The sequence below is a fragment of the Bradyrhizobium sp. AS23.2 genome, assembly GCF_001908185.1.
In the GTDB taxonomy this organism is placed as follows: Bacteria; Pseudomonadota; Alphaproteobacteria; order Rhizobiales; family Xanthobacteraceae; genus Bradyrhizobium.
The window spans coordinates 1-165670 of sequence record NZ_LGHM01000047.1 but is presented as its reverse complement, the minus strand read 5'-3'; the positions used below and the strand labels follow the sequence as shown (position 1 = coordinate 165670).

At 63.6% G+C, this 165670-nt stretch carries 159 protein-coding genes, 2 tRNA genes and 7 pseudogenes; 62 read left to right on the top strand and 106 right to left on the bottom strand.

Annotated elements, in window-relative coordinates; all coding sequences use genetic code 11:
* The first annotated feature begins 104 nt into the window (after window positions 1-104).
* Window positions 105-1130: a LysR family transcriptional regulator gene (locus AC630_RS11575; protein ID WP_074118657.1), complete on the top strand. Its 1026-nt coding sequence runs from the start codon at window positions 105-107 to the stop codon at window positions 1128-1130.
* Between the two features lie 178 nt (window positions 1131-1308).
* On the opposite strand, the gene AC630_RS11570 is transcribed toward AC630_RS11575, so the two are convergent.
* Window positions 1309-1533 carry a hypothetical protein gene (locus AC630_RS11570; protein ID WP_074118656.1) on the bottom strand — a complete coding sequence of 75 codons (225 nt, stop codon included), beginning with the start codon at window positions 1531-1533 and terminating at the stop codon, window positions 1309-1311.
* A gap of 340 nt (window positions 1534-1873) precedes the next feature.
* Between AC630_RS11570 and AC630_RS11565 the strand changes: the two genes are divergently transcribed.
* From AC630_RS11565 to AC630_RS11555, 3 genes are all read left to right on the top strand, one after another.
* Entirely contained in the window at window positions 1874-2329 is a 456-nt protein-coding gene (locus AC630_RS11565) for an Hsp20 family protein (protein WP_074118655.1), read from the top strand.
* A gap of 81 nt (window positions 2330-2410) precedes the next feature.
* Window positions 2411-2902 carry an Hsp20/alpha crystallin family protein gene (locus AC630_RS11560; protein WP_074118654.1) on the top strand — a complete coding sequence of 164 codons (492 nt, stop codon included), beginning with the start codon at window positions 2411-2413 and terminating at the stop codon, window positions 2900-2902.
* 79 nt (window positions 2903-2981) lie between these two features.
* Window positions 2982-3308, top strand: a complete 327-nt coding sequence (locus AC630_RS11555; RefSeq protein ID WP_074118653.1) for a hypothetical protein — start codon at window positions 2982-2984, stop codon at window positions 3306-3308.
* 1036 nt (window positions 3309-4344) lie between these two features.
* Here the strand turns inward: AC630_RS11555 and AC630_RS11540 are convergent.
* Genes AC630_RS11540 through AC630_RS11525 form a run of 4 tightly spaced genes read right to left on the bottom strand, consistent with a single transcriptional unit; the run spans window position 4345 to window position 10548 of the window.
* Window positions 4345-7494, bottom strand: a complete 3150-nt coding sequence (locus tag AC630_RS11540) for an efflux RND transporter permease subunit (RefSeq protein WP_074118651.1) — start codon at window positions 7492-7494, stop codon at window positions 4345-4347.
* Window positions 7491-8567, bottom strand: a complete 1077-nt coding sequence (locus AC630_RS11535; protein ID WP_074118650.1) for an efflux RND transporter periplasmic adaptor subunit — start codon at window positions 8565-8567, stop codon at window positions 7491-7493. The genes AC630_RS11540 and AC630_RS11535 overlap by 4 nt, the downstream gene beginning before the upstream one ends.
* Window positions 8564-9691, bottom strand: coding sequence for an efflux RND transporter periplasmic adaptor subunit (locus tag AC630_RS11530; protein WP_074118649.1), 1128 nt, complete (start codon window positions 9689-9691; stop codon window positions 8564-8566). Before AC630_RS11530 ends, AC630_RS11535 begins: the two co-directional genes overlap by 4 nt.
* Window positions 9688-10548 (bottom strand): sensor histidine kinase family protein, encoded by an 861-nt coding sequence (locus AC630_RS11525; protein WP_074118648.1) that lies wholly within the window; start codon window positions 10546-10548, stop codon window positions 9688-9690. The genes AC630_RS11530 and AC630_RS11525 overlap by 4 nt, the downstream gene beginning before the upstream one ends.
* A 193-nt stretch (window positions 10549-10741) precedes the next feature.
* Here AC630_RS11525 and AC630_RS46870 point away from each other — a divergent pair, with 193 nt between their 5' ends.
* Entirely contained in the window at window positions 10742-11404 is a 663-nt protein-coding gene (locus tag AC630_RS46870; protein WP_074118647.1) for a TetR/AcrR family transcriptional regulator, read from the top strand.
* A 250-nt stretch (window positions 11405-11654) separates the two neighbouring features.
* Here the strand turns inward: AC630_RS46870 and AC630_RS48265 are convergent.
* A pseudogene (locus AC630_RS48265) lies at window positions 11655-12095 on the bottom strand (TetR/AcrR family transcriptional regulator); the annotation flags it as partial.
* An 8-nt stretch (window positions 12096-12103) separates the two neighbouring features.
* Window positions 12104-12460: a hypothetical protein gene (locus tag AC630_RS11510; protein WP_245330337.1), complete on the bottom strand. Its 357-nt coding sequence runs from the start codon at window positions 12458-12460 to the stop codon at window positions 12104-12106.
* 1114 nt (window positions 12461-13574) lie between these two features.
* Between AC630_RS11510 and AC630_RS11495 the strand changes: the two genes are divergently transcribed.
* From AC630_RS11495 to AC630_RS11465, 8 genes are all read left to right on the top strand, one after another.
* Entirely contained in the window at window positions 13575-14177 is a 603-nt protein-coding gene (locus AC630_RS11495) for a PepSY domain-containing protein (RefSeq protein WP_074118642.1), read from the top strand.
* 70 nt (window positions 14178-14247) lie between these two features.
* Window positions 14248-15420, top strand: a complete 1173-nt coding sequence (locus AC630_RS11490; RefSeq protein WP_074118641.1) for a patatin-like phospholipase family protein — start codon at window positions 14248-14250, stop codon at window positions 15418-15420.
* Between the two features lie 32 nt (window positions 15421-15452).
* On the top strand, window positions 15453-16244 hold the full coding sequence (locus AC630_RS11485) for an acetoacetate decarboxylase (protein WP_074118640.1): 792 nt from the start codon (window positions 15453-15455) through the stop codon (window positions 16242-16244).
* A gap of 85 nt (window positions 16245-16329) precedes the next feature.
* A complete protein-coding gene (locus tag AC630_RS11480; protein WP_074118639.1) occupies window positions 16330-17118 on the top strand; it encodes a 3-hydroxybutyrate dehydrogenase in 789 nt (262 codons plus the stop codon).
* A gap of 78 nt (window positions 17119-17196) precedes the next feature.
* Window positions 17197-17520 (top strand): hypothetical protein, encoded by a 324-nt coding sequence (locus AC630_RS11475; protein WP_074118638.1) that lies wholly within the window; start codon window positions 17197-17199, stop codon window positions 17518-17520.
* Between the two features lie 119 nt (window positions 17521-17639).
* Window positions 17640-18248 (top strand): sll1863 family stress response protein, encoded by a 609-nt coding sequence (locus tag AC630_RS11470; protein WP_074118637.1) that lies wholly within the window; start codon window positions 17640-17642, stop codon window positions 18246-18248.
* A 929-nt stretch (window positions 18249-19177) separates the two neighbouring features.
* Complete coding sequence (locus AC630_RS43705; RefSeq protein ID WP_143197968.1) at window positions 19178-19369, top strand: hypothetical protein; 192 nt, start codon at window positions 19178-19180, stop codon at window positions 19367-19369.
* A gap of 277 nt (window positions 19370-19646) precedes the next feature.
* Window positions 19647-19895, top strand: coding sequence for a hypothetical protein (locus AC630_RS11465; protein WP_074118636.1), 249 nt, complete (start codon window positions 19647-19649; stop codon window positions 19893-19895).
* A gap of 117 nt (window positions 19896-20012) precedes the next feature.
* On the opposite strand, the gene AC630_RS11460 is transcribed toward AC630_RS11465, so the two are convergent.
* Together AC630_RS11460 and AC630_RS46210 are read right to left on the bottom strand one after the other, a co-directional pair.
* Entirely contained in the window at window positions 20013-20384 is a 372-nt protein-coding gene (locus AC630_RS11460) for a hypothetical protein (RefSeq protein ID WP_074118635.1), read from the bottom strand.
* A 242-nt stretch (window positions 20385-20626) separates the two neighbouring features.
* Entirely contained in the window at window positions 20627-20974 is a 348-nt protein-coding gene (locus AC630_RS46210; protein WP_074118634.1) for a hypothetical protein, read from the bottom strand.
* A 345-nt stretch (window positions 20975-21319) separates the two neighbouring features.
* Between AC630_RS46210 and AC630_RS11450 the strand changes: the two genes are divergently transcribed.
* The 3 genes from AC630_RS11450 (at window position 21320) to AC630_RS11440 (ending at window position 22229) form a co-directional block, all read left to right on the top strand.
* A complete protein-coding gene (locus tag AC630_RS11450; RefSeq protein WP_074118633.1) occupies window positions 21320-21586 on the top strand; it encodes a hypothetical protein in 267 nt (88 codons plus the stop codon).
* Window positions 21579-21875: a hypothetical protein gene (locus tag AC630_RS11445; RefSeq protein ID WP_074118632.1), complete on the top strand. Its 297-nt coding sequence runs from the start codon at window positions 21579-21581 to the stop codon at window positions 21873-21875. Before AC630_RS11450 ends, AC630_RS11445 begins: the two co-directional genes overlap by 8 nt.
* A 75-nt stretch (window positions 21876-21950) precedes the next feature.
* Window positions 21951-22229: a DUF1488 family protein gene (locus tag AC630_RS11440; RefSeq protein ID WP_074118631.1), complete on the top strand. Its 279-nt coding sequence runs from the start codon at window positions 21951-21953 to the stop codon at window positions 22227-22229.
* A 183-nt stretch (window positions 22230-22412) separates the two neighbouring features.
* Here AC630_RS11440 and rpsU read toward each other — a convergent pair whose 3' ends face one another.
* The gene (gene rpsU / locus AC630_RS11435) at window positions 22413-22691 is read right to left on the bottom strand and encodes a 30S ribosomal protein S21 (protein ID WP_074118630.1); all 279 of its coding nucleotides are present in this window, start codon (window positions 22689-22691) and stop codon (window positions 22413-22415) included.
* 434 nt (window positions 22692-23125) lie between these two features.
* Here rpsU and AC630_RS11430 point away from each other — a divergent pair, with 434 nt between their 5' ends.
* The 3 genes from AC630_RS11430 (at window position 23126) to AC630_RS11420 (ending at window position 23950) form a co-directional block, all read left to right on the top strand.
* Window positions 23126-23335 (top strand): cold-shock protein, encoded by a 210-nt coding sequence (locus AC630_RS11430; protein ID WP_074118629.1) that lies wholly within the window; start codon window positions 23126-23128, stop codon window positions 23333-23335.
* A 97-nt stretch (window positions 23336-23432) separates the two neighbouring features.
* Window positions 23433-23675 carry a transcriptional regulator gene (locus tag AC630_RS46860; RefSeq protein WP_074118628.1) on the top strand — a complete coding sequence of 81 codons (243 nt, stop codon included), beginning with the start codon at window positions 23433-23435 and terminating at the stop codon, window positions 23673-23675.
* 59 nt (window positions 23676-23734) lie between these two features.
* On the top strand, window positions 23735-23950 hold the full coding sequence (locus AC630_RS11420) for a hypothetical protein (RefSeq protein ID WP_245330340.1): 216 nt from the start codon (window positions 23735-23737) through the stop codon (window positions 23948-23950).
* A gap of 872 nt (window positions 23951-24822) precedes the next feature.
* Here AC630_RS11420 and AC630_RS46855 read toward each other — a convergent pair.
* The 3 genes and pseudogenes from AC630_RS46855 to AC630_RS11405 all read right to left on the bottom strand — a co-directional run.
* A pseudogene (locus AC630_RS46855) lies at window positions 24823-25005 on the bottom strand (methylmalonyl-CoA mutase family protein); the annotation flags it as partial.
* Window positions 25006-25680: 675 nt separating this feature from the next.
* Window positions 25681-26406, bottom strand: a complete 726-nt coding sequence (locus AC630_RS11410; RefSeq protein WP_074118626.1) for a haloacid dehalogenase type II — start codon at window positions 26404-26406, stop codon at window positions 25681-25683.
* Between the two features lie 144 nt (window positions 26407-26550).
* The gene (locus AC630_RS11405) at window positions 26551-27816 is read right to left on the bottom strand and encodes a Glu/Leu/Phe/Val family dehydrogenase (protein WP_074118670.1); all 1266 of its coding nucleotides are present in this window, start codon (window positions 27814-27816) and stop codon (window positions 26551-26553) included.
* 181 nt (window positions 27817-27997) lie between these two features.
* On the opposite strand from AC630_RS11405, the gene AC630_RS11400 reads away from it, so the two are divergent.
* Window positions 27998-29437, top strand: coding sequence for an FAD-binding oxidoreductase (locus tag AC630_RS11400; RefSeq protein ID WP_074118669.1), 1440 nt, complete (start codon window positions 27998-28000; stop codon window positions 29435-29437).
* Between the two features lie 51 nt (window positions 29438-29488).
* Here the strand turns inward: AC630_RS11400 and AC630_RS11395 are convergent, their stop codons facing one another.
* From AC630_RS11395 to AC630_RS11365, 7 genes are read right to left on the bottom strand one after another with little or no spacing between them, the layout of a single operon-like run.
* Window positions 29489-30496 (bottom strand): CobW family GTP-binding protein, encoded by a 1008-nt coding sequence (locus AC630_RS11395; protein ID WP_074118625.1) that lies wholly within the window; start codon window positions 30494-30496, stop codon window positions 29489-29491.
* Window positions 30493-32073 carry an amidohydrolase family protein gene (locus AC630_RS11390; protein ID WP_074118624.1) on the bottom strand — a complete coding sequence of 527 codons (1581 nt, stop codon included), beginning with the start codon at window positions 32071-32073 and terminating at the stop codon, window positions 30493-30495. The genes AC630_RS11395 and AC630_RS11390 overlap by 4 nt, the downstream gene beginning before the upstream one ends.
* Complete coding sequence (locus AC630_RS11385) at window positions 32060-33016, bottom strand: branched-chain amino acid ABC transporter permease (RefSeq protein ID WP_074118623.1); 957 nt, start codon at window positions 33014-33016, stop codon at window positions 32060-32062. The genes AC630_RS11390 and AC630_RS11385 overlap by 14 nt, the downstream gene beginning before the upstream one ends.
* On the bottom strand, window positions 33013-33900 hold the full coding sequence (locus AC630_RS11380) for a branched-chain amino acid ABC transporter permease (protein ID WP_074118622.1): 888 nt from the start codon (window positions 33898-33900) through the stop codon (window positions 33013-33015). Before AC630_RS11380 ends, AC630_RS11385 begins: the two co-directional genes overlap by 4 nt.
* A 22-nt stretch (window positions 33901-33922) precedes the next feature.
* Window positions 33923-35134 (bottom strand): ABC transporter substrate-binding protein, encoded by a 1212-nt coding sequence (locus tag AC630_RS11375; RefSeq protein ID WP_074118621.1) that lies wholly within the window; start codon window positions 35132-35134, stop codon window positions 33923-33925.
* A 34-nt stretch (window positions 35135-35168) separates the two neighbouring features.
* Window positions 35169-35903 carry an ABC transporter ATP-binding protein gene (locus AC630_RS11370; RefSeq protein WP_074118620.1) on the bottom strand — a complete coding sequence of 245 codons (735 nt, stop codon included), beginning with the start codon at window positions 35901-35903 and terminating at the stop codon, window positions 35169-35171.
* On the bottom strand, window positions 35900-36676 hold the full coding sequence (locus AC630_RS11365; protein WP_074118619.1) for an ABC transporter ATP-binding protein: 777 nt from the start codon (window positions 36674-36676) through the stop codon (window positions 35900-35902). The genes AC630_RS11370 and AC630_RS11365 overlap by 4 nt, the downstream gene beginning before the upstream one ends.
* 196 nt (window positions 36677-36872) lie before the next feature.
* On the opposite strand from AC630_RS11365, the gene AC630_RS11360 reads away from it, so the two are divergent.
* Entirely contained in the window at window positions 36873-37442 is a 570-nt protein-coding gene (locus AC630_RS11360; protein ID WP_074118618.1) for a PAS and helix-turn-helix domain-containing protein, read from the top strand.
* A gap of 20 nt (window positions 37443-37462) precedes the next feature.
* On the opposite strand, the gene AC630_RS11355 is transcribed toward AC630_RS11360, so the two are convergent.
* Window positions 37463-38932: an NAD-dependent succinate-semialdehyde dehydrogenase gene (locus AC630_RS11355; RefSeq protein WP_074118617.1), complete on the bottom strand. Its 1470-nt coding sequence runs from the start codon at window positions 38930-38932 to the stop codon at window positions 37463-37465.
* Window positions 38933-39110: 178 nt separating this feature from the next.
* On the opposite strand from AC630_RS11355, the gene AC630_RS11350 reads away from it, so the two are divergent.
* Entirely contained in the window at window positions 39111-39455 is a 345-nt protein-coding gene (locus AC630_RS11350) for a tRNA-binding protein (RefSeq protein ID WP_074118616.1), read from the top strand.
* A 156-nt stretch (window positions 39456-39611) separates the two neighbouring features.
* Entirely contained in the window at window positions 39612-40916 is a 1305-nt protein-coding gene (gene gabT / locus AC630_RS11345; protein ID WP_074118615.1) for a 4-aminobutyrate--2-oxoglutarate transaminase, read from the top strand.
* Window positions 40917-41001: 85 nt separating this feature from the next.
* On the opposite strand, the gene AC630_RS11340 is transcribed toward gabT, so the two are convergent.
* Window positions 41002-41481, bottom strand: coding sequence for a GAF domain-containing protein (locus tag AC630_RS11340; protein ID WP_083636197.1), 480 nt, complete (start codon window positions 41479-41481; stop codon window positions 41002-41004).
* Between the two features lie 216 nt (window positions 41482-41697).
* Between AC630_RS11340 and AC630_RS11335 the strand changes: the two genes are divergently transcribed.
* From AC630_RS11335 to AC630_RS11325, 3 genes are all read left to right on the top strand, one after another.
* The gene (locus AC630_RS11335; protein WP_208866998.1) at window positions 41698-42300 is read left to right on the top strand and encodes an Lrp/AsnC family transcriptional regulator; all 603 of its coding nucleotides are present in this window, start codon (window positions 41698-41700) and stop codon (window positions 42298-42300) included.
* A 637-nt stretch (window positions 42301-42937) separates the two neighbouring features.
* On the top strand, window positions 42938-43240 hold the full coding sequence (locus AC630_RS11330) for a hypothetical protein (protein ID WP_074118613.1): 303 nt from the start codon (window positions 42938-42940) through the stop codon (window positions 43238-43240).
* A gap of 151 nt (window positions 43241-43391) precedes the next feature.
* Window positions 43392-43625: a hypothetical protein gene (locus AC630_RS11325; protein ID WP_074118612.1), complete on the top strand. Its 234-nt coding sequence runs from the start codon at window positions 43392-43394 to the stop codon at window positions 43623-43625.
* 184 nt (window positions 43626-43809) lie between these two features.
* Here the strand turns inward: AC630_RS11325 and AC630_RS11320 are convergent, their stop codons facing one another.
* The 4 genes and pseudogenes from AC630_RS11320 to AC630_RS11305 all read right to left on the bottom strand — a co-directional run bounded on the left by AC630_RS11320 (window position 43810) and on the right by AC630_RS11305 (window position 46879).
* Window positions 43810-44463 carry a hypothetical protein gene (locus AC630_RS11320; protein WP_074118611.1) on the bottom strand — a complete coding sequence of 218 codons (654 nt, stop codon included), beginning with the start codon at window positions 44461-44463 and terminating at the stop codon, window positions 43810-43812.
* 89 nt (window positions 44464-44552) lie between these two features.
* A complete protein-coding gene (locus tag AC630_RS11315) occupies window positions 44553-45257 on the bottom strand; it encodes a hypothetical protein (RefSeq protein WP_074118610.1) in 705 nt (234 codons plus the stop codon).
* 132 nt (window positions 45258-45389) lie between these two features.
* Window positions 45390-45639: pseudogene (locus AC630_RS11310) on the bottom strand (hypothetical protein).
* Between the two features lie 274 nt (window positions 45640-45913).
* The gene (locus AC630_RS11305) at window positions 45914-46879 is read right to left on the bottom strand and encodes an NAD(P)H-dependent flavin oxidoreductase (protein WP_074118609.1); all 966 of its coding nucleotides are present in this window, start codon (window positions 46877-46879) and stop codon (window positions 45914-45916) included.
* Between the two features lie 125 nt (window positions 46880-47004).
* Between AC630_RS11305 and AC630_RS11300 the strand changes: the two genes are divergently transcribed.
* The gene (locus AC630_RS11300; protein WP_074118608.1) at window positions 47005-48567 is read left to right on the top strand and encodes an AMP-binding protein; all 1563 of its coding nucleotides are present in this window, start codon (window positions 47005-47007) and stop codon (window positions 48565-48567) included.
* A gap of 329 nt (window positions 48568-48896) precedes the next feature.
* On the opposite strand, the gene AC630_RS45360 is transcribed toward AC630_RS11300, so the two are convergent.
* From AC630_RS45360 to AC630_RS11265, 8 genes are all read right to left on the bottom strand, one after another.
* On the bottom strand, window positions 48897-49040 hold the full coding sequence (locus tag AC630_RS45360) for a hypothetical protein (protein ID WP_167561170.1): 144 nt from the start codon (window positions 49038-49040) through the stop codon (window positions 48897-48899).
* 16 nt (window positions 49041-49056) lie between these two features.
* Window positions 49057-49830, bottom strand: a complete 774-nt coding sequence (locus AC630_RS11295; RefSeq protein WP_074118607.1) for a thioesterase family protein — start codon at window positions 49828-49830, stop codon at window positions 49057-49059.
* A 207-nt stretch (window positions 49831-50037) separates the two neighbouring features.
* Window positions 50038-51006: an NAD(P)H-dependent flavin oxidoreductase gene (locus AC630_RS11290; RefSeq protein WP_074118606.1), complete on the bottom strand. Its 969-nt coding sequence runs from the start codon at window positions 51004-51006 to the stop codon at window positions 50038-50040.
* A gap of 274 nt (window positions 51007-51280) precedes the next feature.
* Window positions 51281-52681 (bottom strand): aspartate ammonia-lyase, encoded by a 1401-nt coding sequence (locus AC630_RS11285; protein ID WP_074118605.1) that lies wholly within the window; start codon window positions 52679-52681, stop codon window positions 51281-51283.
* 27 nt (window positions 52682-52708) lie between these two features.
* Complete coding sequence (locus AC630_RS11280; protein ID WP_074118604.1) at window positions 52709-53239, bottom strand: hypothetical protein; 531 nt, start codon at window positions 53237-53239, stop codon at window positions 52709-52711.
* 45 nt (window positions 53240-53284) lie between these two features.
* Complete coding sequence (locus AC630_RS11275) at window positions 53285-53887, bottom strand: YqaA family protein (RefSeq protein WP_083636196.1); 603 nt, start codon at window positions 53885-53887, stop codon at window positions 53285-53287.
* Window positions 53888-54074: 187 nt separating this feature from the next.
* Window positions 54075-54479: a phosphoribosyl-ATP diphosphatase gene (hisE, locus tag AC630_RS11270; protein ID WP_074118603.1), complete on the bottom strand. Its 405-nt coding sequence runs from the start codon at window positions 54477-54479 to the stop codon at window positions 54075-54077.
* 116 nt (window positions 54480-54595) lie between these two features.
* A complete protein-coding gene (locus AC630_RS11265) occupies window positions 54596-54994 on the bottom strand; it encodes a hypothetical protein (RefSeq protein ID WP_074118602.1) in 399 nt (132 codons plus the stop codon).
* 227 nt (window positions 54995-55221) lie between these two features.
* On the opposite strand from AC630_RS11265, the gene AC630_RS11260 reads away from it, so the two are divergent.
* From AC630_RS11260 to AC630_RS11235, 6 genes are all read left to right on the top strand, one after another.
* On the top strand, window positions 55222-56274 hold the full coding sequence (locus AC630_RS11260; RefSeq protein ID WP_074118601.1) for an ABC transporter substrate-binding protein: 1053 nt from the start codon (window positions 55222-55224) through the stop codon (window positions 56272-56274).
* An 85-nt stretch (window positions 56275-56359) separates the two neighbouring features.
* Window positions 56360-58156 (top strand): glucan ABC transporter ATP-binding protein/ permease, encoded by a 1797-nt coding sequence (locus tag AC630_RS11255; RefSeq protein WP_074118600.1) that lies wholly within the window; start codon window positions 56360-56362, stop codon window positions 58154-58156.
* A gap of 189 nt (window positions 58157-58345) precedes the next feature.
* Complete coding sequence (locus AC630_RS11250) at window positions 58346-59821, top strand: D-alanyl-D-alanine carboxypeptidase family protein (protein ID WP_074118599.1); 1476 nt, start codon at window positions 58346-58348, stop codon at window positions 59819-59821.
* Between the two features lie 190 nt (window positions 59822-60011).
* Window positions 60012-61697 (top strand): long-chain fatty acid--CoA ligase, encoded by a 1686-nt coding sequence (locus tag AC630_RS11245; RefSeq protein WP_074118598.1) that lies wholly within the window; start codon window positions 60012-60014, stop codon window positions 61695-61697.
* 16 nt (window positions 61698-61713) lie between these two features.
* Window positions 61714-62268: a DUF924 family protein gene (locus tag AC630_RS11240; RefSeq protein ID WP_074118597.1), complete on the top strand. Its 555-nt coding sequence runs from the start codon at window positions 61714-61716 to the stop codon at window positions 62266-62268.
* Between the two features lie 108 nt (window positions 62269-62376).
* Entirely contained in the window at window positions 62377-62862 is a 486-nt protein-coding gene (locus AC630_RS11235; RefSeq protein ID WP_035706686.1) for a peroxiredoxin, read from the top strand.
* A 160-nt stretch (window positions 62863-63022) separates the two neighbouring features.
* On the opposite strand, the gene rnhA is transcribed toward AC630_RS11235, so the two are convergent.
* The 3 genes and pseudogenes from rnhA to ispH all read right to left on the bottom strand — a co-directional run bounded on the left by rnhA (window position 63023) and on the right by ispH (window position 65455).
* The gene (gene rnhA / locus AC630_RS11230; RefSeq protein WP_074118596.1) at window positions 63023-63487 is read right to left on the bottom strand and encodes a ribonuclease HI; all 465 of its coding nucleotides are present in this window, start codon (window positions 63485-63487) and stop codon (window positions 63023-63025) included.
* Window positions 63484-64479, bottom strand: a complete 996-nt coding sequence (locus AC630_RS11225; RefSeq protein ID WP_074118595.1) for a homoserine kinase — start codon at window positions 64477-64479, stop codon at window positions 63484-63486. Before AC630_RS11225 ends, rnhA begins: the two co-directional genes overlap by 4 nt.
* Window positions 64480-64485: 6 nt before the next feature.
* Window positions 64486-65455 (bottom strand): annotated as a pseudogene (gene ispH, locus AC630_RS11220) (4-hydroxy-3-methylbut-2-enyl diphosphate reductase).
* A 265-nt stretch (window positions 65456-65720) separates the two neighbouring features.
* Between ispH and AC630_RS11215 the strand changes: the two are divergent.
* Complete coding sequence (locus AC630_RS11215; RefSeq protein ID WP_074118594.1) at window positions 65721-66416, top strand: DUF1013 domain-containing protein; 696 nt, start codon at window positions 65721-65723, stop codon at window positions 66414-66416.
* Between the two features lie 139 nt (window positions 66417-66555).
* On the opposite strand, the gene AC630_RS11210 is transcribed toward AC630_RS11215, so the two are convergent.
* From AC630_RS11210 to AC630_RS11190, 5 genes are all read right to left on the bottom strand, one after another.
* Window positions 66556-66762 (bottom strand): DUF6494 family protein, encoded by a 207-nt coding sequence (locus AC630_RS11210; protein WP_074118593.1) that lies wholly within the window; start codon window positions 66760-66762, stop codon window positions 66556-66558.
* Between the two features lie 25 nt (window positions 66763-66787).
* Window positions 66788-67057 carry a hypothetical protein gene (locus AC630_RS11205; RefSeq protein ID WP_074118592.1) on the bottom strand — a complete coding sequence of 90 codons (270 nt, stop codon included), beginning with the start codon at window positions 67055-67057 and terminating at the stop codon, window positions 66788-66790.
* Between the two features lie 237 nt (window positions 67058-67294).
* The gene (locus AC630_RS11200) at window positions 67295-69217 is read right to left on the bottom strand and encodes a propionyl-CoA synthetase (RefSeq protein ID WP_074118591.1); all 1923 of its coding nucleotides are present in this window, start codon (window positions 69215-69217) and stop codon (window positions 67295-67297) included.
* A 406-nt stretch (window positions 69218-69623) separates the two neighbouring features.
* On the bottom strand, window positions 69624-71009 hold the full coding sequence (locus tag AC630_RS11195; RefSeq protein ID WP_074118590.1) for a tetratricopeptide repeat protein: 1386 nt from the start codon (window positions 71007-71009) through the stop codon (window positions 69624-69626).
* A gap of 243 nt (window positions 71010-71252) precedes the next feature.
* Complete coding sequence (locus AC630_RS11190) at window positions 71253-72014, bottom strand: tetratricopeptide repeat protein (protein ID WP_074118589.1); 762 nt, start codon at window positions 72012-72014, stop codon at window positions 71253-71255.
* Between the two features lie 101 nt (window positions 72015-72115).
* On the opposite strand from AC630_RS11190, the pseudogene AC630_RS11185 reads away from it, so the two are divergent.
* Both AC630_RS11185 and AC630_RS11180 read left to right on the top strand, forming a co-directional pair.
* Window positions 72116-73661: pseudogene (locus AC630_RS11185) on the top strand (cation:proton antiporter).
* A gap of 261 nt (window positions 73662-73922) precedes the next feature.
* Window positions 73923-74693, top strand: a complete 771-nt coding sequence (locus AC630_RS11180) for a hypothetical protein (protein WP_074118588.1) — start codon at window positions 73923-73925, stop codon at window positions 74691-74693.
* Between the two features lie 200 nt (window positions 74694-74893).
* Here the strand turns inward: AC630_RS11180 and AC630_RS11175 are convergent, their stop codons facing one another.
* The 4 genes from AC630_RS11175 to AC630_RS11160 form a co-directional block, all read right to left on the bottom strand.
* Window positions 74894-75700, bottom strand: coding sequence for an SDR family NAD(P)-dependent oxidoreductase (locus tag AC630_RS11175; protein WP_074118587.1), 807 nt, complete (start codon window positions 75698-75700; stop codon window positions 74894-74896).
* Window positions 75701-75746: 46 nt separating this feature from the next.
* Window positions 75747-76124 (bottom strand): DUF1850 domain-containing protein, encoded by a 378-nt coding sequence (locus AC630_RS11170; RefSeq protein ID WP_245330336.1) that lies wholly within the window; start codon window positions 76122-76124, stop codon window positions 75747-75749.
* On the bottom strand, window positions 76121-78232 hold the full coding sequence (locus AC630_RS11165; protein ID WP_074118585.1) for a TRAP transporter permease: 2112 nt from the start codon (window positions 78230-78232) through the stop codon (window positions 76121-76123). The genes AC630_RS11170 and AC630_RS11165 overlap by 4 nt, the downstream gene beginning before the upstream one ends.
* 188 nt (window positions 78233-78420) lie before the next feature.
* Window positions 78421-79368 (bottom strand): TAXI family TRAP transporter solute-binding subunit, encoded by a 948-nt coding sequence (locus AC630_RS11160; protein ID WP_074118584.1) that lies wholly within the window; start codon window positions 79366-79368, stop codon window positions 78421-78423.
* Window positions 79369-79664: 296 nt separating this feature from the next.
* Between AC630_RS11160 and AC630_RS11155 the strand changes: the two genes are divergently transcribed.
* Window positions 79665-80747, top strand: coding sequence for a lactonase family protein (locus tag AC630_RS11155; RefSeq protein WP_083636194.1), 1083 nt, complete (start codon window positions 79665-79667; stop codon window positions 80745-80747).
* A gap of 83 nt (window positions 80748-80830) precedes the next feature.
* Here the strand turns inward: AC630_RS11155 and AC630_RS11150 are convergent, their stop codons facing one another.
* On the bottom strand, window positions 80831-81310 hold the full coding sequence (locus AC630_RS11150; protein ID WP_074118582.1) for a hypothetical protein: 480 nt from the start codon (window positions 81308-81310) through the stop codon (window positions 80831-80833).
* A 195-nt stretch (window positions 81311-81505) separates the two neighbouring features.
* On the opposite strand from AC630_RS11150, the gene AC630_RS11145 reads away from it, so the two are divergent.
* Window positions 81506-81814, top strand: a complete 309-nt coding sequence (locus AC630_RS11145; RefSeq protein ID WP_074118666.1) for a hypothetical protein — start codon at window positions 81506-81508, stop codon at window positions 81812-81814.
* A gap of 140 nt (window positions 81815-81954) precedes the next feature.
* Here the strand turns inward: AC630_RS11145 and AC630_RS11140 are convergent, their stop codons facing one another.
* Both AC630_RS11140 and AC630_RS11135 read right to left on the bottom strand, forming a co-directional pair.
* A complete protein-coding gene (locus tag AC630_RS11140; protein WP_074118581.1) occupies window positions 81955-83184 on the bottom strand; it encodes a hypothetical protein in 1230 nt (409 codons plus the stop codon).
* A gap of 56 nt (window positions 83185-83240) precedes the next feature.
* On the bottom strand, window positions 83241-83870 hold the full coding sequence (locus AC630_RS11135; RefSeq protein WP_143197965.1) for an NUDIX hydrolase: 630 nt from the start codon (window positions 83868-83870) through the stop codon (window positions 83241-83243).
* Between the two features lie 67 nt (window positions 83871-83937).
* Here AC630_RS11135 and AC630_RS11130 point away from each other — a divergent pair, with 67 nt between their 5' ends.
* The 4 genes from AC630_RS11130 to AC630_RS11115 all read left to right on the top strand — a co-directional run bounded on the left by AC630_RS11130 (window position 83938) and on the right by AC630_RS11115 (window position 87789).
* Window positions 83938-84363, top strand: coding sequence for a PaaI family thioesterase (locus AC630_RS11130; protein WP_074118665.1), 426 nt, complete (start codon window positions 83938-83940; stop codon window positions 84361-84363).
* 294 nt (window positions 84364-84657) lie between these two features.
* Window positions 84658-85668: an aldo/keto reductase gene (locus AC630_RS11125; protein ID WP_074118579.1), complete on the top strand. Its 1011-nt coding sequence runs from the start codon at window positions 84658-84660 to the stop codon at window positions 85666-85668.
* Between the two features lie 15 nt (window positions 85669-85683).
* Window positions 85684-86997, top strand: coding sequence for a tetratricopeptide repeat protein (locus tag AC630_RS11120; protein ID WP_074118578.1), 1314 nt, complete (start codon window positions 85684-85686; stop codon window positions 86995-86997).
* Between the two features lie 201 nt (window positions 86998-87198).
* Window positions 87199-87789: a hypothetical protein gene (locus tag AC630_RS11115; RefSeq protein WP_074118664.1), complete on the top strand. Its 591-nt coding sequence runs from the start codon at window positions 87199-87201 to the stop codon at window positions 87787-87789.
* A 4-nt stretch (window positions 87790-87793) separates the two neighbouring features.
* Here the strand turns inward: AC630_RS11115 and AC630_RS11110 are convergent, their stop codons facing one another.
* Window positions 87794-89392 (bottom strand): oleate hydratase, encoded by a 1599-nt coding sequence (locus AC630_RS11110; RefSeq protein WP_143197962.1) that lies wholly within the window; start codon window positions 89390-89392, stop codon window positions 87794-87796.
* A 349-nt stretch (window positions 89393-89741) separates the two neighbouring features.
* A complete protein-coding gene (locus AC630_RS11105; RefSeq protein ID WP_074118577.1) occupies window positions 89742-91568 on the bottom strand; it encodes an AMP-dependent synthetase/ligase in 1827 nt (608 codons plus the stop codon).
* 426 nt (window positions 91569-91994) lie between these two features.
* Between AC630_RS11105 and AC630_RS11100 the strand changes: the two genes are divergently transcribed.
* Window positions 91995-92570, top strand: a complete 576-nt coding sequence (locus tag AC630_RS11100) for a cysteine hydrolase family protein (RefSeq protein ID WP_074118576.1) — start codon at window positions 91995-91997, stop codon at window positions 92568-92570.
* A gap of 127 nt (window positions 92571-92697) precedes the next feature.
* On the top strand, window positions 92698-93015 hold the full coding sequence (locus AC630_RS11095; RefSeq protein WP_074118575.1) for a hypothetical protein: 318 nt from the start codon (window positions 92698-92700) through the stop codon (window positions 93013-93015).
* 148 nt (window positions 93016-93163) lie between these two features.
* Here the strand turns inward: AC630_RS11095 and AC630_RS11090 are convergent, their stop codons facing one another.
* From AC630_RS11090 to AC630_RS45355, 6 genes are all read right to left on the bottom strand, one after another.
* Window positions 93164-94435, bottom strand: coding sequence for a flavin monoamine oxidase family protein (locus AC630_RS11090; protein ID WP_074118574.1), 1272 nt, complete (start codon window positions 94433-94435; stop codon window positions 93164-93166).
* A gap of 9 nt (window positions 94436-94444) precedes the next feature.
* Window positions 94445-95155 (bottom strand): RibD family protein, encoded by a 711-nt coding sequence (locus tag AC630_RS11085; RefSeq protein ID WP_074118573.1) that lies wholly within the window; start codon window positions 95153-95155, stop codon window positions 94445-94447.
* Between the two features lie 21 nt (window positions 95156-95176).
* The gene (locus AC630_RS11080; RefSeq protein WP_074118572.1) at window positions 95177-95854 is read right to left on the bottom strand and encodes an FABP family protein; all 678 of its coding nucleotides are present in this window, start codon (window positions 95852-95854) and stop codon (window positions 95177-95179) included.
* 143 nt (window positions 95855-95997) lie between these two features.
* Complete coding sequence (locus AC630_RS11075; RefSeq protein ID WP_074118571.1) at window positions 95998-96489, bottom strand: hypothetical protein; 492 nt, start codon at window positions 96487-96489, stop codon at window positions 95998-96000.
* Window positions 96490-96602: 113 nt separating this feature from the next.
* Window positions 96603-97472, bottom strand: a complete 870-nt coding sequence (locus AC630_RS11070) for a VOC family protein (RefSeq protein WP_074118570.1) — start codon at window positions 97470-97472, stop codon at window positions 96603-96605.
* A gap of 192 nt (window positions 97473-97664) precedes the next feature.
* Complete coding sequence (locus AC630_RS45355; protein WP_167561172.1) at window positions 97665-97985, bottom strand: hypothetical protein; 321 nt, start codon at window positions 97983-97985, stop codon at window positions 97665-97667.
* Window positions 97986-98422: 437 nt separating this feature from the next.
* Here AC630_RS45355 and AC630_RS11065 point away from each other — a divergent pair, with 437 nt between their 5' ends.
* Both AC630_RS11065 and AC630_RS11060 read left to right on the top strand, forming a co-directional pair.
* A complete protein-coding gene (locus AC630_RS11065) occupies window positions 98423-100660 on the top strand; it encodes a TOMM precursor leader peptide-binding protein (protein ID WP_074118569.1) in 2238 nt (745 codons plus the stop codon).
* A 93-nt stretch (window positions 100661-100753) separates the two neighbouring features.
* Window positions 100754-102133 (top strand): SagB/ThcOx family dehydrogenase, encoded by a 1380-nt coding sequence (locus tag AC630_RS11060; protein WP_074118568.1) that lies wholly within the window; start codon window positions 100754-100756, stop codon window positions 102131-102133.
* A gap of 684 nt (window positions 102134-102817) precedes the next feature.
* On the opposite strand, the gene AC630_RS11055 is transcribed toward AC630_RS11060, so the two are convergent.
* The 4 genes from AC630_RS11055 to AC630_RS11035 all read right to left on the bottom strand — a co-directional run bounded on the left by AC630_RS11055 (window position 102818) and on the right by AC630_RS11035 (window position 107529).
* Window positions 102818-103057 (bottom strand): hypothetical protein, encoded by a 240-nt coding sequence (locus AC630_RS11055; RefSeq protein ID WP_074118567.1) that lies wholly within the window; start codon window positions 103055-103057, stop codon window positions 102818-102820.
* 313 nt (window positions 103058-103370) lie between these two features.
* Complete coding sequence (locus AC630_RS11050) at window positions 103371-103796, bottom strand: MaoC family dehydratase (RefSeq protein ID WP_074118566.1); 426 nt, start codon at window positions 103794-103796, stop codon at window positions 103371-103373.
* Between the two features lie 840 nt (window positions 103797-104636).
* Entirely contained in the window at window positions 104637-106418 is a 1782-nt protein-coding gene (locus AC630_RS11040) for an acyl-CoA dehydrogenase family protein (RefSeq protein ID WP_074118564.1), read from the bottom strand.
* Between the two features lie 133 nt (window positions 106419-106551).
* Window positions 106552-107529, bottom strand: a complete 978-nt coding sequence (locus AC630_RS11035) for a Bug family tripartite tricarboxylate transporter substrate binding protein (RefSeq protein WP_074118563.1) — start codon at window positions 107527-107529, stop codon at window positions 106552-106554.
* A gap of 469 nt (window positions 107530-107998) precedes the next feature.
* Between AC630_RS11035 and AC630_RS11030 the strand changes: the two genes are divergently transcribed.
* Entirely contained in the window at window positions 107999-108907 is a 909-nt protein-coding gene (locus AC630_RS11030; protein WP_074118562.1) for a LysR family transcriptional regulator, read from the top strand.
* 167 nt (window positions 108908-109074) lie between these two features.
* Here AC630_RS11030 and AC630_RS11025 read toward each other — a convergent pair.
* From AC630_RS11025 to AC630_RS10960, 13 genes are all read right to left on the bottom strand, one after another.
* Window positions 109075-109150: transfer RNA gene (locus tag AC630_RS11025), tRNA-Phe, on the bottom strand.
* A 185-nt stretch (window positions 109151-109335) separates the two neighbouring features.
* Window positions 109336-109518 carry a DNA gyrase inhibitor YacG gene (yacG, locus tag AC630_RS11020; protein WP_074118561.1) on the bottom strand — a complete coding sequence of 61 codons (183 nt, stop codon included), beginning with the start codon at window positions 109516-109518 and terminating at the stop codon, window positions 109336-109338.
* 167 nt (window positions 109519-109685) lie between these two features.
* On the bottom strand, window positions 109686-110315 hold the full coding sequence (locus tag AC630_RS11015; RefSeq protein ID WP_074118560.1) for a Maf-like protein: 630 nt from the start codon (window positions 110313-110315) through the stop codon (window positions 109686-109688).
* A 309-nt stretch (window positions 110316-110624) separates the two neighbouring features.
* Entirely contained in the window at window positions 110625-111092 is a 468-nt protein-coding gene (locus AC630_RS11010) for an arsenate-mycothiol transferase ArsC (protein WP_074118559.1), read from the bottom strand.
* A gap of 5 nt (window positions 111093-111097) precedes the next feature.
* Entirely contained in the window at window positions 111098-111595 is a 498-nt protein-coding gene (locus AC630_RS11005) for a UPF0262 family protein (RefSeq protein WP_074118558.1), read from the bottom strand.
* On the bottom strand, window positions 111592-112887 hold the full coding sequence (gene hisD, locus AC630_RS11000) for a histidinol dehydrogenase (RefSeq protein ID WP_074118557.1): 1296 nt from the start codon (window positions 112885-112887) through the stop codon (window positions 111592-111594). The genes AC630_RS11005 and hisD overlap by 4 nt, the downstream gene beginning before the upstream one ends.
* A 172-nt stretch (window positions 112888-113059) precedes the next feature.
* The gene (locus AC630_RS10995; RefSeq protein ID WP_074118662.1) at window positions 113060-113509 is read right to left on the bottom strand and encodes a DUF2948 family protein; all 450 of its coding nucleotides are present in this window, start codon (window positions 113507-113509) and stop codon (window positions 113060-113062) included.
* 84 nt (window positions 113510-113593) lie between these two features.
* Entirely contained in the window at window positions 113594-114253 is a 660-nt protein-coding gene (locus AC630_RS10990) for an NAD(P)H-binding protein (RefSeq protein ID WP_074118556.1), read from the bottom strand.
* A 348-nt stretch (window positions 114254-114601) separates the two neighbouring features.
* Complete coding sequence (locus AC630_RS10980; protein WP_074118554.1) at window positions 114602-115426, bottom strand: alpha/beta fold hydrolase; 825 nt, start codon at window positions 115424-115426, stop codon at window positions 114602-114604.
* A 150-nt stretch (window positions 115427-115576) separates the two neighbouring features.
* Window positions 115577-116086 (bottom strand): hypothetical protein, encoded by a 510-nt coding sequence (locus AC630_RS10975; RefSeq protein ID WP_074118553.1) that lies wholly within the window; start codon window positions 116084-116086, stop codon window positions 115577-115579.
* A 233-nt stretch (window positions 116087-116319) separates the two neighbouring features.
* Complete coding sequence (locus AC630_RS10970; protein WP_074118552.1) at window positions 116320-116628, bottom strand: EthD family reductase; 309 nt, start codon at window positions 116626-116628, stop codon at window positions 116320-116322.
* Window positions 116629-116842: 214 nt separating this feature from the next.
* Window positions 116843-118549: an FAD-dependent oxidoreductase gene (locus AC630_RS10965; RefSeq protein WP_074118551.1), complete on the bottom strand. Its 1707-nt coding sequence runs from the start codon at window positions 118547-118549 to the stop codon at window positions 116843-116845.
* Window positions 118550-118575: 26 nt separating this feature from the next.
* Entirely contained in the window at window positions 118576-118764 is a 189-nt protein-coding gene (locus tag AC630_RS10960) for a hypothetical protein (RefSeq protein WP_074118550.1), read from the bottom strand.
* A gap of 317 nt (window positions 118765-119081) precedes the next feature.
* Here AC630_RS10960 and AC630_RS10955 point away from each other — a divergent pair.
* Window positions 119082-119156, top strand: a tRNA-Thr gene (locus AC630_RS10955).
* A 717-nt stretch (window positions 119157-119873) separates the two neighbouring features.
* Here the strand turns inward: AC630_RS10955 and AC630_RS10950 are convergent.
* Both AC630_RS10950 and AC630_RS10945 read right to left on the bottom strand, forming a co-directional pair.
* Window positions 119874-120323 carry a DUF3085 domain-containing protein gene (locus AC630_RS10950; RefSeq protein WP_074118549.1) on the bottom strand — a complete coding sequence of 150 codons (450 nt, stop codon included), beginning with the start codon at window positions 120321-120323 and terminating at the stop codon, window positions 119874-119876.
* Entirely contained in the window at window positions 120320-120541 is a 222-nt protein-coding gene (locus AC630_RS10945) for a hypothetical protein (protein ID WP_074118548.1), read from the bottom strand. The genes AC630_RS10950 and AC630_RS10945 overlap by 4 nt, the downstream gene beginning before the upstream one ends.
* Before the next feature lie 395 nt (window positions 120542-120936).
* On the opposite strand from AC630_RS10945, the gene AC630_RS10940 reads away from it, so the two are divergent.
* Entirely contained in the window at window positions 120937-121155 is a 219-nt protein-coding gene (locus AC630_RS10940) for a hypothetical protein (protein ID WP_074118547.1), read from the top strand.
* A gap of 109 nt (window positions 121156-121264) precedes the next feature.
* Window positions 121265-122272 (top strand): LLM class flavin-dependent oxidoreductase, encoded by a 1008-nt coding sequence (locus tag AC630_RS10935; protein ID WP_074118546.1) that lies wholly within the window; start codon window positions 121265-121267, stop codon window positions 122270-122272.
* Between the two features lie 155 nt (window positions 122273-122427).
* Here AC630_RS10935 and AC630_RS10930 read toward each other — a convergent pair whose 3' ends face one another.
* Complete coding sequence (locus AC630_RS10930) at window positions 122428-124137, bottom strand: methyl-accepting chemotaxis protein (RefSeq protein ID WP_074118545.1); 1710 nt, start codon at window positions 124135-124137, stop codon at window positions 122428-122430.
* Window positions 124138-124669: 532 nt separating this feature from the next.
* On the opposite strand from AC630_RS10930, the gene AC630_RS10925 reads away from it, so the two are divergent.
* From AC630_RS10925 to AC630_RS10915, 3 genes are all read left to right on the top strand, one after another.
* On the top strand, window positions 124670-125965 hold the full coding sequence (locus tag AC630_RS10925) for an O-acetylhomoserine aminocarboxypropyltransferase (protein ID WP_074118544.1): 1296 nt from the start codon (window positions 124670-124672) through the stop codon (window positions 125963-125965).
* A gap of 4 nt (window positions 125966-125969) precedes the next feature.
* Window positions 125970-126752 carry an alpha/beta fold hydrolase gene (locus AC630_RS10920; protein ID WP_074118543.1) on the top strand — a complete coding sequence of 261 codons (783 nt, stop codon included), beginning with the start codon at window positions 125970-125972 and terminating at the stop codon, window positions 126750-126752.
* 68 nt (window positions 126753-126820) lie between these two features.
* Window positions 126821-127324, top strand: coding sequence for a DUF6496 domain-containing protein (locus AC630_RS10915; RefSeq protein WP_074118542.1), 504 nt, complete (start codon window positions 126821-126823; stop codon window positions 127322-127324).
* Window positions 127325-127338: 14 nt separating this feature from the next.
* Here AC630_RS10915 and AC630_RS10910 read toward each other — a convergent pair whose 3' ends face one another.
* Together AC630_RS10910 and AC630_RS10905 are read right to left on the bottom strand one after the other, a co-directional pair.
* A complete protein-coding gene (locus AC630_RS10910; RefSeq protein ID WP_083636190.1) occupies window positions 127339-128292 on the bottom strand; it encodes an aliphatic sulfonate ABC transporter substrate-binding protein in 954 nt (317 codons plus the stop codon).
* Between the two features lie 22 nt (window positions 128293-128314).
* Window positions 128315-128536, bottom strand: a complete 222-nt coding sequence (locus tag AC630_RS10905) for a hypothetical protein (protein ID WP_074118541.1) — start codon at window positions 128534-128536, stop codon at window positions 128315-128317.
* A 392-nt stretch (window positions 128537-128928) separates the two neighbouring features.
* Between AC630_RS10905 and AC630_RS10900 the strand changes: the two genes are divergently transcribed.
* On the top strand, window positions 128929-129660 hold the full coding sequence (locus AC630_RS10900) for an SDR family NAD(P)-dependent oxidoreductase (RefSeq protein ID WP_074118540.1): 732 nt from the start codon (window positions 128929-128931) through the stop codon (window positions 129658-129660).
* A 180-nt stretch (window positions 129661-129840) separates the two neighbouring features.
* On the opposite strand, the gene AC630_RS10895 is transcribed toward AC630_RS10900, so the two are convergent.
* The 9 genes from AC630_RS10895 to phnG are packed head-to-tail and all read right to left on the bottom strand — an operon-like array spanning window position 129841 to window position 136819.
* A complete protein-coding gene (locus tag AC630_RS10895) occupies window positions 129841-130452 on the bottom strand; it encodes a pyridoxamine 5'-phosphate oxidase family protein (protein WP_074118539.1) in 612 nt (203 codons plus the stop codon).
* A 26-nt stretch (window positions 130453-130478) separates the two neighbouring features.
* Window positions 130479-131075, bottom strand: a complete 597-nt coding sequence (gene phnN, locus AC630_RS10890) for a phosphonate metabolism protein/1,5-bisphosphokinase (PRPP-forming) PhnN (protein ID WP_074118538.1) — start codon at window positions 131073-131075, stop codon at window positions 130479-130481.
* Window positions 131072-132229: an alpha-D-ribose 1-methylphosphonate 5-triphosphate diphosphatase gene (locus AC630_RS10885; protein ID WP_074118537.1), complete on the bottom strand. Its 1158-nt coding sequence runs from the start codon at window positions 132227-132229 to the stop codon at window positions 131072-131074. The genes phnN and AC630_RS10885 overlap by 4 nt, the downstream gene beginning before the upstream one ends.
* A gap of 14 nt (window positions 132230-132243) precedes the next feature.
* Complete coding sequence (phnL, locus tag AC630_RS10880) at window positions 132244-132942, bottom strand: phosphonate C-P lyase system protein PhnL (protein ID WP_074118660.1); 699 nt, start codon at window positions 132940-132942, stop codon at window positions 132244-132246.
* Between the two features lie 8 nt (window positions 132943-132950).
* Window positions 132951-133748: a phosphonate C-P lyase system protein PhnK gene (gene phnK, locus AC630_RS10875; RefSeq protein WP_074118536.1), complete on the bottom strand. Its 798-nt coding sequence runs from the start codon at window positions 133746-133748 to the stop codon at window positions 132951-132953.
* Window positions 133741-134637, bottom strand: a complete 897-nt coding sequence (locus AC630_RS10870; RefSeq protein WP_074118535.1) for an alpha-D-ribose 1-methylphosphonate 5-phosphate C-P-lyase PhnJ — start codon at window positions 134635-134637, stop codon at window positions 133741-133743. Before AC630_RS10870 ends, phnK begins: the two co-directional genes overlap by 8 nt.
* Window positions 134634-135737 (bottom strand): carbon-phosphorus lyase complex subunit, encoded by a 1104-nt coding sequence (locus AC630_RS10865; protein WP_074118534.1) that lies wholly within the window; start codon window positions 135735-135737, stop codon window positions 134634-134636. The genes AC630_RS10870 and AC630_RS10865 overlap by 4 nt, the downstream gene beginning before the upstream one ends.
* A 1-nt stretch (window position 135738) precedes the next feature.
* Window positions 135739-136350 (bottom strand): phosphonate C-P lyase system protein PhnH, encoded by a 612-nt coding sequence (phnH, locus tag AC630_RS10860; RefSeq protein ID WP_074118533.1) that lies wholly within the window; start codon window positions 136348-136350, stop codon window positions 135739-135741.
* 4 nt (window positions 136351-136354) lie between these two features.
* On the bottom strand, window positions 136355-136819 hold the full coding sequence (gene phnG / locus AC630_RS10855) for a phosphonate C-P lyase system protein PhnG (RefSeq protein ID WP_074118532.1): 465 nt from the start codon (window positions 136817-136819) through the stop codon (window positions 136355-136357).
* Between the two features lie 107 nt (window positions 136820-136926).
* Between phnG and phnF the strand changes: the two genes are divergently transcribed.
* Window positions 136927-137655: a phosphonate metabolism transcriptional regulator PhnF gene (gene phnF, locus AC630_RS10850; protein WP_074118531.1), complete on the top strand. Its 729-nt coding sequence runs from the start codon at window positions 136927-136929 to the stop codon at window positions 137653-137655.
* Window positions 137656-137758: 103 nt separating this feature from the next.
* Here phnF and phnE (AC630_RS10845) read toward each other — a convergent pair whose 3' ends face one another.
* From phnE (AC630_RS10845) to phnC, 4 genes are all read right to left on the bottom strand, one after another.
* Window positions 137759-138607 carry a phosphonate ABC transporter, permease protein PhnE gene (gene phnE / locus AC630_RS10845; RefSeq protein WP_074118530.1) on the bottom strand — a complete coding sequence of 283 codons (849 nt, stop codon included), beginning with the start codon at window positions 138605-138607 and terminating at the stop codon, window positions 137759-137761.
* A complete protein-coding gene (gene phnE, locus AC630_RS10840; RefSeq protein ID WP_074118529.1) occupies window positions 138604-139488 on the bottom strand; it encodes a phosphonate ABC transporter, permease protein PhnE in 885 nt (294 codons plus the stop codon). Before phnE (AC630_RS10840) ends, phnE (AC630_RS10845) begins: the two co-directional genes overlap by 4 nt.
* Window positions 139489-139558: 70 nt before the next feature.
* The gene (gene phnD, locus AC630_RS10835; protein ID WP_074118528.1) at window positions 139559-140494 is read right to left on the bottom strand and encodes a phosphonate ABC transporter substrate-binding protein; all 936 of its coding nucleotides are present in this window, start codon (window positions 140492-140494) and stop codon (window positions 139559-139561) included.
* 64 nt (window positions 140495-140558) lie between these two features.
* Entirely contained in the window at window positions 140559-141368 is an 810-nt protein-coding gene (gene phnC / locus AC630_RS10830) for a phosphonate ABC transporter ATP-binding protein (RefSeq protein ID WP_074118527.1), read from the bottom strand.
* 174 nt (window positions 141369-141542) lie between these two features.
* Here phnC and AC630_RS10825 point away from each other — a divergent pair, with 174 nt between their 5' ends.
* From AC630_RS10825 to AC630_RS10815, 3 genes are read left to right on the top strand one after another with little or no spacing between them, the layout of a single operon-like run.
* Window positions 141543-142226 carry an LbetaH domain-containing protein gene (locus AC630_RS10825; protein WP_074118526.1) on the top strand — a complete coding sequence of 228 codons (684 nt, stop codon included), beginning with the start codon at window positions 141543-141545 and terminating at the stop codon, window positions 142224-142226.
* Window positions 142223-143416 carry an alpha-D-ribose 1-methylphosphonate 5-triphosphate diphosphatase gene (locus AC630_RS10820; protein WP_074118525.1) on the top strand — a complete coding sequence of 398 codons (1194 nt, stop codon included), beginning with the start codon at window positions 142223-142225 and terminating at the stop codon, window positions 143414-143416. Before AC630_RS10825 ends, AC630_RS10820 begins: the two co-directional genes overlap by 4 nt.
* An 18-nt stretch (window positions 143417-143434) precedes the next feature.
* The gene (locus AC630_RS10815; protein WP_074118524.1) at window positions 143435-144133 is read left to right on the top strand and encodes a DUF1045 domain-containing protein; all 699 of its coding nucleotides are present in this window, start codon (window positions 143435-143437) and stop codon (window positions 144131-144133) included.
* A gap of 3 nt (window positions 144134-144136) precedes the next feature.
* Here AC630_RS10815 and AC630_RS10810 read toward each other — a convergent pair whose 3' ends face one another.
* The 7 genes from AC630_RS10810 to AC630_RS10780 form a co-directional block, all read right to left on the bottom strand.
* Window positions 144137-144730 carry a hypothetical protein gene (locus AC630_RS10810; RefSeq protein WP_143197971.1) on the bottom strand — a complete coding sequence of 198 codons (594 nt, stop codon included), beginning with the start codon at window positions 144728-144730 and terminating at the stop codon, window positions 144137-144139.
* An 83-nt stretch (window positions 144731-144813) separates the two neighbouring features.
* Window positions 144814-146211, bottom strand: a complete 1398-nt coding sequence (locus tag AC630_RS10805; protein WP_074118522.1) for a selenium-binding protein SBP56-related protein — start codon at window positions 146209-146211, stop codon at window positions 144814-144816.
* 250 nt (window positions 146212-146461) lie between these two features.
* Complete coding sequence (locus AC630_RS10800; protein ID WP_074118659.1) at window positions 146462-147403, bottom strand: dihydrodipicolinate synthase family protein; 942 nt, start codon at window positions 147401-147403, stop codon at window positions 146462-146464.
* Between the two features lie 129 nt (window positions 147404-147532).
* Complete coding sequence (locus AC630_RS10795) at window positions 147533-149614, bottom strand: methyl-accepting chemotaxis protein (RefSeq protein WP_074118521.1); 2082 nt, start codon at window positions 149612-149614, stop codon at window positions 147533-147535.
* Window positions 149615-149738: 124 nt separating this feature from the next.
* Window positions 149739-150509 (bottom strand): enoyl-CoA hydratase, encoded by a 771-nt coding sequence (locus tag AC630_RS10790; RefSeq protein WP_074118520.1) that lies wholly within the window; start codon window positions 150507-150509, stop codon window positions 149739-149741.
* Between the two features lie 12 nt (window positions 150510-150521).
* Window positions 150522-150974, bottom strand: a complete 453-nt coding sequence (locus AC630_RS10785; RefSeq protein ID WP_074118519.1) for a MarR family winged helix-turn-helix transcriptional regulator — start codon at window positions 150972-150974, stop codon at window positions 150522-150524.
* A 42-nt stretch (window positions 150975-151016) separates the two neighbouring features.
* Window positions 151017-151625: a TetR/AcrR family transcriptional regulator gene (locus AC630_RS10780; RefSeq protein WP_349538348.1), complete on the bottom strand. Its 609-nt coding sequence runs from the start codon at window positions 151623-151625 to the stop codon at window positions 151017-151019.
* Between the two features lie 141 nt (window positions 151626-151766).
* Here AC630_RS10780 and AC630_RS10775 point away from each other — a divergent pair, with 141 nt between their 5' ends.
* The 3 genes and pseudogenes from AC630_RS10775 to AC630_RS10765 all read left to right on the top strand — a co-directional run bounded on the left by AC630_RS10775 (window position 151767) and on the right by AC630_RS10765 (window position 156436).
* On the top strand, window positions 151767-153035 hold the full coding sequence (locus AC630_RS10775; protein ID WP_074118517.1) for an HlyD family secretion protein: 1269 nt from the start codon (window positions 151767-151769) through the stop codon (window positions 153033-153035).
* A pseudogene (locus AC630_RS10770) lies at window positions 152983-154598 on the top strand (MDR family MFS transporter). Before AC630_RS10775 ends, AC630_RS10770 begins: the two are co-directional and overlap by 53 nt.
* A 110-nt stretch (window positions 154599-154708) precedes the next feature.
* Complete coding sequence (locus AC630_RS10765; RefSeq protein ID WP_074118516.1) at window positions 154709-156436, top strand: ATP-dependent Clp protease adaptor ClpS; 1728 nt, start codon at window positions 154709-154711, stop codon at window positions 156434-156436.
* 33 nt (window positions 156437-156469) lie between these two features.
* Here AC630_RS10765 and AC630_RS10760 read toward each other — a convergent pair whose 3' ends face one another.
* The 6 genes from AC630_RS10760 to AC630_RS10735 form a co-directional block, all read right to left on the bottom strand.
* Window positions 156470-158131, bottom strand: a complete 1662-nt coding sequence (locus AC630_RS10760) for a tannase/feruloyl esterase family alpha/beta hydrolase (RefSeq protein ID WP_074118515.1) — start codon at window positions 158129-158131, stop codon at window positions 156470-156472.
* A 93-nt stretch (window positions 158132-158224) separates the two neighbouring features.
* Window positions 158225-159682, bottom strand: a complete 1458-nt coding sequence (locus tag AC630_RS10755; protein WP_074118514.1) for a GntP family permease — start codon at window positions 159680-159682, stop codon at window positions 158225-158227.
* 3 nt (window positions 159683-159685) lie between these two features.
* A complete protein-coding gene (locus tag AC630_RS10750) occupies window positions 159686-160705 on the bottom strand; it encodes a patatin-like phospholipase family protein (RefSeq protein ID WP_074118513.1) in 1020 nt (339 codons plus the stop codon).
* A gap of 107 nt (window positions 160706-160812) precedes the next feature.
* Window positions 160813-162057 carry a phosphoglycerate dehydrogenase gene (serA, locus tag AC630_RS10745; RefSeq protein ID WP_074118512.1) on the bottom strand — a complete coding sequence of 415 codons (1245 nt, stop codon included), beginning with the start codon at window positions 162055-162057 and terminating at the stop codon, window positions 160813-160815.
* A gap of 99 nt (window positions 162058-162156) precedes the next feature.
* Window positions 162157-163389, bottom strand: coding sequence for a rhodanese-like domain-containing protein (locus AC630_RS10740; RefSeq protein ID WP_074118511.1), 1233 nt, complete (start codon window positions 163387-163389; stop codon window positions 162157-162159).
* A 175-nt stretch (window positions 163390-163564) separates the two neighbouring features.
* Window positions 163565-164899, bottom strand: coding sequence for a DUF1963 domain-containing protein (locus AC630_RS10735; RefSeq protein WP_245330335.1), 1335 nt, complete (start codon window positions 164897-164899; stop codon window positions 163565-163567).
* A 152-nt stretch (window positions 164900-165051) separates the two neighbouring features.
* Here AC630_RS10735 and AC630_RS46850 point away from each other — a divergent pair.
* Window positions 165052-165244: pseudogene (locus AC630_RS46850) on the top strand (GntR family transcriptional regulator); the annotation flags it as partial.
* 6 nt (window positions 165245-165250) lie between these two features.
* Here the strand turns inward: AC630_RS46850 and AC630_RS45350 are convergent.
* Window positions 165251-165415 carry a hypothetical protein gene (locus AC630_RS45350; protein WP_167561171.1) on the bottom strand — a complete coding sequence of 55 codons (165 nt, stop codon included), beginning with the start codon at window positions 165413-165415 and terminating at the stop codon, window positions 165251-165253.
* Window positions 165416-165670: the final 255 nt, after the last annotated feature.

The window sequence follows — 165670 nt, the reverse complement described above, 5'->3', positions numbered from 1 at the left end:
CATCATATAATGTGACGAACTTGCGTTCCAGATGACTAGAATAGCAATTGTCTAAATTCCTATATCGCCATACATAATTGAATGGCCCGGCACGAGCCCCAGGAGTGAAAGTGGACCTGCAATGGGATGACTTGCGGATTTTTCTCGCCGTTGCGGATGCCGGCAGTCTGAGCGCCGCTGCGCGACGGCTCAAGGTGAGCCAGCCGACTTTGAGCCGGAGAATTGCGGAGATGGAGTACGCGCTCGGCGATGCGCTCTTCGTCCGCAAGAGCCAGGGCATCTCCTTGACGAAAACCGGAACGCGACTGCTTCCCGCAGTTCAAGGCATGGCCCAATGGGCAACGGAAGCCAATCGGTCACTCGACGCGAAGAACTCGCCCGTGAGTGGGCGCGTGCGCATCACGGCGGCGCCAGCGTTCGCCTTCGATTTCCTGGCGCCGTTCGCGGAAAGACTCAAGAGGAAGCACCCACAGATCACTCTCGAGGTTCTGGCCAGCACGGAGCGCCTCAATCTTTCGCTGGGCGAGGCGGACATCGCGCTCAGGAAACAACCCTCCGATGATCCTGATTTGATCACGGTCGATGAAGTTATCCTACCGATCGGCGCCTATGCGAGCCGGGATTATGCTAGGCGCCTGCCCGCAACATACGATTTCCGCGACCTCGACTGGATCGCGTGGGCCGGCCAGCACGAAATGGCGAGCCCGAATCCGGAACTCGCGGGCAAGATCCCTGACTTTCGCCCTGCTTTCACGTCCGACGATTATAGCGTGCAGGTCGCCGCCTGCCATGCCGGCCTCGGTGCGATGATCCTATTGAAGACTCCCCATCGGCTCACCCGCCCGGGCGGATTGGTAGAACTGAAGCTCAAGCTTCCGACGACGCTCCGCGCACCACTCACGATCATCTGCCACAAGCGCATGGCGGATCTTCCCAAGGTGAGACTTGTCGTGGACCTGCTTAGGCAGGAGTTTGCGGACCTCAGGAAGAGCGAAGTCTCGGAAAGACTTCGAATGGTGACGCCAAAGATGCCAGGGAAAGTCAGAGACAGTAACGAGGCTTCACCCAACAGTCGAGGCGCGAAGCTCGGACAGGAGCGGATTGAGCGCGTTCACCGGTGGCCGACCTGACTTGTCGCGCCGACAGGGTCACGCCGCGAACCGATCCGGAGAGCCGCCCTGGAGTTGGCCCAGCAGACGCTGCTCTCGCTCAATACGATTCCGGTAGAGGTCGCGCTCCTTCCCACTCTTGGCGCGTAGTGGGCGATGATCTTCTCGCTGCCGCGGATCAGTAAGGCTCGGACGTCCGTCATTGCGCTGTCCCCGCGCTTGCCGGCGCAGTCGAACCTTTCGGGAGGCTAAACGCGACGGGGAAGGCTTTGGAAGCCAGCGCCTCAAGGGCGGTCTGCTCCTCCGCGAGACGCCGTTCGATGAACTGGCGCTCGAGGTCCGACAGCCTGGTGTTGAGCAGGCGTCGATAGCGGTGGATGTTGTTGCGGTGCGCACGGATACGGGCAAAATCTTCATCGAGCATCGTCGTCGCTCCTGACGGTCGTCACTGTCCTTTTCTAGAAACGGGAAAAGAGTTCCCGCGCAGAAAAATATTCGGAGCGATTTCCCTGTCAAGATGGCATCTACATCCCGCAGTTGAGTCCTTCGGCACGGGCCCTCGCCGGCCTCCTTCGATCGAAAAAATTTTCGAGGCACCACTTGAAACGACCTTCCGTTTATCTAAGTCATTTTTCGCCGCGAGAGCGGTGTGCCGGGCGCCTCATCGGGCCCGGTGCGGGCGCCGGGCCGGTGTCTTCGGACCCCGTCTGAAACCCCTGTCTTGCGCTCCTTCGTATCCATCTTGCTCTTTGGAGGACTTGGTTATGAGGACCACGTTTGACTTCGCGCCCCTGTGGCGCTCTACCATCGGCTTCGATCATCTGGCCGACCTCGTCGACAGCACGATGCGCCAGGCGACCGAGGACCACTACCCCCCGTACAACATCGAACGGTCCTGCGAGGACCACTACCGGATCTCGCTCGCCGTCGCCGGCTTCGGAGCCGACGACATCACCGTGACGGCCGAACAGAACGCGCTCACCATCGAAGGCAGGAAGCCCGAGAAGGCGGCCGGCGAGTATCTCTACCAGGGGATCGCCGCACGTCCGTTCAGGCGCGTGTTCAATTTGGCCGACTACGTCCAGGTGAAAGAGGCCGCTTTCCGCGACGGATTGCTGATCATCGATCTCGTCCGCGAGGTACCCGAAGCGATGAAGCCGCGCCGGATCCAGGTCGCAGGCGGAGCTTCTCCGTCGCAGATCGAGCAGAAGGCAGCCTGACGCCAGTCAAGGTTCGATGGCGGAACGCGGCGCGCGCAAGCGCAGCCGCGCTCCCCGCCGCATGCAACGAAGGAGAACATCATGGCAATTCGTGATCTCATTCCCCGGTCGCGGAATCAGGAACTTGCGCCGACGCGCGGCAACTACGACCCCTTCATGGCGCTTCATCGCGAGATGAACCGCCTGTTCGACGATGTCTTCCGCGGCTTCGGCGGGACGGGTCTGGCGCCGCTGATGGAAGGGCAATTCGGCTGGCCCAAGATCGAGCTCAGCGAGACGGACAAGGCACTGACGATCTCGGCCGAACTGCCCGGCATGACGGAGAAGGACGTCCAGATCGAAATCGCCGGTGGCGTCCTGACCATCCGCGGCGAGAAGAAGGCCGAGCGCAGCGACGAAGGCAGGTACTTCACCGAGCGCACCTACGGCGCCTTCGAGCGGCGGATCCCGCTCGAGGACGTCGACGAAGACAAGGCCGAGGCGGCGTTCAAGAACGGCGTCCTGACCGTGTCGCTGCCGAAGTCGGAAAATCCGCGTGCGGGCGTCAAGCGCATCGCCATCAACACCCAGTAGCAATCCGGACGGCGGCCACGCCGCCGTCCGGCACCAACTCGAACCCATCCCGAAGAAAGGAGCGTAAGGGAGGCAGCCGATGAGCAACGCCAACACAAACACCGGCAATCTCGATCGCCTCTTCCATCCGGCCGCGCACTATGCGTCTCCGGAGGACGTCCTCAACGACGATGAGCTTTCCGTGCCGGAAAAGCGGATCATCCTATCATCATGGGCGTCCGACATGTTCGCAGTGGAATCCGATCCTGCCCTGCGGGAGATTCCCGGCACGGGCCATACCGTTCGTCTGGCCGACATCCTGGCCGCACTGCGCCGGCTGGATGGCGACGACGATCCGCCGCGACCCGGCGGCATCCCCATGCGACTGCGGCGGCCTTGGGCCGCCGCGCGGGCGGACCGTTCGTGATGTTCACGCCTGCCGTGCTGGGGATTGTCCCGCTCGGGCACTCCTTGATGCCCCGGGCTCGTCGGGCCCTGGCTTTCTCCAACCTCTGGTCATGCCCAATTTGAAACTTTGTCGAGAATGGCAGGTGCAGCGTCCTACTTTGGTTTCAATACGAGAACTGGAAGATGAGTTTGCGGTTTTTGAGTCGTCTTTAACAGCTCAAGGAGCACGCCATGGGAGAGCGGCGCCGCAGAGTTAAACAAACCCGTTCCCTTGAAGAACGATTGGCCGAACAGGCCGCTAAGCTCAAAGAACGAGCTGCCTACCTCCCGGCTGGCACGCAGCGCGAGTGCCTTCTTCGAAAGGCCCGTCTAGCCGAGACTGGCGCGCACTTGACCGACTGGATCACCTCCCCCGGACTTCAACGGCCGAGGTAAGATGCCGGGCGCGGTTGCGATGGCTCGCGACGTAACTGAGGGCGTTGAGCGAGAACAGGTCCGCGCGTGAGGGGCGCGCCCGCCCCTCCGAACAACCCGGCTCCGATATAACGCCCGCGCTTACAACTGGAGCTAGTCGCAAACCAGAATACGTCGATAACGCCTGTAGACATATTGGCAGTCACTACCGGAATAGCGCGAGCTACCATAGGCGTAGCCAGCGTAAGCGCCGGCTGCGTAGGCACCAGCAGCATGAGCTGCGCGATAATCGTATCGCGCGTAGGCTCCGGAGCGGCTGATGTTGACCGACGCGGCCCGCGCTGAGTTTACGACCGCCGGCGCACCGCCGATGCCTCGGGTCGCGGTGAGGTCAGCGCGCGGACCTGCCGCCGGACCGAGGCGAGCCGCTGGACCACCGAGGCCGGCACGAGGGCCAAGCTGAGGAGGGCCTGCCAAGGCCGGCGGACCTGCGGCGGGCATCGGGGGAGGCCCGGCGGGCGGCATCGGCGGGGGGTGGAGGAAATTGCGCAAAGGCCGCAGTGGGCACGAGCGAAATCACTGCGAGCGTCACACCGACGGCAAAGGTCAATAGTCTCTTCGAGGGCATCGTCATCTCCGTTCTAGATTTGCGTCTCGAGTACCAGCTCTGGCGCATCGTGAGCGGCTATCTGTTCGGCCGGCTTTTCATGCGCAAACCCTTCAGGTTCGTGGGCGGGCGATCCATCGCCTTGTTCCGGCTGGATTCGGAACCAGGCCACATACAGCGCCGGCAGGAATAACAGCGTCAGCAGTGTGCCGACGATGATGCCGCCCATCATCGCGTAAGCCATCGGTCCCCAGAATATCTCGCGCGCGATCGGAATCAGCGCGAGACTTGCGGCGGCCGCGGTCAACAGGATCGGCCGCATGCGATGCTCGGTTGCCTCCACGACGGCCTCCCAGGCTGGGCGCCCCTCCCTCTTCAGATCCTCAATCTGCACGATCAGGATCACCGAGTTTCGGACCAGAATTCCGATCAGGGCGAGCACACCAAGGATGGCAACGAAACCGAGCGGCGCTCCGCTCGGCAGCAGGGCCATGACGACGCCGATCACGGCGAGCGGCGCGACCGCGAAGACCAGGAACAAACGATGGAAGCTCTGCAGCTGGATCATGAGCACCGTCGCCATGACGAACAGCATGAGCGGAACGACGGCCACGATCGGCGCCTGGCTCTTGGCGCTCTCCTCGACGGAGCCGCCGATATTGACCGAATAGCCCGCCGGCAGCTCCTTGGTGAACTCCGCGACTTTCGGCGCGAGCTGGTTCACAATCGTCTTCGGCTGCACGTTGCCAACGATGCCGGCCTTCAACGTGATGGTGGGGATCCGCGCGCGCCGCCAGATCGTCGGCTGCTCGAGCTCGTAACGCAGATTGGCCACGGCCCCGAGCGGCACGGATTGACCGCCGAGCCCCGTCAATTGCAGATCGCGCAGGGTGTCGATGGAAGCACGTTCCGGCGCGGTCGCCCGTCCCGTGACGTTGACGAGATAGATGCTGTCGCGCACCTGGGTGATCGGCGAGCCCTCGAGCACGGAGTTCAAGGTCGTGGCGATGTCCTCCGAGGTCACGCCGAGCTGGCGCGCCTTGTCCTGGAGAACGTCCACCTTGACGACGCGCGCCGGCTCCATCCAGTCGAACACGACGTTGCCCAAGTCGGGGCTGCTCCGGACGATCCCGGCGAGCTTCTGCGAGAGATCTCGCACCTTCGCGATATCAGGTCCACTCAAGCGGTACTGCACAGGGCGTCCGACCGGCGGGCCGACCTCCAGCAGCTTGACGTAGGTGTCGGTGCCGGGGAACGTCTTCTTGAGGTAGTCCTCGAATTGCGCCTTGACCTGGTCGCGCACCTTGATGCCTCCCTTGGTCACGACCACCATTTGACCGAACCAGGTGTTGGCGGTCTGCACGTCGAAGGACAGGACGAAGCGCGGCGAGCCGGTGCCGACGTAGGTCGACCAGTGGTCGACTGAATTATTGTCCTGAAGCTGTTCGCGCTCGAAGCGCGCCATCTGCGAGTTGGTATCGGCAATGGAGGCGTTCTGCGGCAAATTCCAGTCGATCACGAGCTCAGCGCGATCCGAGGACGGGAAGAACTGTTGCTGGACGAACTGAAGGCCGAACAAGGCGACCAGGAAGGCCGCAACCGTCACCGAAATCGTCATCCAGCGATGATGCATGCAGAACAGAAGCAGACGCGCGAACAGCTGCGCCAGGCGACCCTTCTCCCTATGATGGCCCTTCATCGCCGCGGGCAGGATGCTGACGCCGAGGAGCGGCGTAAACAGCACCGCGACGATCCAGGAAACGATCAGGGAGACGGCGATCACAACGAACAGCGTGAATGTAAACTCGCCGGCATTGCTGCTATTGAGTCCGATCGGAATGAAGCCGGCAACCGTGACCAGCGTCCCCGTCAGCATCGGAAATGCGGTCGACGTATACACGTGGGTCGCCGCCTTCTCCAGGGGATCGCCTATCTCAAGCCGCGCCACCATCATTTCGACCGCGATCATGGCGTCGTCGACCAAGAGGCCAAGCGCGATGATCAAGGCACCAAGCGAAATGCGCTGCAGCGAGATACCTGCCCAGGCCATCACAACGAAGGTGATGGCAAGCACCAGCGGGATCGCGATAGCGACCACTAACCCCGCGCGTAAGCCCAGACTCAGAAAGCTGATGCCCAGCACGATGACCACGGCCTCGAACAGCGCTTCGGTAAAGCCCGACACCGCGTGCTCAACGACCACCGGCTGATCGGCGACCAAGTGCACGCCGACGCCTATCGGCTGGTCGGCAATGATCTTTGTCATTTCTTCCTTCAGCGCCTCGCCGAAATGCAGGAGGTTGGCGCCGGACTTCATGCCGATCGCGAGCGCAATCGCGGGCTGCCCGTTGTACCTGAACAGGGTTTTGGGCGGATCGACATAACCGCGCGTGATGGTCGCAACATCGGTCAACGGAAAGAAACGGTCGTTGATGCGGAGGTTCACCGCCTTCAGACTTGCCTCGGAGGTGAACTGACCGTTCACCCGCACACTGATCCGCTCGGGCCCCTCCTGGAACACACCAGACGGCGCGACCGCGTTCTGCCCCTGCAGCGAAGCCATGATGGCGTGGACGTCGAGACCAAGGGCCGCGATCTTGCGGGTGGAGAATTCGAGATAAATGACCTCGTCCTGCGCGCCCAGAATATCGACCTTGCCCACATCCGGTACGGTCAAGACCTTGGCGCGAATGTCCTCGACCCGGTCACGGAGCTGGCGCTGGCTCAAGCCGTCGCTGGTGAAGGCGTAGATGTTGCCGAACACGTCGCCGAAGCGATCGTTGAAGCCGGGTCCGATCACGCCTTGAGGAAACTCGCCCTTGATGTCCGCGATCATATTGCGGACGCGAATCCAGGTCGGCTTCACGTCGGCAGCCTTCGTGGTGTCACGCAGATAGACGAAGACGGTGGTCTCGCCGGCAACAGTGACACTCTTGGTGTAATCGAGCGATTCCAGCTCCTCGAGCTTCTTCTCGATCCGGTCGGTGACGTGGCGCGTCATCTCTTCCGGCGAGGCGCCCGGCCACTGCGCCTGAATCACCATGGTCTTGATGGTGAAGTCGGGGTCTTCCTGCCGCCCCAGCTGGAGATAGGCAAAAAGGCCCGCCGCCATGAAGGCAATCATGAAATACCAGACGAGCGAACGATGGCCGAGCGCCCAGTCGGAAAGGTTGAACGACTTCATGGCTTTTCATCCTGTTCGATGCGGACTTGCTGTCCTTGCTTGAGGCTGTGGATCCCGGCGGTGACGACGCGCGCGCCGGGAGCCAGTCCACCGATGACGCGCGCGCCGGTTTGATCAGCGACGACATCGACCTTTTGCATCGACACCGTGCTGGCGGGCTGATCGACGATCCAGACAAAACTTGCGCCGTCCTTGGCGAGCAGCGCCGAGGCAGGCAGGCGCAATATCCGGGCTTGCCCCTTGTCAAGTTTCGCGGTGACGGTCGTGCCGAGGCGGAAGCCTTCAGGCGGATTGTTGAGCGCAATACGGACCCGCCTCAATCGCGTCACCGGATCGGCTTGCGGCGCGATCTCGCGAATGCCGCCTTGCACCTGAACGGCGGGCAACAGCTGCAGGCTGACCGTGAACGGCAGGCCGACCTCCAGCGGCAGCGGAAAGTCCTGTCCGATATCGACGACGGCTTCGCGAACATCGGGTCTCGCGATCGTCACCACGCTCTGGCCGGGAGATACCACCTGGCCGACTTCCGCCCCGACTGCGGTTACCACACCGGCAAAGTCGGCCTTGATCTGCGAGTAGCCGAGCTGCTCGATCGCCTTGGTCAGGTTTGCCTGTGCGCGCGCTACCGTTGCTTCGGCGCCGGCACGCGCCTGCTCGGCGTTATCCAGCGTCTGCTTTGTTGTTGCATCGGTGGCGATGAGCGTTCGCTGCCGTTCCTCCGTCGCTCGGACGGTCGCGAACTGCGCCTCCGCCTTGGCAAGCTCCCCTTTGGCCGAGCGAACGGCGAGCTCGAGGGCCGTCGCGTCAATGATGCCGACTGTCTGTCCTTCATTTACGAGATCACCGACGTAGACTGGACGCGTCGTCAGGCGTCCCAGCACGCGGAAGCCGAGATTGGTTTTGTAGCGCGGCTCGATAACGCCCACCGCAACCGCATCGTCCGCGTGCTCCGCTTCGAGAAGCACCGACTGGACGGGCCGCACGGGCTCCGGCGCCTTTGTCTCCTGCTGGCATCCGGCAAGTGCGAGCGCCCATGCAAGCGGGGCCGTCACAATGATTGCGCGGCTCGTCATGAGCGATCTCCTTCATAAGTCACGGGCTGGCCCACGCTCAAAAGCTTGCCGCCTTCGACTACGACGCGCTCGCCCGGCTCGAGACCCGCCTTGATCAATACTTCTCCGGCCTCGTAGCCATCGACGGCTACCGGCTTCAGTGAGGCTGTCCGCGTTGCCGGATCGACGGTCCAGACCGCGGGCCTCGTGCCCGCCGCCGTCAATGCGCTCCAAGGCAAGACGATCTGCCGCTGGGCATGTACTTTCACAGTTCCTGCGACGGGGCTTCCAAGCGTCATTGCGGCAGGCGGGTCCTTGATCGCCACCTTGACCCGAATGGTCGAACTTTTGGCGTCGACGGCCGGCGAAACCTCCCGAACGTGGCCGCTTGCGGTCACGCCCGCATCGGAGACGAGCGCCAACGAAACGCTGCGGTCGTCGACATTGCCGAGGAAAATAGACTCATAAACGTCAAACACGGCGTCCCGCTCCCCATCCTGTGCCAGCGAAAATACGGGTTGCGCAGCCTGCACGACCTGACCGGTTTCCAGGTTGCGAGCGGTGACGACGCCGTCCGCTTCGGCTCGTAGCGCGGTGTAGCCAAGGGCCTCCTTTGACGTTCCGAGCTGCGCTCTTGCCGCTTCGAGCGCGCCTTCCGCGGTCCGCAATCCTTCCTGCGCCTGGTCGTAGGCGGTGCGCGTGGTGAAGCCGCTTGCGATCAGCGCCCTCTGCCGCTCAAAGGTCGCCTTCGCCACACGCAGCTGGGATTCTGCGGCGAGGACAGCAGCGGTCGCGGCATCGACATCGGCGTCTTGCTCGGCGGGGTCGAGAAGGGCCAGCACTTCGCCGGCCTTGACGTGGGTCCCGACTTCGACATAGCGCGCGATCACACGTCCGCTGACACGGAACGACAGATCGGCGCGGAAGCGGGGCTGCACCTCGCCGGTCAGGGAGATCGAGGCTTGCCGGTCCTTCGACTGAACGACCTCCGTGCGCACGAACGCGGCGCGCGCGGGCGCAGCATCGCCGCGATCGTTGCAGCCGCCGAGCCCGGCTGCGACAAGCGCGAGCGCCAAGCCGGCGAGAGGCTTCAGCAAGCGCTCGGATTGGCCGATTTTGGTGTGGTTCGAATAGTCCGGTTTCATAGCGCGTCCATGCGGTGAGAGGTTGACAGCAGCTCACCCAAGACGTCCGAGCCCTTGCGGAGCGAGGCCAGTTCATTCGGATGCGCTCGCAACAAATTTGGATCCGCTCCGATCGCGGCCGGGCGCTCGACCTGATTCGAGAGGCCGGGGCCCGAGCCAGGCGTCACGGACGACCTCGCCTTCAGCGGGCGCGGCGACCTCATGCGGCGCGCCGCCATCGACCAGTTCGCCTGCCGCTCCCGCTCGCTCAAGTGAAACGAGAGAACGACGGATGTGAACTCGGCGGCCAAGCCGTGCTCAATTCGTCCGCCCAGCCCCTTGGCAAGGTCACTACGGATCTGGAGCTCACGACCCATGGCCGCCCGCGTCAACCGTGAGCCGTTATCCAGCACGACGCAGTTCACCACCGCACCGATGCGCGTCAGCTTGACTTTGATTTCGCCGGCGCGGGCTTCGAAATACGCATGCTTCGCCGCGTTTACGATCAGGTCGTGGACAATCAGGCCAAGCCGCCAGCACCGCCCTGATTGAAGCGGAAGAGATTCAGTGGCGAATGCCAGCCGGATCCCCATTCGATCCAACAGGGACTGGCGCATGGCGCAGCCCAGTTTGCGAATGTAAGTCGCGGCGTCATGGAGGGCTTCGCCCTGGGGCATTGCGAGCGCCCGATGCAGCTCGGCATGTCCGTGCAGCAGCTCGACCACATCGCATAAGGCGGCCTTTGCTTCCGCCCCGTCGGCCCGGATGACCGCAGCCGAAACCAGATCGATCGCCGAGGCGATCCCTTGATCGACCCTGTGATGCAATTCGCGCAGCAGGACGCCCTCTTGTGGGCGGTGCGGGTCCGGGCTCAACATAGTCACTTTGATCTCCTGAGGTGGACCGGAGGATCGGGGGCCAACGCACACAGACCGTCCGGAAAGCCGTCGCGGGTCGGCCTCGCGACGCATAAATAAACTATACCGTATATTTTCTTTTTCTTGCCTTTTCCCATCGGGCGTGTCAAGTGCGATCTGCGCGCGCACAGACTCGTGATTGGGAGATCGACGGATGACGAAGAAGAACACCCCGAAACGGGGCAGACCGCCCAAAGATCTCGCCGGTGACGTTCAGGCCCGGATCCTTGATGCAGCCCAGCAGCTTTTTCTCGAGAAGGGCTACCGTAGCGCCAGCATCGATGACATCTCCGAGCTGGCGCCGGCGAGCAAACCAACCATCTATGCCCATTTTCCCGGCAAGGAGGCACTGTTCGCGGCGGTGGTGGCCCGCACCATTACCGGGCTGACGGATTTCGAAGGCTTCGAGCCCGAGGGCCGCACCCTTCAGGACAAGCTCTCGAGCCTCGGCACCGCCGTCGTGGAGAAGGTCATCGAAGAGTCGTTGGGCATGGTCCGCGCCACGATTGCCGAGGCGCAGCGCTTCCCGGAGTTGAGCCGCAACGTCCACGATGCTGCACGCGATCGCTCCGTCAACGCCATTTCCCAACTCCTGAATGAAGCGACCCAGAAGCTGGCGCGCTCTTCAAAAGGTCCCTTCAGTAGCAAGCGAAGCCTTGCCACCGCTCAGATCTTCTTGGATCTGATACTGTTGCCGATGCTGTTTCGTTCGTTGGTGGGAGAAACATCCAGGGACCTGAGACGCGAGCTGCCGTCTTTCGTGCGCGAACGGGTTGGCTTTTTCCTTGCGGCCTGCGAGGCAGACTGGACGCCGTGAGCCGGCGATCGCCAAACGCTAGGTGCGACAGGGAAACTTGTAAGGTAAACCGGCCCGAACGCTGGTCACTTGCGAGGGCGCCGCGTTGACGGACGCTGCGTTGCTCAGCGCGCCTGCGCAAAAGCTCATCATCTCGTTGAAGGCCGGCCGAAGAGCGGCCGCCTTGATACGGGACGGATTGAGGTGCGTCCATCGCGTCCAGGAGGCAGCAGGCCAGCGCCATCGGACTCCCTGCTCGAAATTCGCCACCGGCCTCCCCGGCCGCAATCACCGACCGCACGACACCACGAAGGCGATCCGCATGGGACAGGCTGGCCGGCCAGTTTGCTTGTCCTGCGGCGACCACCAGTTCGTGCAATCGGACATTATTTGCCAGACGATATTCATGCATCCGGGAGATCGCCCTAAAGGCGGCATTTAACCGCTCCGGGCCCGAGCGACCGCTTCGCGCTGCACTTGCAGCTGCCGCGGACACCTCCTCAAGCAGCTCTGTCACGACGGCCTCTTCGAGCGCTCGGCGGCAGGGATAGAACCGATAGAGATTTGCGGATGACATCGATGCGTCGCGAGCGACGTCGGCAACCGTGGTCTTCCGGTACCCGATCTCGCGGTACAAGCGGATTGCAGCCTGCACAATTCGTTCGCGAGTGCACGACGATCCAACCCGACGGGTGGTCTGCGCCTTCGGCATGCTCGGCCTCACCGCGACGGAATCGCGTGCATTTCACGCCGGCACGCCTCGCCGAATTCACGCAACGGATCCATCTCCTCCATGAAGCCCGGCAGGTCGACGAACGACGTGTTCGGCGCAAGGTAGGTCTCGATGATCAGCCGGCCTGCCCGCTCCGCGGCATGGACCACCTCGTCGTCGGACAGAATCCGCATACGCCCGATAAGCGCATACAAATTCACCAGCGCCGGGATCTCGGACTTGTCGCTGGTCAGCGCCTCCGCATAAAGCCGAGACGCCTCCTCAATGAAGCTTCGATAAAGCTTTTCACGCTTGGTAACCGCGTGGGCATGATGGCGTTCGCGGCCCCTGCGGCGACGGGTCACCCACCCGCTCACGATCGTGGAGATCGCTCCGAAGGCCGAGCCGCCGAACGCGGCGAAAGCGGGAACATATATCGTGTTCATACGATCATTCCTCATCTTTTGAGCCGCGGTACCGCTGCGATCCTATGGTCCTGACCGAAGCAGTAGGCGCTGCGTGCTCGAAGACGGCTCTGCAAGCATCGCTCAGGTCTGACTTCTTTTGCCTGAGACAGGCTTCCACATTCGCGGCGTCAGGGATGTAGCCGGCGCACAGACGAAACGCATCAGGAGCGCATGCCGCCCTCTGCTCAGGTGTGCCGCGGTCCTCCTGCGCGGGGGCGGCCGCCGCGCCCAACGAAATGAACACCAAGACCGCGAGTACCAGCCGGTTCTCGAACATATCGGATCCTTTCTCAAATTGAGGCATCTGCTGTCCGAGCGAACCAGGTCTCGCGACCTAGGTCCCCTCCATCCAACCAGGACGAACACGGGCTTGTGAATCTCTGCTCTTGACACATCCCGCTATCCGCGCTGTATATGAAATATACGGTGTAGTTTATTTACGAGATGAAAGATGTCAAGCCTGTTCTTGGCAATCGTACGGGAAAATCCCTGGCCGGCGATTGCCGTTGCATCGCTCAATGCCCCAGCCAAGCCGGCTTGCGGGATCGGATCTCGCGATGCCGCCGATCTACATCCACTCCGATATGAAGAGACCGGAAGCGGTGGTGATCGATACCAATCAGCCCCTGCCGAAGACGGACAAGGGGATCACCGTCGTCTCCTCGCGGCTTCAAAGCTTTGAGGTGGCCGATGCTGCCCAAGCCACAGGCTCGCCCGCGACCATCGACGACAGCGGGAGCCGTCCCGCAACGTCGATGGCCTCGCAACTCCGCGAGAGCCTTGCGCAATCTGTCGCTAATCAAGTTCCGGGCGGAGCGCACCGGCGCGTCGCGTCGGAGCAGCGGCGCACGTTCGCTGACTCACCGAACGGGAAGCGGCGGCGATCTGCCGGACATGTAAGGCCCGAGAGCACCCCCGGCTGGTGCAATGCGTTGAGCGGTGACACTTGTCGCCCTCATGCTCTCGCGCGCGGACTAGCCGACCAGCCGTTTTGAACCATGGGACTTACCTGATGTCGAAAAAGTATTTGTTTGCCCTCATCGTTTGGTCCGCCGCGCTCGCAGCAACAGGGACGGTCGCCGATGTCGCCCAAAGGCCCTTGGATGCCGATACCCGTGGCGCGACGGCGCAAGGCGAGGCCGAGGAGGCAGCGATTCGCCGCGTGCTCGAGCAATTCCGCACCACGCGCGTCCCGCTCAGCCAGGCCATGGCGATCGCCGAGCATTTGCATGACGGCTCCAGAACCGCGGATATCAGCTTCGAAGCATCCGGTACGCCCGTCTATCGCGTGCGCACGATCAAGAACGAGCATGTATGGGAGAACGTCATTGATGCAAACACCGGCAGCATCACGGGCAAGGAGATCGCATCTACTCTCAAGGAGCTCGATCGAGAAGACCTCGCCAAAGTCGTTGCCCTGAAATGGATCAAGCAGGAAATGGCGGATGCGGTGCAGGTCGCCGAAAGAGCCGCAGCCGGCAGCGCGCTGGCGGGAGGGCTGATCAGGCAGGACGGCAAGCTCAACTTCGTGATCGTCGTCGCCAGTGGCGACCATCTGAAAGAGGTCATGCTCGAGCCGCCCGAGGTCGGAAAGCAAGGGTCGTTCCGCCATTAGCCACAACAGGCAATCGCGTTCGACAAACCAGGAACCGTTTGGCCACACCACAACAAGAGCATGTCAAATCATGAACTTTCAACCTCGAGCACAATTCACAACCGAGCAACGGCGATTGCCCTTCGACTGCATCGCCCTGCTCCTGCAAGGCGGCGGCGCCCTCGGCGCCTATCAGGCAGGCGTCTACGAGGCGCTGACCGAAGCCGGTATCCATCCGGACTGGGTCGCCGGTATTTCGATCGGCGCCATCAACGCCGCGATCATCGCGGGCAACCCGCCCGAGACCCGGGTTGACCGGCTGCGGGATTTCTGGACTCAGGTGACCTCGACCGGTCCCTGGGATTGGTCCGACAATTCCCTTTTTGATTGGGCCCGGAGCGACGCCACGCGCAATATCGTCAACCAGATGAGTGCGGGCCTCGCCGCGGCCTGCGGCGTGAGTGGCTTTTTCTCCGCGCGCCCGATGTTGCCCTGGCTGCAGGCTGCCGGGAGCAGCGATGCCACCAGCTTCTACGACACCGGCGCGCTCAAGAGCACTCTCGAGCGTCTGGTCGATTTCGATCGCCTCAACACTGGAATGACGCGCTTCAGCGCAGGGGCTGTCAATGTCCGGACGGGCAATTTCGTCTATTTCGACAACACAACGCATACGATCCAGCCGGAGCACATCATGGCGAGCGGCGCGCTGCCGCCTGGCTTTCCGGCCGTCGAGATCGAGGGCGAGCATTACTGGGACGGCGGCCTCGTTTCGAACACGCCCTTGCAGTGGGTGATCGAATGGGGTGCCCCGCAGGACATGCTTGCCTTTCAAGTCGACCTTTGGAGCGCGGCGGGCCAGGTTCCGCGCAACATGGGCGAAGTCGCGACGCGGCAGAAGGAGGTCCAGTATTCGAGCCGTACGCGCGCAAGTACGGATCAGTTCAAGCGCGTTCATCGTCTGCAGCGTGCCCTTGCCGCTCTGTTGCGACGCCTGCCCGAAGATCTTCGCGAGCACGAGGACGTGAAACTCCTCAGCACGGCCTCGTCCGATCATGTCTACAACATCGTCCACCTGATCTATCGCGCGCGCAATCACGAGGGGCACTCCAAAGATTACGAATTTTCCCGCCTCTCGATGCAGGACCATTGGCGCGCCGGCTATCACGATGCGCTGCGCACGCTGCGCCATCCCGAGGTGCTCACTCGTCCCACCAGTGCGGACGGCGTCTTCACGTTCGATCTCGAGCATGATGGCCGCGAGTAGACCGATCGCCACTGTCTTACGGAGAACCCAAAATGCGCGAGAACGACGTCCTCAAGCGGGCTTTTGCAATGCCCCTGACCAGCCCGGCCTATTCGCCGGGGCCCTATCGCTTTGTCGATCGCGAGTACCTGATCATCACTTATCGCACCGATCCAGCCAAGCTGCGCGCAATCGTACCCGAACCGCTGGAATTCGACGAGCGCGACGCTCTCGTCAAATATGAGTTCATCCGGATGCCGGACTCCAATGGGTTTGGCGATTATACGGAAAGCGGCCAGGTCATCCCCGTCTCTTTCCGCGGGCGCAAGGGCGGCTACACGCATTGCATGTTTCTCAATGACGAGGGGCCCATTGCGGGTGGACGCGAGCTCTGGGGCTTTCCGAAGAAGCTCGCGCAGCCGACGCTGCGAACCGAGATCGATACCTTGATCGGCACGCTGGACTACGGCCCGCTGCGGGTCGCCACGGGAACGATGGGCTACAAGCACCGTGAGGCCGAGCGGGCGTACATCAATGCCGCTCTCAAAGAGCCGAACTTCCTGCTCAAGATCATTCCCCACGTCGATGGCAGTCCGCGCATTTGCGAACTCGTCGAATACCACCTCGAGGACATCGTGCTGAAGGGAGCCTGGACCGGGCCGGCGGCTCTGGCTTTGACGCCCCACGCTCTGGCACCCGTTGCAGAATTGCCCGTTCTGGAGATCGTTTCCGCCGTTCCCATCCGTGCAGACCTCACGCTCGGCCTTGGAAAAGTGGTCCACGACTATCTGCAACAGCCGGCTCGACGCTCGCTCCGGGCAAACGAGAAAGCTCTGGTCTTCTGAGTGCAACGCCACGCCAAGCCGGTAGATCTTCCGGCTTGCAAAGTTTCGGTTCTTTCCTTGCGAGACACAGACGAAGGTAAGCGAGATGGGAATTCTGAAGGGCAAAACGGCCGTTGTGACCGGCTCAACCAGCGGCATAGGCCTTGCGTGTGCCCGTGCGTTCGCCGGCGCCGGCGCCAACATCGTACTCAACGGGATGGGTACGCCGGCCGAGGTTGAGAGGGACCGCGCCGCGATCGAGCGCGACTTCGCCGTCAAGGCGATCTATTCGCCCGCGGACATGGCGAAGTCGAGCGAGATTTCCGAGCTCATTGCACTCGCGGAGAAGACTTTCGGCAGTGTGGATGTCCTCATCAACAACGCTGGCATCCAGCACGTCTCACCGATCGAGGAGTTTCCGATCGAGAAGTGGGACGCGGTCATCGCCATCAACCTGTCCGCCGCGTTCCACGCCATTCGCGCGGCCGTGCCCGGCATGAAGAAACGCGGTTGGGGCCGCATCATCACCACGGCCTCGGCGCATTCGCTGGTCGCCTCGCCCTTCAAGTCGGCCTACGTCGCGGCCAAGCACGGCATCGCGGGCCTCACCAAGACGGTGGCGCTGGAACTCGCCAGATCGAAGATCACCTGCAACTGCATCAGCCCCGGCTACGTCTGGACGCCGCTCGTGGAGAGGCAAATCCCGAACACGATGGAGGCCCGTCGGATGAAGAGAGATGAGGTGATTAACGATGTCTTGCTCGCTGCGCAGCCCACCAAAGAATTCGTTACGGTCAAGCAAGTTGCCTCGCTCGCCCTGTTCCTGTGCAGCGACGACGCCGCGCAGATCACCGGCGCCAACCTGCCCGTCGATGGAGGCTGGACCGCGGCGTAAGGCGGTAGAAGTCAGCTCCAGAAACGCGCGACGACACGCCACGCCGCCGCCAACAGCTCACAACCCGGACCTCGAACAATGTCTCCCAGCTCAAGCAGCAACCAGCTCAATGAAACCAACGGCAAGCAGGTCTTGCACCGGCGCGACCACTCGAAGCTCAATGTTGCAAGAAACAGCACGCTGCTCGACGTAGCCGAAGATGAGAACCTGACCAAGGCCTTGCGCCTGCGCGAGGCCGCCTTCAATGAGGACGTGCTGCCCGCTGGTACGGAGCTGAAGGCTCCGCTGGAGTTCTACGCTGCGATCGAAGCGGAGCGCGCGGCGCGCAGCCGGAAGCAGGCATCATCCAAGCAAATCGCCGGCCGCAAAGGGTCAATGTTCTTTCCTCATCTGGCAGCTTGATGGCGCACGTTTGGCTGGTGCGCGCAGCGGCTTGCGAACACAACATAGTTGACGCAGGTCAACGCGAGCGAAGCCAAGCTCAGCGATCATTTTACATCAGCTAGTCAACGGAGACGGCAATGGCAGAGCAGAGCAGCATGCACTTCTACCTGAATTGGGCCAAGGAGCGGATCGACGAGATGGATGCCGCACTGGCGTCGTTCGAGGTTAAAGCAGGCGAGGCGAAGGTTGAGTCCAAGGTCAAGGCCGACCAGATCGTCGCAGATTTGAAGAAGCGCCGCGACGAATTCCAGGCGCTGCTCAAGACGCAGGCCGAAGTCGGTGAAGCCGCCTGGACGCGCACCAAGGCGGATCTGGAAAAGCAATGGAACGGCTTCGAAGCCCAGATGAAGACCTACTTCGAAAGCGCCGGCAAGCAGATCGAACAGCAGCAAGCCACGTTCAAGCAGGTTGCCGCCGCGCAGGCGAAGGCCTGGGGCGAGGCGGCGGACAAGTTTCGGGAGGCGGCCGGAGAGGTGACCGCGGCCCATACCGGCGACTTCGACGCCGCGCTCAAGCAGATGAAGGCCGACGCGTCCGAGGCGGAAGCGCGTCTCGAGAAGCTGAAGCAGGCGGGCAGCGAGTCCTGGTCGGTGCTGAGCGCCGGGCTGGCGGAATCCCGCAGGGCCTTTGACCAGGCCAACCAGGCCGCGTGGAACACGCTGAAGGGTTCCGGCTCGAAGAGCTGAGGTTGCCTCATCGGCAGACGCCTATCAGGAGAGACACCAAATCGCTAAGCGATCCGATTTGCTCGCCGTAGTAACCCTACTCTACGATGGGGGCGTAACAGACCTGCCCGAGCAGCGCCACGGTATATGTTGGACCGGAGATAAACCCGTATGGTCGATTTGATGCACGACTAGTTCAGATTTTGGACCGAACCTCCGAAGCTCCATTTCCAAACGCGCCCAGAACATTTGGCGCGAATAACTCAGCAGCTTGAGTGCTGGCTGGGGCGGGAGGGATCGAACCCGGGCTTCCACAATCGGCTTAATGAGAGGCTCGGCTCGGCAGGGAGGCCGCCCTTACTGGCGACCGAAGTTGTCGATGGAAGGACGGGTACATCAAACAGACATCCCTCGTACGGGATCCCCGCTCTGGTCCGTCCAACCAGTCAATGCTGCGCTTGGGAGACGGAGGATCTTGTTCGGTCCGTGAGCCAGGAGTGACCCAAAACCGCCCGGCGCGGCGATGGTCAATTGTAGCGCCAGTAAGTATTTGGAGCACTTTGGAAATTGGTGGGCGCACCAGGGCTCGAACCTGACCACATGACGCCCCGGAATGGCGGCTACGTATCAATACGTAGTCCCTTTTTTGTTGATGCAGCCGTCACGAAAGGCAATTAGCCTGATTTCATCATCGGCTTATATGGGCGTCTATCCGATGACTGTGAGCAGAAGACTCAGGCCCTGACCCAGGGTGTGGCGCTTGCCCAAAAACTCTCCCCGCCTGCTCTGCTCGCAATGCGGCAAGCCGATGCACTTCGTGATCGCCAAGACGGGCGGTCGTAAGTTCCGGTGTATCAAGTGCGATGACATCGACCCAATGCAGGTCCCAGACTTTCAATCATGGACCAAGAGCGAGTTGCGTCCGCCAAAAACGACATGAAAGCCACCTCATGCAGTTTCAAGGTATCGAATACACAATAGTCCAAACTGCCAATCCCTTCGGCTGGAAATGGTCCTTTGAGCGAGAAGGGCTTCCGCCGAAAACTGGCACTTCCAGTGACCGTGAAGGCGCAATCTTCGCTGCGGAATGGGCAATCAATCAATCTTCCAAACAGAAGCGCTATTTGAAAAAGACCGACTGAATTGGACTTCCCTATCATGACGCATCCGCGCCACGCACAATCTTTAGAACGTCGGCGTCTGCTGCCATGCCGAACAGTCAGCATGCAGTGCATCGGCCGGGGCGATGGATGGTAAGGGTCAAGCTGCCTGACCTGCCGCCCGGTTTGCCAGCGCACAGCGGTGGGGCCCTTCTATTCAGGTTTTGACGCACTATATTCTACCCATCGCTCGGCCTGACTGATCGGCGCCGGTGACAGAGAGAGGTTCGTGCTCCCGCCGCACAATTGGAGCATAACAATGAACGCTCTCGTCTATCCCTTGCATTTTCACCGCCGGTTTGAACGTCGCTGGGCCGCACAAGCGGCCGGCGACCAAAGTCGCCGCTCGCCCGCGCAGGGAACGGACACCTGCACCAAGTGCGGCCATGTCGTCACCGCACCGTCCAAATCAACCCATTTGCCGACCGGAAGAATTGTCAACCATTGGCATTGCTCGGCCTGCGGCAACACCTGGGACACCTTCGTCGATTCGCGGCTGAGAAAATAGCGAACAGCGCCTGCGGCTTCCAATTCGGCAAAGACTGCTCATGCAGAACGCCAGCATGATGGACGAAGATTATCTTGTTGCAGTAGGGATATCTCGCCGCACGGTTTGAATTTTTGCTCAGCTCTTCGTCGCTGTCTTTGCGAGTTCGAGATCGATCGCGCTCACACAGGCCTTGGCCAACGAGTAGTCCATGCTCGTCGAGGCCACATTTCTCACGGTCTCGCTAACGAGATTTTCCTTGGAATAGACGCTGGTCGTCTTGAACCTTGCGATTGCCCCGTCCGCGGCTGTGAACTGGGCAACGCACAGGGGTACGAGAATAGACATCCGGCCACTGGTCTCCGCCGCCACACTCATGATTCTGGCGCGCTCACTCGTGACCCAACCGCCCCAGATGAAACCGATCGCCACGGTCGCAACGGCCCCAAGGGCGATCCCCTGAAGGAGACGGGTTCGCGACTCACCCTGCAATAGCGCGGGAACTTTCATGTATATTGCCCTTCTTGAACAGCGGAATACGAGTACACACGGAGGCTTGCGTCCTTGACGCACGACATGTCCGGTCTCCAGCGAGAGCCGCGAAGAAATCGAGCGACGTTCAACCTTGGGCTCAACGTCGCCGGCCCTAGGCGGCGTTGCGTCAGCTTACGATCGCCTTTGCAAGGCTCCCGGATACGAAGTCCCAGTCTATCTTCGCTTAGAAGCGATCAGGTGGAAGTTCCGACCTTTACCTACCTCTTCTTCGCCGGCCCGAAATCCGGCTGCCAAGCGACCTCTTTGCGGCTCGGCTGTGCCGCGATCACTTTGGCCTTTTCCTTCTTCGGCTTCTTGGCTTCGCGATTGCCACGTTGCTGTCCCTTGGCCACGATGTCCATCTCCTGTTGGCGTTCGAGTTCGTCCAGTTCATCCGACTGCAGAACGCGCCCACGCGGCGTGCAGACGCGGACATCCATGTAACCGTCGCGCAGCAGCTTTCGCGCGAGGCGCAGTGCGACGGTCGCGCTGCCGCGGCCGAGATTGGCGCTGCCGTACTCGTTGGTTCCCGTGACCAGGTAAGGCACGCGCGTTGCCTTAGCCATTGAGAATAGCCGCAGCACACACCAGAAGCAGAAGAAACAGCGGAACGATCACCGGCGGCACGATCCATTCCGAGGCGCGAAAACGCGACATCGAACGCTCCTGCAACTCAGTCGGCGGGAGCGCACGTGACCCTCAGTCACCGGTCGATGCCGTTGAGAAGTGCGGTGATGCGATGATCGTACGCCTGCGGCAGGCCAATAGCGAGCACTAAAACGAAATGGGCGAGGGAGCGCGCTGCGGCGTCAGCGCGCGGCAATGACGAATGTGCTGGCTATTGCCGTACGACGGGCGCATGGTCGTCGCTGCCGGTCAGTTGGGGCCCCTCTTGTAGGAGGAAGGCGTACATGACCATCCGCTCACGGCGAGAGACCGTCACGTTCAGGCATCCGTTCCGAATCCGCGGCATCGAGCGGCTGCTGCCCGCTGGCGTTTACGAGGTCATCACCGATGAAGAGACGATCGAGGGTCTCACCTTCTCGGCCTATCGCCGCATCGCTACGATGATCATGGTGCCCGCGGAAGGCGTCCGCGACTCCATGGAGATGCTCTCGATCGGCTCGGTCGATCTTGCCAATGCGCAGGCTGCGGATGCGAGCGCCGCCCATGACTGACCACCCGGTCGATCTCGACAAGCATCGCGGCATGGCGGCGCAGAAGGCGACCGATCTGCGTCGCGCGCTGGCCGACGTCGAGGCCCATGTCAGGGAACTGCGCGAGCGGGAGGCCGAGCTCGAACACCGCATGATGACGGTGCCCGCCGCTTCGTGGCCGGAAGCCGCAGTGAAGACGCGGCATGTGCTCAACCTCTATGCCGCGTGCCTGCCGGCTGAGGACACGAGGCACCGCGCTCTGGTGGCGGCGCTGCTCGACGATTTCGTCCGGCTCTCCGAGGAGGGGTAAGACAAGTCAGGCCGTGCGGAACGACGAGTTGAAACAAGGATTGCGCCAGGAAGCCATCATGCAGAGGAGTAAGTCATGACGCTGACGAGCGGGCACTATATCGGCCACGAATATGACCGGATGATCGTCCTGTTCTCGATGCAGGACGGCGGCAAGGAAATTCCTTGCGCAATCTCGACGTCCGCGATGGACTATCTCGAGCGCGGCCCGCAGGTCTGTCCCGAGCAGCGCGAAGCCCAGTTCATCCGCTTACGCGACCGCATAGAGGCGCGCGCGGCCAGCAAGTATCGAGCGACGGAGCCTGAAGGCAATCCACGGGGAATCGTGCTGCGGGGCATCGATTTCAGGACATAGGATCTGCGATCGCTCACAATTGGCACCGCCCAAACGATCCTCTGCAATGTGAGACCTTACCGGTTCAATTCGCCGACCAAACACGAGGACAGAGCAATACGTTAGAGGCAGCGTCAAGCAGTCTAGATCCAGACGAAGAGCCCGCTTCCGTTGGCGTTCAGCGTTCTCCCGGAATCGCATTGGCTAAGCGCGTTCCTTGCTGGTGGTCTCCGGCAAGGGCGGCTTGCGCTCAAAAGGCTTCTTCTTCGGCGGCGCGGGCAGCAGTCCTTCGCGGATCGCCTGCTTTCGAGCCAGCTTGCGGGCCCGGCGAACAGCTTCAGCTTTCTCGCGAGTCTTTCTTTCCGATGGCTTTTCATAGGAACGCCGCTGTTTCATTTCTCGGAAGACGCCCTCGCGTTGCATCTTCTTCTTTAGAACACGAAGCGCCTGGTCGATATTGTTGTCGCGAACAAGGACCTGCAATTGAAACTCCGCTGGGTTGCAAAATGCGGCAGTCCTGCATGCAGCCAATTGCGCAGGAGTCTCGTTGCGGTTGTGGGATGAGAGTGACGGCGTATTGCTTCGCCGGCATCGAACAAGCCGGTGTATTCGTCACGGCGATCCAGTTCGGTAGGAGCGACGTGACCACTCTCGGGGGCCCTGTCAATCGATAAAGCCCTTCTCACGCATCGACGGACCCATTCGAAGCTTTTCGAACGGCGCCATACGTGATCACCGAAACTATTTCGGCTCCCTTCCTTGCAAGAATGCGAAAGTCATATATATTGACCGTATTCGATTAGCCGCTGTGCCTTGTTGAACGCGCCCGCGGGCTCCTTTTCCAAAGACATCGACAAAGTTGAAAGTTACCGCGTGATAATCACGCGGCACGCGCTTGTGCGCTTTGGAGAATGAAAATGACGACAGGTACCGTTAAGTGGTTCAACGGCCAGAAGGGCTTTGGATTTATCCAGCCGAACGACGGCAGCAATGATGTGTTCGTTCACATCAGCGCGGTCGAACGGGCTGGCCTTGCTGGTCTCGCCGAAGGCCAAAAGGTCAACTTCGAGACCAAGGCCGACAAGATGCGAGGCAAAGTCAGCGCTGAAAACCTCTCGCTGGCCTGATCTTGCGGCGCCGTTTCACGGATGTACTGAAACGGCCGCTCTGCCCGCTCGATCTCCGGATTGAGCGGGTTTTGTCCGTGGCAAACAGGGATGAAGAATGAGCGCCAGGAAATCAGCAGAGCCGTCACCCGACAGTATCTCGCGCTTCAACCGGAGACGATTGGCTGCTGAAGAGGGTGCGCGGGCATTGGCGGATGTCGAGAGGCACGCCATTGACGTTCGAAAGAACATGGCGCGACTTCGAGAGCTCCGCGAGACCAAGGAAGCCGCTGATGCAACTCTTTGCGCATCGTTGCCGACGCCCCCGCTAAAGAAACGCAGGAGTAAGTTGGCGCGATAATCGATTCCGGCAACCATCGATGCGTTGTGAAACCGAGTCACATGCCAGTGGGGCGGATCGTGCGTAGGGCGAAGTCAGACGGCGGCGGAACAATCACTTTTTCTCTTGCACTCGGCGCAGCGCGACAGATCTGCAGGCTTACGACGACGTTTCAGACCGAGAAGCAAGCCTTCAGCTATCTTCATAAATATCGGACCGAGTTCGAACAAATGGCGCGGGCGCGCCTCGCCTCGGGGCAGCTCGAGAACGGCATCGTCGTGCTCTCAATGCTCTAGGTTGAGGCACCGGAGAGCCCACAAGTGCCACCTATTCCGGAGAATTCTTCGCGTTGATTTGGCGCGCCAAACGCTCTGCTTTTAAGCGCTCGCGACTTTGGTGAAAGGATTGCTGCGCTTTGCCGCAGAGCTGATCGCCTTGCGAAATGGCTGGGATCCCGAGGCGTTTGGGATCACGGAATTGACACCTGACATTTCGAGCATTGGAAGTTGCTAGTCTCTGGGTCAATACAGATAAAACCGTTCGGCACATGATCGGCGCGGGTAGCGGTGTCGCCCCTCTTGAAGTCGTAGCCATCCGCCTGTGAGAGACGCGCCACGTCGATCCTTCCACAGCATGGGCAGTGAAGGTCTACCGTCCATTTATCGCGCCCAGTCACTATGGCGTATCCGGTTTGCCGGGCCAGTACCGCGATTTGGTCAAAATCCAATTCTTGGCGTCTTCGTGGGTCGCGAAGTCTCCGACATGCGAATCCGGCCCATGCCCGGTAATTACCGAAACAAACCAGCGGCCGCTCGTCATCGCCTTGGCTTCAAACCGGGGGAATAATTCCATAGGCGCAATATGTGCCCTGGCTCGGCAAATCGCTATCCGTAGCTCTGTCGCACGAAATCGTTCAATATCGCGGTTTGGCGTAGAAAATCGTGCGAATGGCGGAGAGAGTGTCAGTCAATCCCCATTGAAAGATAAAGCATTTTCTACTTTCATAGACCAAGACCCACCGTTTGAGCTACGGCCCGGGAATGCCCACGAACGCACAATCCTTGTCGACGAAGGCCTGACTCCGTCACCGCTACGGACTGAAACATCGAGAACGTCAGACGGTACAGCTAGATGTCGGGCGCCGCCGCCCCGAAGACGGCCTGCTGACTCAGTCAAAGCGATTGGTTCGCCTGCCCTCGACGAGATCGACAATAGCTCGGGCGGCTTCGAGTACATTCGTGCCGGGCCCGAATTCGGCGCCTACCCCGATGCGAGATAGCTCATCGTAGTCCTGGCGTGGCACCACTCCGCCGCAAACGACGATGATGTTACCTCCCCCCATCGTTTTAAGCGTGGCGCAATTGCCCCGGATGCGTTGGTCTAATCGCCTGCAGTGCCAAACAAAAGGCCTTCTGACGCCGCCGCAAACTGCCGCGCGCTGTAGCGTACAAATCGGACGAACCGGAGTGATCGCGCGGTGCTTCCAGCCTGGGTTCGATTTCGGTCAAAGCGAGTGTGCAGGCCGAAACGGCATGGTGCATGCCTGCTGCCAAGGAGCCCGCGAATTATTTTTTGCTAGCTAATCGGCGCGTCGGTTTGTTGGTATTCCTGTTGGTATCGCCCGAATACGAAGACGAGAATGATTTTATTTTCAACCGGTTATGGTATTAGGCGGTTGTCGGCCAGGGGCACCACACTGAAAAAATAAACAATATCAATAACTTAGACTATTGGTTTGATTCCATATTTTTAAAGAGTGTCTTCGTAGCGCATTGAAAACACGCGTAAAAATTCGTCCCAGCCGTCCGTTTTGTTGGCATTTTTGTTGGTATCGGGGAGCAGATGTTTCATGGCGAACTTCCGCTATTCCGAACGAAAAAAAATTGAGCAGATGGCTCGCAAGAACCAAGGCGCGAGTGCCAACCCAAGCAACGACGGCGGGCTCGATTTCGGATCCCTGGACCGCGGTATTCACGCTCGGTGTGATCTACCTAGACTAGTCAAGCAGCTGTCGGCGCTGGTCGGGTCACTTAACCCGTAGTTGCTCCTGATGCGCCTTCACGAGTTCATGCATGCTGGTGAACCTGAAGTCGACGTGTGGCATCTGGCCCGGATTCATGGTGGCCCCGAAGCCCTGTTGGGCATGACGACGGTAGATCCAGCACGACTTCAAGCCGTGTTCATTTGCCGGCTTGTGGTCGTGGAACATGCTCTCGGCCGTGTGCAGGATCTTTTCCTTCTCCACGCCGATCTCGCCCAACTTTTCGATCATGTAGTCGAAGTTCCGGTGAGACGGCTTGTAAGAGCCGATGTCCTCGGCGGTGTAGATCGCGTCGAACTCCACCTGGAGCCTGCGGTTGCTCGCCTGGAAGGTCTCGTTGTCCACGTTGGAAAGAATGACGAGCTTGAAGTATTTCTTCAGATACTGCAGCGCGCCCGGGGAATCCTCGAACGCTGGCCAATTTCCGACGGACCGGCCGTATTCTACGCAATCTTCGTGGGAGACGTGCACGCCCCATTCTTCGCCGAGGCGCTTGTAGACGATCGGCAGCAGGTCGCGGTAGCGCTTCGCCGGAGTATATTTCTGCTGGCTCGATTCGTGACGCGCATGCGCCTCCAGTATCTGGTCGCGCGTAAGCGGGCGCTTTACGCGATCCGTGAGGCCCTTCAGGGCCTCGACCATCCCGCCCTCCCAATCGATCAGGGTGCCATAGCAGTCGAAGGTCAGAGCATCGAAATCCGTGATCAACATGAAAATGTCTCCTCTTGATGTTTCAGTTTAGATCAGACGAATGGCAGTATCCCCGGGGTCCGAAGGGACCTGAGGGCAGAACCAACTGGAATTCGTCCTCGGCGCAGCACAATCTGCTGTCGGCCTGGACACGCGGGCGGGGCGTCATGGAAACAGGCCTCTGGTGCCTTTGGCGTCCCGAACACGCTGCACTCCGATGGATAGCGCGGCATTTCTGTTGGAGATGCCCAGCCGTTCGGCGCGTCCCACGACCTGCGCGAAGCTGCGATCCAGAATTTCGTATAGCCTCCGCATGACTTCCGCTTCGTCCCAGAACAACCGCTGAAGGTCCTGCACCCACTCGAAATAGCTGACGATGACGCCGCCCGCGTTGCAGAGAATGTCCGGCACGATGAAGATGTCGCCCCGCGCCTCGATGATCGCGTCGGCATCTGGCGTGGTCGGACCGTTCGCGCCCTCCGCGATGATCCGACACTTGAGGGCCGCAGCGTTGCTTGCGTCGACGACACGCTCGACCGCGGCCGGCACGAGGATGTCGCACTCGGTCGTCAGCAGCGCTTCGGGATCGACCTCCGCCTGCTGCGCGAAGCCTTTCAGGACGCCCGTCTGCCTCACGTGGCGGAGGACCGCCTCTATATCGAAGCCCTTGGGATCGTGCAGGGCCACCGAGTGATCGCTGATACCCACGATGCGGACGCCCTGCCGTGCGAGCGCAACCGCACTGACCGATCCGACGTTTCCGAAGCCCTGAACCACGGCCGTCGCGGACTTCGGATCGATGCCGAGCTTCTCCATCGCCCGGCCCGCAAGATGCGCAACGCCGTTTCCGGTGGCATCCCGCCGACCGTGCGTCCCGCCGGCCGAGATCGGCTTGCCGGAGACGATCTCGGTCACGGTCCGGCCCTGGTACATGGAATAGGTGTCCATGAACCAGGCCATTACCTGCTCGTCCGTGCCGAGATCCGGAGCCATCACATCCGTGTAAGGGCCGACGAACGGAATCATCTCCTGCATGTAGCGCCGGGACAAAGTCTCCAGTTCGCGCCTCGATAGCGCGCGGGGATCCACCGCGATGCCCCCCTTCGCTCCGCCGTAGGGCAAGCCAGACAGCGCGCACTTCCAACTCATCCATATGGCGAGGGCGGCGACCTCGCCGAGGTCTACGTTGGGCGCGAAGCGCGTTCCGCCCTTCGTCGGCCCTAGCGTCAGATGATGCTGCACCCGATAGCCCTCGAATACGGCGACGCTGCCGTCGTCGCGATGGATCGGACAAGTCACGGCCATCGCGCGCTTGGGGTAGAGCAGACGATCTCGCTCGTCGAGAGACAGATCGAGTAGGTCCGCCACACCATCGAACTGACGGCGCGCCATATCGAACACAGGACCTTGATAGATCGTTGGATGGGTCATCGATGATCTCCTCGGGAGCCGAAGCAACTCCGCATCGGGAGCGATCAATACAAAGCCCAAGAAGTTGGAACTGCCGAACATCGCGAGAATTCGGCAGAGCCTTCTTTGAAATTGCAGCGGAACGGCAAGCGCTGCCGCGCGGATGGTCGAAGATCACCCAACGCCAACCTGGAGCAGCGGCATGTTTTACTCGGTACAAATCCAAGCGTTTCGCGATCTCATCGGCCAGACGGGTGTCGTCGACGATCCGGAGCGCATCGCCACCTATACCACGGATCAGCGCCAGCTCTTCACCGGCTCGACCTTCGCCGTGCTGAAGCCAGCGACTACGGGACAGGTCGCGGACATAGTGAAGTTGGCAGCGCGCCTCGGCATCGGACTCGTTCCGCAGGGTGGCAACACCAGCTACTGCGGTGGAGCGACGCCGGACGCTACGGGAAGTCAGATAGTTGTTAGTCTCGAGCGGATGAACAGGATTCGCGAAATCGATCCGGTCTCGATGACCGCTTCGGTCGACGCCGGTGCCATCCTGAAGAGCGTGCAGGATGCGGCGGCCGCCGCTGGGCTCCTCTTGCCGCTCAGCCTCGGCGCGGAGGGAAGCTGCCGGATAGGCGGCAACATCGGCACGAACGCCGGTGGCCTGTCCGTCGTCAAATACGGAATGACTCGCGACTTGATCCTCGGGGTCGAAGCGGTCCTTTCGGACGGAACCGTTGTCTCGGACATGCGCAAACTGCGGAAGAACAATACTGGCTACGACGTCAAACAATGCTTCGTCGGAAGCGAGGGGACCCTCGGCATTGTCACAGGGGCGGTACTGCGGCTCGCGCCCTTCCCGGTCCGCCGCGCAACCGCCTGGCTGAAGCTCGCTGCAGGCACCCCGCTCGCCGAACTTCTCGCGTTGGTCCGGCGCCAGTCGGCCGACCTTCTCACCACATTCGAATTTATGACGGCCACATCGATCGCGCTGGCGACCGACGCGATGATCAATCCGCCTTCCGTCGGAGCCGGCCCGGGAGGAGCCGTCCTCGTCGAGCTCGCATCTTCCTCCGATCATCTCGATCTCGACGGGTTGATGGAAGCGGTTCTCGCCGAGGCGGTGGAATCCGGGTGGGTCGACGATGCCTACCTCGCGCAAAGCGGATCCCAGCGAGCGGCGATGTGGGAGGTACGCGAGTCGATTCCCGAGGGCGAGAAGCGCCGCAACGGATCGGTGAAGCACGACATCTCCGTACCGCTTTCCGCTATTCAACGCTTTCTGGGCCTCGCCGGCTCGACGGTACGTAACTATGCCGCCGACCTTGAACTGTCCGTCTACGGCCACGTCGGCGACGGCAACCTCCACTACAACGTTCTGGTCCCTTCGGGCGTCGACCGGATCGAATTCGGCCGCGAGATCGAGAGAAGCCTGTCGCTGCAGCTTTACGACATCGCGGCCTCCCTCGAGGGCACCTTCAGCGCAGAACACGGCGTCGGTCGATTCAAGAGGCATCTCTTGGAGAAATACGGCGATGCCGGTCGTCTCGCCGCGATGCGCCGCATCAAGACCGCCTTCGACCCGTCGAACCTGCTGAACGCCGGCGCGGTGGTCTATCCGCTGGAACCCAGCAGCATCCGCTGAAATGTCCGGAGTTTCTCGCCTGACAGACATCAACCGTCCTTTCAGCGTCGTTCAGGCGGCGCGCCTCGATGTAGCTCTTAGAGACGGCCTGACGTCCGAAGAATAGGCGCCCGACATGTTGGTCAGTTCATCCAGGCCGACGTCGCGCGCGATGATGACGATGCCCCGTCCCGCGGCGAGTTCGGCCTCCGCCCAGCGAGGCTCCGCGAACGTCGTACCGACGCCGTCGATCAGGATCGATCGGGGCGCCCCTCCCACCGAGACTAGCCCTTTGACGCGCAGCAGTCGATCGCCGCAAAGTCCCGCGAGATCTTCGAGCCAATCGGCCAAATTCCCCCAGGAAACGGAGCCCGGCCACTGCGCGAGGAAGACGCCGAGCCGGGAGTGGTCGGTGGCGGCGATCGCCTGAAATTGGCTCGACACTGTCTTTGCTTCGAGTTCGCTCGGCGCAAACGCAGCGCGAGCGCGGGCCGACCTGTCCTCGGTCGTCACCAGAACGGCAGCCGGATTGAACTCTCTGGCGACGCGCTCGGCAACGTCGATTGCGTCACCAAAGACCCGGTCGAGCTTCGTGACGACGATGGATCTGGCGGCGGTCAATTGCGCCGACCGGATCGGGAACGTCACGTCATCCGCGTACGGATCCACGGCGTCGAGAGTGGAGACTATACGCAATCGGTATTCGGCCCTGTCGTAGCGCATCAGCGAGCGCAAAATGGGACCAGGCATCGCCAGGCCGCTCGTCTCCAATATGATCCGGCGGAATTCGCCCGCGCCGGATTGCCGGCGTGCGACGAGCAACTCGTCGATCGCCGAATGGAGATCGTCTCCGAACGAACAACACACGCAACCGTTCCCGAGCAGAGTCATCGGAAGATCGCGCCGTCCGGAGGCGACGACGGCTCCGTCGACATTGATCTCGCCGGCCTCGTTCACGATCACGCCGGTATCCGCTGAATCAAGTAGCGAAAGATAGTCGCAAAGCAATGTCGTCTTGCCGCTGCCGAGGCTTCCGGTCAGCAGGACGAACTCTGGTGTCGCGGGCGAACTGGTTCTCAAGCCGCCCTCCTACGCGCTTCGACCATTTCCTCGACGTCGGCGAGGAGCTCGGTCGGATCGAAGATGGAGCCCTCCTTGATGACGCTCGAGATGCTGCGCTTCCACGTGACCGACGCCGTCGGGTCGTCCAGTCGCATCGCACCGGTCCCATAGAGCAGCTTGAAATCGTTGAGTGGATTCTCGTCGTGCACCAGGATGTCGGCGAGCTTACCGACTTCCAGTGTTCCGACGTCTTCCTGAATGCCGAGAAGCTCCGCGCCCCACGTCGTCGCTGCCCGCAAGACCTCGAGGGGCGTGAAGCCGGCTTCCTGCAGCAACTCGAGTTCGCGGACGAGACCGAAGCCGTACGTCTGGAACATGAACCCGGAATCCGAGCCTACGCACACGCGCCCGCCGAGGTTCTTGTAGTCGTTGACGAACCTCATCCACAGTCGGAACGTCTCGCGCCACTCGACCTCGTTGGTCGTCGACCAACGGTACCAATAGGCGCCGTGCCCGCCACGCTGCGGCTGGAAGTAGGCCCAGAGGGTCGGGTCGGTAAAGCGATCGTGCCAATCCGCGCGACGGGTCCGCATCAGATCTCGGTTGCCATCGTAGACGTTGAACGTGGGAACGAAGGTGTGACGAGCCTCGAGAAATGCCTGAAGGACGTCGTTCCATTTCTGCGAGCCGGGCTTCGCCGCCTGCAGGAACGTCTGGCCGGCAGTCGAGAAACGCAGGTATTCGTCGTTGTAATCGTACTCGGGTGGGAAGGACTGTAGCGTCTGACCGTCCAAGAGCGCCTCGGGGATTCCATAGGAATGCTCCGTGCTCGTCAGCCCCCATTGCGCGGTCCGCAGCGAGTTCATCCTGCCGACGGCCAGTTGCGCGTGATGACAGCAGGTACGCAGGCCAAGACTTCCGCATTGTTCCAGCGCGGCCTTCATCATCGCCGGCGGGGCCCCGAAGAACTTGATGCCGTCCGCTCCCCGGTCCTTCACCGCCTGCAGCCACCTGCGTGCATCGTCGGGAGTGTGGATCGTCTTGACGTAGTCGTTCGTGCCGGGAAACGGCGCATAGGCCAAGATGCGAGGAGCGTCGATACGATGCTCGCCCGCCGCCTGCTTCTGTTGGAGCGTCCACTGCAGCCCGTTGAAACAGCCGGTCTCGCGGATGGTCGTCACGCCATGCGCCAGCCAAAGCTTGTAGACGTAGTCGGCGCTCGGCATGGGACCGTTCTCGGCATGGAACGGTGCGCCGATGTGGGCATGGGCATCGACCAGGCCGGGCGTCAGGAACTTGCCGGTGCAATCGATCTCGAAGTCGCCCGCAGCGGGACGGCGCTCCGGATTTATCGGAAGCTTCGGCGTACCGACCTTTTTCAGCACCGCGATCCGACCGTTCTCGACGACTACGTCGGCGGGCCCCCATGGAGGGGCACCGGTACCGTCGATGATGGAAGCTCCGCGCAACACCAGCCGCTTGAACGGGCCGCGTCCGCGGGTCCGCGAAGTCGCAGCCTCGACCTGAGGCAAGCCGCCTGCAGCGAACATCATGGCGAACTCTTCGCCAGCACCGTCGAGGTCAGGTTCCGTCATCGAGTACCGCCTTCTTTCCGTAGCAAGCGTCCGGACCGGGGCGAGATGCGCCCAAGCCGGACCGTTCGTTGCTCATCCGGAACGCTCCATCGGGTCGCAACTGCATGACGAGGATCAGAGTGACGGCGATCGCGAACTCACGAAGCGAGGCGATCTGTACCGCGTCCAGCCCCGGGACCAACGCGGCGACGAAGCGTGTCGCTTCGAGCAATGCGATCAAGGCCAACGAGCCGATCACGGCACCTGCGAGGCGGGTATACCCGCCAACGGTGACCGCAAGAAAAATGTAGATCGTCAGTTGGGTTATGAAGACGTCGGGCGCGATATAGCTGGTGAAGTGCGCATAGAGCGCGCCACCGAGGCCCGATAGCGCCGCTCCGATTCCGAACGCCTGTAGCTTGAGTCGGAGCACCGACTTTCCGGCCACCGCCGCGACCTGCTCGTCGTCGCGTACCGCGCGCAACGCCCGTCCGAAGGGGCTTCGCAGGAGCCAATTGAGTACGAACGCGACGATGCCGACGAGAACCCAAGTCAGAACGAGATAGAAGACAGCGAAGTTATCTCCGAGATGGTTCTTGAGCGGCGCCACGATCCCCGAGATCCCGTCGCTGCCCTTCGTCAGCCATTTTTCGTTCGTCTCGGCCAAACGTAGGATTTCTGCGAACCCGAGCGTCACGATCGCGAGATAGTCGCCGCGCAGGTTTCTGACCACGAAGCACAGCGCCACGCCTACCGCCGCCGAAACCGCGGAGGCCGCTATCCAGTCGATCCAGATCGGATACCCAGCACCCGAGAGCAGCGCCGACGTATAAGCACCCAGACCTACGAACCCGACCAGGCCGAGATTCACCAGTCCACCCTGCCCCCACGCCTTGACCAGGCCCAGGGAAAGCAGAGAGTAGAATCCGGCGATCGTGCCGACGAATATCAGATAAGAGATCATTTTCGCACCCCCGAGGCGCCGGAGAAGATGCCGCCCGGACGCGCGAGCAAGGTGATCAGGATCGCGACGAAAGCCGTCAGTGACTGATAGACCGGCGGGAGGATCAGAAGGCCCAATTCGCCGATGACGCCCATCAAGAGGGCGCCGGCGACCGCTCCGGGAAGACTCGTCAAGCCGCCTACGACGCTGCCGGCGAAGATCAAGAGGATCAGCCTGGATCCGGTCGAAGGATCGACGCTTGTATCGATCGCAAGCAGGGCGCCGCCGACGCCTGCCAGTCCCATGCCGATGAACGTGGCGAGATTGGCGAGACGAACCGGCTCGATGCCCTTGAGACGCGCTAGATCGGCATTGTCGGCGACGGCGCGCATGGCCTTGCCCAGTTTAGTCAGCGAGAAGAACAACGCCAGAAGGACTGCCAGCCCGATCGCTATCTCGATATTGTGCAATTGCTGAAGTCCGATTCGGATACCGCCGATCTTCATGTCGCGGGCGATCGGCATGTCGAAACTGTTCAGGCCGCTCCCGAAGGAGAAGCGGTAGGCGCTTTCCAAGGCCATGCTCAGAGCGATCGAAACGACCGCCACCATCAACGGAGTCTGGGCGCTCGGCTTGCGCCGGATCGGAGCGAGCGCGATGCGGTCCGTCACGACGCCAAGCGCGCCGGCGACCGAGAAGGCGATGACCAGAACGGGCACCAGAGGCAGATGGAGGGTCGTATTCGCGAGCCAGCCCGCGTACGCGCCGGCCGTGAGTTGCGCAGCGACGCTGAAGTTGACGAAACCTAGCACGCTGAAGATCAACGTCAGACCGAGCGCCGGCAACGCGATGAGCGCGCCGACGATCAATCCGTTCACCAAATACTGCAACAGGTCGGTCAACATGGCGGCCGCTCTCTTCGTTGCGTCAGCCGACCTTGCGAAGCGTAAGCTTGCCGGCCTGCACCTGTTCGTAGCGGAAGAACACGCCCTTCACGTCGCCGTTGTCGGCGAATTCGAGCGGACCACTCGGACCGTCGTAATTCACCTGTGCTCCAGAGATGACCGTCTTCAGCGCCTCGACGGCGTCGTCGGTCCGCTTGCCTTCCCCCGCCGAGATCGCGCGCAGATTGTCGCGGACCGCGGTTCCGTTCGCCTCTCCCGAACTGGCGCGCGCGAGCGCCAACGACGTCAGCACGACGTGATCGTAGACCTGACAGGAATAGCTATCGAGGGAAGGCCTGCCCATCTTGCCGATGAGCCGCTTGTAGGCCTCGGAGTTCTCGGCCGCCGAAGGAATCAGGGAGTACGCTCCCTCGGAGACCTCGGCAGGAACGGCTTTCGTCAATGCATCGTTGATGCCAAAGGAGAAGCCGAGCTTTTTGCCCGTATAGCCGGCGCGATAGAGGTCCTTCAGAACGACCGAAGTGTCCGGAACATAGCCGCCGAGCACGATGACATCCGGCGATTCCTTGAGCGCCTGGTCGACCTCCGACCTATAGCTCGACTTCTTGTCTTCGTAGATCAGCCCGCCGCCGGATCCGCCGGCCGCCTTGAAGATTGCGGAGGTGATGTCGATGTACGATTGCGCGAAGGGAGTTTGCGGGCCGAGGAAGAACATCCTCTTTCCGCCGAGTTCGACCGCGTACTTGCCGACGCTGGTTCCCTGCAGCGTGACGGTGGGCGACGTCCGGAAGATGTATCCCTGGTGCGGCAGCTTGGTGATGCTGTCGGCACCCGACGAGGTCAGGAGCGCTGTCTTTCCTTCCCAGCAAAGCGGCGCAATGGCCGACGTCACCGCCGACGCATACGAGCCTCCGATCGACACCACCTTGTCGACATCGATCAGCTTATGCGCCGCGCGGACGGCCGCTTCCGGATTGCTCTGGTCGTCCTCGATGACGATCTGGACCGGACGACCGCGCACGCCGCCCGCTCCGTTGATTTCGGCTTCTGCGATCTTGGCCGCCTGACCCATTGTTGCGCCAAACTGGCTGGTCGCCCCCGTAAGCGGGATGATCAGACCGATTTTGATCGGATCGCCCTGCTGCGCCCAGGAGCGGGAGAGGCTCGACGAGAGCATGAGCCCGCCCACGCCCAGGCCGGCCTGCAGGAAAGTACGTCTATCCAAATTCGACATGTCGAACTCCTCACCGTTTACGGGTTGCAATGATTCAATGTCGGTGCGCGGTCGCCGGCGCGGCGCGCCCCAAAAACAGATGCCTGATTTCGTCGTCCTCGATCACTGAGGCTGCTGCGGCATCTCGAACCTTCTTGCCGGCGACGAGAACGACGCCGCGTGTTCCATACTCCAACGCCAAAAGCGCGTTCTGCTCGACCATGAGGATCGCCAGTCCGCTTGCCGCAAGGTCGCGGACCAACACGAAGATCTCCTTGGCCGCCGCGGGCGAAAGGCCGGCCGTAGGTTCGTCCAAGAGGAGGACGCTGGGGTTGGTCATGAGAGCCACGGCCACCGCCAGCACCTGCCGCTGACCACCGGATAGGTTTCCCGCCTTGTCGCGAAGTCGTCCGCGCAGCATCGGAAATCGCGTCAACTGCTCCTCGATCCGCTCCTTCAGCCCCGACCGCAGCAGATAGCCGCCCATCTCCAGGTTTTCCTGCACCGAAAGGCTGCCGAATACGTTCCGCTCCTGCGGCACGAAGCTGACGCCGCGTTCGCAGGCGGCATGGGCATCTCCGGCAGGAAGCGCAGCCCCATCGATCGAGACGTCGCCGGTCCGCTTCGGCAGAAGGCCGGCAATCAGCTTCAGGAAGGTCGACTTGCCGGCGCCGTTGGGACCGATGATGACGGCAAGATCCTTGGGCTCCACCTTGAGATCCACGCCCTTCACGATGAAGTCGGCGGTGGCGTAGCCGCCACAGACAGCGCTCGCGCTCAGCGTCGTCATTGCAATTGCACTCCGAGATAGCTTTCCTGCACGCGGCGATCAGCCGTCACTTCGTCGAAGCTGCCCCTCGTCAAGAACTTTCCGTCTGCCATGACGATGACGTCGTCGCAGAGCCGTTCGATGAGCTCCATCTCATGCTCGATCAGCAGGATAGTGACGCCCGACTCTCCGATCGCAGCGAGTTGTTCGGCGATTTCGCCGACGAGTGTCGGATTGACCCCGGCCATCGGCTCGTCGAGCAGGACCATCTTGGGATCCGCGAGTAGCACCCGTCCGATCTCTAGGAGCTTCTTCTGTCCTCCGGACAAGTCGGTGACGAGATTGTCGAGCACGTGGTCCAGCCGGAGGCGCCTGGCGACCGCGTAGGAGCGCTCGCGCAATTCCTCTTCCTGTCGGCGGACAGCGCCGGGACTCGTCAGAGCGCGGAACACGCCCTCGCCCGCCTGCCGCGGTCCATACAGCATGAGATGCTCGAAAACCGTCATGAGCGGGCATCCTCGCGCAAGCTGGAACGAGCGCACCAGACCGGATCGGGAAACGACTTCGGGGCGCGCTCGGGAGATGTCGGCGCCGTCGAAGCGTACCGCGCCCGAGAAGCCGTCGACGAGACCGGAGATGCAATTGAAGATGGTCGTCTTGCCGGCGCCGTTGGGACCGATCAGACCGGTAATGGTGCCCGCTTCGACGGAGAAGCTCGCGCCATCGAGAGCGCGGACGCCGCCGAACCTCGCCCTGATATCGTCCACCTCAAGCAACGACGCTGACGTCGTCATCGGCACACCTCGCGACGTTTCACCGGGCGAAACTTGGGTTCGACGCACCTTTGCGCCGACCCGCCGGTTTTCCGGCGCTTCTTATTTTGATGTTTCCACCCATCACCTATTCCATTAGGTTAGCCATACCTATACACTTAATGCTATAGGTGTCGGACACTTAAGTGTTCGGGAAACGGAAGGCCGGGGAAGAAACATGAAAGCTGCGTCCGCCGACATCGACTATCGACGCGCGTTTCAGGACGCGCCCGTCGGGCAGGCCATCGCGAACAACCGCGTCATCACCGCATGCAACAAGGCTTTCGCGGAGATATTCGGCGGAAAGCCGACAGAGTTCACGGGCACGACCTTCGAGCGGCTTTATCCGAGCCACACTCACTTCGAGAGTGCCGGCGTGCGCGTCGGACCGCTGCTCGCGAAGGAAAAGGTGTTTTCCGACGATCGCGTCATGCGGCGTCTCGACGGCGAACTGTTCTGGGTTCACGTGCGCGGGTTCACGTACACGCCAAAGGATCCTCACCGGAATACGCTGTGGGTCTTTACCGAGCTTTCGAGCCGGCAACCGAAGAAGGTCACGATCGGCGGCTCGCTCACGCCGCGCGAGCGCGATATCGCCGCCCTTCTGATCGAAGGAAAGACCGGTAAGGAAGCTGCGCTTTCCCTCGGAATCAGTCCGAGGACGGTCGACATCTACAAGACGCGCCTGCTCCGCAAGTACAGCGTGACGAACACGCCGGACCTGGTGCAGAGGCTTCTGACCGGCTGATCGAACCATGGCGCCCCGGCTCATTGGACGCTCAGCCCGCCGATGTGGAATGCCTTGATCTCGAGATATTCGTCGATGCCGAACTTCGAGCCTTCACGGCCAATGCCGGACTGCTTGATGCCGCCGAACGGCGCCACTTCAAGCGAGACCGAGCCAGTGTTCAGACCCACCATGCCGAACTCGAGCTTTTCGGCGACGCGCCAGGAGCGATTGATTTCCGAGGTGTAGAAGTACGAAGCCAATCCGTAGGGAGTCGCGTTGGCGATCTGGATCGCTTCGTCTTCGTGCTTGAACCGGAACAACGGGGCGACGGGCCCGAAGGTCTCCTCGTTCGCCAACTGCATGCTGACGGTCGCGTTCGAAAGGATGGTCGGCTCGACGAATTGATCCTTCGTCCCTGACTTTCCCCCGAGTATGAGGGAGGCGCCGTTCGAGAGCGCGTCATCGATGTGGCGACGGACCTTGTCGACCGCGGCGCGGTTGATCAGCGGTCCGATCGTGACCCCTTCGCGCAATCCGCTGCCCACGATCAGCTTCGATGTCGCGGCCAGCAGACGGTCGGCGAACTTGTCGTAGATCTTGTCCTGAACGAGAACGCGGTTCGCGCAGACGCAGGTCTGGCCGCCGTTTCGGAACTTGCTCGCCATCAACCCCGAGACGGCGAGATCGACGTCCGCGTCGTCGAACACGATGAAGGGTGCGTTGCCGCCGAGTTCGAAGCTGACACGCTTGACCGTCGATGCGGACTGCTGCATCAGCAGTTGGCCGACGCGGGTCGACCCCGTGAAGGAAAGCTTGCGCACCGAGGGATTCGAAGTGAGTTCGCCCCCGATCGCCTGAGGCAATCCGGTTACGACCGAGAACACGCCCTTTGGAATGCCGGCGCGCTCGGCGAGTACGGCCAACGCCAACGCGGAGAAAGGCGTCAATTCGGACGGTTTGGCGATGATCGGACAACCCGCAGCCAGGGCCGGTCCGGCCTTGCGGGTGATCATCGCGTTGGGAAAATTCCATGGCGTGATCGCGGCGGAAACGCCAACCGGCTCACGAAGGACGATGATCCGACGATCGGAAGTCGGCGCCGGAATGGTATCGCCGTAGAGCCGTCGCGCCTCCTCGGCAAACCATTTGATGAAGCCGGCACCGTAGCGGACTTCGCCGGCCGATTCCGCCAGCGGTTTTCCCTGCTCGACGGTCATGATCGTGGAGAGATCGTCGATGTTGTCGAGCATCACCCGACACCACTGTTCCAACAACCGTCCTCGCTCGCTGCCGGGTAACGCACGCCAGGCCGGCCAAGCCTCCTCGGCCGCATGGATCGCCCGCCGGGTTTCCTCTGCGCCCAAGGCCGGCACCGTGCCGATCTCCGCGCCGGTGGCGGGATCCATCACCGGGACCGTGGCTCCCGCAGCAGCGTCTACCCAGGCGCCGTCCACGAAAGCCTGCTCACGGAATAGACTTGAATCCTTCAAACGCTCGCGTAGCGACATGGAGACCTCCAGAATTGAGGCCTGAGCATCGCACCGCCGCCCCGGCAGGGTCTGCCGATGAATCCGGTCCGACGCGCGGACGATGCCGTCTATGCGTCTCTTACAGAATGTCCTGCTGCTGCGAGGTGGTCTAATGAGCTCCCGACTTACCGCCCCGGGATCCACGGAGTGATACCAAATGACCGACCTCAAGGCCTTGGCCACCTACGACGACTTCGCGCGTCTCGATATCCGGATCGGCAAGGTCGTCGACGTCCAACCGTTCCCCAGAGCGAGAAATCCCTCCTATAGGGTCGGCGTGGACGTCGGGGCCGGGCGGACCATGTGGTCGAGCGCCCAGATCACGAACTACACTCCGGAAGCGTTGATCGGCACCTTCGTCGTTTGCGTCTGCAATCTCGGCCCGAAGAACATCGCCGGTTTCACGTCCGAACTTCTCATCCTCGGCGCGAAGGATGCGGATGGGAAGGTGATCGTGCTGAGCCCCCGCAGCGGTGTCGCAGTCGGGGAACCTATCTTCTAGAGAGTGCCACAGCACGGCCTGCGGTTTGGCGATCGAAGGACGACAGAGCATGCTGTCTAGAAGCCGTCTTCGGCAAATTGGTCGATGCGAGGTGCTTAGGATCCCGTCAAGGCCGGCTCCGGTGGCCAGGCCGATACACCAGCAAGGGATCACGCCATGTCAGCCGCTCAATCCACCGCCGCAGAACTCGCCGCGCTGCGCCACGCAAACGTGCCGCGCGGTGTTCTCACCGCGCATCCGATCACTGTCGCCCGTGCTCAAGGCGCGCACGTCTGGGACGTGGACGGCAACCAGTATCTGGATTTCGTCGCCGGCATCGGCGTTCTCAACGTCGGGCACAATCATCCGCGCGTCGTGGCGGCCGTCGAGAAGCAGCTTAAGAACGTCACACATATGGCCTTCCAGGTCACCGCGTACCAGCCGTACCTCGAACTCGCCGCAAAGCTCAATCGCCTGGTCGGAAAGGGTGATCCCTACAAGAGCATCTTCCTGACTTCCGGAGCCGAGGCAGTCGAGAATGCCGTCAAAATCGCTCGCGCCTACACCAACCGCTCTGCCGTCATCGCGTTCAGGGGCGGCTTTCACGGCCGGACCATGCTGGGCGTCAGCCTCACCGGCATGAGCCAACCCTACAAGCAGAACTTCGGGCCGTTCGCTTCCGAGATCTTCCACACTCCGTTCCCGGACGCCTATCGAGACATGACGACCGAGCGAGCGCTCGAAGCCCTTGACGAGGTCTTTGCCACCCAGATCGCTCCCGATCGCGTCGCTGCGATCATCATCGAACCGGTACAGGGCGACGGCGGCTTTCTGCCGGCGCCGGCGCCGTTTCTGAAGGCGTTGCGCGAAATCACGAAACGCCACGGAATCGTGTTCATCGCCGACGAGATCCAGACCGGATTCGGGCGGACCGGCAAGCTTTTCGGCTTCGAACACTCCGGGATCCAGCCCGACCTGGTGACGGTCGCCAAGAGCCTCGCCGGCGGTTTCCCGCTCTCCGGCGTCGTCGGCCGCGCGGAGATGATGGACGCTCCTCTGCCCGGAGGTCTCGGCGGCACCTACGGCGGCAACGCCGTCAGTTGCGCCGCGGCGCTCGCAGTACTCGAAGCCTTCGAGCATGATGGTTTGCTCGATCGCGCTGAAAAGCTCGGTCAGCGACTCCAGGCGGGACTGCGCGACGTGGCGAAGAAGCACTCGGTCGTCGGCAACGTGCGTGGCCTGGGCTTCATGCAGGCGATCGAACTGGTCACTGATCAGAAGAGCAAGACGCCGGATCCCGATCGCACCCAGCGCGTGATCGACTTCGCCCGCCAACGCGGGCTTCTGGTGATCAAATGCGGCGTCCACCGCAACGTCATCCGATTCCTGGCACCCTTGGTCGTATCGGATGAAGATCTCGACAAGGCTCTCGGGATCATCGACGCGGCGCTCTCGGCCGAAAGCGTGAAGGCTGTCGCTTAGGTCGCCCGGATGTGAGGGCCGGATGCGCAGGCGTCCGGCTCTCGCCATACCACGGGGCCGGGCTCGGAGGCTCGTCCGCCTTCCGCTACCTTGCGGTCCAAGCCAACGCCAGAAGCATCGCAAATGGACGAGCGACCAAAGCGTGTTCCCAACTGTATTGACCCGCTTCGTGGAGAAGGTTGAGACTACCTAGCGTTTTCCCCGCGCTCACTACAGGAACGTTCAGCACCGCGCCGCAGCCCAGCGAAAATATTGCGTCATGGTCAGGAAAGCGCTCCCGCACCTGTTCGGATGTTTCGCTGACGACGGGACGACCGGCATCGAGCATGGCCCTTAACCACGCATCCGCTGTGATGTCCTTTGTACCTCCGACGGAGTAACCGGCCGGATCGCTAGAGTGCATTCGACGCACCAACGTGCCCTCCACTCGCAGAATAGTCAAAAGTCTGAAGCCAATGAGATCGCTCAGGGCGCTCTCGACCAACCTGCATGCCTTTTCCGGACCGAAATCGGACCGCACGTGATCTGCTGCTTCCGAGAAGAGCTCAAGCGCTCGTCGAGACATCGTCAGTACCTTCCGATCGATCCCGGGGGTCCGGTTGGCTTATCCAGAGGTGACCGTCAAGACGACGACGGAAACTCAAGGAGATTCTACCGCCGCCGCGCTGGGACTTCGCCGGCGTCGGACACTTAAGTGTCCGAGTCCTCTCTCAAAGTGCGACCTCCCGCGATAGTTATACGTGCTCCGGCATCTTGAACGAGACGAAACGTCCGATCGCCTATGGACTTGAGGCTTCGTCCGGGAAATGCTGCCGGGTGTCCGGCCATACCGCAAATCGGTCGCCGGTCTGGAGGCGATCCATTGAACGGTGCTTCGAAGCTCGATCGTATCGATCTGAACATCCTCGTCCAATTGCAGAAGGACGGCCGGATGACGAACGCCAATCTCGCGGAAGCCGTCGGCCTTTCCGCAAGCCCTTGCTTGCAGCGCGTGAAACGGCTCGAAGCCGCCGGCTACATCACGGGTTTCGGCGCCCAGATCAATTTGTCTAAACTAACCGAAAGCATCACGGTCTTCACCGAAATCACGCTTGTCGATCATCGCAAAGAGGATTTCGTGAAGTTCGAGGCTAACATGCGCAATGTCAACGAGCTAATGGAATGTCATCTCGTCAGCGGCGGCTACGACTATCTTCTGAGGTTTGTCTGTCGCAGCATCTCGCACTATCAAGAGCGTATGGAAAATCTGCTCGAACGCAACATCGGAATTGAAAAGTATTTTTCCTACATCGTTCTCAAGTCGCCGATCGTGAAGCGCGCCTTGCCCCTGAAGACGCTCCTCAACGACGAGTCGCAAGCCGATCGCCTACTAGAAGGAACTTGAAGGTCCCAGTAGCTATTCGCTTGCGACACGCGCGCCGTCGGGACCAGTCTCGCAAGTCCCGTAGCCTTGGTCGGGGCATGCTGCACTTTCAATCAAAGACGACGGGATCGGGCCGCCTGTCTAGTCGGTCGATAATTGCACAGAGTCAGATCCTAATTATGCGAGTGCGACGCGGCCGCTAACTGCCGCGTGCTTTTGCGTACAAATCGGACGAACTGGAGCGATCGCGCGGTGCTTCCAGCCTGGGTTCGATTCCGGTCAAAGCGAGCGCGCAGGCCGAAGCGGCATGGTGCATGCTCGCTGCCAGGGAGGCCGCGAATTATTTTTCGTTACCTAATAGGCGCGTCAGTTTGTTGGTATTCCTGTTGGTATTGTCCAAACACGAAGATGAAAATGATTCTATCTTCAATCGGTTATGGTATTAGGTGATTGCCGGCCAGGGGCACCAGCCTTCGCTGCTTCGCAGCTACGGCTGGGCAAGCCAGGCGCAATTCTATCGATGCGAAGCAGCGAAGGCTGTCCCGCCGAAGCCTTGGCGAAGGCGGACTGGTTCAATGATGCTCCGTCCCCCTCCCTAGCAATCGTCACATCCGCACTGTATAAGCCCTTAGCTTCTTCACTCACCGAAGAGGCTCACATGAACGACCTGCACACGTGGCTTTCCGAACAGCACCACGGTTTGCGGACCTTCCGGATCTTTCAGCAAAAGCTCGAGACGCTCGGCCGGGACGATCCCGCCCAGCGCGGCCTGTGCCGCCTGTTGAGCGGTCTCGTCGACGGCTATGTCGAGGCCTTCGACGAGGCCCCGCTGCCGGTCGAAATTGCCGACGGCGCCTATCACCGCCTGCTGACGCTGGTTGAGAGCATCGACTTCAAGGGTGATGCAAATCGCCGGCTCGCCGATATCAATCGCGTGGCGGGGAGCGAGCTCTGGCAGTGATGCGGAGGCGCCGCCATGTGGCTGAACCGGATACACCGCGCCGGTAGAGTGTCGCGCGCTGGCCGGCACGGACCACCGTCAAGGCGTTCGACTTCACCGGGCCGGCACTTATATCCTGCAATAACGCGTATCGATGCAGCGAGCAGCCTTGATGGCCAGGAGACACACGACGGAAGCGGACGCCGACGACCTCCCCCGCTATTTTGTCTGGGTCCGGGGCCTCGAAGGCCCCGAGCCGCAGAAATGGATGGCCATGGATTTCGGCGTCGGTGACTGGAAGCGGCCGCTGGTGCTGGCTTTTCTGGAGCTGCCGGAGGACGAACGGCGCCTGCCGCTGTCGGTGCTGGCGCGGCGCTATCCGCCGCCGAGGGTAGACGTTTTGTAACGCACCCCACGACAAGCCAACCCTCACTTCCCCCCATGCCGCGCTGCTGCTCGCCGCCACCGCCCTGCCGACGAAGCTCTCCGACGCCTGTCGCAAGGTCGCGGAGTCGCACGGCGGTCGATGTCCTCTTGGGAGAAGGTCGCGCGCTCGGCGGCACACTTGCGCAGCTGAGCGCGCCGGCACGCTAGTTGTTGTCGGAACCAAACAGCATCATCCGCGGGAAGCCGCCGCGCGGACGGCTGGCGACATACCGCGAATCGGAATCTTCGCGGATGTTGCGCGCAACGTCATCCCAATCTGTGCCATCGCGCATCCAGCGTTGCTCGCGGGAATCGTAACGGTGACGCTCGGCCCAGCGCTCGCGGCGCTGCGCCCGGCGCCGTTCGGACGCTGCACGCTTCACGTCAGGATCCCCGGCCTTGGCATAGGCATTGTCGGACGAAGAAGGCGGCTCCGTCGAAGCCTGCCGCTCGGCCGGCTTGGGCGGCTCGACCGCGGCCGCTTGCGAAGGCTGCGGCGCTGATGGTTCAGCGCTAGCCTGAGTGGTCTGCTGATCGGGCTTTGCCTCAGGCGTTGCTTCGCCCTGTGCCTGGGCGGGCGCGGCGATCATCGCGCCAAAGACTTGCGAGCCGGTGAGATATTGCACGCGCTCGGACGGCGCATTCGTCGTGGCTGGCGCGGCGGCGTCAGCGCGCCACTCGATCTTGCTGGTATGCAGGCCCTGCTTGGGCGCGCTCGGATTCATGATATTGCCGGCGACGATGCCGCCGCCGAGACCCGTGGCGATGGCGGCGACGATTGTTCCGGCACCGACGAAATAGGCTGTCGAGGCGTGCATCGGTCCGCTCCCTGTTTGGAGCGGGCAACGCCTGGGGATTGGCGGATGTTCCCGATGTGGAGCGGGGAGTCGCGGAAAGGAACCGCGGGTCAGATCTGCTGCGCGACCTTCTCCAACCCGATGATGCGGGCGAGCTTGCGCACTTCCTCTTTCTGGTCGTCACGCAGCTGGAACAGCAGCGGCATCGCGGCCGACTTCAACTGCTGGACCTCGTCGCAATTCGGATCGATCGGCACGCCCGGCGCGTTCGGATTGGAGAGCTTGTTTGCCGAGATCTTGCGGACAACATTGCGCAGCGCGGTCTCGACCGAGGGCCAGTAATATTCCTGCGACGACGACAGCTTCAGGCGATCCCTGATGCCCGAGATCTGTGCGTCGGATAGCAGCGAATAGGACTTCTGCGGCTGCGGCTTCGCGACGACCTTCGGCTTGGCCGGGACTTCGACGGCGGGAACCTCTGCAGCAGCGGGCGCCTCAGACGCACTTGCTTTCATCGGAAGATCGGCGGGCGTCGCGGCGGCAAAGGCCTGGCGCAGCGGCTCGGTCAAGTCCGGCGCCTGCGCAAGCTTGTCGGCGGGCACCTGCGCCGGCTCGATCGCCGCCGAGGCCAACGCTAACGCCGGAACCAGACGGTCGGCCTTGGCGGCGCGGTTGGTCGCGAGCGGCTTCGGCGGGGCCTGCGTGATCATCTCGGCGCTGACGCTGGGCACGCTGTCGCGGCCGAGGATGGCGGTGGTGGCGGCGCCAAGGACGAGGAAGCAGGTCAGAACGATGATGGTGATGGCTCTGGACAAACGTCTCTCCGCGTCCGACTTCAAGTCCACGTGATCACTGCCCGGAAACTGGGCGGTAAATAAGGCTTAACCGGGCCGTTGCGGCGGCAATCGCGCGGGCTGCGGCGACATCGTCCGGAAATTTCAACGGAATCAGGCGGCTAGCGCCAGATCATAGGCATCCTGAATGTCGGCGACGATCTCGGAGGCCTCCCAGACCGCACGCGGCTCGACCGATTGCAGCGTCACCGTCCAGTTGCCGCCCCGGCGAGTGCGGGGGGACGCTGACGATGTCGAAGCGGACGTTGCGGCACAGCGGATGACGGGCCAGCGCATGGGCGACGCGGACGCGGATTTCGTCCAGCGATGCCGCCGTCTTGGTGTTGAGAAAATGGAAGTCCATCGCCTGTCCCTCTCTGTCCTGATTGGCGGCCTCGAGGGGGATTCTTGGCGGGCGTTGGTTAATCCGCCGTTAAGTGCGGGGGACCGCAGGAGTGCGGAATTAACTGTGATCGGGATGACGGCGCCTCCTCTCCCTCTCCCCGTTCTTACGGGGAGAGGGCGGGGTGAGGGGCTGTCTCGGCAATCACAACAACAGTTCGACTCGCGGAGGCCCCCTCACCCGCCGCGCGTTCCGCACGTCGGCCTCTCCCCGCAGGCGGGGAGAGGCGAAGAACCTACCGCCCACCGGCCTCACGATATTCCGCCTGCGTCCGCGCGACGAGATCGTCTACGGCAGGCACGTCCGTCACCCCCGACGTCGAGTGCCCGCCGCTCCAGATATCGCGCCAGCGCTTAGGGCGGTTCTCACGTACGGTGACGTCGATGTCCTTGGCGATGTCGATCGCGCCGCGCGCCGGCAGGTCGTCGGGATCGAGACCGGCAGCGACGATCGACGGCCTCAGCATGCTGGTCTGCAAGCCCGTGAACGCCGTGGTAAGCAAAATGTCGTCGGCGCTGCTGTCGACCAGCATCCGCTTGTGGCGCTCGTCAGCCATGCTCTCGCGCGTGGCGATGAACTTCGTACCCATATAGGCGAGATCGCAGCCAAGCACTTCGGCGGCAAGCAGCGCGCGACCGTCGCTGATGCCGCCCGCGAGCACGATGATGCCATCGTAGAACGCGCGCACCGCGCGGACGAAGGCGAACGGGTTGAGCCAGCCGGTCTGGCCGCCGGCACCCGCGGTGAGCAGTACGAGCCCGTCGGCACCTGCTTCCACCGCGCGCTCGGCGTGGCGGATCGAGGCAACGTCCGCCAGCACCAGCGCGCCGGCATCGTGCAGCGGCTTGAGCACAGGCGCGGGCGAGCCGACCGAGGTGATCACGATCTCCGGTCTGTGCCGCAGCAGCACGGCGAGATCTTGCTCCAGCCGCGCATTGGAGCGGTGCACGATCAGGTTCGGGCAGAGCTGCGCTGCCTTACGGCCGGCTTGATCTTCGTGCTGCCGCAGCCGCGTTTCGATCTCGGTGAGCCACGCATGCAGTTGTTCCGTGCTGCGGCAATTGGCGGTGGGGAAGCTGCCGATCACGCCGTTGCGGCAGGCCGCAACCATGAGCTCGACGCCCGACACCAGGAACATCGGCGCCGCGATCAAGGGCAAAGCGAGACGATCGCGGAAGTGTTGCAGTCGATCGGATGTCACCCAAGCCTCCCTGTCACTCTTGCCTCCCTGCGCGGGCTTTGTCGTTCCATCCCGCATGCTCTGTGCTAGCGTTGCGCACAAACATTGGCACGCTAGACGCCGATGACAAAGCAACGAGGAAACATATGTCCGATCCGCTCCACGCAACGTCTCCGGCTTGCGCGCAGACGCTACGGGCGCTGTCGCGCTATCCCGGCCGCACCGCGTTCGCGTGGCCCGGCGGATCGCTGAGCTATCAGGGCACCATCGACCTGATCGGACGCATCCAGGGTGTGTTCATGCGGCTTGGATTGCAGCCCGGCGCGCGCGTCGCCTTCCTCACCGCCAACCGTGCCGACACCTGGTGCGCCGGCGTTGCAGCGCAATTGTCGCGGCTCTGCATCACCTGGCTGCATCCTCTGGGATCGCAGGCAGACCAGCTGTTCCAGCTCGAGGATTCCGAAGCCGAGGTACTGGTGGTCGATGCAACCGCCTTCCGCGATCGCGGCGGCGAGCTCGCCGCGAGGGCGGGCCGGCTCAAGGCGGTCTTCACCATGGGACCGGCCGACTATGGCGTCGACCTCCTGCAGGCGATCGAGATCGAAGGCCACGCCAGCGCGCGGTGCCTCGCCGGCCCTGACGATCTCGCCACGCTGAACTACACCGGCGGCACGACCGGCAAATCCAAGGGCGCGCTGCGCTACCACCGGGAAAACGCTGGAGCTGCCGGCGCGATCCTCGCCGACTTCGAGATTCCGGAGGCCGCGCGCTATCTCACGGTCGCGCCGATCAGCCACGTCGCCGGCACGAAAGTGCTGCCGACCCTGATGCGCGGCGGCACCGTACACATGCTGAAAGGCTTCGATCCCGAGGCGGTGCTGGCCACGATCAAGCGCGAGCGCATCAACTTCACGCTGTTCGTGCCGACCATGATCTACGTGCTGCTCGATCATCCCGCGCTGAGCAAGACCGACCTGTCTTCGCTCGAGCTCGTGCTCTACGGCGCCTCCGCGATGTCGCCGAGCCGGCTGATTGAAGGCATCGAGCGCATCGGCCCGGTGTTCTCGCAGCTCTATGGCCAGACCGAATGCTATCCCATCTCGGTGCTGCGCAAGGCGGATCACGATCCCAAGACGCCGGAGCTGTTCCTGTCCTGCGGCTTCCCGATCTCGGCCTGCGAGGTCAAGATCCTCGACGACAACGACCAGGAAGTGAAGACCGGCGAAGCCGGCGAGATCTGCGTTCGCGCGCCGCATGTCATGGCGGAATACTGGAAGCGGCCTGATATCACCGCCGAGACACTGAAGAACGGCTGGGTCCACACCGGCGACATCGCGCGCAAGGACGAACGCGGCTACATGTTCATCCTCGACCGCAAGAAGGACATGATCGTCTCCGGCGGCTTCAACATCTTTCCGCGCGAGGTCGAGGACGTGCTGTCGCAGCACGCGGATGTCGCGATGGTCGCGGTCGTCGGCATCCCCGACGAGAAATGGGGCGAGGCGGTCACGGCGATCATCGTGCCGCGCGAGGGAACTCAACCCGACCCCGACGAGCTGATCAATCTCGTGAAGGCGCGAAAGGGCTCGGCCCATACGCCCAAGCAGATCCAGTTCGTCAAGCAATTGCCGATGACCGGGGTCGGCAAGGTCGACAAGAAGGTGCTGCGCGCGAGCTTCTGGAGCGGGCGGGACCGGATGGTGGGGTAACCACCCCGGGATTTTACGGTGTCGTTGTGGCCGCCGGACAACAGCGTCCAACGGAGTGCGCTCCCGCGACGGCCGCGCAATTGCGGGCAAATCAGGGAATCAACTAGACCGCTAACGGGGCTGGGAAGCGGAGACTGAAATGAGAGTCGCTTCCCTGGAAAGTGCGTTGGCTGCGATCACGTTGATCACGGCTATCATCGTTGTGCTGTGGGAGATCAAGCTCTTCCACGGCATGTGAACAGGCAGGATGCCTGCGTCGAACAAGAGAGCTCCGGACAAGAAGAGGCTCGCGACCAAGCATCCCTTCCGCGGCGGCGGAAGCCTGCCGTTCAATCGCGTGTCACCGACACCGCGACGAACAGGCTCATCAATCCGACCGCGAGCAGCAGGCGATAGAACGTGATCGCCTCGGGCCCGATGGTGAGCGCAGACAGTCGCGAGCGCGAATGAGGCGCGACGTTCGCGCAACTCACCGCATCTCAACGCCCCTCACCGCTTCTCGATCACCAAACTCTGCACCGCGCGGCCGAAATAACCCTGCCGGTCGGCCAGCCGCGACATCGCGAGGCCCGCACCGTCGGGGCCAATCGAGGATTCGCCGTCGAGCAAGATCCACTCGCCGACCGGCTGGCGCGCGAGGCTGATGGTGAGGTCGGCGTTGATGTAGGTCCAGGCGCGGAAGTCGAGCGTCGAGGCAGTGCCGTTGGAAAAGTCGGCGGCGACTACGGCGCGCATCGCCTGCGAGATCGCTTCGCCTTCGATCAGGGGATGGTCGACGCGAAACCAGACCGCGCCCGCGCCGGCCTGGCCGAAGCGGCCCCGCGCGGCGCGCATCGAGACCATGCCCACGAAAGGACTGGTCGCGGCATGACCGTCCTCGACCAGCGAGTCCTCGGGCGACGGCAACGTGGCCGGCAGGTCCTTGACGTCGTCGGGCAGCGGCAGCGACTGCTGCTTGATCTTCAGCACGGTGGCACCGACGACCTGCACGCCCTCGGCCAATAGCTTCACTTCGCAGAGCTGGATTTTGCGACCCTCGCGCAAAATCTCGGTCGCGATCGTGAGTGGCGCAACCGGGACCGGGCGCATCAGATCGATGGTGACGCGCGCGATGTTCATCGGCACCGGCGTCGGGATGCGCTCAGCGGCCCATGTCACCAGCGAAGCCGGCGCCGAGCCGTGCTGCATGCGCCGGTCCCACGGGCCTGCGGCGTCCGGGCTGGTGACGACGCTGTTGCCGTCAACGCGGTAGATGGCGGTCATGGTTTCTCCGTGAGGGATATTCGGAGCGCAGCCAAAGGTGTCGTCCCGGCCTGGTTGCGCAATTGCGCACGGGGGCTGGGACCCATAACCCCATGGAAAAGTCGTCGCGCGAACTGACAACCACGAGTCTTCGCCAAACAACACCCTGTGGTTATGGGTCCCGGATCTGCGCTCGCTTCGCTCGCTTGTCCGGGACGACGACCTTCATCACAGCGGCGGATCGATCGCTTCGTCGTATTCCTTCTTGAAGCGCGCGATCAGTTCGGCGGCGGGCACGACGCCTTCGATGCTGCCGATGCCTTGGCCCGAGCCCCAGATCTCCTTCCAGGCCTTCGGCTTGGCGCGCTCGCCGGACGCATCCGTGCCGAAATTCATCTTCGAAGGGTCGGAGGTCGGCAGGTTTTCCGGATCCATGCCGGCGGCAAGGATCGAGGGCTTCAGATAGTTGCCGTGCACGCCGGTGAAGAGGTTGGAGTAGACGATGTCGTCGGCCGTCGAGCCCGCGATCATCTCCTTGTACTTCTCGACCGCGTTGGCCTCCTTCGTCGCAATGAAGGCCGAGCCGATATAGGCGAAGTCGGCACCGAGAATGCGCGCGGCGCGGATCGCCTTGCCGTTGCCGATGGCACCCGACAGCGCGATCGGGCCGTCGAACCACTTGCGCGTCTCGGCGACGAAAGCGAGCGGCGAGATGGTGCCGGCATGGCCGCCGGCGCCGGCCGCGACCAGGATCAGGCCGTCGGCGCCCTTCTCGATCGCCTTGTGTGCGAATTTCTGGTTGATCACGTCGTGGAAAACGATGCCGCCCCAGCCGTGCACGGCCTGATTGAGCTCCTCGCGCGCGCCGAGCGAAGAGATGATCATCGGCACCTTGTACTTGGCACAGAGCTGCATGTCGTGGTCGAGCCGGTTGTTCGACTTGTGCACGATCTGGTTGACCGCGAACGGCGCCGACGGCCTGTCGGGATGCGCGCGGTCATAGGCCGCGAGCTCTTCGGTGATTCGCGCCAGCCATTCGTCGAGCAGCTCCGGCGGCCGCGCGTTCAGCGACGGAAACGAGCCGACCACACCCGCCTTGCACTGAGCGATCACGAGATCGGGCACCGAGATGATGAAGAGCGGCGAACCGATCACGGGGATCGACAGACGCCCCTTGAACAAGGCGGGCATGGACATTGCGGAACGATCCTCTATTGGCCGGTCAAACGAAGGTTGGGTGTCATACCAACAAGGCAATCTTTCCACTGTCAAGTATTGCGTTTTGACGCCATGGCGGACGCCATTACCGCAATTCCAAGCCGCGGAATACGCCGCGTTTTGAGGCAGCGCGCGTTCCCTTTCTCTCCGTCACTCTGGGGCGCGCGAAATCCGTCGCCCCATTCACGTTGAGGCCTGATGGATTCCGGGCCTGCGCCTATCGGCGCGCCCCGGAATGACGGGCGACGAACGTTCACCCGATCAGGTCCGGATTGATCAGCCGCTCGAACGAGAACATCTCATCCCACTTCTCCTGTGTCAGCAATTTGCGCTCGACCACGACGATCTGGTGTAGCGACTTGCCGCTCTTATAGCCCTCGCGCGCGATCTCGGCGCATTGCTTGTAGCCGAGCAGCGGCTTCAACACGGTGACGATGCCGAGCGAGTTGAGCACCATGTTGCGGGTGTGCTCCTCGTTGGCGGTGATGCCGACCACGCAGTTTTCGCGCAGGCTGTTGACCGCACGCTCCATGGTGCGGATCGAGAAGAACAGCGCGAACGAGATGACCGGCTCCATCACGTTGAGCTGGAGCTGCCCGGCGGAAGCCGCAAGCGTCACCGTGGTGTCGAGGCCGATGACGAGGAAGCTGGTCTGGTTGACGACCTCGGGGATCACGGGATTGACCTTGCCCGGCATGATCGACGAGCCCGGCTGAAGCTGCGGCAGGTTGATCTCGTTCAGCCCGGCGCGCGGGCCGGAAGCCAGCAGTCGGATGTCGTTGCAGATCTTGGTGAGCTTGCTCGCCGTACGCTTGAGCACCCCGGAGAGCTGCACATAGGCGCCGGTGTCTGACGTCGCCTCGACGAGATCGCCGGCGAGCACGAAGTCGACGCCGGTCAGCCCGCTCAGGTGCCTGACGGCGAGCTTGGGATAGCCGACCGCGGCGGTGACCGACGTGCCGATCGCGGTGGCGCCGAGATTGATCTCGCGCAGCAGTGCGCGTGCTTCCGAGATGCGTTCGACTTCCTCGCCGATCGTGGTGCCCCAGCCCCGGAATTCGGCCCCGAGCGACATCGGCACGGCGTCCTGCAAATGCGTGCGGCCCATCTTCAGCACGCGGTCGAATTCGCGGCCCTTGGTGAAGAAGGCCTCCTGGAGCTGGCGCAGCGCCTTCATGTAGCTCTCGAGCCGCAGGATCAGCGCGAGGCGGAAGGCGGTCGGATAGGTGTCGTTGGTCGACTGGCCGTAATTGACGTGGTCGTTCGGGCTGACGTGCTGGTAATCGCCTTTGGCGAAGCCGAGCGATTCCAGCGCAAGGTTGGCGATCACCTCGTTGGCGTTCATGTTGGTCGAGGTGCCGGCGCCGCCCTGGATGAAGTCGGTGACGAACTGATCCATCATGTCGCCGGCGATGACGCGGTCGCAACCGAGGATGATCGCGTCCGCGACCTTGGCGTCGATCACGCCGAGATCGCGGTTGGCCATGGCAGCGGCCTTCTTCACGTAGCCAAGCGCCTTCACGAAGTAAGGCTCCTGGCTCATTGGAATGCCGGTGATGTGGAAGTTCTCCTTCCCGCGGATGGTCTGGACGCCGTAGTAGATGTCGTCGGCGATCTCACGCTGTCCGAGGAAGTCATGCTCCGTACGGCTCATGGGCGCTCCTTTGCTCGCGCGGCGGCCTCAGTTCTGGCACAGTGCGCTGGTGACGAAGGTGTCGGTACGACAGTCGTCCGGTTTGCGTTGCCTGCCCGGGATCAGGACCTTGGCCGAGCATTTCTCGGCGGAGTCGGCGTTCAGGCTCTTGCCTTCCTTGTAACCCTTGCTCTGGCAAAGCTGGTCGGCAGCCTGCTTGCAGTCGGGCGCGCCGTTCGAGGAGACCGGACAAGCGATACGCCCCGACACCATGGAGGACGGCTTCGCCAACCGCGACAGATCGTTCATGGCCTCGCTCGGGCTTTTGATCGGCGGCAGGATCGAGGGCAGCTTGTCGAACAGCTTGCCCATTTCGTTGATCAGTCCGGGATTATCCTCGCGGGCCGGCGGCGCTGAAGGCGTGGGCGGCGGCGCAGCCTGCGGTCCCTGCTCCTGCACGCCGAGCGCCGGCGGCGCGGATTGCGGCCATCCGGCCCCGCCGGCACAGAGCAGGAGCAACACCACCACTGAAATCAGAGTCCCGGGCCTTACGGCCGGATTACCGGATCGAACCATCATGACCGCACCGTAGCCGAAGCCGGCCTGGCGGCAAAGCGCGGCGGTTCAGATCAGCTTGATCGCCACCACGAAGCCGAGCACCAGCACGGCGGCGCCGATCGCGACCCACAATCCGAGATGACGCTCGATCCTGACCCGGATCCAGTCGCCATAGCGGTTGAGCAGGATCGCGGCGATGAAGAAGCGTCCGCCACGCGCAATGATCGAGCACAGGATGAACAATCCGATGTTGTAGCCGGCGAAGCCCGAGGTGATGGTGACGAGCTTGTAGGGGATCGGCGTCAGCCCCTTGAGCAGGATGATCACCGCGCCCCACTCGGCATAGGAGGCGCGGAAGGCATCGACCTTGTCGCCGAGACCATAGACCTGGATCAGCCAGTGACCGACCGAATCAAACAGCAGCGCGCCGATGGCATAGCCCAACAGGCCGCCGAGCACCGAGGTGACGGTACAGACCGTCGCATAGACCCAGGCGCGCTGCGGGCGCGCCAGCGACATCGGGACCAGCATCACATCCGGCGGAACCGGAAAGAAGGAGCTTTCAGCGAAAGCCACGGCCCCCATGATCCAGAGCGCGTAGGGCTTGTGGGCGGCGTCGATGCACCAATCGTAGATACGTTTCAGCATGGCGCCGCGATGAAGCACCATGGGACGGATTTGTCCATGGCGAGTTTTGTGACGTTTCTAAAGCGTGATCCGGCCCCGAAGGGCCGCGCTAGCGCAAAGTGTGCAGCGGTGTTCCCTCGCAACAAACGCAGAACGCGTTTGCGCGGAGATCACGCTCAAACAATAACCTAAGGCGCGCGATGACGCTTCGTTCCAATTTCATCGCGCTTTAGTGGCGCTTGCGCGCCACGCGGCCCTCGAGCGCGGCAATTGGCCGCCTGGCGGCAACGCGGGCTGATGTAACTTTGGGCAGCTTCATTGGCGACTTCGGCAGCTTCTCGGCGATGCCGAGCATGTCCTCCCGCCGCGCCATTTCGCGCCAAACGTCCTCTGGACGCACGCCGGCCGAGGCCCAGAGCACCGTGAGATTGTAGAGCAAATCGGCACTTTCCCGGATCACGGCTACGCTATCGCCGTTGACCGCGTCGATGGCGACCTCGATGGCCTCTTCCGCCAGTTTCTTCGCGATTTTGGAGGGCCCACGCTGAAACAGCCGGGCCGTACGGGATGTTGCCGGATCAAGATCTCGGGCCGCGAGCACAGCCTGATATAGCCGCTCAAGCGAATCACTCATGTCCTGAAATTACTCTAAATCAATGGCGAGCGTGTTAACGCACCGCACTAAAGCCAAAAAACCGGCCGCCGCGGCAAGCGCGACGGCCATTCGTGGTCAATCGTTGGTAGCCAAGGTTAGTAGCAGTTGGTCATGTACCCTTGGCCGCAGGCTGCAGCCGGACTGTCTCCGCCGTAGCGCTGATACTCGTAGTTCGGACCCGGACCGTAATAGGGGCCGTAGGCGGGGCCGCTGTAATAAGCAGGACCGCCGTAATAGGCAGGACCGCCGTAATAGGCGGGACCGCCATAATAGCCCGGACCGTAGTCATAGGCGTAGGCGTCACGGGTGGCTGCAATAGCAAGGCCGGTGCCGACGATGCCGGCAATAGCTGCGGCAGCCGCCGCACCGCCGCCGCCATGCCAGTGACGGCCACCTGCGTACGAAGCGGTCGGGGCAACCGCGGTCAGCGCCAGCACCGCGGCGGTGGCAAGAACGGCCTTGCGGCCGCCAAATTTCGAAAATCTGTCAAACATGTCCTGGACCCTCCTTGGGACCTCCAACGGTGCCTGCAGACAGGCTCATATCTCTCAAACACCTGCATCCCATGTTGGGTTCCGCAACCCCAACACAAGCTGAACGGGGTTGCGTAATCGTGACGCAACCGCCGCTCATCCGCCGTTCATGTTGGCGCTGAAAGACTGAACGTCTGCCGGCGCTGCGAGCGTCACGAAACCACAACAATGCGGGACCGGCGCGACCGATGTTCGGATTCAAGACGACCGCCCTTCGCTGCCTGCTGGGTCTCTCGATCTCGCTTGCCGCACTGGCCACACGCGACGTCAGCGCAGCCGAGACCGCCGCCGCGCCGTCCGTTGCGATCCACTTCACCTTCGACCGCCCGATCGATGCAAGCATGACGCCGTTCTTCATCGCGGCGAAGGACGGCAAGTTCGGCGCCGAACGTCTCAACGTGTCCTTCAACAGCGCGGCCGGATCACCCGAGGCGCTCGCGCGCGTCGCGAAAGGCGACAGCGAGCTCGCACTCGTCGACATCAACGAGCTGATCCGCTTTCGCGACAAGGACGATGCCGCGCCGGTCAAGGCGGTGTTCGTGCTGTTCAACCGCGCGCCCTATGCCATCATCGCGCGCCGGAGCCGCGGCATCCACCTGCTGCCCGATCTCGACGGCAAGACCGTCGGCGTTGCCGATGGCGACCTGTCGACGCGGCTGTGGCCGGCGCTGGCGCAGCAGAACGGCATCAACGCATCGCGCGTGAAATTCCACAAGATCAGCGCTGCGGTCCGCGAGCCGATCCTCTCCGCGGGACAGGTCGATGCGGTCGCCGGCTTCAGCTATCTCTCGGCGGTGAGCCTGCGCGACCGCGGCGTGCCCGGAAGCGATCTCGTCGTGCTACGTTATGCCGACTATGGCTGCGAAGCCTATGGCTTTGCCGTGGTGGCCAATCCCACTTTCGCCGCGGCGAAGCCGGATGCAGTGAAAGGCTTCGTCCGCGCATTGATCGCCGGCATCAACGTAACTGTCAAAGAGCCGGCGCGTGCAGCGGACGAGGCCACAAGCCGGATCGACAACGGCGACCGCGACCTCGAGCTGGAACGCCTCCGCACAGTGCTCGTCGACAACATCCTGACCGACGAGGTCAAGCGCAACGGCCTCGGTGGCATCGACCCGGCACGTCTGGAGCGCTCGATCGACCAGATCGCGCAGGACTTCAAATTCCGCAAACGGCCGGCGGCCGCCGACATCTTCGACGACGGGTTCCTGCCGCCGGTCGAAAGCCGGCTCATCAATTGAGCAAAACCGAAAGCTTCCGCTGTATCTCAAGGGCGATCCCGGCTTAGAATACGGGCTCCATTGTCCGCCCGAGTTGCTCGCCCGCATGTCCATGCTACGCCTCTACACCCGTGTTCTCGAACTGCTCGGCAAGGAGGCGCGGCTTGGCTGGCTGCTCGCGGTTGCCAATCTCCTGCTGGCGGCCTCGCAATTCGCCGAGCCCGTGCTGTTCGGCCGGATCGTCGACGTGCTCTCCGGCAAGACGGTGGCCGGGTCGAACTCGGCCTGGCCGTTCCTGATGGCCTGGGTGGCGTTCGGGCTGTTCACCATCGCCTGCAGCGCGCTTGTTGCGTTGCAGGCCGACCGGCTCTCCCACCGCCAGCGCCAGGCAGTGCTGACGAGCTATTTCGAGCACATCCTGCAACTGCCGCTGACATTCCACTCCGGTACCCATTCGGGCCGGCTGATGAAGGTGATGCTCAACGGCACGGACGCGCTGTGGCGGCTGTGGCTCGGCTTTTTCCGCGAGCATTTTGCCGCGATCCTCTCGGTCGTCGTGCTGCTGCCGCTGTCGATGTACCTGAACTGGAGGCTCGCGATCCTGCTGTTCGTGCTGTGCATCGTCTTCACGGCACTGACGACCTTCGTCGTGCGCCGGACCTTCGGAATGCAGATGGCGGTCGAGGAGCACTACAGCGAACTCTCCGCGCGCGCCTCCGACGCGCTCGGCAACGTCGCGCTGGTGCAGAGCTTCGTGCGCGTCGAATCCGAGGTGCAGGGCCTGCGCTCCGTCGCCGACCAGTTGCTCGCCGCGCAAATGCCGGTGCTGTCGTGGTGGGCGCTCGTCACCGTCATCACCCGCGCCTCCACCACCATCACGGTGCTCGCGATCTTTACCCTCGGCATCGCGCTGCACGACCAGGGGCTCACCTCGGTCGGCGACATCGTGATGTTCGTGAGCTTCGCGACCTTGCTGATCCAGAAGCTCGAGCAGGTCGTGAGCTTCATCAACAACGTCTTCATGGAAGCGCCGCGCCTGCGCGAATTCTTCAACGTGCTCGACGCCGTGCCAGCCGTTCACGACCGCCCCGATGCGATCGATGCCGGCCGGCTGTCCGGCCTCGTCGAGTTCCACGACGTCACCTTCTCCTATGACGGCAAGCGGCCGGCGATCGAGGACCTCACCTTCACCGCGCTGCCCGGCCAGACCATCGCGCTGGTCGGCCCGACCGGCGCCGGCAAGTCGACTGCGATCGCGCTGCTGCATCGCGCCTTCGACCCGCAATCCGGCTTCATCAAGATCGACGCCATGGACGTGCGCGGCGTGACGCTGACATCGCTGCGGCGGAACATCGGCGTCGTGTTCCAGGAAGCGCTGCTGTTCAACCGCTCGATCGCGGAGAATCTGCGCGTCGGCAAGCCGGATGCGACCGAAGCCGAGATGCGCAAGGCGGCCGAGCGCGCCCAGGCGCTCGAATTCATCGAACGTAGCGGCGGCTTCGAGACCAATGCCGGCGAACGTGGCCGCATGCTCTCCGGCGGCGAGCGGCAACGGTTGTCGATCGCCCGCGCGCTGCTGAAGGATCCGCCAATCCTGATCCTCGACGAGGCCACCAGTGCGCTCGACGCCGTCACCGAGGCCAAGGTGAATGCCGCTCTCGACGAAGTGATGAAGGGCCGCACCACCTTCGTGATCGCCCACCGCCTCTCCACCATCCGCAATGCCACGCGGATCCTTGTGTTCGAGAATGGGCACGTGATCGAAAGCGGAACTTTCGATGAACTCGTGGCCAAAGGCGGCCATTTTGCCGAGCTCGCCAGGGCCCAGTTCATGGTTCAGGAAAAAGCACGGACCAGCGTGACGGCCGCCGAGGCTGCCGCGACTGCTGCCAAATCCCCATAGCAAATCCCTATAGCACCGTCGAAATTCAGCCTACTTCATTGCGGAATACCCCACTGATGCCCCTATTCTCGACGCACGAGCCGGTATAGGTTTGCGACGCCGCAAGCGGCGGCGCTGGATTTCAGAACCGACCATCAGATCACGAGAGCCGTCCGGAACCGGCGGGTCTCCAAGGACCGGAATCGGATAGTGCACGCCATTCGCCCGCTGCTTCGCAACTCCCTGTTCAACCTGGTCGCTGCGATACTCGCATGCGCCGCGCTGCTGGCACCGCGCGCGGCGAGCGCCGAAGCGCTGCTCCTCATCGAAGCCGACAGCGGCAAGGTGTTGCAGGCGGATAACGCGACCATTCCCTGGTATCCCGCGTCCGTCACCAAGATCATGACCGCCTATGTGACGTTGAAGGCGGTCAAGGACGGCAAGATCACACTCGACACGCTGATTACGGTGTCGCCCACGGCCGCCTCGCAATCGCCGTCGAAGATGGGGTTCCGTCCGGGAACACAGCTCACCGTCGACAACGCGCTGAAGATGATGATGGTCAAGTCGGCGAACGACATGGCCGTGGTGCTCGCCGAAGGCATCGGCGGTTCGATCGACGGCTTCTCCGTGATGATGAACGACACCGCGAAGAAGCTCGGCATGACGCAGACGAGCTACGTCAATCCGAACGGCCTGCCTGCCGACGGCCAGATCACCTCGGCGCGCGACCTCGGCATTCTCGCGCGCTCGTTCCTGCGTGACCTGCCGGAATACGAGTACTTCGTGCACATCCCGGCGATCCGCTTCGGCAAGCGCATCACCGGCAATTTCAACAAGCTGATCGGCCGCTATCCCGGCGCCGACGGCTTCAAGACCGGCTTCATCTGCGCCTCCGGTTACAACCTCGTCGCCTCCGCCACGCGCAACGGCCGGCGGTTGATCGCGGTGGTGCTCGGTGCCAATTCCGGCACCGCGCGCGCGGTGAAGGCAGCGCAGCTTCTCGAGCGCGGCTTCTCGCAGGACAACCTGTCCTGGCTGCGGCCCTCGCTCGGCACCGTCGACAGCCTCGTGCCGGTCGACACCTCGCCGCCGAACCTGCGCGACGAAATGTGCGGAGGCCATCGCAAGCGGCCGGCCAGTGACGATGACGATGCGCTGATCGCAACCAGTGGCGGCACGTCCGGATCGGCTTCGGCCACCGGCGGCGAAGCCCAGGTCACCTTCTTCACCGCCGGCCTGCAGCCGCCCGTGATGAAAGCCTCCGAGCTGATGGCCTCGGCCCCGGCGGCAGCCGAGCCGGTGCTGGTCTATACCGGCCCGACCCGCACCGGCACTGCTCTGATTGCGGCGGTCGCGGCCGATGCCGACCAGCAGACGGTAGCAAAGCCGCGTGGCAAGAAGTCACGCGTTGCCAAGAAGCCTGACGCGGCCGACAAGCCGAAAGACGCTGGCACCAAGACGGCAGCGGCAAAGCCGGATGCCAAGCCCGACACCAAGGGCGACACCAAGGGTGACGCCAAGGGTGACGCCAAGACGAAGACCGCAGCCAAGCCCGCCGGGACCAAGCATGCTGCCGCGAAACCGGCGGAGAAGCCCGCAGCACACGCCGATCAGGCGGCGAAGCCCGCCAAGCCCAAGGCCGCGACCAAGCCGCCTGCCGCGAAGCCGGCCAACAACAGTTAACGGCCTCTCAGGGCAAGACCGCGACCGCGCTTCGCACTTGCGGTGGTGCGGTTTGCGACGATTCCAGTAGCCACTCCCCGGCCTTTGCCCTAAGCCTCGACGGCTTGCCACCGGTTCCGGCAGGCTCGATACTGCCGGCAATGAGGCAAGCCCGAGACACAACGGGCTCAGGCAAATGAGGGGAGTTTCCATGGAGCGCATCTGGCTCAAGCAATATCCGCCCGGCGTGCCCGCTGATATCGAGCCGACGCAATACGCATCGCTGGTCGACCTCCTGGAGGAGAGCTTCACCAAGTTCGCCGACCGCAAGGCGTTCATCTGCATGGACAAGGCGATCAGCTATCGCGACCTCGACCAGATGTCGGTCGCGCTCGCCGCCTACCTGCAAGGCCGCGGCCTGCAGCGTGGCGCCCGCGTCGCGATCATGATGCCGAACGTGCTGCAATACCCGGTTGCCACCGCTGCCGTGCTGCGCGCCGGTTACGCAGTGGTCAACGTCAACCCGCTCTACACCCCGCGCGAGCTCGAGCATCAGCTCAAGGATTCCGGCGCCGAAGCCATCATCGTGCTGGAGAATTTCGCCCACACCGTCGAGCAGGTGATCGCCAGGACACCGGTGAAGCACGTCATCGTCGGCAGCATGGGTGACCTGCTCGGCTTCAAGGGCGTGATCGTCAATCTCGTCGTGCGCCGCGTCAAGAAGATGGTGCCGGCCTGGTCGCTGCGGGGCGCGGTGTCCTTCAACGACGCGGTGTCGGCCGGCCGCGGCATGACCTTCAACAAGCCGAAGCTCTCGCCCGGCGACGTCGCCTTCCTGCAATATACCGGCGGCACCACCGGCGTCTCCAAGGGCGCCACCCTGCTCCACCGCAACATCGTCGCCAACGTCCTGCAGAACGATGCCTGGCTCCAGCCGGCGCTGGCCGCGCCTCCGCATGTCGATCAGCTCATGGTCGTTTGTGCGCTGCCGCTCTATCACATCTTCGCGCTGACGGCGTGCTACCTGCTCGCGGTACGCGCCGGCGGCTGCAATCTGCTGATTCCCAATCCGCGCGACATCGCCGGCTTCGTCAAGGAGCTGGCGAAGTACCAGGTCAACAGCTTCCCGGCCGTGAACACGCTCTACAACGGCCTGATGCATCATCCCGACTTCAAGAAGCTCGACTTCTCCAAGCTGAAGATCTCCAACGGCGGCGGCATGGCGGTGCAGCGCCCGGTCGCCGAGCAGTGGAAGGCGGTGACCGGCTGCTTCATCGCCGAAGGCTACGGCCTGTCGGAGACCTCGCCGACGCTGACCTGCAATCCGGCGACCACGACCGAGTTCTCCGGCTCGATCGGCATCCCCGTGCCCTCGACTTACATTTCGATCCGCAACGACGACGGCAACGAGGTGCCGCTCGGCCAGGCCGGCGAGATCTGCGCCAAGGGCCCGCAGGTGATGTCGGGCTACTGGAACAGGCCGGAAGAAACCGCCAAGGTGATGACATCAGATGGTTACTTCCGCACCGGCGACATCGGCGTGATGGATGAGCGGGGCTACACCAAGATCGTCGACCGCAAGAAGGACATGATCCTGGTCTCCGGCTTCAATGTCTATCCGAACGAGATCGAGGAAGTGATTGCGAGCCATCCGGGCGTGCTCGAATGCGCCGTGATCGGCATCCCCGATTCCAAGTCGGGCGAGGCGGTGAAGGCGTTCGTGGTCAAGAAGGATCCGAACCTCACGGCCGAGGACGTGATCAAGTTCTGCCAGCAGCAGCTCACCGGCTACAAGGTGCCCAAGCACATCGAATTCCGCACCGACCTGCCGAAGACCAATGTCGGCAAGATCCTGCGCCGGCAGCTGCGCGACGAGAAGAAGGCCGAGGCGGCGTAAGGCAGGCCATTCGTTCATGGCTGACGTCGGCGACATCAGCCCGGCCGGCATTCTCGCCTTCTGGCGCGAGGCCGGCCGTGAGCGCTGGTACAAGCACAGCGACGCTTTCGACGCGGAAGTCCGGCGCCGCTTTCTCGCGCTGTGGCAGAAGGCGGCGGCCGGCGACCTCGCGGCATGGGAGGCGAGCGACGAGGGCGCACTCGCGCTCGTCATCGTGCTCGACCAGTTTCCCCGCAACATGTTTCGCGACACGCCGGAGGCCTTTGCGAGCGACGCGCTCGCGCGCGACGTCGCCCTCCGCGCCATCGACCGGGGCGCGGATCACAGGGTCGATCCCGTGCTGCTCGAATTTCTCTACGTGCCCTTCATGCATTCGGAACATCTGTCCGACCAGCTGCACTGCGTCGCGCTGTTTCAAAACAGCCAAAATACCGAGAACCTGAAATACGCCCGGGAGCACGCCGACATCATCCGCAGGTTCGGCCGCTTTCCCCACCGCAACCGCCTGCTCGGCCGCGACACCACCGAGGAAGAGCAGGCTTTCCTCGACAGCGGCGGCTTCGCCGGTTGATGACATAACGGTGATGGGCCGCCGCCCTCGCGGCTTCGCCCTTCGGCAATATTGTGCAGGCCCGCGCCACGGTCTAAAAAGCGGGACTGATTTTCAGGGAGACTGACGATGGCGATCCAGACTGGCGACAAGCTGCCCGAGGCGAAATTCCGCGTGATGACGGCGGAAGGCCCGCAGGTGAAGACCACCGACGATATCTTCAAGGGCAAGAAGGTGGCGCTGTTCGCGGTGCCCGGCGCTTACACCGGCACCTGCCACAAGATGCATCTGCCGAGCATCTTCCTCAACGCCTACGCCATGAAGGACAAGGGCGTCGACACCATCGCGATCGTCTCCGTCAACGACGCCTTCGTCATGAACGCCTGGAAGCGCGACACCGACCAGCGCGACGAAGCAATCTTCCTCGCCGACGGCAATGCCGACTTCGCCAAGGCGATCGGCATGGAGCTCGATGCTTCCGCCAACGGCCTCGGCATCCGCTCCAAGCGCTACTCGATGCTGGTCGAGGACGGCGTCGTGAAGAAGCTGAACCTCGAGGCGATGCCCGGCAAGGTCGAGGTGTCCGGCGGCGATACGCTGCTCGGGCAGCTGTAAGGCGGCCACTGCTTTCAGCCACATATGACGCTGTCATGCCCCGCGAAGGCGGGGCATCCAGTACGCCGCAGCCTCTCGGCTCAATCACAACCGTCTCTGGAATACTGGATCGCCCGGTCAAGCCGGGCGATGACAGTTGAGAATGGAGCGACGGCGCGCCCTACTCCGCCACCCTCTGCTGCAACCGCGCTTTCACGATCCCATCGCGCGCGAGCTGATCGGCGCGCTCGTTCTCGGGGTGGCCGGCATGGCCCTTGACCCAGTGCCAGCGGACCTGGTGCTGCTTCAGCGCGGCATCGAGGCGCTGCCATAGCTCGACATTCTTGACCGGCTTCTTGTCGGCGGTGCGCCAGCCGTTACGCTTCCAGCCGTGGATCCAGCCGGTGATGCCCTGCCGCACATACTGGCTGTCGGTGTAGAGATCGACGGTGCACGGCTTCTTCAGCGCTTCGAGCGCGGAGATCGCCGCCATCAACTCCATCTGGTTGTTGGTGGTGTGGCGCTCGCCGCCGTTCAGCTCCTTCTCCTTGTCGCCGAACTTCAGGATCGCGCCCCAGCCGCCGGGCCCGGGATTTCCCGAGCAGGCGCCGTCGGTATAGATCGTCACCTTGGGAAGCTCGCTCACGCGACCAGTCCTGACGGCATCAGCCCGTAGTCGCGCACGCTGGAAACGCTTTGGTGGAAGCGCAGCTTGCGAAAATACTCCAGTGGATCCTTCGGCTTGACCAGCGCGCCCGGCGGCACGTTGAGCCAGTCGACCAGCCGCGTCAGCAGGAAACGGATCGCGGCGCCGCGCGCCAGGAGCGGCAGCGCGGCCTCTTCCGGCTCGGAGAGTTTTCGCACGCGGCCATAGGCATTGAGGAAAGCGCGCGCCTTGGTGACATTGAAGGAATGATCCGGCTCGAAGCACCAGGCGTTGAGGCAGATCGCGACGTCATAGGCCAGCATGTCATTGCAGGCGAAGGTGAAGTCGATGATGCCCGAGAGCTTGTCGCCGAGGAAGAAGGCGTTGTCGTTGAAGAGGTCAGCGTGGATCACGCCTTCGGGCAGATTGGTCGGCCAGACGCCGCTCGAGAGATAGTCGAGCTCGGCGGCGAGGAACGCGCGCAGGCCCGGCTGCACCTCGTCGGCACGGTGTGCTGCCGCATCGAACAGCGGCCGCCAGCCTGGGACCGAGAGCGAATTGACGCGCTTGATCGCGAAATTGGTGCCGGCCAGATGCATCCTGGCCAGCCCCTCGCCGACGCCGGCGCAATGGGTTGCGTTCGGCTTGCGCGGCCAGACGCCCTCGAGAAAGGTGATGATCGCGGCCGGCCGGCCCGACAGCTCGCGCAGCGCCTCGCCGTCTCTTCCCTTCACCGGCAGCGGGCAGTTGATGCCGTGCTCGGCGAGATGCGTCATCAGCGCGAGGAAGAACGGCAGATCGTTCTTCGCCACGCGCTTCTCATAGAGCGTGAGGATGAACGAGGCTTGCCTATTTCCTTGGCTCGTATGCAGCAGGAAGTTGGAATTCTCGACGCCCTCGGCGATGCCCTTGTAGGAGAGCAATTCGCCGAGATCGTATTGCTTCAGGAAATCCGCAAGCTCGTCGGCGGCAACGTCGGTGTAGACCGCCATGCAGATTTACTCGGCGGCGGCTTCGGGGCGCACCGAGCGCGGCAGCGGGAAGAACTCGTTCTCTTCCGCGGCTGACACCGTCTCCACATGCAGCGTGTAGCGCTCGGCGAACGCGTCCATGATCTCTTCGACGATCACTTCAGGCGCGGACGCGCCCGCGGTGATGCCGAGGCTCGTGATGTTGCCGAACTTGTCCCAGTCGATGTCGGCGGCGCGCTGCGCCAGCACGGCGATCCTGCAGCCCTCGCGCTCGGCGACCTCGCGCAGACGCTGCGAGTTCGACGAGTTCGGCGCGCCGACCACGATCAGGGCATCGACCACCGGCGCCACCTTCTTCACCGCCAGCTGGCGGTTGGTGGTGGCGTAGCAGATATCTTCCTTGTGCGGTCCGTTGATGTTCGGGAAGCGCTCCTTGAGCAGCGCCACAATCTCCGCGGTGTCGTCGATCGACAGCGTGGTCTGGGTCACGAAGGCGAGGTTGTTGGGATCCTTCGGAGCGATGGTCTTGGCGTCCTCGGCGGTCTCGATCAGGGTCACGGCGCCCGCCGGAAGCTGGCCGAGCGTGCCGACCACTTCGGGGTGATGGGAGTGGCCGATCAGGAAGATCTCGCGGCCGCGCTTGAAGTGGATCGCGGCCTCGCGGTGCACCTTGGTCACCAGCGGGCAGGTCGCATCCAGCGAGAACAGGTTGCGGGACGTGGCGTCGGCCGGAACCGACTTCGGCACACCATGGGCCGAGAACACAACCGGCGCGGTGGTGTTTTCGGGGATCTCGGCGAGCTCCTCGACGAAGATGGCGCCCTTCTTCTTCAACCCGTCGACGACATACTTGTTGTGCACAATCTCGTGGCGAACATAGACGGGGGGCGCCATACTTATCGAGCGCCCGTTCCACGGTGTCGATCGCCCGGACCACCCCGGCGCAGAAGCCGCGGGGAGAACAAAGCACGATCTTGAGGTCTGGTTTGGCTGACATTGAGCGATCTCGGGACCGAATCACCCATTCGCCTTCTGGCGGGGGACGGTCGATGGATGGAAAAGGGCCTAAAACGGTCTGCTTGGACTGTATAGCGACTTGAAAGGGAATTGGGCCCCCTTTCGGGCGCTGTCAAGGCACTATCTATAGCAGAACCATTGCGTGGCTACCCCCTCCGGGCTTATATAGCGCGAATTCCCTGTCATCGCTGATGACCACCGGTTTCGCCTCCAGAGGGGTGGGCGAAGCACAAAGGAGATTTGCCATGAGCAACGCACCTCTGATGCCCAAGGCGACCGCCGTCTGGCTGCTCGACAACACCGCGCTGACCTTCGATCAGGTCGCCGATTTCACCAAGATGCACCCCCTCGAGGTGCGCGCGATCGCCGACGGCGACGCCGCCCAGGGCATCAAGGGCATGGATCCCCTCTCCAACGGCCAGCTGACCCGCGAGGAGATCGAGAAGGGCGAGAAGAATCCGGACTACCGGCTTCGCCTCCAGGAAAGCAAGGTCGTGCTGCCGCCCCAGCCCAAGCGCAAGGGCCCGCGCTACACCCCGGTGTCGCGCCGCCACGAGCGCCCGAGCGCCATCCTTTGGCTGCTGCGCAGCCATCCGGAGCTCAAGGACGCCCAGATCATGCGTCTGGTCGGCACCACCAAGAGCACGATCGCCAGCGTGCGCGACCGCACGCACTGGAACACCTCCCAGCTGACCCCGATCGACCCGGTCACGCTCGGCCTCTGCTCGCAAATCGAGCTCGATTTCGAGGTGGCGCGCGCGGCCAAGGAAAAGCCGATCGACGCAGCCTATGGCGGCGCGACCCTGCTGCCGGCCTCCGAGACCACCAAGAAAGACGAGTTCGAGCCGGCCGAGCGGTCGAGCGACGACCTCAACGTCGACGCCGTTTTCGCCAAGCTGAAGACGCTCGGCGGCAAGAAGCACGAGGACGAGGAGGAGTAAGGCTCCTCTCCCGGTTTACTACCGAACGCAATTTGAACGCGGCGGGCCAATCCGTCGCGTTTTTATTTGGGCTTGTGAAGAAGATCGCACCCATCGTCGGCGCAGGAGCCGTCAACGTGCGGCTCGCGCGAACGGCAAATCAGCCCAGCTCGATTGTGTCGTTGACCTCGTGGACGAGTCCGACGCTGTCGATCGTCAGCACCATCTTCGCGTTGAGCTTCTCATGGCCCTTGATCCGGCCCGCCGCGATCGCGTCGCGCACCGCCTTTTCGATCTCGCGCTGCGAGGTGACACCGACTTGCTTCAGGAATTTACGCAGGCTGGTGTTGAACTGGTCTTCGTCCATGACGGCCTCCGTAGACGGGGGCGGCTTACGGCCGCTCGGGATGGTTCAGCATGTATTCGCCGAGATCGCGCTGGCGGCGGTCGGCGCGGGCGGTGGCGGCGCTGCGCTGGACGTCTCGGTCCTTGCGGCAGGCCACGTATTCCGGTGAGCCCTGCGCGTAGCCGCGGCTCTGACAGACCGCATCGTCATCGTCGCCACCCATCGCCACCGGCGTCTGGTAGCGCGCGGAACAGGCGGAGAGAGCGATGGCAAGCAGGACGGCTGCAAGCAGACGCGGCGCGGCGGTGAGTGGCATACGAGATCCCCTGTGGCCGGCCCTGTTTAGCGCGGAATGAGGAGAATGTAAGTCCCTGGACGCCGTTCCCCACTCGCTGTCATTCCCCGCGAAAGCGGGGAATCCAGTACTCCGCGACGGCCGTTTGTTCACACAACTTCGGCCGCGGAGTACTGGATCACCCGCTTGCGCGGGTGATGACAGCTGAGATCGGAGCAGCGGTGTAGGCCCGAGCTGACGCGGCGACCGGAGATCGCCTCACACCCTCCCCTTCAGCGCCGCGCCGATCTCGTCGAGCACCTTGGGGTCCTCGATCGTGGCCGGCATCGTCCAGGATTCGCCGTCGGCGATCTTCTTGATGGTGCCGCGCAGGATCTTCCCGGAGCGTGTCTTGGGCAGGCGGCCGACGGTGATGGCGAGCTTGAAGGCGGCAACAGGACCGAGCTTGTCGCGCACCAGCGCGATGATCTCCTTCTCGATCTCCGCGGGTGGGCGCTTCACGCCGGCCTTGAGCACCAGGAAACCGCAGGGCACCTCGCCCTTGATCGCATCCTTGACGCCGAGCACGGCGCATTCGGCAACATCCGGGTGCGAGGCCAGGATCTCCTCCATGCCGCCGGTAGAGAGGCGATGGCCGGCGACGTTGATGATGTCGTCGGTCCGGCCCATGACGAAGACATAGCCGTCCTCGTCCTTGTAGCCGGCATCCGACGTCTTGTAGTAGCCGGGGAATTCGCTGAGGTAGGCTTCCTTGAAGCGCTCATCCTGATTCCACAGCGTCGGCAGGCAGCCGGGCGGCATCGGCAACTTGATGACGATCGAACCCATCGTGTTGGGGCCGACCGGCTTTGCGGCTTCATCCACCACATCGACCTGATAGCCCGGCATCGGCACGGTCGGCGAGCCGTGCTTCACCGGCAGTTGGCCGAGGCCGACCGGATTGCCGGCGATGCACCAGCCGGTCTCGGTCTGCCACCAATGGTCAATCACCGGCACCTTCAACTGCTGCTCCGCCCATTCCACCGTCGGCGGATCCGCGCGCTCGCCGGCGAGGAATAGCGTGCGGAATTTCGACAGGTCGTATTGCCGGATGAACTTTCCTTCCGGATCCTCTTTCCGGATCGCGCGGAACGCGGTCGGCGCGGTGAAGAACGCGACCGCCTTGTGCTCGCTGATCACGCGCCAGAATGCGCCGGCGTCGGGCGTGCCGACCGGCTTGCCCTCATACATGATCGAGGTCGCGCCATGCAGCAGCGGGCCGTAGATGATGTAGCTGTGGCCCACCACCCAGCCGATGTCCGAGCCGCACCACCAGACCTCTCCCGGCTTGACGCCATAGAGGTTGAACATCGACCATTTCACCGCAACCAGATGGCCGCCATTGTCGCGCACGACGCCCTTGGGAATGCCGGTCGTGCCTGACGTGTAGAGGATGTAGAGCGGATCGGTGGCGGCGACCGGCACGCAAGCAGCTTTCCTGCCGTCATTCATCGCCTTGCGGCGCAGGCTGGCCCAATCATAGTCGCGGCCGGGCGAGAGGTCGCAGATCAGCTGCGGACGCTGCAGGACGATGCAGGCCTTCGGCTTGCTGCTCGCAAGATTGATTGCCTCGTCGAGCAGCGGCTTGTACTGCACGATGCGGCCGGGCTCGATGCCACAGCTAGCGGAGAGAATGAGTTTCGGCTGCGCATCGTCGATACGGCTGGCGAGCTCCTTCGCGGCAAAGCCGCCGAATACCACCGAGTGCACCGCGCCGATGCGCGCACAGGCGAGCATCGCGACCAGGGCCTCCGGCACCATCGGCATATAGAGGATGACGCGATCGCCCTTGGCCACGCCGAAGTCCTGCATGATGGCGCCAAGTGCCTGCACCTCGCTCAGGAGTTCCGCGTAGGTGAACTTGGTGACGCTGTTCGTCAGCGGCGAATCATGGATCAGCGCGACCTGGTCGGCGCGGCCGCGTTCGACATGACGGTCGAGCGCGTTGTAGCAGGTGTTGACGACGCCGCCGCTGAACCAGCGGCCGTAGACGCCCTGCGAGGCATCGAAGATCTTTTTCGGCGGCTCGATCCAGTCGATTTCCCTGGCCGCCTCGGCCCAAAAGCCCTCGGGATCGGCCAGCGAGCGCGCGTGGACCTCGTGATAACTGCTCTTACCGTCGACGTTTCCTCGGACGTTCATTCCCGCGCTCCCGTTCCCTTTATTTCGCCTGGCCTCGACCTTGCGGCAGGACGGAAGTCCCGCCATGACACGGATCAAGTGCCGGCCTTTGAGGGCTATTTTCCCGGGAACGGGCGGCGGTTCAAGCTGAAAAGAATGGGTCTTTTGGAGGAGGGAGCGCTTGTCTCGACGAAATGGATAACTCTGCTGCCGCGTCGGTGGTGCCCCCCTCGCCCCGCTTGCGGGGTCGAGACGAGCTACGCTCGCTCGGAGAGGGTTGGGGTGAGGGGGAGTCTCCCCGGGGACGGTAAGAGTTGGACTCGCGGAGAGTCCCCCTCACCCGGAATTTGCTACGCAAATTCCGGCCTCTCCCCGCAGGCGGTCCGCAGGCGGGGAGAGGCGAAGAGCACGAGCGTCTCGCGGCTTCTCAGCCCTCCATCGCATTCAGGCGCTGCAGCCGTTCCTGCATGACCTTCCTCAGATCATAACCCGGACGGCCGAAGCTGGTGTTGCGGGTGGCGAGGAAATCGCGCTGGGTCTTGCGCAGGTCGTTCGCCGACCGCTTGTTTGCGGATTTCAGCACGCGCACGTAGGTCTCTGCGATCTGGCGGTCGAGCATACCGAGTTGCGGATCGGCACAGATCACCTTCTCGACCTCGCGCTTCGCGGTAGCGCAATCAAACGACGGGCCGTTGCCGGAATTCGCTGCGAGCGGACGCAGCGGCTCGGCGCCGAACTTCGCGATCTCCGCAATCATGGTGCGGCGGCCGGCAGCTGCGTTCTCATTGCCGGGATCGAGCTTCAGCGCGGTCTCGTAATCGGCCAGCGCCTTCCTGCGCTCGCCCATCTTCTTGTAGAGCACCGCGCGGTTGTTGTAGGTCTGCGCGAAGTTCGGATCGATCTTCAGCGCGGCCTCGTAGTCGTTCAGCGCCGCGCCGAGCTCGCCCTTGAGCTGGTAGGAATCGCCGCGATTGGTGAAGAAATTGGGCCGCGGCGCCAGCCGCAGTGCCTGGTCGTAGTCGGCGATTGCCTTGTCGTACTCGCCCATCTCGGCCAGCGACAGGCCGCGATTGTCGTAATATTCCGGTACCTTCGGGTCGAGCCTGATCGCGTCCCCGTCGTCGGCGACGGACTTGTCGAGCTGGCCGAGCTTCTTGTAGGCCGCGCCGCGGTTGGTGTAGCTGCGCGCCCGGTTCGGATCGAGCCGCAGCGCCTCACTGAGATCGCGGACCGCCTTCTCGTTGTCGCCGCCGAGATAATAGGTCACGCCGCGGTCGGACCAGGCCTGCGCATCATCCGGCTTCAGCTTGATCGCCTGGTCGTAATCGGCGAGCGCGCGGTCGAGCCGGCGCTGGTTTGTATAGATGACGCCGCGCAGCTCGTAGGCCTCCGCATCCTGCGGATCGAGCTCGATCGCCTTGCTGAGGTCAACCGCGGCGCGATTGAGATCGCCGCCGGCCTCGCGCAAGAGATCGCCGCGCAGGCGCCAGGCCTTTGCATTCTTGCCGTCGAGCGCAATGGCGCGGTCGATGTCCCGCAGCGCCTGTGTGAGGCCGCCCGAGGTCCGCGCGTTGGCGTCCGCACGAACCAGCAGGGCCGCGGCGCGGTCGGAGGATGGATTTGAGGCCTGGTCGATGATGGCGCTGCACGCCGTGATCAGCTCGGCCGGAGCGGCCTTGCTGCCCGACACGCAATCGGTGCCGGCCGAGGCCGGGGCAGCGAGGGCAAGGCTGATCGCCGTGCTGAGGAGGAAGGCGCGAAGCGATATTTTGGCAAAAGGAAACATTTGCGCGGAAGAACGCGTGCCGCACATCAGGAAGGCTCCGTGACATCAGGTTCTCACCATTGTCGCGGCGGGCAAAGAATGGGTTCAAATCGGGCCTGTCGTCAGGAGCCCACCGGCGCCCGCGCTCCCTCGCCCCGCTTGCGGGGAGAGGGTGGGGTGAGGGGGAGTCTCCACAGGGACGGCAGCAGTGCGTGGAGACTCCCCCTCACCCGGAATTTGCTGCGCAAACTCCGGCCTCTCCACGCACGCGGGGAGAGGCGAAGAAAACTCTCAATACCCATCTACCCCGTTGAGCCGTTGCAGCCGCTCCTGCATTGCCTTCTTCAGATCATAACCAGGCCGGCCGAAGGCGGCGTTACGACGCGCGATGAACTGATCCTGCTCGCGTTGAAGCGCCCTGGCCTCGCCCGTATTGCGGGCTTCCCGGATCACGCGGGCATTCGATGCAAAGACCTCGCGGTCGAGATCGGCGAGCTCGCGATTAGCGCAGATCGCCTTCTCCACGGCGCGGGCCGCGCGGGCGCAATTGAAGCTGGGCTTGCCGGCGACCGCCATCTGCGCACCGATCCGTTCGAGCTCGCGTGCCATTGCCTTGTGATTGGCCTTGGCCTTCTCGTGGTTCGGATCGATCTTCAGCGCGGCGCCGAAATCCTGCACCGCCTTGGGCTTGTCGCCCTTCTTCAGCCAGAGCTCGCCGCGTGCGTTGAAGAGATCGGCTAGCGTAGGATCGAGCTGCAAGGCGCGGCTGTCGTCGGCGATCGCACGATCGATCTGGTCGTGCCGTGCCAGAAGCGCGCCGCGCGCGGCGAGCGCCTTGACCAGATCTGGCTTGGCCGTCTTCTCGTTGTCGATCACGGCCGCGCAGGCGGAATTCGCCTTGTCCATATCGTCGGCCGCGGCGGCAGTGAGGCACGGCGCTATATCGACCTGCGGCCCCGCAGCCGGCTCGCCGCCGGTCGCAGCATGGGCCGCGCCGAGCGCGAGCGCATAGATCAGCGCCGCAACTGACGATTGAATCAGAAAAGATCGCATTGTCGTTGCAGTCGGAAAGCTCGCCTTGGGAGCGGATTGTCCGCTATACGCCGGATTGATGCTAGCCTGTCGCATCGCTCAAATCGCCTTCCGGAACTCTCGTGTCGACATTCGAATGGATCATCGCGTTGCTGCTCGGCGCCGTTGCCTTATCGGCGCTGGCGCGGCGGATCAAGGTCCCCTACCCGACCTTTCTCGCCATCGGCGGCGCGCTGATCGCCTTCGTGCCGAAGAGCCCGACTTGGACGCTCGAGCCAGACCTGGCGCTGGCGCTTTTTGTCGCACCGGTGCTTCTGGACGCCGCTTACGACACCTCGCTGCGCGATCTCCGCAACAACTGGATTCCGGTCTCGACGCTCGTGGTGGCGGCGGTCGGCCTGACCACGGCCGGCGTGGCCTACGTCGCCCACCGGCTGGTGCCCGATATGCCCTGGGCCGCGGCGATCGCGCTCGGCGCCATCGTGGCGCCCCCCGGATGCCGCTGCGGCTGTCGCGATCCTGAGCCAGGTCAAGCTGCCTCACCGCATGGTGAAGGTGCTTGAAGGCGAGAGCCTGCTTAACGACGCCAGCGCGCTCTTGATCTATCGCATCGCAGTCGGCGCGGTCGCCACGGAGCATTTGAAATGGAGCGAGGTCGCGCCGACGATTGCGCTGGGGCTGGTCGGCAGCGTCCTCGCCGGTCTTCTCGCCGCACGCGTCATCCCGCCCATCATGGAGCGCGTAAAGGAGGTGCCGAGCGCGATCATCCTGCAGTTCGCCACCACTTTCATGATCTGGATCACCGCCGAGCATCTCGGCCTCTCCGGCATCCTTACCATCGTGGTCTACGCCATCGCCGTCGCACGTACGGCGCCGGCACGCATCCCGGCACGGCTGCGGGTGCCGTCCTATGCGGTGTGGGAGACGATGGTGTTTGTACTAAATGTGCTCGCCTTCATGCTGATCGGCATGCAGATGCGGCCGATCTGGTCGCGGTTGGACGCGGACGTGCGCTGGGAATATTGCGTGGCCGCGGCCTGGATCCTGCTCACGGTGGTGCTGGTGCGGCTGCTCTGGGTGACGTTCTACCGCACGACGCTGCGCGTCCTGATCGTGCGCGGGCTCTATCATCCCAAGGACCCCAAGGCCGTTGCCTCGCGGAAGGGCGGCCTCATTATCTCCTGGTGCGGCATGCGCGGCCTCGTCACACTCGCCACCGCCTTTGCCCTGCCGGAGAACTTTCCCCAACGCGACTTCATCGTCTTCATCGCCTTCGCGGTGGTGCTGGGATCGCTCATCATCCAGGGGCTGACGCTGCGGCCGCTGATCCTGGCCTTCGGCCTCAGGGACGACGACCCCGTCGGCGTCGAGGTTGCGCGCGGACGCGCCGTCGCCTATCGAGCGGCGCTCGATGCGATCGAAAGCGATCCGTCGGAAGAGGCCGAAATCCTGCGACTCGAATATCGCGCCACCCTCATGCAGGCCGAGAACGATCCGAACGGCGGCATCGCCAGCGGCGAGATGCCGACCGATCCCCTGCGCCGCCGCGCCATCGAAGCCGCGCGCAAATCGATCTTCGAACTGCGCGCTACCGAAGTGATCGGCGACGACGCCTTCCATCGCCTCGAGGAGGAGCTTGATCGCGCGGAATTGAGCGCAGGAGGGTGAGCCAGCAAACTCCGCTGTCGTCCCGGACAAGCGAAGCGCAGATCCGGGATCCATAACCACAGGAAGAAGTTTGGCGAAGACTCGGAGTTACCGACCTCGCGTCATCCTACCGCTCGTGGTTATGGGTCCCGGGCTCGCACTGCGCGCGCCCCGGGACGACAATCGAGATTGAGGCAATATTTGCGATTGAACAACGTGCGCTAGACCACACAGGACAGTGCCGGCGTTGAACCAAACGCCGCCGTCCCAGACTCATCCCTCATGACGACCCTTACCGACGACCGTCGTGTACGCGCGCGTGATGCGTCGCCTGCACGAAATTTTTATCTCCACATGTCCCTGGCCTGCGCGGCCACGGCGCTTCTCGGCTTCGCACCGACCTATTGGGTGCCGCTCGCCAAGGGGACGTTGTCCGCGAGCCCGGTCATTCATTTTCACGGGCTCTTGTTCTCCACCTGGTCGGTCTATTTCGTGATCCAGACCTGGCTCGCCGCCTCGGGCCGCGTGGTCAATCATCGCGCGCTCGGCATCGTCGGCGTCTCGCTCGCGACCGCGATGACGATCTTCGGCTTCCTCGCCTCTGTACATGTGATGAAGCATTCCGCGGCGCTCGGACAGCAAGATGCCGGGATCGGCTTCTCGATCGTGCCGATGAGCGGGATCGCGTTCTTCGCGGTGGTGTTCGTGCTCGCGATCATGAACACGCGCAGGCCCGAGATTCACAAGCGCCTGATGCTGCTCGCCGCGGTCTCGATTCTCGATGCCCCGATCGCACGCTGGTTCATGACCTTCCTCGCGCCGCCCGGCCAGCCCGGCCCGCCGCCGGTGTCGGTGACGATCGCGCCGGCGGTGGTCGCGTCGCTCCTGCTCGTCGTCGCCATGGTGCGCGACTGGCGCACCGAGGGCCGCGTGCATCCGGTCTACATCTACGGCACGCTCGCGCTGCTGGCGGTGAAGGTGCTGAACTGGCCGGTCAGCGAGACCGCCGCGTGGCACGCATTCGCCGGCGGGATTCTGGCGCTGGCGCAGTAGGCGCCGAACATGCCCCTGTCGTCCCGGACAAGCGAAGCGCAGATCCGGGCCCCCTGCGCGAGCGCTTGCGCTCGTCGCCATAACCACAGGACGTGATTTGGCGAAGACCCGTGGTTACCTGCTCGTGCTACGACTCCTCCCTTTGGTTATGGGTCCCGGGTTCGCGCTACGCGCGCCCCGGGACGACAGTGAGGTTGAAGCTATGCCCCCGCCTTGCACGTGATCCCGCCGTCCACCACGAGCTCGATTCCCGTCACATATTTCGACTCGTCCGAGGCGAGGAACAGCGCGGCATTGGCGACGTCCCAGGCGTCGCCCATGTGGCCCATCGGCACCTGGGCGTCGCGGGCACGCCACATCGCTTCGACATCACCCTTGGCATAGCTGCTCGCGAGCCCTGCGGAATGCGCGACCATCGGCGTCTTCATCAGGCCGGGCAGGATCGCGTTCACCCGCACATGATGGCGCGCGAACTCGATCGCGGTCGTGCGCGTCATCTGGTTCATCGCGGCCTTCGAGGTGCCGTAGGTGACGTAGGAGATACCCATGTGGCGAATCGAGGCGATCGAGGAGATGTTGATGATCGAGCCGCCGCCCTGCTTCACCATCACGGGAATGACGTGCTTCATGGCAAAGTAGGCGCTCTTGAGGTTGACGCTGAAGACGCGGTCCCAGCTCTCCTCGGTCACCTCGACCACGCTGCCCATCTCGGCGATGCCGACATTGTTGTCGAGCACGTCGATGCGGCCATAGGCCTTCAGGCACGCCGCCACCATCGCCTCGATCTCGCTGGCGCGCGAGACATCGGCCGTGAACGCCGTCGCCTTGCCGCCTTCATCGTTGATGATCTTCGCGGTCTCTTCGGCGGCCGCGCCGTTGCGATCGACGCAAAACACCTGCGCGCCCTCGCGCGCGAAGGTCACCGCGGTCGCCTTGCCGTTGCCCCAACCCGGTCCGATCGAGCCGGCGCCCACCACCATCGCAACCTTGCCCTTGAGCCGATCCATCACGTTTCTCCTGTGTTGTTCTTCATTGTAGCCCCGACGCTGCGGGCTACGGATCGTTGCAGACCTTCATCCTGGTGACGTTAGCACCGATGGGATGGCCGACAATCTCCGAAAGCGTTTGGCAGCTTCCGTCATGGCACAGCCGCCATTCCCCGGCCGCACCTGAATTGCCGAGCACGACCTCCTGCATCGGCGCGCGCTTCGGCTGCCACTGAAACCAGCCGTCGACGAGCCGCGCTTCGGGCGGCGGCTCCATGCCGGGGCCGGTGCCCTTGACGCGGGCCCGCACCAGCACGAGGCCAGCGGGGGTGACGCGCCAGTCTTCCTGCCAGTCGACCTTCGCAATCGAATGCGTCCACACCAGCGTGAACGCGGAAAGCGCCAGCGCCTTCACGCCCCCGACGGTTGCGAAGCAGAGGCTCACACCGCCTCGACCGTTGCCGGCGGGCGCTGCCGCCACTGCCACAGCACGAGCGCGGCGGAGAGCACGAAGCCCGCTGTGTCGCTGAATGGGAAATCGCCGAGCAGGCAGAGCGCGGCGCCAAGCGCCACCACGCGTTCTATGAACGTCAGCCGCGTGAACAGGAAGCCGATCGCCACCATGCCGAACAGGGCGATCGCCACCAGCGCCTTGAAGGTCGCGAGCGCCACCGCGCCGTAGAAGCCGAGCTTGGCGGCCATGGGATCGCCGGCCTGCAGCATCAGCGCCGGTGAATAGACGAAGATGAAGGGAATGACGTAACCGGCGAGCGCGATGCGCATCGCCTCCCATCCGATCTTGTCAGGATTCTCCTTCGCGATCGGCGCGGCCGCGAGTGCGGCCAGCGCAACCGGCGGCGAGAGGTCGGCCATGATGCCGTAATAGAACGCGAACATATGGCTCGCGATCAGCGGCACGCCAAGCTTCGCCAGCGCGGGCGCGGCGAGCGCGGCGGTGATGATGTAGGTCGGGATGGTCGGAATGCCGGTGCCGAGAAGGATCGACAGCAGCATGGTCATGATCAGCGCCAGGAACAGGCTCTTCTCGCCGAGACCGATCACCCAGCCGCCGAAGATGGTGCCGACGCCGGTCTGCGACATCATGCCGATGATGACGCCGACGATGGCGCAGGCCATGCCGACCGTGATGGCGGATTTGGCGCTCTCGGCCAGGGAGTCGCGACAGGAACGCAGCGCCGCAAGACCGCCGCGGACGAAAGCGGTGATGAGGATCAATGCGACGACGACGCAGCCGACCGGCACGATCTGCAAGCCGTCACGCGACAGCGCGGCGACAACGAGCGCGAGCCCGATCCAGAAGATGTAGCGAATCGCCGTGCCCGAGACGCCCGCCGTGATGCTGGCGCCGAGGATCAGCGCGACCGTCAGTGCGAGGCCCATGCTGCCGGCATAGAGTGGCGTAAAGCCTTCGAACAGCATGTAGACCAGCGCCGCGAGCGGCAGCACGAGATACCAGCCCTTCACCAGCGCCTTCCAGGCGCTCGGAGTTTCCGAGCGCTTCATGCCGGTGAGGCCGTGCTTGCCGGCTTCCAGATGCACCATCCAGAACGCGGAGGCGAAATAGAGCACCGCGGGGATCGCGGCCGCTTTCACGATCTCCGAGTACTGGACGCCGAGCGTCTCCGCCATGATGAAGGCAACGGCGCCCATCACCGGCGGCATGATCTGTCCGCCCATCGAGGCGGTGGCCTCGACACCAGCGGCGAAGGCGCGGCGATAGCCGAACCTGATCATCAGCGGAATGGTGAACTGGCCGACGGTGACGACGTTGGCGACGCCGGAGCCGGAGATGGTGCCCATCATGCCCGAAGCAAACACCGCGACCTTCGCCGGGCCGCCGCGGGTGCGGCCGAACAGGCCGAGCGAGACGTCGGTGAAGAGCTGGATCATGCCGGCGCGCTCCAGGAACGAGCCGAACAGGATGAACAGGAAGATGTAGGTCGCCGAGACATAGATCGGCACGCCGTAGAAGCCCTCGGTGCCGAACGACAGATGCGTGACGATCTGGTCGAAGTCATAGCCGCGATGGTTGAGCGGCGACGGCAGGTACTGCCCGAAGAACCAGTAGAGCAAGCACGCGCCGCACATCAGCGGCAGCGCCGCGCCCATCAGCCGCCGCGTGCCCTCGAAGATCAGCACCGCGAGCACCGTGCCGACCGCGAGATCGAGCCTGGTCGGATCGCCGTCGCGCGCGATCAGATCGGCATAGAAGATCCACTGATAGAGGCCGCAGAAGAAGCCGGCGGCGCCGATCACCCAGCCCAGCGCACGGCCGAAATCGCTCTTCGCGGTGAAATTGGCGATCAGGCCGAAGGTGAGAAGGACGAGGAAGCCGACATGGACGCCGCGCACCACCTGGCTCGGCAGATAGTTGAAGGCCGCGACATAGAGCTGGAAGGTGGCAAAGGCGATGCCGATCCAGTACGCGAGATGGCCCCACCAGCCCGGACCGAACCCTTCCGGAAAGCCGTGCTCGAAATTGTCGAACTCAACCTTGATGGGCGCTTCGGTGCCCTCTGCCTTTTCCAGCATCTCAAATCGCCCCAGAACAGCATCACGTCTGATGACATTGGCACGGTCCCCCCGCGCCGTCATGCCCGGGCTTGCCCGGGCATCCACGATCTTCCTCGCCTGGCGTCAGAACGTGGATGGCCGGGACATCTACGCGAAGACGCGCTTCGCACTAATGCCCGGCCATGACGCTCGACACCGAGAGCTGATTACTTGATCAGCCCCTTTTCCTTGTAATAGCGGATCGCGCCGGGATGCAGCGGAACCGGGCTGCCACTGGCCGCCGTCTCGAGCTTGATCTCCTTGCCGGCCGCGTGCGCGTTGGCTAGTTCGGGCAGCGACTCGTAGACCAGTTTGGTCATTTGATAGGCGAGGTCATCCGACACCGCCGAGCTGGTCACGAGGTAGTTGACCACGGCCGCCGTCGGCACGTCCTTGTCCTGGCCCGTGTAGGTGTTCGCCGGAATGATCGCCGAGATGAAGGGCGGGCCGATCTTGTCGACGGTCTCCTTCGGCACCGACACCACCGTGATCGAGGCCGAGGTGGACAGATCCTTCAGCGAGGCGACGCCGAGGCCGGCCGACTGCAGGGTCGCCCCTAACTGGCGGTTCTTCATGAGGTCGACGGATTCGGCGAACGGCAGATATTCGACCTTGCCGAGGTCCTTGTAGGTCATGCCGGCGGCCGCGAGGATCGCGCGCGAATTGAGCTCGGTGCCCGACTTCGGCGCGCCGACCGAAAGGCTCTTGCCCTTGAGGTCGGCCAGCGTCTTGATGCCGCTGTCGGCGGTCGCGACGATCTGGATGTAGTTCGGATAGATCGCGCCGATGGTCCTGAGCTTGTCGAGCTTGTTCTTGAAGCCGGCTTCCTCGTCGCCCTCCCAGGCGGCTTTGAGCGAGTCACCCAGCGTGAACGCCAGTTCGCCGCGGCCCTGCTGCAGCAGGATCAGGTTCTCGACCGACGCCTTGGTGGCCTGCACCTGCGTCTTCACGTTCGGAATCTTGTCGCCGTAGATCTTCCCGATCGCGACCCCGAGCGGATAGTAGACGCCGGAGGTGCCGCCGGTCAGCACGTTGATGAAGGATTGCGCATGTGCGCAAGGTGCCGACGCCGCCAGAGCAAGAGCTGCGGCCACGCCGAAAATCGTCCGTTTCATGATTTTTGTACTCCCCAAACCGGCCGCGAAATTGGCCGGATGAGGCAAAAGAATCAACCCATCCAAAAGGCAAAACAGGGCTGCGGCAAAGGCTGCGACGTAACCGCACAAGATACCCGGGGCGTCAGGCTGGAAAGACCGCGGCTGCCCGCGTAATCTCTCGGAACCGGTCCGTCAGAGGCCGCGTTTTCAGGGAGAACGCCATGACCTCAGTCAGTCGTTTCGCCGGATCATCTTTGGTGACGGCGATCCTTTTTAGTACCAGCCTCCTCATCGCAGCCCACGCGAGGCCGCTCATGATCGTCGGTCTGGACGAGAAGCTGCTGTGGGACGATGATGGCAAGCCGATACTCGCGGCTCCGGGAAAGGACCAGGTCCTGATCGTCGATGTTGCCGATCCCGAGAGCCCGAAGATCGTCGCCTCTCTTCCTCTCAAGAACTCAGTCGTCGGCCCGCCGGTCAATGTTGCCATTGATCCGACCGGTACCGTCGCACTGGTCGCCGACTCCGTCGATGTGGTCAGGGACGGCGATGCGCTGAAACAGGTACCGGACAACAAGATTTACGTGATCGATCTCGGTGCCAATCCGCCCAAGCTTGCGGCAACCATCACCGGCGGGAAACAACCATCAGGCTTGAGCTTCAGTCCGGACGGCAAGATGGCGCTGGTCGCCAATCGCGCCGACAATTCGATCAGCGTGCTCTCGGTGAACGGCACCGACGTCAAGATCACCGACACGGTGGCAATGCCCGACAGCGTCGCCCATGCGACCTTCACCCCCGACGGCAAGCGCGCGCTGGTGGCGCGGTTCCCCGCCCACAAGATATCGGTGCTCGATATCGCCGACGGTAAAGTGACCTACAACAAGGTCGACCTGCCGACCGGACAGTGGCCGTACAATGTCGCAGTGGTTCCCGCCGGCAGGATCGCCTTGACCTCGGACAATGGCGCTGCCGGCTCTTCCGACGGCAGCGTCGACACGACGAGCGTCATCGATCTCGAAGCCAAGCCGCCGCGCATCATCGACCGGGTCGTGGTTGGCGACGGACCGGAGGGACTCGCCATCAGTCCCAAGGGCGATCTCGCCGTCTCCATCATCTTGCGCGGCTCCAACACGAAGAACGCATTCTTTTACGAGAAGAACGGCAGCGTCTCAGTGCTGAAGATCGACGGCAAAAAGGTAACCAAAACTCAGGACATCGAGGTCGGCGGGCTGCCGGAAGCCGCGATGTTCACCCCCGACGGCAAATACATCCTGGTCGGGAACTATCTCACCGAGGACTTCGCCATCCTCAAGGTCGACGGCACCAACGTTACCGACACCGGCAAGCGCTTCAAGGTGCCCGGCCATCCGGCCTCGGGACGCATGGGACCGTAGGGCAAGAAAGCGCCCAAACATAGAGACGGCCTGGCTCGCTCACGAGCCAGACCGTCTCGATTCCTGCCTTTCGGGCCAATAGCTCACTGGAACGTCATGTCCAGGCACTTGGAGATGTCGGAGCCGAGGCCCGAGGAGATCGTGATGCAGCCGCGCACCTTCTGCGCGGCCATGTCGGCGGCCCAGATCGAATAACCGCCGGGGCCGAAGAACGAGTTGGTGTTCGGCGGCTCGGTCTCGGTCGCGTCGAAATCATAGCGGCCGTCGGTCTCGAAGATGCGCGGCTTCTTGGTGCAGCCGCCGTCGGTCTGGACGTTGATGACTTCCTTGTTGTCGCGGGTCAGCGCCAGGGAGACCTGGCAGCGGAAATATTCGGAGGTCTTGGTATTGAAGAGGTAGGTGTAGGACTTGCAGGTCGCGGTATTCAGCTTGCCCGGGGCAAGGCCGCGGCTGCAGGAAATCCTCTGGTTGTGGCTGAGCTGGTAGTCATCGGCCCGGGCGGCCGGCGCCACCGCCGTCAGCGACAATGCAGCAGCCCAACAAATCTTAGTCACATGGCGCATCCGAATCATCCCCACCAATAATTTTGTCGAGTTGCGTTCTAGACGGAAAGCGGAACATAGTCGCGCGGGGGCGAAGGGAAAATCACAAACTGCTCGGCAGGACGTGATGCGCTGCGGCGCTTTCGCGAATTGACCTGGAAATATCGTTCGTGATTTGTTCATCGGGACAACCCCAGCGACGGGGAGGATGGGATGATGGCATTTTCAACGAAGACATTTGCACTTGCTTCGCTTGCACTTGTAACCGCGTTCGCTGCTCCGGCATGCGCACAGACCGCGGCAACGCCGTGGGAGCTCAAGTCCGACACCGGCTATGCCTATGACAAGGAAGGCAAGACCTTCTCCTACAAGATGGGCACCAGCAATGCCGGCGAACTCCTGAAGGGCGCCAAGAAGGTGCCGAAGGGCACGCTGTTCTTCATTGGCCAGAATGGCCAGCTCTACATGCGCAGCGGCCCCTATCTCGAAGGCGACGGCAAGTTCAAGTTCGGGCCGGATCGGTAATCCCTCTTTTTGTCGTCCCGGGGCGCGCGAATACGCCGTAGGGTGGGCAAAGGCGCGTTAGCGCCGTGCCCACCATCTATCGGCGTGCTCTGATTGCGAATGGTGGGCACGCTTCGCTTTGCCCACCCTACGGCAGCACATTAAAACGCGCCCGCCAATTCCCTTGCGCCGGCGTTGCTGCTGTTCGAATCCATCCGCGAGTCCGTCACGGCGAGCAGCTTGGCCACGGTGTTGTGGCGGATCGCGACCGGGTTGCGCTCATAGCCGCCGCGCTGGAAGAAGTTCGAGGTCGGCACCTGCTCGCGCATCGCCTGCGGCATCGTCACCATGTCGAGGCCGGTGCCATCGCCGGTGAGGTTCATCATCTCGAGCTCGGCCGCGGTGAGCGGGCGGTTGTACCCCTTGGCACGTGCGAACAGCACCGAGGTGAGCAGCTTGTGGGTCTGCAGCATCGGCCCGACATCGACGTCGAGCACCATCGCGTGCATGGCCCAGCCCTGCGCGGTATTGCCGATCTTCTCGTGCTCCGACCAGGTGTCGGGCACCGACTTCGCATGCGCCACCATTTTTTTCAGCACGACGAGCTTGTGCTCCAGCGCCTTGCGCGCCGGCCCTGAGGTTCGCGCCACCTTGTCAGAGAGCGCATGAATGAACTCATCGCCCTGCTCGGCGAGCAGCTCGACGCTGTTGGTCGTCAGCAACTGGTTGTAGCCGATCGCGGTCGAGATCGCGCGCTTGCCGCCATGCTCGATTCCCGCTTGCACGTCGAAACTGCCGGTGCCGCCGGTCTCGAACGAATAGACCCGCACCGCCTGCTCGCGCGTGAGGCCGGAGGCGACCGCGTAGCGCGCATAGGCGCGCTTGAACTCGGCCTCGTTGGCCGGGCGCTGCGGCGTGAACTGATAGAGCTCCTGCGCCGCGCGCAGGAAATCGGCAACCACTGGAATTGGCTTTCGGGCGGGGCGTTCCGGCGTTTCCTCCGGCTCCGGGTTCACCGGCCGCTTCGGCCCGTCATAGAGCGGCGGATGTTCCAGCACGTAGTCATCTAACGTGACCTGCTGCCCGCTGCGCCGCTTGGCGTTGCGGGTGCGGCGCTTCTCGGAGATCTGGCTCCAATAGGCGCCGGCCTCCTCGTCGAAGGCAGCCCGCGCCGCCTGATACTCCTGCAGCTTGCGGCGATATTCGAGCACGGCAGGCGAGGCGCCGCCTTGCCCAAAAAACTGCGACAAGAGCTGGGCTTTGGCATTGCTGACGGCGGGCGGCAGCGCGTCGGCCTCGCCGCCACGCGCGGCAGGCGCAAGCAGGACGAGTGCGAGTGGAACCAGCGCCAGAGGAACCAGTGTGAGGGGCTTTCGAATCGATCGATGCATGCCGCCGTCTTAGCAGGCATCCGGTAACCGTCACGTTAACGTGCCGTTTACCATCGTCACTTCCAGGCGAACACCGGCTGTTCCAGGTCGGTGACACGGGTGTGCCGTCCCGCCAGCACCTCGCGGAACTGGTAGATCAGCGCCGCCGTCGGCGCGTGGATCAGGCTCATCTGGTGATGGAAGCGGATCACGCGGCGCGCGCTTTCGGGGATCGCGACGAAGTCGAAGGCCTCTTCGCGCTCGATCGTCGCAAGCGCGATGCGATGGACGGATGCGACCTCGTCCGGGTTCGGCCGGATCGCGGCGCTGTCCGAGGCCCAGACCACGACCGGCGTGATCAGATAGCCGGAGCGGGTCGGATAGTCGTCGAGCGTGCCGAGCACCGCGTCAGCTGTAAGCTTGAGCGCGAGCTCCTCGTCGAGTTCGCGCAGCGCCGCCTCGACCGGCGTCTCGCCGGCATCGCAGCGGCCGCCCGGCAAAGCCCACTGGCCACGATGAGCGCGCAGGCTCGATGCGCGCTTGGTGAGCAGGAAGGCGGTGTCGTCGCCGTCACTGGATTCGGTCAGCGCCATCACCACCGCGGCGCGCTTCAGCGCCGACGGCGCGGCTTCATCTGGCAGCCGCGCGAATGCCGCGCAGGCCTCTGCGATATTCCGTCTGGTGGCATCGTCGAAAGCTCTCATGATGCTTGACTACACCAGGACTGCATCTGATGAAACGAGGAGAGATACGCGTGCGAGGATGGACCGGAAGATGACGAGCAAGGCCGCCGCAAGGCTGAAATCGGACGGCTGGACCATCCTCGAGACCACGGGCTTCATGCACCTGATCGGCCCCCTATGGGAGCGCAAGGTCGACGGCCATTACGAGTTCGCACTCGCCACCGAGGACAAGCACCACAACCGCCGCGGCCTGGTCCAGGGCGGCGTGATGATGACGTTCGCCGACCGCACCTGCGGCATGACCGCCCGCTACGTCTCGGGCAAGGAGTACATGGCGACGGTGCAGCTCGACACCCATTTCGTGGAAGCCGGCCAGATCGGCGACATCCTGATTTCCCGCCCGCGCGTGGTGCGCTCGACGCGCAGCCTCATCTTCATGAGCACCGAAGTCACCGTCGACGACCGCTGCATCGTGATGGCCAACGGCGTGTTCAAGATTTTGAAGGGACCGGCGTAGGGGAAGCAGTCGGGCCGACGCTACGCACCACACCCACGCTGTCATTCCCCGCGAAAGCGGGGAATCCAGTACGCCGCGGCCTCTCAATCGACCAGTGCTGTCTCGGAGTACTGGATCGCCCGATCAAGTCGGGCGATGACAGTTGAGAGTGTGGCAGGCAGCCTCCTCGTTATTGCGAGCGGAGCGAAGCAATCCAGAATCTCTCCGCGGACGCATCTCTGGATTGCTTCGCTCCGCTCGCAATGACGGAACTGGGCGGCTATGCTGTTGCAAGAACCAGCAAGGACCCGCCCCATGCAATACCGCCAGCTCGGCCGCAGTGGCCTGAAAGTGTCGCCGATCTGTTTGGGCACCATGATGTTCGGCGGGCCGACCGATGAGGCCGCCTCGCAGCGGATCATCGCAAAAGCACACGAGGCCGGGATCAATTTCATCGACACCGCGGATGCCTATTCGAATGGTGCATCTGAAGAAGTCGTGGGCCGCGCGATCGGCAACAACCGTCATGCCTGGGTGCTCGCGACCAAGCTCGCCAATCCCATGGGCAGCGATCCCAACTGTGCCGGGCTATCGCGGCGCTGGGTGCTGCAGGCCGCGGACGAGAGCCTGAAGCGGCTCGGCACCGATCACATCGACGTCTACTATTTGCACAAGGAAGATCATGCGACGCCGCTGGAGGAGACGGTGCGCGCGATGGGTGACCTGATCCGCGCAGGCAAGGTGCGCTATTTCGGCGTCTCGAACTACCGTGCCTGGCGCGTCGCCGAAATCTGCAACATCTGCGACCGCCTCGGCATCGACCGGCCCGCTGTGAGCCAGCCCTATTACAACGCCATGAACCGCATGCCGGAGGTCGAGCACTTCCCGGCCTGCTCCTATTACGGCCTCGGCATCGTCCCCTACAGCCCGCTGGCGCGCGGCGTGCTCACCGGCAAGTACAAGCCCGACGCGGCTCCGGACAAGGAGACGCGTGCGGGCCGCAACGACACCCGCATGATGCAGACGGAATGGCGGCCGGAGTCGCTCCAGCTCGCGCAAGAGATCAAGAGCCACGCCGAGAAGAAAGGCATCACCGCCGGCCAGTTCGCCGTCGCCTGGGTGCTCAACTCCGCCTTCGTCTCCTCGATCGTCGCGGGCCCGCGCACCGAGGAGCAGTGGGACGACTACATCCGCGCGCTCGACTACCGCTTCACTGCGGAGGACGAAGCACTGATCGACCGCCTGGTGACGCCGGGCCATCCCTCGACGCCGGGCTACAACGATCCGGCCTATCCAATCGAGGGCCGCCGCGCGCGGACGGCTTGAAAGCGGGAGACGACGATGGCGCACGAAGATCGCTACGGCCTTTCACTCTCCACCACTTCGCAAGAGGCGGCATCCGCCTACCGCGAAGGCGTCGACCTCATGCTCGCAGGCTGGACCGGTACGGCGGAAACGCTGGAGCGCGCCATTGCGGCCGATCCGGAGTTCGCGCTTCCCCACATCGCCCGCGCCCGCCTGCACGCCTTCTATCAGCAGGGCGATCTCGCGCGGCAGAAGGCGGCTGTGGCACGCGAGCTCGTGGCCAAGCGCGGCTCGATGCGCGAGCGCTCGCATGTCGAGACGCTGGCGCTTGCGATCGAGGGACGGCTGCCGGAGGCGCTGACATCGACGCTGAAGCATATCGACTCTTGGCCGCGAGATTCCGTGGTGCTGTCGCTGCCGCTCGGCGCGTTCGGCCTGTTCGCCTTCTCCGGCATGGCCGACCACGACCGCGCCCGACAGGAGCTCTGCGAGAGCGTCGCGCAGCACTATGGCGAGGACTGGTGGTTCCTCACCATGTATGGCTGGGCGATGACCGAGAACGGCGACGTTACCCGCGGCCGCGGCGTTACCGAGCGCGGCTTCGGCCTGCGCCGGGCGAACGCCCACGCCGCCCATGCCGTGCTGCATGCGATGTTCGAGGACGGCTCGATCGAGGCGGCCGACCGTCTCGTCGACGACTGGATTCCGAGCTACGACCGTGCCGGAATCTTGCATGGCCATATCCGCTGGCACCAGGCGCTCGGCGCGCTGGAGCATGGCGATGCGGCGCGCGCACTTGCGATCTATGCCGAGGTGCTCCAGCCCACCGTCACGCAGGCGCCGCCGCTGAACGTCATCACCGACGGCGCCTCGCTGCTCTGGCGCCTGTCGGCTTACGGCCACGCCGTGCCCAAGGCGCTCTGGCTTGATGCCGACGCCGCCGCGCAAAAACTGTTTCCCAGATCCGGCCTGCCCTTCGCCGACGTCCACATGGCGCTGTTCGCCGCCGCAACGCAAAATCGCGAGGCGCTCGCCGCGCGGCTTGCCGTGATCGAGCAGCGGCTCACTGAGGGCAAGCTGCCGGCCGGCCCCGTGGTGCCGGCGATCTGCCGCGCGCTCGCCGCCTTTGCCGACGAGAATTATGCGGCCTGCACGCAGACGCTCGCGCCAGTCCTCGGCGAGGTCGTGCGCATCGGCGGCAGCCACGCCCAGCGCGAACTGATCGAGGACACTTTCATCGTCGCGCTGATCCGCAGCGGCGAGCAGCCCCGCGCCCGCACCCTGCTCGATGCCCGCCTCCACCGCCGCCCGTCCCAGCGCGATACGCGCTGGCAGGCGGCGACTGGCTAACTCCGCCACGAAAAAAACACCGGTCTGGCGGCAAGTGCCTGCCAGGACGGGTTTGGGGCGATCGGGCAAATCGCGATGGGTGGCGCGGTGGTATTCCAGACGGGCAGGCTTAAGCAAACGGGATCGCAACCAATTTGCGGTTCGATGGTTATTGGGCGGAACTTTTCCGCTGCCATGATCCCCTGGCACATGAGCCTGACGATGCGCCTCTGCCGACCGGTCCTCGCCGCGACCCTCATGGCCGTGATCCTGGCTCTGGCAAGCCCTTGTTTTGCCGGGTCTTCGGCGCCGATCCCGGTCAACAATCCTGCGGCACAACAGAATTCCTTCATCGACCTGCTGGCGCTGATGTCCGGCCACTGCAAGACGCTGAAGGTCGCCGGGCGCACCTTCGCCTGCAAGACCGTCGCCTACGCCCATGGCGACAAGGGCCGGGTCAACTTCGCGGTCGCTGTCGACGATCCCACCGACGAGAATCACGTCGTCTCGTTCTCCGGTGAGAACGGCAAGCGCGCCGACGACAATTCCTACGAGCTGCCGATCGATCGCATGCTGCTCAACTCCAAGGACCGGCCCAGGATCGACGGCCTGCCGGTGCCGGCGGAGCAGGTCTCCACCGGGGTCTGCCGCCAGACCGGCAATTTCGCCGCCAAGAAGGTGAAGGACGTCACCTGCTCTGCCACCGACAGCGAGGGCCGCAGCTACGAGCTGCTGTTCGTCTCCGACGGCAGGCCGGTGAGCGTGCGCCGCATCCGGCAGTCCGCACCGTCGATCCAGGATCCGTTCAAGTAGACTTTCACGCGAACGCCTTCTCCAGTGTCGCGAAGATGACGGCGAGCGACTTGTCGTGGCGGGTCACCGGCGGCACCGGGCGATCGACCTTCATGAGCTGATAGACCGCCATCTGCGCCGCGCGCACCGAGTATTCGACCGTGAACACGACGTCGTCGGGAATCTCGACGAACTGGCTGACGAAGGCGAGATTGACGGAATTTTTGGGCACCGGCAGCGGCCGGTCCGTCGCCGCGCGCGGCATGAACATGCTGGTGATGTAGGGCATGCGGCAGGGAATGCAGGTCGCAGCCTCGAACACGTCGCGGTCGAAATTCAGGTGCCCGGACAGCTCCTTCAGGATATCCGCGCCGCCGCAATCGGACATCGGCCTGGCGACGAAATTGCCGACGCGGTCGGGATGCAGCGCATAGCCCCAGAACACCTGGACGTCCTTCGGCTGGCCGGCGAAATGCGGCTGGTGATAGAGCACGACCGACATCAGCCAGTTGGAATCCTTGAACGTGACGAGGCCGCCGGTGCCGGCCCTGTTGCCGGAGAACGCCTCCATCCGGTCGAAGAAGCGCGGATCGCGGCAGGTGACGGTGAAGGACAGCCAGTACGATTCGGGAATCGAGGCGTTGAACACGGACGGCTTGCCGAATTCAGGACGCCCCTTCGCGATGGTCTCCCAGAGCGCCCATCCCTGGCTGTCGGCCTTGGTCAGATGCGGCGGCGGCTCGGTCATCGAGCCGAGGCTCGAGGCATCCGTCATCGAGCCGTTCTGGAAAAACACGAGATCGCCGTCGTCGAGGCGGACATTGGCGATGCGGCCGTCGCGGTCGAGCACGAGCTGGCGGACGCGCACGCGCCCGTTTTCGCTCTCGAGCGCCATATCGGTGACGCGGGTGCCACGCACGAACTGCACGCCCTGCCGCTTCAGCCAGTCGGCGAGCGGCCGCACGATTGCGTCATACTGATTGTAGACGGTGCGCTTGACGCCAGCGAGAGTCTCGATGCGCGGGAATTCGTTCATGAAGCGATGCAGATAACGCTTCAGCTCGACCGCGCTGTGCCAGGGCTGGAAGGCGAAGGTGGTCTGCCACATGTACCAGAAATTGGACTCGAAGAATCCGGGCGACAGCCAGTCGGTGATGCGGCTGGCACCAAGCGTCTCTTCCGACGCCTCAGTGAGCCGCAGCAGCTCGAGCCGGTCGCGCGCGGAGAAGCCCATATGAGAGACGTCGACCTTGAAGCGGTTGCGATCGACCAGCCGCGCCCGGGAATGGGCGGGGTTCTCCAGGTTGAACGCGACGGTCTCCTCGCGCACGCTGAGCTGCGGGTGTTCGAGCGAGGGGATGCCCGACAACAGGTCCCAAGTGCATTCGTAGTGATCGGTCGTGAGCATGCGCCCGCCGCGCAGCGAATAGGCGCCGTTGGCGAGCAGCGCACCGTCGAGGCTGCCGCCGACGAGCGGCTGCGCCTCGTAGATCACGATGTCGCGCCCCGGCAGCCTCGCATCGCGAATCAGGAATGCCGCGCCCGCGAGCGATCCGATTCCGCCACCAATGAAATACGCCTTCATGACTTGCCTCGATTGCAATTCGAATTCTTGCGGCGACATTGCATGTTGAGGCGCGGCTAAAATTGCGCTGAATCAAGTGCGGAGATGGCAGCTCTTCAAAAGGAAGTGAGCGCGCTTTTCTTGAGAGCATTTGTGTTTCCACGGCGTCATGGCCGGGCATAGCCGTCCGAAGGACGGCGTCGCTTCCGCTCGCCTATGTCCCGGCCATCCACGCCTTTGCCTCGGACACCAAGAACGTGGATGCCCGGGACCCGGCTCCGCCAAGGCTTCGCCGGGCCACCGGTGTTGGGCCGGCGAAGCTTCAGCGAAGACGGCAAGCCCGGGCATGACGACCTCTCGTGAGAATTTCAATGCGATTGCCATGCCGCACGCGGCGAAAAGGCGAAAGTCACGTCGAAATTATCGCCGCCGGCTTCTTCGTGTAGATCTGCGCGATCTCATCGGCAAAGCGGTGCTCGAGCGCCGGACGTTTGTTCTTCAAGGTCGGCGTGAGCAGTCCCGCGGCGATGGTCCATGGCTCCAGCGTCCACCACACCGCGCGCGGTGTTGCGTAGGACGGATAGGCTTTCACGGCCGCCGCGATTCTCGCCAGCAGAGCGGCGCGCTCCGCCGCCTCGCCTTGCTTGCCGCTCGCCGCGAGCTTCTGCTTCTCCTCCGCCCATGCCTTTGCGTTGAGCACGACCAGAGCCGTGAGAAACGGGCGCTGCTCGCCGACCACCAGCGCCTGGTCGAACAGGGGATCGGCGAGGATCGCGGTCTCCAGATCGACCGGCGCGATCTTCTCACCGGTGGAGGTGACGAGGATATCCTTGATGCGGCCGGTGATGGTGATGCGCCCGTTCTCGATGCGGGCCTGGTCGCCGGTGTGCAGCCAGCCGTCGGCATCCTTCACGCGGCGGGTCTCGTCAGGCTTGTGCCAGTAGCCGAGCATCACGCTGGGTCCGCGCACCAGCAGCTCGTCGTTCTCGCCGAGCTTGACCTCGATGCCATCGAGGACGTGGCCGACCGAATGCGGGTCGTTGTCCTCCGCGGTGTTGACGGAGACCACCGGCGAGGTCTCGGTCATGCCGTAGCCCTGGAGGATGTCGAGCCCGAGCGCGAGAAACAGGCGAATGACGGGCTCGGCGATCGGCGCGCCGCCGGAGACCGCCACGCGCAGGCGGCCGCCGAGCTGCGCCAGCACCTTGTCGGCGACGAGCCGCTTGAGCAGTGGCCAGGCCAGCCGGTCGAGCAGCGACAGCGTGCCTCGTCCCTGCCGGGCATCGAAACGCCGGCCGCCGACGGCGAGCGTCAGATCGAGCATCGCACGCTCGACGCCGCCGGCCGCAGCGCGGTGCTGCATGATCAGCGCGTAGACGCGCTCATAGATCCTCGGCACCGAGACCAGCACGGTCGGCCGAACATGCTTCAGGTCTTCCGACAAGAGCGGCACCGAGCGCGCATAGGCGACGCAGGCCCCGGCCGCGATCGGATAGTAATAGCCGCCGGTCCGCTCGAAGGTGTGCGAGAGCGGCAGGAAGGACAGGAACAAATCGTGCGGCTCGGCGGCGATGCGCCGCGCCACCGCCTTCACATTGGCGACGATGTTGTCATGCGACAACATCACGCCCTTCGGCCGGCCCGTCGTACCCGAGGTGTAGACGATGGTCGCAAGATCGTCCGGTTTCACCGCGACGTCAGGCAGCGGCGCGGTCGCGCCCGGTGCCGCTGCAAGCCAGCGATCGAGCCCGACGATGCGTGCATCCGCCGTCGTGAGCCCGGTCGCATCAGCGCATACGATGCGCTTGAGGTGGTCGAGCGGCTGGCCGGTGGCCAGGATCGCCTGCCAGCGCTCCAGCGAATCCACGAACAGCAGCAGCGCGCCGGAGTCTGCGAGGATGTAGGCGATGCTGTCGGGATTGTCGATCGCATGCATCGGCACCGGCACCAGGCCGCGCGACAGCGCCGCCTGGTCCATCGCGATATGCGGAATGCCGTTCGGCATCAGGATCGCGACGCGTTCGCCAGGCGTGATATCCTCCGCGGCCAGCGCCCGCCGCCAGCGTTCGAATTCCGCGTCGATCTCCTGCCAGGACTGGCTGACCCAGCGCCGCACAGCCGCGTCGAAATGGCGATAGGCCTCCGCCGCCGGCGTCGCCTTGATGCGCCAGCGCAAGAGCTCCGGCAGCGTCCTGACTTCGGCTAGCGCCTGTGGTTGACTGATCGGCCCCGGCATGGCGTCCTTTCGCAATCTTCTCGATCCCTCATCAATCTGGGGCCTCGATACTAGGCCGGCCAGTCCTTGCCGCCTTGATCCTCAGCAAGGCGGCCATGCTTCGGAGCGACCCATGACCCGCGACCACGCCCGGGGCGAGTTCGTAATTCGTGTAACCCACTCTCGTGTCCCGGACGCGGTGCAGCGCATCCAAAAGCGCGTTCACGCGCGTCTTCGACACGCTACGGCGCTGCTCCGCAGAGCCGGGACCCATGGGGCGCAGACACGGCTGGAAGCGTGGGCCCCGGCTCTGCAGCGCACCGTCGAAGAGACGCTGCGCTGCGTCCGGGGCACGAGCCGTCCCGAAATGAGGGAAAATCGACATTGCTTACCACCTCCGTCGCCTCGCATACTTAGCACAGTAAGCAAGTCTGAAAGTCGCTCTCCATGACCAGCCCCCTCCCTGCCCTCATCGTCGTCGACGTCCAGCGTGCGTTCGACGAATGGGAGGCGGCGGGCAAGCGGCGCAACAATCCGGATGCGGTGGCGCGCATCGCCGATCTCCTGAAAGCGTTCAGGGCGAGCGACGCGCCGATCTTCCACATCCGCCACGAAGGCACCAAGCCCAACTCCTCGTTCCTGCCATCAGGCACCGGCTACGCTGTCAAGGACGAGGCCCGCGAAGCGCCGGGAGAGGCGGTGATCGTCAAGCGCGTCAACAGCGCCTTCATCGGTACCGACCTCGAGAAGCGACTGCGCGCAGGCAGCATCGCCACGCTCGTCATCTGCGGCGCCACCACCAATCATTGCGTGGAGACGACAACGCGGATGGCCGGCAATCTCGGCTTCGACGCGCAGCTCGTGCGCGATGCGACCTGGACGTTCGACCGGATCGGGCCCGATGGCGATGCCCATTCGGCCGAGGACATCCATGCGATGACGCTGTCGAATCTCAACAGCGAATTCGCGCGGATCGTCACCACCGACGACGTGATCGCCTCGCTTGAAGCGGCGCGACAATAAACCGCACGACGGTCGTTCATTCACACGCGTTAACCGAACCGACATCTGCGTCGTTTCGACGCCCGTACTGGCCGGAACGCACCCGACACCCATCTGTTGTCTCACGACATTCAACTGGAGTGATGACATGAAGTATCTCTTTGTCGCGATGGCTGTCGGTGCTGCTGCGCTCGCAGGTGCATCCACAGCCAACGCGGCCGGCAAGGCCAGTGCGAAGCATAACGCGCGAGTTGGCCAATCGACCGACATCAGCGCGCAGCACAGGCATCACCATCACGGCTACCGCCACCACCACGGGCACCATCACCACCACGGCTATTATCGCCCGCATTACCAGAGCTACGGCTATTACCCGCGGCCCCACGGTTATTACGGTGGCCGGCCCCACGGCTATTACGGCGGCGGCCCCGGCGTGACGTTCAGCTTTGGCTCAGGCCGCTGGTGAGACGAAAGGCCCGCAAATCTGCGGGCCTTTTTTTTTATCGTTCTCTGATCGTCATGGCCGGGCTTGTCCTGGCTTGTCCCGGCCATCCACGTTCCTTTCGGCGGCCAAGACGTGGATGCCCGGGACAAGCCCGGGCACGACGGGGCTATTAACCCTGCAAAATAATCCCCGCCGTCTCCAGCCCGCTCGCCAGCGCCGCCTCGACCGTGCCCATGTCGCGGCCGCGATAGAGCGCTTCGCCTGAGAACAGCACCGGGCCGTCGGCATGCGCGAGGATCGTCTGCGCCGCACGCGACCGCGGCGTCGCCCAGGAATAGGCGTCGCGGGCAAAGCGATCGTGGGCCCAGTTCGCCGCCGCGGATGCGACGAGATCGCGCGCGAGGTCCTCGCGCGGCCGTTTGAAGATGGCGGCGAGCGAGTCAAGCCCGGCATCGACCAGCCCCTGCGGATCGAGGTGCGACAGCTCCGCCGTCCGCGGACCGCCGAACCAGCCGGTGAGCACGTGATGCTGGTCCGGATACCGCGTCCACCACACCGGGATCGTCTCGTCCGACAGCAGGAAGATCATGTCGGCGAGCTCTTCCCTCCGCTCGCGCCACCATGGCCGCGCGAAACGCAGCAGGATCTTGATCACGCTGCCGAAGCCGATGTCGTCGGCGGCGGCGGCCTTCGCGCGAGCGGCTGCAGGCAGTGCGATCTCGCGCAGCAGCGGCAGCGGCACCGTGAGGATCACGCGATCGCAGCTCTGCACATCGCCGCTCGCGCAGCGGACCGCCACCGCGCCGCCGGCCTCCACGATGGCCGACACCACGCAGCCAAAGTGGATCGCAACGCCAAGCCTGAGGCACTCGGCCGCCAGGAATTCGATCAGGCCACCATAGCCGCCGACGATGCGCGCCTGCGTCGCGTGCCCGCCATTCATCCACTCCTCGCGCAGCGCCAGCGTCGAGGCGCGCGCGGGGTCGGCCGCATCATAGCCCTCGACCATGCGTTCGACCGCATGCCGCAAGCGGTCGTGCTCCGGTCCGGCAAAATGACGGCGCAGGAAATCGGCGACGCTGAGATCGTCCGTGAGATTCTTCAGCGCGGCATGGAGCCCTTCGTCATACGGATCACGCGGGCTCCCACGTAAGAACCCCACTCCGTCATAACTCCATTGCGCGCCCGCGATTACCCGCACCGGCAGCGCGGCCTCGCGCGCGAGGCCGCGCGTCACCGGCGCCTCGCCATGGACGAATTCGGCGCCGAGATCAGCGGAGTAGCCGAACTCTGACGCCGGCAGCGGATGGATGCGCCCGCCGCAGCGCTCGCGCGCCTCCAGGATCGTCACCTTCCTGCCGGCGCGTGCCAGCTCGCGCGCCGCCATCAGCCCGGCCACGCCGGCACCGACGATGACGATGTGCTCCGATCTTCCCGACATGAGGATGCTTTATTGGCGCGCGGCTTGCGGTTCGTTCTGGATCAGATAGCGCAGCAACAAGACACCGCCGCCGAGCTGCCGCGTGCTCTCCAGCGTCATCGCGGTCAGCGGCGCACGCTGGTCGCTCTCGGCGTCCGTCGAGTCGAACACGAAGGGTGCCCCCCTGGCGCCATCGATCGCAGGACTGAGGATCAAATTGAATTCGTCGATCAGACCGGCGCGAAGGAATGCGCCATTGGCGACGCCACCGCCCTCCACCAGCAAGCGCTTCACGCCGAGCTCGCGATTGAGAATATGAAGCGTCAGCGCCAGGTCGATCTCGGACTTGCCGGCGAAGATATAGGACACGCCCTCGCCGCGGAGACCGGCCAGATGAGAATCCGGCACGCTCTCCGTCAGCACCACGACGATCGGATCGCCACCAATGTCCGAACGCCCCCAGCCGATCTTGCCATGCGCGTCGAGCACGACGCCGTAGGTTTTGGCATCGCGCCGCGCGAACCAGTTCTCGCGGGGAAGTTTCTCGCTCGACGTCTCGGCATAAGGCTTGCCCCTGGCGAACTCCGAACCGGTAACGCGGCCGATGACCCAGGCATTGCCGCCAAGCTCGTCATGAATTTTCTCGAACCAGTCCGTGCCTGCGCCCTTCGGACGCCAGCGACTGGGATGCGTGCGGCCATCCAGGCTGGAGTGCATCAGACAGATGACGTAAGGCTTCATGCAAGTTCTCCGGGCTGCTTCTCAAGCGGGCTTTGCGCCACCCTTGTCGCGATCGTTCTTGTCGCGATCGTTCACGATCACCGCCAGCGGATTGAGCTTTGGCGGCGCCACAAGCTTGAGCGTGTTGCTGTCGTGATGATTGAACGGCGCGCCGCGCACGAAAAGCTCGGTCTGGATCAGATAGGTCCAGCTTCCGTCCTCGTTGAAGGTGATGTCACAGCGGTAACTGTCGGTGCGGAAGGCCTGTTCCAGAAAATCGGTCGAGCAGATGCCGTAATCAGTGTCGCCGCGCTTCGCCGTGACGGAGATTGTCCTGTCATCCGGCTTGGCCTTGCCTGAGGCCAGCAGCACCTGGCCGCGCGGAATCGCCAGCGTCTGCATGATCAGCCCGGTCGCCGGCTCCCACAGCCAGTAGCCGACCTGGTCGTGGAAGGTGATGTCCTCTTCAGGCGTGTTGATATGGATGTGATAGCGCAGCCCGTAGAACAGCTGCGGCCCGTTGGCCTGCGGATCGATCGGGTCCATGCGGATGTGCTCGATGAACACCCGCCGCTCCGGCCCCTCCGCCTTCGGATTGATGTCGATGCCCTTGTCCGCCTGCCAGACGCCGGCAAGACGGCGGAGCGGGCCGAGATTGGCAAGCCCGTCGGGCGAGACGTCCTCGGGTTCGGTGAAGATGTCGGCGGGAATGGGGAGCATGGGACCCTCGCATCGTTGCGGAGAGAAGCAATAGCACAAGGGCGGCGCGAAACTACCGAATTGGAACCAAAGCCCGCATCACGAGTTGTCGGCCCTTGAATCCGAGCCCTCGAAATCCGGGCCCGCCCCGGCCTCGCCGTCTCCTACTTCAACGCCAGGCTGCTGCAATACGCCGAGGTTTCACCGGATCGCCAGCCGGTGATCCGTCCGGCCTCCTTGCATTCGTCGTAGGTCTTGTAGTTGCCGACGTTTCGGCACGTGAACGAATACACGCCGCCCGAAGCGTTGCAGCCGACCCAGGGCTGATTGCCGTGCCTGAAGCTCGATTGGCAACCGCCGACGCAACTGCCCGTTTCGCGTTCGAGCTTGGCAAGCTTCGCGGCATCCGACATCGGCGCCGCCGCGGCCGGCGACACGATCGGCGCTGTGCGATATCCGGTGCTGCGGCTTGCGGTGTGATGCGCCGGCCTGTGAGGCCTCGCCGCTTGCTTCTGCGCTTCGACAGTGACTCCGGGAAGCTGGGTGTCGGCACCGGCCAGGGGTGTCGGTTGAGACATTGCCGGGCCGCACAGCAGCAGTGCGGCCGACGAGATTGCGACGGCTGGACGCGCAAGGAAGAGAGACGAGATTCTCATGGATCTGTCCTTCCAAATATGGGGACAGTCAATTCCATCCCCGGTGGAAGGATACCACGCGGCAGCGAAGTTGCATCGTTGAATTCTGCAACTTGATACGAGCCGCCGGCGCGCTAGCGCTTCGTCTTGGGAAGCACCACCCTGCCCCGTGAAGCAATCCCGCCCCACTTGGCGGACCAACTGACTTCCGAGGCGGAGGATCGCTCGATGCCTTTCTGATCCCACGCCCCCTGCAGCGCAAACAGGGCGCCTTGGGGATCGACACATCGCACGATCCAGCAACCATCGGGCAACTCGATCGGCCCCAGGAGAATCCGGCCTCCGCCAGCCTTGACCCGCATGGCCGCCGCGCCGACGTCATCTACATTGAAGTAATAGAGCCAAGACGCATGCGATACGCTCGGAAGCTTGGTGAGCATGCCGCCGATCGTCTGCCCGGCCGCCGAAAACAATTCATACACGCTCGCCTGATCGCTTCCATCGGGGGCCTTTTGCCAGCCAAGAAGCTCACCGTAAAACGGAAAGATCCTGCCTCGGTCTTCGGCCAGCAGCTCGTGCCAGCCCACGCGCCCGGGCTCGTCCAATCCGCCCGGCTGCGACCCGCCATATGTCAGCCCGGTGACAAGCGCAAACGTCGCTCCTTGCGGATCGGCGACCACCGCAATGCGGCCGATGTTGCTGTCGGTCGGCGAGACCAGGATGGCGCCGCCAAGCCGGCGGATTTGTGCGGCCCTTGCATCCATGTCGTCCACGGCAACGTAGCCGAGCCATCTCGGCGTTGCTCCCATTCGCACCCCCTCTTCAGGGAGAGCCATGAGCCCGACGACCGGAGCGTCGCCTGCAGTCAGCAGCGTGTAGGCCAATTCCGGGCCCGACGCATCTTTCACAGCCCAGCCGACAACCTCGGCGTAAAAAGCGGCCGCCGACGGCATGTCCGTCGTCAGAAGCTCATACCAAACGAAGGGTCCGGGTTGATCGGCCAAGCTAGCTTCCCCGTTCGGGCGGGCAGACGATTGCGCACTGCATCATGCCTCGCCGCTCGGTATCATCGACAAATTTGCCGCGATGTCATTCATGAACGCGATGTCATTCATGAAGATGAATACAATCTGAACGAGTCCCATTACATTTCGTGTTCACGTGAATCTTGCCCGCTTTGATTGCTCGGCGTAGGATCATTCAACGAGATCGTTCTTCCAACAATGGAGGATGCGGCCATGCAGCGGACGAAGCAAGCTTCGAAACAGAAGCGAATGACCAAAGCCGCAGTACCGGCGCTCGGAGTCGCTGGACTGACTTTTTCGCTGGCGGGAAGCGCGATGGCGTCCGCAGTGCCGACAGGCGAGCCTCAACAAAGACCGAACTTCACGCCCGGCCAGTTCACAGCGCTCAGCGAGGAAGAACTCGCCGACGTCAGCCTCGCCACCTTCCATCTCGCCAGCGATGAAAGAAGCTTGAGCGGCGTGCTGCTCGCGCGGGGATGCGGTGGTTGTCATGGCTGCGGCGGTTGCCGTGGCTGCGCGGCCAGAGGTTGCGGTGGCTGCAGAGCCTGCGCAGGCTGCAGAGCCTGCCGCTGCGGCGTCGGTTGTGGTGGCTGTGGCGGCTGCGGCGTTGGCTGGATTGGGATAGGCGTGCCGTGGGTGTCATGCGCAGGGTGCTGCGCATCGTGGGGCCGCTGCCGCTGGTGCTAGGAGTTAGCGCTCCCTGACTGGATGTCGACAGGTCGCAATTTCATTGGCCGGGCTCGCGAACGACCCGGCCATTTTTCTGTTTGCGCTTCGCCTGGCTCCTCAGCTTGCCGATGGCGCGCCAGTGTGTTCCAACTCGTTGGAAGAAGCCGGTGGTCGAGCTTGTCGCACAAGCCGGTCCGGCCAAGCGTGCGTCATGCGCCGGCAATCGGACATGACGGAAACAGGATCAGCGTGCTGACCCGATGACAGTCAAGAAGAGCCGCGCAGCGAAGCAGACCCGCAAGGGCATTTTGCGATTCGCACCGAACTTCACCGCCTATCTGCTTCCTCCCAATGTGGTCTGTCTCTATTCCGAGAACCGCAAGTTCTTCCTGCACGGCGATCTCTATTGCGCCGTGGCGAGCGCGATCGGAAAGAATGGCAAGGCTGCGCCGGAGATTATCCGTCAGCTTTCGAAGAGTTTTCCCGTCGCCGAGATCGAGGAAGCGATCAGGCGGCTGTTGGACCGCCGCTACGTCGTCAGCGGAGCATCGCACGCAGGCGCCGTTGACGGATATTGGGCAAGCCTCGGCCTGCCTCCCGATATCGCCGAAGAGAACCTCCGCAACTGGCCTGTGCGGGTGGAATCGATCGACGTCAAAGGCGCGAGCGAACTGAGCGCGGCGTTGAGCAGGCTCGGGGTTCATATCACCAAGCGATCGCCCAGGCTCGTCATCACGCTTGTGAACGACTACCTCGAGGGACACCTCGGCGAATTGAACGAGGAACGTGTAGCCGACGGGACGCCCTGGCTGCTGGTCCAGCCGTCCGGCGTGTTTCCACTGGTGGGGCCTGTGTTCAAGCCGGGCGAGAGCGCCTGCTGGACCTGCCTGTTCGATCGCATGATCCGCAATCGCGAGATCAAGGGATTTCTCGACCGCGGAGCAGCGCAAGCGGTCGCGATATCGCCTTTGGTCAGCGACACCGTCGGACAGACCGCGATCCACTTCGCTGCCGTTGAAATCGCAAAAGCGATCGCCTCGGGATTTCGCACCGACCTCAGCGATCACATTGCAAGCTTCGACCTGACCGGGTCCGCCGTCGCCAAGCACTACGTCGCGAAACGCCCGCAATGTCGGACCTGTGGCAGCAAGAAGCTTCGGAATCCGCGACGGGCCGCCGCGCCGATCGGGATTGCCGAGGGCAGAAAGCTCGTCATGACCAGCGGCGGATACCGCACCGTGACATCGCGGGCCACCGTGGCGCGCTTCCGCAAGCATGTCAGTCCGCTGACCGGCGTGGTGTCGCGGCTCGAGCGGATCGAGGCCGATCTGCCGATGAACACCAATTTTTTCGCCTACCACAATTTCTCGGCGCCGGCCTGGAACGTCGACCAGCTCAGGTCCGGCCTCAGCGGCGGCAGTTTTGGCAAGGGCTCCACGGCCGAGCAGGGCGAGGCCAGCGCGCTGATGGAGGCGATCGAGCGCTACTCGGGTATTTTCCAGGGGGACGAGATCAGGACGACGCGCCGCTTTGCCGATTTCGCTCCCGGTGACGCCCTTCTTCCCAACGACGTCCAGTTCTTCAGCGACATGCAGTTTCAAAACAGGCATGTCCCGCAAGCCGACGATTCACATCCGGTTCCCGAGCCGTTCGATCCCTCGACCAGGACCGAGTGGTCGCCGGTCTGGTCGTTGCGCGACAAGCGGTTCAAATATCTTCCGACCGGCCTTTTGTATTTCTTCTATGGTGGCTTTCACACGGATTCCAATGGATGCGCGGCCGGCAACACCCGCGAGGAAGCCATCGTTCAAGGCTTCCTCGAACTGGTCGAACGCGATGCCTACGCGATCTGGTGGTACAACCGCGTGCGGCGTGCCGAAGTTGACCTCACGCAATTCGCGGATTCCTACGTGCGGGATCTTCAAAGCCAGTTTGCCGATGCGGGGCGCCGGCTCTGGGTGCTCGACATCACCAGCGATCTCGGCATTCCCTCCTACGTTGCGATCACGCACTGGATGCAGAACGGACACGAAAACATCGAATTCGGGTCCGGCGCGCATTTCGATCGTCGCATCGCCCTGCTGCGCTCCCTCACCGAGCTGACCCAGTTCATGTCGATCGGCATGATGGGCGGCGGCAGCGGCGAGAAGCCGTCGCTTGACGGTGTCACGCCGCTGCGGCTGGACGATTATCCGTTCCTGATCCCCAGCGACAATCCGCTTCTTCCGCCGGCGCCTGACCTTAGGGTTCACGACAACACGCGCGACCAGGTCAATGCCTGCGTCGAGATCGCGATCCGAGCCGGATACGATTTCCTCGTGCTCGACCAGACGCGGCCCGATGTCGAGGTCCCCGTCGTCAGGGTGCTCGTTCCGGGCTTGCGGCATTTCTATCGCCGCTTCGGGCCCGGCCGGCTTTACGATGTGCCCGTGAAGCTTGGGCTGCTGGATCGCCCGCGACAGGAAAGCGAGCTGACTCCGTTCCTGCCACACACCTGAAGGCTGGCCTCGTTGCGCGTTCCCCGGAAAAAGCCGACCAGGAAGACCGCACCGATCCTTGCCGCCCGACTGAACGGCCGCTTCTCCCTGCAAATGCAGGCCGACGGAAGCATCGCCGCGGTCTCGGGCGATTATTCGGTCAGTCTCGGACAATTCACCGCGGCGGCGATCGACCGCGCGGGGCACATTGCCACCGGCCTGCCGCTCGCCGCCCTTGCCGGCAAGAGCGTCCTCGCGAAGCAGCTCCATGTCCTGGTGCAGCGACTGGCGCAGCATGGGCTTCTCGACTATCGCCTGTTCTCTCCCCGTGATGCGCAAGACCTCGTGGTCATCGAGCCACAGATCGCCGGATACTGGCCGCAGCCCGCAAAGCTGGCGAGCGGCGACACCGTCGTATTGTCGCGCTTTGCCTATCTGCGCCGGCGCGGCAACGAGATGGTGCTGGAATCGCCGCGCGCCGGCGCGCTGTTTAGGATTTGCGATCCGGCCATCGCCGCCACGCTTGCTGCGCTGTCGCGGCCTCAAAAGATCAGCAAGCTTCGCAAGCAAATGGCCTCGCTGAACCTCGACCTGCTCGGATTGCTGCTCGACAGCGAGATGCTGATCAAGCTCGGCGCGAAAGACGGAGACGGCCTTCGGGTGAACGAAGGCGATAGCAATCTCGTTCTCTGGGATTTCCATGATCTCGTGTTTCACACGCGCAGCACGGAGGGCCGGCATGCCGATCCGGTCGGCGGCGCGTACGCCTATGCGGGCGTCACCCCGCCGCTGCCCGCGGTGCGCCCGCCCTGGCCCGGCAGGAAGATCACTCTCGACAACGTCGCCCCGCCGGAGCCGATGTCGCCCTTCGCGAAGCTGCTCCGCGAGCGCCATTCGACGCGGGATTTCGACGACCAGCACCCGGTCACGCTCGCCGAGCTCGCGCAGTTTCTAGGCACGACCGCACGCGTGTTGTTGGAATGGAAGAGTGGCGCAGATGTCGACGGTGGTCCCGAGGTTGCCTACAGCTCGCGGCCGTATCCGGCGGCGGGCAGCGCGTATGAGCTCGAGTTGTACCTGGCGGTCTCGAACTGCGAGGGACTGGCGCGCGGGCTTTATCACTACGACGCCGGCGGCCACGCGCTGGTCGCGATCGACGCCTCCGCCCAGCAACTCCGCGCGCTTTCGATGGCGGCCGAGTTTGCCATGGGCGCATCCGGCCCGCCGCAGATCCTGATCACGATCGCCGCGCGCTTCGGGCGGATCGCCTGGAAATACAGCTCGATCGCCTATTCGCTGATCCTGAAGGACGTCGGCAGCCTGATCCAGACATTCTATCTGGCCGCGACCGACATGGGCCTCGGCGGCTGCGCCATCGGCACCAACAACATCGATCTGTTTGCGAGAATGACGGGGCTCGAATTCCACGTCGAAGGCCCGGTCGGGCAGTTTGCGCTGGGGCGCGGGAGGACCACCGGCGGCGCTCAGAATTGATGTTCTTCGCAGGTCCCGGACGAGGACCAGGACGAAACTTCCCGCAACAGTGAGTTCACGCCGCGGCAGTTTCGCGCGCAATCGCAGCAAGGAAAGGCGCGCTCTGCCGCGGGCTCCGCGTAGCTGGGGCCTCGCGACGAACTCTTTGCTCGATGCCTGATGCAAAGGGACCAGTTCGGCGGGACTCATTGTGGTCTCGGCGGATTTCCCCAGGAGTGATGGCCGTGGTGTGCAGTGACCACACACCTACGTTCTCTGCCATCCACATTAAGTCAACGCGATCATGGCGGCTTGAGGCCAGGAAAGTTCTCCTCACACCACCGACCAAACGCACGGTCAGCCTTGTGCGTCTTCCGTCCCACCAAGAGGGCCTCTCCAACTGCCCTCCAGTTTTCCCGCATAGTCGCCGCATCCGCCTTGATCTTTTGGTACGCACGCTTGCCCCGTTCGATCACGATGTTCGGGGTGTCGGTACTCAGTGCAACCTCGGCTACTGGTCCTCCGAAACATTCACGGATGTTTCGCGCAACCACTGCTGCACCTCTTCATCATTAAACTCCGTGCTCTCCAGCCACCCGCGCCCGTTGCACTTGGGGCAGTTTTTGAGCTGATCTGATGTGCCCACGGAGAGGCCACGACCATCGCATCGAAAGCATGGAAAAATAACCGCCATAGCCTACCTCCTTACATAGTCACCTTTGCGAGCCACTCGGACAAAACCTTGAGGCTGTAACCCTTGCCACACTTCGATGGGATGTCCTTGGTAGCCCATTCGCCGATGGCCTGCCGAATGTCCTCGGGACACTGCACGTCCCTCAGTCTGTCCGCCATCGCGTGGCGTAGTTCATGCGCGGTGTGGTTCATCCCCTTGCCATCCACCTCGAGCGCGCCAATCCACTTCGCCACCGTATTAGATGCGTGCATGGATTTGAATTACGGTGAATCGCTGGCCGATCGCTTTTGCCGGCAAAGCCGGGGACTTTAGGCATTGGGCCGATCAAGGCGGCCACCGGGGTCACTAACGCGACCTCGGTGGTTTGGGCCACCTGAAGGTGGCCTCAACATCACATGCTCAGTTGATCGAGGCGAGTGTCCTGCGCAGATAAAAGATCCGGAAAACTGTCTCGCGAGTTTAGCTACCTCACAACCTCAATACCGGCGTGTCGCAGGAGCCAGAAAATATGCTCCGAAAGGAATAAGAAAATGCCGCAGTTATGTTGGCACCGCGTGATCCCAACTAGCTGAAGTAAAGGACGGTCATTTTGCCTGTGAGGACTGTAACATCGTCGGTAGTGTCCACAATCTTTCCCTCGAGGCGCCCGATGGTCCCGGACTTCCTCCGTTCGAGTGTTGCGACACTCCACTCCATGCGGAAGGTTCTGCCGGCAAGGGCGGGAGCGAGGAATTGGACGCTGTAATCCACGCCAACGCCCCCACGGTCGTCCGCAGACTTTTTACCAAAGCCCCTTGTCGCCAAACCTGCAAGCAACGCAGAAGTATGTGCACCGCTGGCGATAATGCCGCCAAAACGACTGCTTGCGGCGACAGTCTCGTCGTGGTGCAGGGGATTGAAGTCACCAACCAAATGTGCCCCGGCACGGATCGTCGCGACATCCAGTAAGAGCTCCTGCTCCGTGCGGTCTCCAACCTCAGGGACTGACATCGAATTATCCTTCGCTCACGTTTGGGAGATCCGTATTGAACTCTGTTCCGGGAGATGCATTCGGCAGGTGTCGCTGGGTAGTGCATCATCTTCGCGGGACGTGTCAACGGGCGCCTGAAGGATGAGATCGATGGCAAGGAAGAGGCATAGGGCCCAGCCTATGCCCTCCTTTTTCTTCCCTAGGCCGGATAACCCGTGGCAACCGGGGAGAATTGGTACGACTATTTTCTATGATACCGGCAAGCTAATCCGTGCCGCGCTCCACGTGCGGCAGAGCGGTCTGATCTATCTGCGATACCTTTCGCTTGACGACATCTGGAGCCAACTTCAATCGTTTGTCGTTGATTGAGGAGCTTCTCTTTGAGCAGTTCCCTGGAAGTTATGCAGAGCGAATAAGTCGAGGAACCAAGGCAGAGCTCGCGACAGTGCTGGCCTCATCGGAGATTTACCAACTCGTAGCGAACTAACGCTGTTTCCCATCATCCCCTTGAGGGTAGATGCGAGCTTTGATTCACCACCATTCTTTTTCATTCCACCATCAACGTCTCAACTGAGAGAGAAATTTCCGCCTTGTGTAGCGGGGCATGAGATTGACAGGGAAATGTTTCCACCACTGGTGAACTGGAGAGGCCGCCGTCAGCGGCTTGGCCTCGTCAAAGAGAGCTTGGCAGGCTTATCGTTCACGGACACACGCCGTTCGGGGGTGTTCGGCTGAAACACCGACACAGCCGCCATCTGTCGCGGGGGAGGCGTAAGCAAACGTACGTTGCTACGCCCACCCCCGGTGCACCGCCTTGTGTTCGCCGCTAGCGAGATGACCGCATCGATCGAGAAAAGAGCCTAGGCGGCTGTTAGCAATTCGCCGACATCGGCCATGCCGAGCGCATGATCATCGAGCAGATGGGTGACGATGGCGCGCTCGGCTCTGCCGGTCATCAGCTTGAAGGGATCGTTGGCCGCAAGACGGTGATCGATCACCGCGCGCGACAGCAACACGCGCCGCGCATCGCCGCGCATGGCATGAATTCGCGCACCTTCCCATGTCAGCATCACGGCACTAGCAACGTGATACAATGCTGAAGTTGCCCGGCGCGCATCCGCTTCGTTCTCGGAATGCCGTGCGACCTCGCGCGCAAACGCGATGGCGCGATCAGTCAGGCCATGCAGCCTGTCGCGCCACGCCTGCGGCACATCGGCGCTGTCATCGAGCCGCGCATGCAGGTCAGCACCCAATACGGATTCCGCGCCATGACGGCCGACCGCACGGGTCAGAGCATCGAGCGCAACGATGTTGCCGGTGCCTTCCCAGATCGAGCCGAGATGCGCATCGCGCAACAGCCGCGCCGTCACGAACTCCTCAATGTAGCCGATGCCACCACGCATCTCCAGCGCATCACCGCACACCTTGCGGGCATCGCGGGTGGCGCGGAACTTCAACGTCGGCGTCAGGATGCGCAGCAGCGCAGCAGCATCCTGGCTGCCGCCTTCGGCGCGATCCAGCGCATCGGCGGTGAGGAAACTCATCGACAGCCCCTGCTCGGTTGCCAGCATGATCTTCATCAACTGCCGCCGCGCCAACGGCAGATCGGAAATCCGGCTACCGAACACCACGCGGCCACGCGCCACCGCCATGGCATCATGCCAGGCACGGCGCATCAGCGAGGTGGATTTGACGCCGTTGGAAAGGCGCGAGGAGTTGACCATCTCAGCCATCTGCACGAAGCCGCGATCGAGCCGTCCCACCGAATATGCGATGGCGCCCTCAAGCTTGATTTCGCCGGAGGCCATTGAGCGGGTGCCCAACTTATCCTTGAGACGCACAATGCGATAATGGTTCGGCGAACCATCGTCGAGGAAACGCGGCATCAAAAACAGGCCGATGCCGCGCGTGCCCGGGCCAGCGCCTTGTGGCCGCGCCAGCAGCATGATGGCCTTGGCGTCGGCATTGGAACAGAACCATTTGTCGCCGGTTAGCCGCCAGTGATCACCTTCCTGCACCGCCATCGTCGTCAATTTGCCGACATCAGATCCGCCTTCCTTTTCGGTCATGAACTGGGCGCCCTGCGTCAACTTGCTCATGTCTGTCTGCGTCAGACCGTCGAGATACTTCGCCTTCAGCGCTTCATCACCGAAACGCGACAACAGTTTCGCTGCGCCGTCCGTAATATTGATCGGGCAACCCATGCCAAATTCGGCCTGATTGAACAGAAACGTGAAAGCATGCTTCGCCGTCACCGGATAAACGTCGGGCCAGCCGAGAACGCCTTTACGGTGCGACATCGCGTGGATGCCGAATTCGCCGAACGCTGCATTTTCGAGTTCGCGATAGGCCGGATGATACTCGATGGTTTGCACATCGCGACCGAATTTGTCGCGGTGATGCAGTACTGGGACGTGGCGATCCGCCATGCGACCGCATTCGTCGAGCCGACCACCGACCAACTCACCGAGCCTATCGAGTTGCGGTTCGATGTGGTTGAACAGTTTCTCGGAAAGATAGATTCGCAGCAGATCCGCCAGTGACGGGTCGGCGCGGTAAAAATTGGTACCCGAGGTATCTGGCGCCAGTAGGCCGGACTGATCAGCTGTCGTTTTCATTTCAGGCTTGGTGAATTGATGCATGTTGTGACTCTTCTTGCTTCGCTGGAGGTCTTCAATTTACCGCTGGCTAGCAGCGATGTGACATGAACTGATCGCACCATTGTCCCGTGGCGCGCCATGCAGGAGATGGTCAAGTCGTCATCCCACAGTGCACTTAATCGGCCACAGCACCGGTTTGCAGCACGACGTCTCGCCAACGTCCGACTTCGCGTGCGATGTAATTCGAAAACGATTTGGGGTTGGAGTTCTTCGCCGCTTCAACGCCTTGGTTCGCCATCAGCGAGCTCACCTCGGTCGAGGTCAGCGCGGCTTGGATCGCCGAATCGAGCTTGTTGACAACTGCGTCATCCATGCCACGCGGTCCGACGATGCCGAACCCCAAACCGAGATTGATCGGCGGCATACCCTGTTCCTGAAACGTCGGCACGTCAGGCAGAAGGGCGGATCGCGACAGTCCGGGCATGCCGAGCGCTTTGAGAGCTCCGCTTTGGATGAACGGTACAGCCGTCAAGACATCGAGAATCATGAACGATACATGATCGCCAATGAGGTCATTCACGGCCGGGGCCGTGCCGCGATAAGGTACGTGTACCATCTTCCCGCCGACCTGCTTATCGAGCATGAAGCCAATTATGTGGTTGGTACTTCCAGAGCCAGATGAAGCGTAGGTAAGAGGCTGGGACTTCGCATAGGTCATGAAGTCCGGAAGGTTGCTGGGGCCAAACGATGCGTTGACTACCATCACGTTCGGCATTTCGCCGATTAACGCGATGGGAGTGAAATCTTTCAACGGATCAAATCCGGCGTTCTTGTACAGTGTTGTATTGATGAAAAGAGGCCCCGAGCTACCGAACAGGATAGTGTACCCGTCCGCGGGTTTCCTCACGACATCCACAGCTCCGATGTTTCCCCCAGCTCCGGGTTTGTTCTCGACGACAACTGGCTGGCCAAGAGAAGTTTGCATGCTTTTCGCAACTATGCGAGCCAAGGTGTCGGTCGGCCCGCCCGCGGTAAACGGCACGACCATGGTGATCGCGCGGCTTGGAAAGTTGCTCGCGTTCGCCGGAAGAGCGGTAAGAGTCGCTGCAATGGACGCTGTAAGTCCAAGAAGCGTTGGCGCGAAAAGCCGCATGGTGATTCCTCCCATTTTTGTTTTGTTGGTGTTTGCTTAGGCAGAGTGGAGGCCTTCTTGTGAGGCGTTTCCTGAATTCTTGACGGCAGAAATGCCGCTTAGTCGATGAAGCACTGGGGCGAGGTGATGCTCCAAAACATCAATCGCGTATTGACGACGCCGAAGACCAGGTTGAGCCGACACCCAGACCCTCATCGCGGCGCAGCGCAGATGGCATAACGCCGACCCGATCTCGCTCTCGATAAGGTGCGGTCTGAGCAGGCCATCAAGATCGGCCCTGGACAAGTTTTGTCCGGGCAAGTCCGGAATATTGCTCGCGGCGCACCCATCCCTGACAGTTTGATGAAGCATCGGTCTCCTTGGTGGGCCAAGCTGAACCAGTCCATGCGAGCCGCCGGCAAATTGACACTAGCGCATTGATATTGTCTAATTTAAAAAAACACTCATTTGATATATAAAGAGTATCAACATGGAATTGCGACGGTTGCAGTATTTCATCGTGCTCGCCGAGGAGCTTCACTTCCGGCGCGCGGCGGCGCGCTTGGCGATCTCGCAGCCCCCTCTCAGCATCGCCATCAAGCAACTCGAAGAAGAGATTGGCGCGCCTCTTTTCGAAAGGAGTACGAAGCTGGTTTCTCTGACGCCGGTCGGAGCGGCCTTTTATCCGGAGGCACTTCGGATTGTCGCGCAGTTGGACCGTGCGCGCTCAATCGCGCAGCGAGTTGCTTCTGGTGAACGTGGGGTGCTCCGCCTCGGCTTCGTGGGCGGAATGTTGCTGAGGAGGATGCCGGAGTTCCTTGCGCTCCATCGGAGAGCTCATCCCGAGGCTTCCGTCATCCTTCGCGAACTTAGCTCAGGCGAGCAGATCCGTTCGATCCGGTCCGGCGAACTGGCTGCGGGTTTCCTGCACATGGGCGGCCCCGTGGAGGAGCTCGACCATCTGCTGATGGCCGACGAGGATTTCGTCGCGTGCCTGCCGTCGTCCCATCCTCTTGCAGGCGCGGAGATCGTCAAAGTCAAAGTTCTCAGGGATGAGCGATTCGTGATGTTCTCGCGGGAAATTTCGCCCGGCTATTTTGATACGGTTATCAGCATCTGTGCGAGAGAGGGATTTTCGCCGACCATCTCGTTCGAGGTCGGTCATTGGCTTACGGCCATTCTGCTTGTCGCCAAGGGGCTGGGGGTTGCCTTGGTGCCCCGATGTTTCGCGAACACGGGATTGCGCGGGGTGTCCTTCGTGGAGCTGAAAGCAGCGCGAACACATTCGCTCGCCCATTTTGCCTGGAAACGGACCTCGAGCGACCCACTGCTGCTTCGGTTCGTCGATCTCGTCAGAACGACATTAAGCAGTCGCGTGAATAAGCATTTAAGCGATTGATGGTGGGTCGGTTTTCCGATTGCGGTGGCGTTTGCACGGCTGCACCGACCCACCCGTCATGGTCAAAGAGTTTGTGGAAGTGACCTGGCGGATATTTCGACAACATCCGGTCCACGTTCGGACCCCAGTGCCAACCCAAACCTCGGGTTCACAGATCTGTTCAGGAATGGTGCCCAGGGGCGGAATCGAACCACCGACACTGCGATTTTCAGTCGCATGCTCTACCAACTGAGCTACCTGGGCGTGCTCCAAGAGAGGGGCCAAGGCCCATCGAGCGGGCGGGTTATAGTGGGCTGAAGGCTGCATGTCCACCCACGCTTCGCTAAGACTTCGCGGGGCGCGGCTGGGCTGTGCACAAGGTTAGGCGGGCCTGGCCTGGCGCGGCGAGAGGCGCGACGAAAAAAATCCAAGTATTTGATATAACACAGCTATTCAACGTCATCGACGTCGTCGTCGCGGCCGGGGATGACGTAGGAGCCTTTCAGCCAGCGGTTCAGGTCGACGTCGCGACAGCGCGAGGAGCAGAACGGGCGGGTGGCATGCACGGCCGGCTTGCCGCAGATCGGGCAGGTTTTGAGCGGGCCAGCGGTTTTTTTGACCTGATCGTCCATGATCGCGCAGCTTACACGAGGTGAAGGGGTTCAAGTGCCTAACGGCAAAGGGGTTCCTCCGACGGCAGCGCATGCGCGCCCGCCAAGGTTCCGCGGGACCATTCTACTTTGCATGGGGTTGTTTCGAATTTTTTTGTAAGGCCGAGCCGACCCGCCGCCTGCGGCGCTCACACGGCGGTGGAGTTGAGCCAGCCGAAGCGGACCGGAAAGCCCTCGCCGCCGAGCAGGGTCGTGGTCTCGTAGAGCGGCAAACCGACCACGTTGGTGTAGGAGCCGACCATCTTCACCACGAAGGAGCCGGCGATGCCCTGCACGGCGTAGCCGCCGGCTTTGCCGCGCCATTCGCCGGAGCCGATATAGGCCTGGATATCGTCCTCCGAGAGGCGCTTGAAGCGGACGCGGGTCTCGACCAGGCGCTGGCGGAAGGCCTCGCGCGGCGTCACCAGGGTGATCGCGGTGTAGACGCGGTGATTGCGGCCCGACAGCAGCCGCAGGCACTGCGCGGCCTCGTCCACGAGGTTGGCCTTGGGCAGGATGCGGCGGCCGACCGCGACAACCGTGTCGGCGGAGAGGATGAAGGCGCCGCGCAGCTCGTCGTCGAGTTGCACCGATTTGAGCGCCGCATCGGCCTTGGCGCGGGCCAGGCGATTGGCGCAGGCGCGCGGCAGCTCGCCCCGCCTCGGGGTCTCGTCGACGTCGGCCGGCCGGAGCGCGTCCGGCTCGATGCCGGCCTGGTTGAGCAGCGACAGGCGCCGCGGCGAACCGGAGGCAAGAACGAATTTGGGGCGGCCGAGCATCAGGTGATTTTGGGAGACGGGGCAGGGGGTGAATTGCGCGCGGAACCTATCGGAAGGGGGCTGATTTCACAACCCGGGAACCCGAGGTTTGGTGATTCGAGGTTTCCGGCATGCGTGTGCCTGCAGTCTGTGACGCGGGTGTTACGCCGGTCTTGTGTCCCGGACGCGGCGCGGCATGTCCGGGCGATGCGAAGCATCGTCCCGTATGCTGCGACGCTGAGCCGGAACCCAGGAGCTTGCGCTTACGGTGAGATGGGCCCCGCTCTGCAGCGCATCGTTGCACGCTGCGCTGCGTCCGGGGCACGAGAGCTACCCGCTCGGCGCGCCCACCTTCGCAAAGCGCCTGCGGATGCGCATCAACAGCTGGTCGCAGACTTCGCGGTAGGCGGCGAGCTTCTGGTCGCGGCTGCCTTCGATGGTGGTGGGATCCTGCGTCGGCCAGTATTCGACGTCGGCAGCGAGCGTGCGGGTCAGGTCCAGCGCCTTGTGGTGAGCTTCCGGCGAGAGCGTGATGATGAGGTCGAAATTCAGCCCCTCCCAGTCCTCGAGCTCCTCGAAGGTCTGCGGCTTGTGGGCGGAGATGTCCTGACCGAGTTCGGCCATCACGGTGACCGCGAACGGATCGAGCTCGCCTTTCCTGGCGCCGGCCGACCTCACGTACAGGCCTTGCGGGAACATGTGCTGCAGCAGGCTCTCGGCCATCGGCGAGCGCACGCTGTTCATCGCGCAGGCGAACAGCACCGATTGCGGATCGCGTGCGCGTGGCGGCGCCGCCATCGCGCTTAGCCCTTCCAGTGCAGGACAGTGATGAGCGTGAACAGCCGGCGCGAGGTCTCGAAGTCGACCCGTACCTTGCCCTTCAGCCGCTCCTGCAACGTGCGCGATCCCTCGTCATGGATGCCGCGACGGCCCATGTCGATGGCCTCGATCTTGTCCGGGGTCGCGGTGCGGATCGCCTGATAGTAGCTGTCGCAGATCATGAAATAGTCCTTCACGATCCGCCGGAACGGCGTCAGCGACAACAGATGCGCGACCACGGGCGTGCCGTCCTCGCGGCGGATGTCGAACATCAGCCGGTTGCCGGTGATGCCGATATGCAGCGTGAACGGGCCCTTCCCATCCGCCCCGTCAGGCGCGAACAGGTTCTGCTCGATCAGATCGTAGATCGCGATCGCGCGCTCATGCTCGATGTCCGGCCCCGAACGGCCAATCGAATCCTCGTCGAGGCTGACCGCGACAATGCGATTGGTCGAGTCGTCCTGTTCGGGCGGCTTTGTCATGACAGATTGAGGCGCAATCCAATCGAGCGCGAATGGGCGTCCAGCCCCTCCGCCTTTCCGAGCGTCATCGCGGCCGGCCCCAGCGCACGCAACTGATCCGGGCCGCATTTCAGGATCGAGGTGCGCTTCATGAAGTCGTGCACCGACAGCCCCGAGGAGAACCGCGCCGAGCGCGCCGTCGGCAGCACGTGGTTGGAGCCGCCGACATAATCGCCGATCGCCTCCGGCGTATGCGCGCCGAGGAACACCGCGCCGGCGTTGCGGATCTTCGCGGCGAGCGCGTCGGGATCGGTCGTCATGATCTCGAGATGCTCGGCAGCGATCGCATCCGCAAGCGGAATGGCGTCAGCGAGAGTCTTCACCATGATGATGGCGCCGAAATCGGCCCAGGAGCTGCCCGCGATCGCCGCGCGCGGCAGCGTCTTCAGCTGCGCTTCGACGGCCTTCTCGACATCGGCGGCAAGGCGCGCGGAATCGGTGATCAGGATCGACTGCGCGCTGGCATCGTGCTCGGCCTGCGCCAGCAGATCGGCGGCGATCCAGTCGGCATTGCCGGTGTCGTCGGCGATGACGAGCACCTCCGAGGGGCCGGCGATCATGTCGATGCCGACCTTGCCGAACACCAGCCGCTTTGCGGCGGCGACATAGGCGTTGCCCGGACCGACGATCTTGGCGACGGGTGCGATCGTTGCGGTGCCGTGCGCGAGCGCGGCCACGGCCTGCGCGCCGCCGACACGGTAGATCTCGGTGACACCACCGAGCGAAGCTGCCGCCAGCACCAGCGGATTGAGCTTGCCGTCAGGCGACGGCACCACCATCACGAGGCGCGAAACGCCGGCGACCTTTGCGGGCACAGCGTTCATCAGCACCGAGGACGGATAGGCTGCGGTGCCTCCGGGCACGTAGAGGCCGGCGGATTCGATTGCGGTGTAGCGCCAGCCGAGCTCGACGCCGAGCGGGTCGGTGAAGCGCTCGTCCTTCGGGAGCTGGCGGCGATGGTAGGTCTCGATGCGGTCACGCGCGAGCTTGAGCGCATCCAGCGTCGCGTCGTCGCAGGCCTTCACGGCGGTCTCGATCTCGGCGGCGGTGACGCGCAAGGAGGCGGCATCCAGCGTCAGCCGGTCGAACTTTGCCGTGGCCTCGAGCAGGGCCGCGTCGCCCCGCTTCGCCACATCGTCGACGATGGCGCGCGCGGCGGCCTCGACGTCGGCCGAGACCTCGCGCTTGGCGGCGAGGAAGGCGGCGAATCGCTGGTCAAAATCGGCGCTGCTGCGGTCGAGACGAACGGGCATATCTGGCTTGGCTTCTGGCAGGTTTTGGGGGCGTGGTTTGGCTTACCAGGCCCCTGCTCAATGGCGCGGCGGGGAAGCTGCGTCAACCCTTGGCAATAAACCCTTGGCACACCCCTTGGGAGGTGCCGTTCCGGCGACGGCCTGAGCTGGTTTGGCTGGTATACCGGCCACCTCACCCCTCCCCCTCGATCTCCAGCCCGATCCCCAGCTCGTCCGCCCCGAGGTCTGTCAGCTCGCATTCCAGGCATTCGACGTCGAGGCGGATGGCGCCGCCTTGGGCGAACAAAAGCAGGGCGCTGCCGCTGGGCTCCTCGGCACGGCCGTCCCGGGGATGAAATTCGATGCCGATGAGGTCCAAAACCTTGTCCGCCGCGGCGAGATCGATGTTGCGCGATTTGCAGGCGAGCACGCGGTCGAAGCGGAGCGCGGCGACCAGCCGGCGCGGCTCGGCCTCGCCCTCAAGCGTCTGCTCCCAGTCCAGCCGGCTCATGCCGATCACGAGCCGCTTCTCGCCTTGCCGCCAGATGATGTCGGAAGCCTGAACGCGGGCGTCCTGGACATGGGTGGAGATCACCGCGAGATCGTCGGCGTCGAGCGCAATCATCTTGAGCTGGGGAGACATCGCCGACATTACTCCTTGGGGGGGACCGATACCGCTCAACGCGCGCGGGCGCGGAAATTTCCTTAGAACTAACGGGCCGGCGGACTAGAGGCTATTGATATCCTCCATCTCCAGCACCCTCCGCGGATACCCATCCCGGGCGACGCGGATCATGGCGCGGCCGATCTGCTCGGTCGATGTCACATGCCGCGGTGCGATCCGACGCAGCACCGACCACAGCGGCCAGCTCACATCGTAGACGGCCTGCACCCAGGCGGTCTTGGAGCGGGCGCCGTGCAGGGGCTGGATCGCGCCCGGCCGGAACATGTAGGCACCCTTGAACGGCAGCGTGAACAGATCGTTCTCGGTCTTGCCCTTGACCCGCGCCCACATCAGCGACCCCTGCTCGGTGGAATCGGTTCCTGCGCCGGTGACGTAGACAAACGTCATCTGTGGATTAAGCCGCGCCAGCGTCGTCGCAGCAGCGAGCGTGATGTCGTAGGTGAGATGGCGGTAGCGCTCCTCGTTCATGCCGATCGAGGAGACACCGAGGCAGAAGAAGCAGGCATCGAAGCCGGTGAGCTTCGCCTCGATCGCCGAATAGTCCGTGAAATCGCCATGGATGATCTCGGTGAGCTTGGCGTTGCGCACGCCGGTCGGGCTGCGGCCGACCACGAGCACGCGCTCGATGCCGGGATCGATCAGGCACTCGCGCAGCACTCCCTGCCCGACCATGCCGGTCGCGCCGAAGACGATGACTCGCATCGGGGACTTCCCCACCGAAGTCGCGGCTCATGCGGCGGCCGCGATCTCGTCGAAGGATACACCGGTCAGCGTCGCCGAGACATCCCACAGCATGGCGGCGACCGCCAAATCCTTCGCCTGCGGCATGATCCTCGCCGGCCCCGGCGGCCCCTCCAATTCGTAGAACCAGTTCGGACCGTAATAGCCGCCGATGAGGGGTTCTATCCGCGAACACAACTGCGAAAGGGGCGCTCGCGGAGGCACCCCCTCACCCGTCTCGCCGCTACGCGGCGAGACACCCTCTCCCACAAGAAGAGGGGAAGAGAACGTCACACATCGAGCGCTCGAACTAACGAGCCGTTGCCGCCCTCACGCCTTGAAGAACGCCAGCAGGTCCGCGTTGATCGTCGCCGCTTCCGTTGTCGGCATGCCGTGCGGAAAGCCCTTGTAGGTCTTGAGCGTGCCGTTCTTCAGAAGCTTGGCCGACAGCGGCGCGGAATCGGCGTAGGGCACGATCTGGTCGTCGTCGCCGTGCATCACCAGCACCGGCACGTTGATCTTCTTCAGGTCCTCGGTGAAGTCGGTCTGCGAGAACGCGACGATGCCGTCGTAATGCGCCTTCGCGCCGCCCATCATGCCCTGGCGCCACCAGTTCTGGATCACCGCTTCCGACGGTTTTGCGCCGGGCCGGTTGTAGCCATAGAACGGGCCGGCGGGGAGGTCGCGATAGAACTGCGTGCGGCTTGCGGCGAGCTGCGCCTGGAGATCGTCGAACACGCTCTTCGGCAGGCCGCCGGGATTGGCCGCAGTCTGCACCATCAGCGGCGGCACCGCGGAGAGAATCGCGGCCTTGGCCACACGGCTCTCGCCGTGGCGCGCGATGTAGTGCACGACTTCGCCGCCGCCGGTGGAATGGCCGACATGAATGGCATTCTTCAGGTCGAGATGCGCCGTCACAGCCGCGAGATCGTCGGCGTAGTGATCCATGTCGTGACCGTCGGCGACCTGAGACGAGCGGCCGTGACCGCGGCGGTCATGGGCGATGACGCGGTAGCCATGGGTCACGAAGAACATCATCTGCGCGTCCCAGTCGTCGGACGACAACGGCCAGCCATGGCTGAACACGATCGGCTGGCCCGAGCCCCAATCCTTGTAGAAGATCTCGACGCCGTCTTTGGTGGTGATGGTGGGCATTGCAGAGCTCCTTCAGTTAGAAACGGTCATTCCGGGGCGCGCGTCAGCGCGAACCCGGAATCCAGATATTTTCGAGCGAGATTCTCAGGTGCGCAATTGCGCACCATAGTTCGTCGCTGCGCGACGCCCCGGAATGACGGGCGCTGGCGATCAGGCAAACGCCATCGGCCTGAAGCGGCGCCATGCACCGATCGTGACCACCACGAAGAACACCAGCACGATGCCCTGCACCACGGCAAACACGGGGCCAGACGGCGGCGCCGGCGGCACGGCGGGTGCGAGCGCGGCGAGCGCCGGAATCTTCAGGAACGACTGGATCACGAGCACGAAGACGTTGAAATACAACGAGATCATCGCGGTCACGATGTAGACCGGTCGCCACACGCCGGCGAGCTTCATGCCGTACAGCGCGATGCAGGCGATCGCGAGCAGCACCAGCGAGAGAATGCCGATCATGTGCGACGGCAACAGCTCCTTGAACGGAAACAGGAAGCCGGTCACGCTGGTGAGGATCGTGAACAGCAGAAAGATCGCGGTGAGGCCTGGCATCGACTTCGAGCCGAGCAGGCCGAACATCACGATGAAGCCGGCGACGATGGCAATCAGGCTGATGATGACATGGACCATCGTGAAGGCGGGCAGGCTCAACCCAAGTACCATGGCATCTCTCCTACGCTTCCAGCATTGAGATCAGGAGATTGGTATTACGGTCCTCATCGGATTACCACCTGCGCCGGCATCATATATGCGCGTAGCCATTCGTCGTCGTGCGAATCGACAAACGCGTGCTCCAATTTTTTGCATCGCTGTCACAAACGACAGCAGGTTTCGACGAAAATTGAAGCGATCGCCGCAACGCCGGCCCGCGATCAGCGAACCGGCGCGGCGCCCGCTCAGACTTCCTTGGTGTCGAAGATCAGCAGGTCGGCGCCGCCACTGGCGAATTTCGGCACGTCGCCCGCCGCCGCCTTGCCTTCTGCGCTGCCGAATGCCGCCTGGATGTCGGCCACGCTGTTGAAGGTGAGAATGGCGACGAGGTGGATTCCGGAAGGTCCGGCGGGGGAGCCGACCGGCCCCTTGCTGACGGCGTATTTTTTCAGGCCGGGAAGTTTCTTGGCGAGCGGAATGTGGTTCTCGGCATAATGCTTGTCGAAGGCTGCAGCATCCTTGGGCGTCTTGTAGAGCACGACGAGTTCAGCCATTTGGTTCCTCCCATTAAGCGTTTTGTTTGTAGATCCTCATGGTGAGGAGCGTGCGAAGCACGCGTCTCGAACCATCGAGGCCCAGGTCGTTGTTCCGGGCCTTCATCCTTCGAGACGCCGCTTGTCGCGGCTCCTCAGGATGAGGGGATAGTCTGTGGGACACGGCAAGATGGCAAGTCACAATCCACTTGCCGTTTGCTTGTCTTGTCCTTGACTAAAGCGCCGGTTTTGCGGCGTCGCCGAGATAGCCGTGCAGGGAGGCCACGACCTGTGCGCCTTCGCCGATGGCGCCGCCGACACGCTTGACCGAGCCGGCGCGGACATCGCCGACCGCGTAGACGCCGGGCACCGAGGTTTCGAGCGGAGCCACGAGCCGACCCTGATTCTGCTCGGACTGTGCGCCGGTGACGACGAAGCCGCCGCGATCGAGCGTCACGCCGCAGCCATCGAGCCAACCGGTGGCCGGGTCGGCGCCGACGAACAAGAAGAGATTGCGGATATCGGCGGAATCCTCGTCGCTCGACAGCCGGCTCTTCCAGCGGATGCGCCGCAGCACCGATGCCTCGTCGCCTTCCAGCGCCGTGATCTCGGTGTTGAAGAGCAATTCGATGTTCGGCGTCGCCTCGATGCGCTCGATGAGGTAGCGCGACATGCTGGCCCCCAGGCCGCCGCCGCGGATGATCATCAGCACCTTCTTGGAGTGCCCCGACAGGAACACGGCGGCCTGCCCGGCCGAATTGCCGGCGCCGACGAGCGCCACCTCCTCGCCGGCACAGAGGCGCGCCTCGACCGGGGAAGCCCAGTACCAGACGCCACGGCCTTCGAACTTGTCGAGATTCGCGATCTCCGGCCGGCGATAACGCGCGCCGCTTGCGACCACCACCGCACGCGAACGCAGCGGATCGCTGCCGTCGAGCGCCATCGAAAACGCACCATCAGTGCGCGTGCAGTCGAGTGACTTCACCGTCACCGGAATCATGATATCGGCGCCGAACTTCTGGGCCTGGTTGAAGGCGCGCGCGGTCAGTGCCAGACCGGAAATGCCGGTCGGGAAGCCCAGATAGTTTTCGATGCGCGCGCTGGCGCCGGCCTGGCCGCCAAAGGCGCGGGTGTCGAGGACGGCGACCGAAAGCCCTTCGGACGCCGCATACACCGCGGTGGCGAGCCCCGCCGGTCCGCAGCCGACGATCGCGACATCATAGATGCGGTCGTTGCGCGGGCCGCCGATCATGCCGATCGCGCGCGCGACCTCGGTTTCGCTGGGGTTGCGCAGCACCGCGCCGCCGGCGGTGACGACCAGCGGCCAGTCTTCAGGCTTCGGCGAATAGCGCGCGATCACCTCGGCGGCGTCGCTATCCCGGTCGGGATCGAGCAGATGATGCGGCTGGCCGTTGCGGGTGAGGAACCCCTGCAATCGCACCACGCCGGCCGAATGCGACGGTCCGATCAGCACCAGACCGCCGATGCCGCCCTGAAGCAGGTTGACCCGGCGCAGGATCAGCGCGCGCATGATGCGCTCGCCGAGCTCGGCCTCGGCGACCAGCAGTGCGCGCAGGCGGTGCGGCGGCAAGAGCAGCGTTTCGACATCGCCTTCGGCGCGGCCGTCAACCAGCGCCGGCCGGCCGGAGAGCTGGCCGAGCTCAGCCAGGAATTGCCCCGGCCCCTGGTCGATCAGTGGAGCGACATGACCAAGCCCGTCGCGCTGGGTGATGGCGACATGGCCCTTCAGCACGACGAACAAGCCCGGCCCGGGCTTGCCGGTCTCGAACAGGAATTCGCCATCGGTATAGGTGCGGACCTCGCCGAAATGCCGCATCCGCTCGATCTCGGCTGATGTCAGCGTCGGAAAGGTCTGTTCAGGGCGTGTGAACCGCGACATCGGCGCACCACCATCGGTTCGTTGCACCTCGTACTGCCCCATTGCCACGTTACACGCTCCAAAAAATTCTAGCCACCGGCCTTCCCGCCGATCCCCTCATCCAGGGGACCATCGTCGTTCTGCGAGGGCTCGGCGATCGCGGCGCGTTCGCGCGCCTGCACCTTCCGCCGCTTCAGGTTTTCGCGCAGCGCCGATTTCAGGCGGTCGTCCCGGGACGCCCTCGCCTGCCTCGTGCTCTTGTCGTTCTCGTCAGCCATCACGGATCCATCCCACCGATCGGCGATAACATGCCCCAGGAAAATGGCAGCTCAAGTGCCCCGCGCGATCCGATCGTGCGAAACTCCAAAATGGATCGAATCCGAGACTTAAGCCAACTGGCCGGTTGGCCGGGGATATCGGAACTCAAATCGGTGGAAACTCGGTCGTTTCAAGCCAAAACAGGCATTTTGGCCTCGATATCGACCCGATTTTCTCATTTTGACAGGTCCTGCAAGCTTGCACAGGAGGGGGGCTTGTGGCAGATATCGGCCCGCTTGGTAGGCCCCCTTGGCGGCCGATTCTTATCCCAGCACATGCTGCCGTAGCTCAGTGGTAGAGCACTCCATTGGTAATGGAGAGGTCGACAGTTCAATCCTGTCTGGCAGCACCATTCCTTCAGTCAAATCACGCACGCATCAGCATTCTCGCGGCATCAGACGCCCGAGTTTTGCTTTGGTCCTTCCCCCTCTTCCGTGAAGAGGGCGCAGGGAAGACCGGGTGCCGGCTGGCACCCATGGTCCGCTGTGCTGAAGATGCGCACACGCAAATGCACAACGGAAAACAGGTGGGCCGGAATACACCCGGCCTTCCCTGCGCGATGGGCTGACGGCTTATGCCGCGCTCTCCCCGGCGACGAATTCCTGTTGTCACCGTCGCTTCGCGAACAGGTGATGCCCGCGCCCGGTTGGGCCAAGGCATCTTCGCGGAAGCTTGGCTGTAGCAACGACAGCCAGGACCACACGGTTTAGCCGTACGCAGCGATCCGGCTCCGCCCAGAGGCTTCGCCGGATACGGGCGCCGTCCGTTCAACACGGCTTGCGTGGAGCTCACGGAGTTCGGCTCAATCCTCTGCCCGCCCTGCCCAACACATCCGCGCCGGCGCTGCCGCGTCCACCGCACCCCGGCCCACGTTCGTGACGACGTACGATCGCCCCTCTTCTTGGACCGGGATGGCAGGAAGAATGCCGCAATTCCGAATTTCTGTAAAGTGGAATATTTTTGCGGAGGAGGATTGACGAATTTTCGTGTGAGGTGGGTGTTTTGCCCGCCGGGTCAAAACCAGCACCGGCGCGAGGGCGATGGTTCAATCCTGTCTGCCAGCCCCCAGTCAGGTCTCAGCCCGACGCCCTGACGTAGTGTCATCCTTGCCTCGGTTGCGCAGCGACTGCAATCGTATGCTCGCCGTTCCTTTTTCTACGACAGTTACCGTCATCGTGTCAGGCTCAAACGTCACCTCGACGTCAGCGCCGGCATCGACGGCAGTGCCGATCATGACCAGATCGACAAATTCCCTCCCGTCGCTGTCGCCGAAGATGGCGCGCTTGATACCCAACCAACTTTGGACCGGCACCTTGAGCGGGTCGCATTCGTTTGCGTAGGCCACAGTCACGCTGCCCCGTGGCCTGGCGCCGCTGTGCACGAGATAGATGCCTTGGCTACCGACAAGCCAGAAACCGGGTAAATTTCGGTCGTTCATGGCACGCACCGAAACTGGCCATTGCCGGACGGCCTCATCCCACAGCGTCTTCAGCCGTGCATGAGGAAAAGTCAGCTTCACTGAAGTTCGCTCCGCCGAGCTGCGTAGCTATCCGTGATCGCAGCGGCGATCTGCTCGCGTGGCACGACGCACACCGGCAGGGAGAACGTCAGCCAATAGGTTTCGTCGTCGTGCGCGGCAATCACGACGACGGCTTCGACATAGGCCGCCTTGTTGTTGTCGGCGACAGCAAAGCCTGCATCCGTCAGCGCTGTGCGTTCCTGCTCGTCAAACTTCACGGCGTTATCTCGCTTCTGGAGGACACCCCGCCACTCGTGGTTTAGCCGAGCCGCCCACGGAAGCCTTGTTAAATCGCGTCAAGGTTGTGAAGGAACGGTAATGTCTGGCGACGACGAGGCCGACGCACTCAGCGTCATAGCTGCGGGATTGAGACCCCAAGCCACTGAATGATCTTCCTTCTCTGCGCCGCGCCTCTCAATTTTCGGCAAGTCATCCATTGGTGGCGCCGTAGCGCGCTGCGGCGACCGCGTCCAGATGTCGCGCTCCTCGTCCTTGATCAGGATGACTGGCATTGGCTTCGGATGGATCGGTTGTTACCGCGATTTAACTGGCTGATCTCTCCAGATCGGGCGAGGGCTGCGCGCGACCACACCGTCCGCGAGACCTGCCAACAATGCCGGATATTGAAATCACCGACGAGTGCCGCGCTCTGATTGCGGCCGAGTTCCCGTCCGACGATACCGGACAGCGCCTGGCAAGCGGCAAATGGCAGATACCGATCGATGAGCAGACGTGGCAACGGCTGCACAAGATAAGGCGGCCCGGCGAGTCGATATCGGACTGCATCATTCGCGTCATCATCATCACCCAGCACAAGCGTGGCTTGCTGTAGCTGCCACCGATGCGGAGAATGCTGGCGCTCCCGGCCGCGCTAGCATTACCATGGCCAAGCACTACATATGAGGCTCGCGCGTTCCGCGCGCCCCACCCGGTGCCCACACATGATCCCCTTCTCCGTACTCGACCTCGCTCCCATCCGAAGGGGTGGCGATGCGGCGCAGGCGTTCCGCAATTCGCTCGATCTCGCCCAACATGCGGAGGCCTGGGGCTTCAAGCGGTTCTGGCTTGCCGAGCATCACAACATGACGGGCATCGCGAGCGCGGCGACGTCGGTGGTGATCGGGCATGTCGCGGGCGGGACCAAGACGATCCGGGTCGGGTCCGGCGGGATCATGCTGCCGAACCATTCGCCGCTGATCATTGCCGAACAGTTCGGCACGCTGGAATCACTCTATCCGGGACGCATCGATCTCGGGCTCGGGCGTGCGCCGGGCACCGACCAGTTCACCGCGCGGGCGCTGCGGCGCGATCTCGCGACGAGCTCCGAGAATTTTCCGCATGACGTGCTGGAATTGCAGGCGCTGCTCGGCGACGTCCAGCCGAACCAGGCGATCCGCGCCGTGCCCGGCATGGGCCTGAAGGTGCCGCTCTGGATCCTCGGCTCGAGCACCTTTGGCGCGCAGCTTGCCGCCATGCTTGGGCTACCGTTCGCGTTCGCCTCGCATTTCGCGCCTCAAATGATGATGCAGGCGCTGTATGAATACCGCACGCGGTTCGAGCCGTCGGCGCAGCTCGAAAAACCTTACGCAATGGTCGGCGTCAACGTCTTCGCCGCCGACAGCGACCTTGAGGCGCAGCGCATGTTCACCTCGCTGCAGCAGCAGTTCATCAATCTGCGCCGCGGCACGCCCGGACCGCTGCCGCCGCCGGTCGACGACATGGACACGCTGTGGTCTCCTGCGGAGGAGGCCGGCGTCGGCCAGTCGCTTTCCTGCTCCGCAGTCGGCTCGCCCGCTGTCATCGAGCAAAAGCTGAAGATGCTGATCGCGGAGACCGGCGCGGACGAACTGATGACGACGGGGCAGATCTACGATCACGCCGCGCGGCTGCGCTCGTTCGAGATCGCTGCCGAGGTGCGCGACAGGCTGGCCGCACAACCGGCGGCGTGATCGCCGGGATTGAGCGCTCGGCCTTCATGGTTCGAGACGCCCGCCTTCGGCGGGCTCCTCACCATGAGGGTTTAAGGCTTTGCCGCAACACGAGACCTCATCCTGAGGAGCCCGCATAGCGGGCGTCTCGAAGGATGGCCGCAACGGAAAGCCGCTTACGCCGCCCTGATCGAGCTCATGAAGCCGGCGACGCCACGCTTGAGGCGCGAGCTCTCATTGGCGAGCGATTGCGCGGCCGACTGCACCTGGGCGGAGGCGCTCCCGGCTTCCGACGCACCGCGCTGGACGTCGGCGATGCTGGTCTCGACCTGCGAGGTGCCCGACGCCGCACGTTGCACGTTGCGGGAGATCTCCTGCGTGGCGGAGCCCTGCTGCTCGACCGAGGCCGAGATCGCAGCCGAGATTTCCGAGATCCGCCCGATCGTCGCGCCGATCTCCTTGATCGCCGCGACCGAATCCCGCGTCGCCGACTGGATGTCGGAGATCTGCTGGCTGATCTCGTCGGTCGCCTTCGCGGTTTGCTCGGCAAGCGTCTTCACCTCGGACGCCACCACGGCGAAGCCACGGCCGGCATCGCCGGCGCGCGCAGCCTCGATGGTTGCGTTCAGCGCCAGGAGATTGGTCTGGCCGGCGATGGTCTGGATCAGATCGACGACGTCGCCGATCCGGCTCGCGGCCTGCGACAGCTCGCTGATCCGCGTATCGGTCTTCTGCGCCTGGCTGACGGCTTCGCCGGCGATCCGCGCCGAGGTCTCGACCTGACGGCTGATCTCGCCGATGGAGGAGGCAAGCTCTTCGCTCGCCGCCGCGACGGAATGAACGTTCGCGGACGCCTCGCCCGAAGCCGTGGACGCACGGCCCGAGACCTGCGCGACGGTGTCGGCGGTCTTCGACAACGTCGTCGACGACGTCTCGAGCTGGCCGGCGGCAACCGAGACGAGCTCGATGATCTCGCCGACTTCGCGTTCGAATTGATCCGCAAGCCGGCTCATGTCGACCTTGCGGGCCTCGACCTGGCGCTGCTCGGTGATCGCCTGCTCCTCGCGCAGCCGGTTGGTTTCGATCATGGCGTCGCGGAATACCTCGACGGTGCGCGCCATCTCGCCGATTTCGTCGCGGCGATCGGCATAAGCCACCGGCGCATCGAGCTGGCCCGCGCTCAGCGAGGCCATGCGCTCCTTCAGCCCCGCCAGCGGCTTCACCACGCTGCGGCCGACGGCCCAGGCGATCGCGATCGAGATCAGCATCAGGACGGCGATAACCATCGAGGCGGTCTGGGCCATCGACCAGAATGAGTTGTCGACCTCCCACATGTATTCGGCGGATGCGATCATCATGTTCCACGGCGCGAAGCCGCGGGTGAAGGAGACCTTGTCGAACGCCGTGGGATCGTTGCTGGTGCGGCGGAAGGAATAGCGCAGCGTGCCGTGGCCCTTCTTCGCGATGTCCATCAGCGTCAAAGCGAAAGGCTTGCCCTCAGCGTCCTTGTTGGGCCGCATGTCCTTGCCGACGAAATTCGGGAAGCCGGGATTGGAGACGCAAAGCCCGGTCTCGTAGTCATAGATATAGACGTAGTTTGTATGGTCCTCGTACCAGATTTTATCGTTGGCCTCGATGAAGCGCTTCTTGGCTTCCTCCTCGGTCATCTGGCCCGCCTTGTAGGCCTTGTAATAGCCGTCGGCGAGGTTCCAGACCACGTCCACCACGGCGTGCGCCTTCTCGACGCGCTCGGTGACGAGTTGGCCCCGGGCGATCCACAGAACGGTCGAGGCGACCAGCGCCATGCAGATCGCGCCGACCATGGTCATGAGCGCGAGCTTGGCGCCGATCGAGCGAAGGGAAAACAGGTTCTTGAGAGCGGGCATTCTGCCTCTTCGGTGTTGCTGGACTCCGCACGCGAAGATCAGTGCGCAGGCCATCACGAGGTGGGAATGCGCAAATTAAAGGCAATTCGTTAAGAACTCAGTTACGCCACGAAATTGCCGTGCAGCGTCTCCGGTCTTACCGAAGGATTAACGCGAGCCGCACGAGGCGACCGGTTACACTACGATGCTGGGAAGACTCTCGACCACGCTCGTCTTTGCGAACGCAGCGAAGCAATCCAGCATCCCACCGCGGAAAGATTCTGGATTGCTTCGCGGAGCCTGTCATCGGGCCGCGCTTCGCGCGGACCCGTTGACTCGCAATGACGCCGGAGTCCAACTCTCACCGACCCCGAGGAGAGCCCCCTTACCCAACCCTCTCCCCGCGAGCGGGGCGAGGGAGCACACCGCCGCGGCGGCAACAGCGTCACCCGCTAGCGCTGCGGGCCGTCATACGACGCTGTCAATGGGCTGACGCGCCCCGCGTTTTTGTGGCACAAGGGCGGCCTCCGCCGACCGACCAACGAGGCCACGCATGCCCGCGCCCAAGCCGCCCGCCTTCGAGACCCTGAGCCTGCACGCGGGCCAGCATCCGGATCCCGCGACCGGGGCCCGCGCGGTGCCGATCTACCAGACCACGTCTTACGTGTTCCAGGATTCCGACCACGCGGCCGCGCTGTTCAATCTCGAGCGCGCCGGCCACATCTACACGCGCATCTCCAACCCCACCACCGGCGTCCTCGAAGAACGGCTCGCGGCGCTGGAAGGCGGCGTCGGTGCGATCTGTACCGCCAGCGGCATGGCCGCGATGCATCTCGCCATCGCAACGCTGCTCAATGCCGGCGATCATATCGTTGCATCGAGCTCGCTCTATGGCGGCACCATCAACCTCTTGGCGCACACGCTGCCGCGCTTCGGCATCACCACGACGTTCGTGAAGCCGCGCGATCACGATGCGTTGCGCGCGGCGATCAGGCCGAACACACGGCTGGTGATCGGCGAGACCATCGGCAATCCCGGGCTGGAGGTGCTGGACATTCCGAAGGTCGCCTCCATGGCGCATGATGCAAAGATCCCGCTGCTGATCGACAACACCTTTGCCACGCCCTATCTCAGCCGGCCGATCGAGCTTGGCGCCGACATCGTCATGCATTCGGCGACGAAATGGATCGGCGGCCACGGCATCGCCATCGGCGGCGCCATCGTCGACGGCGGCCGGTTCGACTGGCGCGGCTCCGGCAAATTCGGCGTGCTGACCGAGCCCTATGGCGGCTATCACGGCATCGTCTTCGACGAACAGTTCGGCACTGCCGCCTTCATCATGCGTGCACGCACCGAGGGCCTGCGCGATTTCGGCGCCTGCCTGTCGCCGACCAACGCGTTCCAGCTCCTGCAGGGCGTGGAGACGCTCGGCGTGCGGATGGACCGCCACATGCAGAATACGCACCTGGTGCTGGAAGCGCTGAAGTCCAACAAGGCCGTCGACTGGGTGCTGCATCCCTCGCTGGAAAACCACCCTGACTATCAGCTCGCCAAACAGCTCCTGCCACGCGGCGCCGGCTCGATCGTCTCCTTCGGCATCAAGGGCGGCCGGCCCGCGGGACGCAAGTTCATCGAATCGCTGCGCATGATCAGCCATCTCGCCAATGTCGGCGACGCCAAGACGCTGGTGATCCACCCCGCCTCGACCACGCATCAGCAGATGGATGCCGAGCAACTCAAGGCCGCCGGTGTCGGCGAGGAGCTGGTGCGGCTCTCGGTCGGCATCGAGACGGCGTCCGACATCATCGACGATCTCTCCCAAGCGCTGCGCCTCTCGCAGAAGGTCTGAAGCCATGAAGCTTTCCATCAACGGCGCCGAGGTGTTTGTCGCAACCGGCGGCCGCGAATTCGACAAGTCCCTGCCCGCAGTCGTCTTCATCCACGGCGCCGGCTTCGACCACTCGACCTGGGCGCTGCATACGCGCTGGTTCGCCCATCACGGCTTTGCCGTGCTCGCACCCGACCTGCCCGGTCATGGCCGTTCGGCCGGGCCTTCGCTGTCGAGCATTGCGGAAATGGCCGACTGGACGGCAGCGCTGCTCGATGCGGCTGGCAGCGCGAAGGCGCATCTGATCGGCCATTCCATGGGATCGCTGATCTCGCTGGAGACGGCGGCACGGCATCCCGACAAGGTCTCTGCGCTGAGCCTGATCGGCACCGCCGCGACCATGACTGTCGGTCCGGATCTGCTAAAGGCAGCCGAAGCCAACGAGCAGGACGCCCTCGACATGGTCTCGATCTGGGGACTCGGCTTCAGGGCCGAACTCGGCGGCAGCCTCGCGCCGGGCCTGTGGATGCATGGCGGCGCGCAGGCGGTGCTTCAAGCTTGCGAGCCGGGTGTGTTGTTCAGGGATTTGTCCGCCTGCAACTCCTATGCAAATGCGCTGACCGCTGCCGCGAGCGTGAAAGTGCCTGCCACCCTCATCCTCGGCGAGCGGGACATGATGACGCCGGCGAAGGCGGGCAAGGCGCTCGCGGCCGCGATCCCGCACGCGAAGACCGTCGTGGTGCCGGGCGCCGGCCACATGATCATGGCCGAGCGGCCGGATGAACTGCTCGCGGCATTGAGGGGCTGATAGGATCAATCTTCCGCGTTGCGCGTTGCGGTCGGACATCCCTGCGATTCTCAGAGGGGAACCCGACCATGCCAAGAAAGGAAGTCATCCGCAAAGCCAGGCAAGACAAGCGTGCGGGCAAATCGGCAAGCACGCAGGCCGGCGAATTCGTCAAGGACGAGATCGACAAGATCCGAAAGGGCAAGCATGGCGCGCGCTCGACGCGCCAGGCGATTGCCATCGGCCTTTCCGAGGCGCGCCGCGCCGGCGTCGAACTGCCGCCACCGCGCAAAGGGCGCACCAAGAAGTCGACGCGCCGCAGCGCCAAATATGCCTATGAGGTCGGCCAAGGCAAACGCACCCCGAAGCGCCGGCCCCGCGTATCGCGCGCGGTCGAAGGCGTCCTGAAGAAGGAGCCGCGCTCGACTGCATCGCGAAGCGCGTTGTCGAAGCAGGGCAAGCGCGCCGCGAGCCAACGAAGCGCCGCGTCGCGTTCTGCCGCCGCGCGCAAGGCAAGCCATACCAAAGGCGCCAAGGTCCGCGCCGCCGCCGCAAAGAAGGCGGCACGCACCAGGGCGCGCCGCCGCAGTTGATCGAGGCCGCGGGCTCAGGAGCCAGGCGTCCACTTCCAGACGATGTCGGAGACGTTGACCGGCTTCGGGATCAGGCCGAGCCTGGCAAAGCGGTCGGCAACGGCCTGCTGACGCTTGACCACCTCCGCGTCGAGCGGCACCACGCTATAGGTGGAGCGGTTGACGAAGCGGCGGACGGCCTGAATATCCACGCCGGTCGCCTCGGCCTGCGCCTTGGCTACGTCCTCGTGATGCGACTCCGCCCACACGCCTTCGGAGGCGGAGGTCGTGTTGAGTTTCGCGACCAGCGCCGGATACTTCTCCACGAAGTCGGTGTTGGCGATATAGTAGGCATTCGGCTTGTGGACGTCCTTGTCGAAGACAAGAACGCGGGCACTCTCCTTCAACTCGGCGAGCGCCAGATACGGATCCCAGATCGACCAGGCGTCGACCGAACCCTTGACGAAGGCCGCGGTCGCATCGGCCGGCGCGAGCGGCGCCGGCGCGATGTCGGACCACGAGAGCCCGGCCTTCTCGAGCGCGGCGACCAGGAGATTGTGCGCGCTCGATCCCTTGCCGAAGGCGACGCGCTTGCCCTTGAGGTCGGCCAGCGTCTTGATGGGCGAGTCCTTCGGCACGATGATCGCCTGATTGTCGCCCTCGGACTTCACGGCCGCGACGTAACGGATCTTTGCGCCGCCAGCCTGCGCGAAGATCGGCGGTGTATCCCCGACGAAGCCGAAATCGACACTGCCGACATTGATAGCCTCCAGCAACGGCGGTCCGAACTGGAAGTCGATCCACTTGATCTCGATGCCGAGCGGCCTGAAAGCATTTTCGAGCGTTTGACGTTGGCGCACGGCCGGGAAGAAGCCGCCCTTCTGGGTCCCGATGCGGATTTCCGCCGGTTTTTCCTCGGCATGCACGGGTGCGGCGACGGCGGTCGCGAGCAGCAGCGCTGCGGTCAGAAGATGTCGTCGTACAATCATGTTGCGATCCTTCGAGTCCGGTTCAGTTGGTGAGGAGTGAGGAAATCGCGCGCCGGCTCCGCTCGGAGAACACGGCGCGGGCGGCACGCTCCGCTTCGCGGGCCGAGCGGAACTGACGGCCTTCGAGACTGTCGAACAGGCGCTCGGAGGAGAAGAAACGGAAGCCGCGCTCATCTCTTGTGATGATGCCGGCGGCGCGGTCGTGGATCTCGATGATGTAGGCGTTCGACTGGGATTGGGACATGACTGCTCGTTCGCCGGAATTTCGGCGTTCCTGTCTTGGGATTTGCGGTGTGAGATGCTGCTAGGAGGCGATCAGCAACAACAACAGGCGCCCGTTGCCGCCGAGAAACAGCGCCGCGTCATGCATTCGCGCATGTCGCCTGGATTACGCCGGTGATCGGTTCTCATCTTGCGGCTTCGGCTCAAGGAGCAGTTTCGACGCCTCGAATATCGAGCCAATGGCGAAGTTGGTCAATGAAATGGCTATCCATATTTGCGATCCACACGCTGGGGCGCTTCTCCCGCAGCAACAGCTGACAGCCTGATTCATCTCGCGATGAGTTCAACACCGGCGTGCGACCCGCATGATACGCTCGGGGCAACCACAAGGCAGACAATTTGGGAGGTCCAGAGATGGCGAATGATCTGAAGGGGCGCACGGCACTCGTCACCGGCGGCTCGCGCGGAATTGGTGCTGCGGTCTGCCGCCTGCTGGCCGACGCCGGCGCGGCCGTAGCGATCAATTGCCGCGAGCGGATCGAGCAGGCCGAGCAATTGGCGGGCGAGATCGGCAAGCAAGGCGGCCGTGCCATCGTCGTTGCCGCAGACGTCTCACAGCGCGAGGCGGTGGCCAACATGGTCGAGCGCGTCACGGCCGGCCTCGGACCGGTCGACATCCTGGTCAACAACGCCGGCATCGCCATCACGCGCGGCGTCGACGATCTCACTGAGGACGATTTCGACCGGACGATCCTGGTCAATCTGAAATCCGTATTCCTGTGCACGCAGGCCATTCTACCCTCGATGCGCGCCAGGAAATGGGGCCGCATCGTCAACATCTCCTCGGGCGCAGCACGCGGCGCCGGCTCGATCGGCCCGCACTACAATGCATCCAAGGCCGGCATCGAGGGCCTCACGCGAGGTTATGCGGCGCGTCTCGTGAAGGAGGGCATCACCGTCAATGCGGTGGCGCCATCGCTGATCGAGACCGACATGATGAGCGGCCAGCCGCAACTCATCAGCCGCATCCCGCTCGGCCGCTTCGGCACGGCGGAGGAGGTGGCGAAGGCCGTGATGCTGCTGGTCGACAACGCCTACATGACGGGGCAGACGATCGCGCTGAGCGGCGGGATGGCGTTTAATTAGAGGCGAGCTGCCTCTTTACCTCGCCCCCGCTTGCGGGGAGAGGTCGGATCGCTCTTGCGATCCGGGTGAGGGGGTACCGGTCCCTCAGCTATCTCCCGTGTCGAGAGAGGCCCCTCACCCCGACCCTCTCCCCGTAAGAACGGGGAGAGGGAGAAGAGGCATCGGGGAGAAGGTTAGAGCTCACCACATCGTCGCGGCGGCGCGTTCGGGCCAAATGCGATCGTATTCCGCGCCGCCGATCTTGTTCTGGCTCATCTCGGCGAGGATCTGGCCGGGCGTTGGCAGCGTCTTGGGATCGACGCGCTTGTCGGGATTCCAGAGGTCGGAGCGGACGATCGCGCGGGCGCACTGGAAGTAGATTTCCTCGACATTCATCACCATGACGCTGCGCGGCGCCTTGCCGTCGACCTTGAAGGACGCCAGCAGCTCCGGATCGATCGAGAGATGAGCGCGGCCGTTGGCACGGACCGCGTTGCCGGAACCCGGGATCAGGAACATCAGCGACACGCGCGGATCACGCACGATGTTGCGCAAGGAATCGACCCGGTTGTTGCCGCGGCGATCCGGCAGGATCAACGTCTTCGGGTCATGAATGCGAACGAAGCCGGGGAGATCGCCGCGCGGCGAGCAGTCGATGCCTTCAGGCCCGATGGTCGCGAGCGCGGCAAAGGGCGCCTTCTCGATGAAGATGCGGTAGAGCGGCGTGACGTGGTCGGCGACTTTCACGGTCGAGGCATCACTTGTGGCGCCGTAGATGGCTTCTAGTTCCTCGACCGTATTGATCACCGTCATTCCACTCTCTCCTGTTCTGCCGGCGACTACTCGCGCCAGCATTCATTCCTGATGACGCGCACGAGCTGGCGACCGTGATAGTCCGCGCTACCGGCGTTAAGGATAGTAACATCGGCACTGGCCGATGCATCATCGACGCTGCGCGCGAGCCGGTCCGCAATATTGCCGTCGCTGTGACGCGCGCGCGCGGCGAGCCGCTGCGCCAGCACGTCCGGCGGCGCCGTGATCGCGACGACCACGACATTGGCGTAGGCCTGGCGCAGCGCGCCAATTACCGTGCGCGAGACATTGGCGACGACCGCGCGCCCGGCGCGGATATCATCGTTGATTTCGCGCGGCAGGGCATAGGAATGCCCGTGCGCCTCCCAGTGCACGGCGAAATCGCCATGCTCCCGCGCGCGGCGGAATTCGTCAGCACCGAGCGCGACATTGTCTTCGTCGGCGGACGATTCGCGCGTCACGATACGGCGCGGGAAGACGATTTCGTGATCGTCGATGCAGGCCGCCCGCGCAAGCCGCAACAGCGTGTCCTTGCCGGCGCCGCTCGGACCGACCACGAGCACGAGCCGCCCGGGTCCGATCCCGCCCGCCTGCTCCGGCGCCGTGGTCATGGTCTCGCTCATGCGACACGGCGCCCTTCGCGCCAGACGCTGCGGACGACGGGAACGCTGCCCGCGACATGCACGCGGATCAGGTCGGCGCGCTTGCCGACTGCGACCTCGCCGCGATCGGACAGGCCGACCGCCTCGGCGGGCGTCTTCGTAACAGTACGAACCGCCGCAGGAAGGCTGATCGCCGGCACATGCTCAGGCAGCTGCAGCGCGCCCATCAAAAGGCTCGACGGGATGTAGTCCGACGACAGGATGTCGAGCAGGCCTTCGCGGGCGAGATCGACCGCGGCGATGTTGCCGGAATGCGAGCCGCCGCGCACCACGTTCGGTGCGCCCATCAAAATGTCGATGCCGGCCTGATGCAGGCCGCGCGCGGCCTCCAGCGTGGTCGGAAATTCCGCCACCGAAACGCGATCGCGCACGGCATCCGCAACGTTCTCGTCGGTGGTGTCGTCATGGCTGGCGAGCGGGATCTTGTACTCATGCGCCAGCGCCACGATCTGGCGCATGTTGGTCGCGGCATAGGCCTTCTGATACTCGGAGCGCTTCGCGAACAGCTCGTCGAGCTCAGCATCGGTCTTGCCACCGCCCTTGCCGCGGTAATAGTCGCGCAGCTTGACCTCGTCGCGGAACTGGCGCTGGCCGGGGGTATGGTCCATCAACGACATCAGCCGGACGTCGGGACGGTCGATCAGCTCCTTGGCCTCCTCGACCACGCTCGGCATCGGGATTTCACAGCGCAGATGCAGGAAATGGTCGGCACGCAGCAGGGCGGCGTCTCGCGCGGTGGTGATCGCGGCGGCGAGCACGCCGGCGCGGCCATCGACTTCCTCGGCACCGTCCTCGCGCCAGACCCGGAGCGAGTCGAACACGGTCGTGATGCCTGATGTGGCGAGCTGGCCGTCATAGGAGATGACGGCCGCGACCGGATTCCAGAACACCTTTGGCCGCGGCACGTAGTGCGCCTCGAGATGATCGGTGTGGAGCTCGATCAGGCCGGGCATGATCAGGTCGCCTCCGGCATCCTCCGCGCCCGCGGGCGCCCTGCCCTCGCCGACGTCGGCAATGCGTCCATCGGCGAGAGCGAGCCAACCCTGTTCGATCACCCGGTCAGCCAGGACGATCCTGGCGTTGGCGATCACGGTTTCCTTCGGCTTGGCGTTCATTTCCTTGTCTTCCTTCAGGCCGCGGCGGCAAAGCTGGTGACGTCGACAATGCGGTCGGCAATCAGATGGCGGATCTCGTCGTCATGCACAATCGCGACCATGGCGACGCCCTGGCGCTTCTTCTCGGCAACCAGCTCGACCACGACAGCACGGTTTGCTGCGTCGAGCGAGGCGGTCGGCTCGTCCAGCAGCAGGATCGGCAGGTCCGAGATGAAGCCGCGCGCGATGTTGACGCGCTGCTGCTCGCCGCCGGAGAAGGTGGCGGGCGGAAGCTGCCAGAGCCGCTCGGGGATATTGAGACGATGCAGGAGCGCGCCCGCGCGCTGCTGCGCTTCCGTGCGTGCCATGCCAGTGACGATCAGGGGTTCGGCGACGACGTCGATGGTCGCAACGCGCGGCACCGCACGCAGGAACTGGCTGACATAGCCGATGGTTGAGCGGCGGATGTTGAGCACCTGCCGCGGCTCGGCCGTGGCGAGATCGATCAGCGCACCGCGATGGCGGATGCCGATGCGGCCGGAGTCGCAGCGGTAATTCCCGAAGATCATCTTCAGGATCGACGACTTGCCCGCGCCGGACGGGCCGGACAGCACGACGCATTCGCCCGGGTTGACGTGGAAGGTCACGCCGCGGACCACCGGCAATTCGATGCCGCCTTGCAGGTGCATCGTAAAGGTCTTCTTGGCATCAGTGACGTCGATCATGGCGGTCATCGGCTGGCTCATGGCGGCAGAATCGAGGAGACGAGGAGTTGGGTATAGGGCTCGCGCGGATCGTCGAGCACCTGGTCGGTGAGACCGGTCTCGATGACACGGCCACCTTTCATCACCATCACGCGATGCGACAGCAATCGCGCGACAGCGAGATCGTGGGTGACGATGACGACGGCGAGGTGCAGCTCGGCGACGAGGCTGCGCACGAGGTCGAGCAGGCGCGCCTGCACGGACACGTCGAGGCCGCCGGTCGGCTCGTCCATGAACACCAGCCGCGGCTCGGTGACGAGGTTGCGCGCGATCTGAAGGCGCTGGCGCATGCCGCCAGAATAGGTGCGCGGCGCATCGTCGATGCGCGCGATGTCGATTTCGACGCGGGTGAGCCAGTCGGATGCGGTGTCGCGAATGCGGCCGTAGTGATTCCACCCGACCGCCATCAGCCGCTCGCCGACATTGGCGCCGGCCGACACCGCCATGCGCAGACCCTGCGCGGGATCCTGGTGCACATAGCCCCAATCGGTACGGAACAGGAAGCGCCGCTCGGCTTCGCCCAGCGTCGTGAGATCGCGGGTGATGCCGTCGCGCATCCGGTAGGACACCTGGCCCGCGCTGGGCGCGAGCTGGCCCGACAGCATCTGCAGCAGCGTCGACTTGCCCGAGCCGGATTCGCCGACGATCGCCAGCACCTCGCCGGGATAGAGCGCAAAGGACACATCGCGGCACGCGGCGATGCGACCGTAGGACTTGCTGAGGGACTCGGCAACCAGCAGCGGCTGGTCGTTTTCAAGAGTATCGAGATCAGCCATGTGAGCCCCTTTGCGCCCTCTCCTTGTACGGCGCGGCACTCAGGCTGCCGTGATGGCCGGCGGCCTGGCGGCCCTCGCAATAGTCGGTGTCCGAGCACACGAACATGCGCCCGCCCTTGTCGTCGGTCACGATCTCGTCGAGATAGGAATTCTCGGCGCCGCACAGCGCGCAGGGCGCGTTGAAGCGGTAGGGCTCGAACGGATGATCCTCGAAATCGAGCGACACCACCTGGGTATAGGGTGGGATCGCGTAGATCCGCTTCTCGCGGCCGGCGCCGAACAGCTGCAATGCCGGGCAATTGTCCATCTTGGGATTGTCGAACTTCGGCGTCGGCGACGGGTCCATCACATAGCGCGCGTTCACCTTGACAGGATAGGCATAGGCGGTCGCGATGTGGCCGAAGCGGGCGATGTCCTCATAGAGCTTCACATGCATCAGGCCGTATTCGGCGAGCGCATGCATGCGCCGCGTCTCGGTCTCGCGCGGCTCGAGGAAACGCAGCGGCTCCGGGATCGGCACCTGATAGACCAGCACCTGTTTCTCGTGCAGCGCCGTCTCCGGAATGCGGTGACGGGTCTGGATCACGGTCGCCTCGTCCGTCGACGTCGTCGTCGCCACGCCGGCGGTCTTGGCGAAGAACTTGCGGATCGAGATCGCATTCGTGGTGTCGTCGGAACCCTGGTCGATCACCTTCAGCACATCCTGGGGCCCAAGGATCGCGGCCGTGACCTGCACGCCGCCGGTGCCCCAGCCATAAGGCATCGGCATTTCGCGGCCGGCGAACGGCACCTGGTAGCCGGGAATCGCGATCGCCTTCAGGATCGCGCGGCGGATCATCCGCTTGGTCTGCTCGTCGAGATAGGCGAAATTGTAGGCGGGCGCGTTCATTCCGCGGCCTCCTTCATGGCTTCAGGCGCATTGGCCTCGGCAAACTCCTTGCGCAGCTTCCGCAGGAGGCCGAGCTCGGACTGGAAGTCGACGTAATGCGGCAGCTTCAGATGCTCGACGAAGCCGGTTGCCTGGACGTTGTCCGAATGCGACATCACGAATTCTTCATCTTGCGCCGGTGCGACTGCTTCTTCACCCAGCTCGCGGGCACGCAGCGCGCGATCGACCAGCGCCATCGACATGGTCTTGCGCTCGCTCTGGCCGAAGGCAAGACCGTAGCCGCGGGTGAAGCACGGCGCTTCCGTGGCCGAGCCCTTGAACTGGTTGACCATCTGGCACTCGGTGAGCTCGATCGAGCCAAGCGGCACGGCAAAGCCGACGTCCTCGGCGGAAAATTCGACCTCGACCTCGCCGAAGCGGATCTCGCCAACGAAGGGGTGATTGCGGCCGTAGCCGCGCTGGGTGGAGTAGCCCATCGCCAACAAAAACCCTTCGTCTCCGCGCGCCAGATTTTGCAGGCGCAGGTCGCGATCGGCCGGGAAGTTCAGCGGCTCGCGGGTGAGATCGCCAACGCTGGCGCCGTCCTCGGACCGCGGCGAGGATTCGATCAGCCCGTCGCGGCCCAAAATATCGGTCACACGCGGCGTGGGTGCCGTCGAAGCTTCGGCCGTCGCCGGCACTTCAGGCACAAAGCCCTGGCCAAGTGTCGGATCGAGCAGGCGGTGCGTATAGTCGAAGGTCGGCCCAAGGATCTGGCCGCCGGGAATATCCTTGAAGGTCGCAGACACCCGCCGCTGCACCCGCATCGCGCCGGTGTCGACAGGCTCGCTCGTGCCGAAGCGCGGTAGGGTGGCGCGGAAGGCACGGACCAGGAAGATCGCCTCGATCAGGTCGCCGCGCGCCTGCTTGATGGCGAGCGCCGCGAGCTCGCGATCATAGAGCGAGCCTTCGCTCATGACGCGGTCTACAGCGAGGCCGAGCTGCTCCGAGATCTGGTCGAGCGTAACTTCCGGCACACTTTGATCGCCGCGCCGCGCATTTGCGAGCAGGCGATGGGCATTCTCGATGGCGCGTTCGCCGCCTTTGACTGCGACATACATACTACTTGCTTCCCTTGTTTACGACACGCGTGGTCCGCGGGATCGCAACCACGGCGTCGTCGGCGACCAGCACCACGTCGATGCCGCGCGGAAGCAGCCGCTCGTTGACACGCAGGCGCTCGAACAGGTCGGCAGGCCTGATGGCCGCCTGCAGAGCTGCAACACCATCGATGCCCGGACCGCGCAGCTCGAAGCCGTGTCCCGCATCCAGGCTTTCGACCTGGACGATCACCGTCGTCGAACGATCCGGATACTCGCTCGTACCGAGCGCAAAGCGCTCGAGTGCTGGAAGCAAGGCGCCATCGCTGATCAGCGCAAAGCTCGCAATCGAAGAGTCCTGAACGACCGGCGCGCCGGTGTGGAACTTGAGCCACTTCACCACGTCGGAACTGTCGGACATCCGCGCATCGAGCCAGAGCGGCGTGTCGTGATCGAACAGCGTCAGCGCGATCGCGGCGGTGCCCCGCATCATCGTCTCAGGCGCTCCCGCCATCGGCACGATGCGCTGGACCGAGCCCGGCCGCGCCATCGCGTCCATCACCGATCGAAAGGTCGATTGCGCCGACAAGACCTTGTCGGCGAAACCCGGCGGCAGTTCCGTAATCGTGGTCATGACCTCACCCCTCACCGCGCACCATGGTGTAGAAATCAACCTTCGTCGCGGCGGTCTCAGCCGCGGCCTGGTTGCGCCTCATCATAAGCTGCTCGCGCAACGGCCCGATAACGTCCCGCTCCACCGCTTCGCCAAAATCGCTGGACTGCACCAGCGCATCGCAGAGCGCGATCAGTCGCGCCTTCTCACCGTCGCGCCCGAGGGTGTAGCCGAAGCCGACTTCGCCGCTCGCAAGGCGGACCGCCGCACGCGACACCGTCGCTTCGCCGAGGTTGAACGGCGCGCCGTCGCCGCCGGCCCGTCCGCGCAGCATGACCAGGCCGTTTTCCGGCTCGCGCAGATCCAGATGGCCGGGCAAGGCGATTGTGCGGAGGCGAGCGGCGATCTCGCCCGCCTCCGCGTGCGCCAGCACGGCCATCGCGGCCTTGCGCTGGGCTTGCTGGTTGTTGTGCTGGGTCACCAAATCCACCGAACTTGCCGAATTGAAGTTGTCTATAATAATAGACAACTTCATACGGAAGCGCCATGACTGTTTCGTGACAAAGGTGTGATTTCTGGGCTAGCTTATCCGACGACATGAGCATGCAGGACACAGCCTCCTCGGGCGTCGCGCTATGGCGCCTCGTCGCCGACGGAATCGAACGCGGCATCGCCGACGGCCGCTTTGCGGCCGGCGACAAGCTGCCGGGCGAGATGGAGATCGCCGAAACCTATCGCGTGAATCGTCACACCGTGCGGCGTGCGCTGGCTGCGCTTGCGGAGCGTGGCCTGGTGCGGGCCGAGCGCGGCAGCGGAACCTACGTCGAGGCGCAGCGCCTCGCCTATCCGCTGCGCTCGCGCACGCGCTTCTCCGAGATCGTCGGCGCCGGCGGCCGTGAGCCACGCGGGCAGCTGATCGAGGCCACCGAAGACATTGCGACCCGTGAGCTCGCGCGGGAACTGGGATTGAAGGCCGGCGCGCCGCTGGTGCGGATCGAGGCGATACGCCTCGCCGACCGCACGCCGATTTGCGTCTCCACCACCTGGCTGTCGGCGGAATTGTTTCCAGGCGCGGGCAATGTATTTGCCGCGACGCGCTCAATGACGAAGCTGCTCGAACATTACGGCGTCCGCGACTACCGCCGTGGCGCGACCCGGATCACCGCCGGCATCGTGGACGCGACCGATGCCGCCCGGCTCGACCTCCCGCTGGGACGGCCGATCCTGGTGGTCGATGCGACCGACCACGATCTCGAGGGCAAGCCGCTGGTGACGAAACATTCGCGCTTTGCCGCGGAGCGGGTGGAGTTTCTGGTGGAATCGTAGGGTGGGCAAAGGCGCGCACTTCGCGCCGTGCCCACCATCTTTCTCGCGATGTCGACGTGAGCGGTGGGCACGCTTCGCTTTGCCCACCCTACGGTGCTGGCGATTACGCCACCGCCCGCCGCCCGATGATGGCGAAGCGGAGCTTGCCCGAGATGAAATCGATCGCGGCGACCGCGACCAGGATCATCAGGATCAGGAATGACACCTTCTGCCATTCCAGCACGCGGATCTGCTCGGCGAGCTGGAGCCCGATGCCGCCGGCGCCGACGATGCCGATGATGGTGGCCGAGCGCGTGTTGGACTCGATGAAATAGAGCACCTGGCCGGCAATGACCGGCAGGACCTGCGGCAGGAGACCGAAGCGGATCTCGTGCAGCGCGCTGCCGCCGGAGGCGCGGATGCCTTCGACCTGCTTCTGGTCGGCGCCCTCGATCGCCTCCGAGAACAGCTTGCCGAAGGCGCCGAAGTCCGACACCGCGATGGCGAGCACGCCGGCGAACGGGCCGAGCCCGACGACATTGATCCACACCAGCGCCCAGATCAGCGTGTCGATACCGCGGATCGAATCCAGGAAGCGCCTGATAGCGAAGCGCACGATCGTCGACGGCACCACGTTGCGCGCGGCAAGCAGGCTGACCGGAAGCGCGAACAGCGCCGCCAGCGTGGTGCCGAGCAATGCGATCGACAGCGTCTCGCCGAGCGCCTTCAGGTAGACCGATAGCGAGGAGCCGGGATCCGGCGGAATCATCATCAGGCTGATCCAGCCGAGCTGGCTGAGACCTGCGAAGAACCGTGAGGGCGAGAAATCGAGATCGACGAGGCCGTACACCAGGATCGCGAACGCGGCGACGATCATTGCCGGCGTCGCGAGCCGCGACGAGGCCGGCCGGTCGAACACATCGGGATAGCGCGCGCGAATCTGCGCGGGATCGACCTCCTGCGGCCTCGTCACGTCCGCGCCTCCTTGCCGAACAAGCGGCCGCGCAGCCAGCCGGTGGTGATGTCGATGATGAAGACGGTGACGATGATGGTGAGCAGGATCGCGCTGACGTCCGAGTAATAGAACTTGCGGATCGCGACGACGAGCTCCTGACCAATGCCTCCGGCGCCGACAAATCCCATCACGGAGGCTTCGCGGACATTGATCTCGAAGCGGAGCAGCGCGTAGCTGGCGTAGCCCGCGGTCACCTGTGGCACGACCGCGAAACGCATGCATGACAGCCAGCTCGCGCCGGTCGAGCGGATGCCCTCGACCGGCTTCATGTCGGCATTTTCGACGATCTCCGAGAACAGCTTTCCGAGCGCACCGGTGGAGTGGATCGCGATCGCGAGCACGCCCGCCATCGGTCCGAGCCCGAAGGCGATCACGAAGACCAGTGCGAAGACGATACCCGGCACGGTGCGGGCGAATTCGAGCAGGCGCCGCACGACGAAGCGCAACCAGGGCGCAGGCGAGGTGTTTTCGGCTGCGAAGAAGTTCAGCGCAAAGGCGAAGGTCGCGCCTACAAGCGTGCCGACATAGCTGATCAGCAGGGTCTCACCCAGCATCTTCAGCCATTTGCGCCAGCCCCAGAGCCACTCGCCGAAATCGGTCCAGACGCGCTGGCCGTTGTCGAGCGTGAGGATACGGTCGAAATAGCTGATGAAATTGCCGAAATAGGTGAAGAGGGTGCGCAAATTAACTTCTGCGCCGATCGCCGCGAGAACCAGTGCTGCGGCGAAGATCGCGACTCCCAACAGGAGTCGGAGCCGCTTGCGCGCGACCGCCCGGCGATAGGCGGCATTGAGCACGGCCAGCTGTTGCTCGGGGAGGATCGAAACCGCGATGGTCATCGGTCGAAGAAGGTCCCGTCAAAGAAAGAGCCGGGTCCATCGACCCGGCTCCAGTGCATTGTCCCGAAACTCAGGACGCCTTCTTCTTGCGCAGCGCGTCGACGAACTTGATCAAGTCGATCGTGCCATCCCAGTCCTTGGTGGTCGCGGGATGAAAACCCTTCTTCTGGCCGTCGGAGAGGCGCTCGAACGCGGCCTTGTCCTTGGCCGGCGCGTCGAAGAACGCCTTCGCGATGGCGGCCTTGGCGTCTTCCGGCAGGTCCGAGTTGTAGGCGTAGGGGCCGTTGATGATCGGCGCCGACTTGTGGATGATGCGGAAATCGTCCTTCTTCATCGCCGAGCCGTCGGCGTTCTTCAGCATGCCCTTGGTCAGCATCTGCGCCAGCGTGGAATCATCGTCGCTGGTCCACTGGTTGGCGGCGACGTCAACCGTGCCCTGCGCAAGCGCCAGTAGCGCGTTCTCATGGCTGCCGGTGAAAACGACCTTGCTGAAATAGGTGTCGGCATCCGGGATGCCCATCTTGTCGAGCTCGAAGCGCGGCACGTTGTTGCCCGAGGTCGAGTTCGGATCGACGAGGCCGAGGTTCTTGCCCTTGAGCTGGTCGACGCTCTTGTAGGGGCTGCTCGCCTTGACGAAGAACACCGAGTAGTAGCCGGTCGAGCCGTCGGCGTTGATGTCGTTGGCGAAGGCGTCGGTCTTGACGCCGGTCAGGCGCGCGCGCGCGAACGAGGCCGAGCCGTAGCTCGCGATATGGATGTTGCCGGCGCGCTGGCCCTCGATCACCGCGGCATAGTCGTTGGCGATGCGCAGCGTGACCTTCACGCCGAGCTGCTTCGACAGATATTCCACGAACGGCGTCCAGCGCTCGGTGACGCCGGAGGCGTTCTCGGCCGGAACGACCGCAAAGGTCAGCTCGGGATATTTGGCTTTCCAGTCGTCCGCGGAGGCGGAGGCCGTGAAAGCAAGCGCGGCGGCGCCGGCAAGAACTAATCTGCGAGTGATCATGATACCCTCTTCACTGGTTGGGGTCGGTTGACGCAAAACTGGCGACTAAACAGGTGGGCGCGGCTCAGGCGGCCGCCGCCGTTCCAAGCTCCGGAACGCCCTCGGGCGCCGGTGTAGACACGCCGCCCATGACGTCGGCGGCCTCGAGATCGTAGAGTTCGCGCGCAACGTGATCGGTCAGCGCGGACGGCGCACCGTCGAACACCACGCGGCCCGCCGCCATGCCGATCAGGCGGTCACAATAGGTGCGCGCCAGATCGAGCGAATGCAGGTTGCACAGCACGGTGATGCCGAAGTGCTTGTTGATGCGCAGCAGCGCATCCATGACGATCTTGGTGTTGCGCGGATCGAGCGAGGCGATCGGCTCGTCGGCAAGGATGATGTCGGGCTGCTGCACCAACGCGCGGGCAATCGCAACACGCTGCTGCTGGCCGCCGGAGAGCTGGTCGGCGCGCTGGGCCGCGAGCGTTGCGATATCGAACTGTTCGAGCGCGGACATTGCCAGCGCCTTGTCGTGCTCAGGCCAGCTTTGCGACAGCGAGCGCCAGGCCGGCATCGTCGCAAGACGCCCCATCAGGACGTTGGTCAGGACGTCGAGCCGGCCGACCAGATTGAATTGCTGGAAGATCATCGCCGAACGCGCACGCCACTGCCGCAGCTCCTTGCCGCGCAGCGCGGTGACGTCGGTCCCGTCGAACAGAATGCGTCCCTGCGTCGGCGTCACGAGGCGATTGATGGTCCGCAGCAGGGTCGACTTGCCGGCGCCGGACCGTCCGATCACGCCGACGAAGCCGCCGGGAGAGATTTGAAACGAAGCGTCGTCCACCGCGGCTTTTGCGCCGAAGCGGCACGTCAGACCTTCCACCACCAGCATGCAGGACTCCAGAATAGCTGGCTGCCACCGCTAGCGCCGACGCTTGACACTTGTGTGACACGTACGACGTCGTGCGGCGATCCTGCACACCTCGTCCACTGTCATTGGATCGTCATGATAATGTCATCAGTCCACTCGAAGAGGTACGCCCGCCCTCGAGCTATCGGATACAACATGGCCGGCAAAACGCTCTCGGTCGAACCGACCATCGATCCCATGGCGAAGCTGCACGAGACGAGGCTCGGCGCCTATACCGAGGTCGGCGCGCGCACGATCCTGCATGAAGTCACGATGGGCGATTACTCCTATGTCGTGAATGACGCGCAGATCACCTACACGACCATCGGAAAGTTCTGCTCGATCGCGGCGATGACGCGGATCAATCCGGGCAATCATCCGATGCACCGCGCGACGCAGGCGCATTTCACCTATCGTTCCAGCGCCTACTTCCCCGGCGAGAGCGACGATACCGAGTTCTTCGACTGGCGGCGCCAGCATCACGTCCATATCGGCCACGACGTCTGGATCGGCCACGGCGCGATCGTGCTGCCCGGCCGCAACATCGGCACCGGCGCCGTGATCGCGGCAGGCGCCATCGTCACCAAGGACGTGCCGGCCTACACCATTGTCGCCGGAAATCCGGCGCGCATCGTGCGGCGGCGGTTCTCGGAAGAGGTCGCCGGGCGCCTCGCGAGGCTTGCCTGGTGGGACTGGAATCACGATAAGTTGCGGGAAGCACTGCCCGATTTCCGCAAGCTCGGGATTGAAGATTTTCTTTCGGCATACGAAGCACGGGCGAGTTCCGTTACCAGTTCTCCTGCCAGTTCTCCTGTCAGCAAACAAAGCGCGGTCGCGTGACAGACATTTTCCTTGAAGGCGGCCGGGCCCTGATCGGCGCCGAACTCGTCGAAACTTCGCTTGGCGTGTCCGGACAGGACATCGCACGGGTCGATGCCCCCAGGGGCCGCGGCCGGCTTGCGATCGATGCGCGCAACCTGCTGGTCCTGCCCGGCATCGTCGATCTGCATGGAGACGCCTTCGAGCGACAGATGATGCCGCGCGCCGGCGTCGACTTCCCGATCGACGTCGCGCTCGCCGATAGCGACCGCCAGGCGATCAGCAACGGCATCACCACCGTGTTCCACGCCACGACCTGTTCGTGGGAGCCGGGCCTGCGCAGCGCCGACAATGCGCGCGGCCTGATGGAAGCGATCGAACGCCAGCGCCCGCAATTCGCCGCCGACACCCGCTTCCATCTGCGCCACGAGACCTACAATCTCGACGCCGAGGCCGAGATCGCCCAGTGGATCGCTGAAGGCCGTGTCGACCTGTTCGCCTTCAACGATCACATGGACGGTACCGTCGCCGACATGGCGAAGCCACGCAAGCGCAACCGCATGGTGGAGCGCACCGGGCTGTCGAGCGAGGAATTCGACCGCCTGGTCGAGCGCGTGGTCGCGCGTGCCGCTGAGGTGCCGGCGTCTATGTCGCGGCTCGCCGCGGCGGCCCGCGCCGCCGAGGTGCGGATGCTCTCCCATGACGATGCGACACCGGCGATGCGCCAGGAGTTTCGCGAGCTGGGCGCGATGATTGCGGAGTTTCCGATCAACGAGGAGACGGCGCGGGCGGCAGCGAGCCACGGCGATGCCATCGTCTACGGCGCGCCGAACGTCGTGCGCGGCGGCAGCCACACCGGCTGGACCAGGGCATCCGACATGATCGCCAAGGGACTCTGCTCGGTACTGGCCTCGGACTATTACTATCCCGCGCAGCTGCTCGCCGCATTCCGCCTCGCCGCCGATGACGTGTTGCCGCTGACCGAGGCCTGGAATCTGGTCTCCGCCACGCCCGCGCGCGCGACCGGCCTTGCCGATCGCGGCGTCCTCGCGGAAGGACGCCGCGCCGATATTCTGCTGGTCGACGCTACCGTACCGCTGCGGCCGCGACTCATCGCCGTGATCGCCGGCGGCAAGCTCGTGCATCTCACCGATGCGACACGGCTGCTCGGTGCGGCGGCGACGCCGCGCGAGGCTGTCGTTGCGGCGTAAAGCGGTTATGGTCGGACGATGACAGGTTTTCCCCGCTACGCGATCTATTTTGCCGCCGGCGCCGACAGCGCGCTATCCCGCTTCGGCACCGAGCTGCTCGGCTACGATGCCTGCACGGGTAACGAGTTGCCCTTTCCCGACGACGCATTGCGTGTCGCGCGGGACTGGCGCGACATCTCCAGCGATCCCCGCAAATACGGCTTCCACGCCACGCTGAAGGCGCCGATGACGCTCGCGCACGGCAAAAGCGAGGCCGATCTCATGGCCGCCTGCGCGACATTCGCCGGCAAGGCGCGGCCGATCCCGACTATCCGCCCGGTCGTCGATTCCATCAGCGGATTTATCGCCGTCATTCCGGCCGAGCCGGTCGCCACGCTTCAAGAACTCGCTGCCGATTGCGTCCGCGAGTTCGATGACTTCCGCGCCGCGTTGAGGGCGGAAGACCGTGCGCGGCGAAAGCCCGAAAAGCTCAGCGAACGTCAGCGCGACTATCTAGATCGCTGGGGCTATCCTTACGTCATGGAGGAATTCCGCTTCCACATGACGCTGACCGGCAGATTGGACTCGGATCGGCGCCGGCCGATTCTGGAGATGCTGCGGGCGCGATTCGCAGCGCTCGGTCTCGACACGCTGACGATCGATCGTATCGCGCTGTTCAAGCAGGACGATGCCAAGGTGCGCTTCCGCATCATCGGCGAGTGGGCCTTGACGCGGTAGGCTTCAGTGCCAGCTCGCGAGATTGAAGGCGAGCGCCACAACGCCAACCAGAATGAGGCTGGTCGCCCAGATCAGATCCAGATTGAACCAGCTTCGCGAGACGAACCGCAATCCCAGATAGCGGTACACGAGCCACGCCAGACATCCGCCGGCGCCGATCATGGCGGCAACGTGCACCAGGGACACTAGCACCGCCATCCCGAGACTTGCCTTCATCAGCGCGCCGGCGGCCTCATGGCCGGTATCGAGTTGGAAGGCCCGGCAGAGCCCGAGATAGATCGGCACGAGCATCAAAGCAGCGCCGTGAGCAATGGCAACGGCAAATGACCAGAGCGCCAATTGCGTTGGCGGAATTCGTGCCAGCGCGCGCGGATGGCGTCGCTCGATCAGCCGATAGACGCCGAAGCCGATGACGAGAAGGCTCGCGCCGAGCTGGATCGAACGCTGCCACTCGGCCAGCACGAGCAGGAACGCGAATGGCAGCAGCACGAGAAGTGTTGCCAGAAGATGTCCGGCCGCCAGAGCCCACAACGCACGAAAGAGCGCGCGCGGGCTCTTGTCCATGAGCCCGGCCGAAACGGCGAGCGGCCATCCCATTCCCGGATTGCCCCCGTGATAGAGACCGCTCGCAACGAGAGCGAGCCACAGCCAGCCCTGCGCCTGGCTCGCGTGCCCCCAATCTAGGCCGACGGATAGCAAAAGGAGTCCGTCGAACAATCGCCGCCCTCCAGCCTGATCTGGTGCGCACGATATCCGTCGGGGAAGCTCACGAAGTAGTCCTTGTCGAGCTCGAGGCCGCCGTTGCGACCGACATTGGCCATGACTTCCACACCCGGGACCCCGTCGGGATAGAACTGGTCATCCCACGTCGAGTAGAGCGAATTGGTCCAGTACACCCGCTTTCCATCGCGGCTGATCTCGACCATCTGCGGGCCACCTGCATACGCCTTGCCGTTCGGATGCGGCTCGCGGCTCACAATGCCTCCGGTGTGCACCGAGCCCGCAAGCTTGGGCTTTCTGGGCTCGCTGACATCGTACTGGCGCATCTCGCCGGTGCCCCAACAGGAGACGTAGAGGAACCTATCGTCCATCGACAGATCGATGTCGGTCACCAGTGGCGGGACGGCACCAAAACCCTGCAAGAGTGGCGGAAGCTTCTCTTTCGCTGCAGGCTCCGGCGGGATGGTCGCCGTCTTCTCCGCATGGAATTTCCCGCCCTCGCGCCACCAGGTCCAGATCGAGCCTTCGAGATTGGTGGTGTCGACCACCACGCCGGCAAAGCCGTATTCGCGAACCGGATCGTGCGCGGGCCGCACCTCCAGCACCATCTGATGATTGGGACCGAGGTCGATGGTTTGAACGTTGCGCCGAGCGCTGAGGTCCCAGAAGTGGAGCCGATGGCCATACTTGTTCGCCAGCAGATCTTCCGGAACGATCCCGTTCTCGAACTGCGGCGGCAACCCCCATTCACTCGTCACCATGTAGTCGCGCGGCAGATTCCACCAGAAATCATAGTGCAGCGTCTGCGGACCGCGGTCGATCTCCCATCGTCCAAGAACCTCGAACGTCTCGCAATCCATGATGAAGACGCCTGGAGGCCCGCTGCTGCCGTCTTTGCCGCCGCCAAGCGTGCTCACATAGATGCCGCCCGGCCCGCAATGGATGGTATGCGGCCGCGAGTAGCCGGTCTTTCTGAAGACTTCCTCGGGCTCGATGATCTTGTGGATCTTGGCTTTGGTCGGATCAGGCTTGGTATCGATGATGTAGATCCGCGACGATCGCAGCCCGGGGATGATGAGATAGCGCCGCTCGATGAAGGCATGTCCGGCGAGTGGCGACAAGGCGCTAGAGCAGGCATTCCAGCCAAAGTGATGAAACTCATCGCCCTTGTTGGGCATCGTCACGGTGTGGACGATTTGGCTGTAGGTCGGCGATCCCGGCTTGACGTCGATGACCGCGAGAGCATCCGGCTTTGAGAAATCCGGACTGAGCAGCAACGTGTAGGCAAAGTTCTCCGCGGGTGCTTCCATCGCAAGCTTGGGCGATGCGTGAAAGGTGGGATCCGGCCTCATCGTCATGGCACTGCCTCCCTGTTTTCGTTGTCTCGCGCCCAATTTGGCTCGGGATAACGGCATAATGAAGAGCTGGTGCACTGGATCATACGCCACAAACTCGGAGTCGTCCCCGCGAAGGCGGGGACCCATAACCACAGGGAGATGTTATTGCGCGAACTGGCAATTGCCAGTCTTCGCCAAACCACCTCCGGTGGTTATGGGTCCCGGGCTCGCGCTCCGCGCGCCCCGGGACGACGAGCGGAGTATGCGCGCCCTACTTCCCCCAACGCAGCGCGAGCGCATCGCGCTCCTTTGCCAGCTCCAGCAACCCCGCGCGCGTCGCCGGATGCAGCGGCTGAAGCGGATGGCGCACGGTGTCCGACTTGATCACGCCGCCGGCCTGCATCATGACCTTGCAGGCGATCAGGCCGCATTGGCGGTTCTCGTAGTTGATCAGCGGCAGCCAGCGTTCGTAGGCGGCTTTCGCCTCCTCGCGTTTGCCCGCGAAATAGGGATCGATGATCTGGCGGATGCCGTCGGGATAGCCGCCGCCGGTCATCGCGCCGGTAGCGCCGGCATCGAGATCGGCAAGCAATGTGATCGCCTCCTCGCCGTCCCACGGTCCCTCGATATCGCTGCCGCCCGCCTCGATCAGGCTGCGGAGCTTTGCAGCAGCGCCGGGCACCTCGATCTTGAAATAGCGGATGTTGGAGAAATCCCGCGACAGCCGCGCGAGCAGTTCGACGGTGAGCGGCGTGCCGGCTACCGGCGCGTCCTGGATCATGATGGGAATGCTGATCGCGTCCGAGAGCACCCTAAAGAATTCGACAATGCCTTTCTCGGGCACCCGGAAGGTCGCGCCGTGATAGGGCGGCATGACCATCACCATTGCGGCGCCTGCGGCTTCGGCCTGCTTGCTGCGCGCGGCGCAGACGGCGGAGCTGAAATGCGTGGTGGTGACGATGACGGGAACCCGCCCCGCGACATGCTCCAGCACCGCATGCATGACGGTCTCCCGCTCGGCATCGGTGAGCACGAACTGCTCGGAGAAATTGGCGAGGATGCAGAGGCCGTGCGAGCCGGCATCGATCATGAAGTCGACGCAGCGGTGCTGGCCCTCGAGGTCGAGCTCGCCGCGCTCATCGAAGATGGTGGGCACGACCGGGAATACGCCGCGATAGGGGCGCCGGGCCTTGTGTTGCGGCGTGACCGGCATCGAAATCTCCATCCCTGATGTTGTCTTACGTCCGTGGCGGCGCTCGCGAGGTGCCGCGTCACAGATGTACTCGCCGCGCCGACCGGCAGCAATGCCGATCGCACGACGCCGGGATGGAGATGATCGAAGCTATGCGGTCTTTACTGCGCCGAGGAAGCCCTCGACGGCGACACGGAGGCGGTCGGCGTCCGCCGACATCTTCTTGACGGACTCGAAGAGCATGGTGCCGGCGTTGCCGGTCTCCTGGTTGAGCCTCGCGACGCTGCCGATGGTATCGGTGACCTCGCGGGTGCCTTGCGCCGCCTGCTGGAAGTTGCGCGAGATCTCGGTGGTCGCCGCACGCTGCTGCTCGACGGCCGCGGCGATCGCCGTCATCTTCTCGTCGATCCCGCTGATGGCGCCGCCGATCGAACGGATGGCGGTAACCGCCTGACCGGTCGCGCCCTGGATCTCCCCGACCTGACGGGAGATTTCTTCCGTCGCCGTTGCGGTCTGCGCCGCGAGGCTCTTGACCTCGCCGGCGACGACGGCGAAACCGCGGCCAGCCTCGCCTGCGCGCGCGGCTTCGATCGTGGCGTTCAGCGCCAGCAAATTGGTCTGGGCCGCGATCGCGTTGATCATCTTCACGACCTCACCGATGCGGCTTGCCGTCTGATCGAGGACCTCGACCGTCGCGTTGGTCTGCTCGGCCTGCGACACCGCTTCGCGCGCTTCGCGTGCGCTCGACTGTACCTGCGCGGAGATCTCGCCGACGGAAGCAGAGAGCTCCTCGGTCGCTGCCGCGATGGTTTCGAGATTGTTGGTGGCCTGCTCGGCGGCGGAGGAGACCGCCGCAGTCTGGCTGCTCGATTCCGAGACCAGCGAACGCACGTCGGTCGCCGTGGCATCGAGCTCCTTCGCCGACGCGGCCACGCTGTGAATGACGGCCTGCACGGTATCGTCGAAGCTGCGGCAGGCCGCATCGACGGTGCCGGAGCGGGCAAGCTGCAGCGCCTGCTGCGATTCGCGCTCCTGGCCCAGACGCTCGGCGGTCGCCGCGCTCTCGCGCAGACTTTCGAGCGCCGCCGCCATGGTGCCGAACTCGTCTGGATACCGGGATTGCGGGACTGGCGTCGCGTAGTCCCGGGCGCCGATACGCGCGATGGCGTCCAGGATGGCGCGCACCGGGCGCATCAGGCGATTGCGCACCACGTACACGCCGGCCATGGTCACGGCCAGCGCCAGCAGGAATGCGAGCGACTGCACGACGAGGTTGGTGAGCGCCTTCGCCTGCACGGTCTCGGCGCGCGCGATCGACTGATCCAGCGCCTTGGTCGCGACCGCGACGATGAGCGCGAACGGCGACTGGCAGAGCGTGTTCCACTCGGACGCCGGAAGCGCCGGACGGCCACTGCCGTCCAGGTTCTTCGTGAGCTCTCCCATCTGCTTGAGGGTGCCGTCCGTCTTTGTACGCGCATCATTTACGGCGGAAACCATCTCGGATGGCACGTCGGGCGCGGCGAGCAACTCGGTCATGCCGACCCAGGAGGCAGCAATGATGCCGTTCCAGCTCGCAATCGTCTGCTTCTGGGTCTCGTCGAGCGGCTTGCTGGTGTTGACGTTCTGGCGCAGGGCCGTGCACTGGACGCCGTAGCGGTCGCGGACCTGCCAGGCGAGGCGGCGGACCTGGATCATCCGTGCGATGAAGGGATCGTTCATCCAGGCGCGATTGGAAACCGCGGTGGAGGCGAGGTTTGCGGTATCGATCGTCTTGGAGACGGCATCGTACCAGGGCATCGTCCGGTCGGTCTTGCGCTCGGCGCGCGGACGTTTGGCCTCGTCGTAGAACGACTGGAATTGCGGGGCGGCTTCGTTCCACCGTTGCTTCAGCGTGTTTGCGAGCTCGTCACGACGGGCGAAATCGACGGTGGCGATCGCCGCGCCGATCGCCTCGTAGCCGGCCTGCTCGGCCTTCTCCGCTTCGCCGAGCTTTGCGCGCGGCTCGTCCTGGCCGAGCAGCGCGCTCTGGGCGTCACCACGATTGTTGCGCAGGGACAGCACCCCCTGGAAGATCGCCTTGTCGGCTGCGGCAAGCCGGGCGGTCTCGAGACTGTCGCTGTAGCGGCCGAAGGCCCCGACCATCTGGATCGCCGTGCTGGCCAACGCACCGGCAGCCAGCAGGGCCATCAATGTCAGGAGAAGCGAACTTACCGATTTCTTAAACATTGCCATGAGTCAGGGGGCCTACGCTTCACGCGTGGCCACCTTGCATGGCGACATGCCAATGTTTCGTTAAGCTTTTAATCGAATTGCCCGCAGTTCCCGATTTGCCGAACCCTTGTGCGAACTACGGATGTCACGCGACTTTCGTGAAATCCGGCGGACGGCGCTCGGCGAAGGCGGTGAACGCCTCGCGCGCTTCGGCCGTGCGCAGGCGCTGCGCGAACTGCTCGCCCTCGGCATTCATGTGCGCGACCAGCGCCTCGCCGTTGCGCATCAGCCGCTTGGTGGCGTTGAGCGCGCCGGCCGGCTGGCGGGCAAGACGCTGCGCCAGCGCAAGCGCCTCGGCATCGAGCTTGTCGAGCGGCACCACACGGTTGGCAAGCCCCCATTCCAGGGCCGACTTGGCCGGCACGGTCTCGCCCAGCGCGAACATCTCGTAGGCACGGGCATAGCCGATGCGCGCCGGCATCAGCAGGCTGGAGGCGGCTTCCGGCACCAGCGCGAGGCTGACGAAGGGCGTCGACAATTGCGCGTTGTCGGCGAGCACGACGAGATCGCAATGCAGGAGCATCGTGGTGCCGACGCCGACGGCGCGGCCCTGCACCGCGGCGACCAGCGGCCGGGTGCAACGCGCCAGCGACTGGATGAAGCGGACGACATTGCGGCTGCCCTCGGACTTGCCGGCGGCAACAGCCGCGAACTCGCCGACATCGTTGCCTGCCGTGAACATGTCACCCTCTCCGCGGATCAGGATCACGCGGGCGGACGGATCGAACTCGGCGGATTCGATGGTGTCGGCGAGCTTGCCGTACATCGCATCCGTCAGCGCGTTCTTCTTGTCGGGACGCGCCAGGGTGAGTGTGAGAATTCCGCCGTTGTTCTCGATCCGGACATGCTCGGTCATTCGTCTCTCCTCTTATTCCTCTGGATCCCGTGGAAACTTGTCCTGAATGCTCATCAGCCAGCGCGCGACGACGTCGACCTCCGCGCTGGTAAATCCTTCCGTCAGCCCCGCATTGACCTCGGCGGCGTTGGCCTTCGCCTGCGCGAGCACAGTGCGCCCCTTCGGCGTCAGAAAGACCCGCCAGGCGCGTCCGTCGTCGCTGTCGGCGCGCCGTTCGACCAGTTTGACGGCCGCCGTACGATCGACGAGGCCGGAAATCCCGGCCGGCCCCAAATCGAGCGCCGCGCCTGCCTCGCCCATCAGGACACCGTCCTGCTTGCCGAGGATGAACAACAGCCCCGCCTGCGCCGGCGTCACTTCGTTCTGCGGCTGCGCAGCCATCCAGCGCTGCAACCGGCGTTGCGCGACGCTGAGGAGGTAGATCAGCCGGTGGTGCCCTACCTTGGACTCCAGTTTATTTCGCATGCGAAGCATTTAGTCGAGGGAGGAGGCATTGTCAAATGGCCGCTACTTCGGTGCTGCCCGGCAGCCATCGAGGAACAACACCGCGCAGATGCGTGCCCGCCGCTCGATATCCTTGCGCGACGGCAAGGGCACGCCGCCGTAGATCGCGGCGCGCTGCGGCGCAGATGCGATCATGCCGATCAGGATGCCGGCCGCCTCCTCCACATCGTCGATGGCGAGGCGCTTGCGCTTGACCTGAACGCGCAGCCAGCCGGCGAGCGTCGTGACGGTGCGGGAGATGCCGTTCTTGTAGAAGTTCGCTGCGAGCTCCGGAAATGCAGCGGACTCCTGCAGCACCATGCGCTGCAACGCCACCACGTCGGGATCGAGCGCGAGATCGGCGCAGGCGAGCAACGCGGCACGCAGGCCCGTTTCGATATCAACCTCGTCGTTGGTCTGGAGATCGACGGCGGAGAGGAGCCGCTCGAGCCGGTCCACGCACAAGGCCTCGAACAGCGCGGCCTTGCCGGGAAACAGGCGATACAGCGTTTTGGTGGAGATGCCGGCGCGGCGCGCCAGCTCTTCGGTGCTGGTCGCGGCATAGCCGTCGACGGCGAAAGCGCGCCGCGCGGCATCGAAGACGATCTGCTTCGTCTCCTCGTCACTGCGCAATTGCGGCCGCCCGCGGGGGCGGCATTCGGTTTCGGATTTTGCCTGAGCCATGTCTTTACATGATGTCTGTCATTCCATTGACAATTCCAAAGTTAGGCTCATTTTGGAAAACGTCAAGTTTCCTAATTCAGGGAGCCGGCCATGACCGTGCACACCACCCCGTCCAAGACCGAAGCCACCGCGGTTCCAACGAATGCTCTAGAAGGCGTGCTGCCCGGAGCGCCATCATTCGCCGGCAGCAAAAAGCTCAACCTCCGCAAGCTGTTGCTCGTCGGAGCAGCGGCCGCGGCGCTCGCCGGCGTAAGCTGGTACGGCTATGACTATTGGACCGTCGGGCGTTTCCTCGTCTCCACCGATGACGCCTATGTGAAGGCCGACAACACCACCATCGCGCCGAAGGTCAGCGGCTATCTCGACCGGGTCACGGTCGGCGATAACGAGCATGTGAAGGCCGGGCAAGTGTTGGCCCGGATCGATGATCGCGACTTCAAGGTCGCGCTCGACCAGGCCAAGGCCGATGTCGCCGCCGCCAACGCGACGGTGACAAGCAAGGAAGCGCAGCTCGACGTTCAGGAAGCCGTGATCGCGGCAGCAAGAGCGACGATCGATGTCGACAATGCTGCGAAGGTTTTCGCCAAGCAGGAGAACAAGCGCTACACGGACCTCGCGGCGACCGGCTATGGCAGCGTGCAGAACGCGCAGCAGGCACAGGCGCGCGACGCCGGCGCGGACGCCGCGATCCAGCGCGATACCGCCAATCTCACCTCCGCGCTCAAGCAGGTCGAGCTCCTGAAGGCCGAGATCCTGCAGGCCAAGGCCGCGGCCGCCCGCGCAGCCGCGCTCCAGCGTCAGGCCGAGCTGAATCTCGGCTACACCACGATCGTCTCGCCCATCGACGGCGTGGTCGGCAACCGCACGCTGCGCGTCGGCCAATACGTGCAGGCGGGCACGCAATTGATGTCGATCGTGCCGGCCGAGGGTGCCTATGTCGTCGCCAACTTCAAGGAGACCCAGCTCACCCATGTCCGCGCCGGGCAAAAGGTCGAGATCGAGGTCGATACGTTCCCGGGCAATGTCGTGCACGGCCACGTCGATTCCATCGCGCCGGCCAGCGGCCAGGAGTTCGCCCTGCTCCCGCCCGACAATGCCACCGGCAACTTCACCAAGATCGTGCAGCGCATCCCCGTGAAGATCGCGCTGGATACCGAGACCGCGCCTGCGATCGCGCTGCGGCCCGGCATGTCCGTGATTCCGACGATCGCAACGCGCTCGGCGCCGACCGCGCAAGCGGCAACGACGCCCGACACAACATCCAAGACGACGTCAAAGGCAAAGCTTGTTTCCGGAGGGTCGTGCCATGTCAAACAGCCTCTCAATTTCGACGCCCGCAACGCCGGCCGCGACGCCTGAGCGCGCCGCAGCCGACCCCAATCGCGCCAGCGCCACGATCTGGATCGCCGTATTCGCGGCGATGATCGGCGCCTTCATGGCGATCCTGAACATCCAGATCACCAATGCCTCGCTGCTCAACATCGAGGGCGGCATCGGTACCGGCGTCGACAACGGATCCTGGATCTCGACGTCCTATCTGATCGGCGAGATCATCGTGATCCCGCTAACCGATTACCTGTCGCGTGTATTCTCGTTCCGCAACATCATCCTCAGCTTCGCGACGCTGTTTGCGGCATTCTCGGTCGCCTGTGCCTTCACCCACGATCTTCCCTCGATGATCGCGATGCGCGGCTTCCAGGGCTTCTTCGGCGGCGTGTTGATTCCGATGGCCTTCACGCTGGTCTTCACCAAGCTGCCGAAGGGCCAGCAGCCGATCGGCCTTGCGATGTTCTCGCTTGCCGTGACGTTCGCGCCCGCGATCGGACCAACCATCGGCGGCTATCTCACCGAGAATTACGGCTGGCAGACCATCTTCTTCGTCAACGTGCTGCCCACCGCGGTCATGGTAGCCATCCTCTTCTTCACCCTGGAGCGCGCCCCGATGAACCTGGGGCTGCTGCGTGAAGGCGACTGGTTCGGCATTGCGACCATGGCGGTCGGCCTGGCCTCGCTCCAGGCCGTGCTCGAGGAAGGCAACAAGGATGACTGGTTCGGCTCGCCCTTCATCGTGCGGCTCGCCATCATCGCCGCGGTCAGCCTGTCGCTGTTCATCTACAACGAGCTCGTGGTCGAGAAGCCGCTCCTGCGCCTGCGTCTGCTGACGCAGTGGAATTTTGGCGTCGGCACGATTGCGGCGGTCTTCCTCGGCTTCGCGCTGTTCGGCTCGGTTTATCTGCTGCCTGCCTATCTCGGCCAGGTGCAGGGCTACAATGCCGAGCAGATCGGCAACGTGCTGGCCTGGACCGGCTTGCCGCAGCTTCTGCTGATTCCGCTGGTGCCGAAGCTGATGCAGCGGTTCGATGCCCGCTACATCGCAACGATCGGCCTGCTGCTGTTCGCAGCGAGCTCGTTCATGAACATCCAGATGTCGCTCGACTATTCAGGCGACCAGTTCCTGGTGCCCAACATCGTGCGCGCGGTCGGCCAGGCGCTGACGCTCGCACCGCTCTCGGCGCTCAGCTTGGCAGCGTCGCGCCGCAGGACGCGCCTGCCGCCTCCGGCATCTCCAACATGATGCGCAACCTCGGCGGCGCCATAGGCACCGCCGTGCTCGCGACCATCGTCACCAAGCGCGAGCAGTTCCACTCCAACATCATCGGCCATTCGGTCACGCTCGGCCGCGAGGAGGTCCGCGCCCGCGTCGCGCAGATGACGGACTACTTCATCGCCCATGGCGTGCCCGACCCCAACGCCGCGCGCGAGCAGGCCATCATCGCGCTCGGCAAGACGGTGAAGCGCCAGGCGCTGGTGATGGGCTATTCCGACACCTTTGCCGTGATCGGCGTGGTGCTGGTGCTCGCCGCGATCGCGGTGTTGATGACGCGGCGAGTGAAGGCAGCGGGCGGGGGCGGTGCGCACTAACAGCTTCGAGAACGAATCACCAATTTGCCGCGGCCGTCGCGCTTGACGGCCGCTTTCTTTTGTGTTCCTTATTTGTTCTATTCTAGTTCTGGTTGCAGCGAGGTCATTTCATGACGAATGATATGCGCGGCGAGCGTGAGCCGGCTCAGCTCGTGATTTACAATGATGACGACACGCCGGACGAATTCGTTATCGGGCTGCTCCGCCAGGTTTTCGGCAAGACGGACCGCGAAGCCACCGCGCTGATGACCCGAATCGAGCGCGAGGACAAAGTCGCCTGCGGTCCCTATCCGCAATCCGTCGCAGAAGCGCTTTTCAAGTCGGCCAAACAATATGTCTGGCTCGGCCAGCATCCTTTGAAGATCACGCTTGAAGAGATCCAGACGCCCTGCGAGCTCTGCGGCACCCCGAAAGGACAGACGGATGTTCGCGTCGGCAGCCGCATCGTCTGGCTGTGCAGCGACTGCATTCGCGCGGCTGACACAATGAGCACGCCGAAAGAGCCAGAAAAGGAGTTCGAACACGCCTGCGACGTGCTGGACTGGCATTTTACCGGAGTCCCGCGCAGCAAGCTCGTGACCACGATCCGCCAGTTTCCCGGACATATGCGGGTGGATGTTCAGGCGGCGATCAACAGGCTGTTCGGCAACGCCATCCGGCTGTTCGGGCTGAACGAGGAACAGCGCTACGAAACGCTGTCGATTTCGCGGCTCCTCCGGGAGGGCCGCTATGCGCTCGCGATTGCACCGCTGCAATATTCCGACATCGATGTCGGCGAGAAGATCCCCGTCAAGTGCCTCGACAACGGCTTGTGGCTGTGCGAGCAGGATGGCCTTCGTTACGCGGTATTGCTCTGCGCGCATCGCGAATACAGTCGCGAACCCGGCATTCGTCTTGAGATCGTGGTGCCTGCGGGCACCGCAGGCGCAGTCCTCGTCCAGCAATGCTTTGGCGAGCTGGAACAGGCCGTGCAAGCCGCGCGCACCTACCGCGGCAAAATCCTCTCACTCGACGCCGACTCCGATTATCGCGGCTTCTCGCGCGGCATCACCGTGCATCGCTTGCCGCCGGTCGCACGAGACGAAGTGATCTTGCCGGAGCGGACCCTACGGCTGCTCGATCGCAACGTGCTGAACTTCGTCGGGACACGCGATCAGTTGCGCCGGCTTGGCCAGTCGACCCGCAAAGGCATCTTGCTGTACGGGCCGCCGGGCACCGGCAAGACCCATACGATCCGCTATCTCGCAACTCATCTGCCCGGGCATACGACGCTGATCATCACAGCCGAGCAAATCGGCCTTCTCGGCGCCTATATGAGCCTGGCACGGCTGCTGCAGCCTTCGATGGTGGTGATCGAGGATGTCGACCTCATCGCCCGCGACCGCGATGACATGGGACCGTGCGAGGAATCCATGCTGAACAAATTGCTCAACGAGATGGACGGGCTGAAGGAGGATGCGGACATCCTGTTCGTCCTGACCACCAACCGGCCAGAGGACCTCGAAGGAGCTCTCGCGGGTCGCCCGGGGCGCATCGATCAGGCGATCGAAGTGCCCCTCCCCGACGAGACCGGCCGCGGTAAGCTGGTCCGGCTCTACGGCAAAGGACTGCCGCTCGACGATGCGGTCGCCGCCGAGGCTGCCCGGCGCAGCGAGGGCACGAGTTGCGCGTTCATCAAGGAATTGATGCGACGGCTCGCGCAGGCGAGCATCGCGCGCGATGGCGGCAACTCCGTCGTCTCAGCCGATATCGACGAGGCACTCGACGACATGCTGTTCTCCGGCGGCCGGCTCAATGCGCAATTGCTTGGCGGCGCACAGGCCATGGCGGCGGGATAAATCCACCGCCATCGCGGTCTGTTTGCATTTGCCTCACGGCGCGCAGGTGAAGCTCGAGGCCGCCGTCACCGGGCCCGACTTGTAGTGCGGCCAGGCCGGCCAGCGGCACAGCGGCAACGCGCGGAGCGTTGCAAACGAGGGCGCATCGACTTTCTGCTCGATGACTTCGAGATCGCCGGGCGCCTTTCCCTTCTCGACCCAGTCGACCAGCGCGCTCAGCATGTCGACATTGGCCGGCGCGCCGGAGCCGACATGGTCGACGCCGGGCGCGGTGTAGAGCCGCGCGAACTCCGCAGTCTCGGCCTTGCCAAGCTTGCGCTCGACGCTCTCGAAATAACGGATCCCGGCATAGGGGCTCTGCGCATAGTCGGCCATGTGCTCGAGCATGATCAGCCGGCCGCCGCGGGCGCGGAAGCGACTGAGATCGGGATCGGTCGAATCCATCAGCTTGGAGACCTCGAGCAGCCGCGCCTTGTGGTCCTCCACCTTGTAGGTGGTGACGTCGAGCTTCGGATCGCGCGCGAACACATATTGAATGCCGCCGGCGCCGTAGATCCAGGCGATGCCGTTGTTGGGCGCGGGCGGCTGCGCCGGCGGCGCCGTGCCGAGCCACCACGCGATCCAGCCGCCGGTCGGCCCGATCGCCGGCGTGTCCTCGCCCGACACGCCCCAGCCCGGATAGTCGTCGAGACCGTTGGCGAGCGCGAACGGGAATTTGTAGGTCGCATGCAGGGTGTCGACCGCCTTGATCTGCGCGTCGGTCAAACACTGATCGCCGCTCTGGCCACCGGCGCACCGCAGCGTCTCGACCTTGAACGCCGCCTTGCAGGCGACAGGATTTTGCACCAGCGCATCATCGGAGCCGTCGGCCTTGTCGCAAGCCGCCCGCACCGCATCGGCCACGAGCTTCACCTGCGCCGGATTGATCCAGCCAGCGCCCATCGTCGCAAGACCGGACCGCGCACCGGCATGCTGCAAGCCAACCCAGTTGATCACGGGCACGCGCGCAAAGATGCCATCGAAATCGTCGGGATAGCGCTGCGCCATGGTCAGGCCTTCGCGACCGCCTTCGGACGAGCCCATGAAGTACATCTTTTCCGGCTTCTTGCCGTAGGCGCGCTCCATCAGCGCAACGGCCGCATCGCGCACCTTCTTGTAGGCACGATGGGCGAAATTCTCGAAGGCTTCGTCGTTGAGCGCGAAGAGCTGCGGCGGCTCGCCCGGCTTGGACTCGTGGCCGGAATCGGTGCCGTATGTAACGAAGCCGCGCGCGAGCGGCGACGGCTTGTCGAAGGGATAGGCGGGCGGCAGCCCAAGGCCGGTGATGAGCACGCCGTTGAAGCCGCCACCGCCATATTGCACCGAGCGGCCGTTCCACTCGACGGGAAGATTGACCTGGAATTTGATCGGTGGCGCCTTGGGGTCGACAGGGTCGATATGGCCGAGCACCTTGCAGAAGCCGAGATTGGCTGGCGTGATGCGCCCCGACGGCGTCGGCCCACGCTCCGCAACAGCGAGTTGCGACGGCGCCTGCAGGGTCGCTGAATCTATCTTCACGGCGCCGGCGCCGCCATTGAGGCCGTTGCAGACCGTATCGGCATCTTGCGGCAGCGTCGCCGCGGACACGGCGTTCGTGCCCAGTGTGGTCATCGCGACCGCGAGCAACACACACAGTCCCGCACCCGTACGCGCCATCGTTTCCACCCTTTTTCTGTTCTCGCCCGATCCAGCAGGCGGCCGCATTCAATGCGACCTTCGCCGCGCCGTCAACGAAACATCCATGGCCGGTCAGAACGATCCCAGCATGCTGCCCGCGCCGATCACGACGACCAGCGCGAGTAGCGACGACACGATGCCCACCATCACGATGTCGAAATAGCTGTCGCGATGCGTCAGGCCGCAGATCGCAAGCAAGCTCACCACGGCGCCGTTGTGCGGCAGGATATCCAGCGTGCCGGAGCCGATCACCGCGACGCGATGCATCAGCGCGAGGTCGATCCCGGTGCGCGAGGCAAGCTCGACATAGGTCTGACCGAGCGCGTCGAGCGCGATGGTCAGGCCGCCCGATGCCGAGCCGGTCAACGCGGCCAGGATGTTGGTTGCCACCGCCAGCGACACCAGCGGACCGCCTTCGATCGCGAGCACCCAATCGCGCACCACCGTGAAGGCCGGCAGCGCGGCGACGACCGCACCGAAGCCGACGAGGCTGGCGACGCTCAGCGCCGGCAGCACCGATGCATTGGCGCCGGCATCCATGCTCTGCCGCAATGCCGGCAACCGGGACCAATTCAGCACGATAGTCGTGAGAATCGCTGCAGCCAGCGCCACCACGACCGACCACACGCCCGCAACCGCGGCCAGCGATGTGTTGCCGAAGCGCTGCTCGGCGAGATAGGAGACGTCGAGCCGCGGCAGAACCACGAGCGACATCACGAGATTGACGGCCACGACGACGATCAGCGGCACGAGGGCGCTCACGATCGGTGACGGCGCGCTGCTGCGATGTCCGTGCTGCAGCTCTGCCGGGTCGAACTCCCGCGCCGTCGTCGCGCGCTCGCGCACGAGTTCATCGGCGGCTGCACGCTCAGTCGCATCCTCCCCGTCCTCGTCGCCAAAGCCTTCCCCGGCGCGGCGGGCCGCCGCTTCGGCCCGGCCCAGCCACCACAATCCCGTAGCGAGCATGACGAGGGAGGCAAGGATGCCGAGACCCGGCGCGGCAAACGGCGTCGTGCCGAAGAACGGCATCGGGATCGCGTTCTGAATCGACGGCGTGCCCGGCAGCGCCGACATGGTGAAGGTCGAGGTGCCTAGCACGACGGCCGCCGGAATCAACCGGCGCGGGATCGCGGCCGCACGAAACAGGGAACGCGCCATCGGCACGATGACGAAGAACGCGACGAACAGGCTGACGCCACCATAGGTCACCACTGCACCGGCCAGCACCACCGCAAGGACCACGCGCCGTTCGCCCAGCCGCTCCGCCATGAATCCCGCAACCGACGTCACCGCCCCGCTGTCGTCCATCAGCTTGCCGAAGACCGCGCCGAGCAGGAAGATCGGGAAGAACTGCGCCAGGAAACCGGCCGCGCTCGCCATGAAGACCTGCGTCAGATTTGCAAGCAGTGGCTCGCCGCCGAACAGCGCGGCGACGAGCGCGGCGAAAGGCGCCAGCAGCAGAACGCTCCAGCCCCGAAAGGCAAACGCCACCAGCAGTCCGAGCCCGACGAGAAGGCCGAGAAGACCCATACCTCAGCACTCCGACAGCAGGACATCGAAATCGGCGGTCGAGCGCTGGCCGATATCGGCGCCGTGCTCGGCGAGAAATGCCTCGGCCGCAAGCCGCCCCTCGGTTCGGAGCATCGAGACGAATTCCCATTCCGCATTGAGCTTTGACGATGCGCCGAACTTCGCCAGCATCTCGCTCTTGATCCGGTGCGTCCGCATCTTCGCCCAGCGCGCGCCCTCACCGCTGCCGGGATCGGCGGCCTGGCGCAGCAGCGCGATCATGCGCAACTCCTTCATCAGCGGCGAATTGAAGGAGATCTCGTTGAGCCGGTTGAGGATCTCCGCCGCCGTGCGCGGCTCCTCCGGCCGTTCGGCCGGATTGATCTGGACGAGGATGGTGTCGTAGGCGCCGCTTTCGCGCACCAGCGGCGTGATCGTCGGGTTGCCGGCGAAGCCGCCATCCCAATAGAGCTCGCCGTCGATCTCGATCGCGCGGAACATGGTCGGCAGGCAGGCCGATGCCAGCAGGACGTCGGCGGTGATCTCCGCATTGCGGAAGATGCGGCCGCGCCCGGTCCGCACGCTCGTCGCGGTGATGAACAGCTTGATCGATGAGTGCGCGAGGCGCTCGAAATCGATGCTCTCGGCCAGTACAGCGCGCAGCGGATTGTAACCGGTCGGATTGAGGTCGTAGGGCGAGAGCACCCGCGACATGAGGTCGGTGAGGATGTAGGCCGGCGACGTATCGAGCGTCCAGCGGCCCATTAGCCGGTCGAGCGGCGAGCGCTGCAGCGGGCTGAAGGCCGCGGCCCGGGAGACCCGCCGCCAGTACTGATCGAGCGCGTCGCGCGCGCCCTCCGCACCGCCCGCTGTCCATCCGTGCGCCAGCACGGCCGCGTTCATCGCACCGGCGGACGTTCCGGAGATCGCGGCGATCGTGAGCCACTTTTCTTCGAGCAGGCGGTCAAGCACGCCCCAGGTAAACGCGCCGTGCGAGCCACCGCCCTGAAGTGCGAGATCGATCAGTACGGCGTCCCGTTCCATCGGCACCCACCCAACTGAAGTTCAAACTCGACGCGATTTATAGCACGCCGAGAATGACAGCAGTGTAGCGAGCTATGGCCGCGAGATGCAACCGTAACGTGATGGGCCTAGTGCTCGAACACGAGCCGCGCGCCGACCGTACCTTCGAGGCTGCGGATCTGCTGGAGCAGCGTTGCCGAATCCTGGCCGCCGAGGTCAGCGTCGAGCACGACGTAGCCGAGGTCGCCGGCCGTCTCCAGATATTGCGCGGCGATGTTGATGTCGCGCTCGAGGAAGACCTCGTTGAGCCGCCGCAGCATGCCCGGCACATTGCGATGGACATGGCTGAAGCGCGCGCCTGAGGGGCGCAGATGCAACTGTACTTCCGGGAAATTCACCGCGCCCATGGTCGAGCCGGTAATGAAATAGTCGACGAGCTTGCGCGCCACCTCGCCGCCGATCCGCTCCTGCGCCTCCTCGGTCGAGCCGCCGATATGCGGCGTGAGGATGACGTTGCCGAGCCCCTGCACCGGGCTCTTGAAGCGGTCCGAGTTCGAGGACGGCTCGACCGGAAACACGTCGATGGCGGCGCCGGCGATGTGGCCGTCGCGCAAGGCGCCCGCGAGCGCATCGAGATCGACCACAGTGCCGCGGCTGTTGTTGATCAGGAACGAGCCCGGCTTCATCGCCCGCAGCTCCTTCTCGCCGATCATGCCGGCGGTCTCCGGGGTCTCGGGCACATGCAGGCTGACGACGTCGCTCTGCGCCAGCAGCTCCTCCAGCTTCTCGACAGGCTCGGTGTTGCCGTGGCGGAGCTTGTCGGTGCGATCGAAATAGATAACCCGCATGCCCATCGCTTCCGCCAGCGTGGAAAGCTGCGAGCCGATATTGCCGTAGCCGATGATGCCGAGCGTGCGGCCGCGCACCTCGCGGCTGCCGGTCGCCGATTTATCCCAGCCGCCTTCATGGGCCGACACCGAGCGCGGGAAGATCTTCCGCAGCAGCATCACAATCTCGCCGATCACGAGCTCGGCGACGCTGCGCGTATTGGAGAACGGCGCGTTGAACACGGGAATGCCGCGCTTGCGCGCCGCCAGGAGATCGACCTGATTGGTACCGACACTGAAGCAGCCGACCGCGAGAAGCTGGTCGGCGGCCGCGAGCACCTCATCGGTGATCTGGGTGCGCGAGCGGATGCCGAGCAGCGATACGCCCTTCAGCGCCTGCCGTAGCGCCTCGCCGTCCAGCGCCTTGGTCAGCCGCTCGACATTGGTGAAACCCGCAGTCCTGAACAGATCGACAGCGCTATCATTGACGCCTTCGAGCAGCAGCGCCTTCGCATTCCGCTCGGGGCCTTGGCCTGGGGCTGACATAGAATCTCCATCAATAGCGGCTTTGCCGCAGCTCATAGACCGCGGACGATGCGCAGCACAATAGGGTTTGGATATGGGGAGAAGATGGCCGGGCGGTAGTCAGATCACGTAAAACCCGTGCGTGCCGTCACGGCGGAGCTGGTCGACCAGGCCATATTCCCAGTCGAGATAGGCCTGCATCGCGCGCTCGGCGACCTCGGTGCCCTCGTAGGGACGGCGATAGCGATGCGCCGGGTCCAGCTTCAGAAGGACGAGCGGTGGCCCGACTTCGAGCGAGGCCTCATAGCCGCCTTCCAGCACATAGACTTCCCAGCCCATTTGCGCGAGCCAGGACGCCGTCATGTCGGCGCGCACACCCTTGTCGTCAGTCAGGAGAATACGCGCACCGCGCACCGGCGCGGCCATGTCGGTCTCCTGGACGAGTTGGCCGCCCGGATAGTGGCGGAAGCCGGGGAGATGACCGGCCGCATATTCCTCCGCGTCGCGCACGTCGAAGCGATACAGCGTGCGCTTAGTCTCTGCGAGCAGCGCGGACATCTCGTTCGCGCCGATATGGCGAACACCGGCGCGATAGGCGACGTCGCGCGCATTGGCAGGGCCGCCTTCGAACGGTCCGACCGCGCCACGCCGGTCCGCACCGTGATCGAGCGTGTGCCGCGCCAGCGTCCAGCCGATCGTGCCGTTGCGCAGCGCCCGTACCTTGTTGGGTACGCCGGCATTGATCAGCGACTGCGTGCCGATGATCGAGCGGGTGCGGCCGGCGCAATTGACGATGATCGTCGTATCGGGATCGGGCGCGGCCTGCCCCACCCGCAGCACCAGCTCCGCGCCCGGCACACTCACCGAGCCCGGAATGTTCATGGTCGCATATTCGTCGAAGCGGCGGACGTCGAGGATGGCGATATTGGCCTTGTCCGCGATGAGTTTCGCGACCTCGTCGGCACTGAACGAGGGTGTATGGCGGCGCGCCTCGACCAGCTCGCCAAAGGCCTTGGAGTAGGAATTGACGTCCTCGAACACCTCGTAGCCGGCGGTGCGCCAGGCCTTCAGCCCGCCGTCGAGTGCCCGGATGTTGGTGTAACCGAGAGCCGCAAGACGCTCTGCGCCAGCGGCCACCAGCCCCTCGCCGTCATCATAGAGCACGACCGGCACATCCTTGCGCGGCAGCCTCACCTCGGCTTCGATCGCAATCCGGTCGACGGCCATGTTAGCCGCGAACAGGGGATGGCCGGTGGCGAAGGCGGCCTCGGATCTGAGATCAAGCAGCGCGATCTCCTCGCGCAGGAGCAGTGCGCGGCGAATATCGGCGGAGGTGACGGTCGGAAGCTTCATGGCGCGAACCCGGGAACAACGACCATGAGCTTTTGAACGATTGCCGAAGTGTTGGCTAGCCTTTCCGGCGAACAGGACGTCAAGGTGGCAGCCTTGTCGGGACTCGGCCAAGGGCGAAAGGGACTACGTACGGAATCGCCCGACATAACCGCGAGTTCGCCGCGCAGACACCGCACTAATCGCATTCGTATGTGGCGACGGCTTGCGAAAAGTCGCGTTGCGCGAGGGCATCCGGATTGATCCAAAAATGAAGGACACACCCAATGTTGGAGTGCCAATCAAGAAATGCGAGATCCCCTTGTATCTGGAGCAATAGTATATCCTCCAAATGCTCCTCGGTCGCATCTTGTGGGCCGCTGCCATATCCCAGCATCTGGTGAAGCGCCGTGCTGAAATGACGGTATTGCCCATCTTTCGCGGTCGGCGTCTTCCAGTGATTCTGCCGCGCGAGGTTCACAAGATAGCTGAGAGGGGCGTCGTCGCGAATATCGGCGTCCTTGGCGGCCATGCAGCGGATCGTATGGTTGATGGCATTGCCTAGATCCGCCGCGATTTGCGTCGTGTACGTGGATACCTGCCCGTCCATCTTCTTGTAGGCCTGCACAACGTCGAGCCACCAGGACCTGAAGGTCGCTTTTGTATCCGCATCGACATTATCCATTGGGGTCAGCGCCCGACAACGCTCAAGCCACCCGATCGCACCAGCGCGAAGGCGCTTCAATTCCACGGCGGCCTCGTCCGTGAGCGGCTTGTAATAGGATCGAGGCGTCAGATCGCGCTGTACGCGCGACAATACCGACCGAACCACATAGGTGATCAGGAGCCAGTTGAAGGGCCAATGCTCGTCTTTCTCATATTCGGACACACTTCTAAATTGGAGCAGATCCAGTTCCTTCGGCTCGCCCGGGCCCAACGCCTTACATAGTTCCTCGATCATGAGCTCACCGCCCACGGCATCCTCGGAGAAGAGGAAGTCACGGAACGGCCGGAAGGAAAGCGGGTACTTGAACTCGACCTTGGAATGAAAATCGAGGGCTGGATCGAGCCACTTGACCTGGGCATCACCGTCGGTGCCTGCAAGCGGCATCAGATCCGGCGGTGGGGCACGGTCGGCATACGCATCACCAGCTGTATCACTATAGAGTACGCGACACGGTGGACGCCCTTCGCCAACGAATACCGAACTGCAGAAGAAATAGAGCGTGCCTCGCTTCGGAAGCGGCGACCACTTGGCCCCAGGCAATTCGGCCAGATCGATCTGGGCCACGAAGGTGAGCGCAACTGTCTCTAACGTCTGATTCGCCTTGACCTCAGCCGTCGGCCACTCGAACTGCGGAGGCAGCTTGGGGAGACCGCCGAAGAAACTTCGCGCCGTGTGCGTGAGCGGTACGGGCAGGTCACTGCGTCTAACAAGCACGGCAGGCAATGCCGTCTCTTCGATCTCGTCCCGTTCGGATCGCGCCATCAAGGTCCCCACGACTTTAGCGTGCATCGTGTGGATCGATGCCATTTCGTAAAGCCTCGGGCAAGTGCGTTTCTTGTCCGCCGCGAAGGACGCGCCTTGTGACCGTCCGGGCGAGCTGGAATCGGCTAAGCGCTTTGTGCTCAGTCGCCCGGAACAAGGCGCCCGAGCGGCGGCCGGGACCGGCACCGCAGCTTGCAGCGCGACTCTGCACCAACCTGACCTCGCCGATCGACGTGCGGACCCGCACGTCCTTACGAGCATCGCAAGCTGCTCGATCTGTTCGCGCGCGGCGAGTTCGCGGCCTTCGAAGCGCTGATGACCACGCACATCACCAATTCGGGCGTGGTTTACGCCAGGGCCTTGAAGGTGGAGGCGCTGAAGGTGGGCTGAGCGCTTCTATCGCGCGTCTTTCGGGGCCGGCCTGTCCAGAAAATCCAGCGCAGTGTTGATCTGTTCGAGCTGATTCTCGAGCCTGTCGCGGTCTTCGACCGACTGCGCCTTCTCGAGCTGTTCGACGAGCTTCTGCTTCCGCGACAGCAAGTTCTCTATGACTGTACTCACAGCTCCCCCATCGCCAGAGGCGGGCATAGAGGCGAATTCAAATCCTGGACATGAGCGCGCGCGAACCGGGCTCGCTGCAAACCTTTCATCAGAATGTTCGCGGAGGCGGTTGGTTCCTGCACGTGAACCGCCGCGCTTGTGAATGGAACTAGAGCGTGCTGTGTTTATACGGAAACATAGCCTGAGTTTTTGAGATAGTTGGCGCACTCTTCCTTGGAGAAGACGTCGAGGAGTTCACCGACCTTGCGCCAAGTT

Bases quoted from the DNA above. Each gene is read 5' to 3' on its own strand.
- AC630_RS10760 (WP_074118515.1), bottom strand. From the start codon at position 158,131: ATGGCGCGTACGGGTGCGGGACTGTGTGTGTTGCTCGCGGTCGCGATG.
- AC630_RS11065 (WP_074118569.1), top strand. From the start codon at position 98,423: ATGACAGTCAAGAAGAGCCGCGCAGCGAAGCAGACCCGCAAGGGCATT.
- AC630_RS10960 (WP_074118550.1), bottom strand. From the start codon at position 118,764: ATGGCTGACGAGAACGACAAGAGCACGAGGCAGGCGAGGGCGTCCCGG.
- AC630_RS10795 (WP_074118521.1), bottom strand. From the start codon at position 149,614: ATGGCAATGTTTAAGAAATCGGTAAGTTCGCTTCTCCTGACATTGATG.
- AC630_RS11105 (WP_074118577.1), bottom strand. From the start codon at position 91,568: ATGCCGGGGCCGATCAGTCAACCACAGGCGCTAGCCGAAGTCAGGACG.
- serA (WP_074118512.1), bottom strand. From the start codon at position 162,057: ATGTCAGCCCCAGGCCAAGGCCCCGAGCGGAATGCGAAGGCGCTGCTG.
- AC630_RS11140 (WP_074118581.1), bottom strand. From the start codon at position 83,184: ATGCATCGATCGATTCGAAAGCCCCTCACACTGGTTCCTCTGGCGCTG.
- AC630_RS11055 (WP_074118567.1), bottom strand. From the start codon at position 103,057: ATGCACGCATCTAATACGGTGGCGAAGTGGATTGGCGCGCTCGAGGTG.
- AC630_RS11165 (WP_074118585.1), bottom strand. From the start codon at position 78,232: ATGCTGGAAAAGGCAGAGGGCACCGAAGCGCCCATCAAGGTTGAGTTC.
- AC630_RS11535 (WP_074118650.1), bottom strand. From the start codon at position 8,567: ATGACGAGCCGCGCAATCATTGTGACGGCCCCGCTTGCATGGGCGCTC.
- AC630_RS10910 (WP_083636190.1), bottom strand. From the start codon at position 128,292: ATGATTGTACGACGACATCTTCTGACCGCAGCGCTGCTGCTCGCGACC.
- phnC (WP_074118527.1), bottom strand. From the start codon at position 141,368: ATGCTGGTGGTGGAAGGTCTGACGTGCCGCTTCGGCGCAAAAGCCGCG.
- AC630_RS10735 (WP_245330335.1), bottom strand. From the start codon at position 164,899: ATGGCATCGATCCACACGATGCACGCTAAAGTCGTGGGGACCTTGATG.
- AC630_RS46870 (WP_074118647.1), top strand. From the start codon at position 10,742: ATGACGAAGAAGAACACCCCGAAACGGGGCAGACCGCCCAAAGATCTC.
- AC630_RS11440 (WP_074118631.1), top strand. From the start codon at position 21,951: ATGACGCTGACGAGCGGGCACTATATCGGCCACGAATATGACCGGATG.
- phnN (WP_074118538.1), bottom strand. From the start codon at position 131,075: ATGAGCGAGACCATGACCACGGCGCCGGAGCAGGCGGGCGGGATCGGA.
- AC630_RS11525 (WP_074118648.1), bottom strand. From the start codon at position 10,548: ATGTTGAGCCCGGACCCGCACCGCCCACAAGAGGGCGTCCTGCTGCGC.
- AC630_RS11365 (WP_074118619.1), bottom strand. From the start codon at position 36,676: ATGACGACGTCAGCGTCGTTGCTTGAGGTGGACGATATCAGGGCGAGG.
- AC630_RS11410 (WP_074118626.1), bottom strand. From the start codon at position 26,406: ATGTTGATCACGGATTTCGATGCTCTGACCTTCGACTGCTATGGCACC.
- AC630_RS11485 (WP_074118640.1), top strand. From the start codon at position 15,453: ATGCGCGAGAACGACGTCCTCAAGCGGGCTTTTGCAATGCCCCTGACC.
- AC630_RS10970 (WP_074118552.1), bottom strand. From the start codon at position 116,628: ATGGCTGAACTCGTCGTGCTCTACAAGACGCCCAAGGATGCTGCAGCC.
- AC630_RS11340 (WP_083636197.1), bottom strand. From the start codon at position 41,481: ATGTCTCGACGAGCGCTTGAGCTCTTCTCGGAAGCAGCAGATCACGTG.
- AC630_RS10885 (WP_074118537.1), bottom strand. From the start codon at position 132,229: ATGAACGCCAAGCCGAAGGAAACCGTGATCGCCAACGCCAGGATCGTC.
- AC630_RS11205 (WP_074118592.1), bottom strand. From the start codon at position 67,057: ATGCCACTCACCGCCGCGCCGCGTCTGCTTGCAGCCGTCCTGCTTGCC.
- AC630_RS46860 (WP_074118628.1), top strand. From the start codon at position 23,433: ATGAGCGCCAGGAAATCAGCAGAGCCGTCACCCGACAGTATCTCGCGC.
- phnD (WP_074118528.1), bottom strand. From the start codon at position 140,494: ATGATCACTCGCAGATTAGTTCTTGCCGGCGCCGCCGCGCTTGCTTTC.
- AC630_RS11375 (WP_074118621.1), bottom strand. From the start codon at position 35,134: ATGTCGAATTTGGATAGACGTACTTTCCTGCAGGCCGGCCTGGGCGTG.
- AC630_RS11180 (WP_074118588.1), top strand. From the start codon at position 73,923: ATGACGACCCTTACCGACGACCGTCGTGTACGCGCGCGTGATGCGTCG.
- AC630_RS11145 (WP_074118666.1), top strand. From the start codon at position 81,506: ATGGCATTTTCAACGAAGACATTTGCACTTGCTTCGCTTGCACTTGTA.
- AC630_RS11060 (WP_074118568.1), top strand. From the start codon at position 100,754: ATGCAGGCCGACGGAAGCATCGCCGCGGTCTCGGGCGATTATTCGGTC.
- AC630_RS11530 (WP_074118649.1), bottom strand. From the start codon at position 9,691: ATGAAACCGGACTATTCGAACCACACCAAAATCGGCCAATCCGAGCGC.
- AC630_RS11330 (WP_074118613.1), top strand. From the start codon at position 42,938: ATGAACGACCTGCACACGTGGCTTTCCGAACAGCACCACGGTTTGCGG.
- AC630_RS11255 (WP_074118600.1), top strand. From the start codon at position 56,360: ATGTCCATGCTACGCCTCTACACCCGTGTTCTCGAACTGCTCGGCAAG.
- phnE (WP_074118529.1), bottom strand. From the start codon at position 139,488: ATGACCATCGCGGTTTCGATCCTCCCCGAGCAACAGCTGGCCGTGCTC.
- AC630_RS10940 (WP_074118547.1), top strand. From the start codon at position 120,937: ATGCCGGATATTGAAATCACCGACGAGTGCCGCGCTCTGATTGCGGCC.
- yacG (WP_074118561.1), bottom strand. From the start codon at position 109,518: ATGGACGATCAGGTCAAAAAAACCGCTGGCCCGCTCAAAACCTGCCCG.
- AC630_RS10740 (WP_074118511.1), bottom strand. From the start codon at position 163,389: ATGAAGCTTCCGACCGTCACCTCCGCCGATATTCGCCGCGCACTGCTC.
- AC630_RS11540 (WP_074118651.1), bottom strand. From the start codon at position 7,494: ATGAAGTCGTTCAACCTTTCCGACTGGGCGCTCGGCCATCGTTCGCTC.
- AC630_RS11265 (WP_074118602.1), bottom strand. From the start codon at position 54,994: ATGTTTGACAGATTTTCGAAATTTGGCGGCCGCAAGGCCGTTCTTGCC.
- AC630_RS11565 (WP_074118655.1), top strand. From the start codon at position 1,874: ATGAGGACCACGTTTGACTTCGCGCCCCTGTGGCGCTCTACCATCGGC.
- AC630_RS11190 (WP_074118589.1), bottom strand. From the start codon at position 72,014: ATGCGATCTTTTCTGATTCAATCGTCAGTTGCGGCGCTGATCTATGCG.
- AC630_RS43705 (WP_143197968.1), top strand. From the start codon at position 19,178: ATGCAGTTTCAAGGTATCGAATACACAATAGTCCAAACTGCCAATCCC.
- AC630_RS10755 (WP_074118514.1), bottom strand. From the start codon at position 159,682: ATGGGTCTTCTCGGCCTTCTCGTCGGGCTCGGACTGCTGGTGGCGTTT.
- AC630_RS11215 (WP_074118594.1), top strand. From the start codon at position 65,721: ATGAGCAACGCACCTCTGATGCCCAAGGCGACCGCCGTCTGGCTGCTC.
- AC630_RS11400 (WP_074118669.1), top strand. From the start codon at position 27,998: ATGTTTTACTCGGTACAAATCCAAGCGTTTCGCGATCTCATCGGCCAG.
- AC630_RS11050 (WP_074118566.1), bottom strand. From the start codon at position 103,796: ATGTCAGTCCCTGAGGTTGGAGACCGCACGGAGCAGGAGCTCTTACTG.
- AC630_RS11465 (WP_074118636.1), top strand. From the start codon at position 19,647: ATGAACGCTCTCGTCTATCCCTTGCATTTTCACCGCCGGTTTGAACGT.
- AC630_RS11385 (WP_074118623.1), bottom strand. From the start codon at position 33,016: ATGATCTCTTATCTGATATTCGTCGGCACGATCGCCGGATTCTACTCT.
- AC630_RS11450 (WP_074118633.1), top strand. From the start codon at position 21,320: ATGACCATCCGCTCACGGCGAGAGACCGTCACGTTCAGGCATCCGTTC.
- AC630_RS11325 (WP_074118612.1), top strand. From the start codon at position 43,392: ATGGCCAGGAGACACACGACGGAAGCGGACGCCGACGACCTCCCCCGC.
- AC630_RS11010 (WP_074118559.1), bottom strand. From the start codon at position 111,092: ATGGCGGCGCCGCCACGCGCACGCGATCCGCAATCGGTGCTGTTCGCC.
- AC630_RS11125 (WP_074118579.1), top strand. From the start codon at position 84,658: ATGCAATACCGCCAGCTCGGCCGCAGTGGCCTGAAAGTGTCGCCGATC.
- AC630_RS11120 (WP_074118578.1), top strand. From the start codon at position 85,684: ATGGCGCACGAAGATCGCTACGGCCTTTCACTCTCCACCACTTCGCAA.
- AC630_RS10825 (WP_074118526.1), top strand. From the start codon at position 141,543: ATGGCCGGCAAAACGCTCTCGGTCGAACCGACCATCGATCCCATGGCG.
- AC630_RS11335 (WP_208866998.1), top strand. From the start codon at position 41,698: ATGGACTTGAGGCTTCGTCCGGGAAATGCTGCCGGGTGTCCGGCCATA.
- AC630_RS11240 (WP_074118597.1), top strand. From the start codon at position 61,714: ATGGCTGACGTCGGCGACATCAGCCCGGCCGGCATTCTCGCCTTCTGG.
- AC630_RS11075 (WP_074118571.1), bottom strand. From the start codon at position 96,489: ATGAGAATCTCGTCTCTCTTCCTTGCGCGTCCAGCCGTCGCAATCTCG.
- AC630_RS11035 (WP_074118563.1), bottom strand. From the start codon at position 107,529: ATGCGGCTTTTCGCGCCAACGCTTCTTGGACTTACAGCGTCCATTGCA.
- AC630_RS45355 (WP_167561172.1), bottom strand. From the start codon at position 97,985: ATGACAACCACCGCATCCCCGCGCGAGCAGCACGCCGCTCAAGCTTCT.
- AC630_RS11115 (WP_074118664.1), top strand. From the start codon at position 87,199: ATGCGCCTCTGCCGACCGGTCCTCGCCGCGACCCTCATGGCCGTGATC.
- AC630_RS11015 (WP_074118560.1), bottom strand. From the start codon at position 110,315: ATGCTCGGCCGCCCCAAATTCGTTCTTGCCTCCGGTTCGCCGCGGCGC.
- hisE (WP_074118603.1), bottom strand. From the start codon at position 54,479: ATGAGTGATTCGCTTGAGCGGCTATATCAGGCTGTGCTCGCGGCCCGA.
- AC630_RS11040 (WP_074118564.1), bottom strand. From the start codon at position 106,418: ATGCATCAATTCACCAAGCCTGAAATGAAAACGACAGCTGATCAGTCC.
- hisD (WP_074118557.1), bottom strand. From the start codon at position 112,887: ATGCCCGTTCGTCTCGACCGCAGCAGCGCCGATTTTGACCAGCGATTC.
- phnK (WP_074118536.1), bottom strand. From the start codon at position 133,748: ATGGCTGATCTCGATACTCTTGAAAACGACCAGCCGCTGCTGGTTGCC.
- AC630_RS11475 (WP_074118638.1), top strand. From the start codon at position 17,197: ATGTCTCCCAGCTCAAGCAGCAACCAGCTCAATGAAACCAACGGCAAG.
- AC630_RS11005 (WP_074118558.1), bottom strand. From the start codon at position 111,595: ATGACAAAGCCGCCCGAACAGGACGACTCGACCAATCGCATTGTCGCG.
- AC630_RS10805 (WP_074118522.1), bottom strand. From the start codon at position 146,211: ATGACGATGAGGCCGGATCCCACCTTTCACGCATCGCCCAAGCTTGCG.
- AC630_RS11130 (WP_074118665.1), top strand. From the start codon at position 83,938: ATGACGAGCAAGGCCGCCGCAAGGCTGAAATCGGACGGCTGGACCATC.
- AC630_RS11200 (WP_074118591.1), bottom strand. From the start codon at position 69,217: ATGAACGTCCGAGGAAACGTCGACGGTAAGAGCAGTTATCACGAGGTC.
- AC630_RS11290 (WP_074118606.1), bottom strand. From the start codon at position 51,006: ATGTCCATGCCCGCCTTGTTCAAGGGGCGTCTGTCGATCCCCGTGATC.
- AC630_RS11380 (WP_074118622.1), bottom strand. From the start codon at position 33,900: ATGTTGACCGACCTGTTGCAGTATTTGGTGAACGGATTGATCGTCGGC.
- AC630_RS11555 (WP_074118653.1), top strand. From the start codon at position 2,982: ATGAGCAACGCCAACACAAACACCGGCAATCTCGATCGCCTCTTCCAT.
- AC630_RS11080 (WP_074118572.1), bottom strand. From the start codon at position 95,854: ATGCTCCCCATTCCCGCCGACATCTTCACCGAACCCGAGGACGTCTCG.
- AC630_RS10775 (WP_074118517.1), top strand. From the start codon at position 151,767: ATGACCGTGCACACCACCCCGTCCAAGACCGAAGCCACCGCGGTTCCA.
- AC630_RS11350 (WP_074118616.1), top strand. From the start codon at position 39,111: ATGACCGACCTCAAGGCCTTGGCCACCTACGACGACTTCGCGCGTCTC.
- AC630_RS10925 (WP_074118544.1), top strand. From the start codon at position 124,670: ATGCCCGCGCCCAAGCCGCCCGCCTTCGAGACCCTGAGCCTGCACGCG.
- AC630_RS11235 (WP_035706686.1), top strand. From the start codon at position 62,377: ATGGCGATCCAGACTGGCGACAAGCTGCCCGAGGCGAAATTCCGCGTG.
- AC630_RS11295 (WP_074118607.1), bottom strand. From the start codon at position 49,830: ATGACCGCCATCTACCGCGTTGACGGCAACAGCGTCGTCACCAGCCCG.
- phnL (WP_074118660.1), bottom strand. From the start codon at position 132,942: ATGACCGCCATGATCGACGTCACTGATGCCAAGAAGACCTTTACGATG.
- AC630_RS11560 (WP_074118654.1), top strand. From the start codon at position 2,411: ATGGCAATTCGTGATCTCATTCCCCGGTCGCGGAATCAGGAACTTGCG.
- AC630_RS11095 (WP_074118575.1), top strand. From the start codon at position 92,698: ATGAAGTATCTCTTTGTCGCGATGGCTGTCGGTGCTGCTGCGCTCGCA.
- AC630_RS11570 (WP_074118656.1), bottom strand. From the start codon at position 1,533: ATGCTCGATGAAGATTTTGCCCGTATCCGTGCGCACCGCAACAACATC.
- AC630_RS11195 (WP_074118590.1), bottom strand. From the start codon at position 71,009: ATGTGCGGCACGCGTTCTTCCGCGCAAATGTTTCCTTTTGCCAAAATA.
- AC630_RS11360 (WP_074118618.1), top strand. From the start codon at position 36,873: ATGAAAGCTGCGTCCGCCGACATCGACTATCGACGCGCGTTTCAGGAC.
- AC630_RS11155 (WP_083636194.1), top strand. From the start codon at position 79,665: ATGATCGTCGGTCTGGACGAGAAGCTGCTGTGGGACGATGATGGCAAG.
- AC630_RS10990 (WP_074118556.1), bottom strand. From the start codon at position 114,253: ATGCGAGTCATCGTCTTCGGCGCGACCGGCATGGTCGGGCAGGGAGTG.
- AC630_RS11090 (WP_074118574.1), bottom strand. From the start codon at position 94,435: ATGTCGGGAAGATCGGAGCACATCGTCATCGTCGGTGCCGGCGTGGCC.
- AC630_RS10815 (WP_074118524.1), top strand. From the start codon at position 143,435: ATGACAGGTTTTCCCCGCTACGCGATCTATTTTGCCGCCGGCGCCGAC.
- phnH (WP_074118533.1), bottom strand. From the start codon at position 136,350: ATGACCACGATTACGGAACTGCCGCCGGGTTTCGCCGACAAGGTCTTG.
- AC630_RS11280 (WP_074118604.1), bottom strand. From the start codon at position 53,239: ATGATGGTTCGATCCGGTAATCCGGCCGTAAGGCCCGGGACTCTGATT.
- AC630_RS11030 (WP_074118562.1), top strand. From the start codon at position 107,999: ATGGAATTGCGACGGTTGCAGTATTTCATCGTGCTCGCCGAGGAGCTT.
- AC630_RS10905 (WP_074118541.1), bottom strand. From the start codon at position 128,536: ATGTCCCAATCCCAGTCGAACGCCTACATCATCGAGATCCACGACCGC.
- AC630_RS10935 (WP_074118546.1), top strand. From the start codon at position 121,265: ATGATCCCCTTCTCCGTACTCGACCTCGCTCCCATCCGAAGGGGTGGC.
- gabT (WP_074118615.1), top strand. From the start codon at position 39,612: ATGTCAGCCGCTCAATCCACCGCCGCAGAACTCGCCGCGCTGCGCCAC.
- AC630_RS10900 (WP_074118540.1), top strand. From the start codon at position 128,929: ATGGCGAATGATCTGAAGGGGCGCACGGCACTCGTCACCGGCGGCTCG.
- AC630_RS10975 (WP_074118553.1), bottom strand. From the start codon at position 116,086: ATGGTACTTGGGTTGAGCCTGCCCGCCTTCACGATGGTCCATGTCATC.
- AC630_RS10995 (WP_074118662.1), bottom strand. From the start codon at position 113,509: ATGTCTCCCCAGCTCAAGATGATTGCGCTCGACGCCGACGATCTCGCG.
- AC630_RS11480 (WP_074118639.1), top strand. From the start codon at position 16,330: ATGGGAATTCTGAAGGGCAAAACGGCCGTTGTGACCGGCTCAACCAGC.
- AC630_RS10920 (WP_074118543.1), top strand. From the start codon at position 125,970: ATGAAGCTTTCCATCAACGGCGCCGAGGTGTTTGTCGCAACCGGCGGC.
- AC630_RS11445 (WP_074118632.1), top strand. From the start codon at position 21,579: ATGACTGACCACCCGGTCGATCTCGACAAGCATCGCGGCATGGCGGCG.
- AC630_RS10870 (WP_074118535.1), bottom strand. From the start codon at position 134,637: ATGAACGCGCCCGCCTACAATTTCGCCTATCTCGACGAGCAGACCAAG.
- AC630_RS10965 (WP_074118551.1), bottom strand. From the start codon at position 118,549: ATGGGGCAGTACGAGGTGCAACGAACCGATGGTGGTGCGCCGATGTCG.
- AC630_RS11100 (WP_074118576.1), top strand. From the start codon at position 91,995: ATGACCAGCCCCCTCCCTGCCCTCATCGTCGTCGACGTCCAGCGTGCG.
- AC630_RS11405 (WP_074118670.1), bottom strand. From the start codon at position 27,816: ATGACCCATCCAACGATCTATCAAGGTCCTGTGTTCGATATGGCGCGC.
- AC630_RS11490 (WP_074118641.1), top strand. From the start codon at position 14,248: ATGAACTTTCAACCTCGAGCACAATTCACAACCGAGCAACGGCGATTG.
- AC630_RS11495 (WP_074118642.1), top strand. From the start codon at position 13,575: ATGTCGAAAAAGTATTTGTTTGCCCTCATCGTTTGGTCCGCCGCGCTC.
- AC630_RS10980 (WP_074118554.1), bottom strand. From the start codon at position 115,426: ATGCCCACCATCACCACCAAAGACGGCGTCGAGATCTTCTACAAGGAT.
- AC630_RS11285 (WP_074118605.1), bottom strand. From the start codon at position 52,681: ATGAGCCGTACGGAGCATGACTTCCTCGGACAGCGTGAGATCGCCGAC.
- AC630_RS10800 (WP_074118659.1), bottom strand. From the start codon at position 147,403: ATGCCGGTCACGCCGCAACACAAGGCCCGGCGCCCCTATCGCGGCGTA.
- AC630_RS11370 (WP_074118620.1), bottom strand. From the start codon at position 35,903: ATGACGACGCTGAGCGCGAGCGCTGTCTGTGGCGGCTACGCCACCGCC.
- AC630_RS10765 (WP_074118516.1), top strand. From the start codon at position 154,709: ATGACGAATGATATGCGCGGCGAGCGTGAGCCGGCTCAGCTCGTGATT.
- AC630_RS11175 (WP_074118587.1), bottom strand. From the start codon at position 75,700: ATGGATCGGCTCAAGGGCAAGGTTGCGATGGTGGTGGGCGCCGGCTCG.
- AC630_RS10865 (WP_074118534.1), bottom strand. From the start codon at position 135,737: ATGTATGTCGCAGTCAAAGGCGGCGAACGCGCCATCGAGAATGCCCAT.
- AC630_RS10750 (WP_074118513.1), bottom strand. From the start codon at position 160,705: ATGGAACGGGACGCCGTACTGATCGATCTCGCACTTCAGGGCGGTGGC.
- AC630_RS10895 (WP_074118539.1), bottom strand. From the start codon at position 130,452: ATGACGGTGATCAATACGGTCGAGGAACTAGAAGCCATCTACGGCGCC.
- AC630_RS10930 (WP_074118545.1), bottom strand. From the start codon at position 124,137: ATGCCCGCTCTCAAGAACCTGTTTTCCCTTCGCTCGATCGGCGCCAAG.
- AC630_RS11355 (WP_074118617.1), bottom strand. From the start codon at position 38,932: ATGTCGCTACGCGAGCGTTTGAAGGATTCAAGTCTATTCCGTGAGCAG.
- AC630_RS11110 (WP_143197962.1), bottom strand. From the start codon at position 89,392: ATGTCGCCGCAAGAATTCGAATTGCAATCGAGGCAAGTCATGAAGGCG.
- AC630_RS10785 (WP_074118519.1), bottom strand. From the start codon at position 150,974: ATGCGAAATAAACTGGAGTCCAAGGTAGGGCACCACCGGCTGATCTAC.
- AC630_RS11260 (WP_074118601.1), top strand. From the start codon at position 55,222: ATGTTCGGATTCAAGACGACCGCCCTTCGCTGCCTGCTGGGTCTCTCG.
- AC630_RS11160 (WP_074118584.1), bottom strand. From the start codon at position 79,368: ATGAAACGGACGATTTTCGGCGTGGCCGCAGCTCTTGCTCTGGCGGCG.
- AC630_RS10915 (WP_074118542.1), top strand. From the start codon at position 126,821: ATGCCAAGAAAGGAAGTCATCCGCAAAGCCAGGCAAGACAAGCGTGCG.
- AC630_RS11150 (WP_074118582.1), bottom strand. From the start codon at position 81,310: ATGCGCCATGTGACTAAGATTTGTTGGGCTGCTGCATTGTCGCTGACG.
- AC630_RS11430 (WP_074118629.1), top strand. From the start codon at position 23,126: ATGACGACAGGTACCGTTAAGTGGTTCAACGGCCAGAAGGGCTTTGGA.
- AC630_RS11470 (WP_074118637.1), top strand. From the start codon at position 17,640: ATGGCAGAGCAGAGCAGCATGCACTTCTACCTGAATTGGGCCAAGGAG.
- AC630_RS10810 (WP_143197971.1), bottom strand. From the start codon at position 144,730: ATGGGATGGCCGCTCGCCGTTTCGGCCGGGCTCATGGACAAGAGCCCG.
- AC630_RS11460 (WP_074118635.1), bottom strand. From the start codon at position 20,384: ATGAAAGTTCCCGCGCTATTGCAGGGTGAGTCGCGAACCCGTCTCCTT.
- AC630_RS11245 (WP_074118598.1), top strand. From the start codon at position 60,012: ATGGAGCGCATCTGGCTCAAGCAATATCCGCCCGGCGTGCCCGCTGAT.
- AC630_RS46210 (WP_074118634.1), bottom strand. From the start codon at position 20,974: ATGGCTAAGGCAACGCGCGTGCCTTACCTGGTCACGGGAACCAACGAG.
- AC630_RS11390 (WP_074118624.1), bottom strand. From the start codon at position 32,073: ATGACGGAACCTGACCTCGACGGTGCTGGCGAAGAGTTCGCCATGATG.
- AC630_RS11300 (WP_074118608.1), top strand. From the start codon at position 47,005: ATGTCCGATCCGCTCCACGCAACGTCTCCGGCTTGCGCGCAGACGCTA.
- AC630_RS11275 (WP_083636196.1), bottom strand. From the start codon at position 53,887: ATGGTGCTTCATCGCGGCGCCATGCTGAAACGTATCTACGATTGGTGC.
- AC630_RS10790 (WP_074118520.1), bottom strand. From the start codon at position 150,509: ATGACCGAGCATGTCCGGATCGAGAACAACGGCGGAATTCTCACACTC.
- AC630_RS11320 (WP_074118611.1), bottom strand. From the start codon at position 44,463: ATGCACGCCTCGACAGCCTATTTCGTCGGTGCCGGAACAATCGTCGCC.
- AC630_RS11225 (WP_074118595.1), bottom strand. From the start codon at position 64,479: ATGGCGGTCTACACCGACGTTGCCGCCGACGAGCTTGCGGATTTCCTG.
- phnF (WP_074118531.1), top strand. From the start codon at position 136,927: ATGAGCATGCAGGACACAGCCTCCTCGGGCGTCGCGCTATGGCGCCTC.
- AC630_RS11210 (WP_074118593.1), bottom strand. From the start codon at position 66,762: ATGGACGAAGACCAGTTCAACACCAGCCTGCGTAAATTCCTGAAGCAA.
- AC630_RS11085 (WP_074118573.1), bottom strand. From the start codon at position 95,155: ATGAAGCCTTACGTCATCTGTCTGATGCACTCCAGCCTGGATGGCCGC.